The organism is Nitrospira japonica, assembly GCF_900169565.1.
Lineage (GTDB): Bacteria > Nitrospirota > Nitrospiria > Nitrospirales > Nitrospiraceae > Nitrospira_C > Nitrospira_C japonica_A.
In genome coordinates, this window is sequence record NZ_LT828648.1 from 1941688 (window position 1) to 2172373 (window position 230686).

Sequence of the window (230686 nt, forward strand, 5' to 3'; positions counted from 1 at the left end):
GGTTTTGCAGCGGACAAGGAATAGATGTCATGCGTCAGCCCCATCAGATTACAGTAGACCGTGCTCTGTTGCTGCTCGTATTGCAATGCGCGGAGCCCCATGGCCTCCTCAGCGATGTGAAGCTTCAGCAACTCTGCTTCCTGTGTGAACTGCAAATGTTCGGGAAGGGGTTTAAGGGATTTCATTTTGAGTTTTTCCGCTTTGCGTATGGGGCGTTCAGCAAGGATTTGGACAACGATCTGACGTCACTCCGAAGGCGGGAACGGGTGGAAAACTTTACGCTCACGGAACAAGCCCAGGAAGTGCTCTCACTATTGGAAAAGTCCGTTGCAGGTGTGGAAACGAACGAAAAGATCGTTGAAATCCTCAAGGCGGTGGTTGCCACCTATGGCGGTCATGACAGTGGAGCCATTACTAATTCGGTCGAGTCCGTGGAGTTGAGTACTCCGCAGGATCCCGAGTTCAAGATCCCGATTCGGGACATCGTATTCCATACGACGCTGCTTGTGCCGTCTAGGATTGAGGTGAAGAACGAGTTTCAGCTTCCGCCGGCCCTCCTGCCCAAAATCAATCATGCGATGGGATATTAGCCCGACTGGCAGGTGGAAAATCTTGGCAAGGGGCTTCTGCCTGTCTCGTAGAGAGCGCGCCGCGTTCAATGGGTTAGCTTCACTCCTCAAATTCGGTAGAGCTCGCCGTATTTTCGTTCGATGTATTGAAGATAGGGCTCCGGTGTCAGGCTCACGCCTGTAACCCGTTGCGCCAGTCGCTCAGGGGTGAACATGCGTCCCCACCGGTGGATTTTTTGGCCCAGCCACTGCCGCAGGATCAGCAATTGTCCCGCTGCAATTTCGTCTTCCAGGTGGGGAATTTCCATGCGTGCCTGGTCATAAAACTGCACGGCATAGAGATTGCCGAGGGTGTAGGTGGGGAAATAGCCGAATGCGCCCAAGGACCAATGGACGTCTTGGAGCACGCCTTGGGAATCGGTTGGCGGAACGATACCCAGGTATTCCTTCATCTTCTGGTTCCAGAGTTCAGGGAGTTCCTGGGCTTTGACGCGGCCTTCGATCAACTCTTGCTCGATTTCGAAGCGCACCATGATGTGAAGGTTGTACGTCAATTCGTCGGCCTCCACTCGGATGTAAGAGGGCTTAACCCGATTGACGGCAGCGTAGAAATGATCCAGGTCGATGGACCGTAATTGGTGATGAAACGTCTGTTGCAGGACCGGATAGAAGAACCGCCAGAATGCCTTGGAGCGCCCGACGCAGTTTTCCCACATGCGGGACTGGCTTTCATGAATCCCGAGCGAAACGGAGTCTCCCAGCGGGGTTCCATAGTGGGTCGGGTCGAGACCCTGATCGTACAGTCCGTGCCCGCCCTCATGGATGCAGCTGAACAAGCATGAGGTGACGTCATGTTCATGGACTCTGGTAGTGACACGCACATCGGTGGGGTGAAACGATGTGGTGAACGGATGAGCCGACAGATCAAGCCGACCTTTCTCGAAATCGTATCCCATGGCGATGAGGACCAAGCGACCGAATTCGAGCTGTCTCGCCGTATCATAGGCGTGAAACAGGATACTGTCGTCGATTTGCACCGGACTGTTCTGGATTTTTCGAAGAAGGGGAACAAGTCTCGCTTTCAGTTGCGCGAACAACGGTCGCAATCCGGCAATCGTTGTCCCCGGCTCATAGTAATCCAGCAACGCATCGTACGGAGAGCCCGCATAGCCCAAGTATTGAGCCTCTTCACGCTTCAGGTTCAGGACCGTTTCAAGGTTGGGGAGGAAATCGACGAAGGCATTTCCTTCCCGTGCTTCCGCCCAAACTTGTTGAGCGAGAGAACATTCTCTACTGAGCTTGACGACGAAATCCGAAGGGAGTTTTCGGGCCCGGTTGAAGTCTCTCCACACCTCACGGAGAAGAGATTGCGCGGACTCGTCCCATAGTTCGCCGTCTTGATCAAGAGGGTAGCCCGTTGTGAGGTCGACGGCGGCGCCCAGGAGTTTCTCGGTCTCATCCTCGACGAACTCCTTGTGAGCGATCCCCTGGAGCGTCGCGATCTGTTCGGCACGGGCGGTGCCCCCGCCTGCGGGCATGTTGGTTTCCTGATCCCAGGACAGCACGGACGCGGCGCTGTTGATGCGCTGAATCTCTCGCAATCGATCGATGAGGTTCTCCAGGGTTGCCAGTGTCTTCACGTCATGTATCTCCCTCGTGATGCAGCATGATAAGATCCTCCCTGCGAGGCCGCGTATAGTGTACGCTCGATCGTACTATTTTAAAACCGCCAAGGGTTGTCGTCATGAACCAACTTGTTGCCGCTGAGATCGAAACATATTCCGAAGCCCATTCCATCCCCGAGTCGGCGGTCTGCCGGGCCCTCAGAGAAGAGACGCAGCGCACGATGGAGCATCCACAGATGCTGGTGGGGCCCCTTGAAGGTGCATTTCTGAAGATGATGATTCGTCTCGTCGGAGCAACGCGCGTACTGGAAATTGGCATGTTCACCGGCTATAGCGCCCTCTGTCTTGCCGAGGCGCTTCCACCGGATGGCACCGTGCTGACATGCGAAATTGATGAAGGGCCGGCCAAACTCGCGCGCCGGTATTTTTCGAGGTCGCCGGACGGAGGAAAGATCTCCGTGCGGATGGGGCCGGCGATCGACACGATGCGTGATCTTACCGGACCATTCGACCTGATTTTTATCGACGCGGACAAGACAAACTACGTCCGGTACTACCAGCGTGCATTTGAACTGATCGCGCCCGGAGGGGTGATTTTGGTGGACAATGTTCTTTGGAACGGCGATGTGTTGACGCAGCCCGCACCCGATGAGAAAACGGCCGCCATCCAGGAGTTGAATCGAATCGTCGCGGCTGATCCCAGTGTGTCGGGGGTCCTTTTGCCTATTCGTGACGGTGTGTTCGTCATCCGGCCGAAATGAGGATCGGAACTCGCAACTCCCTCCTGACTTGCTCTTACGTCATCCGCCTGGCCAGGTGCTTGCCAATTCGATGTACCTCGGCTAAGAACTCAGCTTGAGGCCGACAATCCCCGCCACGATGAACGCGATGCTGAGCAACCGCATCAGATCGCTGGATTCGTCGAACAGCACCATCCCCATGATGGCCGTGCCTGCAGCCCCTATTCCAGTCCAAACCGCATAGCCGGTTCCAATAGGAATGGTTCTCAGGGCAATGGCAAGACACCATAGGCTGACAATCATGGCCAGCGCCGTCCAGATGCTCGGCCATAGCCTGGTGAAGCCCTCCGTATACTTCATGCCGACGGCCCACGTGATTTCAAAGCACCCGGCAATGATGAGATAGACCCATGCCATGACAGTTTTCCTCCATCAATGCAGGCGGGGCCTACGAGGCGTGAACTCGACGTGGACTCATGCGCCGTTGCCCTGTCCTTCTACGCCGTAACGCGGGAGTGCACCGGCGTGCAAGGAAGATGTTTGGCCGTCCACGACTTCTTGAGACGTGACGGCTTCGCCGGGCCGCGGCGCGTGGCCGGCATCTCCTCCGGCACGCCCTTCGACCCACCGATACAGAACGGGAAGCACGATCAGGGTCAACAAGGTTGAACTGACCAATCCACCGATCACGACGATCGCCAAGGGCCGTTGAACTTCCGAGCCGATTCCCCGCGCGAATGCCAAAGGGGCCAAGCCGAGCAAGGCGACCAGCGCGGTCATCAGCACCGGTCGAAGGCGGAGCACGCTTCCCGTGAAAACGGCGTCATCCAAACTATGGCCCTCGTCACGAAGCTTGTTCATGCAGGACACGAGGACGATGCCGTTCAGGACGGCCACGCCGAACAGATTGATGAATCCGACGGAGGCCGGCACGCTGAGATACTCACCCGTCAGCCAGAGTGCGACCACGCCGCCAATCAGGGCAAACGGCAGATTCAGAATAATCAGGGTTGCTTGGCGCAGCGAATTGAAGGTGGAATACAGCAGCAGAAAAATCAGCCCGATCGTCATCGGAACGATGACGCGCAGTTTGGCCATGGCGCGCTCCATGTTCTCGAACGAACCGCCCCAGGCCACCAGATAACCGGGGGGGAGCGACACACCCGCGGCAATCTTCTGTTGGGCCTCCGAAACCAGGCTGCCGATGTCCCGGCCCAGTGTATTGAAGCCGATCGACACATAGCGTTGCAGGCGTTCGCGGCTGATACGCCCTGGCCCTTCTTCCAGCCTCACGGTGCCGAGGTCGACCAGCGGGATCAATGCACCCGCTCCGTCGGTCAATAGAATATTACTGATCCGTTCCACGCTGTCCCGATACTGCTCCGGAAACCGCACGAACAGATCAAACCATTGTTGGCCTTCGTACACCTTGGTCGCCGCACGCCCGCCGATGGCCGTCGTGATGATCTCCCGTACGTCCGAGACGTTGATGCCGTGCCGGGCGATCTTGCTCCGGTCGATGTCGATCGTGAGGTACGGCTGCCCGAACAATTGTTCCACTTTGATGTCACTGACGCCGCGGACCGTCCCCAATACGCCGGCGATTTCGTCCGCTTTGCTCCGCAGGACCTCCAAATCGTCGCCAAACAGCTTGACGGTCGCTTCCGTCCGCACCCCCGAAATCAATTCATCCACCCGCTGTTGGATGGGTTGGCTGATCAGGAACGTTGCGCCGGGGATCCGTGTCAACCGCTCCCGGAACTTCTGCATCAATTCGGGCATCGTCCGAGCCGTGGTCCATTGATCCAGCGGACGCAATCTGACCACCGGATCGCTCTCATTGGGCTCTTGAGGATCATTGCCCAATTCGGTCCGGCCGATCTTCGAGACCACCTTCTCGACTTCCGGAAACTCCATCAAGGCTTGCTGCATGCGTTTCTCGATCTCGATGGAGGCCGGCAGCGACACGCTTGGCAGACGAATCGTCTGGGGCGCGACGCTGCCCTCATTCATGATCGGGATGAACTCGCTGCCGAGGAACGGGAATAATGCCAGGCCGCAGACCAAGGATCCGACGGCTGCGATCATGACGGTTTTACTGCGTCCCAGCGCCCATCGGAGCGCGGGGGCGTACAGACGTTTGATCTGCCTGACGATCCACGGATCCTCTTCGCTGCCGCTTTTCAACATCAGCGAACACAAGGCCGGTGAGAGCGTCAGAGACAACAAGAGCGAAATCAACAGGGCGATCATGATGGTGTAGGCCAACGGCTTGAACATCTTCCCTTCCATCCCGTGGAGCGAAAGTACGGGAAGGAAGACCAGAATAATGATGAGAATACCGAACACCACCGGCTGGCCGACTTCTTTCACCGCCATCGTCAGCAGTTCCCGTCTGGGTATCGCGGCGGAGGAATGGTCCGAAAGATGGCGATAGACGTTTTCCACCACGACGACGGATCCGTCCACGATCATGCCGATGGCGATAGCCAATCCCCCCAGGGACATGAGGTTAGCCGTCAGGCCGACCTGGCCCATGACGATGAATGTGGCCAAGGGCGCCAAGACGAGCGTGCTGACGACAATGAACGCGCTCCGGATGTTGCCCAGAAAAAGAAACAGAATAATGACGACGAGCACGACGCCTTCCGCGAGGGATTTGTAGACCGTGCTCAACGCGGCCGTGATCAGTTCGATCCGGTCGTAAAAAGGAACGATCCGCAGCCCATCCGGCAGGAGATTGCGCGCGTGGATGTCGTCGATGCGCGCCTTGATGCCTTCGACCACGTCTCGGGCATTTCCGCCCCGGAGCATCAGGACGATGCCGCTCACCACCTCCCGCTCTCCGTTCAACACCGTCGCGCCGTGCCGCACCGCATGATCGACGAGCACTTGCGCGACGTCTCCGATGAAAACCGGCGTGCCGCCTTTCTCTTTCACGACGATCCGCTCGATATCCTCGATGGAGCGAATGAGTCCTACGCCTCGGACGATATATTTTTCCGCGTGTTTTTCCAGGATATTGCCGCCCGCGTTCGCATTGTTGCTGGCGATCGCGTCGAAGACCTCGCGTAGCGTGAGGTTGTATTTCCGCAGCATGGCCGGCTCGACGAGGACCTGGTACTGCTTGACGTACCCGCCCATCGAGTTGACGTCGATGACCTCCGGCGTGCTTTTCAGCAACGGCCGGATGATCCAGTCCTGCATGGTTCGCTGATCGATCAGATTCTGATGGCGCTCCTCTTCACTCTGGATATGCCTATGAGGAGGCTCTTCGATGTAATACTGAAAGACCTCGCCCAGACCCGTACTGTTCGGCACCAGCATGGGTTCAGTGCCGAGCGGCAACATCTCTTCGACTTCGATCAGCCGTTCGAGAACGAGCTGTCTGGCGAGGTTGATGTCCAGACTGTCGTCGAACACGATGGTGATGAGAGACAATCCCACCTTCGTCAACGACCGCATTTCAGTCAGAGACGGGAGACCCGTCAATTGCAGCTCGATGGGATAGGTGACCAACCGTTCGACTTCGGCGGGGGAAAGTCCCGGAGCTTTGGTGACCACCTGCACGAGGACGCTGGTGACGTCCGGAAACGCATCGATGGGGATGGTCCTGAACGCATAGATGCCCGCGATTCCCGTCACGATCGAGAAGATCACGATGAGGAGGCGTTGGCGGAGGGAAATGTCGAGAAGCCGAGCGACCATCAGACCTGCTTCTTGAGGAGCTCGGACTTCAGGACGAACGCGCCTTGCGTGACGACCGGGTCGCCCTCGCTCAGGCCGCTGAGAATGGTGGTCAGCGCGCCGTTGGATTCGCCGATCTGGACGTCCCGCGCTTCGTACTCGTTCTCGCTGCGCCGCACGAAGACGAACGTCCGATCATGGTCCCGCTGCAAGGCGGATTCGGGCAATGCCAATCTGTCCGGTTGCGGTTCCGAATACAGGCGAATCGTCGCAAACATCTCGGGCTTCAACCGCCCTTCGGGATTGGGCAATTCGAGCCGAAGCTGCATGGTGCGGGTGGCGGGATCCAGCACGTCACCGACGTAGGTGATCGTGCCTTTGAAGACCTCATTCGGATACGCGTTGACGCGCACGTCTGCATGTGTGCCACCCGATGCATGCACCACATGCACGAAGGGAATATCCTTCTCCGGAATGTTCGCACGGACCCATACTTCCGAGAGGTCGGCGACCACAAACAACTTCTCGGTCGTTTCGACGACTTCCCCCCGCGTCAGATTCCGCCCGATGATCCGACCCGCGAACGGAGCGACGATCGGAACATGGGAGCGAATGGTTCTCGTCTGGTCGAGACGGCGAAATTCTCCGTCGTTCATGCCCAGCAGTTTGAGGTGGTCGCGGGCTTCGTTGGCTTCCGCCTGCATGCTGAGCAGTTCGGCCTTGCGGCGCTGGGCCTCGGCTTCGCCGATCACTTTCTCCTGTAAGAGGAACTTCGCCCGGGCATAGGCCTGCTCGGCCACGTGGAGCTTGGCTTGTGATTTCAGATAAGCGGATTGAGCCAGCCCCAGTTCGCTGCTGTACAGGATGGCGAGCAGCGCATTGGCTTCGACTTGCTGGCCCAAGTCGGCGTAGACGTCGACGACGCGACCTCGAACGAGTGTGGTGATGTCGGCCACGGCCCGCTGATTGGGCTGCACGATGGCCGGGAAATCGCGATGAGTTCGAAATTCGCTGCGGGAGACCTGTTGGACGATGAGACCGACCCGCGACGAATCCTCCGGGGACAGAACGACGACTCCGGCGGCCGGGGCGACGACCGGTTTCAACCTCACCGCGTCGCTGGGCGTGCTGTCGCAACCGGTGGATGCAGCGGCCAGGCTGGCGAGGACCCAGCCAAGCAGAAGAAAACGGCCATGCCTGGGTTGAATGCACATGTCAGCCCGTTGCCTCGATCTCATCGCTATCATAGCGCTCCGCCGACGGCCCGCTCAAGCCGGGCTAGGGAAACGGAGAGCTCATATCGGACTTGGGCATAGTCCATCTGGATTTGGCGTTGGACACGCTGGGCATCGAAGACTTCCAAGAGACTGGACGCTCCCTGTTGAAAGCTGAACTGAGCGAGCCGGAGCGCTTCCTGCGCTTGCTTCAGCAAGCCTTTGTCGAATACGTCAATCAGCTCAGCCGTCGTTCTGGCGTCCTGATAGTGCTGGTGCACCGCCCGGGCCAGTTCGTTGCGGGCGCGCAACAATTCAGCCTCTTCCCGGCGTTTGGTGCCCAGTGAGGCGGCAATTTCTCCTTGGCGTCGATACCATACGGGGACCGGGATAGACAGGCCGCCCTGGACGGCCTCGCGGCCGATTTCGCGCCAGTAGCTTCCGTTGACGGTCACATTGGGTACTCTCGACTGGCGTTCGAATTCAATCCGCCAGTCCGATTGCTCGACGGATTGCAGCAGGCGCCGAATCGTCGGATGCTCCTGAACCATTTTGGCCATCAGCGCATCGATACGCAATTCTCTGGGCATGTTGAGAAAATCGCCTTGAACGACATACGAGGTCCCGAGCCCGCCGCCCGTGAAGGTGTCCACGATCACCCGATTGACCCTCACGACATTTTCGGCGCGGACGAGGAGCTGCTTGGCCTTCAGGATTTCCACTTCGGCTTTGATCAATTCAAATTGGGGCGCTTCCCCCGATTTGACCCTGGCCTTGACGATCCTGCCGACCCCTTCGACGATTTCAAGGTTCTGCTGGGCCAGCGCGGCGTCCTGTTGAGCGAGCAGGAGATCATAAAATGCCACTTTCACCTGCGCGGCCAGGTTCAACCGGGTCTCGGACATGCCCGCGTTCGCCGTCGCCAGCCCGGCATCGGCGACTCGTTTGCGGGCGGAACGCATGGCCGGCCACTCCACCGGCTGTCCGAGAATGAAGTTGTATTCGAAGATGGATTCACGGTTCAGGGAGTCGCGAATATCGGCGCGTCCGGTGTCACGAATTTCACCGTATCCCGCGTTCCCCATGACGGTCGGATTGGGATAGGCACCCGCCGCCGTCTGCTGGCCGCGTTGGTGCTCGATGTCCCCCTCGGCGGAAGACACGACGGGATTTCTGGCAAGCGCCATCTCGATGATGGTGCCGAGCTGATAGGTCGAAGTTCCTGCCGGTTCCACCGCCTGGGAGCGAGTGGTCACGGCGCCGATCTGAAGCGCCGCGGTGAGGAAGATGAGCGAGGAAAGCCGTTGGTGCGTCATAAATCGTCCTTTTCGATCGGGTGGTCGTCTCGGGGCTATTCGAGTTCGGCCCGACGAGGCAAGCTGTCCGCCACGCGCGTTCGTAATCTGATCCGGAGAAATTCAGGCGCTGCCTGCGCACGTTCCGTTCACTCCTGGAATACACTTAAACACTTGCGTCGAAACAACTCGGAATCAAAGGGTTTGACGATATACTCCTTTGCTCCGGCATTCATGGCCTGTCGCAGATCGGCCACGTGCAGAGAATCGGCCATGACGATGACTGGAATGGTTGGGAATCGGGCGCGTACCTCTCGAAGCACCGCGGACCCATTGAGGCCCGGCAGAAACAGCTCGACGAGGAGCCCGTGAAACGGGTTGGTATGCTGATCGACCGTGAGGCGCGAGAGTCCGGCGTTCCCGTCGGATTCAACGGTGACCTGAAAGCCGAGGGCGCTCAATCGATCGTGCAGGATGCCTCGAACGTCATCGTCGCCGTCGATCACCAGGATGCGTCGCGAAAGCGATGTCGGTGTCACTCGGCAGGCCTGCAAAGATAACGCATCAATGTTCACCACCACTCACCATTCCGGATGCAAGGCGTACACGCGGGGTCTCGACCATGACTTGACGGATGTCGCGCAGCCTCAGGTTCCCATTGCATCGGGTACGATGCCGCATGGCATTCGGGGAACGTGCTGTCCGAGGACGTCAGACGTGCTGTATCACGAAGCGGAGTGACCGATCGCATCGCACCGAACGAGAGTCTAGCAGGTGGTACGCAAGGACCCGGAGAGGAACGTTACGGGCGCATGTGGGAGAAACTACCGGTTTCAGCGGGAAGAACTACGGGAAAGCCCGTGACATTCGACTCATGAGCTGGCGACCAGACCGTGCGCGACGGCGTATTTCACCAAGTCGGCGGTCGTGTGCAAATCCAGCAGTTCCATGATCTTGGCTTTGTGAAATTCGACGGTTCGATGGGACACCTTGAGCTGTGCGGCGATCTCCTTGGCCGAGAATCCTTCCGCTACGAGTTGAAGGATTTCGCGCTGCCTCATGGTGAGGTCGTCCGCTACCGCGATACGGGGCTGGCCGGGAGTCAGGAATGAGCTGATCACGTCTTTGGTGACCAGGGGGGTCACGTAATAATTGCCTCCCATCACGCATTGAATGGCCTGGACCAATTCCTTTCCCGCGGATCGCTTGAGGAGGTAACCGGAGGCGCCGGCCTTGAATGCCTCGCTGATGTACGCGGTATCCGCATGCATGGTGACGAAGATGAGTTTCACCTCCGGAAGCAGCCGCTTCAGTTTCTTGGCCGCGTCGATGCCGTTCAGACGCGGCATCGCAATATCGAGCAGAATCAGATCGGGGCGGATCTGTTCCGCGGCTTCGACGAGGGCGCGTCCGTCCTCGACGGTGCCGGCAAGATCGCAATGATCTTCCAACAGCTTCTTGAACCCCTCGAGAACGAGGGTATGGTCGTCAGCCAGCAGGATTCGAGGTTTCTTCATCGGCGGTAACTCCTGGAAGGGGGACGAGCACGGAAATCCGTGTGCCCTGACCGGTTTGCGAGTGAATCTCCATTCGACCCTGTATGGCGCGGACCCGCTCGCGCATGTTGATCAACCCCAACCCGCGTCGATGACGATGTTGGGCGGGGTCGAACCCTTTCCCATTGTCCTGGATGGATAGCGTAACCGCAGAGCCGTCGCAGGTCAATTCAAGCTCGACGCGCGAAGCCGTGGCGTGTCGGGAGACGTTTGCGAGGCTTTCTTGAGTGATCCGGTACAGGCAGGAGGCGACATCACGAGGGAAGGGTTGTGTCAGTTCCTCCTGGACCACGATGGTCTTGACGCCGGTCCTTGCAGAAAACTCATCCGTCAGCTGTGTGAGGGCGGCCGGAAGACCCAAATCGTCCAAAATCGACGAGTGGAACTGGTACGCGATGCGCCGGACGTCGTCGGAGATGGTCGCCAGACGCTGGGCCAACGACTGAATGGCCTGTCGGGACTGCTCGCCGGACAGTGCCGGCTCCGTTTCCATGTTGCCCAGTTCGATGGCCAGAATGGCCAGCCGTTGATTGATATCGTCATGCAGTTCGCGCGAGATTCGCCGGCGCTCCTCTTCCTGCGCGGTCATCAATTGCGCCGTCAGCGACTGCAGCTGTTGTTCGGTCTGCTGGCGGTCCGTGATATCCCGCAGAATCACCGTAAAGGTCGTCTTTTCGGCGATGGTCAGCTTGGAAATGCTGGCCTCGGCGGGAAATTCCCGTCCGTCTTTCCTCAAGCCAAACACCTCCCGCCGTTCGGCCATCGGACGCGCGGACTCGGGACCAAACGCGAAAGCCTGGACGTTCGACGGATGATGGATCCGGTAGCGGGCGGGCAGCAGCAGTTCGACCGGCCGCCCAAGGACTTCCTCCGGGCTGTACCCGAACAACCGCGATGCTCCTTGATTGAAGAGCGAGATGGATCGGTCCTCCTCGATCAAAATGATCGCATCTTGGGCGATATCCAGAATCCCGGCCAGACGCCCCTCCGAGAGCCGAAAAGCCTGTTCGGTCTGCATGCGTTCGGTCACCTCCGACACCAACGCCTCATTGACACCGGCGAGTTGCCTGGTCCGTTCGACCACCTTCTCCTCGAGTCGCTCATTGGCTTTCTGCAGCGCGGCCTCCGCCTGCCGGCGCTTCAGGGCGAACCACACCACGACCCAGATGATGATGATCGTGAAGGCGCAATTGCCGATGGGAATCCAGAGAGGCAGTTCCGGCGTGCTGGAACTGAGGAATACGGCCAAGACGGTCAGAGCGGTGCTCAGGACGGCGGTAGCCGACATGAGCCATCGGATGCGCGATCCGATCGCGATCACGACGACCAGCGCATAGAGAAAATGGTCGGCGAATCCGAGCGGGGTGAGAATGTCCAGAACGAACAGTCCTGCAATCAGCAACAGGATGGCACCGATTCGCCACCATTCGTTGATCACAGATCGCTCCAAGAAGGCATCATGAATCGTCACCTCGCAGTGGCCAGAGTATGAGCCGTTCCCGCTCGGGTGATCAAGATAGACGCCGACTCACTCGTCTCGATCGCAGGGAAAGTCCTTGACGACCGATGAGAAGGGTTGTATCCCCTTATCCATGTCGAATTCATCCGTCGGACTGGCCTATGGCGCGATCGTATCCGCCGCGGTGCTTTGGGGCGGCTCGATCGTGGCGCAAAAGCTTGCCTTGAGCGGGTTTTCCGCGGTTGAAGCCTCGGTGCTGCGCGATATCGGTGGACTGGTCATTCTGCTGGCTACGTGGTGGTGGCAGGAACGCTCATTGGCCGGCCTGACGACGGCGGATGTCCGCATCCTTTTGGGGCTCGGACTCGGCGTCCTCGGCAATCATCTGTTGATCCTGATGGGGCTCAATTATGTGAGCGGCGCCGTAGCCGGCGTCATCATCGGCTCCGCCCCGGTCGTGACGGCGCTTTTGTCGGCGGTGTTGATTCAAGACGTGCCCTTGCGCCTCGTCTTGGGCGGAAGCCTGGTGTCATGTATGGGGGTCGCGCTGGTCTCCGTGTCGGGTTTTCGGGCGGCGGGCGAACGGCCGCTGCTCGGCAGCGTCCTGGTCTTTCTCGGCGTGATCAGCTGGGCGCTGTATAGCATCGGGAGTCGGGCCATCATGGACAGGGTATCGGCCCTGACTGTGAATTGGACGACGCTCTCGGTTGCGACGGCACTTCAGATTCCGCTCTTGTGGACGGACCGCAAAGTCACCCAGGCTGGCTGGACCTCCGTAGGTGTCCACGATTGGGTGGCGCTCGGCTATCTGATCGTGTTTGCAACCGCGGTCGCGCAGCAGGCGTGGTTGTATGGAGTGAAGGGCATCGGACCGTCCCGCGCGTCCGTGCTGGGGAATCTGACGCCGGTCGCGGCGGTGGCGTTATCCGCGTTGATCCTCGGCGAATCGGTCGGGATGATCGAGGTGGTGGGGATCACCCTGATTCTGACCGGCGTCTGGATGGTCCACCGCCGAATGGAGAGCCATACCGTGGAGAGCTGATTCGCCCTCAGTAGTGGTTTCCAGTATTATGCCAATATTGTAATCGAGCGCAGATCTAAGAGGACATCGTGATCCAGCAGCGAATCGAAGAAGTCACCAAGGCCAACGAACGATTTTACGAAGCCTTCGGCTCGTTGGACATCGCGAAGATGGACGAGGTATGGGCCCATCTGGAGTATGTGACGTGCATCCATCCGGGGTGGACGCTGCGCACTGAATGGCGGGCTGTCCGCGATTCGTGGGTGCTCATTTTCAACAACACATTCTCCATGCAGTTTGATCTCACCGACGTGACCGTGCAGGTGGCCGGTGATATTGCCTGGGTCATCTGCGTCGAGAATATCACCAGTCAGCAGTCGGACGAGCCGCGGCATATGCGTGTACTTGCCACCAACCTGTTCGAGCGCATCGGCGACGAATGGTTGATGACGCATCACCACGGGAGCGCGGTGGTCGAGTAATCGCGCGTGTGTCGGTCAAAGGGCGAACTAGGACTTTTGGCTTGCGGCGGGCGGTTCGACGGCACGGACGGTCTGCCGCCATTCCGCGACGATCGCGTCCCGCTGCTCCATGGTCATGCCGGCATAGGTCAAGAACATCTGAGGCCCTTTGCGCCGGCGCCAGGTGAGATAATGAAGAAAATGTTCCTTGCAGACGTTCTGTGTGCCGGCGGGCGCGTACACCTTCCCTTGGCAGCCTTCGATGATGCAATGAAGTTGGATCACGTCGTTCCTCTTGCGAGCCGGCAGTATGCACGACCGGTGGCCGACTTTTCAACCACCGTGCAGGTGTCATGATGCCGGCGTTCCGATACGGCTCTGTATCCGGCCCCAAGCCTGTGAAGCTTCTGGCGCTGTGTCTCGTGGCCGTTGCGGCTCTGACGTCCTGCACGTCGGCCTCCTCCGAGGTATTCCATTCGGATCGTCCCATTTCCCAGACCACGGCGCCTACGGAGACGCTGCTGCCTGAAGGGTTGGCGGTAGGCGATATGACAAGCCGGTCGGCGGTGCTGTGGCTGCGTACGGATGGCTCGAAAGCCGTGCAGGTCTTATGGGCCCCGCTCGACGATTGGAAGAAGATGGGCGCCATGGCGTCGGTGCGACCGGCGGTGCCCGAAACTCCGGTGCTGGTCACGAGGCCGGAAACCGATTTCACCCTCTCGGTACCGCTGGAACATCTGGCGCCCGCCACGCGCTATCGATACCGTGTTCTCGTCGATTCCGTCGAACAGGCGTCCGGGTCGCTGCGGGGTACTCTGGCGGCAACCGGCGAATTCACCACGTTGCCGGAACCGGAGCAATCCGTGCCGCTCTCCTTTGCATGGAGCGGCGATCTGGGAGGTCAGGATCGGTGCCGGCAAGGGGAGGCAGGCTATCCGATCTTCGACGGGATGGCCGCGCAGCATCCCGATTTCTTCGTCTTTCTCGGCGACACCATCTATGCGGATGGCGTCTGCTCGGCTCCTCCCAACGAACCGGGAGCCGGCTTCGTCGCCACGAATCTTCAGGAATATCGGCTGCGACATCGGTACCAACGCGGGGCCTCGGCGTTACGAAGACTGTTGAGCGGTGTCCCTGTGTATGTGATCTGGGATGATCATGAAGTCAGAGACAATTTTTCCGGCCCGTACGAACCCCGGATGGCCGCGGGCCGTCAGGCGCTCCGGGAATATTGGCCGATCGCGATGCAGGCCGGCGATCCCGATCGCCTGTATCGCAGCGTGCGCTATGGCGCGAACCTCGAACTCTTCATCCTCGATACGCGGCAATATCGCAGCAAGAATGCCGATCCCGACGGGCCGGAGAAGACCATGCTTGGGCCCGCTCAGTTGGCCTGGTTGCTCGATGGGCTGCGGAAGTCTACGGCGACGTGGAAAGCCGTGGTCACGAGCGTTCCTCTTTCGATTCCCAAAGGCGGTGGGGGGGCGGCCCCGGGGTATGACGGGTGGTCTGGCGGACCGGCCGGCGGGTCGGACGGGACCGGTTTTGAACGGGAACGGCAAGTCATCGTCGATCACATCCTTGCTGACCGGATCAAGAACGTCGTATTCCTGGCCGGCGACGTCCACTATGTGCAAGCCAACGGCTATGATCCGGATAATGACGGCCGGATTGATTTTCATGAGTTCGTGTCGGGGCCACTCTCTGCACGATTCGGTCGCATGACGCCGCCGACTCCAAGCCTGCATCCGACCGTCCTGCTCAACGACGGCGGGTACTCCAACTTCGGACTCGTTCGAGTCACCGCCGAGTCGTTCGAGGTCGCGTTTGTCGACGATACCGGTAAGACCCGCTTCTCCCACCGTCTGCAGGCTCACTAACCGGGGACTCTTGCATTCCCGGTCGGCAACCGGGTACGGTAGCCACCTTTGCGGACCGGTGAATGCCCTATCGCGTATTCATGCTATTACAGCTCATTTCGGTGGCCGGGGCGCTGATGGTATTGGCGGCTTACGGGCTCAATCAAAGCGGAGTGTGGCGGGAACTCCATTCCGGCTATCTGACACTGAACATCGTGGGGTCGTTGTTGTTGGGAATCGTCGCCATCGCCGATGGCCGGGCCGGTTTCATCCTCTTGGAGTTTGCCTGGGCCGCTCTGGGGATTCTCGGCGTCATTCGGGCGTTCCGTGCGCGGCAGCACCATCCGTAGAAGAGGTTTGGACAAGAAGGTTTGAACACCATAGGCGCGGGCCGTACGAAGGCTCGCCAAGGAGAACAATCATGGCAGGGCTGATGTCGGCAGACGAAGTTTTCGAGAAAGCACAGGCGGCGGCGGTAGGGGCGACGAACCCCGATGAGAAGGCGTTGCAGATCGATTATCCGGCGCTCAAGGAAAAAATCCACGCCGCATTGGGCGACCGCAAAGTCGCGCTGTGCCACATCAACAGATTTCTGCCGGAAGGATACGAGGACCAAGGACGGTTCAATCTCGTCCTGCTCACGGCCGGCAACGTCGTGTTCGACATCGTCATCGGCGATTCCTATTTCCGTTACGACGTCCTGTCCGTCGGACAGCTCGATAAGGTTCAGGTCATCGACGCGATGTGGGATAATCGCGAAAAGCGCCGCGAAGAGCCGTTCCTCAGTCTGCGCCTCATGCATGCCGAAGAAACGCATCTCCTGCTGGCGCTGGATGAAGACGAGCGCAAGAGCCTGCTGGCATTCGCCAAGGCCGTGTCGGCGGCAAGGAACCCGGAACGCTGAATCGTCGGGACTACCTGTCTGCCACGAGATTGGACCTCACGGCAGCCGTGCGAGGATCGTCTTCATCAGCGATTCGAGCGCCGGGCGCATCGACTCGGCCGGTTTGCCCTGCGGCGCATCGAGCGACAGCACGAGCGTGTGGTTTCCCGACTTCGTGACCAAAACTGCGATGTTGCTTTGGTACTTGTTGGCCGGCTTTGGGTAGAGGAAGTACGCACGCTCGCCGAATCCTGGGGCTGGCGTCTGCGGCTCCTTGTCCATCTTGAAGCTCTTCAGCGTGGACTCCCACGCCTCCCACGATTTGGGGCCCGCATAGACCTTCAGTTCACTTATGCCAATGTTGCACATCCAGCCCCCTTGACCGGCGGGCTCGGCGTCGACAAACGGATCTCGACCGGCGGCATTCTTGACGTCGGCTCTCGTAATCAACGAGCAAGCCTGCAGACCGGCGTTCGGCGCCTTGCGCGTCAGCTCCTGCTCGGCTTGCTGGCGCGGCGTTTGCGCCTTTGCTAGCGCGGGGCACATCCACAGGGGAATCAGCAACATAGCACACGCGAACGATGTAAGCCTGATGTTCATCGCGTCTACTTCGGTCGGATTGCGGGCGGGCAAGATGTGAATGGTCAACGTCATGAAAGATGTACTCACTCGCGCAGTGCGTGGTTTCATCAAGCTGAGGGAGGCAAGTCTAGTGCAAAGTCGCATATGGATCAATTGAGATGGAGCGGATTGCTTTCACGCAGGACTGAAGATAAGAAAGAGTGCAGGTCACGGCGTCTGGAGGGGTGAACGTGTGCGGCATTCGACGATCGATATACGCGTGGGAAAGACTGATCTGGTCATGTCGGACGATGTTCGCTGAGGAAAAGGAGACATGATGAAGCGAGTTGCATGTGCGATCGTACTGCTGGCGGTCGGTCTCGGTCAGCCGGCGTCGGCTCGAGACGTCACAGGCTCACAGGATCACCCAATGCTGACGCGCTATCCCCAATCCGTCATTAAATGGTACGACACCCAGTCGTTCATGCCCTATAAAATCGGCGTCGCAAAGGTCGGCGGATACCGGAAGATCAATGACTGGGTGGAAACCGCAGGCAAGGTGACGCGGATTTACTATGAATTGTCCGGTGAACGCACGCATGCCGACGTGTACTCGAATTATAAGAAGGCGCTGAACGATGCCGGATTCAAATTGATGGCCGACGGGTTTCAGGCGGGCCAGAGCGTTTCTCCGGAGATCGGTTCAAGAAATTGGCTCACGATTTATTATGCCGCAAACACGCTGCCTCCAGGAGCAGGGGTGGAGTTGTTGCACGGGACAGCCACATCCGGCGGCAGTGCGTTTCTCGCAGGGCAGAAGACGCAGGCGGGGACCACAGTCTATGTGGCGATCGCCATCACGCAACAGCGTGCCGACCGGGTGACCTATCTGATCGACGTCATCGAGGCAGGTGAGGCCGAGACAGGTCTGGTCACGATCGATGCGGACGCGATGGGAAAGGACATCGATCAGTACGGCAAGGTGGCGTTGTACGGCCTGTATTTCGACCACGACCAGGCAGTATTGAAACAGGAATCCAAGCCTGCGCTCGCGGAAATCGCAAAATTGTTGAAAGTCCGTCCGAAGCTGAATGTATACGTCGTCGGCCACACCGACTCGACCGGCGCTTTCAGTCACAATCTCAAACTTTCGCAAGACCGCAGCCGCGCGATTGTCGATGCGCTCGTGAAGGAACACGGCATTGCGTCGATCCGGCTGGAACCCCATGGCGTGGCTTCGCTGGTGCCGGTGGCGGCGAACCGCTCCGACGGAGAGCGCGCCAAGAACCGGCGGGTTGAGCTGGTGGAACGGTAGCACGTCATGCGGGTAGTTCCGCCATGGGTCGGGTTGTGCCTCTTGGGCGCGCTAATGGCGGTGTCCTGCAGCGGGAGAAATCCTGAAGAACCCTGTACCTGGCGGGATTCCGGCTTCACCGCGAGGCACGATTGCCGGATGGGCAGTTTTTGTCTTCGCTCCGTGTCCTGCCCGAACGGCAAGCAAGTGGACTATAGCCATTGCGTCAGCGGCCAATGCAGCCCAGATCATCCCTGTCCTGTCGGCTACCTCTGCGTCCGCTACAGCGAGGGCGTGTCCTATTGCATTCCCGAGCCGGTCTGTACCGACGCCTCTTAGTGTGGTGTCCAGGAAATACGTTCGCGAATCCGGCGAAACTTAGTCGGAACTGGCATCCAGTCCTTGGTGCTCAAGCCTCGGAGTAAATCGAGGAGGTGCTTGTTGACCGCACGCAATGGGTCGAAGACCGGAAAAATCACGTTGTCGCATCAGTGGTGACGGTCAGCTGCAACCGCTTATTAGTCTGTGTACGGTGCTAGATCCTTTTCCACTCGAAGGGCAGCAGCTCAGACAGAGTCGCCATGCGACCGCGTGCGACAATGATGCGGGTTCTAGCGTTCGCATCGCTGACTTGGCGCATCAACTCACGACACCGTCCACACGGTGGAACTATCCGTGAGCCGCACACCGAAACGATAGTGTGAATCTCGGACTCTCTGGCCTTTAACATCTCCGCAATGGCTGAATACTCTGCGCATGAACCAAGGCTGCAGACCAGGTCGATGCAGATACCGGTATATACATTGCCCTTCGCAGTCACGAGTGCCGCCGCAACGCGACCAGCAACGCAATCAGGACCGGTACGGAATTCGCCGACTAACTGCGTCGCGGCCTGAATAAGATCGTCGTCAGTCATTGCGAAACTTGAGATCAGATGGCTCAACGACCAAGCTCAGCCGTGGATTGCCTAGCATAGCTCACGCCAATGCGTCGACTGGGGCGTCTTGCTAGGCACCATACGCGACCAATCCACGACACTCGACCTTTCCTGTCCCAGGCACGATTTCCCCTATGGCATAGGCCTCTTGCCCTTGGGCCCTAAGATGGCGAAGGACTTCGGCCTCATGCGCTCGACCGCATACGAGCGCCATTCCGACGCCCAGGTTAAAGGCACGGAGCATTTCATGGTCCGAGACCTGGCTCGCAGCACGTATCGCGCCAAAGATCGGCGCTGGTCGGTACAGCGCAAGGTTAATGCTGGCATCAACGGTGTGCGGAAGAATACGATCAAGATTCTCTCGTATTCCTCCTCCAGTAATGTGCGCGAGTCCAGAGATGAGCTTGAGAGGAAACAAATCCTTGAGGGAGCCGTAGTAGCAGCGGTGAGGCTCAAGAACGGCGTCGAGGAAGGATGTGCCTGCCACATCTTGTTTTGCCAAAGCAGGATCACGATTGAGAAGGTCGCGAATCAGGGTGTAGCCGTTCGTGTGAGGACCGGACGATGACAATGCAATCACAACGTCTCCGGGTGCAATGAGCGAACCGTCAATTATTCGGCTGCGTTCAACAACACCAACAATACTCGATCCTAGAATATACGTGCCTGCTGGAACGATGTCCGGCTGTTCCGTCGTTTCTCCACCTGTGAGTACACAGTTCTGAGCCTCGCATGCAGCGGCGCAAGCAGCCACGATTCGCGTCGCGATCGTCTTCTCCAATTGTCCGCAGACAATAAGATCCTGCACGGCGAGAGGTTCAGCGCCCATCACAATACAATCATTGATCAGGTGATTGATCATGTCCTGGCACACGGACTCGATGCGATCGTGTGCAAACGCGAGAACTTGTTTCGATCCTGGCTCCTCGGTTTTTAGGACAAGCACTGGCTCCGTGAATCGTTTGACGTCGAACAAGAACAACGATGAAAAGGCTCCGACCTTGTTCAAAAGGCGTGGGTCCCGATTGTCGAGCAGCTTCCCGAATCCTGCCTTCGTCTTATTTGCGACGTCGATGTTGACTCTATACTTCATAAGTCTCCAGGCGTCCGCCTGTGGAATCCAACTATTAGGTATGCTGCAGGCTGCTCGTGCAGTATCGAAAAATGTTTTCGGCAAGCGGAGAAGGGCAAGTCTAGTGCAAAGCCGCTTGCCTGGCAATGCTTCCGTCTCGTAGGTGGCGGGTCAGTTTCCTCTTTCGTCCTGCCCGGGAAAGCAGGCATTCAGCACTCTCGAGACTCAACGCCGAGGAGAGGCTTCGCCTGGATTTCTGCTCATGGGAATGACAAACTGCAGTACCTCAGATGGCAAACTGATTCACGACCGTCTCGTACCATTCCTTCCATAATCATGTAGGCAGAGTTGGCTAATGCGGTGATCGGCCTGCTCGGATATGCGACTGATGAATCACGGCGACGGAGCCAACTATTTCTTCTGATAGAACGGCAGGGTATGGACGGTGGCGTCGTGGCGCGTCCCGTCGATATCAATCGATAGGGCGCTGCCGGCGGTGCTGAAGTCCCGTAGCGGGAAGCCCAAGGCGATGACGGCGTTCATCTGCGGTGAACGTGTCGCGCTGCTGATCCAGCCGATCTCCCGGTCGCCACTGAAGAGCTTGGCTCCTTTCGGAGGAACCGTGGAGTCTTTGACGACGAGACCCACAAGGTGGCGGCGGACGTTGCCGTAGGTGTCCATGCGGGTGACGACTTCCTGCCCGGGGTAGCACCCTTTGCTCAGACTGAAGGCCTTGCTTTCGAGATTGGCCTCGGGCGGGACGATGTCCTCGTTTAGGTCCGGTCCGGCTTTCGGGATGCCCGCTTCGATGCGAAGGGCTTCACGAGCCTGGCTACCCATCGGTCGTATCCCATAAGCCTTGCCGGCCTCGATCAACCGTTCCCAGGCCGTGATCAATCCGTCCGCCGGGAGTAGAATCTCATAATCCTCTTCACCCGTTTCCTCCGTGCGCACGATCAGGGCGGCCTGCCCGCCGATCGTCGCGGGAACAAAATTGACGGGCTTGAGATCCGTTACGTCCGCGCCGAAGGCCGCCTTCACCGACATCGCGGCTTTCGGACCGCTGACGAGCAACAGCCCCCAGGTCTCCGCGCCATTGTCCATCTTGGCCTTGGTGCCGTAGAGGAGGAATTTGCGCAATGCGCTGTAGGTCGTCTCACCGATTTCGCCGACGTCTTCCAGCATGACCGCGTCGGCCAGCATATACACCCGGAAATACGTGAGCATTTTCCCTTTGTGCGTCAGGAAGCTCGAATACCGGCCTTGGCCAGGCTGAAGAGGCAGGAGGTCGTTGCTGATGACGCTCTGAAGCCATTTCACCCGATCCTCGCCGGTCACGCGCAATTTACCCCGGTGCGACAGGTCGGCCAGCCCCACGGATTCACGCGCCGCCCGGTGCTCGGCGGCGACGTCGCCGTAATGGGCGGGCATGCTCCAACCGGTCACGTCCTCGAAGGCTGCTCCGAGGCGGATATGGTGATCGTGCAAGCGGGATTGCTTTGGCATGAAATGTTCAATCGTGAATGTTTAATGTTGAATTGAAGTCATTCAGCGTTGAGCGTCGACAGAACTTCCTCGACCAATTCTCTCGTACGTGCCGAGAATTCGTTTCGCGAGACGATCTTCGTGACGCCCAAGGATTTGGCCCGGTTCCACGTATCCACTTCTTCGTGATTCGCAAAGGCCAGAACGGGGACTTTCTTCGTCCGAGCGTCGGCCTTCAACGTCTCCAAGGCTTGAAAGGCGTTCAGAACGTCATCGTTCATGTTGAGAATGACCGCGGCCGGCGACCCGGTGGATGAGATGCCCGCGATGTCCTGTTGCGAGCGGGCTCGTTCAAGCCTGAAGCCTCTGGGGCGCAGGGCATCGCGGACCTTCGTATAAAAGAAGATGTCGGTCACGCCGACGAGGATGGTGTGTCCGGTTGGCTGATCGGGTTGAGTCATCTGGAAACACTCGTCGTCCAAAATTATTGCGAACTCCGGACCGTCTTAATTCAACGAACTGATCAAACGGCCGAGCGACTTTTTGGCCAGGACGTAGTCCGGATTCAGCAAAAGAGCCTGCTTATAGGCTTCGATCGCATCGGTCCACTGACCTTTCTTCTCGTAGACCCTTCCGAGGTTCAGGTGAGGAAACGCGGGGCTTTCATAGCGTCTCGCCTGCATCGCCTTTTGAAACCAGGGAATCGCCTCGTCGAACTGGCCCTTCTCGATGAGATAGGCGCCGATGTCGTTGTACGGGTTGCCGAAGTCAGGATCCCGGGCAATGGCCATGCGACACTCGTCGATGGCGTCGTCGAGGCGGCCCATAAAACTGTAGGTCCAACCCAAGAACGTATGGGCTTCCGCTGTCGGATGAACCGACAAGGATTGGCGATAGAGCGACACGGCTTCCTCCAACTCATTTTTCATCTGCCGCTCGTACGCCTGTTGGAAGAGGCACCAGGCTTCTCGTTTGTCCTCTTCCCGACCGTCGCCTTGTGTTAAGAAGTCTTGGACATCCATGGCCAGTCTACGAGCAGATGGCGTATGGCATATAGCGTAGGCGCGAAATAAGGTAAGCGCAATCCTTCAGTCCGGCTTTGGCCATATGCTCTTTGCTATACGCTCCTACTCCTGCTTCAGCTTTTTCTTGATCAACTCCGCTCCGTATCGACCGGATAGTAGCATAGACCCGAAAGCCGGTCCCATGCGGGGGGTGCCGTGGACGGCCGAGACGGCCAAGCCTATCACGAAACAATTGGGATAGACCTCACCCGTATGATCCATGACGTCTTCTTCCGAACGGGAGACCCACATGGCGCCGTTGCCCGGCACCTCGGTGTAAAGGCTTCGTTTATGCAGCAGGCTGACGACGACTGCGTCATGACCGGTGGCATCGACGACAATCTTGCTTTCCAAGGCGATCGGATCGACGTGGATGAGATCGTGGCCGGCCATTTCGGCGGTCGTATTATTGACGACCACTCCGTCCAGGGATCCGTCACGGCGGAGAATCAGGTCGACCACCCTCGTGAGATTCAGGACTTTTGCCCCTGCCCGATAAGCCGCGGCGATCAGCGCGCCGGTGGCATGCGGCGGATCCACGATGTACATCCCCTCGCAGTCCTTGATTCTCTTGCAGGGGACATCAATCTCGTCGAGGATCTTATGGGCCGGAGCGCAGATCGTGGCCTTGTTCATCAAGTAGCCGCCGTGCCAGAACCCGCCGCCAAGCGCGAGGTTCTGCTCGACAATGACCGTCTTGAATCCCATGTCGGCCAGATCGTGTGCACAGATCAGTCCGGAGGGTCCCGCGCCGACGATGATGACGTCGCTTTCGATGAGTTGATCGAATTCTTTGTAGTACTCGCGGGCGATCTGTCTGGTGATGTCTCGTTCTCTCAATGGAGCGGGTTTTGGCTTTCCCATCCTTGTGTTCCTTCTGCGAATGCTGAACCGGCCTCCAACTTCGTTCTCAGTCGCTCGTTCCCCTCAACGTACCAAACGACAGTACGCCTCGGGGTCCTCGCTCCCTGCGGCCTTGTTGGGAGGCTGGTTTGAGCATCCGTCTTCGGACTGATCCTAACGGTAAATTTCAGAGCCTGCTTTTCGGAATTCCTCAGACTTTTCCTTCATTCCAATTTGGATGGCTTGCTGCTCGGACACCTGTTTGCTGGCGGCATAGTCCCGCACATCCTGAGTGATCTTCATCGAGCAGAAATGCGGCCCGCACATGCTGCAGAAGTGGGAGACCTTGGCCGCGTTGTCCGGAAGCGTCTCGTCGTGGAATTGCACGGCGGTGTCCGGGTCGAGGGACAGGTTGAATTGGTCCTCCCACCGAAACTCGAACCGCGCCTTCGACAGGGCATTGTCCCTGATCTGAGCGCCCGGATGGCCCTTGGCCAGGTCGGCCGCATGAGCGGCGATCTTGTAGGTCACGACGCCGACTTTCACGTCTTCGCGGTCGGGCAGGCCCAAGTGCTCCTTGGGCGTGACATAGCAGAGCATGGCGCATCCGTACCAGCCGATCATGGCTGCGCCGATTCCCGACGTGATGTGGTCGTAGCCGGGGGCGATGTCGGTGGTGAGCGGGCCGAGCGTATAGAACGGCGCTTCGTGACAGGCCTGCAGCTGCTTCTCCATGTTGACTTTGATCAGGTGCATCGGCACGTGACCCGGTCCCTCGATCATCACTTGCACGTCATGCTGCCAGGCGATCTTCGTCAGCTCGCCCAGGGTTTCAAGCTCCGCGAATTGCGCCTCGTCATTGGCATCGGCGATGGAGCCCGGCCGCAGCCCGTCTCCCAGACTGAAGGAGACGTCGTAGGCCTTCATGATCTCGCAGATTTCTTCGAAGTGCGTATAAGCAAAGTTGTCCTGGTGGTGGGCTAGACACCACTTGGCGTGAATCGAGCCGCCGCGCGACACGATTCCGGTCATGCGCTGCGCGGTCAACGGCACGTAGGCCAGGCGGACGCCGGCATGGATCGTAAAATAGTCGACGCCCTGCTCGGCCTGCTCGATAAGCGTATCCCGATAAATGTCCCAGGTCAGGTCTTCGGCCTTCCCGCCCACCTTTTCGAGCGCCTGGTAGATCGGCACGGTGCCGATCGGAACCGGCGAATTGCGGATGATCCACTCCCGCGTCTCGTGGATGTTCTTTCCCGTGGAGAGATCCATGACCGTATCGGCTCCCCAGCGGATCGACCAGATCATCTTTTCCACTTCTTCTTCGATCGAGGACGCGACGGCGGAGTTCCCGATGTTCGAGTTGATCTTGACCAGAAAATTCCGGCCGATGATCATCGGTTCCGTCTCCGGGTGGTTGATGTTGGCCGGAATGATCGCCCGTCCCCTGGCGACTTCGTCCCGTACGAACTCCGGTGTGATGGTTCGGGGAATGTTCGCGCCCCAAGCCTCCCCCGGATGCTGCACCGTTCCGCCCCCGTGGCCGTTCCGCGAGGCCAATTCGCGTGCGACCTCGCGCGATTGGTTTTCCCTGATTGCGATGAATTCCATCTCGGGTGTGACCACGCCCTTGCGGGCGTAGTGGAGTTGCGTCACATTCTTACCCGGCTTGGCGCGCAGCGGTTTGCGGACGTGCCCGAAGCGCAGATCCGCCAGCTTGGGGTCGGCGGCCCGTGCGCGTCCGTACTCCGAGGTGACGTCCGGGAGCTGCTCGGCGTCCTCGCGCGAACGAATCCACTCCTGACGGGACGGGGCCAACCCGGCTCGAATATCGATGGTGATCGACGGATCGGTGTAGGGACCCGATGTATCGTAGACCGTGATGGGTTCGTTGGGTGTCGGCGCCTCACCCTTCATCGACTTGGTCGGTGACAAGGCGATTTCCCGCATCGGAACCCGCACGCCAGGCTGGGTTCCGGAGACGAAGACCTTCCGCGATGCGGGAAAGGGACTGGTCGTGATCGCCTTCTGGCCGTGACCGTTGTCGGAGCCGTTCTTGCTCATGGCGAGATTCCTTTCGTCTGAACCACCATCGATTGGTCGATCCTCGTTCCGTACAAACTAAAAAGCCGCACCCACGGGGTAGGGGCGGCTCAGAGTCAGCGTCTTCTGCTGTTCCGCTTCCCTACGCTGGTATTACCCAGGTCAGGTTGTGAGGGTCGTCCGTCCAAGAACTCCGGCGGACTCTCAGCCTTTTGGCACCCCTAGCTCGTGATCTAAAATCGTAGTCTGCGGCGAGACCGAAGTCAACGTGCTATTAGACCCATTAGGACTAGGTCCATCTATCCTCCGGCAGTCCGATTCGCTTGCCTGCCGGGAGCCGGACCGAGCCGTTTGGTCGGCGGTTTCGTTGATTGTCGGAGAACGCGTGTCGTACAATGAACGTTCCTTTGCAGGCTAGGTGAGGCACGGTCTGGACATGTTAGCTACGGTACCCAAGCCGATCAGCGATTATCAGGGGCTCGCGGGCGACGAGCTGTTCCGCCGGACGGCGCAGGCGAAGCGCGTCCTCGGCGATCGGGTTATGATTCTCGGACACAACTATCAGCGGGACGAGGTGATCGAACACGCCGATTTTCGGGGTGATTCGCTTCTGCTGTCCAAACTCGCGGCGGAGCGGTCCGAGCGGCCCTACGTCGTCTTTTGCGGCGTGCATTTCATGGCCGAGACGGCGGACATTCTCAGCCGGTCGAATCAAACCGTCATTCTTCCGGACATGGCGGCCGGCTGTTCGATGGCGGATATGGCGGCGATCGAGCAGGTGGATCAATGTTGGGAAACGTTGGGGCGCATCCTCCCGGTCGAGGAGACCGTCATGCCGGCCGTCTATGTGAATTCCGCGGCAGTCCTGAAGGCCTTTTGCGGCGAGCACGGCGGCATCACCTGTACGTCGTCCAACGCCAGGGCCGTGATCGAATGGTGCTGGGCCAGACGCGAAAAGATTCTGTTTTTCCCGGACGAGCATCTGGGCCGCAATACCGCCAACAAGATGGGATTGCCGCGCGAGCAGATGATCGTGTGGGATCCCTATCAGCCGAACGGCGGTAACAGCCGCGAAGCCATCAAGCGGGCGAAGCTGATTCTCTGGAAAGGCCATTGCAGCGTCCATCAGATGTTTCAGCCGGTACACGTCGACAATTTCAGGAAGCAGTATCCGGACGGCAAGGTGATCGTTCATCCGGAGTGCCATGAGGACGTGGTCAACAAGGCGGATTTGTCCGGGTCCACGGAATTCATCATCAAGACGGTGTCCGCGGCTCCCACCGGATCGATCTGGGCGGTGGGGACGGAACTCAATCTCGTCAACCGGTTGAAGCGTGACATGACCGACAGGAAGGTATTCTTTCTCTCGTCCACCGTCTGTCAATGCGCAACCATGTTCAGGATCGACGGCGCGCATCTCTGTTGGGCCATGGAGAATCTTGCCGACAGGCACGTCGTCAACCATATCGTGGTTCCCGAAGACGAGAAGCGGTGGGCCAAGGTGGCGCTCGACCGGATGATGGCAATCAGCTAAGTGCCGCCGTGCCGAATCGATGCAAGATGGAGATTGCCTCCGACTTCCTCCTCCTGTAGATTCCCATCCACCGTCAACCGCCGTATCAGGATCAGGCAAAGCAGGCCGAACCGATGGACTACAAAGCAACGCTTAATCTGCCCAAAACCGATTTTCCCATGAAGGCGAACCTGCCGCAGCGGGAACCCGAACTGCTGGCTTGGTGGGAAAAGGAACGCCTGTACGAAGAGATCCAGCAGGCCGGGCAGGGGCGGCCCCGCTACGTCCTCCACGACGGTCCTCCTTATGCCAACGGCCGAATTCATATCGGCCACGCCTTGAACAAGATTCTCAAGGACATCATCGTCAAGTCGAAAACCATGGCGGGCTTTCACGTGCCGTATGTGCCGGGTTGGGATTGCCATGGTTTGCCGATCGAGCATCAGGTGCTGAAGGATCTCGGCGAAAAGAAGAAGACCCTCGATGCCACGACGATCCGCCGGCTCTGCCGGGAATATGCCGAGAAGTTCCGCGACATCCAGCGCGAAGAGTTTCAACGTCTGGGCACGCTCGGCGATTGGCAGCACCCGTATCTGACCATGAATCCGGGCTACGAAGCGACGATCGTGCGGGAGTTCGGCAAGTTCGTGGAGCGTGGGGGCGTCTACAAGGGTCTCAAGCCGGTGCTGTGGTGTACGCAGGATCAGACCGCGCTGGCCGAGGCGGAAGTGGAGTATGACGATCACACCTCACCATCGATCTACGTCAAGTTTCCCATCGTCAATCCTCCCCGGTCATTCCCCGGACGCCACGACGGCGTGTCGGCGGATCGAACGTCCTATGCCGTCGTGATTTGGACGACGACTCCCTGGACTCTTCCGGCCAATCAGGCGGTCTGTCTCCATCCCGACATCGACTATGCGTTCGTGCAGGTGGGAGAAGAGATCTTGGTCATGGCCGACAAGCTGGTGGAGCGCGTGGCCAAGGCCTGCGAGTTGAAAGAGGCCCGCGTGCTGGGGATGAAGAAGGGGCAAGACGGCTTCGAGGGGCTCGAAACTCAGCGCCCCATGAGCACGGGACTGTCGCCGATTCTGCTGGGAGATTTCGTCACGCTCGATCAGGGCACCGGCTGCGTGCACATCGCGCCGGGACACGGCATGGAAGACTACATCCTGGTCCAGGAATACAACGCCAAAGCGTCTCCCGGCGAGCGGCTGGAGATCCTGGCGCCGGTCGATGACGCGGGACGGTTCACCGACGCGGTGGAAGGCTTTTCCGGGCAGCATGTCTTCAAGGCCAACCCTGGCATCGTGGAGCGGCTCAAGGAGACGGGAAAACTATTGGGACACGGGACGCTGAACCACTCCTATCCCCACTGCTGGCGTTGCAAGAGCCCGGTCATCTTCCGTGCTACGGAACAGTGGTTCGTCTCCATGGAGACGAACGAACTCCGCCGGGAGACCCTGGCCGAAATCAATCGCGTGCAATGGGTTCCGCCCTGGGGCAAGGATCGGATCACCGGCATGATCACGAATCGGCCGGATTGGTGTTTGTCGCGCCAACGTGTATGGGGCGTGCCGATTCCTGGATTCACCTGTGCCGGCTGCCGCAGGGTGATGGCCGAGCCGGTTCTGATCGAACACCTCGCCGTCCTGATGGAATCGGGAGGATCGGATATTTGGTTCGAACGACCGGCGTCGGAGTTGCTGCCTCCCGGCACGACGTGCGGACAGTGCGGCGGAACTACATTCGAAAAGGAACATGACATTCTCGACGTCTGGTTCGAATCCGGCGTCAGTTATGCCGCCGTGCTCAAGCCGCACAAGTGGTGGCCGGCTGATTTGTATCTCGAAGGTTCGGATCAGCATCGGGGCTGGTTCCATAGTTCGTTGCTCGCCGGCGTCATCACCGACGGGCGCGCGCCATACAAAGCCGTCCTGACGCACGGGTTCGTCCTCGATGGGCAAGGTAAAAAGATGTCGAAGTCGGCTGGGAATGTTGTTGCACCACAGGAGGTGATCAAGCAGTTTGGAGCTGAAATTTTGAGGTTTTGGGTGGCAGCACAGGATTATCGCGATGATGTTCGGATTTCTAAAGATATTCTAAGTCAGCTCGTCGAGGTATACCGAAAAATTAGGAATACCTGCAGGTTTATGCTGAGCAATCTCTATGACTTTGACCCCTCGAAAGATCGAGTGCCATATGAACGGTTGCCGGAACTCGACCGATGGGCGTTAATCAAGCTTCACAACCTTATTGAGGTTGTGAAAAAGAGTTACGAAGATTTTGATTTTCGCCAAATCATCCATGAACTCGATTATTTCTGTGCCGTGTATATGAGCGCCGTGTATCTCGACATTCTCAAGGATCGTCTCTACACGTTCCGCGCAGATGCTCCCTTGCGCCGCGGGTCACAGACTGTGCTCTTTGAGATCATAGTCGCCATGACGAAATTGATGGCTCCGATTCTAAGCTTTACGACGGAGGAAATTTGGCGCACATTACCTAAGTCTTCAGATGCGGGACAGCAGAACTCAAGTGTGCATCTGGTAGCATTCCCAGAATCAGATCCAAAATGGATCGATCCCGAACTGGAACAGAATTGGAGTGATTTCTTATTGCCTGTGCGAAGTCTGGTGCTTGGTAAACTGGAGGAAAAGCGGAGAAACAGAATCATAGGATCTTCGCTTGAAGCAAAGGTGATCCTCTATGCGCAGCGAGCGAACCCTGCTCAGTATGATTCTCTAAGGTTGTACGAAGACTTCTTGCCAGCCTTCTTTATCGTTTCGCAGGTCGAATTGCTTGGGGTAGATCAGGTACCGACCGATGCTTGCTTTTCGATAGATCTTGCTGCAGGAATTGCTGTTGATGTGGTTCCAGCAGGAGGAAAAAAGTGCGAGCGGTGCTGGAATTATCGAGAGGCAGTCGGAAAAGATGAGGGTCACCCCACCCTCTGCGACCGTTGCGTGGAGGCGGTGCGGTGAGCCCGACCGCGCTCCGTTACGGAGGGCTGACCCTGCTCGGAATCCTGATCGTATTGGTGGATCAGGTAACAAAACAATGGGTCATGCAGTCCATGCGGTTGCATGAGTCCATCGTGGTCGTTCCCAACCTCTTCAGCATTACCTACATCCGGAATCCGGGGGCCGCGTTCGGATTGCTGGCCGGCAGCAGCAACGCCTTTCGCATGGTCTTCTTCGGCGTGACGTCTCTGTTCGCGCTGGGCCTCCTGGGGACGATTCTGGCCCGGCTGCCCGAGAAAGATTGGATCGGGCAGGTGAGCATCGCCGCGATCCTCGGAGGAGCGATCGGAAATTTGATCGATCGGTTACGGTTCGGCGAGGTAATCGATTTTCTGGACGTCTATGTCGACATGTATCATTGGCCGGCGTTCAACGTGGCCGACTCCGCCATCAGCGTGGGGGTCGTGTGCCTGATCGTGCATTTTGCGTTCGAACGAAAAGAGACGCCGCTGCCGGAACCGGATCCTCCCCCGACGTCCCTATCTTCTTAGAGTAGAGCGGCTAGCCGGGAAGGGGAACGATGAACCCTCCCTGTTCGTGAAACTGGCGCTGCTGGTCCGTCGAAAACATCACCAGCGGTTCGCTGTGGCAGAATTGACATTCATTCACGGTCACCGTGACGTCTCCCTCGCCCAGTTCTTCCATGTATCGCTTCGCCAGCTTGAGCGCCGTCGCTTCGTCGGTCGTTATGACGTCGAAATGGAGCGGCCCCTGCTTCCCACGCACTTTCGCGTCGAATATGTGGACGGTGTCCGCCATGAATAAGGTGGGTCGTCACAGACCAAAGATATACAGGACGGCGAGTCCCATGACGATTCTGTAATAGGCGAATGGACGCAGCGTGTGGTGCTTGACGAAGGACAGGAACGCCGCGATCACGATCCAGGCGACGACAAAGGAGACGGCAAGGCCGATCGCCAGCGCGACGTAGTCCTCCTGCTGAAACACTCCGCGTGATTTCCAGATTTGATAGCAGGTTGCGACGATCAACGTCGGGAGCGCCAGAAAAAACGAGTATTCCGTGGCGACCTTACGATCCAAGCCCACCAGCAAGCCGCCGATGATCGTCGAACCCGAGCGTGACATGCCGGGAACGAGCGACGCGCATTGGGCGACGCCGATCATGATCGCCTGGCGCAGGCCGACCTGTTCAAGTTGCTGTACATCTGGTTTCCTCGTGCGGGCTTCAACCGCCAAAATGATCAATCCGCCCACGATGGAGGTGATGGCGACGGTCTGCGGGCTGAAGAGGTGAGCTTTGATCCAACCGTGCGTCGCCAGTCCCACCAGACCGGCGGGGAGAAATGCCGCGCCCAAGCCGATGAGGAACCAGAGATGCGGATGTGCTACCAGGGATCGGCGAAGCGTGAGACTCAACGATTCGGTGCCGCCGCCAATCGAACGCCGAAAATCCGCTTGCTCGCCCATTGCGCGTGAAAGGAGCGTTCTCAGCTTTTCCCGCTCGTATGCCACGACGGCGAGGATGGCCCCCAACTGGATGGAGATCTCGGCATTGGCGGCCAGATCGCCGGTAAACCCCAGTGCATGCCCCACGAGAATGAGATGGCCGGTCGAGGAGACCGGGAGAAATTCGGTCAGTCCTTCGACAATGCCGAGAATCACCGCCAGGGCGGGGCCCCATTCATTCATCTGCGTTCCTTTGGATGAGAGTGTGACGAGAGGTCTCTGCATAATCACAAAGTGACCGTCTCCCGTCAAGCAGACATGAAAAACCGATGATCGGAACTCCGGATGCCGCGGCTGGGCGTCAAACTTGTTGACAAAGAGTGAGGCTTGGCATACACAGTGGAGGGGTGCGAAAAGACGCGATGACACACGTAGCCTAAGACAGCCGTGACGCGAAGGGACGGCGATCAGGATAAGGGGAGGTTCGCATGAGGTCAGTGTGGATGACGGCGATTGTCGCAGCGGGGGCGTTTTCGATCATGGGTTGTGTCGTCAGCGACCGCAAGTACCAGGAGGCGATAGCCGAAGGCGACGCCGCAAAGACCGAATTGGCCACGATGCGCACGCAGAAGAGCGCATTGGAGCAGCAGGTCAAGACATTGAAGGAATTGAACGTCAAATTCGGTAATGAAGCCCAGGCCGCCCACGACGAGTTGGAGCGCATACAGCACAGCCGGGACAAAGAACGGGGAAGCATTGAAGCACGGACCAAGGAACTCGAGGATCGCGTTCGGCAGTTGACCGTACAAAACCGGGCCATGAAATCGGAATATGAAGACGCCAAGCGGCACAATGAAACACTGAAGTCCCTGGTCGCTCGCTATCAGAAGGAACTCAAGGAACGGAGCGTCACCGGATCATTAGCTCCCTCCGCCGCCTCGCCGCCGGCCATGGTTCCGGCTCCGATGCCACCGTCCACCGTCACCCCCCCATCGGCCGGAGCAGGCCTGATGAACGTTAATAAGGCCTCCGCTGGCGATATGGTGCTGGTGCTGGGTATCTCGAAGGAGATGGCTGACCGGATCGTGATGAACCGTCCCTACAAGGTCAAGGGTGAATTGGTTGCGAAAAACGTCGTGCCGAAGGAAACGTTCGATACGATCAGGGAGCGCATCAGCGTCAGCCCATAGTGGCGTATCTGGAAGCCTATGCCGAGGGGACGTGTGATTGAGCGGCGTCACCCTACGGAGGATGCCTCGGCGGGAACGTGACGAAATATGGGCTAGGCAGTGGCACGACAGGCCATCCATGCATATGGATGGCCTGTCGTGCTTTTAGGGTGGAGAGGATGATTCTGGTTCGTGCGTCTTGTTAGAATGAGAGGGCTTGTCATCATGGAGAAACGACCCTCGTCATGCGCCGCCTCGTTCTGATTGTCGCGGTATTGGCCGTCGGATTGGTCATCGGCGGCTACGTCTTTTTCAACGGTGAACGGAAGACGCCGATTCGATACCGCTCTGCGTCGGTGGAGCGGGGCACGGTCGTGTCACTGGTGACCGCAACCGGTACGATCGCGCCGGTGGTGTCGGTTCAGGTCGGCACGCAAGTCTCCGGCATGATCAAGAGCTTGCACGCCGACTTCAATTCCGTGGTCAAGGCCGGGGACATCGTGGCGGTGATCGACCCTGAGCCTTTTCGAGCCCGTCGAGATCAGGCCGCCAGTAATCTTGAAATGGCACGGGCGACATTGGCCCGGGCAAGGACCGAGCAGGCCCAGCGCCATCGCGAACTGGAGCGGACGAAGTCGCTGCTGTCCCAGCAATTCGTGTCGCAGAATGATGTGGATGTAGCCCTCACCAACGCTCAGGGAGCCGAAGCGCAGGTGAGCGTCGCGATTGCTCAGGGGAAGCAGGCGGAAGCCGCGCTCAATGCCGCGGAATTGGATCTGAAATACACCGTCATCCGATCGCCGGTGAACGGCATCGTCGTGGCCAGAAACGTCGAAGTGGGCCAGACGGTCGCCGCGAGTTTCGCCACGCCCAACCTGTTCTTGATCGCCCTCGACCTGACGAAGATGGAAGTCGATACCAACGTGAGCGAGTCCGATATCGGGGGCATTACGGAAGGGAAGGACGCCATGTTTACCGTCGACGCGTATCCGGGAGTTCCGTTTTCCGGCACCATCAGACAGGTGCGCATCGCGCCGATCAACGTGCAGAACGTGGTCACGTATAACGTGGTGGTCGGTGTGGACAATAAGGACTTGCGGCTCAAGCCTGGGATGACCGCGAACGTGTCGATCGTCGTGGCTCAGCGGGAGAACGTGCTCAAGATTCCCAATGCCGCGCTCCGGTTCATGCCTCCGAAATCCGAACTGGTCAACGGCAGTCCGTCCGGCGCCGGCGTCCGAGCCGTGGCGACGGGCGATGTAGGGGGCCTGCCGTCCCGATTCGTCTGGAAGGAACGGGAAAATGGCGAACTGGTCTCGGTTCCGGTTCAGGGCGGCATATCGGACGGCCTCTGGACTGAATTGGTTTCGGGAGACGTTGCCGAAGGCGAGGCCGTGATCGTCGGCATCGAGCAGTTCCGAGGAGAACGACGGAGCAGCGATCTGCCGCCGGGGTTCGGCGCTCCGCCGCGTCGCCAGTCCCGCGAGCGAGGCATGTGACGTTCTCGTCCGTCCGCGCCGGTATCGAGCGATGAATCGTCAGTCTTACCCCAAATCCGGTCATGGTCCCTTGCGGCCGGACGCGTTCCTCCATCGGTCATGGCTTCGCTGATCTCCTGTCGTGACATCTGGAAGGTGTATCGGGTCGGCGATGTTCAGGTCGAAGCGCTTTGTGGCGTGGAACTCACGATCGAGCGGGGCGAATTCGTCGCGGTCATGGGCTCCTCAGGATCCGGCAAGTCCACATTGATGAACATTCTCGGTTGCCTCGACCAACCGACGAGAGGCAGCTACCAACTCGGCGGTGTCGAAGTCGCAAGCATGCGTTCGGATCGGTTGGCCGAAATCCGCAACCGCCAGATCGGATTCGTCTTTCAAAGCTTCAATCTCATCCCCAGGACCAGTTCGCTGGAAAATGCTCAGTTGCCGCTGTTCTATCGAGGACTCCCGCTCAAAGAGCAGCGCCGGCAGGCGGCGGAAGCGCTTCGGCGTGTCGGCTTGATCGGGCGGGAAAGCCATTTCCCCGCTCAACTATCCGGTGGCCAACAGCAACGCGTCGCCATTGCTCGGGCGTTGGTGACGTCGCCGACTCTTCTGCTGGCCGATGAGCCGACGGGTAATCTGGACAGCAGGTCCAGCGAGGAGATCATGGAAATCTTGCAGGGGCTCAACCGCGAGGGTATGACGGTCGTCGTGGTCACGCATGAGCCGGACGTCGCGGTCTACGCATCACGGGAGATCGTCGTGACGGACGGCCGGATCGTGAGCGACCGAACGGTGCGGCCGTCTCAAGAGGCGGGGCACTAGCATGGCGGCGTTCGTGTGGTTGACGATCCTCACGGCGCTTCGGGTCCTTGGGCGCAATCGTATGCGGACAGCCTTGACCATGCTGGGAATCGTGATCGGCGTAGGGGCGGTCATCGCCATGGTCAGCATCGGCGACGGTGCCCGGCGCGCGGTCCAGAGGCAGATCGCCACGATGGGCACGAACGTCATCATCGTCTGGCCCGGCGTCACCACGGTCAGCGGCGTGCGGGGAAGCCAAGGAGGGGCCGTCACCCTGACGGTCGCGGATGCGCTGGATATCAAGAAGAAAATTCCGTTGTTGTCGGACACCGCATGGGCCAAACGGGACGTGATGCAGATCGTCAACGGCAACCGGAATTGGAACGGTTCCATCAATGGCGTGTCTCCGAGCTATCTGACGATCAGAGACTGGTCGTTTACCAGCGGGGGGGCGTTTACGCAGGCGGACCTCGACAGCGCCGCTCGCGTGGCGCTGATCGGACAGACGGTGGCGGAGAATCTCTTTGAACCGGGAGAAGAGCCGGTCGGGGCTGTCATACGCATCAACAACGTGCCGTTTCGGGTGATCGGCGTGCTTGCGGCGAAGGGACAATCCGCCCAGGGTTCCGATCAAGACGACGTCATCTTCATTCCGTTCACGACCGCGGAACGAAAGGTCTTCGGCACCTTGTTCCTGGGCTCCGTCGGTGGGATCTTTGCGTCAACCGAGCGGGCCGACGATCTCCCTGAGGCGGTCGAGCAGATTCGCGACGTCATCCGCATGCGTCACCGGATACAGGGGGAACAGGCCGACGATTTTACGATCCGCACGCAGGTGGATATCGGAAAGGTGCAACAGGGGACGAGTCAAACGTTGACCGTGATGTTATTTGCCATCGCGTCCGTTTCCCTGCTCGTCGGAGGGATCGGTATCATGAACATCCTGCTGGTCTCGGTGACCGAGCGGACCAGGGAAATCGGCGTTCGGATGGCGGTCGGCGCCACGCGGCGTCACATCGTCGTGCAGTTCCTGATCGAAGCCATGACGTTGAGCGTGTTGGGCGGGGCGTTGGGCATTATCTTCGGGGTGATAGGGGCGAAATTGACGACGGTGATCGCAGGATGGCCGACCATCGTGTCCGGATCCGTGATCGCGGCTGCATTCGTGTTTTCGCTCGTCATCGGATTGTTTTTCGGCCTCTATCCCGCCACAAAGGCCGCGCGTTTGAATCCGATCGACGCGCTGCGTTACGAGTAATCTGCAACCGTCGGCACGGGGGGATGAAGCGAGTCGACGCTCGGTGCGGCGGTAAGCGACACCTCGATGCGAGGGTTGAGCTTGTCGACGTGCTTGTACAGATGGGTTTCGACGATACGGTTGTCGTTGACGCCGAGTCCCTCGCAGAGCGCGTCTTGAGCGATTTTCAACCCTCCGTCGACGTCACGCCGCAACGGCGAGGTGAAATAGAACCGGATCGAAAGAACCAGCGGATTCGATTGAAGTCGAGCCAGTACGGTCGCGCGGTGGGAAGACTTGGAGAGCGCGAGCAGGACCAGATTTCCGACCTGGGCTTTGTACGTGCGGCCGGCCGCGGAGAGCAATCGGCGCCCTCGCACCGTGGCATACTGGTGATTCACGCTGGGCGGAACGGGCAGCACGAGCGATACGCCGGCGGTCTCGGGGCAGGTTGCCGCGGGGATTTCTGCGCGGCGCGGGTTCGCGGAGGGTGCGGTGGCGGTCATCGCCAAAATTCTTGAGGCTGTCTGTCTGGAAATGACACGAACCGGAAGTCGAGAATTGATAAGCGGCGTGGAACGGCGGGCAATGGGCATGCGGAGCACTATAGGAGATTCAGAATCTTCGACATGTCCTGTTCGTACCGGTCTTCGGATCGGCTGATGTATCTGCGCCACTCACTGGGGTTCCAGACCTCCATGCGGTGGTACAGGCCGACGAGGATAATCTCCTGGTCTTCATCCAGCGGGACGAGTTTTCTCAGCCGGCCGGGGATCAGGATCCGACCGGTCTTATCGATTTCAGAGGTTCCGGCTTCCGAAACCACGAAGTGCATGAAGAGTCGGCTTTGGTCCTCGTCGAGCGTCGCCTTGCTCCGCTCGAGCACCTTCTCCCATTCCTTGATGGAATAGATCAAGATCGACTGCTCGGGGCCTTTCATAAAGACGACGGCACGCCCTTCGGATTCCACCTGTTCGCGGATGGGCGAGGGTACGATGAACCGACCCTTCTCGTCGACTTTGCAAAGATACTCGCCGGCAAACATTAGTGCCACCTTGAACTTAGTCGTTGAGCGGCGTTCTCATTCGCTCCCGGATCCACTGTTCGAGATCGGACCGCACGAACCGCCACTGGCTGCCCAACTTGAAGGCGGGAATTCGACGGCTGCGGAGATAACGGTAGAGCGTCCGCTGGGTGATCTTGAGATACCGGCAGGTTTCTTCCGCCGTCATCAACTCGCTCTTGGAACTCCGACTCATTCACCGTCCAGGATGGGAGGGAAACCATAGAGCGGACCGCCTCTAGTGTGGCATCAGGGTATGCGAGGCCTGCAGATCTGTCAAGTGAAATGTATGACAACATAGGTCAGAAGCCGCCATCGTCACCCAGGTCTGCGGAGGCGTCTTCGGTGTTGCCCAAGGCTTCCGAGGGATCCTCCCCAAAACCCTCACCCATCTCGTCGCCCATCTTCTTCATGAACTGTTTCATGCTGTCGGGGTCGCTCTCGTCAAGGTCCCCCAGGGTGTCCGGGTCCGCAAGCGATTCGAGGCGGGCTTCTTCGGATTTCGGCGACGCAAAACGGGACATCAAGCGCGAGAGCTCTGCGCTTCCGCAGGAAGCGCAGGAGACCGGTTTGGGATTGGCGATGCTCAACTGAAGCACCGTGGTGCGACGCCGACAGCTGAGACACAGATACTCGTACAATGGCATGTGCTACAGTCCCAGAACCGATGGAGATCGAAATGGTTCTTCCACGAACAGATGATCCGGAACGACCAATGAACCAATCGTGCGCGCGAGCGTCAGGGCAACGACGGATTTCGCACCGGATTCCGACAGTGCTGCCGCACATTCGTGGAGGGTCGCGCCGGTCGTAAAGACGTCGTCGATCAGCAGGATTCGGCGGCCCGTGACGAGACGAGGCCGGCGGACCGCAAAGGCATGCCGCACATTCTTCAACCGCATATTCCGGGGTAACGTCGTTTGAGGGTCGGTGGCGTGCACCCGCGCGAGTTCGCGTATCGATACCGGCAGATGGAGATGTCGTGCCACACGGTCCGCAAGGAGCAACGATTGATTGAATTCCCGGCCGCGCAATCTGCTGGGATGCAACGGGACGGGGAGGACGAGATCGACGTCCAGATTCGGCGGCAGGGCATCGATCATGAGCTGCGCCAACGGTTTGGCCAGTCCGATTTTTCCCCGATACTTGAATGCGCAAACAGCTTCCCGGAGCGGAGGAAGGTACGGATAAAGCGTCCAAGCCCGGCTGAAGGCCGGGCGATGCTCCAGACAGTCTTGGCAGTGGTGATTCGGCGAATTGGAGACCGCGGCAGCCGAGACGAAGGGTTGGCTGCAGAGCGCGCAGCAGGGTCCCTTCAGGGGCAGGATCAGCTCCCAACAGCGCCGACAGAATCCCGGGACCGGATCGCCCTGCAAGCCGACTCCACAGGCAAGGCAATCGACCGGAACGATGAACCGCAGTGCCTGGCGGCAGAGGCCGAGGAAGCCGGTCCGGGTGAATGGAAAGGACGTCAACATGGTGGACGTGGGAGCCGAAGTCGAGTTTCTTCTAGAAAAAAACGTGGCTCCTGTCAAGGTTGTTGCCCCTCAAATGGTTGTGTTATACGGAAAGATGTCTGCAAATCATAATGCTGAGACTTGAACAGGTTTCGAAGATCTATCATCGGGGATCGGCTTCCATCATCGGGGTGGATCGCGTCAGTTTGGAAGTGGCGGCCGGTGAATTCTGCGCGTTCATGGGGCCGAGCGGATGCGGAAAGAGCACGCTGCTGAACTTGGTTGCCGGCTTGGATTCTCCTACGAGCGGAGAAATCGTCTTGAACGGGCGGCCGACCGCACGGTTTTCGTCCGATGATTGGACGCGGATCAGGCGGGAAGAGATCGGAATTGTCTTTCAATCGTTTCACCTGGTTCCAGGACTTTCCGCCGAAGAGAATGTCGCCTTTCCGCTGCTGCTGAGAGGCGAGCGGGGCGGAACGATGCTGCGGCGCGTCGAGGAAGTGCTGGACCTCGTCGGAATGAACCATCGCCGCCGTCATCGCCCCGGTGAATTATCCGGAGGAGAGCAGCAACGCGTCGCCATTGCACGGGCCGTCGTGCACGGTCCCAAATTGGTCGTGGCCGATGAACCGACGGGAAATTTGGACTCCCAGCAGGGCGCGGCCGTCGTCGACCTATTGAGGACGCTGGCCGATCAGGATCGCCGGACCGTCCTTCTTGCGACGCACAGCGGTGAGGCGGCGGGGTCGGCGCACTACGTGTGGACCATGAGGGACGGCCGTCTGATCGAACGGGTTGCATCGAACCTTCTTTCCTTGGGGTTATAGATGGATGTGTCGACGACGATTGCGGGGGTCAAGTTCACCGGTTGCTTCATGAATGCCTCCGGTGCGTTGTGCGTCACGAGGGAGGAATTGCTGGCGCTGGGGCGCTCGCGCGCCGGGGCGATCGTCACCAAGTCCATGACGGTGGAGCCGCGTCAGGGCAATCCGTCGCCTCGATACTACGGATTCTCCGGCGGCTCGATCAATTCAATGGGACTGCCCAATCTGGGCTATCGTGCCTATGCCGAGTTGATTCCTGAATTGAAGCGGTTCGGCAAACCGATCATCGCCAGCGTGGCGGGTCTTGTCGAGGACGACTTCCCGGTCATCGCCGAGGCCGTCAACGCAGCCGGGCCGGATTTAATCGAAGTGAATCTATCCTGCCCGAACATCCCGGGAAAACCGCAGATCGGCTACGACGCCGAGGCGTCCGAGCGGTTGATGAAGCGCGTGCGAAAGATCATTACGGTTCCGATGGGCGTCAAGCTGCCCCCCTATTTCGATCCGGCGCATCACGCGTTGATGGGAAACGTCATCGGACGATGCGGCGTGGATTTTCTGAATTTGATCAATTCAGTAGGGAACGGGCTTGTCGTCGATCCGAAGACGGAAACCGTGGTGATCAAGCCGAAAGGCGGATTCGGAGGCTTGGGGGGAACCATCATCAAGCCGGTGGCGTTGGCCAACGTCCGGGCCTTCTGGAAGCACTTCGACGGACGCATGCCGATCATCGGAACCGGCGGTGTCATGAGCGGCCTTGACGCCTTCGAACATGTGCTGTGCGGCGCCTCGGCCGTGCAAGTCGGCACACTGCTGGTTGAAGAGGGAGTCGACGTGTTCGGTCGGTTGGAGGCGGAGTTCGTCGCGTGTCTTCGGGAGAAGGGTTACCACTCGATTGCGGATTGCCGTGGCAGGCTCAAGGAGCTCTAGGCGGCCACCCGTTCTCGCGCTCAGCCTCATCCACTTGCTTCACCGGTTCAACGTGGGCAGCGGGACGAGGAGTGACGTTACTTGCCGAACGATTTGGACAGGAGGCCGAGTTGGAGTGCGCGGCGGAGGAGTTGGGCGACGTTTCTGACGTTGAGGCGGCGCATCAGATTGAACCGGTGGACTTCGACGGTGCGGACGCTGATCTGCAGGACGGTGGCGATTTCACGATTGGTATGACCGATGGAAACCAACCGAAGAATGTCCCGCTGACGCGGAGTGAGCGGCCCGAGCTCGATTTCCTCCACGACAGGCTCGGCTTTGCGACGCAATGCGCTTTTCATGTGGCTCTCACCATTCGATCTCGTGATATGTTGACGCGAGTCTAACAAAGGCGGGAAACCCTGTAAACGAAACTACTAATTCCTGCAGCCTCGGGCCCGTCCCCTATATTTTGATCCGCAAATAATCGACATTCGTTCTGTTGCCCACCTCAACGACAAGGATCGGTTGGAATGCGAGGCGTGTGGTCAGTGTTCGGAATGCTGATCGGGGCGCATGTCCGCGAGCGGCCGCTCCGAAACGCACTCAGCGTTGTCGGGGTCGCACTCGGCGTACTGGCGTCCGTGTCGATCGGCACGGCCAACGTGCAAGTGCTTCACTCCTTTGATCGTGCGGTGAGATCCGTCTCCGGAACTGCCACCCTCGAAATCATCGGGCACGACCTGGGGGTGGATGAGGCGGTGATCAGATCGGTGCGGAACCTCCCGGGCGTTGAGAACGCCGCTCCGCTTCTGGAGCAGGGCGTCGTGGTGCAAACCGAAGGACATCGGGGCGAGGTTCTGCAGATCTTCGGCATGGACCTCCTGGCCGAACTCGGCTCACCGAACGGGCGATTTCTGGTCACCCGTGAGGATCGTGAGCGGACCCTTGAGGATGTCGTTTCGGCGGATGCGATCTATCTGGGCCGATCGTTGGCCGATTCGTGGAACCTCCGGGTCGGCAGTCTGGTGGATGTCCAAGGCGGCGGACGGAACCTGCGCCTGAGAGTCGCCGGGGTCATCCACGGAACGGAGAATTCCGGATCCCTTTGGGACCGAGCGGCCGCCATGGACATCGCGGCGGCGCAGGTGAACTTTTCCGCGATCGGACGGTTGGATCGAATCGATATCGTCACGGATGCGGGGTGGAACGTGGATGACGTGGCGGCTTCGGTCCGCGACGTCCTGCCGCCGCATCTGACCGTGCAACGTCCGGCGCAACGGTCGAAACAGGTCGAGAATATGGTCCGCTCCTTCCAGCTTAATTTGACGGTGTTGAGCTGGGTCGGACTGCTCGTCGGAACCTTTCTCATCTACAACACGATGGCCTTTGCCGTGACCCAGCGGCGGCGTGAGATCGGCATCTATCGCGCCATAGGTATGGCGGAGCGCCGGATCGCGTTGTTGTTTCTCGTTGAAGGAGGGCTGCTGGGTTTGATCGGGGGCATGCTGGGTGGGGCCGCCGGGGTATGGGTGTCGCGGGCGCTCATGGGGTTGGTCAGCCGCACGATCTCGGACTTGTATGTTCCGCTCATGACCGGAGATCCGATGTCGTGGATTGATACGCAAACCATCATGGCGATGGTGAAGGGCACGGCGTTTGGAACAATAGTGGCGATGGTGGGCGCGTTGGCTCCGAGCCTGGAGGCTTCGCGTACGGTGGCGGTCCGCGCCTTGGCGCCGGGGGATTACGAAGAAACTCAGCAAGTCCGCGGCCCCCGCTTTTTGGCCGTCAGCCTGCTGTTGTTTGTCTGTGCCGGCGTGATGTCCATGCCGGGACCGATCAACGGCCTTCCGTTGTTCGGATATCTTGCAACCCTCTGTCTCCTCGGATCGCTGGTCGCGCTGTCATCCGTTTGTATCCAGACGTTGGGGCGCCGTGAGGTGTCCCGCAACCATGGGTCCCTCGCACTCGAGGGCGGGCTGCGTCGTATGGCCGCCGAACATGCCGCGAGACATCCGGGTCGCAATGCGGTGACGGTCTCGGCTTTGATGGTCGGACTCGCCATCATGATCGGGGTCGTGGTCATGGTTCGAAGCTTCCGCGAGACGGTGGAAACGTGGGTCAATGAAACCGTCATGGCTGACTTGATTGTCGCCCCGTTCGGTTGGCTGCACCGGCAGCAGGCTGGTCACGCGGCCCGTGCGCTCCCCGATTCATTGGCGTTGGTGCTGTCCTCCTTCGATGGTGTGGCTGCCGTGGATGCCTATCGGAATGTGCAAGTCGATGTCGAGGATCGAACCGCCATGCTGGTGTCGCGGGATATGCGGTTGCACGCGGAGCGGAGCCGCTATCTTCTCCTCCGAGGCGACTCGACGGCCGCGTTGAATCGGGCTGCAGACTCCGGAGGGGTGTTGATCTCGGAAGTGCTGGCCAGCCGGCTGGGAGTGCGGGAAGGGGGACGCGTGACGATTCGTAGTCCTCAAGGCCCACAAACCGTGCCGGTCGAAGGAATTTTTTACGACTATGCGACGGATGGCGGCAAGATGGTGATGGATCGCGCCCGATATCAGAGATTATGGAACGATCACTCGGTGACGGTATTCGCCGTCTATCTTGCCGCGGGAGCCGATAGCGAGACCGTCCGGGCCGCGATGGTTCGGGCCTTTGCCGAACGACAGGACGGGGTGTTGCCGCCGATGGTGATCAAGAACAAGGAACTGCGGAAGGAAATCCTCGACATTTTTGACCGGACCTTCATCTTGACCTACGTGCTGGAGCTGATCGCCGTATTGGTGGCGGTGCTCGGCATCGTCAACACGCTGGTGACCGCCGTGCTGGAGCGGCGTCGAGAATTGGCCACCCTTCAGGCGATCGGGGCAAGCCGGAAGCAAGTTGAACGTCTGGTTCTATGGGAGGCGGTCTATCTCGGTTCGATTGGCGCGGTGTTGGGTATGATCGGAGGGCTTGGTCTCGCCTGGATTCTCATTACCGTCGTCAACAAACAGTCCTTCGGATGGACGATTCGCATGACCGTGCCGATGGACGTGCTTCTGCAGGCCGTGACGATAGGCGTGGTGGCGGCATGGATTGCCGGTTACCTTCCGGCCCGATGGGCCGCGAGACAATCGGCGGTGGAGGGATTGAGACAGGAATAGCGAGCGTATGGTAAGCAGCCTGCTACGGCGATGGGTAATACCGCATGGCCTGTCGGTGCTTGGCTCAGCAACTTGCTCCGTCCACGACTGTGTCGGAACGGAGCTTCAGACAAGCTTCGCCAGCGCGAAGGCGCACGCACCGACAGTCATGCGACCCATCGCAAGTCGCAGGGCGCACACCATACTCTTCACCGAGAGAGGTTAGAAGGGTAGCAATGCTCATTCGACACGCACAGTGGACGACGACCGGTTCTGCGTCTGCTACTCACCTGGGTCTGTATCAGCCCGCTACTGGTTGCTGGTAGTCCACTTCGATCTTGAATCCGAGATCTTCGATCATGCCCCAGACTTCCGGCGCAGGAGCGCCAGGAGTCGTGAGGTAGCCGTTCACAAAGACGGAATCGGCCGGATAGAGGGCGAGCGGCTGCAGGCTGCGGAGGTTGTGTTCGCGGCCGCCGGCGATGCGGATTTCGGTGCGCGGATGGAGAAAACGGAAGAGGCACAGGACTTTCAGGCAGCGTTGCGGCGTGAGATTATCGCAATGCTCCAAGGGAGTGCCTGCAACCGGGTGCAAGGTATTGAGTGGAATCGAATCGGGCTTGACCTCGCGCAGGGCCATGGCAAGGTCGACGAGATCCTCGTCCTTCTCGCCCATGCCGACGATCCCGCCGGAGCAAATTTCCAGTCCTGCCGCCCGGGCGTTCCTGATCGTCGCGAGACGGTCTTGGAACGTATGGGTCGTGCAGATCGAGGCATGAAACGCTTCGCTCGTGTTCAAGTTGTGGTTCACGCGATCCACACCCGCCGCCTTGAGGCGCTTCGCCTGCTGTTCGCTCATGAGCCCCAGGGAACAGCAGATCTGGATCGGGGTTTCCTGTTTGATGGCGCGTACGGCGCCGGCGATCTCGTCGATCTCGCGGTCGAGCGGGCTTCGGCCGCTGATGACGATGCAGTATCGCTGGGCTTTGGAAGCTGCGGCCTGTCGCGCGCCTTCGATCATGCGGTTCTGCGGGAGCAGATTGTACCGTTCGATCGGAGCGGTTGAGATGGAGGACTGGGAACAATAATGGCAGTCTTCCTGGCAGGCCCCGCTCTTGGCGTTCTGAAGCATCTGCAGGCGAACCGTGCGCCCAAAGTACCGGGCTCGCACCTGAAAGGCGGCATGAAGCAGTACAAGGAGTTCGTCGTCCGGCGCATTGAGGACGGAGAGGGCTTCCTGTCTCGTCAGGACTTGATCATCAAGCGATTTGGCGGCCAGGGCCGAGTAATCCGTCATACGAAAGACCTTTCAATCACAACAGGGACGCAAATGGGTCAGAATCTCGGAACGGAAGGAAGCTACACGGTTTCAAACGGAGAAGCAATGCCCGGATAGGGGACGACGCGGACCGGAAGGGGAGATTCTTTTCCAGCAGAGGGCACACCGCCTTCGAGCCATGGAAGGGCCACGAGGCTGTTCCAGTTTCCGCAACGCCGGCACCGTCCCGCCCATTCGGCCGTTTCCTGCTGACAGGCGGTACAGACATACGGGACGACGACGCGTTTCTTGAACTGCAGGGCTTTCTTCAATTCCACGACCGCCTGCTCCATATGCTGCTTGCGTAAGAAGAGGTTGGCCATGATCTTGTGATAGTCAACCAGTTGATCCTGAGGCCCCTCGACCGTCGACAGAATGTCGAATGCCTCGTCGACCATTTCGAGGCGGTAGTACAACTTGCCCAGGTAGAACTGCAGCACCGGATCGTTGGGGTTCTGCTGGAGCGCCTCCTGATACGTCCGGATAATTTCACTCGGCTCACCCTGATCGAGAAACAGTTCCTCCAGGCGGTGCAGGATGATGACATTGTGGGTCTTCGCATAGACTTTCTTCAGGATCTCCACGGCTTGTTTGGTCTTGCCTTCCTGGATCAAGATTTCCCCGATGCCGATGTAGGCGGGCAAAAAGGTTCGGTCTTTCTTGATCGCCCCGCGGAAATACCGCCGTGCCTTGTCCGGGTGCCCGCGCTCCAGCAGTTGGCGGCCGACTTCATACATGCATCCGGTCAGTAGCAAATTCTCCGCGCGTCGCTCGGATTCCGGCAGGCTGGCTTTCAACAGGCGATGCTGAATTTCGAGTGCTTCGCTCCACTTCTCGAGACGAATCGACAAATCCCGTTTGCGGATCAGGGCCGTCAGGTTGTCCGGCTCGATGCGCAGGATCTTCTGCAGGGTCTGAAGCGAATCCTCGTATCGCTTGGCGGCCTCCAAATCCTTGGACAACTCGAGAAGAATCTCAATGTTGCGGTCGTCGATGCGGTTGGCATACTGGTGCAGCCGGATCGCCTCGGAGAAATTGTTTTCCGAGCGATAGATGTTTCCCAGCCAGAGCAGCGAGTCCACCCGGTTGGGATCGATCGCCAGGGCCTTCTCGAACAATCCGATGGCTTCGCTGATGCGCTTCGACATGAACGCGTGCGTGCCCTCGCGATGCAGCGCGTCGAGTTTCTCTTTCCGACGCTGTAACCGCGTGCTTCTCCAGGTTCCAATGGCATGGGCGGTTTGCCTCATGCCGACCGCCAAGGCCACCAGCACGGCCCCGACCGCCATGGAAAAGACCACCAGCGTGACCGGACTCAATTCGAACTGAGTGGACGGACCGGTATGAACGGTCAGCGTGCCTGGATTCAACTCACGGAAATAGCTATAGACGAAAATGCCGGCGCTGATGAGAAAGATGCTGGTGAGCAGCCTGAGCATGATCTAGGCTCGTCTGGAATTGGCCACCCGCTTGCTGCGCGCCGGCTTTGCCGCGGCTGGAACGGGCTGTTCTTCCTTTACCGGGATGCGCTTGGCGTCGGCCCAAAGACGCTCCAGCCCATAGTTTTGGCGGGAGTCATGCCGAAAGATGTGAACGACGACGTCCCCATAATCCATCAGCACCCATTGTGATGAGGCCTTGCCTTCGATACTGAGGGGATTGGAGCCGGTCTGGGAGAGTACGCCGTCGACATGATCGGCGATCGCTCTGGTTTGTCGATCGGAATCCGCCGATGCCAAGACCAAATAGTCTGCGACTGAGGTCAGGGTCGCAACGTGCAGGACAACGACATCCGTGGCCTTCTTGTCGTACATGGCCTTCGCAATGGCAATGGCCGTGGCCTTCGATGTTCGTGCGATCGGATTCCTCTTATTCGTATAAGTGATGCTGAAGTATATAGGATTCAACGGTGGGCGGCAACAGATTTGCCACCGGGAGTCCGGTCCGCACCCTTCCACGAATATCCGATGCAGAAATATCACTGGGGGTGAGGCGTAGGCAGATGAGCCGTCGGTTTCCGATGGGGATGTCCACCTGTGAGATCGTGCCTGCGTCCAGGGCCGCGAGCGAGTCACCGGGAAACGTCTGAAACCAGCTCAACCGGGTCAGATGCTGAAACGACGTCCCGGGCCGATTCATCACGACGAAGGAGCAGAGCTCCAACAGCGCGTCCGGTTCCCGCCAGGTAGGAAATTCGAGGAACGCATCGAGTCCGATCAGGAAAAACAGCTCTGTCTGTGAGCCGTATTCTTGACGGAGGAGTCGAACGGTGTCGATCGTATAGGATTTCCCCGGACGGCGAAGCTCGACGTCGGAGATCGCAAGGCCGGCTTCCGAGGCGATGGCCAAACGGACCATTGCGTAGCGATCATCGGCCGATGCCAGGTCCTGCCGGGATTTATGGGGCGGGTCTCCGGTCGGAATGAAGAGGATGCGGTCCAAATCCAGCGCGCGCCGAATTTGCCGCGCCATGGTCAGGTGTCCGCAGTGAACGGGATTGAACGTTCCTCCCAGGAGCCCCAGGCGTAATGATCGGAGAGAAGAGGTGTCTGGCGGGGATAGGCATTCCTGGGAACCCATGGGCGAGTTCCTAAAGCAGGACGAGATTGTCCCGGTGGATAATCTCGTCGTATTCCTGCGGACCGAGACGCTGTTGAACGTCGACGGTCTTCAAGCCTTTCATGCGGGCGATCACATCTGAGGAAAAATTGACCAGGCCCTTGGCGAATTCCTTCCCGTCTTGATTGAGACAGCTGACGGGGTCGCCTGCTTCGAACGTCCCCTTGACGTCGATGATTCCGGAAGCCAGGAGGCTCTTTCCCCGTTCCGCGAGCGCCACGACGGCCCCGGCGTCAAGGAGGAGCTGCCCTTGGGGACGAAGGGTAAAGGCGATCCAGAGTTTGCGGCTCGTCATTCGACGCCCTTTGGGCAGGAACAAACTGCCGCCGTCGCCGCCCGCGAGGACGGTGGGCAGCAGGCCGGCTTGCTGTCCGTTGAGAATGAGCGTGGCTACGCCGTATTCGCCAACTTTTTTTGCCGCACGGACCTTCGTGGCCATGCCACCCGTCCCTTCGAACGTGGTGGACACGCCGGCTCGCTGCTCGATCTCTTCCGTGATCTCGGAAACCAGCGGGATCAGCGTTGCAGAAGGATTTTTCCTCGGATCCTGGGTAAAGAGTCCGTCGATGTCCGACAGGATGACCAGCAGATCCGCGTCCACGAGGTGCGCCACGTCCGCTGCCAGCGAATCGTTGTCGCCGACTCGAATTTCGTCCACCGCGACCGTATCGTTCTCGTTGATGACGGGGACCACTCCGAAACCGATCAGGGCCGCCAGGGTATGGCGGGCGTTCAGGAAACGCCGTCGATCGGCGAGGTCCTGATGCGTCAGGAGAATCTGGGCGACCTTGACGCCGAGCCGCTCGAAAGATTTCTCATAGGCCCACATCAGCCGGCTCTGCCCGACGGCGGCAGCGGCCTGTTTGACCGGCAGGCTTTTCGGGTATTCCTTCAGCCCCAGTTTCTTGATGCCGGAGACGATGGCGCCCGAGGAAACGAGCAGAACCTCTCGCCCGTCAGTGCGCAACATCGAGATCTCGTCGGCCAGCCGGTCGATGCGATCGGGACGGAGCCCCGCGTCTTTTGACGAGACGAGACTGCTGCCGATCTTCACCACGATCCGCTTGGCAGATGTCAGGATTTCGTCGCGCATCCGGCGGTCCGAAGGTGATCGACCTGCTGTCCGACGAAGGAGACGAGTTCCGTCAATCCCTCCCTCGTGGCGGCAGAAATGGGGAGACACGGATACTTTCGGCGTTTGCAGTACATTTGTAAGGTCTTCAATTTGGCCCGATCGCCGGCGGCATCGAGTTTCGTAGGGACGATGGCGAACGGGCGCGCCGACAGGGACGCGTCGTAGGAACTCAGCTCCTTGCGCATGATTTCAAAGCTCGTCACGGGCTCGTCTGCCGACCATTCCGATACGTCGACAAGATGCAGCAGGAATGACGTCCGTTCGATGTGGCGCAAGAATTGGAACCCGAGTCCCTTGCCTTCGTGGGCGCCCGCGATCAGACCGGGAATGTCCGCGACGACGAAACTGCGATCGGATCCCCAGCGGACGACCCCCAGGTTCGGAACCAATGTCGTGAAGGGATAGTCCGCGATCTTGGGACGCGCTGCCGAAATGGCGGCGATGAGCGTGGACTTTCCGGCATTCGGATATCCGACCAGTCCGACGTCTGCCAGCAGTTTTAACTTCAGCCTGAGTTCGCGTTCTTCCCCGTCGGTGCCCGGTTCAAAGCGCGTGGGCACTCGATTGGTCGAGGTGGCGAAATGACTGTTGCCGCGGCCGCCCTTGCCCCCGCGCGCAACGGTGACCGTCTCTCCATCGGCGGCCAGGTCGGCAAGCATGTCGCCGCTAAGCTCGTCGTAGACGACTGTTCCCACGGGAACGGTCACCACCACGTCACGCCCGGTCCGACCGGTGCAATTGGACCCGCTGCCCGGGCGGCCGTCCTCGGCCTCGTAGTGGCGTTGATAGCGGAGATCCAGCAGTGTCGTCAGGCGCTGTGACGTCGTGAAGATGACGTGCCCTCCATTCCCTCCGTCTCCCCCATCCGGTCCGCCGCGGGGCACGAACATTTCGCGCCGGAAGCTGCAGACCCCGTTGCCGCCTCGCCCGGCTTTGACCACGATACTGACTTCGTCGACAAACATGTGAGCGTATCCGTAGGAATCTGTCCGGTCAGCCGTGCGGGAGCAATCATGCGGGGCACGAAGCCCCGTCGATGTTGTCGAACGAGCGAGACGGTAGCGATGAAAAGGAGGGACGCCGGCTATGACGTCGTTGGCGTGGGGTAGACACTGACCTTCTGCCGCGCGCGGCCGCCCTCGAATTTGACGGTGCCCGTGATGCGTGCGAAAAGGGTGTGGTCCTTGCCGAGGCCCACATTGAAGCCGGGGAAAAACTTGGTGCCGCGCTGACGCACAATAATGGCGCCAGCTTTTACCGTCTCGCCACCGTACGCCTTCACGCCCAAATACTGCGGATTACTGTCCCGCCCGTTTCTTGATGATCCGCCGCCTTTATTTGTTGCCATGGAACGTCATCCTTTACGATTAGGCCGTGTGGATACCGGTGATCCGAAGCTTGGTAAAGCCCTGCCGGTGGCCTTTGGTGCGACGGTAGTTCTTGCGCCGTTGCTTCTTGAACACGATCATGGATCGAGTCCGGCCCTGATTGACGATTTCCGCGGTGACCTTGGCTCCTGCGACCAGGGGTTGGCCGATGACCACACCCTTGTCCCCATGAACCAGTCGAACGTGGTCGAGTTCCACGGTGCCGCCCACGTCTCCGGGAAGACTTTCGACTTGGACGAGACTGCCGTGCTCTACTCGGTACTGCTTGCCGCCTGTTTCTACAATAGCGTACATGAACCCTACCCTCCGTGACAAAACACGGCTATGTATCACAGGGCCGAGAAAAGTGTCAAGGTCATGTCCATGGCCACCTCGACCGCTTGCGGGGTTGGGACGGCTCCTTCCCCCTTTCGAGGGCTTTCAATGCCGGTCCGGCGACGGATAAGATCCATCCGTACGGAGGATTCCCATGGCCATCAACTCCCAGGCGAAAAACTCAAGCCGATTGATCCCAACGAAATTTGTCCTCAGAACCTACCGCCGGATTCCGACTTGGTGTGCCTCTTATTATCTGAGCGGATCCGCCATCGGGAAGGGCATCGTCACGAACCTCTCGCGTTGCGGCATGAGGATGCTGGGGGACCATGCGCCCAAAACGGGGACGGACCTCTGTGTCCGACTTCATCTTGATGACGATCAGCCGCCCATCGAGATCGCCCGCGCCACCGTGCGGTGGGTGGGCCAAGGCGAATTCGGGCTGCAAATCGACGATCTGACCGCCGCGGTAGCCGGGCGCATTGCAGAGATGCTGAACCGACAGGCCCGCACCGGCCGCAATGGCTGGTAATCGCATCGGCGGCCATCGCCTGCGGATTCTTGACGCTTCTTCCGACCCGCTGCTATAGTCCGTTTCCATCATGGAACCTCAAGGCAAGATCTGGATGGATGGAGCGTTTGTCGATTGGGCTGACGCCAACGTCCATGTGCTCACGCACTCGCTCCATTACGGTTTGGCGGCATTTGAAGGACTGCGCTGCTATCGAGGCAAGTCCGGTTCCGCTATTTTTCGGCTGCACGAGCACGTCGATCGGCTCTTCGAGTCGGCGCACATCGCCATGATGACGATTCCCTATGACAAGAAGCAGGTAGCCGAGGCTATTGTCGAAACCGTTCGAATCAACAAGTTGGACGCCTGTTACATCCGTCCGCTGGTGTACATCGGATACGGCGCGATGGGGGTCTATCCGGGCGACAATCCGATCAAATTGGCCGTGGCGGCGTGGAAGTGGGGAGCATATCTGGGTGACGACGCGTTGGCTAACGGCATGCGAGCCCGGGTGTCGTCATTCACCCGGCACCACGTCAATGTGTCGATGACGCGCGGCAAGATTTCAGGCTATTACGTCAATTCGATCCTCGCGAAGCGGGAGGCCAAGGCTGACGGCTATGATGAGGCCATCATGCTGGATCCCGAGGGCTATGTGTCCGAAGGCACCGGCGAGAATATTTTCATCGTGCGTAAAGGGCGGATCAAGACCACCCCCTTGACCTCCATCCTGGAGGGGATCACTCGGAATTCCGTCATCGAGTTGGCGAGAGAACAGGGTATCGTCGTGCAGGAGGATCGATTCACCCGCGACGAGATGTATATCGCTGATGAAGTATTCGTGACGGGAACGGCCGCCGAACTGACTCCCGTGCGGGAGATCGACAATCGCCGAATCGGAAACGGGAAACCCGGCCCGATCACGGCCGCTCTGCAAAAAGCCTTCTTTTCCGTCGTGCGCGGCGAGGATGCGGCACACGCATCCTGGTTGACGCGCATTTGACTCTGACTCTTTCCGATTCAGTGATGCCGTGAAGCCGACCGCCGAAGGGACGGGTGTATAGCCCGTCTTCAGGCCGTGACGAACCGGGTTCGATGCGCCGATCAGTGGCCGGATGACGAAGAGGAACTGTCCGAGTGGGAATCTCCGGCAGGTTTATCGGCCGGAGCCGGAGAAGCCGGTGGAGCGTCCTTTTTCTTCAGATCAATCACCGTGGAGGAAAACGTCTGATTCTTGGCCAGAATGGCAAGACTCAGGGACGTGATCATGAAGACGGCCGCCACCACCACCGTGAATTTGCTCAAGAAGTTGGCCGGGCCGCGACTGCCGAATACCGTCTGACTCGAGCCCCCGAAGGCCGCACCGATTTCCGCTCCCTTGCCGGATTGGAGCAAAATGGCTCCGATCATCAGGAAACAGGCAAGGACATGAATGATGATGGTCAACGTGTGCATGAGCCTCCGGAATCTAGCTGTGAGGGTTGCGGTTCGCTGCGGCGATGATCTTAGCAAACGAATCCGGATTGAGACAAGCCCCGCCGACGAGTGCGCCGTCGATGTCAGGGGACTCGAGGAATGAGGCGGCGTTCTGAGCCGTGACGCTACCGCCGTAGAGGATCCTCATCGTCGCCGCCGCGGCGTCCTTCCAACGATTGGCTACGAAGGCTCGGATCGACCGGTGCACGTCGCCGGCTTGGACGGTTGTGGCGGCTCGTCCGGTTCCAATGGCCCATACCGGTTCATAGGCGATCGTGACCGTCTTCAAATTTGCATCCGTAAGCTGATCCAGGCCGGCCGAGAGCTGCTCGTCAATGATCCGCTCCGTTTGTCCCGTCTCGCGCTCCGTCAGGGATTCGCCGACGCAAAGAATCGGTCGAAGGCCGCATGCCAGCGCCGCGCGGACTTTTTTTTGGACGTCCTCATTCCGTTCCCAGAACAGCGTGCGCCGCTCGGAGTGTCCCACGATTACGTAGCGGCATCCCAGGTCGAGCAACATGGAGCCCGAGATTTCGCCGGTGAATGCCCCCTGCTGTTCCCAGTGGAGATTCTGCGCGCCGAGCATGATCCGGGACGTCGCGCCCAGCGACGACCGGACCGATTCCAACGCCGTGAACGGCGGGGCGAGCACGACTTCCACGTCGGTTGAGGGTTCGACCAATTGCTGAAAGTCACGAACAAAGGCACGGCCTTCCGAAGCCGTCTTGTTCATCTTCCAATTGCCGACGATCAGCGGTGTTCGCACGGGGTGTCCTGAGTTTGGACGGTTCGAGCGGAACGGCCGGTTAATCTTTCCGTTCGGGAAGGGCGGTCAGGCCGGGAAGCTGTTTGCCTTCCAGCAATTCGAGCGCGGCGCCGCCACCTGTGGAAATAAAGGAGATATTTTCCGATTCGCCCGCGCGGTGTATGGCCATGGCCGTCTCGCCTCCGCCTACGATTGTCAGCGCATAGGCGTCGGCAACGGCATGAGCGACCGAGAGGGTACCCCTGGCATAGGCATCGATCTCGAATACGCCCATCGGTCCGTTCCAAAGGATGGTCTTGGCGTTTTGAACCGCCTCCCGGAACAGTTTGACCGACGCGGGACCGATGTCGAGGGCATACCACCCCTTGGGGATTTCCTGGACCGGTACGATCTTCGTTTCGGCGCCGGGCTCGCGGCTGGCCGCCACGACGCAATCCACCGGCAGGTAGAACTTGACGCCGCGCGAGAAGGCATGATCTTCGATGCCTTTGGCGAAGTCCAGCATGTCGTTTTCGACCAATGAGTTTCCGATCTCCAGCCCTTTGGCCTTGAGGAACGTGAAGGCCATACCGCCGCCGATGATGACCTTGTCCACGCGCTTCCCGAGATTTTCGATGACGCCGATTTTGCCAGACACTTTGGCGCCGCCGAGAATGGCGACAAACGGACGGACGGGATTGGCCACGGCGCCTTCCAGGTACTCGATTTCCTTTTTCAGGAGGAAGCCGGCCGCAGAAGCGGGAATGAATTTCGTAATGCCGACCGTGGAGGCATGGGCCCGGTGGGCGGCGCCGAACGCGTCGTTGATATACACGTCGCCCAATGCCGCCAGCGCCTTGGAAAAACTTTCGTCGTTCTTTTCTTCGCCCTCATGAAAGCGGAGATTCTCCAAGAGCATGACGTCGCCGGGGCTCATTTTCGCGACGAGTCCCTCGACCGCGGGCCCGACGCAGTCCGGCGCAAAAATAACGTTCTTTCCCAGAAGCCGGCCCAGGCGTTTGGCGATCGGCGCCAGGCTGTATTTGGGGTCGAACCGGCTTTTGGGACGACCCAGATGCGAACACAAAATGACTTTCCCGCCGTCGTCGACGACACGATTAATGGTGGGAAGCGTCGAACGGATACGGGTGTCGTCGGTGATCTGTAGCGAATCGTCGAGCGGAACGTTGAAGTCCGCACGGATGATCACTCGCTTGCCGGCCAGCGTCAGGTCGTCAATCGTTTGCTTGTGCAGGTTCATGGACGGTTCGCCACGGTGATCTGCAACCATACGGGAGAACAGGGACCGAACGGAATCAACCTACGGACATCATCGGCTCTTGGTCTTTGCCACAATCACTTTGATCAAGTCCCTGACCCGGCAGGAATATCCCCATTCGTTGTCATACCAGGCTGTTACTTTCACCAGCCGTTTGTCGATGACGGCGGTCAGCGGGGCGTCGACGGTTGCGGAGTGATCGTCACCCTTCTGATCGATCGAGACGATGGGAGCCTCGGAATACTCGAGAATGCCTTTCAGCGGACCGCTCGCGGCCTTGCGGTAGGCTTCGTTGACCGACGCGACGTCGCAATCCTTTTCGGTTTCCACGGTCAAATCGACCAGCGAGACGTTGGGAGTCGGCACGCGGATGGCGAGTCCGTCCATCTTCCCTTTGAGCTGCGGGATGACCAAATGGAGCGCCTTGGCCGCACCGGTGCTCGTCGGGATCATCGACATGCCGGCGGCTCGCGCGCGGCGGAGGTCCTTGTGCGGCAGATCCAGCAGTTGTTGATCGTTGGTATAGGAGTGGATCGTGGTCATGATGCCGTGCTTGATGCCGAAGTTCTCCAGAAGCACTTTTGCCACGGGAGCCAGGCAGTTGGTCGTGCAGGACGCGTTCGATACGATGAGGTGCGACGCCGGATCGAAGGTATTGTCATTGACACCGAGCACGATCGTCACGTCGGGATCCTTGGCCGGCGCCGAGATGATGACGCGTTTGGCTCCGGCGGACAGATGTTTCCCGGCGCTCTCCCGGTCGGTAAACCGTCCCGTCGATTCGATGACGACGTCGATATTCAAATCCTTCCAGGGAAGCTCCTTGGGATCCTTGACCGCCAGGACTTTCGTCGCTTTTCCGTCGACGAGAATCTGGTCGTCTTTTGCCTCCACGGTCCCCTTCAGCGTCCCGTGCACCGAATCGTATTTCAGAAGGTACGCCAAGGTCTTGGCGTCCGTCAGGTCATTGATCGCCACAAATTCCAACTCAGGGTCTCCGAGCGAGGCCCGCAGGACGTTTCTTCCTATTCTGCCGAATCCATTGATACCGACTCTGATAGCCATAGCGAGGTGGTCCTTCAAGAAAAATAGGCCGGTGAAAAGTACCGGCCTGGTGGGCCCGATAGTATCGATGGCGTCCCGATTTTGTCAAGTTATACCAAAGGGGCAAACCCGCGTCGATACGGTCGTTTCGGAGGAAAAACCGGGGGAATTTACGTGTATATCAGAGCCGGTTCCCGGCATGACTTGCGCCCGTATCCTGGCCGTAGGTAGAGTTCGCCCGTGACGAACATGCCGGGGCGATCCAATTTTTCCGAGCTTACGACTCGAGCGCTCGAATGGAGGGTTCTCCTGGAGGCCCTCGCCGCGCATGCCCGTTCCGCAATGGGGATCGCCCGGTGTCGCGCTCTCGTATTGACGACGGATATCCACGCGGCCCGGAGGCGGCAACAGGAAACGTGGGAGATGGCGAGGCTGCAGGACAGTCTCGATCCCATGCCCGCGCTCTCTTTCCCCGACGTCCGTGAGCCACTGTCCCGCGCAAGCAAAGGCGCGGCGTTGGACACGCATGAACTGCGCGATCATGCGGTGGTTCTCTCACTATGGTCCGAGGTGCTCCGGTATGTGCGGCGACATGGAGTGGAGGCGCCCGCATTGGCCTCCGCCGCCGCGGCGCTGGAGAGCTTTCCAGAATTGACAAGCATCATTGCCGCTTTGGAGGAAGCGATTCATATCGACGGCTCGATGAAGGAGTCCGCGTCACCCGGCCTGCTTCGGCTGACGCATCAGGCCAACGATCTGAAACAGCGGATCCGGCATCGGCTCGACGACCTCCTTCATTCTCGATCCTATGAGGAAATCCTGCAGGAGCCGTATTTCGATCAACGCGAGGGACGCTATGTGTTGCCGGTCAAAGCCGGTCTGCAGGGGCGCGTTTCGGGAATCGTGCATGATGTCTCGTCCAGCGGGGCAACGGTATTTTTCGAGCCGCGCGAGTTGGTGGAATTGAACAATGCCATCAAGCTTGCCGAACTCGAAATCGATCGGGAGGCGAGAAGGATCCTCAGGGAACTGTCCGGTCTGATTGCTGCGCAAGCGGAACGAATCGGAGCCGGCCTCGAGGTGCTGGCCGAATTGGATGAGATCGCCGCACGCGCGTTATTCGGCCGCCGCTTGGGGGCCCAGCCCGTCTCATTGAATTCCAATGGGTTGATTCGACTCAAAGGGGCCAAGCATCCGTTGCTGGTTCTGTCGAGGGATCAGGTGATCGCCAACGACATTGTGTTGGACGACACGGTCAACGTGCTGATCATTTCGGGTCCGAACACGGGCGGGAAAACGGTCACGCTCAAGATTCTCGGTCTATTTGCCTTGATGGTCCAGGCGGGATTGCTGCTCCCTTGCGAGGCGGAGTCCGACATGGCGGTCTTTTCAGCCGTCTACGCGGACATCGGGGATGCGCAGGACTTGGCACGCGATCTATCGAGCTTTTCCGCCCACATGACGCAAATGATCGATTTGTTGCGGGAGGCGGAACGGGACGGTGACTCAGGATCCGGGCGGCGTACCGGGTCGGCGCTGGTGTTGTTCGATGAACCGGTCACTTCGACGGATCCGGCCGAAGGGGCTGCCTTGGCAGAGGCGCTCCTGTGTCGCCTTGCGGCACTGGGGATGAAAGTTGTGGCTACGACGCATTATCGGTCTCTGAAGACTTTGGCACAGACCAGGGCGGGATTTACCAATGCCAGTGTGGGGTTCGACTTGGCCACGCTCTCGCCGACCTATCAGCTGTTCCTCGGCGTTCCTGGCGGATCCTCGGCCCTCGAGATCGCCGGCCGATTGGGTATGGACCAAGCCGTGCTGGACGAGGCCAGGCAAAAGTTGGGACTGGAAGACCGGGCGCTCGAACGGCTGTTGAGCGATCTGCACGGCAAGCAGCGACAATTGGCGGATGATCTCGCTCGAGCCGCCGAGTTACGGGCTCAAGCGGAGGAGGCCGCCCGGTTGGCCAAAGGAGAGCTGGCCCGATTGGAATCCGCCGAGCGGGAGGCGAAGAAGAGCATCAGGAAAAAGCTGCAAGACCAGTTCAGCCGCGCGAGAGCCGAGGTACAGGCGACGGTCGACGAGGCGAAACGAGAGCAGAAGTTTACAACGGCGCAAGCGGCAAAACGACGGCTTGCCGAACTGGAGGAACAGTCGCGGGACGCTCTGGAGCCCGAGCGGGTTCGAGTCCCGGTCGAACGGCTGAAGGTGGGTGATCTGGTCGAGATCGGAGGACTCAACACGATCGGCACGCTGCTCGAAGTTCCGCTCGGCAAAAAGCGCGTGCGCGTGAAGGTCGGAGAGGGGGAGGTGTCCGCTCTGTGTTCCGGGTTGTTCGGGATCGCGCAGGAGGCCGGAGATCCAAAGGACGGATCACCTGCTCGATCGGCTTCGCCGAGGGTCTCGACGCAGCCGCGTGCCTATCATGCGGCTGAACAGAGCGTCGTCGACGTGCGGGGCAAAACGGCGGATGAGGCGCTGGAGGAAGTCGTGGCGGTCTTGGATCGAGCGGCGTTGGCGGGTGCACCTCTCGTCCGTGTGATTCACGGGCACGGGACCGGCCGTCTCAAGGCGGCGGTGAGAGACTATCTCGGCCGATCGCCCTACGTCCAAGACTTCCGATCCGGGGATCCAGCAGAAGGAGGAGACGGCGTCACGGTGGCACGACTGCGAGAATGATCGGGGAGGAGGATGTTTACCGGCTACTATTGGCGACGCGGTCAACAAAGACGATACTTGGCCATGCGATAACGCAGGGTATTTCTTGTCAGCTTGAGAAGGCGGCTGGCTTCGGAAATGTTCCCTCCCGCCTCGTGCAGCGCCTCCATCAGCATTTTCTTTTCCATGTCCTGCAGGGAAAGACCGAACGCGAGCAACGAAGGTCTGGCGTGACCGTCCGGAAGATCTGCCTTGGCGGGGGGCGTCGGGGCGCCGGAGTTCGAAAAAGATGCCGGCAGATGTTCGGGCAGGATCGTCGGACTCTTGCACGTGATCGTCAGTCCTTCCACGACGTTGTGCAGTTCCCGAACGTTGCCGGGCCAATCGTGCCGGCGCAGCCACTCGATGGCTGCGGGACTGAAATCCGGAACGCGGCGACCGCGGTCGCGACGAATCGTGTCCAGGAAGTGTCGCACCAGCGGTTCGATGTCGTCGGGCCGTTCCCGCAAGGGCGGAATCCTCAACTGATACACGTTTAACCGGTAATACAGATCCAGACGAAACTTTCCCGCTTTGATGTGTGCGGGAAGGTCCTCGTTGGTCGCGGCGACGACTCGAATGTCGACCGGAATGTCGCGCGTATCACCTAGCGGGCTGATCACGTGGTCCTCGAGAACCCGCAGGAGCTTGGCTTGAGCCATGGGGCTGACTTCGCCGATTTCATCCAGAAACACCGTCCCTCCCTCGGCGGCTTGAAACCGTCCGAGCTTGGGTTGTTTGGCATCGGTGAAGGCTCCCCGCTGGTATCCGAACAGTTCCGATTCCATAAGGTGCTCGGGGATTCCCGCGCAATTCAATGCGACGAACGGTCCCTTGGCTCGCGGGCTCGCGGCGTGGATGGCATGAGCGAACAGTTCCTTGCCTGTTCCGCTTTCGCCGGTGATCAAAACGGTCGCGTCGGTCGCGGCGACTTCCGCTGCCAGATGCTTGACCAGGCGCATCTGTGAAGACACGCTGATGATCCGATCGAAACCCGACGAGCCAGCCGCGGACGCTTGGTCGGCACCGGCCGCGATCTGCATTCGAAGAAGGGTTGTCCGGACATCGGATGTCGTCAACGGGTTGACCAGATAGTCGGCCGCTCCCGATCGCAAGGCGTCCACCGCGGCCCGTGCCGAATCCTCGACGCCCACGACCACGACCGGAATGGAGGGGGCGAGGCTTCGAAACTGCGGAAGGATAGAGTTCAAAGGCCGGCTCTGTCGGTGCTCGTCGAAGATGACGCAGTCGAAATCAGTCCGTTCCCCGAGTACGCGAAGGCCTTCCTCTGGCGTGGGAGCGAACTGCAGGATCAGAGGCAGGTCCGAAACGGACTTCTCGAGGGTTGTCTTCGTCGAAGGATCGCTCGAAATGACGAGAAGCAAAGGAGGCATGAAGCACCGCTGTTGTGTTCGACAGCCGTTGCGCCGCCTTTCTTCAGCCTACTCCTATTCGGCGGGGGATAAAAGGGGGGAGTTCTTCGTATGGCGGGTCTCGTTGTGTTGCGCGATGGTCACGTTACGCAGCAATCCGTCCCTCTTCGTCCGGCGGATCGGGCTGTCACGAAACCGTTCCGTGAAGGTCTCATCGGTCAGTTCGGCCAATTCCGACAGGCGAGGCGCCAGAGAAAGGGGTGCGGGTGAAAATGCCGTAACCGCTTTCTCTTCCGCTTGCAGATTGTACGGACAGACATCGAGGCAGTCATCGCACCCGAAAATATGGTTCCCCATTTGTTGCCGGATCTCGTGTTCGATCATGTCTGCGGCTCCCCGGAATTCGATGGTGAGGTAAGAAATGCAGCGCCGCGCATCGACGACATACGGCTCGACGATCGCCCCGGTCGGACAGGCCTGGATGCAGAGACGACAGTTGCCACAGAGGTCGGTAGCGGGTTCGTCGGGCGTGAGTTCCAGCGTGGTCAGTACTTCCCCGAGCAGCAGCCAGGAGCCGTATTGTGCCGACACCAGATTGGAGTGTTTGCCGATCCATCCCAAGCCGGCCTGCTGAGCCCAGGCCTTTTCCATGACCGGGCCGGTATCGACGTACGTGCGGGTCGCGGCCGTGGGCGCCAAGGCTTTGATCCGGTTCTCCAGCAGGGTCAGGCGGTCTCCGAGCGTGCGATGATAATCTCGTCCCCATGCGTAGCGGGCGATGCGCCCGAACCCTGGTCCTTCGGTCGCCCGATGTCCCGTGTCGTAATTCAGACCCACGGACACGATGGAGCGGCAGTTGGGCAAGACCACGGTGGGGTCGGCCCGGCGAGATGGATCCCGCGCCAGCCAGGCCATTGTCCCGTGATAGCGGCGAGCCAGCCACTCCTCCAGCCGATCGAGCAGGGTTGTCGAATGGGATTGAGCGACCGAAGAGATTCCGACCGCGTCAAAGCCCAGAGCGATCGCTTCCTGCCGGATCACCGCCGAGAGCGACATGGTTAACGTGGTGTGCAGTCAAATCGAACGATGAATTGGACGGAACAATGTTCGGTGCCGCAGCGTCCGCAGGTGCCGGTGATCTTGGTTTTCCAGTCGGTCTGTTTCTCCTGGAACTGACACGTCATTTTCCCACCCTTGGAAATCGTCGTCCAGGGCTTGGTCGTCCCGGGGATCCGGGCGACGAGGCAGCCGGCCGGTATCGGAACTTGGCAATGTTGGGAAGCTTCTCCCTTGGCCATCCCGAAGCTGCAGGACTGCTCTGTTGTGGCGGTAAAATCCGAGGGACTTTGAGCCGCGGCAGGGGGAGCGGGCCAAGCCCACAGCAGAATCAGTGCGTAACTCAACAACCGGTAAGAGGAGTGCATCCCGGCGAATGGTAGCACAGCCTCCGAGCTTGCGGCTACGGACGACTCTGCGTAGAATCTCGCCCGGGCACCCGTTGAATCCCAACGGTGCGCCGCATGGATCCGCACTCAGGCGCATCTCCGTGCCGCCATTCGCCGTCGGAAACACATTCCAGGGCGGCGGGTGCGAGTGCTGGTCACCGCGTCCGTTCGAGTGAAGGATCGGACGCGTCACCTATGCGGGACGACAGACAACCTTGAGGGAGGAACCATGCTGGCTACGCGGATTCGTCAGAAGGAAGGCATGTTTTACTTCATCGGGTACAACGCGGCCGATCTGCTTGCGAAGGTGCAGTTCACCAGCCGTTATTATTTCGAAGGCGAGGAACTCTCGGAGGCAAGACTTTCCGAACACGACGACGTGGCGCAATTCATTGCCGGGATCGAGCGGAGCGAAAAAGGCTTCCAACGCTTGTTGAATCGACAGAAGATCAAACAGATCGTGAATTTTTATGAAACGGTGGTGGCGCAGCCGATGATTCCGGGAACGGTCCTGCTCTTCACCGATGAAACGCTCCGGTTTCAGCGGGCCGGCGAACATGAATCCATCGGCCATCTGAGCGAGCCGAGGGGGAAGTATCTGATCATTGACGGACAGCATCGGCTTGCCGGGCTTCACTTTTTCCAGCAACGCCATCCGGATCAGATCGACAAGGTGGAGGTTCCCTGTGTGCTCTTCGACGGCAGAACCGCGGAATTCGCCACCGAGATGTTCGTCATCATCAACAGCACGCACACGCGGATCAACCGATCTCACCTCGTGGATCTCTATGAGAAGGTGTCATGGGAAAGTCCCGAAAAAAAATTCTCCGCCAAGGTCGTCAATTTGCTCTACGGGGAATCGGACTCTCCGCTGCAGTACAAGATCAACCGATTGGGCGGGCGGAGCAAACAGGAAAAGTGGATCCTGCAGTCGGAAATTTTCAATGAATTGCTCAAAGTGGTGACGGCCCACAAGCGATGGATCGAATCCCATTTAGGAATGAAGCCCGAGCGCTGTTATGCGTTGGTGCGGGACTATCTCAAGGGCGTCAAAGACGTCATGCAGGACGTGTGGGGACAGAACGAGCGGTACATGTTTACCCGCGACGTCACGCTGAAGGCGCTCATCCGGGTGCTCGACGACATCGTCGTCGACCGGAAGCTGATCAATGACTGGGAGTCAGAGCGGTCGGCCAAGCCGTTCGCCGATCTCGTCAGGCCGTGGGCGGCGCTGGGAAAAGAATTCCGGGCCGAGGGATTTTATGAGCGGTTTCCGGCAAAGGGCCAACTGGAGCGCGTGCGAAAGATTCACCAACGGCTTCTGGATGCGATCATCGGGTAGTCGTCGCCTCGCGCTGGTTTCGACCCTTCTGGCGTCGACGTGCGCGATTGTCGGGGGCGAGATGGCCGTTCCGTCTGCCGCCGCCTCGACGGATTCCGACGAGCTACAAGTCAGAACTGAACCGGGTGGCGGCGTCCGGGCGACGGCGAAAGTCGTCTTCGACGCCAAACCAGGCGTCGTGTTCGCCGTGCTGACGGATTATGCGCACTGGCCGGAGTTGTTCGAGGTGCGCATGACACTCGCCGATCTCAAGGTTCAAGACGGAATTGCCCGGATCGATTTGCGCATCGAGCACGCCCTGCTGCCCGGAGAGCGCCGCCTGGTGACGGATTCACGAGCGGCCACGGATCGCAGTATTGTGACCGACCTCGTGGAGGGGGATTTCAAACGGTATCATCGCGTATGGACTTTGCACGCCGCGGACGGCGGTGTCCGCACGCTCGCCGAATTTGAGCTCCTTGTCGCAATCGACTCAATGGTGCCGGACTGGCTGGTGGCCATCGCCATGCGACGAGAGTTGGAGTCGCACTTTCGAATCGTCAAGAAGAAGGTGTTGGAGCCTGTCGGAGCGGAAAAGTGAATTCCGACGGTTCCGCGGCGTCCACGCCTTGTTTGACGAGTCCGCCGGTATCGAAACTTCGTTCGATTCTTCGGATATCGTCGATCCTGGTTCGTGTGCTGGGATGCGGCGGAGTAAAGAGAGAACAACAGTCCTCATCCGGCTCGATCGAGGTCGTGAACGTGCCGATGTGCTCCGCCTGGCGTGTAATCTCCGTTTTGTCCATTCCGATCAGCGGGCGCAAGATCGGAACTTCCGCCGCCTCCTCGATGACCGTCAGATTTTCCGGCGTTTGAGAAGCGACCTGTCCCAGGCTGTCTCCGGTCACGAGTCCCCAGCACTTCTCCCGTTGAGCCAGTTCGCCGGCGATTCGGACCATGAGACGGCGATAGAGAACCACCCGATAGGGCGCGGGCGCTTGAGCCACGATTTCGCGTTGGATCGTGCCGAATGGGACGACGTACAGTTTCGAGCGGTATTGATAGGCGGTCAGTATCTGGACCAACTCTCGGACCTTTTCTTCTGAAGCACGGCTCACCAGCGGGCGGCCGGAGAAATGGACGAACACGGCGTTGCAGCCACGTTTCATCATGCGGTAGGCCGCGACAGGGGAGTCGATGCCGCCGGAGATGAGGCACGCCACGGTACCGCTGACGCCCACGGGCATGCCTCCGGGACCTTCGATCTTGTCCAAAGAGAAGTAGGCCTCCTTGGTCAACAGATGGATATAGACCGTCAAGTCGGGATTCTTGAGCCGGACCTTCTTGCCGGTGACCTGGTGGACGTGGGCTCCGACCGCTCGTTCCACATCCATGGACGTCAGAACCAAACGCTTGTCGGCGCGTCTCGCCGTCACCCGAAAACTTTCGAACGGATCATTATGATGGAGGAGCGCTTTGCCGATTCTACCGGCCAGGCCATCCAGATTCGGGTTTGCCAGATTCAACTCCACCGCCTCCGCCAGCGAAAAATTGGCGATGCCGAAGACGCGTCGCAGGCGATCGGCCACCTGTAGATGGTTTGCGTCAGTTGGAAGGACGATACGGATCCGGCTGCGAAGACTTTCGACGCGTGTGATGCGAAGGTCGCGAAGCGAGGAGCGGATGTTCTGAATCAACCGCCGTTCGAAGAAGTCGCGATTGCGGCCCTTCAGCGCCAGTTCGTGGTAGTGGATGATGACATGTTTCATGGGAGGCATCGTCCGTGAGCGGTTCGATAGGCTTGCCGCGTGTCCGTCTGCGGCGCGGGCGGCCGCGTCACGTACCCAGTGTTTCCAGGTGGCGTTCGGCGTCGATGGCGGCCATACACCCGGAACCGGCGGCCGTCACGGCCTGCCGGTAAACCGAATCCTGCACGTCACCGGCGGCGAAGATGCCGGGGACGCTTGTGGCCGTGCCTTTCGAGGTGATGAGATACCCTTTCGGATCCATATCCAGTTGCCCGGAGAACAGCGACGTGTTGGGCCGGTGGCCGATGGCGACAAATACACCCGCGCAGGGAATTTCAGCCGAATGACCCGTGACGACGTTCTTGAGTTTGACGCCCGTCACGACCTCTGTGCCGAGGATATCCTCGACGACGGTATTCCAGATGAAGGTGATCTTGTCGTTCTTGATGGCGCGGTCTTGCATGATCTTGGATGCGCGCAGTTTGTCCCGACGGTGGACGACGGAGACCTTGGAGGCAAATTTGGTCAGGAAGAGGGCTTCTTCAAGGGCGCTGTCTCCTCCTCCGACGACCATGAGTTCCTTGCCCCGAAAGAAAAACCCATCGCAGGTGGCACAGGTGGATACGCCGTGGCCGATGAGACGGGATTCGTTCTTGATGCCCAGCTGGATAGGCGCGGCGCCGGTTGCAATGATTACTGTTCTGGCACGGAGCGACCGCTCTCCGTCCATCGTGACGGAGAATGGTCTGGTCGTGAAATCGACTGCCGTCACGTCGCCGGTCTGAAATACGGTGCCGAAGCGTTCGGCCTGCACCCGCATGTCCTTCATCAGCTCCGGCCCCATGATGCCTCGAGGAAATCCCGGGTAGTTTTCCACGTCGGTCGTCGTCGTGAGCTGGCCGCCTGACTGCCATCCTTCGATCAGCACGGGAGTCAGGTTGGCTCGTGCGGCATAGATCGCGGCGGTGAGTCCCGCGGGACCCGATCCGATAATGATGAGATCATGCATGGAGAGTCACTGTAACACAGGCAGACGGAGCGATGACAGAATGCAGGGGCCGGAGCGTTTACGCCAGTCCCAGAAGCTGGCGGTATAGCTTGCGGACTTGGGCCCGAAGGGCCGGTAGAGGCGCTGCCCCGTTGAGCACGGCGTCCGCCCGCGCCACTTTCCGGTCCATGGAAAACTGACTGTCGATCCGCCGGAGCGATTCGCTTCGCGGCAAGCCGTCCCGCGTCTTGAGGCGCGCGATTTGAGTCGAGCGCGGAGCCGTGACCACCACGATCCGGTCGACTCGTCTATCGACGCCCGCCTCGAAGAGCAGCGGGACTTCGTAGACAACGACGGCGTGACGATTGTGCTTGGCCGCTTGTCGGGTCATGCTGGCCTGCAACCGGGCCACGCGGGGATGGACGATGCGCTCGAGCTTCCGGCGTTTCCTTGGATTGCGAAATACGATGTCGCCGAGGCCCTTCCGATCAATGGTATGGTCGGACTTCAAAATCGACCGGCCGAACTCTGCGACGATCTCACGCCAGGCTGATGCTCGCGGCCGTACCACCTCGCGCGCCAGGACATCGGCGCTGATTACGACGGCTCCGCATTGCTCGAACATCCGCGCCACGGTTGATTTTCCGGTTGCGACTCCCCCGGTCAGACCCACGAGAATCATTGGGTGGAGGATAGCATGCGGCTGAAGACCCCAACAACACGCGCTGATTGACTTCTCGATGGGCGCGCCTGTAAGACCTTACCCGATGCGTATCATTGCCTTCATGATCGTATTTCTTGCCGTTGCCGGTGTCAGCTCCGCCGAGCGTTCCCCGGATACCGGTCAAGGGATCAGAACCATCGTCGTCGCACTGGATGGTTCCGGTGATTTCACCTCCATACAAGAGGCCGTCGATAGCGCCAAAAAGGGAGACACCGTCTTCTTGAAACCGGGGGCATACCGCCAGGACGTCACGGTTCACAGCAAGGAGCGGGTAAAATTGGTCGGTGCGGGAAGGGACCAGGTCGTCCTGCTTGGCCGCGAAGATATCGTCGGTGTGCTCCACGTGGGAAAGTGGCCCTACGGAGCCACCGACGTGGAAATCAGCGACATGACGATCAACGAACACGGCGGTCACGCCGTGGGCCTGTTCAATGGGCGGGGCGTCACACTCAAACGTCTGACGGTGAATGGGATGTTGTTCAGCCAGCAGGTTCAGGACGCGCGAATCGAGGATTGTACGATCGGGGGAAGTGAGACCACGGGCGTTCAGTTTGCCGATACCCAGGCTGTGCTGGTCGCGAATTTCATCCATGACAACGATCACGGAGTCAATGTCGCCGGTAAGTCGGACGTTCGCATCGAGCGAAACGTCATTACGCGGAGTCTCTTTGAGGCCGTGGTCGTGAACGATAAGGCGAAGGCCGTGGTCATCAGCAACACGCTCGTGAAGAATGGGGGCGGGGCGGCATTTCTTGGTCAATCTCAGAGTGAGGCGACCGGAAACGTGGTCGGATTGAACCGCATCGGCTTCCTGATCGCGCCGTCGAGCCGGGTGCATGCGTCGTACAATTCGTTGTATAACGCCGAACACGACTATATGCAGGCCGGCAATCCCAATCATCCGGCTCCCGAATTGAAAGCACAGTCCGACATTATGGGTGATCCGTACTTTGTTGATCCTGGACGCGACGATTTTCGCTTAAGAGGCGACACTCCCCTTCTCAGAGTCGGTACCTTTCCCTTCCTCGGCGCGCTTCCTCCGGCCTCCAAATCTTCTCAATAACCACCGGAAACGATTGGGTTATCAAACGGTTGTCGGTCGACTGTCGGAGCTGCCCTGCTCATGTGCTATGCTAAGAGTACATTGAGAGCGCCGAGAATTCTTTCTGGCGCGCGAATTGCTGTAGCAGTAGTGACGTGACGTAAGGAGCATCTCAGGACATCGGAGGACAGGTTGGCAAGTTACCGACAAGAACTTGAGCAACGATCCGGGGACGGAATTCCTTCCCTCGATGACATCGAACCCGGTAAGATCGTTGGAGCCGTCATTCCTATGTCGGAGCGTGCGCAAACGCAAATGCGTGACAGTATCGAGGTGATCGACTATCTGCTGAATCAGGAACGAGTCGTCTGGAGCTAGGCTTTTCTTCCCCTTCCAATCCGTTTACCCGCAGAAGTCCCCTTGACATGCTGGTCTTGGCTTCGTAGGCTGCCGAAGTGTCGGCCATTGTCTGATTATTTATTGCCAGAGGAGCTACCCATGGTATCCAGTGGACAGTCGATAGGTGTTCGGGGTTCACGGAATGCGGCGTTCGTGGTGTTGATGTGTAGTGTGGGTTTCTTGGGAGTTGGTCATGCAGCCGAGGAGTTGCCCAAAGAGTCGGTGTTACCGTTGGCGATGGCCAACAAGGCCGTACAGGCGGCGGTGGAAGCCTGCAAGAAGGACGGTTACAAGGTCAGTGTTTCGGTGGTGGATCGTGCCGGAGAACTTCGAGCCATGGGACGCGCAGACGGCGCCGGCCCACATACTATAGACAGCAGCAGGAAGAAGGCCTACACGGCTGCGAGTGTGCGTCGTCCCACGAGCGAGCTGGCCGACTTGATCGGAAAGGTTCCGACCTTGCAGTCGCTGCGCGATATGAACGAACACGTGCTGATCTTGGGAGGCGGACTGCCGGTCGAGATCGGCGGTGAGGTCGTGGGCGGTATCGGTGTGGGAGGCGCCCCCGGTGCGCATCTCGATGACGCGTGCGCACAGGCGGGCTTGGACGCCATTGGCGCATCCCCGAAAATTCCAGCGTCAAAGTGAGGTGTCGGGCCCGCGCGGCCGTCATCCTGTTGGCTTGGAGCCATCTCGTGGCCTGCAACAGCGATATTCCCGAGGTTGCCGTGGCTGAGGTGCCGTCGCTCGGCTTCATGCTTACGGTGACGCGGACAGCGACACATCCATTCCTCGCTCGGTACAACCTCAGCATGAAAGCCACGGCAGCCGATGGGTGTTCCGCGACCAGCGAGTTGTTTCCGGATACCGGAGGCGTCAGTCGGCGCAATGTGTATGCGGGGGGTACCGGGCGGCTGTATGTGATAGGTCAGTATGACGTTCGGGTGTTCGACAAGGATCGTTGTTCGGTCGAACTGCGAGAGTTTCGTTCGCTGGAAGATCGACTGGATTACCTGGGTACATTCGATCTCGATCGCGAACGCCGGTGGAAGTTTGTGCCGGCGACCGCCCGTCCGGAGCAGCCGTTTGAAAAGTTATAGCCGGGATCGGTCCGAACCCGATCATATCCTCGTGAGGCTAGTCTGAACCAACCGATCGTAGGTTATCACCAGGATGAACACGGGGACTGGGTGGCAGACCTTGCATGCGGGCATGGGCAACATGTACGGCATCAACCCCCGATGACGAGTCGCCCCTGGGTCTTGACGCCGGAGGGTCGAGCACAGCATCTGGGTGAAATTCTATTCTGCAAGAAATGCGAAACAGGCTGAGCTGATATGCCTGAATTTGTTTGGCGTGGGATGATTCGATGCTATTCTTCCTCTGGAGAAGCGGTCGGAACATGAAAACGAGGCGTCCGTCCGCTCCAAGGAGGGAAGATGACCACACTGACCGTGGCGGAGTCGCAGCCAGCCGGTAATCCTTCCAAACAGATTCCGCACGGAATGCAGCAGGGCTATGTTTTGTGGATCGGTGTGTTGCTCTTCCTCTACTCCGCCTTGTTTTTCACTCTTGCGTTTTTCGGTCCGCACCTGCAACCCCTCGTGACATTGTATACGGGCGGCTCTTTGGCGGACCGTCAGGAAGCGGCACTGCAGCTCCTGTCGCTCAGTGAAACGGTATGGGTGGCGGTTCCTGTCCTGTTCCTGGGGGCGGCGATCTTCAGCCTGGTACTGACCAAGCGGGTGGCCGGTCCGCTCCAGGTCCTGGAGCAGAGCATCGTCCGGTGGGCGGAGGGGGATCTGGCGACCCGCCTGAGGTTTCGACAGGTCGATCGACTCGATGCACTCGAGAAGTCGATCAACGAGGGGATACAGGCGATCGAAACCTCCTTGATGACCTTTGCGAGAGAGCAGGCACGGGCAGAAAAAGCCTTGGGCCAGGTTCGCTCGGCACTTGAAACCCATCCCGGTTCGCCGCAGAAGGCCCTGCAAGGACTCGATGAGGCGGGGGACGCCTTTGCCAAGATGCGCGAGGCACTCCGAAAGTTTCGCTTCACCCGCCGGTAGGAACGGTTTGCACTCCATGGATATCGAGAGGCGATCATTCACGGCCAGCGGAGGATTTACGCTGACGGAGTTAATGACGGTGCTGGCCATCGTGTCGCTGTTGATCGCGATAGGTGTGACGTCCTATTCCCGGTTCATCGCCAAAGCCAAGTCGGTGGAGGCGGAAATCGCGCTTTCGGAAATCCATCGTCTCGAACAGATCCACTATGCCTCGACCGGAACGTACACGGCCGATGTCGACGAATTGGGATTCAAGCCGTTTCAGCCTCTCAAGTACTATTCTTTGTCCGTCCAAGTCGCCGGTGAATCGGGGAATGGAGCCTTCCGTGCCTTGGCCGTGCCCTTGTCCGGTTCCGGAGGACAGACCTTTTCGGTCGTTCAGTATGCACCGGACAAGATTTCATCGGGCGGCGGGGCCCCTCCGTCCGGCCAAAGCAGTAATACCGATTGAGAAAACCGTCGCAAATCCAAAGGCGTCTGTCGCGCCTGAACCGGCGAACAAGTAAGTCTACCCGCGTTCGATGACGGCCGCAGTTGAACTAGGCGGCACCGAGAGGTCCAGGCCAGGGCCGAGCCACGGGGCGAGCCGGGCGTCCTCGTAGCGATATCCACCCGTGACGGGGTCGTTTGCCAGAAGCAGCGGCGTATCGAGATCAAGCACCTCGAATCCCTTGATTCCCAGCACGAGACCGAAGGAACAGCCCATCGCGACTCTCGTTTCCAGCATTCCTCCCGCCATCAGCCGCAGTCCGGAAGAAAGAGTGTAGGCCGCGATTTCTTGAGCCTCGACGAGGCCTGTTTTCATGATCTTGATATTAATGAAGTCCGCGGCGTGATTCAATACGACACGATGCGCATCGGCGAGAGACCGGACCGATTCATCCGCCGCAACGGGGATGCCGGTATCGCGTCGAATGGCCGCGAGTCCCTCGAGATCGTTGCGCGGGAGCGGTTGCTCCAGCAAGGTCAGTGCGCCTCCGAATCGTTGCACTCCTTTGACGAAAGCCGAACACTCGTGGCGTGAGAATCCCTGGTTGCCGTCGCCGATGAACGCGATTCCACCCAATATCCGGTGGAGTGCCTCCACGCGCCTGATGTCTTCCTCCACGTCCTTGCCGACCTTCATTTTGAAGAGGCGGAACCCTCTGCCGTACCAATAGCGTCCGAGGTCGATGGTTTTCGCCAAGTCGCAGATCGGTATGGTGATATCGCTTTCTCGCATTCGAACGTCGGCGCCTCCCCAGAGTTTCCACATGGGGATCTCCAGGGATCGACAGTAGGCATCGACCATGGCGGTTTCCAAGCCGCACCGTGCGGCCGGTTGATAAGGCTGATCGTCCTTGAGGATGCCCGCAAGGTGGACGAATCGGTCGACTCGTTTCGTGATGACGTGCTCGGCGAGTCGTCGCAACGCGCTCAGACACGAATCGCGAGTCTCTCCCCCGACTTCGGGAAAGGGGGCTGCTTCTCCATAACCCTGTAGGCCGTTCGACAGGGTGACCCGCACGAAGATATTTTCCGCCGTGAGCCGGACTCCCGTCGCGACGACGAAGGGATCCGTCATCGGCACATCGATCGGCCAGAATTCCACCCTGTGAATTGCGATGCTTTCGGTCGGCATGTGGTATACGTGCGTAGGCGTCATGTTACCGGGATGCACCGAGGAAGTCAGCCGGTTGTGCGGCGACTCGGGAGCCACGGACTTGACTTCCATCCTTCCCTGGTCGAGAACACACGTCGATCGTGAGCAGATGAGCATGGTATGAGGAAGGGACTGACGGCTGTAACGATAGGAATAGCCCTCTTCGGGCTGGCGGCGGCGGCGTGGCTGCTCGTGCCGCCGTCCGTGTCCCACCTGCTCGAACGGTGGCTGCATCACGCCGGATTTGAAGAAGCGACAGTCCGGATCGCATTGCCGGAATGGGGGCTCATCTCGATCCCCGATGTGCGGCTGAAGCAACTGCTTCGGGATGAGGCACTGATCATCGAGTCGAAGGAAACGATAATCAGATACAGCCTTTCCGGCCTGCTGGCGGGACGGTTCGATGAAGTGACGCTGCCGGACGTGCGCATGGAATTGACGGCTGTCCCGTCTTCGGCTTCCCCTGTGCCTGATGGGGATGATCGTCGCGCGCAGGAACAGTTTCTTGCACTGTTCAACGTGGTCACGGTCAGCGATCTGGTCAGGGGCATTCCGATTCTTCCCTGGAGCCATCTGCAGCTCGGACGATTGGAAATCACCCGCCAGCAGGCGACGGGGCCATTCAGGCAGTTAAAGGTAGCCGGGTCGGTCCGTCAACGGGGAGAAGGATTGCTCGCGACCATCACGGCGCAGGGAAACGATACGCAAGCCTATGAGCTTCGCGTGTCCGATCTCACTACGGGCATCATGTCCGTTCAATTTGCGGCAATCGGCGCGTCTTCCGTGCCGATCATCAGTTGGCGATCGGAGACAATAGTCGGCGAAGCCCATGCGCAGCTCCGCGGAATCATCGATGTGAATGTGCAGGCCTTGGCACCGTTTCTTGCGCTGGTATTACCTGCCGGATCCGAATGGCGTGAGACGACGGGACGAATCCAGGCTAATTGGGTCGGAACCGCCTCTACGGCTGCGGCGCTGGCGTCCGTCTGGCACGATTCCGGCACGCAGGTGAACGGGACTATGCAGATGGTCGTGAAGCTTCCAGCCCTTTCAGGGGTGGCCCGAAAACTGACAGCGGGCGTGACCGGGACGTTTTCCGGAAATCCCGGGCAATTGCGCTGGACGATTCAGCCGGGCACGATCGCAACGGCCGACATTGACTCACGAAAGGTGGCCTGGCTTGCCGCATATCGCAAGTTTTTGCCCGCCGGTGCCCAAACATTCCGGATCGAGAGTAAGAGAGGAGTGAGCGGCGAACTTCGGGCCGCCGGCTCGCCTCCAAGCCTTCGGGTGCAAGGTCCATTGACGCTGTCGATGGATTCCGCGCAGGACGCTTCACATGCGGAAATGTCGATCGCCCTCCTCACGTTCCGTGGCAGCCAACTCGAATCGGCGGAAGGCACCTTCGATGTCGCCGGAGATCTTCCTCGATCGCTCAGCGAAGGGTTGTCCGCTCAAAAAATCACGGGGAATGTGGACGGGCGCTTTTCCGTGCGCAATGCCGAAATCCACGGCTCTTTCCTGCCGTCATCCTCCGTGACGGCCGTTAAGTTTCGTCGGGGAGCGGTCAGCCTGGATCGCGGTTCGATGACGCTGACCGATACCCCTATGTTCCGATTTGTCCCCGCGACAGGAGAATGGACCATCTCTCCGGCAACCTTGACGATGCGTCTCCCTGTGCTTCACCGGACCGATGGGGAGGTGACGCTTCAGCACGTCATGCTCAGACTGGAGGAGGCAGGCGGAGCATACTTGACCAAGTGGAAGGGAAGGGGAACGGCGGTCGTGCAAGGGGTCACCATAGCGCGGCAGGGTGCTCGAAGCATTCCGGCCGATCTTACCGTTCGGGTAATGGCAGACGAAGTTGCGGTCAAGGCCGACATCCGGGTCGATACCCCGGACCATGTCGCCACGGCGGATGCAGAGGCCGAGTATATCCTTGCGACACACAAGGGACAGGCGCGAGGCAAGATCGGTCCGATCGTTTTCGATCGGGACAAAGTGAGGCTCCGGAGACTATGGAGTGGTTGGCCTTATCCGGTCGATGTAGAGGGAGGCAAGGCGACGGCGACTGCGGAATTGACATGGGATGGGGGTCCGTCAGATCCCGTCGCCATCAAGTCCGGTACGGCGGTGATCGAGCTGGAGAACCTTCGCGGACACTATCGTGAGTTCGCGTTCGCCGGGCTACGCACGACCCTGGATTTTGTTGCAGTGCCACCCGTTAAAGTGGTGACATCGCAGCCCGCGAAAGTTGAAATCGCCTCGCTCAACCGCGGGGTGGAAGCTACGAACATGTCCTTCACTGTTCACGGTGAATCGAATCTCCAGGAGAAGTCTCTTGTCGTTGAAGTCCGTGATGCGCGGTGGGAGATCTTGGGGGGGACCATGACGAGTCAGGGCGTCCGTGCGGATCTGTCCCGTCCTCCCTATGCGGTCACCGTGCTGGCGCGAGCCGTAGATCTGGCGAAGGTTCTGACCCTGGAACAACAAAAAGGGCTGGAAGGGACCGGCCTGCTGGACGGAACTATTCCAGTGAGCGTGGCGCCCAGCGGTATCACCGTCAAGGACGGTCTGTTCGAATCCCGGCCGCCCGGCGGCATCATCCGGTATCATGCCTCCTCCGAAACCAGCACGGCGCTGACGGACGCCAATGCCAGCATGAAATTGGTTCTCCAGGCACTCAACAACTTCCACTACAATGTGCTACAAGTTGATTCCCAATATGGAGAAGACGGGATCCTGCACCTCAAGGCACGGCTCGAAGGACGAAATCCCGATATGAGACAGTCGCCGCCGATTCACTTCAATTTGACGGTGCAGGAAAGCGTGCCGGCACTATTAAAAAGCCTCAGGCTCGTCCAGGATATCGAGACTTCGGTCGAAAATCGGCTTGTCCGGCCATAGGGTAGGGATATGACGACGAATTCCCGTACACGACATTCAGCCGCTGTTCGCTGGGCCCTCATCGGCATGATGGTCTGCGCATCCGGCTGTACTCCCAGAGTCGAGGTGGCGGCTCCTGAAAAGCCGATTACGATCAATTTGAACGTCAAGATCGATCATGAGATCCGTGTAAAGGTGGACAAAGAGTTGGATCGTGTGTTGTCGAGCGACAGCGGGCTTTTTTGAAGATTGAAGTGCGGGGGATTCGATGCGAAAGATCGGGATAATTGTCGTCGTCGCGTTATGCGGGCTTTGGCCCGTCTCGACGGTATTGGCTACATCGCTGGAAGAAGCCAAGGCCAAGGGATTGGTTGGAGAGAAAGCCAACGGCTATCTGGGAGTCGTCACTCCCTCAGGGCAGGACGTGCAGGTCCTCGTCAATGACGTGAACAAGAAGCGGCGTCAGGCCTATGACGAGATTGCCAAGAGGAACAAGACGCCATTGGATGCGGTGGAGGCGTTGGCGGGAGAAAAGGCGATTCAGAATACCCACCCGGGCAACTATGTGGAAGGTCCCGGCGGATGGGTGAAAAAATAGCTCCGGCTATCGCATCGCTCCAAGCATGTGTGACTTCAAGCGTACCGATCATTGAGCCAGGGCAACGCAGTGTTGGAATAGCCCCGGACCTCCCAGAATCCCTTCTCGTCCTTGTCCAAAAACGTAATCTCTTTGACCCACTTCGCCCCTTTCCAGGCATATCGTTTCGGGACGATGACCCGTACGGGGCCGCCATGCTCACGAGTCAATGGAGCGCCATTCCACTTGGAGGCCAGAAGCACGTCATCATCGTTACAGGCTTCCAAGGGAAGATTGGTGGTGTAGTCGTCGTAAGATTTGAATAGGACGAATTTAGCCAGCGATAACGGCGCGACCACGGACAGGATGTGTTTGAAACTGACTCCTTCCCACTCGTTGTCGTAACGGCTCCAGCTGGTCACGCAATGGAAATCGGAGACATCCCTGAACCGAGGTTGTGCCTGGAACTGTTCCCATGTCCAGATGACAGGGGTGGTCACAAATCCTCCCAGCGACAACGTCCATTCACTGTGAGGGATATCCGGTTTGAAACCGAGATCAAGAACCGGGAAGGTTTCAACCAGGTGCTGCCCGGGAGGAAGCCGGTCGTTGCCCTCATGAAAGACCTCCCGTTCCTCTCCGCCACGGCGGGCTTTCGCCCACTGCTCTTTCTTTTGCGTCAATCGATTCGTGTCGTCCATATTCAAGCCTCCGCCTGCATAGGGTAAGGGAATCGGCCAGGTGCTGACAAGTCTGTCGGAAAGGATGACCGTAGACGCCCGATATCCTAACCATTGATGATGTAAGGAGATTATGTCGGCCTGCTACACTTGAAAGGATTCTTACCCTACGAGGCTTCATGTTCCGGCGCCTTCAACAATCGGTTGGTGCATGTGTATGTGTCATGATGCTCACCGGCGTGCTCGTCGGCTCAATCAGGGCGGGAATGAAGGAGATGACGGAACAGGTCTCCCCTGCGGTGGTGGGAGCCGGGAAAAAATCCATGGAGAAACCGTCAACAAAGCAGGGTGCATTCTCAAGGGACCCATCAAAGCGCCTATCCGTTGGCGATAGGAAAGCCCAGGCAACTCAGCGGCACAAGCACGCCATAGGAAGTTCCTCGTCGCGTCGCAGCAAGACGCTGCCTCGTGCCGAGGTGACCAGGACATCGAAAGCCACACTCATGAGTCAACCGTCCCAGCGGGATTTGGCGGGTTATGGCCTGCTGGAGACTCTCCAGCGATATGACCCTCGTTTGAATCACCGTACCGCAGGAATGCCGATTGCCCAGACGCCGGATATCACGCGCGACCACTTTTTCGAACTAGACCGCAATCGGGATGGTCATGTCGATCCAGTCGAACGAGCATTCGGCCGATTGGACATGGAACGTGATTTCCAGCCTCGTTAGGTCCTAGGCCTAAACCGGACCACACCGTTTATTCGTTCCCAGTCGAGTGACCGCTCTGTGCCGTTCTCAGTCGTGGTCCATCGTGAATCCCCTGCTAATCCGTATCGTATGACAACGATGCGATGGCCGCATCGAAAAGAACGAGAAAAAATGAAGAGGCCGATCCCAGATGGGATCGGCCTCCTTTCCTGGCGTGCGGGTGAGTGGATAAATTCTGCAGGGAGCTATTGAATCGAATTGGCGAAGTTACCTCGTGTGATCTCGGCGCGGACCGTGTCTCCCACCTTCTTTTGCTTGATCTGTTTTGTCCCCTGTCCGACATAGAGTTTGACCTGGTTGCCTTCATAATCTTCAACGGTATAGGCGTTGCCTTCGATGTGCTGCACGGTTCCCCCGATCGTCTTCCAGGCAGGGCCCGGCTTTTCATCATGCCGCCCGGCCTTTGGGGCATCCTGTGTTTGCGGGACTGCTCCCATCGAGGAGGCCGCTGCCGCGGCCGAGGAGTAAGATTGCGACTTCTTGGAATTCTTGGCAGAGACCGTTCCTGCGGCAAGGAAGGTCACGGCCACCGTGGCTGTCAATATCGAAAACAGGATCGTCTTCTTTGTCTTGATCATGGAAGCCTCCTTAAGGCAATGATTATTCAGCACAAAGGTACGGGTTCAGCAAAGCACGTGCCCGGGCTCACACTCAGTCGTCCGCATTGGAAATACAAAGACTTTTGCCGGCGGATCGGTGCCGGCTTCTCGAGTTGAGTGGTGTCTCAGAGAAAAAACGGCATGAAACTGTGCAAATATGACCGGTTTGACCCAGAGGGCATGGGACCCCCGCGTCGGCAGAGCATGTAAACGAGTCACGGCCGGTTCGGCCACGAATCCAAGAGCTATGTGGGAACTTGTATGTAAGCCTTCGGTTGTGATCGGATCTTTCCAATCTTTGAGGAGGAGGTCGAGTTATGCGTGGTGCGACGTGGTTGTTTATGGGCGTGAGTCTGTTGGGATCCGGTCCCGTGGCCGCGCAGCTTCTACCCCCTGTCTCGGACGATGTGAAGATTCAAGTGACCCAGCAGGAGATCGATGAAGATGCGGCGGGGAGGAATCCGGCAAATCATGCCGAAGCCATGGCCCGGCAATTCCATGTGGAGAAGGACGTCGTCGAGCAGTTGCGTCAAGCCAAGGTCGGATGGGGAGAAATCGGTATTCGACTCGCCTTCGCGCAGGAAGTGGCCAAACAGGATGCCAAACAGTTCCCCTCGGTTGAGGCCGCACTTTCAAAAGTGAATGATCGACGGAGCAACAGGGCCAACTGGGGGGCCATGGCGAACGAGTTCGGTATCGATCTCGTACAGGTCGTGGTTGGGGCGCAGCAAGGTCGACAGCAGATGCGGGCGGATGCCAAGAAAGAGGCGACGGCCGGGGTGGTCAAGCCTGGTGGGCAGCAGCCGGATTTGACCGACAAACGGGACGGCACGCCAAAGCGGGGAGCCGCCACCAAGTAGCATGAACTCTATTCGGAAGGCCAGTGTGATGCGCCGTCATCCGGCCCGCCGACAACCGAATCCGGCATATCCTGCCAGTCTTCTCATGAAGCTCTCGCGCGGGCATCGTACCTTGCTGCGCGGTCTCGGGCGGATGGCGGACAAACAGGGTGTGGCGTTGTATCTGGTGGGGGGAGTGGTTCGAGACCTGCTGTTGAATCGCAATAATTTGGATCTCGATCTGGCCGTCGAAGGCGACGGCATCGCCTTCGCCCGCCGTATGTGCCGGCGATATCGTACCGCCGCGACAGTCTTTGACAAATTCGCGACCGCCCGCCTGCGGATGCCGAGCGGATTGAAGTTGGACGTCGCCTCCACCCGCCGTGAATCCTACGTTCACGCAGCCGCGCTGCCGGCGGTTGAGCCGGCATCCTTGCAGGAAGACTTGTACCGCCGAGATTTTACGATCAACGCGATGGCGATCAAGTTGAATGCTCTGACGTTCGGTCGATTGGAGGATCCATTCGAAGGCGTTCGGGATCTCAGCGCCAAGAGAATCCGGATTCTTCACGAGGGAAGTTTCCAGGATGATCCGACCCGTATTTTCCGTGCCATCCGATTTGCGGAACGATTCGGCTTCACCATCGAGTCCAAGACCGGCCGTCTCCTCGCCGAGGCGGCTTCAACGGATTTCGTGGCGCGTCTATCCGGCCCTCGCCTTCGAAACGAAATCTTTCTCCTGCTGGGTGAGCATCGACCGAGCCGATCGATGGAACAGTTGGACCGGCTGAAACTTCTTCGATTCCTTCATCCTACGCTTCGATATGGAAAGGCGGTCAGGCGGGTGATGGATTCTCTCTCCGCGGCACTGGCGTGGTGGGAGGGTCAAACAGGGAAGCGACCCGCGGACATACCGATGCTTCGCCTGATGGCGCTCCTTTCTCAGTCCGGTCCGTCCGTGATCCGGGCGGTTGCGCAGCGTCTGCAACTCTCTTCGGCCCAGGCGGTTGCTTTGTCGTACGCAGAGGATCGAACGGCTCGTCTCTTGGTAGAGCTGTCTCGTGAACGGATTCTGCCCTCTGAGGTATACCGCAGCTTGGCCCCGGTGCCGGACGAGGCGTTCGTGCTAGTGGCTGCCAAGGCCCGGGTATTGAGACGCAGTAAAGCGGCGGACCGGGTAAAACGACGTCTCAATCGCTATCTCCGAAGAGATCGTCATCTCCGAATCACCGTTGATGGGCATGACCTCGCAACGCTCGGCCTCAAACCTGGTCCTCAATTTAAGATCATCCTGGATCGTCTGTTGGAGGCCCGGATCGACGGGAAGGTACGGAGCGCAGCCGAAGAGCGGAAGTTGGCCTCCCGTATGGTGCTGGAGGCCGGCAAGCGCCGTCAGTCGCCGTTATAGCGTCAGCAGCCGTTTGTCGCTTTCCATCTTGCTGAACACGTCGCGAAGCGCAGCATGAAGAGCCCGCTCCATCGCTCCCTTGTCTTTCTCATCCCCGGGCATCTTTCCGAATCCGGAGTACTTCATCAAGGACCGGCCCGTTCGAGGATCGCTGAGTGTGGCATCCATCACAGCGAGATAAATCTGACTGAAGCCGGAACCCACGCTGGGGTCCACATACATGTTGATGCGGAGGGTGAGGTCCAAGTCCGCCGTCCCTTCCTGCACGACACTGCGGAAGGTTTTTCTCGTCGTCAGATACTTGACGGTCGCACGTTCCCAGTCGGTCGGGTCATTCGTGGACAACAACGGGGGGATTGTGCGGCTCACGCGGCTCTGCAGTTGTGGGTCCGCACCCATGCTCGCTCCCGGTTCGACCTCAAAGGTTCCGACTTCGCTGACCTTTACTTTGGCCGAATAGGGGAGAGTGGAACTTGCGGGAACGACAGGTGTGGGATCGAACGGCTGATGATGACACCCTGACGCGAGTGTGAACGTGAGCAGGGAGAGACTCAGTGCCTTCCAAATATGAGAGACAGGAACCTTTAAGCTGGACGTCATCGGCCGCCCCCTCTTTGGTGTCCCCAATGCTCAGTCGAGCGCTGCATAATAGGAGTTTAACTTACACCCCGATGCGGTTCGCTGCAACGGGCACTGCAGCGGTCGGACTCCGAGTCCCGCATACGTCTCTAGATTGGGCGATTAGGATCTATCCACGTGTTTCTGACGCCGCATGGGATGATCTTAGCCCATGCGGCGTGAACGTACTGTTTCGTGGACATCTTGGAGTATGGGTTCCCCGCGACTCGTTCGCCTCGGCGCAATACCTGGCGCCGCATTCGACGTGCGGGAGTGAATGGACCGGAGTTCAGTTCATCGGAATAATGCTCGTCGAGACTTCATTCGGCAGCAGAACGGTGACCATCGTTCCGTCATCGCCGTTCGCCTGAAGCAGTGCGAACAGCGGAACCGGCTGTGGCACGGTATTGGGAGGAATCGTCAAGAGTGCGGGAAAATCGATCAAAGGAGAAATGGTCGCGTGAGTGGCCAGGCGCAGCCGCAATGCCATGAGCACGTCCCGCAACCGTGCCGCCTGCTCCTCCTGGGGCATGGCCTCGTTGGGCGCGATGCCGGTGTTCCACAGCGTGCGTGTCAAATTGACCGAAAAGGAAAATCCCAACTGTTTGGCCGCAGGGGTCACGTCGATGAGCGCGCCCGTTTCCAACGCCTGTGCAAAAGGAATCCCTCCAGGCAAGACGGAAGCTTCGAGTTTGGGGGACGATTCATGGTGTTGGGACGGATCCGGCTCGGAAGATTCAGATCCGGCATCCGGTGCATGGTGCAGGGCGCCGGAATCCGTCGCCGAAACGGGATCATGTATAAGGTCGTCCGTTGTATCGGCCGTCGGGGGCAATGCCTTTACAAGCCCGTCATAAACGGCGCGCGCCTTGGCCGACCATTTGGGATTGAACGGACGACGGGCAAATGCCGCCTCCGCCGCCTTCTTTTCATCGTGTGTCAGGAGTTCGCCGATAGCTGGTGTGTCCATGTCCTAAAGAATTAAGCACGCTGCGCGAGAAGTCAAGTGACAGAAACCGAGCAATTCCGGCGTGGCGATCCGAGTTCTATGAGATTTCAGTCGGTCCCGGTGACGGATCCCTTCGCTACGGGTGCGGCGCTACGTGTTCGATCGAGGGGTCCAGATATATAGTCGGACTGCTGGAAGAGATTTTCCCCATCCTGCTATAGTCGGACACGATGCGTATCGACTACTACAGAGTCCTGGGCGTCAGCCGCGAGGCATCGGATGAGGCCATCAAGAAGGCCTATCGGAAACTCGTGTTCGAGCACCATCCGGACCGGAATCCCAACAGCCGCACCGCCGAGGCCAGGATCCGGGAGATCAATGCCGCCTACGAAATAGTCGGCGACCCTGAAAAACGGCGGAGCTATGACCGGCTGCATTGGGGCGATGAAACCAGGGACGACGTCGTCGACACGGCCGTCATTCTGGACGAGATGGAAAAGAAGCTCTTCGACGAGGGTCGGAAGGAGCTCTTCGCGGTCCTCATGAAAAACGTCCGCCGAATCAAGGATGAGCTCGCCGTCATCCGCGAGCGAACGGTTGCGGATCAGGGATATGATTCATTCAAGGAAACGATTATCCATGCCCGCGCGGCGGAAACTCTGGAAGAGTTCATCACCGACGAAATGGCCGGCCGTGCGGATCGCCTGGTCGAGGTGGCCGCGCAGATGATGGTCTCGCAAGGGGTGGTCGGGAAAAACGACGAGCCGGGCATGCGCGCACTCCGCAAAGGGTTGGGCGCGATGATTCGCAAAGGGCGCATTCACGGCTTTGCCGCCGCGCTGGAATTATTCTATGAACGCCGGTGAGCCGCTTGCGTGGGTCATATGCAGTCGGTCGGGTGTTCGCGTTGCGGAGATCAGGCCTGAGCCAATGGACCGGAAACGAATCGCCCAGCCTTCATCACGCCGACGATCCGGTCCGGTTCGCACAGCACCCCGATCCGTTTGAGCGGGTTGCCGTCCACCAACAGAAGATCAGCCTGCCGTTTCGGTTGAATCGTTCCGAGGGTGTTCTGTAGCCCCACGAGTTCGGCGGCCTCCGCGGTCGCCGAGAGGATCGCGTTCATGGCGGTCATACCCAATGCCACCATGCGTTCCAATTCCTGGGCGTTTTCTCCATGAAAATTGAACGGCGTGCCGGCATCCGTCCCCATGGCGATGCGGACACCGCTCCGGTAGGCCTGCGCGAAGCTCCGCTGGTGCCGCTTGGTCATCCCTCTGGCCTTCTCCAGCACGCTATCCGGAATTCCGCAACCACGGCGGCATGCGGCGGTTGTTGCCAGCGCAGACAGGGTCGGGACGGCGAAGACGCCGTGTTCCCGCATGAGTCCGACCGTTTCGTCGTCGAGCAGCGTGGCATGCTCGATCGAATGGACGCCGGCCCTGATGGCGTTCTTCATGCCGGACGCGCCGTGGGCATGGGCCGCCACTTTCTTTCCGGCTTCCCCCGCCACCGCGACGGCAGCCGCCAGTTCTCGGACGGTCATTTGCGCGACATCAGGCGACGTGCCGGGGGTCAGGACGCCGCCGGATGCAATGACTTTGATGACTCCGGCTCCTGCGGCCAGCTGTTCCCTGGCGACGGTTCGTACTTGGGCTTCTCCCTCGACCTCTCTGCCGATGAAGCGGGCGTGACCTCCGATCATGCAGATCGCGAGTCCGGATCCCACGATTCGAGGGCCCGGGAGAATTCCTGCGTCAATGGCCCGTTGCAAGGCAAAAATCGAGTGGTCCCGGGATCCCACGTCGCGGACGGTCGTGATGCCTGCGTCGATCGTCTGCCGGGCGCGGTGCGCCGCCTTGAGCAACGTGAGCGACGGACTTTCCTGCTCGACTGCCGCCACGACGTCTGCCTCGCTGCCGAGACACAAATGGACGTGACAGTCGATCATCCCCGGCAGCAGCGTCAATCCGCGCCCGTCGACGATGCGGGCCCCACGAGGAACGGACAGGTCCCGCTGGCCGCCAACGGCCGCGATCCGGTCGCCGCGAACGATCACGGTTGCATTCTCCCACACGCGTCCGGTTCCATCGATGACTCGGGCGGAGCGGATAGCCAGGACCCGGGTCATGGTGCGTCGATCGGCAGGGTGATGATGATGCCGCCCATGACGTCGCCCACCTTGAAGTCGCGTCGCGGGCTGTTGGGATGTTGGTTGTGGCACGTGACGCAAGATTGATTGACGGCATAATCCGGGTAGATGGATTGGTAAAACCTGCCGCCCTCCAGTTTGACGAATCCCTGGAACGGTTTCTCGGGGTCTTTCGCCACCGCGTCGAGCCCCCGCCGTTCGAAGTCGGTGTTGGCCCCGTTCCAGGCATAGATCGGTGTCAGGCTGGCGAGCCGGAACGAGAATTTGAGGTCCTTTTGTGCCACCAGCCGGCCGGTCTCGAGCAAAAACTGTGCGGGCAGCGGGACGCCTCGCTCATCCTTCCAGTGCTCGATCGCTTCTGCGATGCCGGCGGCATGCAACTTGTTGACGACATTTTCCGTATAGTTCTTCCGGTTGGCTTCGATCAGCGCGTGAATGTACGAAGAGGCCTTGTCCGGGGGGACCAGATCGGATTTCATGTGGTTTGCCAGCGTCAGAGCGAAAATCCAGTAGGCGGTCACGGCAACGAACGCGAAGGCTCCGCCGCCGAGTACCCACAACAAGGGTTTGTTGTCCGACATGGATAGTGAACCTCCAGGCTAAGGATTCGCGCGGCTGTAGATCCGGGACGCTGCCCCGACCGCCAGGCCGGGTGTCGTCAACCAGCCGCCTTCAATAAACAATTCTTCCAGGGCATTCAACAGCCGCAGGACGTGCGCTTCAGTCGAAGACTCTCCCATCAGTCCGATGCGCCACACCTTGCCCTTGAGCGGCCCGAGCCCTCCGCCGATCTCGATGCCGTAACGGTTCAACAGTCGGGCTCGGACCTCGGCTTCCGGGATGACATCCGGAACGGTGACGCAGTTCAGCATGGGAAGCCGTTGCCCCGGTTGAGCCAGGGGGGGCAAGCCCAGTTCGAGGAGCCCGGTCAGCAACGCATTGCTGTTCAAATGATGCCGGGCAAAGCGGGCGGGAAGTCCCTCTTCCTCGACGAGGCGCAGGGCTTCTCGCAATGCGTACAGCATGGAGATCGGCGCGGTGTGATGGTAAGTTCTGGTTCCTTCGGTCCAGTACTCTGCCACGAGCTTCATGTCGAGATACCAACTTTGGCAACGGGTGCGGCGGCGCGTGACGGCGGCCAGCGCGCGTTCGCTGATGGTGAACGGGGCCAAGCCCGGAGGGCAGCTCAGGCATTTCTGCGTGGCGCTGTAGCAGATGTCGATCCCTGCGGCATCGACGTCCACCGGAATCCCGCCCAAGGACGTCACGGCGTCCACGATCAGCAAGGCGTCGTGCTGCTTGGCCAATTGTGCGATCGCTTCGAGGGGCTGCCAGCATCCCGTCGAGGTCTCTGCCTGTACCATGGCGATGGCCTTGACCGGTCCGGAACGCCGAAGTACCTGTTCCACGGCCTGCGGGTCGATGGCGCTGCCCCACGGGGCTTCGAGACGGATCGCCTTCCCTCCACAACGCTCCGTCACCTCGACGAGTCTCGTGCCGAAGATGCCGTTGACTCCGACCAGGACCGTCTCGCCCGGCTCCACGGCATTGACGATCGCCGCTTCCATGCCGGCAGACCCGGTTCCCGATATGGCGATCGTAAAGCGGTTGCCGGTCTGGAATGTATTGCGCAGCAATGACTGAACGTCGTTCATCATGGCCAGGAACGCCGGATCGAGGTGCCCGATGACAGGGGCGGACATGGCGCGCAGAACACGGGGATGGACCTGGCTCGGTCCCGGACCGAGCAGCAGCCGCCTGGGAGGTATGAACTCACGAGTGACCATCCGATTACCCCTACCTCGATTGGCGAGCGGCAGTATAGCGAAGTTCCGAAGTCTGAGGCCATGGGAAACATGCTGACCCGGACGCGCCTCATAACTATTCCGAGGGGTTTCGAGGTGAAAAATTGCCATGTTATAGTCACATCGCGATGGACGCTCAGTCGAATACCATTATTCCGGATTCTGTTCCGCCCCCGCAGCCCGACACCTCGTCCTGGTGGCGCGCCACGGACGTTCCTCCTCCCGTAGGAGAGTATTCCCATCGATTCTCTCCCGTGATCAGTGTCCTGGCGGCTGTGTTCCTGGTCCTGGCCTTGACGTCCGTGGTGTGGCTCTCACTTTCAATTCCCAAACTCGATCGGATGGATGCACCGGAAGCCGCACTTGCCCGCATGGTGAGTCGGACGATGGACGCGCAGGAGGGGCTCCGCCGGGCACCGGAATGGAAGCAGCTCGTGCTGGCCTGGATCACGGGAGATAGCGAATCCGAGAGGCTGCAGGCCATCACGTGGTATCGCGAACTGGCGCAGGTATCTGAAGATCCGGTCGTGCCGCTCCAACTGGCCGTCTTACAGGCCGAGTCGGCGCAGGTATCCCAAGCGCTCCTCTCGGCGCACGAATGGGATCGTCTGGACGAACCATTTCCACAGGCGGCTCGATTGATCCGCGCCGCTTATGCCGAGGGGACGACCCCCGATCGGGAGTCGCTCGATCGGTTTCAGGCCGAGGCGGCCGAGTTGCTTCCTGCCGGCTGGTTTTATGATCGTCTGGCTGAACGACTGGCCATGAAGGCCGGTAATCAGGAACTCGCCTCCTCGATTCAAGCCTCGAGCACCGCCCGCGCCGACCGCATGTTCAATCTTTCCTGGAAACTGACGTTCGTCGAGCTGCTAGCCATGCTCTTCGGCACGGTTGTCCTGATCCGGGTCTGGCTGACCCGCAAGAGGGACACGGATCCGATTCGGCTCCATTCGATCGGCGTTCCTCCGCCATGGCCCGGGGGAGTCGGAGCCGCGGTCCTCCTGCGCGGCGGAGCTCTCGGAGCCTTGTTCACGGCGATGTTTCTCTTCTATATGCCGCCCGAGAATGCCTCCCTCCGGGCGTTGGCCATTCCGATGTCGAACGTGCCCCTCCTGCTTCTGGCCTACTACCATTTGTTCCGTCCATCCGGACTGAGTTTCGATGAGGGCTTTGGTCTCGACGTACCGTGGAACCGGCTCGGTCGCCTTGCCGCCGCGGTGGTTGCCGTGGTGGCCGCGGGACTCTGGGGCGAATGGGCGATGGATCGTCTGGCGGAGCACTGGCAATGGACGAGCCATTGGACCGAGTGGTTCGACGCGGAGCTGGTGTGGGGTTCGCCGCCCCAGACCTTCGTCAGCTTGATCGAATATGTCGTCTTTGCCCCGATCTTCGAGGAGCTGGCGTTCCGCGGTCTGCTGTTTGCCATTCTGCGCCGGAAGTTCCGCTTTCTTCCCGCCGCGCTCATCAGCGCGGGGATTTTCGGTATCGCGCACGGATACGGGGTGCTGGGTCTCGTCAGCGTCTGCTGGAGCGGCGTGCTCTGGGCCTGGATCTACGAAAGAACCGGAAGCCTATTGCCTGGGATTCTGGCCCATGCCATCAACAATCTGCTCGTGTGCCTGGCGGTCATGGCCCTGCTTCGATAGAACGAACAATCTTCCGATGCGTCTTCGTTTCCACGATCCGCGGGAAGAAAGCGCGTCAGTAGTCTCACGACAATACACCCAACGCTTCATACAGATCGGGATGGCGAAGCGGTGCATGCAATGTCTCGCGAAGCTTCCTGGCGTCGATCCGTTTGCCCGGCTCCCGCGCCGTGGTTTCGGCTGGTGAGGAGACGCCCCAGCGCTCACGAGCCACGAGACAGATTTGTTCCCATGTCCGAGGCGTGCCGTCGCTGACGTTGTATATCTCCCCCCTTGTACCCTTCTCCAGCGCCAGCAGGCAGATATCCGCCAGGTCCTCCACGTGAATCAGATTCACGAACCGCCGCGACGGGCCGACCCTGCCGGATCTAATCCAGTTGAGGGGATTGCGATCCTCTCCATAGATGCCGGCGACACGCAAGATGACGGCCCCCAGTTCATTGCGGAGGTATTCCTCCCCTTGGACGCGCGGTTGACTCAGATCGATCGGCGCGGTTTCATCGAGCCAGGGCGGCGGATAGAGGCGTGTGTCGTCGGTGTCGTAGGCCGACGTGCTGCCGAGCACCACCATACGGCCTGTTCCGGTCTTCAGGACTTCCGCACAGGCGCGGACGAGATCGACCGGGGCGGCCGGGAAGCACCAGACGATGTCGGCTTGGGCCGGGATCGTGGCCCAGGTTTCCGGTCGATGCAGATCGAAATTCAGGCGTTGCGATGGGGGCAGCATCGCCAGGTGCCGGTCCGGATCGCGGCTCGTGGCAAAAAATGGTCTGGACGTCTGGGTCAATCTTGCGATGAGCCTGCGGCCGGTATATCCCGCTCCCAAAACGACGACGGTACCTCGAGTCATGCGAACGAGCCCTTCCTTGAACGTTCCCTGCAAGAGACGGTTTGCTGCTTCTTCGTGCAATCCGGAAAGCCAAGAGTATAATGCGCCCATGCCATCAGTGCATGTCCGGCTGCCACTCCAATAGCATGATCCTGCGACCCGTCAATGCCTTGCGGTCTATCGCACAGCTTTCGACGCTGTGTCTGCTGGTATTGCTGCTCCCGGGTTGCCCTGGCGACGACGGAGGTTCAGGCGGCTCGGGTTCCTCGGGCTCCTTCACTATCACGACGACCACGGCGCCATTCGGCATCATTGGAAACCCCTATTCCGTCACGCTCGCCACGACCGGCGGAACGGCGCCGTTCACCTGGTCGCTTTTCGGCGGAGCGCTTCCGGCCGGATTGACCTTGAGCAATACGGCGACCGGCGCCATCACCGGCACTCCCACTGCCGCCGGCAATTCCACCGCGACATTTACGGTACGGGACAGCAACGGTAACACCGCCACCGGGCCTGTATCGTTTGCCGTGCACCCAAGGACGGATCGAGTATCGGTCGATAATAATGGAAACGCCGGAAACGGCCAGAGCTCGGCTCCTTCCCTGAGCGGGAATGGGAACGCGGTGGCGTTCGTGTCCGCCTCGACGAATTTCATTTCCGGAGTCAATGGAACTCAGGTGTACTTGCATAATCGGCAGAACAATCAGATCGAACTCATCTCGCTCGACAACAGCGGAACCGTCACCCAAGGCAACGGAGCCAGCACCGCTCCCGCCACCAGCACGGACGGCCGGTTCGTGGCCTTTGTCTCCTCATCGACGAACCTTCTGGCGCCGGCCTCTGCCGTCACCGGCCAGCAGATCTACGTCCGGGATCGGCAGACGGGACTCACGAGCCTCGTATCGGTGGATAACAGTGCGACGCCGAATCCAGGCAACGGAGCCAGCAGCGCTCCCGCCATCAGCACAGACGGCCGGTTCGTGGCCTTCGTGTCGCAAGCGACGAATCTCTTGGCTCCGGGAACACCGGCCGTCCCGGCCGGGCAGCAGATCTATGTCCGGGACCGGCAACTCAACCAGACGAGCCTGGTATCGGTGGACAACAACGTGACGCCCAATCCGGGCAATGGTCCGAGCAGTGCTCCGTCGATCAGTGGAGCCGGCCTCGTTGTCGCCTTTGTCTCCCAAGCGACGAATCTCTTGGCTCCGGGAACGCCGAGCGTCCCGGCCGGCCAGCAGATCTATATCCGGGACCGGCAACTCAACCAGACGAGCCTGGTGTCGGTGGACAACAACGTGACGCCGAATCCGGGCAATGGAGCCAGCGGCACCCCGTCGATCAGCGGCGATGGCCTGATCGTCGCATTTGATTCGCTCGCGACCAATCTGCTGCAGCCGGGCACTCCGTCGGTCACAGGCCAACAGGTGTACGTGCGCGATCGGAACTCGAGTCTGACGAGCCTGGTTTCGGCAGACAACAACGCGGCGGCGAATCCGGGCAATGCCCTCAGCCGGACTCCATCCATCAGTTCGGGCGGCCGGTTCGTCGCATTCGTATCGACCGGCACGAACCTGCTCGCGCCGGGCGTTCCCGCGCTGACCGGGCAACAGATTTATGTCCGTGATCGGCAAGTGAATCAGACAAGTCTGGCCTCGCAGGACAATAGCAACTCGAACGATCCGGGCAACGCTCCCAGCGACAATCCTTCGATGAACAGCACCGGCGGATTTGTCGCCTTTTCTTCTCAGGCTTCCGATCTGGCCACGACCCCGCCGGTGGCACTGACCGACATTTACGTCCGCGCCCTTCCCTAGCCGCTAGAGCTCGCTTCTTTGGCATGGTAGCATCAACAGGCCATGCCGCTGTCCCGCTTCCATCCCCTCATCGCCCGCTGGTTTGCCGCGTCGGTCGGCGTGCCGACCGATGTCCAGACAGAAGCATGGCCCGCCATTCAGTCGGGACACCACGCGTTGATCGCTGCGCCGACCGGTTCCGGTAAGACGTTTGCGGCCTTTCTTTCCTGCATCGACCGGCTGTTCACGCAGGCTCTCGCCCGCGAGCTCGAAGACCGGACCGAGGTCCTCTACATATCCCCGTTGAAGGCATTGAGCAACGACGTGCAGAAGAATCTCCAGCGGCCTCTGGCGGAAATCGGCCAGGCCGCGCTGGAAGCAGGGATCCTGCTTCCGGAATTGCGCGTGCTGGTGCGGACCGGCGACACGCCGATGGCCGACCGGCAGCAAATGCTCAAGCAGCCCCCGCACATCCTGGTCACGACGCCCGAATCGCTGTTTATTCTATTGACCGCGGAAAAGAGCCGCCGGTTGTTGCACACCGTTCGAACCGTCATCGTGGATGAAATCCATGCCGTGGCGCCCAACAAGCGGGGCGCGCACCTGGCGTTGTCGTTGGAGCGGCTGGAAGCCTTGACGGCGCGATCTCCGCAGCGCATCGGGTTGTCCGCGACCCAGCGGCCGATCGAAACGGTCGCCCGGTTTCTCGTCGGAGATCGCCCCCTGCCCACCGTGATCGACGTCGGCCACCGGCGCACGATGGACATCGCCGTGGAAGTGCCGAAGGACGAATTGAGCGGCGTGGCGACGAATGCGCTGTGGTCGGACATCTATGACCGGCTGGCGACCCTTGTGCGGGAGCACCGGTCAACGCTCGTCTTCGTCAATACGAGACGACTGGCAGAACGGGTTTCGCATCACCTGGAGGAGCGGCTGCAAGATCTGGGGCCGGACGCCGTTGCGGCGCATCACGGCAGCCTGTCGCGGCAGATTCGCTTGTCGGCGGAAGAGCGGCTGAAGTCTGGCAAGACTCGCGTGGTGGTGGCGACCGCCTCCCTGGAACTGGGCATCGACGTCGGGACCGTCGATCTGGTGTGCCAAATCGGCTCCCCGCGCGCGATCGCGACGGGTCTGCAGCGCATCGGCCGTGCCGGTCACTGGATCAAGGCTGTTCCAAAGGGGCGGCTGTTCGCGACCACACGCGACGATCTTCTCGAGTGTGCTGCGGTCATCAGGGCCGTCAAGGGCGGGGCGCTGGACCGGATCGTGGTGCCGGAGGCCCCGGTCGACATCCTGGCCCAGCAGCTTGTCGCCGCGGCGGCAACCCAAACCTGGACCGAGGACGAGTTGCTGGCGCTGGTCCGCCGGGCCGATCCGTATAGCGCCTTGGAACGCCGGACGTTCGATGCGGTGGTGCGCATGCTGGCCGACGGCATCGCGACCCATCGAGGCAGGGGACAGGCCTATCTCTATCACGACCGGGTCAACCATCGGATCAAGGGAAGGCGCGGGGCGCGTCTTGCCGCCATCACGTCGGGCGGAGCGATACCCGATACGGCCAACTATGCGGTGGTCGCCGAACCGAACGGAACGGTCGTCGGCTCGGTCGACGAGGATTTCGCGGTCGAAAGTCTGGCGGGCGACATCATGTTGCTCGGCAACACGTCCTGGCGGATCAAGGGTGTGGAGATGGGCAAGGTCCGCGTGGAGGACGCGCAGGGCGCGCCGCCGAATATTCCATTCTGGAGGGGGGAAGCACCCTCCAGAACGGCGGAGCTGTCGGCGGAGGTGGCGTCGGTTCGATTTGAGATCGATCGGCTCAATCGTTCGGATGGACCGCACGGAGGTTCCCGGTCTGTTCTGCAATGGCTGAACCGGGAGTGCGGCCTCGATCAACGGGGGGCCCAGCAGGCAGTCGACTACGTCGCGGCCGGGCGGGCGAGTCTCGGCTTGGTTCCGACTCAGGATACGATTATTGCCGAGCGGTTCTTCGACGAGAGCGGCGGCATGCAGTTGGTTCTCCATGCGCCGTTCGGGGGACGTATCAACCGCGCCTGGGGGCTCGCGCTCCGCAAACGGTTCTGCGTCACGTTCGACTTCGAATTGCAGGCGGCGGCCACCGACAACGGTCTCGTGATTTCACTCGGTGAAAAACACAGTTTTCCGTTGGGGTCGGTATTCGGATTCCTCCATTCCAACACGGTCCGGGATGTGCTCATCCAGGCGGTTTTGGCTGCGCCCATGTTCGCCACGCGCTGGAGGTGGAACGTGTCCCGCTCTCTGGCGCTGCTGCGGTTCATGAAGGGCAAAAAGGTGCCGCCCCAGATCCAACGGATGAAGGCCGAGGACCTCCTGGGCGCGGTGTTTCCCGACGCTCTCGCCTGTCAAGACAACATGGTCGGAGAACGAACGAGGCAGATTCCCGATCATCCGATGGTGCAGGAGACGTTGCGGGACTGCCTGAGCGAAGCCATGGATCTCGACGGACTGATTGAAGTGTTGCGCCGGATCGAAGCCGGCCGGATCGTCTGCGTGGCGGTCGAGACGCCGTCGCCCTCGCCGTTCTCTCACGAGATTCTGAATGCGAATCCCTACGCCTTTCTGGACGATGCTCCATTGGAAGAACGGAGAGCCAGGGCCGTGGAATTACGCCGAACCCTTCCGGTCGATCTGGCCTCGGACGTCGGGGCGCTCGACCAATCTGCGATCGAAGAGGTGGCGCGGGAAGCCTGGCCGATCGTGCGGGATGCCGACGAACTGCACGACGCGCTGCTGACGCTGGTATGGATCCCGGGACCGGAAGCTTCGCGCTGGGGTTCGTTTTTTCCGGTCCTGGCGACGGACGGCAGGGCCGTGGAGCTGTCTATGAGCGGCGACTGTCAATTGCACGAAGGGATCAAGACCTGCGGATGGGTTGCAACCGAGCATCGTGAGTCCGTCGAGAACATGTTCACGGCGGGAGACGATGAAAGTCTGGATGCGGTGGTACAGGGATGGATGGAGTCCATCGGTCCTACGACGACCGGTGAACTCGCGAGTCGGTTGCTGCTTCCACACGATCGGGTGGAGGCGGCGATGCTGAGGCTCGAAGCTCAGGGCCAAGTCATCCGCGGACGGTTCAGGTCTCTCCCTTCAAGTGAAGATGTGCAATTCAACGGTCAAGGATCGGGCGCCGTTCCGGGGCCCGAGTGGTGCCATCGACGTCTGCTGGCCCGTATCCATCGGCTCACGGTGGGTAGGCTCCGGAAGGAGGTGCAGCCAGTTACGGCGTCGGAGTTCATGCGGTTCCTGTTGCAATGGCAGCACGTCGCCGGAGGCGCCCGCCGTCATGGGGAAGCCGGGCTGCTGGAGACTGTCAGGCAGCTGGCTGGTTTTGAAGCGGCGGCTTCATCGTGGGAGACGCATCTGTTGCGTGTGCGCATGGCCAAGTATGAGCCGGAGCTGTTGGACCGGCTTTGCCTGAGCGGCGCAGTGAGTTGGGGGAGGCTGTCTCTCCATCCTCGCCTTGCGCCGAAGGTCGGCGCGACAGCGGAGCAAGAGCCTGTCCGACGGATCGTACCGACCAAACTGGCCACGATCGGTGTGTTCCCGCGGGACGATGCCGAATGGCTGTTGGAGGTTCCGGAGGAAGGACCCGCAAGACCGGATGCCTTGACGGGACTGAGCGCCGTGGCTCAAGACCTCCGCAGGCTGCTTGGCGATCGAGGCGCCTGCTTCTTTGCCGATCTCGTCCGCATGAGCCGTCATCTGCCGGCGGAAGTCGAGGAGGGGCTCTGGGAGCTCGCGGCGGCTGGAGTCGTCACGGCCGACGGATTCTACAATTTGCGCGCATTGATGGATCCGCGCCGGCGCCGCGCGGAAGGGCGCGAGCGAAGCCGCAGACCCAGGCATGCGCCCGGGCGTTGGTCGCTCTTGCGTCATGCGCCGATGCCACCTCCGGATCCATCACCGTCTTCCGACCGTCAGAAGGGCAGAAACGAGGCGACCGCGCGGCAGCTCCTTCGCCGGTACGGCATCGTGTTTCGGGATCTCCTGATGCGGGAGTCCCTGGTCACCGCCTGGCGGGATCTTCTCGTGGTGTACCGGCGCATGGAACTGAAGGGTGAAGTTCGTGGCGGGCGGTTTGTCGAAGGCTTTACCGGTGAGCAGTTCGCATTACCGGAGGCCGTGGAGGCACTGCGGGCCGGGAGAACAGCCGGAAGCCAGACGGCTTCGGCCGAGATTCGACTCTCGGCCTGCGATCCCCTCAACCTTGCGGGCGTGATTTTGCCCGGACCACGGGTACCGGCCGTTCCCACGAATTTTCTCATTCTCAGAGAGGGGACGGTCGTCCGGACGATCCTCGGGCGCGAGCGGGTCGTAGAATGGGGCCCTGACCTCAAGGAAGCAGGTCATAGGGCGTAAGGCAGGTGAAGACAGCGTGTCCGGAGGATCGATCCGCGAAGGTCTTCATGCGGGAATGGCGAGGAGGGGGGATCGCGCGGCCCGTAAGACGCGCTCGGTAGTGCTGCCTCTCAGCATGTCGATCACGCTATGGTGTCCTGCCGTCGTCATCACGATCAAGTCCACGTCGAAATCCTGCCCGGCAGCCACGATCCAATCCACGGCATGACCCTTGGCAATCAGCCGTTCCCATCTCCAGCCCGGTTGAGCCGGCTTGTTGATTTTAGGAAAGGTCGTTTCGTCTCCCAGGTAGACCAGCTCGAACAGGACCTTTTCCGCGCCGAGCGCTCCGGCCAATTCGACCGCCGCGTCGATCGCCGGTTGAGGATCGGGATGGCGGGCGACGGGAACGAGAATCCGCTCCAGCTTGACGGCACCGGTCTGGGCCGAGACAAACCCTTCTATTCCAGCCGGAACGAACAAGGTCTTGACGTGAGCGCCGCGCGCGACCGGTTCGGCCACTGCCTCATGGGTCAGACGGGCCAGCCCTTCCCGCTGGTGGGTCGACATCACCAGCAGATCGGCGGGCTGGAGGGTCAGTTGTCGGAGAATGGCCGCAGCCGCATGGTCGGCCAAGGCCCGCACCTTGCTGATATGCATGCCCAGTCTGGTGACATCCTCTTTGGCGCTTCCCTCCGGCAACAGGCCCCATTTCTGCAGCATCGGCCGGACGCGGGGAAAATCGTCGAAGTCCTCGGGGCCGACATGCATGATCGTCAGATTGGCCTGCGCCAGACAGGTCAGTTTCAATGCGTGGGCAAACGCAGCCTGCTCCCTGGCGGCGCGATCCGTCGGATGGAAGATTTGGCGAAAAGAGAGGCCCGATTGGGGTGATTCGTTCGACATCATGCGACTATAGCATGAGGATTTTCGATGCCGGAAAGCTTTCTGAGAAATCAACGCGCCGTCCGAAGGCGGGCCCGGAGGCCGACGGCCTCCGGGCCCCGGTGGTCAGTCGTTCCACAACCACCGATACCAGGCGTCTTTGTCGGGTATGGCGGCGGCGGTGAGGTTCATGGCTTTCCGGATCTCGGCGATGTTCCAGCCGGTCAGCGTCGCGAGCGTCTCGGCCTGCCGTTCGTGTCGTTCGGGCAGTTGCCGCCGGTAGGCGATTGCGGCCTGACAGTCGTCCGTCCCGGTCCAGGGATGCCTGAGAATGTACCGGGCCTGGAAATTCGACCGGTCCGACGTTTCCTGAAAGAGCAGGTCCTCAGGAAAGTGAGCGGCGTCATAGCGGACGTGCAAGCGTGTCAGAAAGACGCTGCGCGCTTGAGGTGCTTTGGATGCCTGCCCGGAGGATTCCTGCCAGAAGACGCCGAGGCTTCGCAGTTCCTCTTCCGAGAGGGGATCGGCGGCACAGGGATCACACCAGGTCATGTCCCAGGCATATTCTACAAAGACGCCTCGCTCGTCCTCGCGTTTGACCTGTTGCGTAAACAGATCGCGATAAAAATCGCCGAACCGATCCCTGACGTACAACGGAAGTTCCTGAGCCGCGGGCAAGCGCACCGTCCGATAGTTCGTCGTTTCCACGCGGCCCTGTTTCGTCAAAAAATAGACGAACAGTTCCTGGGAACTCTCGGCGTTCACCGTTCCGAGGCGGATCGGCAGCATGAACTTCGGGGACGCGAACGCGATCTGCAGCGGCCGCAGATGCGTCAAGCCCAGTTTGGCCTGCTCGCCCAGATTGACTTTGGCGACGAAGAATTTCATATCCTGCTTCAGATAACTGTGCAGGACGGCCGAAGCACCTGTGGGAATGCGATAGCCGTTCTCCGTGAGCCAGGTCTCAAGGCCTGCACTCTCCTTGGCCGATAGAAGCAGGATGTCGTATTCGCCGACCTGATACTGAGCCTCGACCGTCACGCCCAGCGCCCGCTCACGCTCGCGGTTCGGTGCCGCAGCAGGGGCCTGGCTTTTCATGGCGTCCATTCTGCGCTCCAGGAGTTCGTATCGTACGCAGGGGTTCTCGTCGAAGTATTCGACCAGTCTCGGCGCCGAATAGTCGGCCAGGTGTTTCAGGACTGCGGGCTGACCGATGTGGATCTGGTCCTTCTGCAGCACGGCCGGCATGGGGACGACCAGCGCGAACTCCTTGACGTCGCCTTTGAAATCGTTCGCCATCGTGAGGACGGTCTTGTCGGCATGACGGGCAACGACTACTTCTGAGGCCTTGTTGAAGAGCTTGGTGTCGGCCTTGCCGACATAGAAGCCGCAGAAGGCGGAAGCGGTGCCGTTCGATGCGAGTAAGCCGGTGATGAGTGCGAGCGCGAGCATGAGAGGCCGGGCCATACAAATCTCCTTTGGTGAAGGTGAAAGGAATACGGTGTTCGGAGAGGCGAGGGTTCCGGTCGATGGTGTGGACCAGTCATACCGCGAGCCTGGACACAGCCGATCAATGAGAGGCACGAGCGGGGAGCAGGCAAGCAGTCCCCAGAGTATCCCGTGCGGCCGATGGAGGGCATACTGCGTGGCAAAGGCGCAGAGGGCGACCAGCGCCGTGAAGAGTAGCCTTCCGGCACGGGAATCCGGCGTCGTTTTCGGGTCGGTGATCATGAAGAAGGAAAAGATCAACAACGTGCCGCTTTCGATCTGATGCAGCGGAATCGTCAGCGGATCGCCGAGCCAGAGCGCGCGAAGGATCAGAAGTCCGACGTAGAACCCCAGAAACGACAGCGTCACGTCCGCGCGGGCGGCCCGCGTCACCACGAAGCTGCCAAAGCCGACGACCAACAGCCCGAACCAGGCGACCTGGCCCCATTGGCCGGGAGAGATCCAGCCGAGTCCCGTAATCATCATGACGGTCAGACCGAGATTGGTCGGGTTGAACAGGTGTTTGCCGTTCAGCCGGATGAGAAACTTGCTGCCGATGGCGAGGGCAGAAGCCAGCGCGGCGGTCAGAGGGTCGTTCGCGCGGAGAAAGATGCAAAGGCCCACGGCCGATACGATCGCACTCAGCGGATCGTATGACGGCAGCCGATGCCATCGCGTACCGGCATATTGGGCCAGCAAGGCGGCTCCGAACGTGGCGGCGATCTGGCTCACCGGGACGTCGAAACGCAGCCACAGCAGGCCGTACGACAGCAGCGTCCCCAGGCTGATGATCTGATACAGGCGGGGATCGAGCGGTGAAAACCTGGACAGGACGTCGTGAACGCTCATCCGGCACCTCGTCAATAGTGGTCCTATCCACGGTATGGCGCGTGAGGCGTCATCCTTTCACCCGTCCGAGTCGTGCAATCTCATGAGGTTGCCAATGAACCGCTCAATGGGAGCCAGCCGGGGGAGCAGCCGGGAGGCGGGTCGATGCAGCTCGTGAAGGACACGATGATGTCCCTGAAGACGTCAGCATGGCTATCTTGAGGTGCTGTCCGGCGTTGACAACGAATTTGGCCTCGCGCAAGATCGCCTCGCGTGGCCGGGGGACAGTGCCGGCAGGATCTGCCCGCGCGCCGGTCACATCACCTCACGACAGGAGTGATTGACATGGAAGCGCCCAGACCGCCGCTACCCCCGTTCGATGAACACACTGCCGCCCAGAAGGTCCGTGCGGCGGAGGACGCTTGGAACACGCGCGATCCCCACCGCGTGTCCCTGGCCTATACTCCGGACAGCGTGTGGCGCAATCGCGCGGAGTTTTTCAGCGGGCGCGAGGCGATCGTGGAGTTTCTGACCAGAAAGTGGAATAAGGAGCTGGACTATCGGCTCATCAAGGAGCTCTGGGCGTTCCGCGACAACCGGATCGCGGTTCGATTCGCCTATGAATGGCATGATGATACCGGCCAGTGGTACCGGTCCTACGGAAACGAAAATTGGGAATTCGACGAGCAGGGGTTCATGCGCCGGCGGATCGCGAGCATCAACGATCTGCCCATCGGCGAGAAGGACCGAAAATACCACTGGACTCCGGGGCGGCGTCCGGACGGGCATCCAAGTCTGTCCGATCTCGGCCTGTGACTCCGGTCGTCCCGGTGCGCCGTCGTTCGGCGTAACGCTGATCGGGCACGTGTGATGGCGCGTTCATTCATCTATCGAGGAGGGCGAGCAGCATGAGCGAAGAGAAGAAACTGACGACGAATGCGGGGTGCCCCGTGGCTCACAATCAACACGTCATGACCGCGGGGCCCAGAGGGCCTCAGCTGTTGCAGGACGTGTGGTTTCTGGAGAAACTGGCGCATTTCGACCGTGAAGTGATTCCCGAACGGCGCATGCATGCCAAGGGATCCGGCGCCTACGGCACGTTCACCGTCACCCACGACATCACCAAGTACACGCGGGCGAGCCTCTTCGGAAAGGTCGGCAAGAAAACCGAGTTGTTCGCCCGCTTCACGACCGTCGCCGGTGAACGCGGGGCCGCGGACGCGGAACGGGACATCCGCGGCTTCGCCGTCAAGTTCTACACCGACGAGGGCAACTGGGACTTGGTCGGCAACAACACCCCGGTGTTTTTCCTGCGGGACCCGCTCAAGTTTCCGGACCTGAACCATGCGGTCAAGCGTGACCCCCGCACCAACATGCGGAGCGCGAAGAACAATTGGGACTTCTGGACCTCCCTGCCCGAGGCGCTGCATCAGGTCACCATCGTCATGAGTGAGCGCGGGATTCCCGCGAGTTACCGGCACATGCACGGCTTCGGCTCGCACACCTTCAGCCTCATCAGCGCGGATCGCAGGCGATACTGGGTGAAATTCCATTTCAAGTGCCAGCAGGGAATCAAGAATCTCACCGATGCCGAGGCCGAAGCGATCGTCGGCAAGGACCGGGAAAGTCACCAGCGCGATCTCTATGAAAGCATCGAAAAGGGCGACTTTCCGAAATGGACCCTCAAGGTGCAGGTCATGCCGGAGGCCGACGCCTCGAAGGTCCCGTACCATCCGTTCGATCTGACCAAAGTCTGGCCGCACAAGGACTATCCGTTGATCGACGTGGGCGTCATGGAATTGAACCGGAACCCCGAGAACTTTTTTGCCGAGGTGGAGCAGTCGGCTTTCAATCCGGCCAGCATCGTGCCTGGCATCGGATTCTCCCCGGACAAGATGCTGCAGGGACGGTTGTTCTCCTACGGGGACGCGCAGCGCTACCGGCTTGGGGTGAACCATCATCTCATTCCGGTCAATGCGCCGCGCTGCCCCGCGCACAGCTATCATCGAGATGGGGCCATGCGCGTCGACGGCAACTTCGGCGGCACGCCGGGATATGAGCCGAACAGCGAGGGCCAGTGGCGCGAGCAGCCGGACTATGCGGAGCCGCCGCTCAGCCTCGAAGGCGCGGCAGACCATTGGAATCATCGGGACGACGCGGACTATTACTCGCAGCCGGGCGCGCTGTTCCGCTTGATGACGCAGGAGCAGCGGCAGACGCTTTTCGGCAATACCGCCCGCTCCGTCGGCGGCGCGCCGCGTGAGATTCAGATCCGGCATATCAAGAATTGTCTGAAGGCCGATCGCGCCTATGGAAAAGGCGTGGCCGACGCGTTGGGCATCTCATTGGCCGACGTGTCGGGCTAGACGTCGTAGGGCCGGCCAGGGGATTTCCTAGGCCTCTAGCCGGCCTGCCAGACCTATACTGCGCTCGTCTGCACCTCCCCCTTCGGGCTGAATTGTTGCCGGAGGACGATCCCATGAGCCAGACCAGCGCGACCGAAGACCGCTTCATTTCCCAATTGATCCACGATAAACCCCTGCTTCATCTCGTCAGTCAACGGGATGCGGAGGAATATGGATTTCTCGGCCTCAGGGCCGGTCCAGTGAATTGGGCCGTTGATGCCGACGTGCTCCGCTATCTGTCAAAGATCGTAAAGCCGCATCATCGAAGTCTCGAAACAGGGTGCGGGCATACGACCGTCGCATTTGCCGCGCTCGGAGCCCGCCATATCTGCGTGAATCCAAAACCGGACGAGTGCCGTCGTATTCAGGAATATCTGACATCCATTGGGGCTCCGACGGACCGGCTCAATTTCGTCGTGGATTCGTCGGATACCGGGTTGGCGTCCTTGGATCCTGACTTGAAAGTGGACGTGGGATTCATCGACGGCTGCCACGGCTTTCCCTTCCCGGCGTTGGACTGGCATTACATCGATCAACATCTCGAGATTGGGGGGATCCTGGGGGTGGACGATACGAATATTTCGTCGGTCAAGGTGCTGACTCGCTTCCTCGAAACCAACGGCACCTATGCTTCGGAAGACGTGGTCGGCAAGACCAACACTGATGCGTCATTATCAACCTCAGAGAATTATCGAGATCGGCTCAGGGTTTTCCTCGGCCGTGATGTTGGATACCAATGAGATTTGGGGCGGGAACCGGCTGGCGTTGACTTTGTGGATCCTTATCCTGAACGCCTTTTATCCTTGATGAACGAAGACGACAAGAGCCGGCACGAAATCATCATGAACTCGATTCAGAATGTGTCGCTCGAGCGGTTTGATGCACTCCAGGCTCACGATATGCTCTTTATCGATTCTTCCCACGTCGCAAAGGTCGGCAGTGACGTCGCCCATCTTCTTACAAACGTCCTGCCGAGGCTCCATAAAGGAGTTCTCGTGCATTTTCACGACATATTCTGGCCCTTTGAGTATCCCGAACAATGGATCCGAGAAGGGCGAGCATGGAACGAATGCTACGTGCTCCGAGCCTTTCTCCAATTTAATAGAATGTTCAGAATACGGTTCTTCAATTCATATTTGGCGATTCACCACAGGGCGCGCCTCGAACAAATACTTCCGCTTGCCATGAAAAATACGGGCGGGAGCCTCTGGATCGAAAAAACCTCATAGCGGAATCAGCAAAGAAACTCTGGTTAGCGTCCGCGAAGAACGCTGACCGACACGCGGGCACTCTCGGCCGAGTTCTGATTGACAACGTAGGTGGCGTGCTCCCGTGAGTCGCTCGTTCCTTCTGAAGTGATGGATTCCTGCGTTTGATTCGGAGCTGCTGCTTCCAACAGAGATGCCTCTTGTGCTCTGAGCGGTCCCAAGGGCGCTCGTGATACCAGAGCCGTCAGTCCAGCGGTTCGTGCCTCCGCCGACAACGGAATGAAGTGTCGGTGTCCCTCCATAATTGTGAAGGACATCTGACCAGTCAGCGTTTCGGGAAACAGCAGTTCGGGGTCGGAGGAAGGCTCGATCCTCCAAATCTGCACATAGGCATCTTGGTTGGTCTCCACGGTAAGGCTCACAAGTCCCGAGCTGTGTGAGGCCGTCGCGGCATCCACTTCGCGCTGCGACCCGTTTGTCTCCTGTAGAACGAAGCTGTAGCGCAGCCCCAGCGGCTTTGGAAGCGCAGACGCTCCGGCTGTCTTGTCCCTTGTGGTGAGGGGATCGATATTCCGTTCCGGGCGGGCCGCTTGCGGCGTGAACGCTCCGGAGGTTCGCGCGTCTCGTTCTTGGTTTGAGGTGGTCGACAACTGGTCGGAACGACGTGACCTGCCGGCATAAAACAGCGCGCGGGCGCTTGCCGACGGCACCGAGCTCATGGCGCCTGGCGCCGTAGCAGGCACGGCCGGAACCTGAGCAGGCGCAGGCGGTTCAACATCCCGTTTCTCGCGGGAAGATGGAACGGCGTTCTTTTTCTGTCGCTCGGCCTGGTGCTGTTCTCCCGACGGCATGGCCGGTGCCTGGGAATGCCGTCGCGGCGGAGAGGGCGTTGCCGGTGCATCGGATGATTCGGCTTGCTTCGGTGGAGCGGCCGGTGTCGGTTGAATCATCGGGGAGGGCGGTGTGGCCATGGAAGGCGCGTCTTCCGTCACGGGCTGACGGCTCGCCGTCATGACGCTGTCCTGAGAGATTCTGATTCCGAGCACGAGGGCCAATACCGCAGCGCTCAGACCGCCGGCGATGCCGAGGGTTGCCGGTCTGACGGCCCAGTCGAACCAGGACAGGGTCGCGCCGGAAGCTGACGGCTTCGGCTGCCGGAGCGACTGGAGCACTCTGCGACGAACTTCCGGATCGGCCAGTAATTCTTTCAGCGCTTGTTCGTCCGCCAAAACATTGAAGAGCTGCTGGTCTGCGAGGGCCGCGGTAAAGAGTCGCGTCCGCTCCTCCTCCGTAAGGGTATCCGTCGCGAAGGCGCCCAGCAGCTTTTCCAGATCGGCATTCATGACGCAATACACTCAACATTCAAAACGAAGAACTCCACCTTCATCATTCATTCCCAATTTCCACCCATCAGTTGCAGCAGCTGCTTTCTGCACCGCAGATCCCAGGTATAGATGGTATTGATCGAGCGCTGACCCATCAGACGTTGGATATCCGGAAAAGATGCGCCCTCCAGTTTCAACCTGAACAGCTCGCGGCAGCGTTCGCCGAGCCGGTCGATGGCCCCCAGCAGCCGATCGACCCTTCGCCTGCGGTCCAAGAGGACGGCCGGATCATCGCCGGGATCCGCCAAGGGAAGATCGTCGATGGATGTTTGATTATACTCGCCGCGACGAAGCGCCTTGCGATGGAAATCCAACATCTTGAAGCGCAGGATCTGGAAGGCCAGGGGAACGAGCTCAGTCAGCTCGGTCACCCGGGCATACTTGTCGTGCAACACGACCAGAACGTCCTGGGCCAGATCTTCGGCGAGATCCTTCGAGGCACGCAATGTCGCGAAGGCCAGAATCCTTTCGCGGAGCGCCTCGAGCGCCTGATCACGATCCATGGTCGAGCGAGCGGTTCACGTCATGCACGTGGGAACCGGCAAGTGCCGGCGGACGACGACATGTCATCATTCCACCGTCCATCAGGCGGATGGCGTGGTCGGCTGCGATTCGGCCAAAAGATCGCCGAACGATCGTGACGAGACGCTCAGTGCACGGCAGACCGTGTATTGCCGGTCGAACCGATTTTTCGTTCTCACGATGTCCAGAAGCCTCCCGAGTGAAACCCGTCCCCAGGCCGGCAGATGGAAGACCGACAACGGATAGTCGGTGCCGAACAACAGATGGCTGTGAAGTTCCGGGTGCCGGCGCAGATGCAGGAGCATGCGGAACCGGTTCGGCAGCGTGAGTGCCGATGTATCGGCATAGAATTGGGGATATCGTTTCGCGAAATCCTGAAGCACCGGCAAGAACTTTTCATACAGCATGAGGCCGTAGCTGCAGGCGTGGGCGGCGATGACCGTGGCGCCCTGATCCAACGCCAGTCTGAGGCGATCCGGATCTCCGAGCGATTGGTCCTTCCCGATCAGGCTGAATTCGTAACCCACGTGGCTGAGCAACGGAAGTTTCCGTTCCGCCAGCGCGCGATAGAACGGGATGTGGGCGGGGTCTGCCGGATCGAATTGCTGGGCGTTCGGCAGAACCTTGACGAGCACGGCGCCCGCGTCGGCGCAGCGATGGATTTCATCCACTGCGTCGCGCCGCTGCGGATTGATCGAGACGCCGGCCAGGAATTCCCGCGGATGGCGGCGGGCGGTGGACAGGACATAGTCGTTGCCGATCAGAAAATCGGTTCGCGGCAGATCCAGTCGCCCGCTCCCGTCGTAGACGCCGTCCATGCCAAGCAGGACCGCCCGGGCGACGTGACGCGAGGCGGTGAGCTCCGACAAAAGATCGTCCAGATACTTCCGGTTCGCCTCGCGCGGATCGTCCTTGGGAAGGGAGTGTTTCCACAGCAGAAACCGGAACAGCGGGCTCTTGAGCATGCCGGTGGAAATGTAGCAGCCGTTGTCGCCCTCCGGCAGCGCCGCCAAATGCACATGGCAATCGATAAGGGATTTGCCGGAAGGTTCCATGTCACCCTCCTCCGAGCCGCTCCATGGCCATGCGTTTGAGGCTGCGCAGGTCCATTTTCCCGGTTCCCAACACCGGCAGCGCGTCGACTTTGAGGCAGTTGCCGCGGGCCGGAATGAAGAGATTGGGCAACCCCTCGGCGGCCAGTTTGGCCAGAATCGACGGGATGTTTTCCTCGTCCACCGTATGCAGCACGACCAGTTGCTCGCCTTTTCGGCTGTCCGGGATGCCCGTGACGGCGAAACTCTGCGTATCCAGTCCTGCAGCCTGATGGAGCGCTTCCTCGACCTTGCCGTGAGGCACCATCTCGCCGCCGATTTTCGAGAAGCGGGACAGGCGGTCGGTGATGGTCAGGAATCCGTCGTCATCGAGCAGCGCGAGGTCGCCGGTAATGTACCAGCCGTCCCGCATGGATTGGGCGGTGAGATCATCCCGGCCCAGGTAGCCTTTCATCACGTTGGGTCCCTTCACGAGCAGCATGCCGGCCGTGCCGTCCGGCGACGGCGCGAAGGTGTCAGGATCGACGATCCGCACGGAGACGCCGGGCAGCGGTTGCCCCACAGTCCCGCGGCGGGATCCGGGTTGATAGTATCCGGCCGCCCGGTAGTCCGGGCAATTGACGGCGATGACGGGCGAGCATTCCGTGACGCCGTACCCTTCGATCGGGCCGATGCCGAACTTGTCCTCCACCGCCTGAGTCAGCCGCGCCGGCAGCTTCTCCGCTCCGGTCAGGATGACGCGCAGGGAGCTGAACTGCTCCGGCGTGCACCGTTTCATATAGAGCTGCAGGAAGGTCGGGGTGGTCACCAGGAACGTGATCCGATATCGGCGGATCAATTCGCCGATCGCGGCGGCATCCAGCGGGGAAGGGTGAAAGACCAGGCCGGCGTTATTGAACATGACGAGCCAGAAGACCAGATAGCCGAACGAATGGAAGAAGGGCAGGATGCCGAGCACCCGCTCCTGTTCGAACAGATGAAGCACTTGGCTGGCGGCCTGGGCATTGGCGTCCACCGAGAAATGGGACAGCATGACGCCCTTCGGTTCACCCGTGCTGCCGCTGCTGAAAATGATCGTGGTCAGATCGTCCATCGACAACGGCGCTCCGGCACCACAAGCCCGTTCGATCAGGCGGGCCGGCGCCAGGGCCAGGATCGTGGCGACCGCTTTCTGCGCAGTCCTGATGCTCCCGCGCAGGTCCTCCAGCCAGATGACGTCCGGGCCGTCCGGCAGGGCGAGCTTCGCTTTCTCGACGAAGAGCTTGCTGCTGACGATGGTGCGGATGCCGGCCATCCGTACGGCTGCCTCCAGCCCGGTCTTGCCGACCGTATAGTTCAGATTGACGGTGGTCTTGCCGCACAGCGGCGCCGCGACGTTCACCAGTGCCGCCGCCACGGTCGGCGGCAGCAGCACGCCGACCCGCTCCTGCCCCTGCCATTCACGGCTGAGGCGTCTGGCCAGCACGATCGAACCGATCAGCGCCTGGAAGTAGGACACGTGCGGTCGTTGTTGGTCGGCCATCGCGAAGCGGAATGGATGGCGCCGCGCGGCCTTGATGAACTGCCGGTGGAGCGGGAGGCGGTCGCGCTTGCGCAGGTACCAGGCCTCTTCACCCAGGGCGCGAATGGCCTGGCGGATGCCGCGGATGTCGGTCTCCGGCGGCATCGGCCTGCCGAAAGAGACGGTGACGGGGTAAGGCAGTTGCTCCGGCCGCTTCCACAGAACCCGGCCATTGTTGAAACTGAAAATACTTCCCCAGACTCGGTCCAGATGCACCGGAATGATGGGAGCCGTGCGACCCTTCATGATGCGCTCGAATCCGCGGCGGAACGGCAGCAGCGTGCCCGTTCGCGTGATCTGTCCTTCTGGAAACACGCAGACCAACTCCCCCCGCTCGATCGCCGTGCCGGCCTCGCGCAGCGCGCGCAGGACCACCCGCAATCCACCCTCCGACGAGATGGGGATCACGCCGAGGCGTTTCATGAAGGGCTTGAGGAGCGCCTGGTCCGCGTACCGCTGGTCCACCAGGAAACGGACGGGGCGATCGAGACTGGCGATCAGCAGAAAGCCGTCGACGAACGAGACGTGGTTGGGAACCAGCAATGCGCCGCCCGAGACCGGGATCTGCTCATGCCCGCGGATCCGGAGCCGATAGAGGGTATTGGTCGCGATCACGAGGATGACGCGCAGCAGCGCCTCGGGTAACAGGTACAGCGCCCATCCGGTTCCGACGACGGTCAGCGCCGCCGTGGCCAGGAAGATCCCGGTTGTGGATACGCCGCCGGCGGCGAGCGCGCCGGCGCCGAGGGATCCCAGAAGGATGCCGGTGAATACACAAGTGTTTTCGAACGCGATGACCGATCCACGACGGTCCGCCGGAGCCCGCCACTGAATCAGGGCGTTCAGCGGCACGAAGATCAGCGCGCTGGACGTCCCCAACACCACCATCATGGCCAGTGTGACTCCGAGACCCGGTGCGAACAGGCCGACGGCGCTGAGCATGACCGCCACGCCGAGCGCGCCCAGCGGGATCAGTCCGTACTCCACGCGGCCCTGCGAGAGACGGCCCGCCAACCGCGCTCCGATGCCGATGCCGATCGACAGCATCATGAGGGGCAATCCGGACTGCCAATCGGAGACCCCCAGTACCGCTTTGGCATAGACGAGAATGTCCTGGGCGAACAGGCTGGCGATGGTCCAGAAGAACACGGCCCCCGTGACCGCCAGGCGCAGCATGCGGTCCTTGGAAAGCGCCGACCAGGCGCCGCCCAGCGTATCGGCGAGACCTCCGTGTGCGCGTGCCGGAGGGACACGGGGAATTGCCCAGGCCGCGGTGAAGCCGACGATCGACAGCCCGAACAAAGCCAGAGGTGCGAGCCATAGCGCATCCCCCGTGAGGGACATCAAGATGCCGGGGGCTGCGGTGCCGGTGAGGATCGCGAGGAACGTCCACATCTCCAGTCGCCCGTTCCCGGCCGCCAGCCGCTCGTGCGGCACCAACTCGGCGAGGATGCCGTACTTGGCCGGACTGAATAGTGCGCTGTGCACCCCCATACCTCCGAGCACAACCAGCGGCAGTATGCCACCGGCCGGATTGAGCCAGAGGGCCAGCGTGGCGGTCGCCATCAAGAGCATTTCCACACTCTTCATGACGATGATGACGGTACGCTTGCTGACCCGGTCTGCAAGAAGTCCGGCGACGAGGGAGACCAGGGCAAGGGGGAGCGTAAAGACGACGAATGCGAGCGTCGTTTGCGCCTGGGAAGCCGCTTCGAGTTCCGGGCCGGGCTCAAGAACCGCCGACAGTTGGCGAATGCTCAGCAGCGCGACCATCAACTTCCAGGCGTTGTCGTTGAATGCCCCGCAGAACTGGGCGATCAGGAGTCCGCGGAGGGAGTGGCGAGAGGGATCGGTCATGAGGTTTGAAGTTTCGGTCTGCCTACTATGGAGGAAGACGCGGCAAAGATCAAAGCCGGCGATCGGGTTCTTCCTGATGCACCGGCAATCCTTCCATCTCCATGATCTTCAGCGCGTTGGTCGTCGGGCAGGGCCCGGGGCGAAGTATGTAGTCGAACGACAGGGCGCCGCCTGTCACCGTCTCCTGAAAATGGGCGTTGATCAGAGACGCAATGTCCTTCTCCAGATCCGTCAATTCCAGATCGTGCGTGCTCACAAGCCCGAAGCCGTTTCCGGTCGAGAGGGCCGTGATATAGGCCCGGCTGCCGATCAGCCGTTCCCGGTTGTTCGTGCCCTTGAAGATTTCGTCGATGAGAAACAGGACCGGCGGCGCGGTGTCGTCCCGGATTGCGTCGAGGATGGTCTTGAGGCGTTTGACCTCGGCATAGAAAAAGGAGAGGCCTGCATCGAGGGAATCGTCCACCCGGATGCAGCAGGCGAGCCGGACCGGCGACCAGTCGAGACGCTCGGCGCAGACCGGAGCGCCTGCCTGTGCCAGACACAGGTTGATGCCGATGGTTCTCAGGAACGTGCTCTTGCCCGACATATTGGAGCCGGTAATCAGATGGATGGAGCCGAGGCCGGCCAACTCGAGATCGTTGGCGACGCGGTGTCCGGCCGGGATGAGCGGGTGAGCCAGGGAGGAGGCACGGACGGCCGTGTCGGCGGTTCGCGACGGCCAGACATAAGTCGGATGCAGGAAGGCGAAGGTCGCCAATGCCGATGCGGCTTCGACCTCCGCCAGCCGATCGAGCCAGACGGGAAGCTGCCGCGCGATGTCCTCCTGTATGCCGCGCAATTGCCTGGTGAACCACAAATCCCACGGGCAGAATGCGTTCACGGCCAGGTGAATCAACGGATGCGCTTTGACGCTGACGCCGTGAAGGGCTCTGGCGGCCCGCTTCACCGATGCCGATGGGCCGCGCCGGCCGTGCATGAGCGGCGCGCAGGCGTCGCCGAGTGCCGACCGGCGTCCGCGCGCGTGGCGTTCCAAATAGCCGAGCACCACTCCCAGACGCTCCATTTCGCCGTGCAGGCCGACGGCGTGTTCCAACAGTTCCTCTCCCTGATCCGTCATCAGATAGATCACGGCGTAGGCGCCGAACGTAAACATCCAATAACCAGGCAGCCAACCCAGCAATGCCCCGACACCCAAGAACAGGGTCATGACGGCGAGCGTCGCCTGGATGGCCAGGATCAGCGAGAGCCTGGGAAATCCGACCGGGTGGGCGAGCACGGCGGCGAGGCGGCGGCCGTTGATCTCCTGCTCGCCTGTCAGGCGCGAGGCGAGCAGGAGACGGTCTCGAAAGAGCGATCTCGGGGTCAATTCTTGAACGAGGCGCCGGCGAGCCTCCCATTGCGCCTCGGACGGCGGCTGCGTCAACAGCCATGAGGTCAGACGATCGCGTCCGTGGTCCGAAACGGTGGTGTCGATCAGATGCAGCAGGGAATGCGGGCCGGTCAAATCGAGATCATTGGCATAGGCATGTGACTCCGGACGGCTTCCCGGAGGCAATGGCACGGCGGACCAGTCCAGCCTGATCCGTGCCAAGTGGACCGACTTGAGCGTATGCCACAGGCGCAGTCTGTGAATCCGCTGCTCAAGCCTGCTATGATTGGAGGCCACCAGCACGAACAATGCGACGAACCCGCCCAAGGCCAGGTTGCCGGTCTGATACCAGGCGGTCTTATAGAGCGTGACCGTGCAGACCAGGCCGGTGAGGAAGATCGCCAGGCGCCACTTCGTGTAGGCTGAGCTGGCTCTTGCGCCCCGCGCAATCAGGCGATCAATCTGGCCCAGAAGCCGCTGCAGTTGGGCTGCGCGCGAGAATGCCGTCATAGGTGATGGGACCTTACTGGAAGCCCGACATGCCGTCAACGCCTTCCGACTGGATAGACGTACGAATCCTCTCCTGTCCCGCCGCCAGTGAATTTTTGGGACTGCTCGACGATCCGGACGTCGGCGGCGTGTGGGAAGACGGCGAGTCGCTGCATCTTTACTGGCCGACTCTTCGATGGTCTTCCGAGCGGTTGGATCGGGTGAGGCTCACGCTGCGCCGGCTGCGCGGAGAAGAGCAACTGCTTCCGGAGATTCGGATCGATTCGCTGCCCCATCAGGATTGGAACCGCCAATGGGCCGAATCGGTCAAGCCGCTTAGGATCGGCCGGCGTATCGTCATTCGGCCGAGTTGGGAAGCGGCGGAGGTCCAGGCCGATCACGTTGAAATCGTGCTCGATCCCAAACAAGCCTTCGGGACCGGTCATCATGCCACGACCAGGATGTTGCTGGAATGGCTCGAAACGCTGGCTCTGGATGGAGCGACCGTGCTCGACGTGGGGACCGGCAGCGGAATTCTGGCCATGGTCGCGCTACGGCTCGGCGCCGTGCGGGCGGTTGGGTTCGACGACGATCCTGTCGCCGTCGAATGCGCACAGGACTATGCGCGCGATAACCGGTTCGGTGAGGAGCTCACGCTGGGTTGCGGAACTCTGGCGCGGGGAGAACGGTTCGACCTCGTCCTTGCAAATCTGGACGCCGCCACCTTGACGAGCTTGACTGACGAATTGGCGGTGGCAACCGGACGCAGGTTGCTCGTCTCGGGCCTGTTGGTCGATCAACGCGGGGAGATTGCCGAGGGGTTTGCGCGCGCCGGATTGTACCAGGGCGGGGTGCGCGAGCTTGATGGTTGGACGGCCGTGGAATTTCTTCGTGCCGACGCCTGCGACGGACCGGAATCATGAACGGATCGAGCAGCCCGTCTTATCCACATGTGCATCAGATCAACGTCTCCGACGGAGGGATTCCCAAACATCCCCTGCTTGAAGCTTTCGTGGGGAAGGACGGCCTGGCGGGTGATGCGCAGCGTAATCGAAAGCTTCACGGCGGACCCGAGCGGGCGGTCTGTTTGTATTCGCTCGATCTGATCGAACGACTCCAGGATGAAGGCCATCCTATCGATCCCGGTTCTTCGGGTGAAAATCTGACGTTGGCCGGACTTGAATGGTCCGGCTTGGGACCGGGAGCCAAGCTCAGGATCGGACCGGAGGTCGAGTTGGAGATTGCCAGCTATTGTGCCCCGTGCGAACTGAACGCCCAATGGTTCCGTGACCGGGACATCAGCCGGATTCACCAGAACAACAATCCGGGATGGAGCCGTCTTTATGCCCGTGTGCTGCAAAGCGGTGTCGTCAGGCCTGGCGATGCCGTTGAGATTCTGAAGCGCTGATGGCCGATGGCGTATGGCAAGAGCAGGAAGCGGCTCCCGGGACTGCATGCTTCGCGCACGTGCTATTTGCGACCAGCCATACACTCGTGGAGTGTGAATGATGGATCGTATTCTGGAACCAGAGCTGATGGAAGACGACGAGCAAGTCGTCGCCTACGCCAATGCCGACTTTGCCGAGGAGAATCAGGGATTCGTCGATCGGTTTAAGGAGTACTTCCCAGACTTCACGGCGGGTCATATCCTCGACCTCGGATGCGGTCCCGGTGATATTCCGATCAGGCTGGCGAAGGCCTTTCCCGGGTGCCGCGTGACCGGAATCGATGCGTCGGCGCCCATGATCCGGTTTGCAGAGCGTGCCGTTCAATCAGAAGGATTGCAGGATCGGATTGCCTTCCAATGCGAACGGTTCGAACGTCTGGCCGGGGCCAATATCGTCGAGGCGGCGGTGTCCAACAGCCTGCTGCATCATCTGCCCAACCCGCTTCAATTCTGGAACAAGCTGCGGCAACTCGTGAAGCCCGGCTCCCCTGTGCTCGTCATGGATCTCCTGAGGCCGGATTCCCCGGAAGAAGCCCGAGTGATCGTCGATCGTTACGCGTCCGGCGAACCGGACGTCTTGCGCCGCGACTTCTATAATTCACTGCTCGCCGCCTTCACCGAGGATGAAATCACGTCCCAGCTGGCCCGCATGAACTTGACCCGCCTCCTGATCGACGTCGTGGATGATCGTCATTGGGTGGTCGGGGGCATCATCCATTGATCAGGAGGAGGAAAACGATATCTGTCCCACCCATCCAGCCCCGTCGCGCTGAAGCGCATCCCGTCCCGAACGGCGTTCCCGGTCGTCTTTCAGCGAATTCCCGTGCGGCCTTGCCTGGTGAAAGGCTCGTCTCGGTTTATGAGATTGCCGACGCCCAGCTCGACCGGCTTCGCAAGTCCAAAGATGCCGTCGCTGTACCGGTGCCCGATACTCCAATGGTGGCGGTGACGGAAGGTGAGTTTGTCATGGGTGCCGACGGGACGCAGGCGCTGGAAGACGAGCGGCCGGCCCATCGGCCCTGGCTTGCGGCCTTCTCCATCGATGTGCATGAGGTTACGACGGCTCACTATGCCGAGTTTCTGAAGGCCTCCGGACGCCCAGCGCCCTGGCAGTGGGAAACGGTCGAGCTCTCCCGTCACGGTGATCGTCCCGTGATCGGCGTGGACTGGGCCGATGCGGACGCCTACTGCCGGTGGAGGGGGAAACGGCTGCCGACTGAAGCAGAATGGGAAAAGGCCGCGCGAGGGACCGACGGTCGTCTCTATCCGTGGGGCAATCAAGGCCCTGTTCCGGATCTGGCCAATTTCGCGCTCGGAGCTCGATTCAGTTACAGCCAAGTCCTCATGCCGGTCCATTCATACGAGCGCGGGAAGAGTCCGTTCGGCGCCTTGCAGATGGCGGGCAATGTCTACGAATGGGTGCAGGATTGGTACGGGGCGAACTACTACGAGCTGTCATCCGATCGTAATCCGACCGGTCCGGATCAGGGGCAATTCAAAGTACTGCGAGGCGGCTCCTGGTCTGATCTCCCCAAGTATTTGCTCACCTACGGACGGTTCAAACTTCCGCCGGAGACAAGGAACAGCTATACCGGCTTCCGCTGCGCCAAATAACAAGACGCTGAAATAGACGGTCTTCTCACCCACCCTTCCATTCCGCCCTTATCTCAAAGGGGACAGACACCGCGCGGACGCGGGAAAGGGTGTCAGTCCCCTCTCGCTGCAGACGCTACGGGTACCCACGGAAGGGTCTTGCTCAGTAGATACTCTTGTGGACTTCGGCGGACAGCCCGCTTGTATTCCCCGCGTTGTCGTAGGCGGATAGGGCAAAGTAGTACGTCTGTCCCTGCGGTAGGTTATTGAGCGTGTACGTGGTGACTCGGCCGATCGTGAAGGGCGAACCCGGATAGCTGTAGGTCCCGGACCTGGTCCCGACGTAGACTTTGTAGCCTGCCAGGTCGTTCTCCGTGCCGATATTCCAAGACAGAATCGCATTGCCCGTTTTCTGGACAGGGGCCGGTGCGTTGGACGGCTGGTTCGACGAAGGGGTGCTGGTCTGGGGATTTGGCGTCGAGCCACCGGACGAAGAGCTTGGCGGGGGATTGGAAGATGTGCTCGGGGCCGTCTGGGGCGTCGACTTGGGGGCTGTCGGAGCAGTGCTCGACGGGGTGACGACCGGAGGCAGGGGAGCGTGAACCAGATTCACCAGACCACGGATGTTGAAGAGGTTCAGCGCGGCGCGCGAGCCGCCGTATCCGTTGCTCGATCCGGTCCCGCTCGCCGCGATCGGTTGGACCGGATGCGCAACCGCCATAGGTTGCTGAGCCGCTTGGATCGGACCCGCTGCGGCAATAGGAACAGTTCGGGACGTGCTGGAGAGGTTGATAGCGCTGGCCGGCCTCTGACCGGGTCCAACCGAGACGACCGGAACGGGTTGGACAGCCGGGATTGAATTGGTTTGAGACTGGCTTTGCCGGGCAGAGCCCGGGGTCGTGGTTTGGGTTTCGGCGATCACCTGGATCCGTTCGACAGCGGGATACTTGGCTAGCTTGCGAGGCAAAGACGCAGATGGTGCACTGGCAGCGCCGGGATCAGCCTGATTTTCCAGGGATGAAACGGACGCCATGGCACGCATCTTCTCGGCGACTGGCCTGAGAATCAAGCTGTGACGTGTTCCTACCGCGGGGTCAGCTCCAAACGCCGGTGCCGCGGCCGAAAGGATGGCCAGACAAGCCACCAGATCGCGCAAGGTCGGCGTCTTGATTGAGAATAGATTTCGGGCTCGGCAGGTGATCATGTGCGGAGATGTCCCGAGTTCGTTTCACGCGGTCATCGCAATGAGCGTGCCGAATCTCTGTCTGACGGAGCCGAAACAGCTGTGTCATCGCTCTGACACGGAAGTCTGCAATTTGACGCGAAAATTCCCATTCGGTCGCAAATGATGGCTTTATGACAGCCGCGACGCGGATGGGTCCCCGTGGAGGAAAGCGCCTGCGAGAAGTACCAATACGAACGGATTGGTCGTCAATCCAGAAGGAGCGCAACAAGGAGGAGGAGGGTCAAGAGAGAAAGTACGGAGAGATAGAACGTCCCGCTGCGATCGCCCAGCCACGCGGTTTTCCAGCTATCCGGGTACAGGGTCTGATTCTCGACGATCAAGCCTTCTTCGTAGAAGCCCAGGGCCTGTTCAATCTGGATCAGCACCTGTTTGGCCAACCGATGCCGGTATTGTTGCTGCAAGACCAGCGCGCAAAATAGACCGCACCAGGTCAGGCCCACGACTCCCAACAAGACGGTCTCAGCCGAGGACATCCGGTGCTTTTGGGGACTGAGGAGGAGAGCGAACAGCATCGCGATGAGCCCGAACGAGCCCAGCGCCGTCAGGCGCATCATCTGCTCACGGCGTTTATAGACCTCGTCTTTGTACAGGGGATAGATGACCGTCAAAACCTGCTGAACGCCTTCCGACAGCATGGAACGTCCTAAACTCGCGGTGGGGCAAGATGCAGAATCAGCCAATCGGCGATGGCGGTCGTCATGGTGCGAAAATCCTCGCCCCTGCTGAACTGATGGTCCGCACCGGGCAGAAGGTCAAGCCGCTTGGGTCCCTGTAACGCGTCCATCAATTGCCGGCTTTGATGGAGCGGCACCAACTCGTCGCAATCGCCTTGCACGATCAGGGTCGGGGCGGTGATACGGGTTGCCGGCTCATAGGCCACGCGCACGAGGCTGTCCTCATACAGGCGATAGTTGAGCCGCATGCGGTTCGGACCTCCATGAATGTCCGGAACCCTGTCCGTATCCTTCCAGCGGGCCAATTCTTCCACGCCAAATTCTAAGCGAAGCTCTTCGGCAAAATCCACTACCGGGCACTTGAGCCCCAAGCAGGAGATCGCCGGCCGTTCGGCGACCGCCAGGATTGCGACTAATCCGCCGAAGCTCGACCCCACCAGGCCGATGGGACCATGGCCGCGGGCGGCCACGAAATCCACCGCGGCTTTGGCTTGGCCGAGCGCCAGCGAGACGGTGATGTCCTCGAAACGGCCGTCGCTCTCGCCGTGACCGAAGAAATCGAATCGAAAGGTCGCGAAGCCCTGCTCATTGAACAGGCGGGTCAAGGTTTTATTGGTGGTGCTGTGTTTGTTGGAGAGAAACCCGTGGCAAAGCACTACTGTGCCACGAGCTTGCACCGGCGAGCTGAGGACCGCGGATACGTGATGTCCCAGGTCGTCCTGAATCGTTATCGTTTCTTCCATCTCATTGTATCCGTTTCAAGGTACTAGCGACGGGCCACAGGCGCCGTCTCGGGTCACGCCGTGTCCTTGCCGGCCCGGGTGCTGAAGACCCAGGCAAGTTTGACCGAGAAGAGCGTGAGCGACGTCAGGAACAGGCCAAATGTGACCCACACCGCAGTCTGGACAACGACGGAACCGAGCGGTGCCGTCCACGTGAGTGAAGCCACCAGGCCAAGCCCCGCTGTTCCCATGCTCAAGCCGACGACTTGCGCGACGCGCCATCGATTCATGATGCGGATGAGCATGTCGAGGTAGGGGCCGCGTTTCTTGTTGCTGGCGACCCGATGCGCGGCAAGCGTCACCGGGACCAAATGGGAGAGTGCGCCGAAAATCGTCTGCAGGACGAACCCGGTCAGCGCCGTATGTGTATAGGCTACGAGATGGAGCGTGCCGAACGGCAGGAAGGGATGCTCTCCCAGGTAATTGGCTGCGACCAGCAATCCCATGAACACGGCCAAGACCAGGAAGAACGTCGCGGTCAACAGATGGTCCGATGCGGCATCACCCGGACGGCTGGAAGCTCGCCAGGTGGCAAACAGGTTGAAGGCATAGAGACATACTGCGAGGGCGAGCGCGGTGCCGCCGATGAACTCGATGGAGAGGGAAGAAAGGGCAAACCCGCTGATCAGCACCGCGATGCCTGCCGGCAGCAGGAAAAACACGAGCCTGGAAAGGCGCGGGTTGTGAAGCGGCTGTTGCAGGATCGTCGGAAGCAGGTTGTGCATCGTACCGACGATCGTTACCGTGACGAATCCCATGAGGTTTAAATGCAGGTGGACCAGCCTGGCCGAGCCGGTCCAGGCCGGCTGAATGACCTGCGCCGCCATGCCGATGCCCAGCGCGAGCCCGCCCGCCAGTGCCGCCAAGGCCAACGCGTAGTACCAGACATTCAGCGGCGGCCGGTTGACGCTTCGGCGTGCCTGTTGCCAGGTGTCTCGGCCCACCCAGAAGAAGGCCGCGAGTACAACACAGCCTGCCGCGGCCACCACCTGATAATTGCGGAACCCAAATCCTAAAACCAGCGCCAGGGCGCCGCCGTTCATGGCGGCGAAGAGCACGGGATGAGAGTCCCGCCGGTCCCGGCCGGTCATCAACAGCGTGGACACAAAAGTCAGCATGGCCCCCATGATCATCTGCGCGACGCCGCCGACCAAGGCGCCGTGCACATGCACCAGTCTCAGTCCGGGCGGCAGCGGAGTGCCGCGGACCAATCCGATCAGCGAGGCCATCCCCAGCAACGAGGCGAGCAGCAGCCAGCCAAATCCGGTCATGATGAACGTCAGGGGGCGGCAGGCTGGGAAGGCCATCGATCGCTAGTAGGTTGTTGAAGAACTATTGTGTGACGCCAGCAATGCCGAGACAATCAGGCTCTCTGATTGAGGCAGAATGGCACGCAGGATGTCCAAAAAGCTGGCGGACTTTTTCAACATCCTGTCAGTTATCCAGAAAATAGAAATGATTGGTCGGGCCATGGCCATGGCCGATCGCCAAGCCGTGCCGGATGGCTTCGGTCAGATAATTTTTTGCGGTTTGGATTGCGTCATTGAGCGCTTTGCCCCGGGCCAGTTGCGCGGTGATGGCCGAAGCAAAGGTGCAGCCGGTTCCGTGGGTGTGGGGAGTTTCGATGAACGGGCTCCGAAACACGTGGAAAAAACGACCGTCGTAGAGCAGATCGGTGCCCCGCTCCGTGATCAGGTGACCGCCTTTGATCAAGACGTGCCGGCAGCCGAATCCGTGAATCACTTTTGCAGCCCGGCGCGCGTCTGCCAACGATTTGATTTCGATGCCGGACAGTTGTTGCGCCTCGTGGATGTTCGGCGTGACGAGCAAGGCGAGCGGGAACAACTGCGTCTTCAAGGCTTCGATCGCGTCCGGCTTCAGAAGGGGGTGTCCGGTTTTCGAAATCATCACCGGGTCGACCACCAGATTGGCAACCTTCTGGGGATTCAGAAGCCGGGCCACGACGTCGATGACGGCGGCGGAAGACAGCATTCCGATCTTGACGCCCGCCACGTCGAAGTCGTCGAACACAGCGTCGATCTGCGCGGCGATGATGGACGTGGGAAGTTCAAACACGTCCGTCACCTCCTGGGTGTTTTGAGCCGTAATGGCCGTGATGACGGACATGGCAAAGACGCCGTTGGCCGACATCGCCTTGATGTCCGCCTGGATGCCGGCTCCTCCGCCGGAGTCGGATCCGGCGATCGTCAGGACTTGTTTGAGCGTCGTGTTCATAGGAAGTCCAAATGAGAGAATCGGATGTCTTTATAGCTCAGGGCACCGGGCCTGTCTAGCAAGGAGCATGTCGTTCAGCGAACCAGCAGACGGCCGAGGACTCGTCCCACGGCGTAGCCGACCGGCAGCAGTCCGGTGAGTCCGATGGGGAGAAAGATATACGCGAGGGCGCCTTGTGCGTCGGGAAACCATAGAGTGGAAAACTGGACCCAGGCGCTCAGGCCGATTGCCGCAAGAGCGGCCGTCGTCACGCCCAACATGCGCCGTCCGGCCAGCGGGAACGAGTGACTCGAGGTCCGGCCCAGATGGAGCAGCAGGAAAAGGGCCAGGAGGACGAATGGAACGGCATTCAACAGCCCGACAAGGAATAGATTATAGCCCGGCGCAAACAGGTGGATCCGCCACTGATGCAGTGCTTGTCCGATCGACTGGCGATGTTTAAGCAGATCGACCAGGATGACGGCGAACCAGGGGATAGTCAGGCCCAGGCCAATGCAAGCCCAGTAGAGGATTACGGTCGTCCGGCGGAACCTGGAATGCGAGACGGTTTCGCTCACGGGGTTGCTCCGGTGGCGGGCGTCGCTGACTCGATTGATCGCAGGGCGACCGCCACGGCTTCGCGAACGATCGGGTCCGGGTCGTCAAGGAGTCGCCGAAGGGCGGGTAGCACGTGCGCGGCGCCGGGGCCGATGGCCTCGAGCGTTTCGACCGCCAGGTAACGATGCAGGGGGAGACGGTCGTCGAGGAGCGGGACGATGGCTGGAACCGCTTCCGCCGCCGGGGGCCCCAGCCTGGCGAGACGCTGCAATGCCTCCTCCCGATCGTTCCTGCGCTGCAATCGCGCCATGAGCATCTGGACGTCGGTGCGATGGACGCCGCCGCCGCGGTCCAATGCGATTCGCGCCAGCGAGGCCACGGCTTTGTCGGGATCCTTCTGTAAACCGGCCAGCGGGACGAGCGCGGTCGTCGGGATTGGAACGGCGAAGGCGAACAGAGAGACGGCTCGATGCCGCACGCCGGGCGCCCGATCAAACAGAGCCGTGGTCAGCGCGGTTGATACGTCGGCCTGCGGAACGCCGATCGCGCCGAGCGCTTCGATCGCTCGTTCCCGAGTGAGGTCGTCTTCGTCCGCCAGCATTTTGACCAGCGCCGGCACAACCGGCTTTGCGAGAAGTCCCAGCCCACCGAGCAAGGCGCAGGTGTGGCGTCTGACCTCCGCGTCCGAATCGCCCAACCCCGGAAGGGAATCGTGCATGACTTGGCGAGCGGCCTGAAGGTCTATGGAGCGGAGCGCGGATGCCGCCGCAAACCGCATGCTCCAGTTAGGATGGTGTAAGGCATGATCGACGAGCAGAGATGCGGCGGGATACGCATCCGCCTTCAATTCCGAGAGTCCTTGTGCCGCCAGCATCTCGGTCTGCAGGTCCTGGCTCTGCAAGTCCCGGATAAGGCCCGGCACGGCCCGTGAGCCGGTGTGCAGCCAGAACGTCAGTGCCAACAGGCTTGCACCGACCAGCAAGGCAACGACATGCCCCGCGATCTGTCGCGGAGTGAGAATGGTAGGAGAAACGGCCTGATCCTTGTTCACACAGCCTTCCGCACGTTCTTTACTCTCCCTTCAGCTTGTGGCCGGTGCCTACGCCATTACAATCTGCTAGGGACGGGAGGGTTTCGAAGCGTTATCAGAACGCTGTTGGGGGGTTGCCGCGCGCATCAGTAATCCTTTCTTCTCTCCTCACACTTTCTTGGCCGGTGCGATTTCCCAAACTTTCATGGAATTCAGCGGCTGACCGGCGACTTGCATGGAGGCTCGGGTCACCGCACTTGCCGAACGGATGTGGTCCGCTCGGCGGACGGCGAGCACTGTTCGAAGTTGCGTTCATGTGAAGCATCGAACGCAACAAGTTGCACAGCCGAGCAGACGTTGGGCTTAGTGCGGTCGAGCCGCAATGTCGGAGCCGACAGTCGCTGGATTCCCTGCCCGCTACACCGGCCACTGCTCCTCAGTCCAGGCCATTTCCCAGAACATCCATTCGTAGCGCGAGCTGATCACGAAGGACTCTTCCATTCTGCGCCGCTCTTCCTGTCCGGCCGTTTTCGCCCAGCGATCGACCTGGCGTCTCATCCACCGCTGCACGTCGGCAAATTCCGGAGAGGCATAGAGCATGAGCCAATTCCGATAGGGATGGGTGTTCGGAGGCGGGCCTTTCCGCAAAAGATGCCGGCCCACGACGTAATAGATCCAGGCGCAAGGCAGCGCCACCACGGCAATTTCGGCCGCCGTGCCGGAGGCGGCGACCGCGAGCATGTGACGCGTATAGGCGTAATTCGTCGGAGCCATCGGAACGGAGGCCATGGCGCGGGCGGTTATTTTCCACCCGGTTCCATAGTTCTCGTGCAGGCTGCGTTCGACGGTGATGGTATCCTCCGCCAGCTTGGCGAATCGCAATGCCGAGTCCGAGTCCGGCGCGCGCAAGGCGCCGGCGGCGAATACGCGGGACAGGTCGCCGAGGAAACGCGCATCCTGCAGGATGTAGTAGCGGAATTTACGCTGGTGCAAGGTGCCGTTACCCAGCGCCACCACGAATGGGTGTGAGAGTTGCGCGGTCCAGATCGGCTCGGCGAGCCTGCGGAGATGATCGCTGAACGACATGAAGGACTCCTTTCCCAATTCGACGGAACGTCGCCGACGCGGTCATTCCGCGGCTCGTCAGGCAATTCGGACTATGTGACCGGCACCCAGGGCCTCGGCAAACGATTGATGCCGTCGAGCGCGGCGACCTTGTAGCATTCGGCCAGCGTCGGATAGTTAAAGACGGTATCGACGAAGTAGTTGATCTGCCCCCGGTAGGCCATGACGGCTTGTCCGATATGAATCAACTCGGTCGCTCCTTCTCCGATCGCATGGACGCCGAGAAGTTGGCGGGTCTGCCGGTGAAACAGCAGCTTGAGCAAGCCGGTTTCGTCGCCGATGATTTGGCCCCTCGCGATTTCACGATAGCGGGCGATGCCGATGCCGTACGGAATGTCCGCCTTTGCGAGATCTTCTTCGTTGCGTCCCACCATGGAGATTTCCGGGATGGAGTAGATCCCATAGGGAAGCAGCTCGGTATCGGTCCCGTCGGGAGCTCCGAAGGCGTGGCAGGACGCGTGACGGCCCTGTTGCATCGACGTGGAGGCCAGGGCGGGAAACCCGATCACGTCCCCGACCGCATAGATATGGGGAATCGCCGTTTGAAAGTGTTCGTTGACGCTCACGCGTCCGCGCGCGTCCGGCGTAATGCCCACCGCGCCGAGATTGAGATCCTGGGTCGCTCCGACGCGGCCGATCGCATACATGAGCGTGGCCGCCGCGATCGGGCCGGCATGCCGGAGCTGGACGTGAATCAGGCCGTCCTGCTGTTTATGGATCGAGACGACTTCCTCATTGTGGTAGAGCGTGACGCCGATCTCCTTCATCTGTTGTTGCAACGCATCAATGATCTCCGCATCCACGAATTCCAGGAGCCGAGGACGTTTGTCGATCAGGATGACGGGTACGCCCAGGGCCGCCAGCATCGAGGCGTACTCCGTCCCGATGACTCCTCCCCCGACGATGACGATGGACTGGGGTATGTGCTTGAGCGTCAACAACTCATCGGTGTCGATGATCGATTCGTGGTCGAAGGGGACGTCGTCCGGTTTGGCCGGTTCCGATCCCACGGCGATGACGATGAAGTCGGCCTCAAACTCGACCGATCCTCCGCCGGCTTGCGTGACGCGGAGCCGGTGGGAATCGACAAAACTGGCGGTTCCATAGATCATGTCCACGCGGTTCCGCGTCATCTGGTTCTCGACGATCCCGATTTCGTTCTTGATGACGTGATTGGTGCGAAACGCAAGGTCTTCGATGGTAATGGCCGTCTTCAAGCGGTAGTCGGCCCCATAGATGCTCCGTTGGCGAAAGCCGGACAGATAGAGGACCGCCTCGCGGAGAGACTTGCTTGGAATGGTTCCGGTGTTGATGCAGACGCCGCCGACGACGACCTTGCGCTCCACGATCCCGACTTTTTTGCCGAGTTTGGCGGCCTGTACGGCCGCTTTCTGTCCCGCCGGACCAGTGCCGATCACCAGGAGGTCGTAGCGACTCATCGGGTGCCTTGGTTCGCGTTGAGGTGTCAGGCCGGTGTCGTGGGTGCGATTCCCCGTGGTCAATTTGCCGTGATTAGCGACCGCGCCACGTTAAAGGCTTCTTCCATGTCCGGCAGTTGGCCCAGTTCGGGGGGCACCTGGATGTAGCGGACCTTGTTGTGCGGATCCACCACCATGACGGCCCGTGCCAGGATGTGGGGATCCTTCAACAGCAGCCCATAGGTCTTGCCGAAATCGGCGCTTCGGTAATCGGACAGAAACGTGACGTTGGCGATCTTGGCGTCGGTCGCAAAGCGCTTCTGGGCGAACGGTGTATCGATGCTGACGGTAATCAGTTCGACCATCCGGTCCAGCCCCTTGTTCTGCCCGCTGAGAATGTGCGTCTGCTGTTCGCAGACCTTGGTGTCCAATGAAGGCACGACGCTGATGATGCGGACCCTGCCCTTGCCCTTGGTTTCCGCGATATTGATGAGCGAGAGATCGGCTTGGGCCACCTTGACGTCGCGCAACTGGTCGCCGGTCTTGATGCCGGTCCCTGTCAGGACCATGGGACTGCCCTTGTACAGAACGGTATGTCCCTCCCCGGTCTGCGCCGTTCCATCCGCGACGGGAAGATTCTTGTACGTGAAGACGGAACCGGATCCCGAACCCATGCAGCCTGACAAGACGAGGGTGCCGGCCGCCAGGAGCAGCAGTGGTCGTCGCATGCGGGGGACGGTCATGACGATGCCCGGTTCGGTCATGGCTCTGCGGTCCGAGACGTGAGGAATTCCATTATAGCCTGATTCGCCTGTTCCGGCTGTTCCCATTGCGGAATATGCCCGGCATGGGGAATCGTGACCAGTTTCGATCCGTGGATGGTCCGGTGCAAATCTTCGCCGACGGCAAGGGGGAAGACTCGGTCCTCCTGACCCCAGAGGATCAAGGTCGGATGAGTCAAGGTTCCGAGGCGCGGAGCGAAATCGGTTTCCCACACCGGCAGACTGTCCCGAAGGGCCATCAACGGCGGGATGAGACCCGGCCGCCGGCGGTTCCGATCCGACCGTTCGAGCACGGCCGGTGTCAGCAGGGCCGGATCGTGAACGACCTCCTTCAGCACCGATTCGAGCATCAATCCGCCGAAGAGCCAGTTGCCGAAGGACACCATCCAGGCCGGCGCGCGGGATTCCAGCGCCCGCTTGATCGTCGGACTCGTCAATTTGCTCGCCACGTGGCTCGGAAGACCGTCGATGAGGATCAGTTTGTCGACGCGCTCCGGATGGGTCAAGGCCATGCCGATGGCCAGTCCGGCCCCCATCGAATTGCCGACGAGCGTGGCGCGGGACAGGTGCAGCGCGTCCATGAACCCCGTAAAGTAGTCGAGCAATTGCCCGGTCGTGTAGGCAATGTCGGGTTTATCGGAGAGTCCGGAGCCAATCAGGTCGGGGGTAATGAGGCGGACATGCCGGCCCAGGACCGGCTGTTGATGTTCCCACTGCCACATGGATCCTCCGAAGCCGTGGAGGAGGATCATGGCGTCGCCCTGCCCGACGTCGAGATAGGCGATCTTGTGTCCGTGGACCGAGGCCGTGCGGATGGGAATGCGTTCGAACGCCTCGAACTGGGTGGGGATGGGAGCGGGCGATGAGCAGGCGGTCATCGGCAGCCAGAACAGCAGGGTAGTGAGAATCCGGAAGAGGCCGACAGGGGCCGGATTGGCGGTACCAAACGGCGAAATGGCCTACTCCAGTTGGATGATGGTTTCGTCGGTCTTCACATGCTCCCCTTCCTCGACCAGAATGGCGGTCACCGTGCCGTCCATCGGCGCGGGAACCTGGCTCTCCATCTTCATGGCTTCGATGATGAGCAGGGGATCGCCGGTCGAGACGCGGTCGTCTTTGGCGACCAGGACTTTGACGACGCGACCCGGCATCGGAGGGGCGACGTCGCCTGGTTTGACCGGTTTGGGCCGTTTGGGCTTCGCTCCGCTCGACGTCTCCGCGGCTTCGGGCGTACCGGCGAGCACTTCCTGGATCGCTTCGAGGGAGACCTCCTCGAGCTTGTCGTTGACCCGGATGTAATAGGGCTTGCGTCCGTCGACCTTGCGTCCGGAGCCGGACACCTTCACGTGATAGGTTTCGCCGTGCACGGTCACATTGAATTCCACCGGAGCCAGATGAAGTTCGCCGCCGGCGGCGGGACCCATTGCGAGGTTGGCTTCGAGCGGCTCGGGCACCAGATCGCCCTTTTCACGGGCTTCGAAGAAGTCGCGGGCGATCGCGGGAAAGAGGACGAACGACAGATGATCCTCGACCGTCGTGGCGGAGTCGGGCAGTTCTTTTCGGGTCGCTTCCAGTTCCGGTTCCAGCCGGTCGGCCGGCCTGGTCTTGACCGGTTCTTCGTCGCCGATCGCACGGGCCATGACGTCGCGCGCCACCTGTCCAGGCGCCCGGCCATATAGACCGAGAAAATAGTTCTTCGTTTCGTTCGTGATGACCTTGTAACGCTCGCCGGTCAGGACGTTCAGGGTTGCCTGGGTGCCGACGATCTGGCTGGTCGGCGTGACGAGGGGCGGATAGCCCATGTCTTTTCTGACCCGGGGAACCTCGTCGAGCACTTCCTTCATGCGGTCGAGCGCGTTCTGCTCGGACAGCTGCGCGGCGAGATTGGACAGCATGCCTCCCGGAATCTGAGAGGTGAGAATCTCGGCGTCGACGCCCGTGACGTCGCTCTCGAACTGCCGGTACTTCCGTCGCACGGTGCGGAAGTGGTCCGCGATCGGTTGAAGGGCCGTGAGATCGAGTTTCGTGTCGTACAGGGTCCGCTGGAGAGAGGCGACGATCGATTCGGTCGGAGGATGGGACGCTCCCCCGGCCAAAGGCGAAATGGCAGTGTCGAGGATATCGAGACCGGCCAGGACGGCCATGAGCGCGGACATCGTGCCCATGCCGGAGGTATAGTGGGAGTGCAGATGGATCGGCACGCTGACCGCCTGCTTCAGGTTCTTGACGAGCATGTAGGCGTCCATCGGGGCCAGGAGTCCGGCCATGTCCTTGATGCAGATCGTGTCGGAGCCCAGGTCCTCCAGCCGCTTGCCCATCTCGACGAATCCTTCAAGCCGGTGAACGGGACTCACGGTATAAGAAATGGCCGCTTCAACGTGCTTGCCGCAGGCCTTCACCTCCTGGATCGCCCGTTCCAGATTGCGAATGTCGTTGAGCGCATCAAAGATCCGGAAGACGTCGATGCCGTTCGCGGCCGAGCGCTCGATGAACCGGTCCAGCACGTCGTCCGCATAGTGCCGGTACCCGACGATGTTCTGCCCGCGGAGGAGCATCTGCAGCTTGGTGTTCGGCATTGCGGCGCGCAGCGCCCGCAGCCGCTCCCAAGGATCCTCCTTCAGGTAGCGCAGGCACGTGTCAAAGGTCGCGCCGCCCCAGACTTCCAACGACCAAAATCCGACCGCATCCAGCTTTTGGGCGATCGGCAGCATGTCCTCCGTCCGCATCCGCGTGGCCAGGAGGCATTGATGCCCGTCCCGCAATCCCACTTCGGTCACGAGCACCTGCTTGCCCGCCGCCGGCTGAATCGGCCAATCCTGTTTCAGAACGGCGCGTTTCTTCGATGTCTTGGCCGCAGGAGCTTGCGGACGTTTCTTGTGCGTCGGTTTCTTTCCGGATGACCGTTTCGTAGCCATGGCTTCTCGCTTAGATCATGAACAATCGGAAGGCGCTGAGGGGTTACAGCCCTTCATAGGCCGCAATGGCGGCGGCGAGCGCCAGAACGAGATCTTCCGGCTGCTCGATTTCGTCGTAGGTGTACAAGTCCGGATGCGTGTCGAGATAGGAGGTATCGAACCGACCGGCGAGAAAATCCTGATCCTGCATGATCGCTTTCATGAAGGGAATGGTCGTCTTGACGCCACGCAACACATATTCCTCGAGCGATCGCCGCATACGGCTCACGGTCTCTTCCCAGGTCCGGCCCCGCACGGTGAGTTTGGCGAGCAGGGCGTCGTAATAGGGCGGAACGGTGTAGTCTTTATAGACGGCGCCGTCGATCCGGACCCCGATTCCTCCCGGCGACAGGTAATCCGTCACGATTCCGGTGCAGGGCATGAAATTATTCTTCGGATCCTCGGCGTTGATGCGGCATTGAATGGCATGCCCCTGGAGAATGACGTCCTTCTGTTGAATGTCGAGCGGCTTGCCCGCGGCGATGGCGATCTGATTGCGGACGATGTCGATCGCGGTGATCTGCTCCGTGACCGTATGCTCGACCTGAAGGCGGGGATTCATTTCGATGAAGTAGAAGCGGCCGTCCTGGTCGAGCAGAAACTCCACCGTTCCGGCATTGTCGTAGTTGACCGCTCGGGCGATCGCGGTGGCGGCTTTCCCCATCTCGGTCCGCAGCTTGGGAGTCAGGACGAGGGACGGCGCGATCTCGATCAATTTCTGATGACGGCGCTGAATGGAGCAGTCGCGCTCGCCCAGATGGATGATGTTGCCGTGGCGGTCGGCCAGGATTTGAAACTCGATATGATGGGGCCGCTCGATGTATTTTTCGATGAACACACTGCCGTCGCCGAATGAAGCCAGGGCTTCTCGCGCAGCGACTTCCATATTTTCGCGGAGTTCGGCGTCGGATCGCACGACGCGGAGGCCCCGGCCGCCACCGCCGGCGTTGGCTTTGATGATGACCGGATACCCGGTCTGTTTGGCGAAGGCGAGTCCTTCTTTGACGTCCGTAATTCCACCCTCTGTTCCCGGGACGATGGGCACGCCGATCTTGTGGGCCAGTTCACGGGCCTTGACCTTGCTGCCCATGGTCGTAATGGCCAGGGGGGACGGACCGATGAACGTAATGCCTGATGCGTCGCACAGCTCGGCGAACTGCGCGTTTTCAGAGAGAAATCCGTATCCTGGATGGATAGCGTCGGCCCCGATGCGTTGGGCCAACTCGACGATCTGGCGACTGTCGAGAAAACCTTTGACCGGACCGGGACCCACGAGATAGGCCTCATTGGCTTTCTTGACGTAGATTCCGGTGGAGTCGGCCTCCGAATAGATGGCGGCGGTGGCGATATTCAACTCGCGGCATGCGCGAATGATGCGCATGGCGATTTCACCTCGATTGGCCACCAAAATCTTCCGAAACATCTTCATCCAGCTTCCCGGAATTCCGTGCCCGCAGAATTCCTTGACGGTCGGCGTAAAGAGAGCGCGTACGCTAGCATAGGTGGAAGAGGTCTGTCGAGGGAGTCGAGGGGAGCGGACGACGGAAAGAGCCCGGAAAGTCGTGGCGATTTTCCGGGCTCTGCGGTCTATTTGGACTTGATCAGGAGGGGTTTCGACTGGGCGCTGCCGCCGCCTGCGACGATGATCAGGAACGACATTCCGGCCTTGGCATCGGGAACCGTCGCCTCGATCGTCGTGTCGTTGACGAATTTATACTCGACCGGCGCCTTGGGTGACGCGCTGAAGGTCACCGTGTGGAAGCACTCTTTCGTGCCGAAATTTTCGCCGGAGATGACGACCTTGTCGCCGGGCATGGCCTCGTCCGGTTCAACTTTGGCGATGCGAGGCCGCTTGTTGCGATCGCAGACCGGATCCTTGTCGAGCTTTTCCGCGTCGGATCCCTTGATCGATTCCATGTCGTAGAGCGTAAAACCCGCTCCTTCCACGATGGCGCCTTTTCCGTCCTCTTCCGCCCGAGGCGTCGAGACGGGTGCCAGCAATATGAATCCGCCCAGCGTCATCATCATGAGCCCCGATGAACGCCACGTCTGCATAAGACCTCCTTCGGTATAAAAAGCCGGGATTTAATTCCGTGTCACGGGAACGTAGGCTTCGGTCACGATTTGCTGTCCCGGAGGTGAGAGGGCAAATTGGATGAAGGCTTCGACCAGCGGGTTGGGTTCCTTCCGCGAGAGCAACAACACCGGCCTGCGTAACGGGTAGCGGCCATCCTTGACGGTGGGGACCTCGGGTTCCACCTTGTCGATCGGGAGGAGGCGGACCGCCACGCCTCCCGAGACCACCGATAAGCCTTGGCTCAGGGAGATATAGGACACGGCCGACAAGGGGGGCAGGGTGCCGACGACCGTCTTGACGACTTTGTCGTCCCTGGCGATCACCTTGGCCGTATCCGGAATCTTGCCCGTGATGCCGAGCTCCGATTCAAAAGCGTCGCGGACGTTTTGGTTTCGCGGCCGGTCGATCAACAGGATTTTGGTTTCCGGACCGCCCAATTCGGACCATTCCTTGACCTTCCCGGAAAAAATGTCGGCAACCTGCTGTTTGGTAACTTCTTTCGTGAAATTGGACAAATGCACCAAAATACCGATGCCGTCCCAGGCGATCTGCGTCGAGGCAAGCCCGCCGTCTTCGGAGCCCGTGACGGCCAGATGGGCCTCTCCCGTCTTTACCATCTCGACCGCTTTGGAGTGATCGTCCCAGACGACGTCCACGTACGCACGCGGGTTCGCTCTTTCGAACGCCCGCACCAACAATTCGATAATGGGCTGTTCAGGTCCGTTGCCTGCGATGATCAGATTGCCGGACACTTCGGCCGTGGCGCTGCCGGTGACGGTCAACCACAAGCCGAGTCCAAGAACCGCAAAAGCGCCCCGCAGGTATGCCGGTCGCGGACCGAACAGCCGGTGGAGAAGCCTGCGTATCGCCTCGCCGAACATGGTCAACTTTCTTGAGAAGGTTTGGAAGGCGCAGGGGGTGTCTCGAGGCTGGAAAACAGATCGGACGGCGGCATCGCCCTGGTACCCATCACCGGGGGGAGCTTCGAAAATTTGTCCATGCGTTCGTTCAGCATGTTGTAGGCTTTCATTTCGGCGAATCCCGTCTTATGGGTGCCGACCACTTTGGACGCGAAGGACGACAGCAGTTTCGTGGCATCCTGGGCCTGGCAGAAGGGGCAGACGGTGTCTTCGGTCCTGGCATGGACCGATTGGGTCGCCTCGAAGACCTTTTCGCACTGGCCGCAACGGTACTCATAAATGGGCATGTGATCGCTCCTGCTGGAGATTCCACCCGCGCCGACTCTTGACCGGCTGTCGAACGATGCCGTATTGTACCACACCTGCCTGGTTCGGAGACTAGGGGTTCATAAGGAGTGTTGAGGAGGACGTGCGATGGCGGTGTTGATTCGGCGATACAAGGGCCACAATGGCATGATGCAGGAAGAACGGATTGATGACGATGATCGCATCGAACGCTATTTTCGCCTGTTCGAAAAAGACGACGTCAAGAAACTCGAAACCGGTGTGAAAGTGTTCATTGAAAAGGACGAGTGGCAGCTCCTTCCCTGACACACGGCCCATTCCCTTCTAATCCCACGTGATTTATTGGATTCACATCGCACGCTCGATCGATCGGGTGACGTTGCACAATGATCGCTGCTCGGAGGTACCGTCGACGCAATCGTCCACGGACTATTGGGCCGGCGGCTGGTTCGACTACCCCGACAAAGAGCGCGCCCTGGCGGCGATGGAACAGGCGGGCACCACGGACCAACGCCGGTGCCCGCTGTGCAGACCGTAGGATGATAAATGGTGAATGGTCAATGATGAACGTTGAATTTCCGGCTATATTCAGCACTCATAATTCATCATTTGGCATTTCAACATGCCTCGTCTCGCGCTCCTGCTCACGACCCTGATCTGGGGTGCGACGTTTCCGGCGACGAAGGCGGCGCTGGAACAGATTCCCCCGCTGTCCTTCCTCTTCCTGAGATTTTTCCTCGGTACGGTGCTGGTCGCCGGATGGTTTGCGGCGGCAGGCCATGGGTTGCGGTATGACCGGGGAATGCTGCGCGCGGCGGCCATCGCCACCGGGTTTCTGTTTCTTGGCTACCTTCTCCAGACCGTCGGATTGCGGTATACGAGCGCCTCCAATAGCGCGTTCCTTACAGCCCTCTATGTGGTGATCGTGCCGCTGATCCTGCGGCGATTCGATCGACGGATCATTTTGGCCACGTCCGTGGCCACGGTCGGATTGTGGCTGCTGGTCAAACCCAGCACGACGATGAGCGTGGGAGATCTCATGACCCTCGCCTGCGCGGCGGCCTTCGCGGCGCACATCGTCTGTCTTGAACGATTTTCCCGGCTGTTTGATGCGCCGTCGCTCCTGTTGTGGCAAATGACGGCCATGACATTGCTGTTCATTCCCGCAATGTGGTGGGAAGACGCGCCCGTCGAGGCCTTCGCCCCGACCGCCGTGCTGCTGATTGGATTGGGGGTGACCGGCGGACTGGCGACCGGCGCCTTTGCCGTTCAGATGTGGGCACAGCAGTTGGTTCCCGCGCAGCAGGTCGCGCTCGTGTTTGCCTCGGAGCCGGCCTATGCCGCCTGGCTCTCCTGGTACTTTCTCGGTGAAACACTGGATGCCCAAGGATGGCTCGGCAGTGGCCTGATCCTGCTGGCGGTCGTCGTAGGTGCGCTGGCATCCGGCGCCAGCGCGGATGCGGAGCGCGGCGGCGCGGCCGCGACTGCGTAAGGGGGGACGATGGCACAGAAATTCGGCAACGGCCGGTGGGTGCGGGAGGGGTTTCTGGACAACCGGGTCGAAGGGACCGTGATCGGGCGAATCGTATTGGCCGCGGTGGGTCCGGTGGACCTGTTTCTGAAGGGAAATTTCAAGGCTGATATCGCCGGGGAGATCATCGAATTCCGCAACCGGCGCTTCGAAGAAGACGATACGGCGGCGCAGGTCATCGGCGACATGGAGAATCCGCAGATCGGCACGGTTAACCTGATTTCATTCGATCCGCATCCCAATCTCGTCCCGCATCCGTACGTGGAATGGTTCTCCGGCCGGTCGAATCATTTCCGCTTCGAACTCGAGCCCGACGATGCATGGGTGGTAGCCGAGGAGCGACGGGCAACGATCGACGGGCAGAGCCGCGCGATCCGCGAGGCGTTGGCCGATCGGGTTGTCGTCGATCGGCCGCGTTCAGGCGAAGAGTCCGAATGGATCTAGCGAGGAGACGACCGGGTCAGACGGCGAGGGCTTCCTGTTTGCTCTTTTGCTCGCGCACGTAGATCGGGACGTCCTTGATGTCCCAGACCAGCCCGAGCCATTCCATCACCTTCAACCCGTAATAGGTGATGTCGATTTCCCACCAGTAGAATCCTTGTCTCGTCGAAGCGGGATAATAGTGATGGTTGTTGTGCCATCCCTCGCCCAGGGTGATCAGCGCCAGAATGAAGTTGTTGCGGCTGTCGTCTCCGGTGTCATAGCGCTGTGAACCGTAGACGTGGGACAGGGAGTTGATCGTGCAGGTTCCATGAATCAAGGCCACCGTCGAAATGAAGAATCCCCAGATCAGCATTTGAGGTCCGTTCGTTCCCAGTTCCGGGGCGTAGATTTCCAACAGCTTGCCCAGGCCGAACATTCCGAACCCCGCGATGGTCGGCACGAGAATGTCGAATCGATCGAGGAAGCGCAGTTCCGGGTATTTTGCAAAGTCCGCGATCCCCTTCAGCCGCGGAGGGAAATGCGTCTGCGATGTAAACCAGCCCATATGCGACCAGAGAAAACCTCCATGACGCGGAGAATGAACGTCGTCTTTCGTATCGGAGGCGATGTGATGATGGCGATGGTGACCCGCCCACCACAACGGCCCGCGCTGGGCGCATGACCCGCCCAAGACTGCGAAGGCGAACTGACAAGCCCGGGTGGTTTTGAACGATCGGTGGGAAAAGTACCGGTGATACCAACCGGTGATCGCGAACATTCGAACGACGTAAAACGCAACGGCGACTGTCACGGCGACCCAGCTGACGCCTACCCAGATGACGCCCAGACACATTGCATGGACGGCAATGAGAGGGATGCAACGGAACCAATCCATCTTCGGGGTCCCGTCCGTCTTCATGTACTCGAGTCCGGCCCATGAGTCGAACCATCGGACGAACGTCAGCCAGAGATGCTGGACCTTGGTCGGGCGCAAGGTGCGAACGTCGGACATTCTGGTACCTCCAGCTAAATCCGACAGAGAATCTGCCGGACACAGACGACATCCCGTATGGCTCAGTGGAACCGCGGCAGCTATTTGGTGAATCAAGGCAGGCCGCAGAAGCCGGATCACGAAGAGGCTCACGTTTCGCGTTCTTCGGACCCTATCGATGACGGGAGCTCATTATACATGCAATGCAGGACAAATGGTACCGGGCGATTCCGACCGCATGGCCAACCCTGCAAGTCATTATACTTAAAAGGATTTTCCTGTCCACTAATTCGCCGAACTGCTTTAGTATGCTGCGCATTTTGGTTGATGCGATGAAGCCTGGCGACCATCGCTGATCGGCGTTTACCATTTGACACATTCCGCAGGGCCCTCCTAGAATGCCGCCCCAGCTATGAACGATCGATTTCTCAAAGCCTGCCGGCGCGAGCCGGTCGATTGCACCCCCGTCTGGTTCATGCGGCAAGCGGGCCGGTACATGACCGAGTATCGGTCGCTTCGCGCGAAGCACTCCATGCTCGAACTGTGCAAGACTCCCGAACTTGCGGCGCAGGTGACACTGCAACCGATTGAGCGGTTTCCCCTCGACGCCGCGATTATCTTTGCCGACATCCTACTGCCGCTCGAAGCGATGGGTTTGCATCTGGAGTTTGCCGAGGGAGAAGGGCCCGTGATCCACAATCCGGTCCGGGAGCGGGCGGATGTCGAGCGGTTGCGACTTATCGAGGGGGGGGAGTTGGAATATGTGTGCGACGCGATCCGTCAGGCGCGCCAAGCTCTCCACGGGAGGGTGCCGTTGATCGGATTTGCGGGAGCCCCGTTTACCTTGGCGAGCTATGCCATCGAGGGAGGGGGATCGCGAAACTATGTCCTGACGAAGTCGATCATGTATCGGGAACCGGATGTCTGGCACAAGCTGATGGACAAGCTGGCCCGTGTGGTGACGGGCTATCTCCGTCGTCAGATCAAGGCGGGCGCCCAGGCCGTCCAGCTGTTCGACAGCTGGGTGGGTTGTCTCTCGGCCGGGGATTATACGGAGTACGTGCTCCCTCATGTGCAGCTGATTTTCGAGGGGTTGAAACGTGAAGGCGTTCCCATGATCCATTTCGGGACCGGCACAACCGCTATTTTGAAGCACATGCGAGCAGCGGGCGGCGACGTCATCGGCGTGGATTGGCGCGTACCGCTGGACGAGGCCTGGTCCCTGATCGGCCATGACCGCGCCGTGCAGGGGAACCTGGACCCTGTCGCATTGTACGGTCCGCTGGGCGAGATCGAGCGGCGGGTGGAGGATATCCTGCGCCGTGCAGCCGGACGTCTCGGCCATATTTTCAATTTGGGTCACGGCATCCTGCCGACGACGCCCGTCGAACACGTCGAAGCCGCCATCAGCATGGTCCACAAGCTGAGCATGAAGTAGAGGTCCTCGGCCTTTCGCGATAAATGGACGACCGGCGAGGTACAGCTGCCGGGCGGTCCGCTGCCACCAGAGAACGTGACGAAGAGGGGATTGTGAACGACGCCCAACGTCCTATCGCCGTGTTGCTGATGGCGATGGGTGGACCGGACAAACTGGAAAACGTAGAGCCGTTCTTGCTCGACGTGCGCAGAGGGCGTCCCACGCCGCCAGAATTGGTCGAAGAGATCCGCGAGCGGTATCGAGCCACCGGCGGCAAGTCTCCCGCTGTCGACATCACACAATCGGTGGCGGCCCGGCTCGAACGGCGGTTGAACGAATCGCGCGCTCGCTATCGTGTGTTCGTCGGCTTGCGGCACTGGCACCCCTTCATTCGTGACACCTACGCGGAATTGCTGCGCGAAGAGCCGGAGCACGTCATCGGTCTCTGCATGGCGCCGCAACAATCGTCGCTGAGCACCGGGGCCTACCGCAAGAAGGTGGAAGAAGCCCGGCTTGCTCTGGGAGGCACCTGTCCCGTGAGTTACGTGGGCAGCTGGCATCAGCATCCCCGCCTTATCAACGCCATTGCCGACCATATCCAACAGGCGTTGGCGCGGTTTCCTCTCGAAACGAGGCCGTCGATTCCCGTGCTGTTCACGGCCCACAGCCTACCGGAGCGGATCGTGGCAATGAACGATCCGTATCCGGATGAAGTCCGGGGCACCGTGGAGGCCGTCACCGCACAGCTAGGCGGCCAGCCGACGGGCTTCGCCTATCAAAGCCAGGGCCGGTCGGGAGAGAAATGGCTGGGGCCGACGGTCGAATCGAGGATCCACGAGCTGGGCGCGGCCGGCCACCGGCACGTGCTGGTGGCCCCGATTGGATTCCTGTGCGACCATGTCGAGACGCTGTACGACATCGACATCGAATTGAGGCAGTTGGCCGCAGGGCTCGGCATGCGTCTCGAACGCATGCCGATGCTCAACGATTCGCTTGCGCTGGTGGAGACGCTGATGGACGTGCTGGCCGCCCATGAATCCTCGCTGACGCTCACGTCGTGACCGCGCTCAAGACCGTCGCCATCGTCGGAGGAGGGATCTCAGGGCTGGCGACGGCATTTTCGATACTGGAGCGTTCACAGCAGGCGGGCATACCGGTCGTCTGCACGGTTCTCGAACGCAGCTCCTCATGGGGCGGAAAGATCGTAACCCACCGGGTCGGCGAATTGGTTACGGAAGCCGGCCCCGACTCGTTTCTGTCCCAAAAGCCTGCCGGTCTGCAACTCATCGACAAGCTGGGTCTCACCGATCAGATCATCGACACCAACAAGACCACCACGAAAGCCTGCGTGTATTCCCAGGGCCGCCTCCGGGAATTGCCCGAAGGCCTGGTGGTCATCACGCCGGGCCAAGTCGGTCCCTTTCTCCGCAGCGGTCTGTTGAGCCCTGCCGGATTGCTTCGCATGGGCATGGATATGATCTTGCCGGCCGGACGTTCGAAAGAAGACGAATCTCTCGCCTCCTTTTTCAGGCGACGGTTCGGCCGTCAAGCGTTCGAGCGCATGATGGAGCCGCTGATGGCCGGCATCTATGCCGGCGACGCCGAACAGCTGAGCATCAAGGCCACGTTCCCGCGGTTTCCCGATCTCGAGCGGACCCACGGCAGCGTCATTCGCGGGATGCTGGCCACGAGGGCCGAGGCGACCGTCTCACGGGCAAATGGACGTACACGGACGATGTTCGTCAGTCTCAAGAACGGGCTGGAAGATCTCGTTGCCGCGCTTCGCCGGTCGTTGACGGACCGGGGTGTAATGCTGCGAAGCGGTACATCCGTGGAATCGCTTCGGGTTCGATCCCATGAGTTGGGCCGGTGGACCTATGACGTGATGTTGAGCGGGGGCAGTGCGCTGTCGGTCGACGGGTTGGTTCTGGCGACCCCGGCCTTCGTGTCGGCGGATCTGCTTCGGCCGTTGACGCCGCTTGCGGGCGGCCTGTTGGAACAGATTCCCTATGCCTCGACGGTGACGGTCGCGATGGCGTATCCTGCGTCGGCGGTGGGGCCGGGGGTGCAGGGGTTCGGTTTCGTCGTTCCGCGCGTCGAGCAACGAGACTTGATCGCGGCGACGTGGACGTCGTTGAAGTGGCCTCATCGCGCCCCGTCCGACCAGGTGCTGGTCCGCTGTTATCTCGGAGGTGTCGGGCGTGAATCCGTGCTGGAGCTGGACGATGCCTCGCTGGTGACCCGGGTCCGTGCCGAGCTGCAGCGCATCTGCGGACTCGCCGCCGAGCCGACGTACGTCGAAGTCAACCGCTGGACAAAGGCGATGCCGCAGTACGTGCTGGGACATCTGGAACGACTCGATGAAATCGAGAGGGCCCTCAGCCGGTTTGGCGGGCTGGTGCTGACCGGCTCGGCATACCGGGGCGTGGGCATTCCCGACTGTATCCGCGCCGGAGCGATTGCGGCCGACCGCGTCGTCCGACATTTGGCAGGAGAACGAGTGAGGGAGATGTGAAAAGCATGGCGACAGACAACAAATTGACCGTCCTCGAGGTGACGGGCCCCTTTCGCGAGCCCCGAGAGCCGGTGTTCTCCTACGACTATGCGGTCCAGCGGGTATCCTGGAGCATGCCGCACGCGGTACGCGTCAAGGTCGCCATTGCCGAAGAACTCGACGTCATCAAAGGCCGGTTGCTGGGCCAGGTGACCGGATCGCCGGGGCAGCACCTGCTGATCGCCCGAGCGCTGTCGCGTCGGATTGCCGACGAAAAGCTCAAGATCGCGGAAGCCGAGGGCACTCTGTCGGATCGGCGGGACGTCGTCATCGAACCGTTCACCGGGCAGCAGGCGCATCTCTTCGCCCAGCTGGACGAGTGGTTCGAGCGTGAACGCCAAGTCTTGCTGGCCGAAGTCAAGGCGCGTGCCGGCGTCTGACCTCAGAAGATTTTTCGATAGTGCCTGGAATGGACGCCTGATTCGTCGGCGAATCCCACCGAACCGGTGTCCGGCGCGCCCGTGTTGTGGAGATCGATGCGGTAGTGGCCCTTGATTTCCTCCATGGCCACTTCGAACGGGACCGCGTCCGGATAGAGCCCGCCAGGCGCATGGGCGCCGCGCGTGAGGGTCCTGATCACCTCCGACTTGGCGTACTTGGGATCGGAGGTTACGTAAATGTCCGCGATGGCATGATCCCCCAGCTTGTGCCCCGGCGTCGTGGCCGGGATCAGATCGGACAATGAGCCTGCCAGCCGTTCCTTCTTGAGTCGCTTCAACAAACCCACGACCTGGCTCTCGGTAGCCTGGGCTGGAACGACCAGGCTGACGGCATTCATGTCCGGCACTGTCGCTTCGACTTTAAAGATGACCGGGGCGGCTTCCGGATCCTCGATCATCGGCATGGCCGGTCCTTCGGTGCCGGTCGCTTGTTTATTTTTTGAACTCGGCACGATCAACGCGACGAACAGCCACAAGCCGAGCAGGACCGCGAATACCACGATCAAGGGATGGACTCCGGCGCGCTTGCCTTCTTCGTACGGGTCCGGTTGGTCGCTCATGCAGGATCGTCCTGGGCGTGAGCCGAGCCGCCTCGCTTGGCGGCCTCCCACAAATTGTTCATCTCATCGAATGACAATTCTCCCACGCTTCGTCCGGTTCGGGACGCTTCTCGCTCGATGAATCGGAAGCGCTCGACGAAGCGGTTGACGGAGAGGCGAAGCGCGTCTTCGGGATTGACCTTCATGAACCGGGACAGATTCACCAGCGAAAACAGCACGTCGCCGAGTTCCGCGACGATGTCCCGCTGTCGGGTGGAAGACGCTTCGTCCGTCTCGGGCAGGCGGAAGGCCTCTTGCAACTCACGGATTTCCTCTTCGACCTTGGCGAGCACCTGCTCGAATCCTCCCTGGTCATGGCTCCAGTCGAATCCGACCCGGGAGGCTCGGGCCTGAATCTGATAGGCCCTGAGCAGCGCCGGTAGCGCGGCGGGTATGCCGTCCAGCACGGAGTCGGGCCGTCCCGCTGCCCGGCGTTCCGCCTTCTTGATGTCCTCCCACCGGGTGAGGACTTGGTCCGAATTGAGGGGCGTCGTCTCATTCGTTCCGGGAGCGAATACGTGCGGATGCCGGCGAATCAATTTGTCAGCCAGTCGATCCAACACGTCGTCGAGCGTGAAGGCGCCGTTCTCCGAGGCGATTTGACCATGAAAGAGGACTTGCAGCAGCACATCGCCCAATTCCTCGGACAGCTTCGCGCGATCCTGATGATCGATCGCGTCCAGCACTTCATAGGATTCTTCGAGCAGATACGGTTTGAGGGATTCGTGGGTCTGCTTGCGATCCCACGGACAACCGTTCGGTGCCCGCAATGCGGCCATCAGCTGCGCCAATTTGTCGAACCGTGTTGACATGCTCGGTCTCGCGGTCAGGTCGATGCGCGCGTCATTATACCCGGTTCCACCGGCGCTTCAATGCGCCGCGCGCCTTGCACGCTCTGAGAACCCTATGATAGGGTAACCCTCCGCGAGCGGTGCGTGTGAGACGAATTGGAGAGTGGCCTTCGGGACGTGTCTATGGCGACCGACAAGGAAGAGGGGTTCGTCGTTCGAGATCGACGAGGGGGCGGATCGACGGAACAGCCCGCTGCCACGCCGCCGCCTCTCTGGGCGGAATCTGCCGGCAAAGTTTCGCCGGATGATCCGGGGCAGGCTCACGACATCCCCGTCACCTTCGCGTCGTTCGTCATTTCCCTGGGAAGCTCTTCGTTGATGCTGATGGGGGAGAAGTTGGATCCCCAGCAGCCGGCCATGCCCGTCAACCTGCCTCAAGCCAAGGAAATCATCGATCTTCTGTCGATTCTGGAAGAGAAGACTGTCGGAAACCTCACGACCGAAGAGCAAGCGGTCTTGCGGGACATGCTCTATGCCCTGCGTATGAAGTACGTCAGCCTGAGTGCCGGAACATAACCTCCGTTCATCATCCTCTCCCTGCCGGCGGCGTTTTGAGACGAGCGAATAAATCCGCTATAGTAGGAGTTCTTGACTCTTCGTCCCAGGGCTCGATCACCCCGGGCGGCCGGCCATGAATGACTTTCAGAAGCAAACCGGACCTCCGACGTGGCCTTCCACCGAACCTTCCGAGGCTGCGGAGCAGGGTATGCGGGCGGATGTTCCCCTCCGGCCGATGGGGATGGCGCCCGCCGTGCTCGAGCCCGAGCGCCGGACACGCCATTTTTTCCGCCCGGTCCGCGTCGTCTTCCTGCTCTTGGTGTCTTGTCTCGCACTGACTTTCTACTACACCCAAGTCGTCGTTCCGGGAGGAGAGGACAGCGATTCGTTCATTCCGACGACCAGCTACGCGCTCGTTCTCCTGCTGATCAACCTGGATCTGATCGGGGTGGTCGTTCTGCTCCTGCTCCTATCCCGCAACCTGATCAAAGCCTACTTCGAGCGGCGGCACCGGCTCATCGGTTCAGGATTCCGCACCAAACTCGTGGCGGCTTTCATCGGGTTTTCATTGATTCCCACGGTGCTGCTCGCCCTCGTCGCGAGCGGGCTGGTCAACAAGGCGGTGGACGTGTGGTTCAGTGACCAGATTGACCGGGTCATGCGCGACTCGTACGAAGTGGCCCGCATGCAGCACGCCGGCCATATTACGCTGGCCGTCAACAGCGCCAGGGCGATCAGCCATGAAATTTTCCGCGAAGATCTCCTGTTACCGGCACAGAGGGACATCCTGATTTCGGCCATGGCGAGAAAACGGGTGGAATTCGGCGTGGCGGGCATCGAGGTCTATTCGGCGAAGATGGAAACACTTACAAGATCGCTGGATCCCGATGTGCCGGCCGGGGTGCTGGACCTGCCGGTGGGCCAGTTGGTGCTGCAGGCGATCAACGGCAAGCAGGAGAACAATACGGTCCAGGAAGCGCCGACGGGACGGTTGGTCAGGGCCGCGGCTCCCATTGCCGCCAGCGGCCGCGGCGGCGAAGTCGGCGGGGTTGTCCTCGTCGACGCCTACGTTCCGGAGTCGCTGCTGGCCAAAATGGACGGGATCGGGCGTCAGTATGAGGAATACAAGCAGATCAAGGCGATGAAGAATCCGATCAAGGCCGGAGCCTATTTGTTCGTGGCGGTCATCACGGTCCTGATTCTCTTTGGCGCGACCTGGTTCGGATTTTACGTGGCTCGGAGCATTACCGTGCCGATTCAGCGGCTGGCCGAGGCCACGGAAGCCATCGCTCAGGGGGACTTGTCGGTGCGAATCGACGCCAAGGCCACGGACGAGATCGGCACGCTCATCGAGTCCTTCAACCGCATGACCACGGACCTTCAGAGCGGCAAATCCGCGATCGAGGCCGCAAACGTGTCGCTGCGGCAGAACAATCTCGAGCTGGACCGGCGCCGTGCCTATATCGAAACCGTCGTGGCGACCATTGCGGCGGGTCTCCTGTCGATCGGGAAAAACGGGATCATCACGAATTTCAATCCGTCGGGCGAAAGGATCCTGGGGATCTCGGCCGACCGCTTTCACGGCCGATCCGCGAACGACGTCTTCAAGGAATTCGGACTCACGCTGTTTCAAACGCTCTACGACCGCATGCTGGTGGATCAGCGGGATGACCTGACGATGGATGGGACCGCGGAGGTCGAGGGGAAGTTCCTGACGATCGCCTTGCACGGTTCCAGGATGAAGGACGAAATGAACCAGGACTTGGGCATTGTCCTGGTGTTCGAGGATTTGACGGAACTGCTGAAGGCGCAAAAAGTCGCGGCCTGGCAGGAGGTCGCGCGCCGGGTGGCTCATGAAATCAAGAACCCGCTCACCCCCATCCAGCTGTCCGCCCAGCGCATGCGCAAGAAGTTTTTCGAGAAGGCCTCGGACTTCGAGCGCGTATTCGACGAATCGACGAACGTCATCGTCAACGAGGTCACCAGCCTGAAGCACATGGTCGATGAATTCTCGAAGTTCGCCAGATTGCCGGCGCCGCAACTGGTGCAGCAGTCGCTGCACGACGTCATCAACGAGGTAGTCGCCCTGTATCGGGGCGCCCACAAAGACATCGAACTGGTCGTTTCGCTGGACGAGGACCTGCCTCCGTTGAAGTTCGACTGGGAGCAGATCAAGCGGGTGCTGGTGAACCTGCTGGACAATTCCATTCAGGCGATGAGTCAAAAGGGCCGGCTGTGGCTCACCACCCAATATGACACGAAACGTCGTCGCGCCGTGGTGAGCATTGCCGACGAGGGGAGCGGTATTGCGTTGGAAGACCAGGAAAAACTGTTTGTGCCCTATTTCACGCGAAAGAAAACCGGGACCGGGCTGGGATTGGCCATCGTCCGCCGTATTATCACGGACCACGAAGGGCACATCCAAGCGGGGAACAACCATCCCAAAGGGGCGATCTTTACGTTCGAATTGCCGGTCTGAGCAGTGCTCGCCGGTTGGGCGATTGGCATGACGGTCGGGCGCGAATCATAAAGTGAGGAACTCATGTCGGCTTCGATTTTGGTGGTGGACGACGAAGAGGCCATTCTGTCTTCGCTCAGCAGCATCCTGCTGGATGAAGGCTATGAGGTGGCGGTGGTGAAAAGCGGCACGGACGCGTTGAAGATCTTCACAACGGATCCTCCCGATCTCATGCTGCTGGATATCTGGATGCCGCAAATGGACGGACTGGAAACCCTCAAGCGCGTCCGCGAGCTGGTACCCACGGCGCAAGTGATGATGATGTCGGGGCACGGGTCGATCGAGACGGCCGTCAAAGCCATCAAGCTCGGAGCCTACGACTATATCGAGAAGCCGCTGTCGCTCGAGAACGTCACGCTTCGCGTCAAGCATGCGCTCGATCAGCACCGGCTGGAGCAGGAAAACCGGTCGTTACGCACGAAAGTACAGCGGCGATTCGAACTGGTGGGACAGTCCCCGGCGATGAAGCAACTTCGTCAACTGATCGAAACGGCCGGGCCTACCAACAGCCGGGTCTTGATCGGCGGTGAGAACGGAACGGGCAAGGAGTTGGTGGCGCGGGGAATTCACGAACACAGCGCGCGCGCTGATCGACCATTCGTCGCCGTCAATTGCGCCGCCATTCCGGAAACGCTGATCGAGAGCGAGCTGTTCGGCCACGAAAAGGGCGCATTCAGCGGCGCCACGTCGATGAAGCGGGGCCAGTTCGAACAGGCGGACGGCGGGACGCTGTTCCTGGACGAGATCGGCGACATGAGCCTGAGCACACAGGCCAAGGTGCTGCGCGCATTGCAGGAGCAGCAGTTCAACCGGGTCGGTGGCACGAAGCTGATGAAGGTCGACGTCCGAGTCCTTGCCGCGTCGAACAAGGATCTCCAGAAGGAAATCGAAAAAAGCGCCTTTCGTGAAGACCTGTTTTATCGGCTGAACGTCGTGCCGATTATCGTCCCGCCCCTGCGCGAGCGCCGGGAGGATATCGCGCTGCTGATCCGGCATTTTCTCAAGCTGCATGGAGAGGAACAGGGGCTGCGAATGAAAGAAATCACCCCGGATGCGATGGCGGTGTTCGAGCAGTACGAATGGCCGGGAAACATCCGGGAACTGGGGAACCTGGTCGAACGGCTGATGATCATCGTGCCGGGATCGACGATCGATGCGGCGCAGGCCACGATGGCTTTGCAGGTGCGCCCGTCCGGCTCCTCCGTGCAAACCATGTCTGCGGGAGGCGGCTCGGGTTCGGTGAGCGCGCTGCTGGGACAACCGTTCGATTCGCTCCGTGACGCCCGCAACGCGTTTGAAAAGGAATACATCGGGCGCAAACTGCGCGAGCATCACTGGAACATTTCCCGCACGGCCGAAGACTTGAAGATCGAGCGGAGTCACCTGCATCGCAAGATCAAGCTGCTGGATGTGGAAATGCGGCCGGAAAGCTGAGCGGCCCGAGGAACAGGGAGTCATCGTTGACCTAGGATCGAGTGCCTCGCTAAGATGCCCCTTCTAATGTAGATCTGTTGAAGTTAAGGACTATCCTTGTCTCACTTAGCCTAACCCTAAACATGTCCTGTTTTTTTTAAGTATGACGACCTATCGCGATGCCGGAGTCGATATCGATGCAGGCGACGAATTCGTCGACCGCATCAAGCCGTTGGTCCGCTCCACGTTTCGTCCGGAAGTGCTGACGGATCTCGGGGGGTTCGGCGGGTTATTCCGCTTTCAAGCGAGTCGATATACGGATCCCGTGTTGGTATCGGGAACCGATGGAGTGGGGACCAAGCTCAAGATTGCGTTTCTCATGGATAAGCATGATACGGTCGGCATCGATCTGGTCGCGATGTGCGTCAACGACGTGGCGGTCAGCGGAGCGGAGCCGCTGTTCTTTCTGGACTATTTTGCTTCGGGAAAACTGTCGCTGGCCAAGGCTCAGAAGGTCTTGGAAGGTATTGCGGAAGGGTGCCGACAGGCCGGATGCGCGCTGATCGGCGGTGAAACCGCGGAGATGCCGTCGTTCTATCCGGACGGGGAATACGATCTTGCCGGATTCGCCGTCGGCGTCGTCGACCGACCCAAGCTCATCGATGGAAAGTCCATCCTGCCCGGCGATGCCGTGATCGGTTTGGCATCCACCGGTCTCCACAGTAACGGATATTCCCTGGTCCGGCGGATCCTCTTTGACAAGGCGAAGCTGAACGTCGACAGCCGGGTGGCCGGACTGGATCGTCCGCTCGGAGAGGTATTACTGACGCCGACCAGGATCTATGCCAAACAGATTCTGGCCCTTGCGTCGGAGCAGCCGGTGAAGGGAATCGTCCACGTCACGGGAGGCGGGATCACGGAAAATCTTCCACGGGTGTTGCCGGACGGAATAGGGGCGAGGATTCATCGGAAGAGCTGGCCTGTTCCGCCTGTCTTTGACGTGGTCGCGCGCCTCGGGCAGGTTGATCGAGAGGAAATGTACCGGGTCTTCAACATGGGAATCGGCCTCATTCTCGTGGCACCGGCTTCCTCCGCCGCCGGTCTGGTCAAGCGGGCCGCGATGCTGGGGGATCGGGGATGGGTGATCGGAGAGATCGTCGCGGGAAATTCCGGAGAGCCGCAGGTCGAATATGCCGACTAAGAGAGCCGCTCCGCTTCGCGTCGCCGTATTGGCATCGGGCCGCGGGTCCAATCTTCAGGCGGTCATCGACGCGATCGAAGCCGGACGGGTCGAAGCCACGATCGTGGCCGTCATCAGCAATAAGAAGGACGCTCTCGCTCTGGAACGGGCCAGAAAACACGGGCTTCCTGATGTATTCGTCGATCCCAAGCCCTTTGCCGGTCGTCCGGACAGCCGGGTGGCGTACGATCACGCGCTCTTGGACGTGCTTCGCCGGCACGACGTTGAACTCGTGTTGTTAGCGGGTTATATGAAGATCATCACGGCCGTGCTGATCGACGCCTATGCCAACCGGATGATGAATATTCATCCATCCCTCTTGCCGTCCTTCCCCGGACTGGACGTACAAAAGAAGGCCATCGACTGGGGATGTAAACTTGCCGGCTGCACCGTCCATTTCGTCACGGAAGGCGTCGACGAGGGACCGATCATTCTGCAGGCGGCGGTTCCGGTGCTGGACGGCGACACTCCGGATACGCTGGCCGCGCGCATTCTCGAACAAGAACATCGGATCTACCCCCGCGCCGTCGAACTCTTCGCCGAAGGCCGCCTGCGGGTAGAAGGCCGCCGAGTCTTCATCGACGGAGGCAAGCCGGTGGGAGACGCGATCCTCTGCCCGTTTTGACCCTCTTGGGAGAAGCGGACAGGTTGATCCGGACTTGTCCCGTATCGTTCAGCCGGCGAAACTCATACAGGTAAGAGCGAGCCAGAAGCATCCCGGTCGTCCATCGCACCATGGAATTCAAGAGATGGCTCCGGCTGTCTAGGCACATCACTTGGGATGATCCAATCTTGACACCCATTCTACTGGTCTGTAACTTCCTCATCCCATGAAAAAGGCGAGCCTATGGGTACTGGTCGGGCTGATTGTCCTCTTGAGCTTGATCTTTGGGGGCGAGTACGTGCGGCCTACCATGAACGCGCCGCTTCCGAAGTGGAATCCTGAGTATGGATATCGCTTTGCCAATCTCCCGCCGTCCGTGGAACACAGCACGGATAGCCTCTTTATGGTGGCATCGTTCTCCGGAGGCGGCGCACGGGCCTCGGCGCTGTCCTATGGCGTGCTGCGTGAGCTTGCCAAGACTCCCATCGTCTGGGAGGGGTATCGGAAAAATCTCGCCGACGAACTCAATATCATCAACGCTCTCTCAGGCGGCAGCTTCACGGCTGCGTATTATGCGCTGTACCATGACCGAATTTTCCGTGACTTTGAATCCCGATTTCTGCGAAAAAATTGGGAGCATGAACTTCGCGCGCGGATTTTGCAGTCTCCGAGAAATTGGTTGCGGCTCTTGTCCCCCTATTTCGGCCGGGCGCACATCTTTGCCGAACTCCTGGACGAAGGACTATTCGGCGGCGCCACGTTCAATGATCTCGTCTCGAGCAGCCAGCGGCCCATCATCTTTATTCATGCCTCCGACATGGCCACGGTCTCGCGGTTCGAATTCAACCAGCGGCAGTTTGATCTGATCTGTTCGGATCTCAGCAAAATGCCGTTGTCAGTGGCCACCGCGGCCTCGAGCGCTCTGCCGCTCGTCCTCAGCCCGATTTCGTTGAAGAACTATGCAGGCGAGTGCGGGCTCGATCCGCCGGCATACCTGAGCGAGACCAAACGGACTTCGTGGGGCCGAAGGCGTGCTAATGAGCTGCGGTCATATATTAATGCGGACAAACGCCCATACATCCATCTGCTGGACGGCGGGTTGGCTGACAACATGGGCATGCGCAGCGTGCTGGAACTCTCTGCCCTAGTGGACGATCTCGAAGCCACGTTCCAGATTCTCGGGGTGAAGAAAGTTCGGAAACTCGTGTTTCTCATGGTGAGCGCAGAAACCGATCCGGATCTGAGCCATTACGAACTGGATGAACTCCCAAGTCTCACGCGCGTTTTGAATGCCTTGGTCGACATCCCGATCAACCGGTATTCCGACGATACCTTGGAACTGATGCGTCAGGCCGTCGTGCAGTGGCAGGTACAACTCCACCAGCGTGCACGGACGGAAAAAAGCGTCTTTGCACCCGATGCGGAAATCTATTTCATCGATGCCAGTTTGTCGGAGTTGGACGATCCGGTGGAGCGGGGACGTCTCATGAGCATTCCCACGAATCTGGCGCTGACCGACAGTCAAGTTGACGACCTGCTGCTGGCAGGATCCAAGCTCATCAGGAGCGACAAGGATTTTCAGAGACTCGTGCGGGATCTTAAGATCGAAGCCGCAAAGGCTCCGATCATTTCCAGACGGTAGGGCCACTAAGGCGGGTGCAAACGGTCCGTGGTCGCGGCTCGCGAAGCGGGGAGGGTCGGTGCGATCCGATCAGGCGACTTTCTCGTTGAGCTCGATCACCGTGAAAGATCGGGTGTCCGGGTTTTGCTGGGCGCTCCAGCGACTATTGACGGTGATACGGGAGCCGTCGCGGCGTTTATGAATCAGCTGCCCGCGCCAGGCGTTCTTTTCCTGCATTTCGCGTTCAATGTTCTGAAGGGGTTCGGGAAACTTCGTCTCGAACAAGTGATGCGTGTTTGTGCCCAAAACTTCCTGGGGCGTCCACCCGTAAATGCGTTCGGCTTCGCGGCTCCAATAGCGGATCGTTCCATCCGCGTCACGCACGATCATGGCTTCGTGCGCGGCGGGCGATGCCGCATGGACCACCCGATCTTCACCACCCCGGCGGCTTGGGTGCGCCGTGCCCGTCTTTGCCTGCGAGGCGAAGTAATCCTGATACCAGCGGACCGTGCGTTCGAGGCCTTGCATGAATCCATAAGACGGCTTCCAATCCAGCAGGCGTTTCGCTTTTTCCGATGACAACTCCATGTGCGGAATTTCGGTGGTGCTGTCTTCTCCCAAGCGCGGTTCGTCCGGGGAGTCGAGCATTCTGCAGATGTGCTGAACGATGTCTCGAACTTCTATCCGCTCGCCGTAGGAAAAGTTGAACGCCTCTCCATAGAGCTCAGGATTTTCCGATAGCCGTTCCGCCAATAGAAGCTGCACGTCGACCGCGTCCCCGATGTAGAGAAAATCCCGCGTGAACCGGCCGTTTGAACGCAGCGTGGGGATCTGGCCCTGCATGATGCTGCGGACCACGCCGGGAATCAACCGTGTGAAGTTGAAGTCGTACCCGCCAAAATAATTGCCGCAACGCGTGACGGCTACGGGGCACTTGAAGATTTTGCCGTACGATTGGGCCGCATGATCCTGCGAGGCTTTCGCCGACTCGTAAGGATGCAGCGGCTGGAGCGCCATATCTTCCCGATATGGGATCTCCTGGCGTCCGTAGACCTTATCGGTCGAACTGATCACGGAAATGCATTGCGGGCGGTGTTGCCGGAGAAATTCCAAGATCTGCCAGGTACTGAGCGCGGATGACTTGAAGCACTCCAGCGGCTCCTTTAAGACCCGATGAACGTCCGCGCCGTAGGCGGCATGGAAAAAGACGTCGACCTGATGGCGGTCGAAGATACGCTCGATCACGTGCTGATCGGCAACGCTGCCCCATTCAACCCATGTCTGGTTGTCGAGCGACTCCATGAAGAATTGGGAATTGGCTTTGTGGGAACGAACCAAGCTCACGACGTGCGCGCCGCGCGAAACCAGCCGGCGCACCAGCCATCCGCCTAAAAATCCCGTCGCTCCCGCAACCAAAGCCGTTTTGTCGGTCCAGAAATTTGTCATGTTCGTTACCCTAGACGATTGCATTCGTGAAAACAACTCTGGATTCTACCAGCGGTGTTCAAGGGTGAACGTGGGCGTTCTCTTACGCCTTCACCACCTAGGGGGTACTCGACTACGACAATTGTGCCATAGGTTGAGCGTGGTCTCGCCTAACGCGCAACGATTCATTCGATGTGGGTTCGGCCGGCACGACGAACCGCTGCGATCAGGATCTGCGAGGCCAACAGGTGACTTGGCTCCTCACAGGTAGCCCGTCCTTCTCGAAAATACTGCGACAGCCACGCTCATCTTGACCCTTCGGTTCCCATCTCTGTACCCTGCGCGTCATGAAACGAGCGGGTATTGCCATCGTCGGCATCTTGGCGCTGATCGTCTTACTGGTCCGGACCGTGGACTGGGAATTTGCCCGGCCCACGATGAATGCTCCGCTTCCGAAGTGGCATCCGGAATACGGGTACCGCTTTGCCAATCTTCCCCCCACGGTGGATCGAAATTCGGACAGTCTCTTCATTATCGCGTCTTTCTCCGGTGGGGGCGCCCGGGCGTCGGCCCTCTCGTACGGCGTACTGAAGGAATTGGCGAAGACCCCCATCGTGTGGGAAGGCTATCGGAAGCGGCTGATCGATGAAGTGACAATGATCAATGCCCTGTCGGGCGGCAGTTTCACCGCAGCGTATTACGCGCTCTATCACGATCGCATCTTTCGGGACTTCGAATCCCGGTTTCTGCGGAAGGATTGGGAAAGCGAACTGCGCGCGCGAATCCTGCGCTCTCCGAGCAACTGGATCCGGTTGTGGTCGCCCTACTTCGGCCGCGCCCACATCTTTGCCGAACTGCTGGACGAGGCGCTGTTCGACGGCGCCACCTTCAACGATCTGGCCTCGAGCGATCAACGGCCGATTGTCATCCTGCACGCCTCCGACATGGCGACGGTTTCGCGGTTTGAATTCAATCAACGGCAGTTCGACTTGATCTGCTCCGATCTCAGCCAACTGCACTTGTCCGTCGCCACCGCTTCGTCGAGCGCGCTGCCGATGGTCCTCAGCCCTATTTCGTTGAAGAACTATGCCGGGCAGTGCGGATTCGATCCTCCGCGATACCTGCTCGAGGACAACCGAAACCCGAACGGTCGTACGCGACGGAACGAACTACGCTCGTATCTCGACTCCGAGGCACGGCCATACATCCATCTGTTGGACGGGGGGTTGGCGGACAACATCGGGATGCGTGGCGTGCTGGAGTTGTCGGCACTCGTCGATGACATCGAATCGTCCTTGGAATTGCTGGGAGCGAAAAAGATCAAGAAGCTCGTCTATCTGATGGTGAGTGCGGAAACGATGCCGGACTTGAATCACTACAAGCTCGATGAAATCCCGAGCCTCACGCGGGCTTTGAATGCCTTGATCGACATCCCGATCAACCGGTATTCCGATGACACCTTCAAGTTGATGCGGCAGGCGGTGTCGGAATGGCGAATCCAGCTTCGGAACCGAGTCCGGACCGAGGGCGGCGTGTTCACACCGGACGTCGAGATCTACTTCATCAATGCGAGTTTGTCGGAGTTGGAAGACCCGGATGAACAGGCCCGCTTGATGCGTATTCCGACCAATCTGGCTCTCTCCGGCAGTGAAGTCGACCATTTGATCTCCGCGGCTTCCAAGCTTCTCCGGAACGACAAGGAGTATCAGCGCCTGCTTCGTGATTTGGAGACGGAAGCGGGCAAGGGCATCATCCACTAAGACTCTCGGACCTGCGATTACGCGGTGAACTGTCGGATCAGCCAATAGAGTGCTCCTGATAAGGCGATGGAGATGGGGAGCGTCAACACCCAGGCTGTAAGAATATTCCGGACCGTGGTCCAGCGCAGGCCGGAGTGATTGGCGGCCATGGTTCCGGCGACACCGGACGACAGCACTTGCGTGGTGCTGACGGGCAATCCAAAAACGTCGGCGGCACCGATCGTGCCCATTGCCACTAACTCGGCCGCTCCTCCCTGCGCGTAGGTCAGATGAGCCTTCCCAATGCGTTCGCCCACCGTGACGACGATGCGCTTCCATGCGACCAGCGTGCCCAGCCCAAGGGCAATGGCCACGACGATTTTGACCCAGATAGGGATGAATTTCGTCGCTCGATCGAGCGCATGGCGGTACTGCTTCAGGACCTGCACCTCTTCGGCCGAAAAAGCAGGAGTCTTCGACTTGTCCATTTTACGCAGCGCTTCATTCATGAGGTACATATCGTTGCGGATGTTGCCTTTCATCTCGTCAGGCACGTTTCCGTAGGTGCCGTACTCCGCCACCTGACTCGCGATGGAATTCATCAGGCCTTGCAGCGAGGGAAGCGTGGTCGCGTCCAGTTGTCCCGTCTGCACATAGCGGGTCACACGTGACCGCACGTCCTGTTCGACGGTCGGCTGGGCTGAAGCCGTGTGGTCGACCATGATTTGAGAGGCCTGCTGCGAGATGCCTACGAAACTTTGCACATGAGCGGCCGGGACCGCCCGGTCAAGGGCATAAGCCATGGGTACGGTGCCGATCAGAATCAGCATGATCAGCCCCATTCCCTTCTGGCCGTCATTGGATCCGTGGGCAAAACTGACGCCGGTGCAGGTCAATACGAGCAAGCTGCGTATCCACAGCGGCGGCGGTTGTTGGCCTTGGGGTGCGCGAAACAATGCGGGATTGTTCGCAAGACGCTTCATGACCAGAAGAAGCAGGGCGGCGCAGATGAAGCCGATGAGAGGAGACAAGAGCAGCGAATAACCGATCTTCGTGGCTTGCCCCCATTCTATGCCGCTCGTGGGGCTGCCGGGGTGCATGAGCTGGTTAGCCAAACCAACGCCGATGATTGAACCGATCAATGTATGCGAACTGGAGGCGGGCAATCCCAGGTACCACGTCCCCAGGTTCCAGAGAATCGCGGCGATGAGCAATGCAAATACCATGGCGAATCCGGCGCCCGTTCCCACTTGGAGAATGAGTTCGACGGGAAGCAGGGCGATGATGCCAAACGCGACCGCGCCGCTTGAAAAGAGGACGCCGAGAAAATTCCAAAATCCGGACCAGAGCACGGCGGCCTGCGGAGGGAGCGAGTGGGTGTAAATGACGGTCGCCACCGCATTGGCGGTATCATGGAACCCGTTCACAAATTCGAATCCCAGTGCAATGAGGAGGGCGATGCCCAAGAGTACGTACGGAAGTTCCACGCCGATCCGGATCGACGATAGGTCCAAAAATAATTCATAGCCGGCGTAGGTGAGTCCTGCAGCCAACGTAGTCGCGATGAACACCAGAATCGGACGACTTGAAGCGGAAGACTCGGCGGGGAAGGTGGTAGTCGCGGTGTGCATGTGGCCTCCTAATTGTGAACGTCAGGACAGTCACATAGTGCATCCGCGGAGTTACCGTTGTGTTACAAGGGAGAGGCGAGAACATTAATAAGTTGGAGAGAACAATCGCGTCAAAAAGTGTGCCGGACAATTTCTGCGGTTGACGTTTTCCGAATCGCTTGAAAGAATTGGGCACAAGGGCCGGATTTCACGACGGGGGCGCACTCATGGCTCGGGGATACTCACAGTCAATTCCATGAAGTTCATGCAGAGTTAACCGTGGTGTGATAGCACCGTAACTGTTTGGAATTGTGATGGCACTAGGATAGCGTCCGGCGGACCTAGCCCGGATCGTGGCACGTCTCGCTGTTCAAAGAGGCCATCGAATGATCATTCACCTTGTCGCAAGCACACCATGACCAATACGCCAAACGCACACTCGCCTCATGCTCCGGAAGAAACCATTGCGGATCTCGATCGTGCGAGCCTCTTCTTGAATCGTGAGCTAAGTTGGCTTCAATTCAATCTCCGCGTTCTTGAAGAAGCTGAGAATACAAGCAGTCCGTTATTGGAGCGTGTAAAGTTCTTTACAATCTTTGCATCGAATTTGGATGAATTCTTCATGACCAGGGTCTCTGCCTTGCACCGTCAAATCGCAGCCGGCGTGACGGATCTTCCGCCAGATGGGATGACGCCCTCGGAACAAATGATGGCAATTTGTCGTGAGGTCACAAGTCAGCTCCGACGACATCAGGCCTGCTGGCATCAGGATCTGTGCCCGAAGTTATCCAGTGCTGGGATACACGTACTGCCCAGCAAGAGCCTCTCCGAGGCGGAGCGTCTGGGCCTCAGGGACTCCTTCCGTACGGAAATATTCCCCGTTCTGACACCCCTGGCCATCGACCCCACCCACCCGTTTCCACACGTGTCAAATCTCAGTTTCAATCTGGCGGTGATCGTCAGGGACCCCGAACGAGGGGAGTGTTTTGCGCGTGTGAAGTTGCCGAGCGGCGTCAAGCGCCTCATCCCAGTTCCTGAGCCGTCGCCAGAATCCCGCGACCCGGCGGTGCCTGGAATTGTTCTGAGGAATTTGCGTTTTGTTTGGCTCGAGGACGTCGTCGCAGACAACTTGGATCTGCTCTTCCCAGGATTGGAAATCGTGGCTTCCTATGCATTCAGGGTCACCCGGGATGCGGATTTAACGATCAAGGAGAGCGAAGCCGCCGATCTTCTCACGACGGTTGAACAACAACTTGACCTGCGGGAATTCGGTTCCGTCATTAAACTGGAACTCGACGAAGAAATGCCGAGTGCTATTGCGGACGTGCTCATCGCCAATCTTCAGTTGCCGCCGCATTTGGTGTATTCCGGAATGCGCCCGATCGGTGTGGCTGGAATTGCGGAGCTCATGGCGCTCGACCGTCCGGATCTCAAGGATGCATTCCATGTCCCTGCCGTCCCCCAGCTGTTCGCCCAATCGGGCGGCATGTTGGCGACGATCCGCCAACAGGACGTCCTGTTGTTCCATCCCTACGACAGCTTTGTTCCGGTGGTGGACTTCATCCGCGAGGCTGCGAATGACCCGGCCGTTCTTGCCATCAAACAGACGTTGTATCGGGTCGGCGCGAAATCCCCCGTCGTGGATGCACTGATGGAAGCCCGGATGAACGGCAAGCAAGTCGCCGTCCTGGTCGAGCTGAAAGCGAGATTCGACGAAGAAAGCAACATCGAGTGGGCTCGAAGACTCGAAGACGAGGGTGTCCATGTCGTGTATGGCGTGCGCGGTTTGAAAACCCACGCCAAAATGTGTCTCGTGATACGCCGGGAAGCGGAAGGGATACGGCGATACGTTCATCTGGCCACCGGCAATTACAATATCGTGTCCAGTCGCATTTACACGGACGTGAGTTATTTGACCTCGGATCCCGTGATCTGCAATGACGTCTCCGACCTGTTCAATGCCCTGACGGGATACTCTCGCAAACAATCGTATGAGAAATTGCTCGTCGCCCCCAAGCTCTTACGACAGGAAGTGATTGAGCGAATCAACCGGGAAATCGCCCACCAACGCGCCGGCCGTGAGGGCTACCTTGCCTTCAAGATGAATGCCTTGGTCGACAAGGCCTGCATACAAGCGCTGTACCGAGCCTCGCAAGCCGGAGTGAGGATCGACTTGCAGGTCCGGGGCATCTGCTGTTTGCGACCCGGGGTCAAAGGATTGAGCGACACGATTCGAGTGATATCCGTCGTCGGGAGGTTTTTGGAGCACGCGCGAGTCTATTATTTCAAGAACGGCGGGCAAGAAGAAGTGTTCGTGGGAAGTGCGGATCTCATGCCCCGCAATCTTGACCAGAGGGTGGAGGTTCTGTTTCCGGTTGCAAACCCGCTTTGGCGGGACGTCCTCGTCAATGAAATTATTGGCGTCGGCATTCGAGACAACGTTCAAGCCAGGCAGTTGTCTCCGGATGGGACGTACAAACGCCTCCATCCGTCCGACGGAGAACCCGCGATCCATTCTCAGGAATGGTTTGTGACCCATTGGAAGTCCCGGCGGCTGCCGGATGGTGTAATCATGCCGGCCATTTCATCCTGAATGATGACGCGTGCCATGTCTGATCCGGGCGTTCTTCCCGCTGAGAAGCTTGTCAGGCACTTCCGGCAAATTCTTCTGTGGCCGTTGCAGCTCATGCCAATCCGTGAGGACGCGTCGATTCAGAAACACTGGGAGCGGCTCCAAGTGCCGGACCGCGACAACCCGTGGCGGGAGTTGCAGGACGAGTTCACGGGCGATCCAAAGCAATTTCAGGAGCGGCACTATAGTGAGTTCGTGACATTTCTCCCGTTTGTGCAGCGATTTCTGTATGGAGAAGGCAAAGGATCCGGCACGGACATTCTCCAAGAATCATCTCTTCGCGTGTTCAGACGGAATGATATTGCCGGAGTGCGGATAGCCTGCCCTGCCCCCGGCAGCAAAGCGATAGTGCTGACCGTCGCTCATGTGGATCTATATTTCTTCTACGACATCGACGTGGCCATTTTGGTCGTTGAAGTGTGTGGAGACGACCTCGCGCTTCCATTGGTCCAAAATGTCCTGTTCCGTTTTGGCCGCTGCTATCCCACGTACTGGGACACGGATGGACATGGAGGGCACTGTCCCCAAAGCGTTGAATGGTTGTCTATCGAAGGAAAAGTCTTGGCAAGATCCGACTACGAGAATCGAGACAAATATCTGTCGTTTGTCTGTCAGTACCGTTCACCGTGCATGGCCTCTCATTGGGAATACGTGCTTGAACCCTTGGTACTCCACCATTCGGGCAAGAAGGGGCTGATCCGCTATCGGCAGATCGAATACCATCTCATGCCGCTCATGGCGTATCTCGTCATGGACGATGCAAAGTCACTGACGCGCCAGGAATTCATACAGTTGGGACTCGCGGCCGCCCCGGCCTCGTCGGAATCACCCCTCTATTTCGATCGCCACCTTGGGGATTTCGAATCGCGCTTCTGTTATGACCGGTTTTGGAACGGACAGGAGCAGGAATGCGCCGGGACTCGTTTCATGTGTACAGGACGCGTGTTTACGATGGTTGGAGATCGAAATCCCAGCGCAATCGGTCGCAAGACAGATCTGGAGCAATTCAGACATGAATATTTCCTTCTCTTCCTGATTTCCCATTTTCATAGGGCGGCGTTGCTGATGCTGCAGGATCGGCTGGTCGACGTCACGAATCGTCTGGATGTTTCCAGTGTACAGTCGCTCCGGTCGTTCCGGCGGACTATTCGCCAAATGTTGGGCGTCTTTCTTCGTTTCACTCAGCGCTATTGGTTCCATGAGGTCTCCGATCACAGCCAAGCGAAAGACCTCTTTCGCATGATCAGCCAACACCTCAACACGCCGCGGCTCTATGACGAAGTGCGGACCGCCATTGAAGATACGAATCAGTACCTGGACAGCGATGCCTTGCGCAGACAGGGAGAGACGATGGTGCGGCTGACCGTTGTGGCGACGGTCGGTCTGATCGGCGTATCGACGACGGGGTTCTTGGGCATGAATTTGTTTGCATTGGCTGAATCTTCAGCCATGACACGGGTATTCGTGTTTCTCGTCGTCCTTGTTACTGTGTTCGTCGTCACGTTCTATACGGTACTGAAATCCAGCCGTCTCGCCGACTTTCTGGAATCCCTGGCTGACGAGCGCCAGTCATCACGAGGAAAGCTAGCGGCCTTTACCAATGTGTGGAAGGGGAAACGAGAGAAGGCGAATCCCTTCGCTCGTTGAGGTCGCCGCCTCTGCATGCGCGGCCATAGCCGTCGAGACGAGAGGGGATTCTTTCTCATCCTCGCATGGTCATTGGCGCTGTAGCCGTCCTCCCTTGCCTTTCCATGTTCCCGTCGTCGCACATCCCAAGCTGACACCTCCACATAAGTCAGCGTGGGACAACGCATTGGCTCTCAGGACAACCCGGCCTCTCACTCTCTCCTTCATATGCGTCTCGCGTGGGTCCATGCCGGCATCTCCATCCGATGCCTGCGAATGATGACGTTCTATGGAGCACTTCTGGGATACCTGTGCAGTCAAACTCATCTTCTATCGGCCGCATGTGCAGAGGAAACGGAACATGAACCCGCCAACAGCCGGACGCCTGCACAAGAGGGCATCAGAAAGTACCGGGAGTTGGAATCCGTTGTCGACGGACCAATTCTTCTTAGCGCTGTCGACATCGATCCTGCCGGGCAGTTTCACGGCCAGTACTTTGTGTTTGGCAAGGTTGGCCATCAAGCGTTTGGCGAGACACTCACGACTTATCCCGCCGATTCCTCTGTCTATCTTCGTGCGACGCCTTCACCACTTCAAGGTATTCAACTACGACAATTGTGCCATGTAATGGGTGAGTCTCGCATGACGCTGCGCGAGACATTCGGTCATGGTTTTAGCCGCTACGACGAACCGGTAGGATCAAAACCAACGCGGCGAGGAGTACGCTCGTGACCATGAACTCCATGGTCGCGATGCGGAGCGAGACATCCGCCTCTTTGCGAACTTCACCGGCGATCTCTGCCACCACTTCGAGCAGACGATCGAGTTCCAGTGTGACGCCGATAAGCTTTCTTCCCGCATCTTTTGCGGCATGTTCCTCGGCGGCCTTCCTGAGGCGGCTGGCTTCATTCGCCGACTTGGCTTCCCAGCGATTCTTTAATAGTTCGATGGTGTAATGCGAGGAATCAATGTAGGCGGTCAGTCGCTGTTGTACGTTCTTCAGTTCCTCAAGCTCACGCGCATCCATGTTCTTGCCGGGCGAGGCGTCATTTGTTGCGTCGACGAATCGTTGTATGGCCTTGTCGATTCTGGAGTGAACGTTCGGCAACGACGCCGCAATCCGTACGAAGTCGGCTTTGGTTTCGGCTTCGATCGCCCGTAGAACCGTCGTACGATATCGAATCAACTCTCCATTGACGTGTCCTAAATCCGCGGCGGCCATCGTATACTCCGCATATATGGTGCGTAGATCCTGGTCCACGTGGGACAAGGTCTGAGAACCAATCCATCCACACCCTATGATCACGATGCTGAAAAGGCAGGAGGTCCAGCCGATTCTCAACGTTACCTCCAGTGCATGCACAAAGGGCAGGAAACTCGTTCGAGCCTCCTGCCCCTCATGTACTCATGTCGACGAAGACATCGGCGCCGGGGCGAGACGACAGATCTCTCTCCCCAGGCCCACGCTTCTGGTAAGCCTCTTACAGCCAGTTCACCCGTTCCGCGGGTCTGATGTAGATCGGCTCTTCGACCTGAATGCGCGCCACTTCCTTCCCCGACTTGTTGAAGCCCAGCACGGTATCGTTGTACATCTCGAACCGCTTCCCGTGAATCTGGGTCTCAAACACCTTCGGGCCCGGAATGACGTCATACCGGAAGACGATCTGCTGACTGGCGCGCCACAGCTGCAGCACCGCCAACAACTCCCGGCTCGGCACCAGATACTTCTCAATGGCATTGTCCACGCCCGGACCGAACATCTGCCGGGCATAGCCCCGCGGGCTGTGCCGCGGCGGAATGTAATAGCCATTGGGCTCCGTGCCCCACTGCGGATACAGAGGCAACGCCACCTGCTCCACCCGAATGGTGTAGTACAGGGGGTGCCACCGGTCCTCCGCCCACAGGCCGTCCTCGCCGATGCGCACCAGGCTCTGCATGCGGATCTTCCCCACGCACGCCGCCATACAGCGCGTTTCCATCGGCTCGCCGCCCGTCAGCGGATCCTTCCCCTCGATCCGCGGATAGCACGCAATGCACTTCTCCGACACCCGGGTCGTCCCCCGGTACATCGGCTTCTTGAACGGGCACTGCTCCACGCACTTCTTGTACCCGCGGCAGCGGTTCTGGTCGATCAACACAATGCCGTCTTCCGGCCGTTTATAGATCGCCTTGCGCGGGCAGGCGGCCAAACAGCCCGGATACGTGCAGTGGTTGCAGATCCGTTGCAGGTAGAAGAAGAACGTCTCATGCTCCGGCAGCGAGCTGCCGGACAGCCGCCACGGTTCATCGCGCGAGAACCCCGACCGATCGATCCCCTCCACCAAGGAGCGCATCGACGTGGCCGTGTCCTCGTAGATGTTCACGAAGCGCCATTCCTGGTCCGTCGGAATGTACCCGATCGCCGCCTGGCCCACCTTGGCCCCCGCGTCGAAAATGGTCATCCCTTCGAACACCCCGTAGGGCGCATGGTGCTTGCGGCCCACCCGCACGTTCCACACCTGCCCCCCCGGGTTCACTTGCTCGATCAACTGCGTGATCTTCACGTCGTAGAACTGGGGATACCCGCCGTACGGCTTCGTCTCCACGTTGTTCCACCACATGTATTCCTGGCCCTTCGAAAACAGCCAGGTCGACTTGTCCGCCATCGAACACGTCTGACACGCCAAACACCGGTTGATATTGAACACAAAGGCAAACTGCCACTTCGGATGCCGCTCCTCATACGGATACAGCATCTTCCGTCCCAGTTGCCAGTTATAGACTTCTGGCATTGTGAATCCTCCTTCTCATGATCAGTTGGTTACGTGGTCTCATAGGGCATCGCAGCTCAAGCTGCAAGTCCAGTTGCCTTACACCTTGATCTTGATGTGCTCACCTTTGAGCCACTTGATCATGAACTCGTTCTCCTGTCCCGGGGTAAAGCCGGTGCGCACCGGTTCCCACGGGCCGCGCGCTCCGATGCCGCCGTCTTCCGCCTTGGTGATGCGGATCAAGCATTCCTTCGGCACCGTGTTGACCGCGTGGTGGTCGATTTCGAACCCCCACTTCCATTTCAACCCGTTGGCGTGTTTGCCCGGGAGCGAGTCGGTCTGGTGCATCGGCATCAGCCACGACCGGGTAAAGGACTGTTGGGCCCCGTACCGGAAGTTGGACTGATAGCCGGTGTCCACCGCGATGGCTCGGCCGTCCGGCCGGGTCTCGTGGCCCTTCACCGACTTCGCCGTCGACACGTACGGGGCGTGCTTCGCCATCGTCACGTGGTACGGATAGGCGGGGTTGTACTTCGCCCGGATCATCAGACGGGCGACTTTATAGTAGGGGTCACTCGGCTTCCAGCCACGATAGGGCCGGTCCACCGGGTTGCCGTCCACATAGACGTAGTCGCCGTCGTTGATGCCGCGGTCTTTGGCCGCCTGCGGGTTGATGTGCAACTGGTGCTCGCCGACGCCCGGCGTCCGTTTGTCCATGCGGTACGGATCGCCGAAGTTCGACTCGTAAATCTGCACCCAGTCGTTCACCGACCACTGGCTGTGCACCCGGTGCCGGGTCTTGGGCGTCACGCAGTAGAACTGGTAGCCCTTCTCCCACAACGGGTTGCTGTGCCGCTTGATCTCCGACCACGGCAGCTTGATGTTGCGCACCGTCTTGTCGTCATGGTGCTGCGCCGTGATCGGAATGCCGTAGTCGTCAGGCCGGCAATAGGGATTGCTGGTCATGATGGCGTTTGGCAGATACGGAGTCGCCTCCGTTCCCTCTCTGTGGGAAATGAAGTTTTCCCCGTACTCGATCGCCTCCGGTTCGGTTCGATAAGTTTCGAACCGCCCGGTACGCGTCCACATCGGCTTCGATTCGTTCGTCTCTTCCCAGAATGGCACGCGGGGATAGGTCCGCACCATCACCATCCAGCCCTTTTCCGACTTCAGCATGGTGTCCGCACTGTAGCCGTAGAAGGTCGCCGACGCATCGAGCAACCGCTGCACATAGACGTCCACGCGATTCATATAGACCATCGCGAAGTAGTCCCGCATGCGTTTGTCACCGGTTATCTCCGATAACTTGGCCGCGACCCCGGCAAAGGTATCCAGGTCGTTGCGGGTGTCGTACAGCGGCCGGATGCCGCCCTTCCAGACCTGTACCCACGGATTCGACACCGTGACGGTCATCTCCGGATAGGTGAATTCCATCCAGGAGTTGCAGGCAAACGCGATGTCGTTGTGGTTGACGTCCGAGGTCATCTCGATGTCCTGCGTGATCAGGGTCTCGATGCTCGGATCCACATTGCGCACCATGTCATAGTGGTGCTTGGCGTTGTTGAGCACGTTTACGTTGGTCACCCAGCGGAACTTGCTCGGCGTTGGCATGTGCGTCTTACCCGTGAACACCTTGCGTCCGTACTTCGGCGTATTGACGATCAGGGCGGTGTCGCCGTGGTTCCAGTAGCCGACCTCCTCGCCGTAGTAGTAGGACTTCGTCTTGATCTCCTTCCCGTGTGCGTTCGGATCGAGCGTGATGTTGAACGGATCCTCGCCCGTATGCACCGCCAGGCCGGCGCCCGACCAGGGTGTGGCAACCCAAGTTCCGGCTTTATAGTTACCGGCCCAGGTATGCTGTCCCGTGCCGAACTTGCCGACGTTGCCGGTGATGATCAGCACCATCGCGGCGCCTCGCGAGTTGACGGTCATGTGGAAGTAATGATTGGTGCCTTCGCCGTTGTGGATCGCGGCGGGCTTGACCGTGCCCGAGTCCCGCGCCCAGCGGACCAGGAGGTCCTTCGGAGTCCGGCAGATTTGATGGACCGTATCCAGGTCATAATCCTGGAAATGGACCAGGTACAACTGCCAAACCGGCATGACGTCAATTTCACGGCCGTTCAACAGCTTGATCCGATAGGTGCCGGTCAACGCTGCATCAATGCCGCTGTTCGAATAGTGCCATCCTACTTGCTCGCGATGGAGCGGTACCGCCTGCTTCTTGTTGAGATCCCAGACCATCATGCCGCCCAAGCGCTCGACTTGTTCCGGTTTCAAGGTTTGAACCCGACCCGAGTAGCTCTTGGAGAAGTCCGGGAACTTGTAGTCGCGGACGACGTCCCGCGGATCCACGAACTGAAGCGTGTCCGTGCGCACAAGGACCGGGGCATCGGTATACCCCTTGAGGAAGTCAATATCGTGCATGTTCTCATCGGTAATGATCTTCATCGCGCCTAAGAAGATGGCTCCGTCCGATTGGGGACGAAGGGGCATCCAATAGTCGGCCCGGTAGGCCGTCGGATTGTATTCCGGCGTGATGACCACGATGCGACCGCCACGCTCGATGGACTCGAGCTTCCAGTGGGCTTCCGGCATCTTGTTCTCGACGAAGTTCTTGCCCCAACTCGTATTAAGTTTGGAGAAGCGCATGTCGGACAGGTCGATGTCGGACGCTTGCGCGCCGCACCACCAGGGTTGCGAGGGATTCTGGTCGCCGTGCCAGGTGTAGTTGGACCAATAGCGGCCCCCCTGAGCCTGGTCAGACGTCACCTTGCGAATCCAGGTATCCAGCAAAGCGTTGATGCCTCCGTTCATTCGTGTGTTGCCCATCTTGCCGATGATACCGAGCACGGGCATGCCGGCGCGGTGCTTGAAGCAACGCGTTCCTGCACCCTTCATCATCTCGATCATTTCCGGCGCATAGCCCTGCTCGCGCAGACGCCGCGCGCCCGCTTCGCCGCTATATCTCGTGGCGATGACAATCATCGATTTGGCGGCATAGGTAAAGGCTGTATCCCAAGACACCCGCATCATATCGTCGAGGAAGCGGCTGTCGAACTTGTACTTCCGCTTCGTCTCCGGCGTGAGCTCCGGGGAGCCGTCGTCCATCCACTGCTTCCAGCCCTTCCGCATCAACGGTCCCTTCAACCGATACGGCCCGTAGACGCGGCGATGGAACGTGAATCCCTTCAAGCACATGCGCGGATTGTGCGCGAACGTCCCGCGGTTGCCGTAGAGATCTTCGTAGGTTTGATGGTCATAGTTCTGCTCCACCCGCATGACGACGCCGTTGCGGACGAACGCCCGAATGCGGCATGCATGGGTATCGTTCGGAGAGCAGACCCAGGTAAATGACGAATCGTACCGGTACTGATCGTGATACACCCGCTCCCAGGAGCGGTCCGGATAATCGCCCAGCGGGTTCCCGACTTCGATGACCGGCTGTAAGGCCGTCAACGCCAGGACCTTGTCCGCTACCGCCACCGCGGCCACGGTGCCCGCCGAGACTTTCAAGAATTGCCGACGTGACAGAAACATCGTGATTACCTCCTGCTAAAAGACAACGGACGGACGTTCTCTTGCTCTACTCGGATACCATCTCACCTCCCTTCACTGGCAGATTGAGAGCACGTCGTGGGCACAACACGAATGCTCTCGCCGTGAGCGATAGAGCAAAGAGATTGCCAAGGTGGTCGGAGGAGAGCGGGGGAAGCGTAAGTAACTGATCTGTCGAATGAATTATGGATTAGCTCCCGAGAAGCGGCGCAGGAGGCGTGCTTCTCGAACGTCATAAACGCATAGTGTCATATGCGGATTCAAACAATGAGCAAATCATCTTGTGACAACAATGACTTGCCTTGCATATTCTGATACGCGATCGGCGGTTTGATCGCACGAGGCGACTCACATGAACACTCCGGCGCCTCGCTTGACCATGGAGTTGGTTACCGAAAGACCGCAAGGGTGAGAGATCGGAAGGCAGAATCGTGGAGGGGAGGGGTTACGACCTGACCGAAACGAGACTTAGGTTTCTCCGGCCGCGTCGCTGCCGAGAAAACGCTTCATCAAGAGGGAGAAGTGCTGCCGTGGGATGCCGCTGCTCTCCGCCGCTTTGGTGATGACGCCTCCGTGCTGGACGAGCTTCGCTTCGAGGTACGCCTTCGTGAATTGATCGATTGCACGTTCCTTGGCTTCGATATAGGGAAGCGAGGTGAGACCGATGTCGGGGATTCCGGCTGAATCCGCCTCCCGGCCTGGCAGCAGTCCGCGGATATCGGAGGCGCGGACGGTCTCGTTCGTCGCCAGCAGCACCGCGCGTTCGACCACGTTGCGGAGCTCACGGCCGTTTCCTGGCCAGTCATAGGCCACCAAGGCCTCCATCGCGCGCTCGTCAAAGTGGCAGCCGGGTTTACCCATTTCACGGCTCAGCTTTGTCAGCAGATGACGAGCTATGACGGGGATATCCTCACGGCGCTCCCGCAGAGGCAGAACCGCGATCGAGATGACGGCCAGCCGGTAGTACAGATCTTTGCGGAACGATCCGTCCCGTACCCGGCGCTCCAAATCGCGATTGGTGGCCGCGATGAACCGTATATTCACCGTCCTGACACGGGTTCCTCCGACCGGTCTCACTTCGTTGTCTTCTAGGACGCGGAGTAGCTTGGATTGCAGCGGCAGGGGCAACTCCCCGATCTCATCGAAAAAGACCGTCCCGCCGTTGGCCAACTCGATCAAACCTGGTTTGTCGGAAATGGCGCCGGTGAAGGCACCGCGAACGTGGCCAAAAAGTTCGCTTTCCATCATACCTTCAGGCAGCGTCGTACAGTCGATGATCTGAAACGGATGGTCCGGTTGGAGACTTTGCTGATGAATCGCGCGGGCGATGAGGCCTTTTCCGGTTCCTGTTTCGCCGGTGATCAAGACCGTCGAACGAGACTGTGTGGCTTCCCTGATGCGGGAGATTATCTGCTCGAACGCCCGGCTGCCTCCGACGAGGCTGTTGGATTCGTACACCTGCCGATCGTGATGCTCATAGATTGCATGTCGCCTCAAGATCTCGGAAATCCGGATCGCCCGGTGAAGACGCATCTCGAGATCGGCCGCATTCACCGGCTTGACGATATAGTCGAATGCCCCGCGGCGCATCGCGTCGACGGCTTGTGAAACGGTATTCATCCTCGTCACCACCAAGACGGGCAAATTGGGATCAAGGGCCTGGATGCGACCGACCAGGTCCAGGCCGCTCAGACCCGGCAGCATCATGTCGGTGAGCACCAGATCCACAGATCGCTCGGCAAGCAGTTGAAGGGCGCCTTCGGCGTTGGCTCGCACTTCCATTTCAAAATCTCCGCCCAACGGTTTCAGGTCCGCATCCTCGAGCGCATGCAGCATCAACTCGATGTCCGTTGGGCTGTCTTCGACGATCAAAATCGTAAAGGGCGCTTTAGACCGCTTCCCCGGCGTCTTGGCATCCAGCACTCCGCCGTGACTCATGCATCACCTCGGGTCATAGTAGGTTGCTCGGGACGGCTTCGACATCCAGCGGACGGGTCGGCGACGCCGTTGATGCCGCCACGATCCCATCCTCTCTCAATCGCGGGAGGGTAAACGTCACCGTGCAGCCTCCTTGTTGGGCTCCGTCAATGGTGACGGCGCCGCCATAGAGCTCAACGATGCGCTGTACGATGGTCAAACCGATCCCGCTGCCCTTGGCATCCGAGGCCATCAAGCGGACGAATGGTTGAAATACGCGGGTTCTCTGGATCGGCGGAATGCCGATCCCCTGATCTTGCACCGAAAATGCCGCGAGGTTCCCCTCGATCCGCGACGAAACGGTCACGATCGGGGGGGTATTAGGTTTCTGGTACTTCAGCGCGTTGGAAATGAGGTTGTCGAACACTTGGCGAAGGTACGCCGCATGGCAAGCCACAAGCGGGAATTCGCTGTCCACATGAATAGTGGCTCGAAGCTGTTCGATGTTTCCCGATCGGCCTTTAAGTACCTCGTCGATCACGAGTCTGGGATCGACCGCGGTGACGGCCCCCAGCCCAGTGCCCACTCGCGCCACTTCGATAATAGCCTCGACTCGCTCGACGATCTCCCGGCCGTTTTCTTGGATCAAGGCGAGTAGGCGGGCCGTGCGTTCGTCGAGTTGGCCGGAGAACTTTTGCGACAGGATCGTGGCTAGCTCCTCCATCCTGGATCCCGGCCCCTTGAGGTCATGCGCCAGGGTTTCCGCCAGATGCTCGAGGTGTCGCAAGCGGGCCGTCAACCCCCGCTGTTTCTCCTGGGCTGCCTCGTAAAGACGCGCGTTTGAAATGGCCAGAGCGGCCTCTTGCGCCAGCCCTTTGGCCAACCGCTGATTCCACGAAGCGGCTGACCGTCGCTCCTCGGACAGAAAAGCCAATACGCCGAAGGGGAGACCTTGGGCAAGGAGCGGAATCGCGAACATGCTTTCCCCGATAAGATTTCGTCGAACGACTTGAGGGCGCCCGTCGGATCGAAGCCGCTCTCCAATGGCGACGTCGCGCGTGGCATAGGCCTGAACGCAAACGGGTAATTCCTCCCACAGCATGATCGACGTTTTCAACCGATCATCCCATATCCCTGATGCAGCTTCGACGATCCAGCAACCCATACGCTCGTTTCGAAGCAAGATGAGGCACACGTCTGCCTGTACCAGTTCTCCTGCACGGTCGAGAATCCGGTGCAGCACGCCGTCGAGGCCGTCCGGTCCTATCGTATTAATCTCATGACCGATCGTGCTGAGGACTTCGAGTTCACCGATGTGCGTTTCGATTCGGCGGGCCATCTCGAGGTAGGCCACGGCCAATTGCCCCAGTTCATCCTGTGATCGTCCTTGTGCCGGGGTCAATAAGGCTGTGATTTCTTGAACGCACGCGCCTTCTCCCAATCTTGCCGTCGCCGATTGCAGCTTGGTGATCGGGACGGTGAGTGATCGGGCAAGCACTCGGGAACTGATTAACCCGAGTATTACGACGCCAGCCAGTGCAATCCAGAGCCCGACGAAGGTGCGTTCAGACAGGATCACCGCTTGATCGTGGATCAGACTCTGCTGGTGCTCCAGATGGTCCTCGATCACACGGAGCTTCTCCTTCAATCGATCGGACAGTCGCAGACCCTCGCCTGACTGCACATACGCCAGAGCTTTGGACGCGTCTCCTTTCTGAATGGCGGTAATCAGTTCGTGTTTGCTTTTCAGAAAGTCCTTCAATTCCCGTTCGATCGGTTCCAGTGTGGCAGGATGATGTGACAATTTCTCCAGCGCTGTGGCGGCTCTCGCGAACGCGTGATCCATCTTTGCTTCGGCTTCGGTGAGCGGATCGAGAAAGACGGGACGCTGAGTCAGAACAAAACCTCGGAAACCGTCCTCGATGTCCACGGTCAGCCGGCGCAGCACGTGCACGTCCTCGTGGGCAATGACAAGTTCCTGCCGCTGCTGTTGAAGGGAGAGGAGGCGTTGGACGGTATAGAGGTGGGTGGCGAGACCGCCGACCAGCGGCAAGCAGAGAAGAAGCAGGACCGCCCACACCTTGTGTTGGATGCGGAGTTGATCCCACCACTGAATCACTGAGTTCATCATGGAAAACGTTTCGCTCTCGCGTCGCGTTCCGGAGAGAACCTCAACTGCTGAGCATCCCAACAGAGAGCTCTAATGTCAAGCCCCGCTCAAGTGCAGTAGGGCAGCCAACAGTTCGGTGCAAGCCTGTGACTGCGTGATCCAAGATGGTTCTCGGCCTGTACTGCTGGTAATTCGAAGGAAGAAAGGGGAGCAGATGGGGATTCTAAGGCATGATTGCCGGATGCGCCTGAGCTTCATGACCCTCTGATAAAGAGGCCTTGCGTAATGCGTGATGCCACAGCCGTGCTGCCTCGTCCAAGCCTTTGGTCGAGAAATGGCATCGATCGAAACGAAAGGCTTCACCAAGATCGTCGGTATTGGGGCCGGCGAAAATTCCGTTCTGTGGGTCAACCAACTCCTTTTGAGCCTGCTGTATCGTGGTGTCCACTGTCATATTGCCGCCACACACTGTGGCGATCGATACCATGATGGGAGCAGTAATTCCATTTTCACGAATTGCGCGTACCATGTCACGAAACTGCTGCATATAGACTGTCTTCGACGTGACGTGGGCATCTGCTTCGCCTTGATGCCAGAAAATATGAGTGATCGGCAGGCCGGCCTTTTGAGTATCATTGAGTGTCGCCTGAAGGTGGGAGGACAAATCTCCACCCGGTGCCCATTGCGAGACAGCCGAGCTTCCCACTGCGATGGCAACGAAAATGACGGCATCGTAGTCTCCGTCGGTTACCAAGAGATCGCCCAGACGAGTCCAGACACTGCCGCGATCTCCCGTGGCCCCCAAAAGAGGATCCTCGGCGTGATAGAGCTTCCCCTGATAAAAATTGTAGACGCGTTGTGTCGATACCCACCGAGATTCTCCGTGATTCGCGGCATTGGACTGACCGAGCACGAGTGCTACCATCGTATGGCGATCACTTATAGGAGAGAGGGGAACTTCTTCGCGACTCGATGGGCCAGAGGGAACTTCCTCGGCCATGAGGGGCAGATGCGTCAGGACAAGCAGAAGGGTAAAAAATAAGACTCTCATGCTATCGAAAAGAATAGCGAAATTTGCTATCTATTTCCATTCTCTATGCAACAGGTCCGCTCGTTGCTCCGGACCACGCAAGAGATGACACCTTGCGAAAGATATAGCACGACACTAGAAGCCTTGGAAGGTTATGTTCTTTATTTCAGGCGACTTCCTGTTCGTTGTTTACCCAGTCATTCTCATTGTATTTCTGGTCTTACAGAAGTCCTCCCTCCGTTCTCTTGCTCTCGGCTGGCTTGCACTTTCGTCTGTTCTGCTCTATGCGTGGTGGGACCCCGCCAGCGCTCCTCTCCTCCTCGTCTCGTTGGTGGGGAACTATTGGCTGGGTAACCGGATCATCCGTGTGCCCGAGGCCGCTCGGTCGCGCAAGTCGATACTCCTCATACTGGGGATCAGCCTCAATCTCTCGGCGCTCGCCTACTACAAATATCTTACATTCTTCGCGAACATTGTCCGCCCTCTACTGGGTCTGTCTCAGGACAATACGCCGTCTCCGGCTCCACTGGGGATTTCATTCCTCACGTTTTTGCAGATCGCCTATCTCGTCGACGTATCGCGTCATACGGAAGTTCGGACGTCGTTTCTTCACTACAGCGTATTCGTCACCTTCTTCCCGAAAATACTGGCAGGCCCCATTACTCGCCTGGAGCAATTCTTCCCTCAGTTGCAGGCGCTGGCACAGCCCGTACATTCCATAACGCCTCAGGTGGCTGAAGGCGTGACGGTGTTCGCCATCGGACTCTTCAAGAAGTTGGTCCTGGCTGATCCTCTTGGCCACGTTGCCGATCCCATCTTTGGGAGACTCTCCGATGGGACGAACATTGGCGGCATGGAAGCCTGGGTCGGGGTACTCGCCTACACCTTCCAACTGTATTTTGATTTCTCCGGCTATACCGATATGGCAATTGGCCTCGCACGGGCTTTCGGTATTGCCCTTCCCCAGAACTTTAACGCTCCGTACCAGGCCACCAGCATCATCGATTTTTGGAGACGATGGCACATCACATTCTCCACATTCCTTCGTGACTTTCTCTACATCCCGCTGGGTGGCAATCGTAAAGGTCTGCTGCGCCAGCACGCGAATCTGCTCATCACCATGGTGCTGGGCGGGCTCTGGCATGGAGCGAATTGGACCTTTGTCATTTGGGGAGCATTGCACGGCACCTATCTCAGTGTGAACCATCTCTGGAAAAGGACGTCTATCGTCTGTCCTTCGTGGATAAGCAGGGGACTCACATTTGTGTGCGTCGTCTTCGCGTGGGGATGGTTTCGGGTCGACAGCGTTGAGGGGGGGCAGCGTCTTTGCCGATCCCTCGCCGGTTTTAACGGCGTGATGTCCGAGAGAACCAACCAGTCTCTGGTCGGCAAAGTTTTTGAAACTCCGGCGCCGGCTTATGATTACTTTTCGTCTGTATTCCACGACATGGGATTTGTTGTGTCCCTGGGACGTTGGAGCATCTACCCGGTTGATGTCCTGTTATCTGAAGTGATGCTGACGATGTATCTTTTTGCAACCGCAGCCGTCATCAGCTTCTGGGGTCCGACGACGGATTCATGGGTAAGATCGCAGGGACAACCTGGGTCTCCCTGGTTCACGCCTTGTCGAGCGTTCGTCGTGGGGATGCTGCTCTACGCGGCCTTCGTGGCGTCAATCCAGGTGCATCCCGGCGCGTTCATTTACCGACAGTTTTAAACATGGGTCACCATTTAAGATACCTCATGTTGGTGGCTTTGACCGGGCTCCTGGCGGTCTTTCTTCACCTCTCACTGTTCGTCTATCAACTGGGTGCGCCAGTTAAGGCTGAGTATTGGCTGCGTGAGCTCAAAATCGTCAAACGGGTGATTGCAGCCAATATCAAGGGACCCAAACTGGTGGTCCTCGGTGGATCGAATGCGTTGGTTGGTATTGATTCGACCATGCTTGAGGAAACGGTAGGTATTCCAACAGTCAATCTGGCACTCCACGGCGCGCTCAACATTCACTATCTGCTCCTCGATGCGCGTGAGGTGCTGCGGCCATACGACTACCTCCTCCTCGCCCTCGAATACGAAGCCTATACCCGTGACCCAAACACGTTGTGGTTCACCAATCAAGTCATGACCTGGGATACGACGTACTTCTGGGATTTGCCGCTCAAAGACAAGGGAACCTTCATTCACGCAGTCCCCTTGAACCGTTTGATGGCAGGCGCAGTGGCACAGCTGCAACGAGGGCGTACGGCGAACGTGTTGCATCGAACCGTCGCGAACGATGACGATGTACTGCGTCGATATGCGCAAGCCTTCACCGATACATCGACCGGGTCCCGGGAGGTGTACTCAGTGGAGAATGTTGATGCTCATGGAGATCTCCGTCGTCTTCCACAAAGCCGATCGTATAGGGAAGATTCGGACTATGGACTCTCGACCCCCTTTGTCGCACCTGCGCATGTGTGGGATGAACTCCGAGAGTTTTCAGAATACTGTCAGGCACGGCACATTACGCTTTTCTTTGCATGGCCTCCGTCCATAAAGAGCCCTATGCTCGACGCTCCGGCAGTCATCAATCATGTGCAACAACATCAAGCATACATGCGCCAGCACCGTATGCAGATGCTCGGCCTCCCGTGGGAATTTTCCTATGAGCGGACGTTCTTCAGCGATACGGGGTATCATCTGACGCCTGCAGGGCGATCGAAACACACGGAAGCCCTCTTGCGATATTTGCGTCCCCTGATGCTCGCTCCTTCCTAGTCCTGCAATGGGCGTCCCGCGAGCCTCCTCCAACTCACTGGAAGTCACTCAGTCTCATTCCAGTTCCAGGTCGTGTTTACGCGGCGTTGATCGCTCGGACTTCTACCGCGCGCTCATCGACTTGGATGACGGGCAGTTCCCCCGGGTTCTTCACCGGCAGGTTGCGGAGGTGGTCCATGATTGCCTGCCATTCCTTAATCTCACGGATCGTGTCCTTCGCCATCCCCGTGGCAATACTGCCCTTGTCCGTCATGCCCGGCGGGGGCAGCAGATATGGTGTGTTGCTGTCGCCCAGAGGATGGGGATAAGCTGGTGGAGTGGTCCTGACAAAGACACCAGAGGGTGGCCCTATGGCCACCCTCCTGAGGCAGAGAGTTGTACAGCAGCGGATGCTTAAAGTTGTCCGGCCAAACGTGTCAGCGGGGGAGATCGAAGGAAATAATCCTATGACTTCCTTGTATAGGTGATTTCCATCATCTTCACTTCCTGACCGCCTTTATCGTCGGTGCCGTACATCTCGAACACATGGGTGTTGTCATCGACGATCTTCATGACGGAACGCAATTTCATATGACCGCGGATCGGACACGTGGTCTCGCCTTGCTGGTTGATGGTTTTCGCATCCCCAGCCATACCTTCCATTACATGCAAGCTGGTGGACATGTTATCCATCCAGGTGGACGTGTATTTCTTGGAGGTATTGTCGTACCCCGTGACACCCACGCCTTCGAATTTCTTTCCCATCATGTCGCCCATACACTTCTGCTTTAAGAACCGTCCGTCCATCACCATCTTGTGCTCGCAACTTCCCATGGTTTCCATTGGGGGTGTGTTCGGCTCCATCCACGACTTCGTCTTCGTCTCCCACTTGCCTTCCATCTTCGCCAGTTGCTTGTGCTGTTCACCGGGCGCGCCCGCTTTCTCCATCTTTTCCATCATTGCCTTCATGTCCTGTTTCTGCTCCTCGGCCACTGCCAATGAAGCCGACAGCATTAATCCTGCACCCACGAGCATCAACTGTTTCAATTGCATGATTGTCTCCTTTGGTAAGAGTCTGGTGAACTGTAGTCGCCTAAGTCTAGGTTCTGTTCGCGGCAAGGGCAACTACTACCTCCCTCTATAGCCCCAGCACAATGTCGGTGATGTTACGCTTGGGTTAAATTCACGGAGCGCGAGCCCGTTTTTTCAAAATGAATATCCGAGTCGGGAGGGCGAGAGATTCCCGTACCCGGTTCCCCATATCGCAGTGTGCTCTCAGGCTTTTGTGATGGTTGTTTCTTGATATGCATCTTACATTCCTCCCGAGTTTGAAATGAAGGTGGCACTCTTACAGAAAGTGGAGAGCCAGCGCACATTTCAAGAAGGAAACAGGAGGCGAGGACTAAAGCTGCCTAATCGGAATCAAACAGCGGGAGCGTGATCTGAAGGAAGACGGGAGGAATCTGAACAGAATAGTGCGGGAGCGAGCTTGGGGGCTAGCACGCACTGCTCTTCTCAGTAATCTGATCCAGTCAGTCTTTGGATAACCCCGGAATTTTACCGTCAATGATCAATTCCCCGAGAGCCAAGCCTTGGAGAGTAGCTTCTTCAGAAGTCTGGTAGGCATCCTGAGACGAAAAAGAGCGGGTTGTCTTGGCGTCATGCGGCGCCCAGGAGATGAAGATGCGCGCTTTCCACTGCTCCGTCCCAGCATGTTGAGACGGGCATGATTCAATTCGAAAGTCCTTGTAATAAACTGAGGTGCTGTCCACGGCATTCCTGTTTCTTCTCCCCCCTCTTAAACAAACCCAATTCCTGGCTTGGAACTACTAGTAAAAACCCCAGATCCTCCTCCGGCGCCCAACTGGTACTCTCCATTTAGCTCGTACATGCAAAAGGAGAGGCATATGGCCCCCACCTCACGGCGTCCCTTCTTGTTCATGGAATGCAGCGAGATACGGGAAATTCTCGGTGAGGCAGCCGAAGACGAAAGACGACTAGTCGAGTTGCTTGAGTCCGTACCTTTGGATTCGATTTACTTCCATACCCATAGCTATTTTCTTCGGCATAGCTACGTTGAACGCGTCTATCCCAACGATTTTGCACAGTGGGTAGCCATGGAAGTGCGGGACCATGTGTTGGCGGAACGCCTCGCAGTCGTGGATCCATTCGAATTCAGGGGGCTCGAAGCATTTCGAGGGGAGCTCATTTCGATAATCGACGATCATCTGTCCAAGATGCCTATCGTGCCACGCGTCATCTTTGGGCAACCGTTCTATTTCAACACGTCTCGCATCCTGCAAGTGCCAACGAGCAGGGAGGTTCGGACGCTGCAGGAGTTTCGGACGGCGCTGAGCGACGTGGAAGTGAGCGCGATCTATTTTCATGTCTTCGAAGCCCGCCATCGATTAAAGGAGGAAGAGAGCGATTTTTCTACATGGGTCGAACAAGGTCTTGGCTTTCCGGAACTTGCGGAACGACTGCGCGCCATTAATCCATATCTCGGAAGCCTCGAACGGCTGCGGTCCGCATTGCTGACGGCATGCGACGACTTCCTGAAATCTCAAGACAGTTCGGAAGAGAGGAGGGAATTGCTTTGATATCAGAGACATTGTGGTTTAAAGACGCCGTTTTTTATGAGCTTCATGTCAAAGCGTTTTGTGATGGCAACGATGATGGCATCGGAGATTTTCGAGGTCTCATAAACAAACTGGATTACCTCGAGTGGCTGGGGGTCGACTGTCTTTGGTTGCTACCATTCTTTCCCTCTCCCTTGCGCGATGACGGCTACGACGTTGCGGATTATCGACAAATCGCGCCGGACTACGGTTCGATGGAAGATTTGCGAATGTTCTTGGACGAGGCCCATCGACGAGGCATGCGCGTCATTTCCGACCTTGTGCTGAATCACACCTCTGACCAGCATCCCTGGTTCCAGGAAGCCAGAAGTTCGCCGCAGTCATCCAAGCGTGACTACTATGTGTGGAGTCAGAGCAATAGGCGGTATGACAAGGCAAGGATAATTTTTATCGATACAGAAAAGTCGAACTGGACTTGGGATCCAATGGCCAATGCGTATTACTGGCATCGGTTTTTCAGCCATCAGCCCGATCTCAACTATGACAACCCGGATTTGCAAAGGGCGATGTTAGACACGATGTCTTTCTGGCTGGAGCAGGGCCTCGATGGATTTCGCTGCGATGCCGTGCCCTATCTGTTTGAGCGGGAAGGCACCATTTGTGAAAACCTTCCTGAAACACATGCGTATTTGAAAGAAGTACGGAAACGAATCGATGAGAACTATCGAGGGCGAATTCTGCTCGCGGAAGCCAATCAATGGCCTGCTGATGTGCGACCGTACTTTGGTGATGGCGATGAGTGTCACATGGCCTTCCATTTTCCACTCATGCCGAGACTGTTCATGGGAGTGCGGAGCGAAGATTGGCACCCCATTGTGGACATGTTCACGCATACACCTCCAATCCCTGAAAACTGTCAATGGTGCCTGTTTCTACGGAACCATGACGAATTGACTTTGGAAATGTGCGCTGGCGAAGAACGAGACTATATGTATTATGCTTATGCACGAGATCCGCAGATGCGGCGCAACATTGGAATTGCTCGCCGCTTGGCTCCGTTATTGGATAACGATCGACGGAAAATCGAGCTGCTCAATAGTCTCGTCTTTACCCTTCCAGGAAGTCCAATTGTTTACTATGGCGATGAAATCGGGATGGGAGACAATGTGCATCTCGGGGATCGCAATGGTGTACGGACACCAATGCAGTGGACAGCGGATCGCAATGGCGGATTTTCAAAGACGGACCCGTCGAAGCTATACCTGCCGGCCATAACCGACTCGGTGTACGGATTTCAGGCCATCAACGTGGATTCGCAGCAGCAATCGCCTCATTCGCTATTGCATTGGATGAAACGCATGATTGCAGGGCGCAAAAAGTATCCCGCGTTTGGGCGTGGCACCATTGTCTTTCTGCGTCCCCAGACAGACAAAGTGTTCGCGTATTTGCGTGAGTACCGCGGAGAAACCCTCTTGTTGGTGCACAACCTAGCTGGATCGGCTCAAGCCGTGGAGTTGGACCTGGCTCGATTCGAGGGCGCAATTCCGATTGAGGTATTCGGCGACTCACGATTTCCGACAATCGGCAAGCATCCCTATGCGTTGAGCCTCGCGCCCTATGGGTTCTACTGGTTCAAGCTTCAGCGCACCATGGGCGACGATTTCTCGTATGGATTCGAAGAAAGCGTCATCTAATCCGTTCCGCTCGCTGTGGGGGCACCCGTGATGGCTCCAGGTTTGGATGAATATCGAAATATTGCACCAAAAGGCACGGTCGACTTTCTCTATCGATTGAGCGAGCAAGTGGCCGGCCGGAGTTTTGTGCACGTGAGTGCAGGGCGATACGGAGGCGGTATGGCGGAGGTTCTGCGCCGACTGGTGCCTATGATGAACACCCTGGGGATCGACGCTCGCTGGGAAGTTCTCGCGGGTGACCAGGAATTTGCGCAAGCGACGAAGCGCCTGATGAATGCGCTTCAGGGGCAGGACGAGCAGCTTACTGAGCAAATGCAAAGCGTCTATCTCAAGATCAACCAGCGCACCGCCCAAACCCTCAATTTGGACGCAGACCTCGTGATGGTCCATGACCCACCGCCCGCTGCATTGATCGAACACCGAAAGGGAGGAACCTGGTTTTGGCGATGTTATTTGGATATCGCCAAACCTCGCCAAGAGAGCTGGAGTTTTCTGCGGCGATTCATTGTCGGGTACGATGCAGCGGTATTTTCGCTTCCCGGATTCGCGCATCGACTTCCGATTCCGCAGTTTCTTATTTCTCCTTCCATCGATCCATTGAGCACAAAAAACCGTGAATTGACACGTGTCGAAACCAACCAGATCCTCCTTCGGCTCGGAATTCCGCGTGATAAGCCGATCTTGCTGCAACTGGCGCGTTTCGAGTGGTCCAAAGATCCGATAGGTGTGGTCAAGGCGTATCGCTTGGTCAAGAAACATCACGATTGCCGGTTAGTCCTGGCGGGCTCAGGCGTGACGCACGATTCGGAAGGCGAAGCGGTATTGGCACAGGTGCTGGAGGCAGCCGGCAGCGATCCGGACATCCATGTCTTGCAGTTGCCTCCCGAAGCAGACCTGGAAATCAATGCGCTGCAACGAGCGGCCACGATTGTCTTTCAGAAGTCAATCAGGGAAGGCTTCAACGTCGCTGTTGCTGAAGCCATGTGGAAAGGAAGACCGGTGATCGGAAGCATAGCGGGTGGAATAGCCGCTCAAATCGTGGATGGAGTGACAGGACATACCGTGCATTCCGTTGAAGGGATGGCGTTCAGAACGCGACTTCTCCTCAATAACCCAAGCCTCATGCAACGCATGGGTGGCGCCGGGCGAGAGCATGTGAGGAGGAACTTTTTGGTGACCCGTCATTTGAGCGATTTCTTGACCCTCATGAAACTCTTCGAAAAGCGCTAATACGGAACGGGAGATCGTGATGACGGAAATCTGGTGGGAGCAAGTCCGTGAGCAATGTCCTCACCTGCAGAAGGTGGATCTGCTGGTCGGACTTCTTACGTTTAACCAGGCGGCCAATGTGGAAGCGGTCACCAGAGTGGTGCTTACGGGCTTGCAGAAGTCATTTCCAAATAGCTCACTCCTACTTGTGAATGTCGATGTCGGATCGCAGGATGGAACTCCGGAGATTATTAAACGAACCGTCGGAAGTCTTGTGCCTCTCGCCATGCTCCAACAGCCTGCAGACGACGGGCGCATGAATCCCTTTGCCGTCAATCGAATGTCTTACTCCGGCATGCCAGGTCGTGAGGCGGCGTTCCGCTGTTTGTTCGCGATGACGGAACGACTGCAGGCGACGGCGTGCGTGGTTATCGATGCGAATGTCCGATCAGTGGCCCCGGAATGGATCCCCTTGCTCGGCCAGGTGGTCTTAGAAAAAAGTGCAGACTACGTAGCGCCGATGTTCCGGCGCCCACGATATGAGGGGAGCCTCACCAATAGTCTTATTGCTCCGTTGACTCGGGCGCTCTATGGACAACGTGTTGCCTGCCAGACCGGTGGAGGTTATGGCTTTTCGCGAAGAATGGCGAGCCTCTATCTGCAAGAACGCGTCTGGGAAGGCGATGGAGCTCGTTTTGCGATAGACAGTTGGTTGACGACCGTCGCCGTGGCTGAAGGCTGTCAGATATGGCAAGCGTTTCTGGGGGCCAAGATCGAGGATGTGAAAGCAACCGGAGCGGATGTCGCGGGAGTGCTCGCGCAAGCAGTAGGGGCCACGTTCCACTGTATGGAACGCTACGAAGACCGTTGGGAAAGCCTCTCTGGTTCGACTGTCGTGCCGGAGGTGGGCCAGCCAATGCAAGGCGGCACTGAGTCGCATACCATTAAGGTCGAGCGGATGGTGAACGGGTTTCGACAGGGCTTGAGAGATCTGCTTCCAATCTGGGAAATCATTCTCGCACCCGACACTTTAGCCGGGATCCTTCCGCTGGGGTTGAGTCAGGAAGATGATTTCGAGTTTCCGCTGCCGCTTTGGGTTCAGACCGTGTACGACTTCGCCATCGCGTATCACGAGAAACTTATCCATCGGGAGCATCTGCTCAGGTCGTTGACACCACTGTATCTTGGGCGCACCGCATCACTGGTACTGGAAACCAAGGACGCCGGCCATGCCGAGGTGGAACGAACGATCGAACAGGGATGCCAGATCTTTGAGAGCATGAAAGCCTATCTGGTCGAGCGATGGAGGTTCCAATGAACGAAATGTGGCAGGAAGCAATGATCGAGGCATATCGGGAGATGATGAGACGGACCGCCCTGTTTTTTCCCAAATTGATGGCGCTGGTGACATTTCTGATGCTTGGTGTGGCCATAGGGTGGCTCGTAAAGCTTCTGTTGATGCGCATACTGAAGGCTGTTCGATTCGATGCGATGTGTGAGCGAATGGGGTTGACACCCACCTTGGGAAAGGCCGGTATGAAACAACCGGTTTCTCGCTTACTCGGGCGGGCCTCGTTTTGGGTCGTATTCCTGTTTTTTGCGTTTATGGGCGTTGATGCCCTAGACCTTCCGGCCACCGCCAATCTTATGAGCGCGATACTAGGATTCTTGCCTCACATCGTTGCCGCGATCCTGGTCGCACTCGTGGGAATTCTCCTGGGGAATTTCAGTAGCGAAGCGGTATTGATCGCGGCAGTCAATGCGCAAATTCAAGGGGCTCGTCTGATCGCGAACCTGGTCCGATGGGGAGTGGTGATCTTTACCACCGCAATGGTCCTGACACAACTTGGCATCGCAAAAGAGATTGTCATAGCTGCCTTCTCCATCATATTTGGCGGCATCGTCTTGGCGATGGCCCTCGCGCTAGGGTTGGGAGGACGACACATAGCCAAGGAGGCATTGGAGCGGCGGCTGCGGCGGGAGAAGACGGGCGACGAGTTCACACACATTTAAGGTCGCTTGGAAAGCACGGAACGAACCAGAAGCAGGGGGTGGCATGGCACATGGTCAGGGCAGACAACGGGTGGTTATCGAAGGCGTGCGGCCCGAAATTGACGGAGGAAGATTTCCGATCAAGCGGACCATAGGGGAGGACGTCATTGTTGAAGGGGATGCGTTCGCCGACGGCCATGACGTCATCACCATTCTGCTCCGCTATCGTCAGGAAGCGATTCAGAAATGGACCGAAGTGCCGATGGCATTTCTCGGAAACGACCGGTGGCGCTCCTCGTTTCAAGCAGTCGAATTGGGGCGATGGCGATACACCATCACGGCTTGGGTTGATCGCTTTGCGACTTGGCGCCGAGATTTAGTCAAGAAGATCGAGTCAGGGCAAGACATACAGCTGGAGTTGCTGATTGGTGCGACGCTCATCGAAGAAGCAGCGGAACGAGGGAACGCAAGAGATCGCCAATTGCTTATCAAGACAGGCAAAGATCTTCGCTCGAAGGCCATTCCCGATCAGGAGCGCATTCAGATGGCAGTAAGTGCGGACATCGAGACTATGATGGCCAAGTATCCTGATCGGGAACATGCCTCTACGTACGAGCGGGAATTGACTGTCGTCGTCGACCGTGAGAAAGCCCGTTTTAGTGCCTGGTATGAGATGTTCCCCCGTTCATGGAGTCTCACAGCCGGACGGCACGGCACCTTCAAAGACTGTGAAGCAAGCTTGCCATATATTGCGTCGATGGGATTTGACGTGCTCTATATTCCCCCTATTCATCCCATCGGAGAAACCCACCGAAAAGGTAAGAACAACGCGTTGAGCAGCAGTCCAGAGGACCCCGGCAGTCCATGGGCGATAGGCGCACAGGAAGGCGGGCACAAGGCAATTCATCCGGAATTGGGAACCGTACAGGACTTCCGGAGTCTCATCGAGCAGGCTCAACGGTGGGGCATTGAGGTTGCCATAGACATCGCCTTTCAATGCTCGCCTGACCATCCCTATGTCACAGAACATCGTGACTGGTTCCGGATCAGGCCGGACGGCACGGTGCAATATGCGGAAAACCCTCCCAAAATATATCAGGATATCTTCCCTCTGAACTTTGAGACCGATCAATGGCGAGAACTCTGGGAAGAATTGAAGAGCGTTATCGTCTATTGGATCGGAGAAGGGGTTCGGATCTTTCGAGTCGATAATCCGCATACGAAGCCGTTTGCCTTTTGGGAATGGCTCATCAGAGACGTGAAGCAAACCCATCCGGAAGTCATCTTTCTTGCTGAGGCCTTCACGAGGCCAAAGGTCATGGCGCGGCTGGCCAAACTTGGATTTAGCCAGTCGTACAACTACTTTCCATGGCGAAACACCAAATCCGAACTGGTGCAATATTTCACGGAGCTGACACGAAGCGAGTTGCGGGAATGTCTTCGGCCCAACCTTTGGCCCAACACGCCGGATATTCTGACCGAGCATCTGCAGCACGGGGGACGGCCAACCTTCATGGCTCGGCTGGTCCTGGCAGCGACGCTGGGGGCAAATTACGGGATCTATGGTCCCGCGTTTGAGCTCGGGGAGCATGTTCCGCGTGAACCGGGAAGCGAAGAATATATGAACTCCGAAAAATATGAGATCAAGCAGTGGAACCTGGAGAATCAGGGCAGCCTTCGTGAGTTTATCGGGATCGTGAACAGCATTAGACGAGAGAACCCGGCGTTGCAAAATGATTGGAGCCTACGTTTCCACCAGACGTCAAATGATCAATTGATCTGCTACAGCAAACGAACCAAGGATAATGCGAATGTCATTCTTATCGTCGTCAATCTCAGTCCTCATCACGTGCACTCGGGATTGCTGGAGCTGGACCTAGAGAGTTTGGCAGTCGATCCTAAAGCGCCGTTCCAGGTACAAGACCTTCTGGCACACACCTATTTTCTTTGGGAGGGACCGCGGAACTATGTGGAGATAGATCCTCAGTCGGTTCCAGCCCATATTTTTCGCATCCGAAGACGAACACATACGGAACGGGATTTTGACTATTACCTCTAAAGTGACCAGAGAAGCAGGAATGGTGTCATGCTGAGGGTCAAGGAAGATTGGCAGGGTCTGTTTGAAGGAGAGGGGGGCATAGCCGAGCTCAGTCAGGCTCTGCCAACAATACTACAGACACGTCGATGGTTTGGAGGAAAAGCCCTTCGCATTGCGAAGGTCGAGATCGCCGATTCCATCGTCATTCTGTCCCACCCGGCGGTCAGAATGCTGATTCTCCGTGTCATTTACGAATCTGCCGATATGGAAAGCTATACCCTTCCCCTAGGGGCGGCATTTGGGGAAGAAGCCGATCGTATCAGACGGGATTCTCCTCATGCCGTCCTCGCGCCGATTATGGTTCGAAAATGCGAACATGATGTTCCCGGCATATTGTACGATGCGCTCTGGAACCCGGATGTCGCGCTCTCGCTTCTTGACGCGATCGGTCAGAGCTCCCGCTTTCCCGGAACCGCCGGGTCAATCGCTGCTACCTCCACAAATACCTTCACTGAGCTCGTCCCATCGCGGATGGAACTGGAACCAGTCCTGATGAAGACAGAGCAGAGCAATACATCGATCGCATACAGCGGGCGTGTCATCTTGAAGCTCTATCGCCGAATAGCAGAGGGAGTGAACCCGGATCTCGAAATTGGCCGCGCTTTGACGTACAGACAGTTTCCCTATGTACCATGCATCGCCGGATACCTTGAATATCACGACAGGTTTCGCCGGAGCGCGCCGCTGGCAGTATTGCAGAAATTCGTCGCGAACGAAGGGGATGCTTGGAAAAGAGGTCTTGAAGAGTTTGAGCGATTTATTGACCGTCTCGAAACAGCACATCTGTGGAAGAGCCAGCCTCCTGCTTTTCCATCTCACCCGTTCGATCTGGCGCAAGCTCCCTATTCACCCCCACCTGGTCATCTTATCGGACCATTTTTAGAGTCTGTCAGACGACTGGGGAACCGAACCGCGCAACTGCATGTGGCGCTCAGCCAGATAGTGGATGATCCGGATTTTGCGCCGGAACCGCTGACACGTGACTCCCGACGAAGGCGATATCAAACTATGGTGGAGAATCTGACCGACACGCTGTCGCTGGTCAAAGAGCGTATGCAGTTACTGCCGGAGAATGGACAAGCCCTGGCTGAAATCTTGATCGCGCTGCAATCCGATCTCGATCAGATGTTCAGCGCGTTTGAGAATATTGAAACAGCGATTTCCCTGATTCGTTGCCAAGGAGATTATCATCTGGGACAAGTCCTCTGTGTAAAAGACGATTTTATGATTATTGATTTCGAGGGAGAACCGGCTCAGTCATTGGCCGAACGTCGAATGAAACAGCCTGCTTTCGTGGATGTTGCCGGAATGACTCGATCATTCCAGTACGTGCCCTTCGTCGTCTTGAAGGGTAAAGGCGCGCAATGGAGTCCGTGGGCGGCATTTTGGTCAGGATGGACCAGTGCTGCATTTCTGCAAGGCTATCTGGAGCTTGCAAGTGGCAGTTCATTCTGCCCCCGGAATAGCGAAAGCGCCCGAGTCCTGTTTGATGCGTATCTGATAAAAAAGGCGCTGTACGAATTGCGCTATGAACTCAATAACAGACCGGATTGGGTCGAAATTCCCCTTCATGGTCTCGTAAACATTATCCGTCCGGCTGACCAGCGGCAACAGCCATCATAGGTCCCGACCTCTCGAACGCGTGTAGGTGCTACGCAACAACCAAGGTATTGCCATGACAAAGATGCCAGGTAACCCGAAGACTGACAATCATGTGACGTTGCTCAGCATGGATGATGTGTACCTCTTCAATGAAGGGACGCACTTTCATCTCTACGATAAATTGGGGGCACATCTTATCCAGCATGGCGGAACTGCTGGAGTGCATTTCGCGCTATGGGCGCCAAACGCTCAAGAAGTGTCAGTCATAGGTACATTCAATGACTGGAAAAAAGGCAGGCACGTCCTGACTCCTGTGCGAGAATCTGGCGTGTGGGAAGGGTTTGTTCCGGATATTGGCAAGGGCATGCTCTATAAATTTCACATTGTGTCACGGACCGGCGGGTACGAGGTGGACAAAACAGACCCCTTCGCGATTTTCAACGAAACTCCTCCTAAGACGGCATCGATCGTATGGGATTTGGACTATGAGTGGCGCGACAGTCAGTGGATGGCCAACCGCCGGAAACACAATGCATTGAATGCTCCAATTTCCATCTATGAGATGCATCTGGGGTCGTGGAAACGAGTGCCGGAGGATGGAAACCGCTCTCTGACGTACCGCGAGTTGGCGACGACATTGCCGGAATACGTGAAGAGCATGGGCTTCACGCATGTGCAATTTCTGCCGATCATGGATCATCCTTTCTTTGGCTCGTGGGGATATCAAGTCACTGGTTACTTTGCGCCGACCGGGAATTACGGGACTCCACAGGAGTTCATGTATTTAATCGATGAACTCCATCGATATGGTATCGGAGTCATCCTCGATTGGGTGCCGTCTCATTTTCCCACGGACGGTCATGGGTTGAGTTTTTTCGACGGTACTCACCTTTACGAGCATGAGGACCCCCGCCAGGGATTCCATCCTGACTGGAACACCTGCATCTTCAATTACGGGCGCAACGAAGTGCGAAGTTTTCTTATCAGCAGTGCGCTGTTCTGGCTGGAAAAGTATCATGTCGACGGACTGCGTGTGGATGCGGTCGCGTCGATGCTCTATTTGGACTATTCACGAAAAGAGGGCCAGTGGATCGCGAATCGATATGGAGGCCGTGAAAATCTGGACGCCATCGAGTTTTTGCGCAGACTGAATGAGGAGATCTATCGGGCCTATCCCGACGTTCAGACTGTCGCTGAGGAATCAACCGCCTGGCCCATGGTGTCCAGGCCAACCTATGTCGGGGGATTGGGGTTTGGCCTCAAATGGGACATGGGTTGGATGCATGACACACTGGAGTACTTCAAGCAGGATACGCTTTTCAGAAAATACCATCACAACAAGCTTACCTTTCGCACGATGTATGCATTCTTCGAAAACTTTGTGTTGCCGCTGTCTCATGACGAAGTGGTCTACGGAAAAGCATCTCTGCTCGGAAGAATGCCCGGGAATGAATGGCAGCAATTCGCCAATCTCAGACTTCTCTTTGGATACATGTTTGGCCAGCCTGCGAAAAAGCTCTTGTTCATGGGTGGCGAATTTGGCCAACGCAGAGAATGGGGCCATGATACAGCGCTTGACTGGGAATTAACTCAATACGATCAGCATCGCAATATTCAACGCTGGGTTGCCGATTTGAACCATCTCTATCAGCGCGAGTCCGCACTTCATGCGCGTGATCTGAATTCGGGCGGGTTTGAATGGATCGATTGCAACGACGCCGAGTCCAGTGTGATCAGCTTCATTCGAAAAGATGGATCTTCTGACGACCTGATCCTCATTGTGTGCAACTTCACCCCAATCCCACGGAGGAATTATCGCCTTGGAGTTCCTTGCGGAGGCTCTTGGAGGGAACTCCTGAACAGCGATGCCACACAGTATGGAGGGAGCGGTTGGGGTAACTTTGGGGGCGTGACGGCGGTTCCCATTCCTTTGCATGGCCGGACTCATTCCGTCACATTGGCATTACCCCCATTATCCAGCCTATTTTTTAAACACGATTCCCGCTGACATTGCTCGAGATGAGGGTGGTTTGCCTTGCTCTTCTGTGAGCCAATTACGGAAGGGGCAACGAGAATGTCGGTTTACTGCAACGGGGACATGCGACCGGCTATTGATGGGGATAAAGGTTGTCGACGAATTTGGTGGAGGGCACCCGCTGCCTGACTTATTTCGGCCCACAATCCTGGTAAAACTGCTACAACACCGCAGGGAATCTACAGGGTAATTAAACTGTCATCCTTCAGACGTCAATGTCACGGACATGCTGGTATCCCGTAAGGGATTGCACAACTTTAATGGCATCCTCCATGTTGTGTTTGTCTCTTACGTCGAAGCATCTAACCTTTCGCTTCGCGAACTGAGCCTTATTGACTCTACTGACATGGTCACTGTCGTCAATAAGGGGTCCAGCTATAGAAAACACCTTTTTGTCGTCATCGACAATGGCAAGGTAGATTGGCGCCTGTTTCATAGAGTGTCGAGCATTTCTGAAGCGAGCGGTTAATATTCCCTCCCAAGGCTTCTTTAATAAGTAGATTTAGGAAGCTTTCCGTAGGCACACTATAAATTAAACTCTTTAAAACTAGTAGGGGAGTCATATGGATTCCTTTCCGCCAACTGTTCCGAATGACGATGCAGTCCACCTCATAGGAATGAAGGGTTACTGTAGGCGCCCATCAATCAGATAGGTGTGGAATGCAACTGAGGTAAGGCATTCTGGCGGAATTTATTTCGTCCCACAGGTCTTGTGAAATTGCTACAGCTAGAATCTTCCAAGCGTATGGCCTGAGGAATGCGCCGAATTTTCATGGACGGTTAGTCAGGGGTAAAGCTTGTTAATCACCAGACAGAGACACCAATAGAGACTTCAGCGAGCAAAGACGTATTGCTGTTCTTCTCGCATCTCAAGAGGGGATATCCATGATGTGATGTGGAACAACGCTTGCGAATTCAGGGATTCCATTCTGCATGTCCCACACATGAAGATGGTGTTCATAGTCTATATCCCACCTAATGGCTTTATCAGTGCCTCTCCGAACAGTACAACTTGCGCCGCCGCTGTCCCTTCGCAAGGCATGGGATTTCTGCAAATTGCGTCTGAGTAGGACATCTAAAATAGTACTCATTAATTTCTGGGTTTTACCTGTACTCGAAAGCACGCCAGAGTCTCGCACTGAAGTAAGAAATTCGTTTCCTATCCTAAACGGTGGCGTATCCTCCATGGTGGCCTTTAAACCTGCGCTAATCGATTCCTTCACCCAAGCGATTCTAATCGATCGTGCGACGCTTTCCTGATCAAAGGCGGTTGATATCAGTTCACATTCATCAAGTGCGCAAACCAAGGAGAGGTGGTCATCGCAGATGATGATGCTTTCCTTCAGAGAAAGTGGGGTATTTACATGGGTTGTTGCTGAAGTAAATTCGATCAAATCTATGTCTGCATGAACAGCGGCCTCGGAGACATTGTTTGGCCGAGTTGCCACCGCGAGGACATGATTCGAGCGGTTACGATCCAAATGTCTTAGATGTATTGAGAGAATAACTAATAATCTTGTTAGTTCATCGTGGAAAGGGTCGTTCGTCCCTGCTGAGTGAATCGGAGGTGTGCATTGAAACTTAGTCCATGACGCATCTTGTATTCCCGTCTCGGCTTCCAATGCCATTGATTTGGTTAAAATAAATGTCACCACACTTGCTATATCGTTTATGGAATATTCCCGAATTCCAAAACTCTGGAATGATTTACTTAGATCCTCACGATTCGGATAGGAATTTGATGCAGCAAGAACCTCGTGTGAGCGTAATGAAATGCAGAGAGCTACCCAGTTAGCATTTAGAATGCTGCTCCACTCCAAGAGCTTACGTAGATACTCTTCGAAGGAATTGCGACCCAAGAGAGGATCAGGCACGGCGAGCACGCCTGGATGCAACGTCACTCTAGGCATTCTTGCGGTCAATCCCGAGTCGCTTAGCCATTGCCGCGCGTAATATTTGCTCAGCTTCTCGAGGTGATTCGTCGAAGAAGCCGTGTGGCCAGTCATCAATGGCGCCGTACCTGTTGATACGAAGCTCACGATACTTCGACCGTCCCTCCTCGTTCTCAACAAAATAGACACGCATGAGGTTAGAGAGTTTGTCATCAGTGTCCACGGCGGCGCGGTATCTGAGCCTATTAATTAAATACTCGCTATGTGTTTCAACAATGCACTGTTTCTGAAGTAACGCCATAGATAGCATGAAGTCCGCTAATAATGACTGGACCTTTGGATTGAGGTGAATTTCAGGTTGTTCAAAGACTAGAACCGATCCGCTGTCTGCCAAGAGTGACATGACAAGAATGGGGAGGACTTGACTAACACCTACACCCACATGAGAAAGGTTGTGAAGATCTTGGGCTCCTCCTGTCGCTACCTGAAGTTCATGGCCGAATATCCCTCGATCCCGGGTTCGAAACTGAGTTACGACGGTCAGATAGCTTAACCAGTCCTGGATAGCGTCTTTGAGAGCAGCAATCTTTGGTTCCATTGCTGTCCCGGGTTTTTTGAAGCAAGAGGATGGGATGTAGCGAATAGGCGAGTTCTTGTAAAGATCAAGTACTGCCGCCGTGTGTTGTCCTTTCAATCCTACATCACTTGGGTCGGTAACACCTTCCATGGGATACACTGCTTTGGGCTCATCTCTAAGAGGTCCCAAATACTTGAATGCCTCTGAAAAGAGCATTCTGATCTGATGGTGTATTCCTGAAAGTTCCTCGCCAAGTGGGAAGGAAGTGAGAGTTCTATTCGCGGATGAATTGCCTTTCGAAAGCTGTATCAATTCCTCTTCGTGTGGTTCGACCAAGGCTCTAAATCGTCTCTGTCCAAAGTAGGAAATAGATTTGAGGAGATTGCTAGGTGTGAGTTCCTGATGAAGCTCCTGTAGTGAAGCCTCTAATCGCCTTGATCGGACTTCGGTCAAATCAGGAACTTTGAGCTGTGCTCCGCTATTTAGAATGTCTCTCAACTTCTCGAGAAATGGGATTGAGAGATATGGAGCATCATCTTCGTCGAAGGTCGCTGGTTCTTCTGATGAAAAGTTATTGACGATTTGCTTCGCATACTCTTCGACGCTGTCGTAAGCCATGGATAGGGATGTTGGTAAAAAATGTGAAAGATGTGCTCCAACAGCCTTGCTCCTTATTGGAAGTCTGAACCCAAATCGGCGAGATTTAAAGGACTTGGGCTCAACAACCTCGTATGCCAAAGCTATGAGTTCATTAGGAGGTACAGACTTAGAGTTCAGACCGAGTTCCTTTATGCGGTCTTCAATTGGCTTGTTAAGTCTTCTAAGTACAACGCTATTTGCTTCAGGAGCATCGGCTATTCGAGCGGACATCCTGCAGTATGTCAAGAGTGGTTGCAGTTGAAGTATCTCCTTTGACTCATCCTTTGCTTCAGCGGAGAAAGCAAAGTCACAGTCAACGGTTGCGCCTGACAGTTCTGGCCGGCGAAGAATTCGTCTACCCTTGACGATCTCTCCCCTCCCCGTTACCCGTTGCTCAGTAAACTCTAAGGTGAACCCGATGGATATATCTTTCTTCCCACTATTGCTTGATGCAAGATCCTCAAAGGTCCCCAACCTAGTAATGTGACCATTCAGCACGATCGGTTTGGAGAATACTTGATTGTCGATTGTCTGTGTGACGAGAAGCATTGACTGAATAAATGTACTCTTGCCAGAGCTATTTGCCCCGGCGAATACCGTCAAAGGAAGAAAGCTAAGTTCTGTTGGGTCATACACTGATTTGAAATTGTGCAGACGCCATTTTTGGATCATCAAAAGCCTCGGGAGTTAAATGCTTTTGCCGTCAAGGATCGTGATAACACGTGGCTACGCTACCATACCAAAAGAGAGTGGGTAGGTCCACGGATTGGATTGCCTGGAAAGGCATGCCGATCGAAATGCTTCGCACATGGGACGTTTAAAAGGCTCGTGCGAGGGTTGCGAATTAATTGAAGCAGCTAAGATTTGGTGAGAAATTGAATTGTGTCTTAACGGAACCAGGTCGGATTGGTTCAGTCTTTGCCCATGTCTTGTCTTACGATATATCCACGGTGGAGTCGGGCTTGGATCGATCCATAAGCCTTTTTTGGCATCACGTGCCTCTTGTTCCAGTCTTTGTAACTCCGAGTTTGCCGGGGAATATTTGCGATACCACCAGCACCACCCTTCCTTAACTAGTTTGTGATTGATATTCGTCCCATCGGTCAACATTACGTCGGCAAGAGTGCGTCCGTATCTGTCGACACCATACCTATCTAGAGTCACATCTTTACCGTAGATGAGTGTCGCGGCAGCCTGCTTTGCTTTCTTACCGTAGGCTTGTCCTCTCTCGGGACAATCAATCCCGATCAGGCGAATGCGCACGATACGGCGATCTTGTAGGACTTCGATTGTGTCACCGTCAATAATGCTCACCACTTTTGCCGAATTGTTTGCAGTAACAGAAGAGATAGCAAGTGTAGGCAGCAGGAAGGGGCAGGCGAGGAATAGGGATTTTAGGAAATTTAAAAACATTCAATAGTCCTGTAACTACTTGATAGTGCTAATGAATGATTGTGTTGTCGGAAAATGCACGTATTTGTCACCTCAAGAGGGTTATTGAAAAAGCTGAATCTCACAAGATAGGCTGCGCCGACAATCGGCAAAGTTACTTACCTAGTAGGTCTTTTGTATGGGGATACGCCAGTGGCTTGTTGACCATCTCAATAAACCAAGAACCAACGTTGTTGCATCAATTCTAGAATTCCCAGCGATCGACATTGATGGAATGACTAAGAGACTGAATCTGAAAAGACTTGCAAAGGAAAAGGGAGAGCAGGGTATTCCCAGGCCGGATAATGAGACTTTCGATGCGACAGAACATTCCATTATCAGTGAGATTGAGACAGAGGGAAAAATACAATTTAACAAGTACCTTGAGCACCAAAAAACTTACGCTGAGAGGGCTGGAGATGCGAGTGCAAGTGGTCTCCTCATCAAGATTAGCTCTGCAGCCGGGGACGCCATAACAAATTTCGAGCGTAAGACCCATGTCGGTACTGGGGATCTTTACGCGAGTAAGCGCGATGTTATGCAATCGGACGCTGAGCTCACGACGTTCAAAAATCTTCATGCACTGACTCGCCCTCCTCACGATTTGGGATCACGTACCTACAAGATCGGGATTCTCATACTTATCCTGGCAATCGAGTCAGTTCTCAATGGCTTCTTTCTAGCGAAAGGGCATGAGTTCGGTCTAATTGGTGGAGTTTCTCAGGCTCTAATCATTGCAGGGATCAATGTATTCGGAGGAGCAGCCGTTGGAAGATTAGTCTTACCATGGCTCAATCATCGCAACTTGAATGCGCGAGCCGTGGCTACAGTCGCAACACTTGGCTACCTGTTTATTGATGTTGGGTTTAATCTAGCGGTTGCCCACTATAGAAATGCCGTTGCCACGGATCCCTTTGAGGCCTCCGCAGTAGCCTACCGTTCTCTCCTCGCAGACCCATTAGGGCTGAATGACTTGCAGTCCTGGCTCTTGTTCTTGGTCGGATTCTTATTTTCAAACGTGGCACTCTACGATGGTTTTCGTATGGATGATCCGTACCCCGGATATGGCCGACGTATGAGGCAAAACCTTCAAGCTTTGGACGATTACAACGATCTCAAGGAGCAGTTGCTTGGTGAGTTAGATGAGATAAAGACGTCGGCCGAAGAAGAAATTGACGAAACCGTTCGAGATATTGGAACGAAGCAAGGAGAATTTGACTATATCGTCCGAAAAAGTCAGGCGTTACGGACGAATATGCTTCAACATTTCATGCATCTTGGACTGGCCGGGAATACATTGCTGAGATTTTATCGCGAAGAGAACATGCGACATCGTCCTGCACATTCGCCTTCACCTGCTCGATTTAATCAACAATGGAAATACGAGCCACCCCCTCTAGCCGGCGAAGATGTGTCACCAGCAGATCCGGAGGTTTCCAGAAGTGTGAGTGTGCAGGCTTTGGAGGAGGCTAAGAAGCAGAGGGAAGCGTTACACAACAACTATCGTAAAGCGTGTGACGAGTATAAGCGCATTGATGACCTGGTGGAGCCTTCGACAGTGCTATGAGGCGCCACTCGAAACGTAGCACCCGGCAGGATAAGAACCGGTTGTTGGGATGGGTCTATGGTGGGATAGGAGTTGTCATCATCTGCGGAATCATCACCGCCGCCGTGCTCCTAAATCTTCACAGGAAGGAAACGGACCCCGTCACAGGCTGTCCGAAGGACGGTTACGAAAGCATTACATCTGTTCTTGTTGACCTTACAGACCCAATCAACCCCGTTCAGGAGGCTGCGCTTCAAAATGCGCTTCTCAAAGTGCGTGATGAAGTTCCAAAGTATGGCCGACTTGAAATCTATCCCTTGAAACCCACCATAACTACAGCAATAGAGCCGCTGTTCTTCGGGTGCAGCCCTGGCAGTGGACGTGACGAAGATAACGGGTTTTATGGGAACCCTGAGCTAGCAAATCGCCGTTGGAAGCGGATGTTCGCGGACAAAGTTGATGCGGTAATTAACGAACTGCAGAAACTCCCACCGCAGCAGAATTCGCCACTTCTTGAGGGCCTGCAATCTGTGGCTGTCACCTCATTGGGATCGCCTCTCGCCGCAAATGCCTCCACAAAACGGATTCTTCTTCTTTCTGACATGATTCATCACACTCCAGAATTATCGATGTACAAAGGGGCTCCTGACTTTGTGCAGTTTAAGAGCACGCAGTACTACCCAAGAATTAAGCCGACCTTGCGTGGTGCTCAAGTCGATGTCTTCCTTATTGTTCGCGACACGCAAAAGCATGTGCAGCAGCCTCCTTTGTATAAGTTTTGGGTCGAATTTATGAACGCGAGCGGAGGGTTTCTTCAAAACTGGGAACCGCTCCAATAGGTATTGACAATAATGGATACACCGGCTGGCAAACGTAGATATCTCAATCCCCTTGGGGATGCGCAAGACCAGTACCTGTTTTTTGGCCTTTTCATTGTGGGGGCTGTCGGGATATGGATTTTGAAATGGAGCGGCTACAGTCAGCTAATTGTAACACTCTTTCCCGTCTCCCTGATGCTCATCTACTGCATAATTGCACTAGCTACCAAGCAGTACAGAATTAGGGAAGATCGAGCAGGTGACAATGTTTATTATCTCGGCTTTCTCTTTACATTAGTCTCGCTGGCGTTTGCCCTCCACGACTATCGACTTGATGGGTCTGGTGTCGAGTACATCCTTAAAGACTTTGGAATCGCAATCTTCACGACTATTTTCGGCCTTGCTGGGCGGGTGTTCTTCAGTCAGATGCGCGAGGATCCAGTGGAGTATGAGCGAGAAGCGCGCTATGCCTTGTCGGAAGCAAGCAGTGCGATGCGCACACAGCTCGGTGATATTTCAACGGATGTTTCGAGCTTTAAGCGCAAACTCGTTCAGATAGTGGAAGAAGGTGTGGTGGATATTACAAATAGCGCGAATGCAGCCATGACAGAAACCGTCGAGAAGCACTCAGCTGCGAGCATCGAAATAGTCAAGTCTGTCAGGGAAACATTTCAAACATTTGTAGACCATTCGACTGAACTCAACGACGCTGCCGCTAAAAATGTCAAAGCCCTACAATCGCTATTCAAACGCATAGAAAAAATCGAAGCTCCTTCCGATATGGTGGTTGCGAAATTCGATTCCGTCTTAGCAAAGTTTGAAGAGGTCGCGGCTGAAGCATTGAAAAGCAGTCGGACTGAAGCTGGCCAGGTGTCACGGCTACGCGATTCTATAGATGCGGTGGTCGGGGCAGCGGAAACCATCAAAAAATCATCAGAGCTATACGAGACGGCTATGTCTCAAAGAATTGATAAGCTTAAGACGGCCATAGAGGTGCTGGTGGAAACCGTCGCATCAATTCAGGTTTCTTCGCTCGGACTAACAAAGGGCCTCGAAGAACACCAGACCGTTATGTCTCAGAGTCGCTCGCTCATCGAAGATGATCTAAGAGTTGTGCGCAAACATCGGGATTCAATCACCCAGATCGAAGGTGAAAGTAGACAGTCGCTCCAGCAGCTGGAAGCATCGCTAGTATCTCTCTGCAAGACCCTTGTGGAGCAGCTAGGTGGAAAATAGAACCCGGAGAGTATTCACTCAGGATAGTGCTCATCGTCGTGGTCTAGTCCTGGGCCTAACAATGGCCGAAATTATGGTGCTCACTTTGTTCATTCTGTTGCTCATCGTTGCGGTAGCCCTGGAGCGACACAGAAAGGAACTCGAACGAAACGCAGACACCATTAACAAGCAGCGTCAGGAGATCAAGAATCTTCTAGTCTTCCAAAAGGTGGTTACTGACAACCCGAATGGTGTTGTCGTCAAAGATATCGTGCAACAACTCTCGCGCCAGAAGGAAGACATCGCTCGCCTTGAGGCCGAGGCGCAACAACGTTCACCAACGGAATCCAGCGTCAGAGCGTTTGAGACACTTGTCTCGGCTCTGACCAAAGAATCAAATGGTAAGGCAACGGATCAACAGATCAGGGACAAAATCAAAGAGACATCAGCAGTGATGAAAGAAAGTGAAACTCTGAAAGGACAGATCGCTCAACTCAGAAGTCAAATTAAAGCATCTGGACGAGGAAACGAATTTCCGAGTTGCTGGGTTACTACTCCAGAAGGAAAGATCGAAAGTATATTTGAGTTGCTTATGAGCGAGACCGGCATACGGATTATTGAACGACCGCTCCCTCACCGAGCTGAAGACAAGGCGAAACTTCCCTTGTCGGCGATTCGGTACAATACCGAGTATCCACGTTATGAATTTGAAGCCTTGATGCGACCGCTTTATGAGTGGAGCGTAGCCCATGAATGCCGTTTTTACGTAATCACGGCATCATCCGAACTTAGTGCCCCCATTTCTCTTGTGAACGCCATAAATGGATACTTTTATCCCGATGGAAAGATTCACCTGCGCACAGGTGCCTGATGGAGACTCTCGAATTTGCCATCCTTGAGCTGCGCGTCCGCGCTCTGTATCACATTGCACGTTTAAAGGGATTAAAGACTACTGCTGGTTCCATACGATTGCTTGCATCTGAGTTGTCTGATTCCGAGATCATGTCGATAATACAGAGAAAGAATGCGAAATGGTGGAATCTCTATTACTGGGGATGATGAGTTTCAAATAGTAGAGTCGCACTTGTGGCAGGATTATGATTGTGATTCCTCTAGACTCCTTCTGTAAAGTGTCATAGGATATTACTACTACATAACATCTCGCTCGCACTGGACGCACAGAAGACAGAACATCTCTTCTCTCCCCCGGATGCCACCGAGAGTGCAAGGGCACCTCGATGGCAAAAATTCAAGGACATCGCAAGACATCCGTTAGCCGCCTGAAAGACTTAGAGTCTGACAGGCATGCTTTCTTCTTATCCCAAAAACTTGCCAGTCATCCGTCTGCTATTCGTGAGGTCGATGCGCCCTTAGTGCGTCGAAGCAGCCCCCATCTGGCATTGGTCAAACTTCTCGCCGAAATTGCAGTCGCGTCCTACCTAGAGAAGTCAAATCCTTCAAGTGCAGCCAACAACCAACTAGAGGTCAAAAATGGAGATTGATTGGCCTGAGGGTCCACCTACTGAAGTAGATCTTCCGGCGGGCACTTACGTCGCGTCTTACAAGGGTTATGCTCATCGGAACATGTTCCGACAGTCAAAGATCCAACTGAATTTCAAGATTGTTGCGCCCTCTGAGTCAGCTGGTATCGAGGTATCGCTTTTCGCCACCTTTCCCTTACAAGGCAAACCTCCCCATCGGTCAAAGTATTTTGAACTTTGGAGTAAGGCCAATGGTAGGCCTCCGATACGTGGGCAACGCATGTCAGCAGGCATCTTCGAGGGTTATTGGAATGTCCGTATCGAGTGGAGCAAACCCAGGAATGGAGGGCCAGGAATGCCGATCATTGTTGAACTTATTAGTCGAGAGGCTGGAGGACCACGTCGATGATTTCAAGCTTCGTGCTTCCTGACTCTGATGATATGCCATTTTCTCATGGCAATCAGCAACTTATCCCACCGAAACCTAGGGCGGGTAGGGTTAGGAAAGTTTTAGGGAGGGAAAGAAAGAGGAATAGAAATGGAATGCGAGGGAATAAGCGAAGGTTCAATCGATGTTACCAGCGTTCGCGGATCAACCAAAAACCCGCGACGGCCCTACGTGGGGCAATAACTCACGTCCAGGTGACCCCCTACGATCTTCGCGATCGTCGGGGGTCTCTTCGGTCCAACGAATCGGGCAGCATCTGGCTTTTGCCTCAAAATATTTGTGCGCAACCAGTTCAAGAATCATTGATTCTTGTTGATGCGGAATCTCGGGGTCCCGTGTTTCTCGTAGACATTCGTCACCCTTTCAATCTGAATTCGACGGAGGAAAGATGGCAGGACAAGCCGGACGAAGTGGCCCAATAGGAAATCTGAATGCAGCCAGACACCCGTGGCGCAGCTTCTGGCGTCGTCGCGCACTACGCCCAAGCGAGAAGTGGATACTGCCGACCCTTGAGCGATACAGCGGTGGTCTTGCCTCAGACAAACCAAACCTGAGCGAAGCTGAAGCACGAATAATCGAAATAGCTCAGACAGCTCGAGGCGCGACGATGTTAATTTTGGCCGAGTGTGCGCGGTCAGGATTCATAGTTAAAGAAGACGGCTCCTGGAATCTCGCGCCAGGAGCACGAGAATTGGGTCGGTTTCTGGCTATCGAACGGCAGGCCCTTCAGACTCTTGGGTTAGACCGTCGAGCTAAACCGACAGGTCGGTCCCTCGCCGAACTCCTGACCGCCCCAACCAAGGAGTCAGCATGATTGGCGCACCGAGCAGAATTGCAGCCTGTGCTGGACAGGTGTCGCCGATGCAATTCTTCTCACTACTTTCTTGGCTGGATGGTAGGCCACTTCTCGATGTGATGGAGACGTACCGTCAGCAAATCCTAACTGAGGCACTGTTCTCCGTTCGACCAGATGGACGGCCGCAGTTCAAACGAATCCTTACTGGCCGTGCGAAGAAGAATGGCAAGACGGCAGATGCTGTGATGGCGGCTCTGTACAAGTTGTTGGTTTGGGTGCCAGCCGGAAATGCTGGAAATCAGTGCTTTTTCGTAGCTTCGGATCTTGGACAAGCCAATGATGACCTGGATTTGGCTAAGAAAATAATTCGCTGTAATCCAATTCTCGAATCCGAATTGAATGTGATGAGAAACATTGTCGAGCGTCGGGACGGCAAAGGATTCCTGCAAATTCTTCCAGCCGGTGATGCGCCAGGGCTGCATGGCAAAACCTATCTTTTCCTAGTAGTTGATGAACTCCACACCCAGAGCGACTATCGACTGCTAGAAGCGTTGGAACTGGATCGTACTCGACCCGATGCCGTGCAATGGTTCGCAAGCTATGCGGCGATTTCGACACAATCGGGAATACCCATCAATGACATGCTTCGCCAATACCACAAAGGGACCGATCCTCGACTATTTGTCAGTTGGTTCTCTGGATCTATCGAAGAGGCAAACCCGTCCCTAAATGGCCCCTTGGGTCCCACCTTGCCTGACATTGAAGACGCCCAAAGGTCCCTGCCCTCATGGATCTTCCGCCGCCTGTATTTGAATCTTCCAGGACAGCCTGACGGTGCGGCCTTTGATGCGGGAGGAATTGATGCGGCGGTAATCCCAGGACGTATTGTGTTGCCACCTCAACTGGGTATCAAGTACATGGCCTTTGCTGATTTGAGCGGTGGCGGAGCCGACGACGCAACACTGGCCATTGCTCATGCGCAGGACGGACGGGCCATTCTTGACTTGCTCATCGACCAAGGACCACGAACCAATGGCACTTTCTCGCCGGAGAATGCCGTCACACTGTTCTCATCGGTGCTCAAACAATACGGCTGTACCGTGGTGATCGGGGACCGATACGCAGCCCAGTGGCCCATTCAAGCGTTTGCGAAGTGCGGAATTCAGTACCGCCCTGCGCAACAGACCCGTAGCCAGCTCTATGCCAATTTGGAACCCTTGCTGAATAGTGGACGGATCGAACTCCTCGACCAGTCCAAGTTGATCGGACAACTGATCGGACTCGTGCGCAAGGGGGAGAAGATCGACCATTCTATTGGTCAACACGACGACTGGGCGAACGCGGCAACCGGCGTACTGGTTTCCGCCGCGACGTTACCGAAGACAGTTTCGAAAGAATCCATCGAGGGCTGGATAGAATCATGCTCAAGATTGTCTAAGTCCCGATGGCGACCAGGCGATTGATGCCCTGTAAGAAAGGAGAGCTGACCATGGCCACATCGACTGCTACAACGGCTGAGGAAATCGAGCGACAACTCAAGGCATTGACCGAGCAACGACCAAAACTTGAGGCGCAGTTAGGTGCCGCTCGGCAAGCACTGACGTCGGAAGAGGATCGGCACCAAACGCTGCTTGCGGCTGCTTTGATTGACGGAACTACAGAAACAAACACCACCGTAAACGACGCGGAGGATGCGGTCTCAGTGGCGCATAGAAAGGTTCGCACGCTTGTCCGCTCCTTGGAGACACTGGATCGTGAGCTCGTACGACTCGAAAGAGAGTTCGTCAGGGCAAAGCAGGTTCTGGCGCGGGCAGCGTTGCATCAAGAGGCTCGGCGACACCAAGAGCTAGGTCGCGAGCTTGACCGACGGCTGGCTGAGGTGGGTGAGATTCTCTCTCAGTGGATGGACTCGGCGATCCGTTGTTACCAGTGTCAGGCCGATGCAGGACGCTCTCCGGGACGAACCCCCAAATCTCGCTTTCGTGAGGCCTGGCTGTCCTTTGGAAGCAAGTATGGACGGCCTGTGCTCGACGGCCCACTGATTCCAGGGGGATTCGAATGTCAGAGTTACTCAGCGCCAAGACCCGACCCTCAGACGGTAGTCTCCGCGCCGAATGTGAGTGACGTAACGCATGGGAGGGGGCAATGAACATCTTACAGGACCTACGAGTGGATGAGGTGAGCCTTGTGAGCGAGGGGGCAAACAAGGGGGCACGAATCATTATCGTGAAGCGCAACGAAGAATCCGACAGTCCTATGGCACCCGCGGACATCTTCACAAGAGACGAGTTGTTCGCATCCTTATGCGCAGTATTGAAGACGGAATACCCAAAACTGAATTTGCCCCAAGCCGTCGCGACCATGGCTAAGGAGTATCCCGATGAACTTCAGGCTTGGCGCGAGTGCCATAGAACGGCTCCTTTCGACAGAAGTGAGGTCCGCCTTAGGAATGTCGGGACATCGAGTCATAGTGCAATTGAAGAGTTCGAGCAGCGCGCTCAAAGTCTTGTGGCTCAGGGCGAAGTAGAAAATCTAGTAGATGCAGTTTGTCTAATCGCGCATAACGATCCGGACTTTTACGAAGTTTATGTTCAGGAAGTGCGGGGCGGTCAGACCCCATACCCCTAACACCTATCTACGCTCTTGACGGATAAGGAGAAACTTGTGACGGTCATGGCGCATTGGCTGCCCGGGAGTATGAACAATTTCCGGAAAGGATCGCCCCATGAATTTACACACGCGAGTGAGCGGCAACAGGAATATCAAAGTTCGAGGACTGAGCCTTCGCCATCTTACCGAGCGCGATACAGAACGAGTTGAAGAGGCTATGAACTGTAATGATACAGAGACCATGTTGGCCGTCGTCGACGATCTTATTAGCAAAGCAGTTCGGCGCGCGACGACACGATTCAAGAAACCAATATAGGATTGGTTCTTTATTGCAATTCAATTGAATCATCGGTTGTTGTTTTTGGAAGAAAGGGAACTAAATGGGTAACTGCCGAACCGCTCGCTGGCTGACATCTAAGGTCAAAATACTGTCTTGCCTGCTTCTGATCTATGGGACATTAATGCTAGGTGGCTGCATAAACATTACCACTCGGATACAACCTGAGAACAAAGACATACCAGCGAAAAAGGAAGGCAGTGACTGTGTTCCGATTATTCTCGGATTTGGAGCGGGGACTGCCGACATTGATGCCGCAATGATTAAAGAGTACGAAGAAAACGCGAAGGGGATGGATGGGGATGTCGTGCGGACAGTGCGGACTCCCTACATTACGAGGGTTAGGCGCATAGAGATTCAAGAGATCATGTTTCTGTCGTTCGGGGCACGTTGTGTAAATGTGATTGGCGATTGAGGTGAAACTATGACACGAGTTGCCTTGTACGCGCGCTATTCATCGGAAGGTCAGCGTGAGGCATCCATCGAGGACCAGTTTCGCAACTGCGAACAGTATTCGCAGCGGGAAAACCAATGGACTGTGATCTATCGCTATTTCGACAAGGCCATTTCAGGGGCTACGCACCATCGTGAGAGCTATCAACAGATGCTGAAGGACGCCCAGGCAGCTTGTTTTGATGTCCTCCTCGTTGACGACTTATCTCGGCTGTCCCGTGACCAGGTTGAGACGGAAATGGTTCGACGACGCCTGGTTTACTGGGGCATACGACTGATTGGCGTTAGCGATGGCATCGATACGGCAAAAAGAGGCCATAAGGTAATCGCCAACTTCAAAGGGATGATGAACGAGGTATTTCTCGACGATCTTCGAGACAAGACTCGCCGAGGAATGGTCGGACAGGTACTCAAAGGGTACCATGGTGGAGGGCGCATATTTGGCTATCGGCTTGTCCCACAATTACACCCTACCCAGCGAGACCCCTATGGTCAACCGATCCGCGTAGGCACACGGCTTGAGATTGACGAGGCCCAGGCCCGCTGGGTGAAATGGATTTTCGAACAGTACGCAGACGGTATGTCCCCAGTGAAAATAGTTGAGGAACTAAACCGTCGGAACGTACCCCCTCCTGGCATTGCATACCGTCGCAGATCAACCAGGTCTCCCTCATGGTGTGCTAGTGCCCTTTACGGCAATGTGAAGTACGGCCTTGGGATGCTAAACAATCGTTTGTATAAAGGAGAAATGGTCTGGGGCAGGTCCCGTTGGGAAAAGGATCCAGACACTAAGAAAAAGCGCCGATTTCTCTGTGACGAAAGAGATTGGATCAAGCACAAAGACGAAAATTTGAGAATTGTAGACGACCAGCTATGGGAATGCGTAAAGCAACGGCAGGAATCCGTACATGATGCGAGTCTAGCTATTCGCGAAAAACTCCATGCAAATGCACGCACAGGCCGTGGACCCAAATACCTGTTCTCCGGTCTCCTGACTTGTGGCCAATGCGGCTATAGGTTTGTAATAATTGATCCGAGCCGGTATGGGTGCTCCGGATGGAAGTATCGTGGTCTTTCAGTCTGCACCAATACCATCATGGCCTCGCGCAAACTTATCGAAAAGATCCTGTTGGAATCGATCAAGCACGATCTCTTTACCCCAGAGCGAATTGCCGTATTTACGCGAGAGGCCAGTATGCTCTTGGCAAAGCGACAGCACGAGCAGAATTTAGTGCAGAATCGTCAACCGGTGCGTCTTTCCCAGGTAGAGCAGGAAATCGAAAATCTACTAGCAGCTATAAAGGCAGGAATAGTTACACCGAGGACGAAGCATGAACTAGAAAAAGCTGAGGCCGAAAGGGAAGTGCTGATAAGGGCCAGCGAACTAGGGCGTCAGAGATCGGAGGAAATAGCATCCTTCCTGCCTAACGCGGTCGATCGATTCAAGACCCTTTTGGATGACCTTGCGGGTGCTTTGCAGGTGCATGTCGACAGGGCTCGGGGAATCCTTCGAGTGCTGCTTGGCGAAAAGATACTCCTGCATCCGACGTCAAACGGGGTAGAGCGGTTTTTGACTGCTGAAATCAGCGGGAATTACGCGGGGTTAGTGCGTTTGGCAACTGGAAAAAATAAGTTTGGTGGAGGGCAGGGGAGTTGAACCCCCGACCCCTACGTTGCGAACGTAGTGCTCTCCCAACTGAGCTAGCCCCCCACACGAGATGACGGACAGGAGATGCGAGCATGGAACCCGCAAGGTTGGCTACGCATTATTGCGCAGGCGCTGATTGCGGTAAGGAGAACGGGGAGGAGTCAGGCTCGCATCTCCTTGCCCGCGCATTATACACAAGCCGACCGCCGGCTGCTACGGGGGAATGATAGAGACTTGCCGGCGCAGGGCGGGCCGGAGTGAGTCATCCGGCGGCCATCACCGGCGGTGCCCGTGTTTTCTGTATACCACCTGGACTCGGTCAAGAAAGTCATCGAGCCTGTCGGTCTGTTGTGTGATGGCGGGACGGTCTTCGCGAATCGCCGCTTGTTCGAGCACCTCTCCGATCTCGCTGATCGTGTTAAACCCATATCCGCCGCCATCGCCCTTCATGCGATGACCCAGCAGGCGTACGGTTTTGAAATCGCTTTCGTCAAGGGCGGTGCGAAGCGTGCCCACATCGCGGCGTCTGTTCCTCATGAAGACCGGGACGATCTCTTCCAAATCGGGATCAATCGTCACGGTAATGAAGTCGGGGTCGGACTGTTGAGCAGGCTGTGTCATGATCGAAGCCCCTGGCAGGCCTGAAGAACCTCAAGAAGTGTCTGCTTCCGGACCGGTTTGGTCATGTGGGCGTTGCAACCAGACTGAAGAATCCGCTCGCCCTCCTCTTTGAGAGCCAGGGCCGTCAATGCGACGATTTGAGTGGGGGGCAGATCATGGTCCGCTTCCCAGGCACGAATCGTCCTGGTGGCTTCGTATCCGTCCATCACGGGCATTTGCATATCCATGAGGATCAAGTCATAGCGCCCGCTCTTGAACTTGTCGACGCCGGCTGCGCCGTCGTCCGCGATGTCCATGCGGTACGGTGTGTGCTTGAGATACGAGCGAATCAGGAATTGGTTGTCGGGGGAATCTTCCACCAGCAGGATGTGCAGGGGGCGCGTTGAATTGGGCAACGCCGCGACCTGCGGAGGAGCCGAACGGGCCGCCGTCGGATTCTTTTTTCGATCGAGGGCGATGCTGATGGTCTGCAACAAATCGGAGCGCCGGATGGGTTTGACCATATATCCACCCAGGCCCATGTCATAGGTCCGTGCAATGTCATCGGCCCATTGATGAGAGGCGAGCATGACGATGGTCAATCCTTCCGCAAGGTGTGCTTGCCGGATCTGCTCGACGACGGCGAATCCGTCCATGTCCGGCATGCGGCAGTCGAGGAGCATCAGTTGATAGGGTTGAGATGCATCTGAGGCGCCTCGCAGTTCATCCACTGCGTCCTTTCCGTTGGACGCATCCGTTACCACGGCATTCCAAGATGCCAGTGTTTCCTTGAGAATGGTGCGGTTGGCCGGATGGTCGTCAACGACCAATGTCCTGACGTTGCACAGGTCGATGGGGATCAGCGGGCTTGCGGGACCGGTCCGGCGTTGGATCCCGAGATGTACGGAACAATGAAAGGTGCTTCCTCGTCCGACCGTGCTTTCAACCCAGATATGTCCGTGCATGAGCTTGGCCAGTTGCCTGGAGATGGTCAGGCCCAGACCGGTTCCCCCGTATTTTCGGCTGGTCGAAGCGTGGGCCTGTGTAAAACTCTCAAAAATGGTTTCGAACATATCTTCGGGAACGCCGATGCCGGTATCGGTCACGGAGAACCGAATCGCCCCGGGGGAATCCTTGTCGCGGTCATTCGTCACTTCGACGACGATGGATCCGCTGTCCGTGAATTTGATGGCGTTGCTGATGAGGTTGATCAGGATCTGGTGAAGGCGATTGGGGTCTCCGATCAACGCACAGGGGACATCCGGAGAAAGATGGCAGGCCAGTTCGAGCCCTTTTTCGTTTGCCCGCATCGCCAGAATCTCAATCGCCTTTTCGACGAGATCGTTGAGATCGAACTCGATGGCTTCGAGTTCGATGTGGCCGGCTTCGACCTTTGACAGGTCGAGAATGTCATTGATGAGCATCAGGAGGTTGCTGCCGGCCCGCCGGAAGGTCCGAAGATATTTCCGCTGTTCCGGGGTGAGGTCTGTTTCCCAAAGCAGGTCGGCCATGCCGATGATGGTATTCATGGGCGTCCGAATTTCGTGGCTGACGCTGGCCAGGAACTCGCTCTTGGCTTTGCTGGCGACTTCTGCCGCTTCCTTTGCAAGACGCAGGTCGGTTTCCGTCTGCCGCCGCTCGGCCGCTTCGAGCGCCAGGGTGACCATCGTCGCCAGGGAGCTGGTGAATTGCTCCTCATAGACCGTCCATTGGCGAGATCCTCCGACGTGCTCCGTGCAAAGGACGCCCACGACTCGGCCTTTCTGCCTGATGGGGGCGTCCAACATGGCGCCGATATCCAGCGGGACCAGATAGTCGGTCAGGAACTCCCTGGTTCGAGGATCCCGATGCGCGTCGTGCGCCGCAATGGCCCACTCTTCGGTAATCAACGCTCGAAAATATGCGGGATGGTCCGAAGCATGGAGGACGGATCCGGCGCTGTGAGACCGGTCGGTCGCTCGAAACAGGTCCATCAGGGTAATCGACGTGCGATGCTCGTCGAACAGCCAGATGCTCGTCCGTTCGGCATGAAGAAGCTGCGCGCAGGCTTCGGTGATCACACGAAACGCTTGCTCGAGTTCCCCGCTGTTGAGGCCTTCACTCTGCGAGAGTTTTCGCAACGTGTTCTGGTAGCGGCTCAAGAGGGTCGTCGGATCGTCGGAAGATGCACGTGGGGGGCGTTTCTTTGGAGATGCCGACTTTGCTTGGATCTTAGGCTGCCGGGCGGGCGGTGGAAGAGAAGGGCGCGATATGCGTCGAGGGGTGTTGCGTTCTTGCCGAGTCGAGGGGCGTTGATGGCGTGCCATGTCCGTCCCGAATCATTCCTGAAAATGGTCCGGTGATGCCGAGTCTACTCTTCGTGCGAATGGGGAACGAGGGACAGTATTCCCGCCTGTTTAGCGCGGTTTCGGCCTTCCTGTTTGGCCTGATAGAGCGCTTGATCGGCGGCCTTAATGAGGTCGGTCTGGGAGGCGCTTCGATTCGGAATGGTGCTGGCGTATCCCACACTGATGGTCATGACGTCTCCCTCGGAATGGGTGATGCCGAGAGATTCGATCCGCCGGCGGAGTGTTTCCGCCACTTGGGCCGCGCCTTCCGTCGTCGTACCGGGAAGAACGACCACAAACTCGTCCCCTCCGTAGCGTGCGACCAGGTCGCCGGGCCGGTTGACCGCCCCCGAAATCGCGTTGGCGACCTGCCGCAGGCATTCATCGCCGACCGTATGTCCTTGGGTGTCGTTGTACGACTTGAAGCGGTCGATATCGAGCATGATCAGCGACAACGGCGTGGATTCACGAACGGCGCGCCGCCATTCTTGATCCAGAAAGTCATCGAACTGCCGCCGGTTGGTGATGCCGGTCAAACCGTCGAGACAAGACAGCCGAAGCAGCATCTGATTGGCTTCCTGGAGCTGGCGCATGACCTCCAAGAGTTCCTGCTCGTGGGCCCGGCGTCGTTCAATCTCATGGACGAGACGGAGCACGGAGCGCACTCGGGTCAACAATTCGATCTTGTTGATGGGCTTGGCGATGTAATCCAGCGCGCCGGCGGCAAAGGCCAATTGGAGGTCGACGGGGTCGGTTTTGACCGTCACCATAATGATCGGCGTGTCGCGGTACCGCTCGACGGCCTTGATCTGGCGGCAGGCTTCGATGCCGTTCATCTCCGGCATGACGATGTCCATGAGGATCAGATCGATGCGACCGGCGCTCTGTTTGCCGCCTTCCATCCCGAGCAGACGGAACGCCGTGGTGGCGGATTCTGCCGAGAGGATATGATCGTATCCGGCGGCGGACAAGATCGACTGCAACAGCGCGCGATCGTCGGGAGAGTCGTCAATGATCAGGATGCTCATGGGGCAACGCCTCAGGGATTGGAAATGATTGAAAAATCCTAGCAGCTAATCCGGATAAACACCAGGATAAAGCCGTTTGATACAGGGAAGGCAGAGTCCATGGCTGAACTCAGCCTCGGAATGTTGGCTGAGATACTCCTCCAATTGCTGCCAGAACCCTCCGTCATTGCGGATCTTTTTGCAGGATGCGCAAATGGGAATCAGCCCTCGGAGCACCTTGACCTCGCGGAGGGCGCGCTGCAGTTCCTCATTGCTTCGTTGCAACTCCAACTCGTGGGCCTTCCGCCGGTCGGTTTCCTGCTTGAGCGCCAATGCCGACGAAACGCGCGCCAGCAGTTCCACGCTCTGTACCGGTTTGTTGATGTAGTCGTTGGCCCCCGCCGCAAAGGCGGCCTTGAGGTTTGAGAGATCATTGTCCGCCGTTACCATGATGACGGGAACGTCACGCAGGTCGGCACAGGTCTTGATTTGCCTGCAGGCTTCGACCCCGTCCTGTTCCGGCATCAGCACATCCATGAGTACGAGATCGACTCTCGGGTCCGTTCCTCGGGCGGCGGGATCCAGGAGTTTCCATGCCGACTTCGCGGAGTCGGCGCACAAAATGTCGGTATGACCTGCTTTGTCGAGAATGGAGGAAAGGAGCGCGCGCTGGTCCGAAGAATCGTCGACGATGAGGATGCTCATGATGGCCCCATGTGAGCTGCAGTGTGGCGACGCAAGGCGTCGATGGAGAGAAACGCCAGGAAAAGTATAGCAGGCAGAAGTAGGGAGGAAAGAAAAACGTGAAGTCGTGAAATTCGAGCTACTGCAGCTTGGCCCGCACGAGGTCGCTGACCTGTTTGCCGTCGACAGGTTGGCCGCCGAGGCGGCTCATGACGGCCTTCATGACCGCACCCATGTCCTTCAATGAGGCCGCCCCGGTGTCTCGGATGACGTTCGAAACGACCTCGGCCAGCTCCTCCTGGGTGAGGGCTTTGGGGAGGTACGATTCAATAATGGAAATTTCCTGCCGCTCCTTCGCGGCGAGTTCACTTCGGTTGCCCTTCTCGTATTGCTCGACCGATTCCTTGCGCTGCTTGATCATGGTGGTCATGATCCGGCTCATCTCGGCGTCGTCGAGGTCCTTTTTAACTTCCACTTCCTTATTGAGGACTGCCGCTTTGATCATGCGGATGACATCCATGCGGAGCTGATCGCGGGCTTTCATGGCCTGCTTCAAATCTTCTGAAAGGCGGTCGCGTAGTGACATGATGAATCAGGGGGCATGGGGCAAATGTGCCGCCAGGATAGCGCGAGACCCCAGGCCAGTCAATCCGGGATCGGAGAAGCCGGACGTAAATCGTGCTACATGCGGATCAGGAGGTGGCGTTGAGATTGTGGGACAGGATATGATACCCGATGTCTGTCAGCGGCGATGGGACTGTCGCCGGATCCGGCGGAACGGTCGGAGGGAAACGGACAAAGCCTCATGGAGGAGCACAGCTATGGCGAGCGAGACATCTGAACACGAGCGTGTTCGTAGAATCGGCGTTGCGTTGGTGGTTTCGGCGGTGATGCTGGCAACAGCCGGCTGTTCCAGCGAGCAGCCGAAACCGATGCCGCAGCCGACGCCGGATCAAGTCCGAAGCCACGGCGATCGGACGTTCGACAAGCTCAAGCAGGAAGAACAGGAACGGGGCGCGCAGCCGTCGGCTCCGCGGTAGCCCTACCTGCCGAGTCGCAGGAGCGGACTTGCGATCCATTGCTGTATGTGGCGCACCGGTGTCAGCAGCGGAAGCTCCAGGAGCAGCCGCGAGAGCGGGGCCTGTTCGACTGCGCGGGGTTCGTGAAATTGTCTCATCAGTCCGACGGAAATCAGCAACCTCAGCACGCCTGATACGAAAAATACGACCGGCAGACTCGATCCCCATGACCATCCCGCCCATTCAAACCGTGAAGGCAGGGCCGCGATGAGCCAGCTTCCCATCAGCGCGCCGCAGCACCATCCGACGGCATTGAGGGTACTATACACGGCGACGGCCGTGGCACGATCCTCCTCCGGTACCGCGTCGAACACGTAGTTTTGAAGTCCCAGCGCCAATCCGGCCCAGATCATGCCGGAAAAGAAATTCACTCCCATGATGAAGATCGCGTTCGTCGTCACCATGTAGAACATGGGCAGTATGGGCACGATGAACCCGGTGATCGAAAGGAGCGCCTTGTTCCCGAATCGATCCGCGAATCGGCCCCACCCCTGCAAGGTCAACAGTTGTCCGAGCACGCCGGCGGCAAGCCATGCTCCGTAGGTCAGATAAGAAAAATGAAGGTCGCGGAGCATGTAGAGTACGAAATAGGGGCCGGCAATCAGCACGGCCAGATGCATCAAGCTGGAAAACAGCAGGAAGCGGCGAAAACTTCGGCTCGAGTTCCGCAAAAACACTCGAAACCCTTCATGGCCTGAACGAGGCTCCCGATGCGGAAGGTCCGGGACCGGCCGGAGCGCGGCTGCCGAAAACAGTCGCGCCGTTCCTGCGGCAAGAAAGATGAGCACGAAGCCGATCCATGCCGTATGGCGAGGCCAGAGACTGAGCAGCCCGCCCGCGGCGCACAGCGCGCCGAAACTGACGGCGGCGACGATCGACGCACGACGGGCAAAATAGGCCCCCCGTTCGTGCTGATCGAGGTGGTCCGCAATGAAGCTCGTCCACGTGGGAGCCGTGAAATGGTTGCAGGCAAAATATATGGCGGCGCCCATGATGAGCAGCCAGGGACCCCAGGCCGGAAACGCCAGGGGAAGCAGGAGAATCGGTATCCAGGAGAGAGCCTGCCCGACGGTCCCGAGCCGGACCAGTGATTTGCGATCCGGGAAACAGCGCAGCAGCTTTACCGAGGCCAACTGGGCGGTGGTGCCGATCAGCTGCGGAAGCGCCGACAGGATTCCAAGCTGAAACGGCCCGGCGTGCAGGAGCAAGGCAAACGCGGATAGGAAGTGTTCCCCACTGCCCTGCGTGACGGCCTGAGAGGCTCCGTCGAGCAAGCCATACCGCCGGCAGCGCAAGCGATCATGTTCTGAAGTCCGAGGGGCTGACGCTGAGCCTGGAGGCGAGGCAAGGTCTTGGGGACCGCGCAAAGAAATGTCTCATTTATTAGGGTTTCGCATACCTTACCATAAGGGCCGAGCGCGCGCCATTTGGGGTAGCCGGTGAGTCGATCGTCCGCGGACGGGTTGACCCGGAGACTTCCGCCCGATACGATAAATACGATGGGTGAGAGCCTAAGGTGACGCCTCGACGTGGTGAAACCGTGAATCGATCGCAGCTCCAATGGAGGCTGGCGGTTTCCTCTTTATTATGTGCAGTGACCCTGCTCGATCCAGATCTTTCCCTCGCCGCCAGGGATCTGGTGGCTCCAAAAGAACAATCGGACACCGAGATCGATCCCACGCTCCTGCCCTCGTTCGACGATCAGAAAAAAGGCATCCCTCAGGCGATCTTCGTATGGATCAAGATGGCCAAGGGTTACGACGTGGAATGGGACAGTTTCGGACGCAAGGGGTGGTATACGCAGGACCCCCGCTTGAAGCCGATTGATCCCGGGACTGTCTTTACACCGGATACGCCGGCTATCTACATCGTATTCGAAGTGGCGCCCTTGGAAGATCCCGCTCAATTCAGCGCGCAGTGGTTCCTGGAAGGGCCTGATCGAACGATTTCCGCCTCTCCGATCGGAAAGGACACCTTGGAAGTGCCGGGGCACGAGCGGTATGGGTTTCTGGAATTGAAGCGCCCAGGCGACAAATGGGCCACGGGCACATATCTGGCCAAACTCTTCATTACTCCACTGGGGCAGCAGCCGTTTCACGCCGTGAACCAAGTCGGCACGATGCGGTTTACGGTCGCTGAGGCCTCATCGTCGGGCCAGACAGGTTCGACGAAGTAGCGAGAATCCCCGATCGACGACCAACCGGTCACTATTCATTATCATCCACGAACGAGCAGGAGCGACCATCAGATGGGAACCCGCGTCAAGATTACCGATCCGGAGAAACTTGCCTTGCTATATGAGCGCTTTCGCGATGTCTGTCTGGTCGAGAAAGAGGTATGGAAAGAGATCTTCATGCCGCGGGAGGTGTCGCAAGGGCCGGTGCGGACGAATATTCAGGACCGCTATGACGTGGAAATCGACGATCCAGCCGTCGAGGACACGCTCGACGCCAATATCTCACTGGGAGGGGCGGCCTTGGGGGCAGCCATTCAGGAATATCGGCAGCACATCGGATTCTACCGCTGCAGTTAGGGCCGGGCGACTGGAATAACCCGGGCCGACTTGGTTACTTCTGTGCCAGCACCCGTTCGACTTCCTTCACCACTTCAGGCGCCAGTGGTTTGGTCCGATGATGGAAGCGATCGACGACATTACCCGATCGATCGATCAGGTATTTCTGGAAGTTCCATTCGACTTCGCCAGGGAAAGGGCTCTGCTCCGTGAGATATTGATACAGCGGATGTTTGTCCGATCCTTTCACGCTGATCTTGCTGAAGAGCGGGAACGTCACGCTGTATTTCGTGAGACAGAATCCTTTGATTTCGGCATTGCTACCGGGTTCCTGTTGTCCGAAGTTATTGGCCGGGAACGCCAGAACCTCGAACCCCTGTTCGTGATATTGCTCGTACAGGGTCTCGAGGTCCGTATATTGCGGCGTATTGCCGCACATGCTTGCGGTGTTCACGACCAAGAGCACCTTGCCGTGGTACTCCTTCAAATTGACCGGTTTGCCGTCGATGTCGTCCATGGTGAAGTCGTAGAGGCTGGCGGTCTTGGACGCCACGAGCGGCTCCTCGGCCGCGGGCACGTCGGGGAGGCCGAACACGAATCCGGAACTCATGACGAGGGTCGAGATCGCGATGAGACGGGTCAGCATAGGGCCTCCTCCGTGACGGTTAAAGTTGTTGCAGCGCGGCGATCCGGGCTTCGATGGGCGGATGCGTTGCCAGGAGCGCCATCACGCCGGACGACGTCCCGGAGATTTTCATGGTGGCCAGCGCGTCCTGGTTCGTATATTCGAACTGCGTCCGGTTGACCCACCGGTCGATCCCCTGCAGCGCCCCGATCATGGACTGCTTCCCGTACACTTTGGCTGAAAACGCGTCCGCTTCGTATTCCCGCCGCCGGGAATGCCAGCTCACGACGATCATGGCCAGGAACGACAGAACGATTTGCAGGAAGAAGTACACCACCATCGCGAGGATCGGATTGCCCGTCGAGCCTCCCTCTTCCCGGTCTCCGCTGGGTTGGCCGACCATCGACGCCAACATGTTGCTGATGTAATAGACGAAGGTGTTCATCAGGCCGGCCAGGATGGTCGTCGTGAACATGTCGCCGTTGAAGACGTGACCCATTTCGTGTGCCAGAACGGCCTTCACTTCATCTTCTTTGAGGTTCTGAAGCAGTCCGGTAGAAACGGCCACCATGGAATTGTTTTTGCTCGGTCCGGTCGCAAAGGCATTGGGATCCGGCGCGTCGTAGACCCAGACTTCCGGCATGGTGACGTGCAGACGATCCGCGATCTCCTTTACCGAGCCATAGATGACCTGCTCGGCATGGGAGCGGGGCTCGGTGATCTGCTGGCAGTGAAGCATCGCCCGGGCCATCTGCTTGGAAAAGAGCAAGCTGATGAAGGCGCCCCCGAAACCGATCACGAGCGACCAGACCAGCAGTTGCTGACTGAACACTCCCCGTACGTCGATGCCGAAGGCCGGGAGCACCACATTGATCAGGATGCTGGCGGTGACCGACAGCGTCAGATAAATCAGTACGTTCGCAATCAGGAACAGCGTGATACCTTTCAACCACTTCATCGAGCATCCTCCTTACGTGCGCGGCGTCTTGCGTGTTCCTGCCGCCACGGTCTTGGCGGCAGCGCGCTCACAATTATACAAACCTTCCGGCGCCGGTTTCTACAATAACTCCGGAACGGACAAGGTCAAGTTGACCTGTTCTCGGCCTTCCTGTTAGAACCGTCTCATGGTGCCGTCGCCCATGCGATACGTGATCTTGGCGGCGTTCAGCGCCGCGATGTCCGCCTGGGCTCCCGTCCTCGCCGCCGATTCACCGCCCCTCGCCGCCCCTGTGATCGTCCCTGTCGGAGCCGACGGGGTGCAGCGCGTCACGATTACGCTCGACAGCTATTCATATGCGCCGGCTCATCTGATCGTCGAAGCAGGCAAACCGGTCGAATTCACCCTGAACAGCGTGACGACCCTCACTCCGCACAATTTCATCATCAAGGAGCCCGCCGCAGGCCTTGTTGTCGAACAGGATGTCAGCGCCGGAAAAACCGCGGTGGTCAGATTCACGCCGTCCAAACCCGGGATCTTCCCCATCTATTGCGACAAGCGGCTCTGGCCGCTGCCGAGTCATCGGGACAAGGGGATGGAAGGCACGCTGGAAGTGAAGTAGGAGTGGCTACGGATACCACGGCTTCCAAGCATGAACTGCTCCGCGATCTGCTCAAGCGTGTCTCGCGACTCTTTTATACGACCCTGGCCGTCGTGCCGGCCAACGTGCGGGACCAAGTCAGCCTGGCCTACTTGTTTGCCCGCGCCGCCGATACCATCGCCGATACCGACCTGATCGACCGTCCTCGTCGGCTTGATTATCTCGGCCAGCTCAAAGCCCAGTTCATCAGCGACCACGTCGCCTGGATTCAAGTCAAAGACATTCGGGAGGCGATCGGCCCGCTGCAGCAGCATGAAGCCGAACGGGTGTTGTTGGAACGGTTGGAGGATTGCTTCCGTCTGTTCCAGTCGTTTGCGCCGGACGACCGGCGACGCGTACAGCGGCTCATGACGACGCTTACACAAGGCATGGAAATGGATCTGACCGCATTTCCCGGGACCAGCGCCGCCGACCTCACCTCGTTCAAGACCCTCGACGATCTCGACCGCTACACCTACTACGTCGCCGGATGCGTCGGAGAGTTCTGGACCGATCTGATGTGCGCGCATCGCCCCGCACTCCGTTCCTGGGATGTGCGGGCAATGTCGGAAGTGGGCGTGCGCTTCGGGAAAGGGCTGCAGCTGACCAATGTGGTCAAAGATATCGCCCACGATTTGCAGCGAGGCCGGTGTTACGTGCCGGAGGCGCTACTCTCCAAGGCCGGACTCACGCCGAGACATCTTCTGGATGGCAATAATCTCCCGCGCGTTCGCCCGGTGCTGACCCACCTGGTTCGGACGGCCGTGGAGCATCTCGACCAGGGCTGGTTGTACACCATGGCTATCCCGCGTCAGGAGATCCGGCTCCGTCTCTCCTGCATGTGGCCCATCCTGTCGGCGGGCGAATCCCTGAAACGGGTCCTCAACGCTCCCGATCTGCTGAATCCAGCCGTTCATGTCAAAATCCCGCGGAGCAAGGTGTATCAGATTCTCGCCCTGACGACCGCCACCGGGGCGTGCGGATACGTCGGCACGGCCTATTGGGGACGGTTGAGAAAGCAGCTGGCCTGAGCGGACGCGTCGAAGGGCCGCACGATCGCAACGCCGCGACGTGAGTTTTGGCTGCGGGGCTGGGGGGAAGTTACTTTTTCTGCGGCTCCAGGAGCTTGTCGCCCTTTCTGAACACGGCATAGATGGCCTGTGACGGGCAGGCATCCAGGCAGAGGCGGCAGCTTTCCAAGCAGCGTGACGGATCGAATTTATAGGGGGGCGTCGACAACCATGCGCTGGTCGGACAGATGGGAACGCAGATCGCCTGGTGAAGGCAGCGGTCGGGATGCCGGACGAGGTGATCGCGAATGACCATCATAGGCTTGACTCCTTCGAAGAGGCCCTGGGAAAAAATTTCGAACATGTTCTTTTTGGGGAGGCTGCTCACTTCCATTCCTCCACGAGGCGTTTCAACTGATCCTTCAATTCCGGAATCTGCTCGAGGTTGTTCCGGATCGCGCCGACGATTTTTTCAAGCCTGGCGGCCTTGAGCGCGTCCTGATCCTTCTTCACCAGCCGGTCATATTCCGCGTAGGCGTCCGGATGACTCCGTTCCAGATAGGGTCTGGCGCGCTGGAGCGTCTCGCCGAGCTCGTAGGGTTGGGCCGACATGGGCGGCGCAACGGTGAACGTCCCATCGTTGAACACGATCGCTGCCGCACCCTGCTTGCCCGTCAACGGGATGACCGCTTCGACGGATTTGCGCTCCAGCGCCGCCCACTCAACCAGCAGGCCCGGAAATCGTTTCATGAAGGCCACCTTCTCCAAATTGGCCTTCCATTTCTCTTCGACGGCCATCGGGTCCTCGCGCGGTGCTAGAGAGGCAACGGAGGGAGCTTGGACGGCGCCGGGTGATCGGGCATGATCAGGCGGGTGACGATCTCGCCCCGCATCACGTGGCGTTCCATGATTTCGGTCACGTCGGCTTCCGACCTCACCGTGTACCACACGCCTTCTGGATACACGACGACGCTCGGGCCTTGCGCGCAATGGTCGAGACAGCCCGCCTTGTTGGCGCGCACCACGTTTTTCAGATTGAGCCGTTTGGTCTCCTGCTTGAATTTGGCATGCAAGGCCTCCGACCCGAGCAGCGAACAGCTCCCGCGCGGATCGTCGGCGCTCCGTTGATTCGTGCAGACGAAAATATGTCGGGCGAAGGAGGGCAAGGCGATCTCTGGTATTCAGGCACGCATGGTGGTCGTTTGAAATCGGTCGATCAGGCTCTTCACGTCCGCGGCATTCAACAGGGTCGATTGGCCGGATGAGCCCCCGAGGATGGCGACGATCTCCCTGAGACGAAGCGTGGCGCGCTGAAACGCCTCCTGATTGGAAAGTTCCGAGTGCTGCCCCGCCGCCAGCTTGTCGTGCTCGGCCCGGATATCGCGAAAGTCTCGCTGGAGATTCTTTTGCATCGAACACCCTTCGCAGAACCACATCGGGCTCTGATCACTCGAGGGCGACAAGCGGTCGTATGTGCGGCCGAAAAAGTCTTTTCCAAGCGACAGCTTCATCAACGGAATGCCGCTGGCTCGGCAAGCGCTGCAGGAATCTGCGGCAGTCATGAACGGCGTCCTCCGGGTTGATTCTTGCCGGCATGAGCGTCTCGGGAAACCCGTGCGGCCGGCGGCTCGAGAAGAAAGAAGTCTTTCACGAAAGGTCTTCATCCGCGCGCGTGAAACGATACTGCAAGAAGAAGCGCGCGGTACGAGCAAACAAGACCAGAAAAAACCACCTCGCTGAAGGTGTGTATCCCGTCGCCGGAATCGTGAGGCTCCGGGTCAAGCAAGCTCTGTTTGGTCGGGGCGAAAGGATTTGAACCTTCGACCCCTGCGTCCCGAACGCAGTGCGCTACCGGGCTGCGCTACGCCCCGACCCCGTCAGACATACGGTGCAACAAAGCGAGGGCCGATTGTCTTATATCAGGGGGGTGAAACGCAAGCCGTGCGCGTCGGCTACGGCCGGGCAGGTCACGTCGCCATTATAGAGGTTCACGCCCTTGCGGAATCCTGCGTCGGATCGCATGACCGGCTCGACGCCGTCCGCCGCCACCCTGAGCACGTAGGGGAGCGTGACGTTCGTGAGTGCGCCGGTGGATGTGCGGGGGACGATCCCCGGCATGTTCGCGACGCAATAATGTAGTACCCCGTCCACGAAATACACGGGATCCGAGTGGGTCGTGGGTTTCGTCGTCTCGATGCATCCCCCTTGATCCACGGCCACGTCGACGATCACTGCGCCCTTCCTCATGCGCCCGACTAACCGCCGTGAAACCAATTTCGGCGCGCGGGCGCCCGCCACGAGCACCGCGCCGATCAGCAGATCGGCCGTCGGAACCGATTCTTCGATGGCGGCCTGGGTAGCGGCGCGCGTGACGATGCGCCCTTGATACTGTTCGTCCAGGATGCGGAGACGTTCAAGATCGAGATTGATGACGGTGACGCGGGCCCCCATGCCGGTCGCAATTCTGACCGCTGCGCTGCCGACCACTCCGGCTCCGAGCACGACCACGTGCGCCGGTTCCACCCCCGGCATTCCGGACAGCAACAGGCCCCGGCCTCCCTGAGTCTTTTCCAGATAGCGCGCGCCGATCTGTACGGACATGCGTCCGGCGATGTCGCTCATGGGCCTGAGCATGGGGAGCGTGCCGTCTTTGGCTTCGACCGTCTCATAGGCGATCGCCGTGACGCGGCTCTCCATCAGTTTTTTGGTCAACTCGGCGGAGGAGGCGAGATGGAGGTAAGTGAACAGAATGTGACCGGCGTGCAGCAGACGGCATTCAGACAGGAGCGGTTCCTTGACTTTGATGATGAGGGCGGCTCGTTCGAAGACCTCCGCTGCCGACTGTATGATGGAAGCGCCGGCCTGCCGATATTCTTCATCCGTAAACCCACTGCCTTCGCCGGCGGAAATTTCGACCAAGACCTGGTGGCCCGCCTGGTGTAGGGCTCGCGCGCCGTCCGGCGTCAAGCCGACGCGGTATTCATGATCCTTGATTTCCCTTGGAACGCCGACGATCATAACCTCCTCCGTCGTACAGGCAGAAAGGGCAGGAATCCGTCCGATGCGCCGACACGCCGTCGCGTTTCTTCTGCATTGTACTCAGAGGTCGCCGAAATTAATACAGCGTGCGGGACACGCCGCGCAGAATGCGATACTCATGTGATCATTCGGCGGCCGATTTGGTGCCGGATGTCGGAAAGCGAATATTCTGTTTGTTTCGAGGGCGGCGCGCCGCCGTCCGTTCGCGCGGAAGCGCAAAAGACGTGACGCGTTTCGGCAGGTGTGAGAATATTCTTCCGTCGGGACGAAGTCAGCGATCCCGGCGCTCGTTCCGGTGACATCCTTCATGACCGATTCAACCGATCCGGCAACGGTCCGAGCGACGATCTCCGTGGCGGGGAGGGTACAAGGAGTGGGATATCGTGCGTTCGCCCTGCGAGTCGCCGCCGCCCGCGGGCTCCGCGGAACGGTGCGGAATCTTGACGACGGACGCGTGGAACTCGACGTGGAGGGACCGAAGGAGCGGATCGAATCTCTTCTGAACGATCTTCGCACGGGACCGCCCGCGGCGCGGGTGACCGATGTGCGCATTGAATGGGGGCGCGCGACGGGACGATTCTCAGATTTCCGGATCAGTTACGAGGGCGGGGCATAAGGACGGACATGGCCAGGGAACAGGACAATTTCGAGAACGAAAGCGAAGCGCGCCGGCATCATGTCGAGCGCGACGAAGAGTTCGCCGACCGCGAAGAGGGAGGGGACGGCGAGGAAGAAAAGAGGGGCCGCCGGTCCGAGGGGCTGGACACGCTGAAAAGCTATCTCCGGGAGATCCGTCGCTCCAGCCTGCTCACGTTTAAGCAGGAGCAGCAACTGGGCAAGCGCGTCATGGCCGGCGACGAACAAGCACGCCAGCAGATGATCGAATCCAATCTTCGTCTCGTGATCAGCATCGGCAAGCGATACATGCACCGCGGCTTTCCCTTCTCCGACATCGTGGAGGAGGGCAACATCGGCCTCATCAAAGCGGTGGAGAAATTCAACTACAAGCGCGGCTTCCGATTCAGCACCTACGCCTCCTGGTGGATCCGTCAGTACATCGAGCGCGCCATCATCAACCAAGGCAAGCTGGTGCGCCTGCCGGTTCATGTGGTCGAGCGACTCAATCGCTACCTCAACCGCAGCGAGGCCCTCGTCCAGACGCTGGGCCGCGAACCGACCGCGGCCGAGGTGGCGGTCCGCCTGAAGACGACGGAGGAGGAGGTGCTGGACCTCAAGCAGGTCATCCGCACGACCTGCTCGTTGGACAGTCCCATCAACGATCAGGCGGACACCTTCCTGCGCGACGTCATCGAAGATCCCAGCTGTCCCTCACCGGCGGATACCGCAGAAGGCGTCCTGCGTCGTGCGGAGATGATGGCGTGGGTGAAGGAGTTGCCTGAAAAAGAGCAAACTGTTATTGTGTCGCGGTTCGGATTGGATGGCAGCGAGGCCAAAACGCTCGAAGAGATCGGCACGGAGATGGGTCTCACCCGCGAGCGGGTCCGGCAGATCGAAATGGCCGCGCTGAGCCGCCTTCGCCATACCATCGAACGCAAGACGTTGACACAATCGGATCTGCTCTGAGTCAATGACCGTCGATCAGTACCGCTCGCTCATCCGCGAAGTTCCCGATTTTCCCCGTGCCGGCATTCTCTTTTACGACATCACGACGCTGCTCAAAGATCCTGCCGCATTCGCTGCGATTGCGGACGAATTGACCGCGTACTATCAAGGCCAAGGCATCTCCAAGGTCGTCGGCATTGAATCGCGCGGGTTCATCTACGGTGGCACCCTGGCGCAGCGACTCAAGGCGGGATTCGTCCCGGTTCGCAAACCCGGCAAGCTCCCGGCGGCGATCTATGAAGTGAATTACGAATTGGAATACGGATCCAATTCGTTGGCGATCCATCGTGACGCCATCGTCAAGGGAGAGCGGGTGCTCATCGTGGACGATCTGTTGGCCACCGGGGGCACCGCGGCCGCCACGGTGATGCTCATCAAGCAGCTGGGCGGTGAGATCGCCGGATTGGATTTTCTGGTCGAGCTTCAGAGCCTCAACGGACGAGACAAACTGGCCGGCTATCCCGTGCACAGCACCATCCTCTATCCATAGGGCACGCGTCCCTTTTCGTCCACTACCCCTTGTCAACGTCCCGGTACCCGTGCTATGAATGCCGAACTTTTTCCCGGCCAATCGACGTGCATCAAGAGAGGACGGCGTCATGGCAACCAAAACCCCCGCGAAAAAGAAACCAGCTATGAAAAGTAAACCGACAGTGAAACCGGTCGCCAAATCGACGAACGTCAATCCGCCTGAGGCCGTCATCGAGAAGCTTGAAGTCCCGGAAAAGCCGTCATCCGTCGCCGTGTCTCCGCTTGCGGCCAAGCCGAAGGAGTCCCCCAAGGAACGGGAGGCGCGTGAGCGGCGCCGGGATGCGCTGCAGAAGATGCTCATGCGGAAACGGCAGGAGATCATCAAGGAGATCGAAGGAAGCCTGGGACAATCGCTGACGGAAGACCAGCAGCGGCGCTTGGAATCCGCCCGCGACGTCGGCGATCAGGCGCTGATGGATCTGGACCGTGAGTTGGGCATTTCGCTCATGGAAATGCGCAATCGGCGCCGTCAGGCCATGGACGAAGCGTTGGTGCGCCTCTCCGAGGGAACCTATGGCATCTGCGCCGAGTGCGGCGTCGAGATCAGCGAGCGCCGGTTGGAGGCCGTGCCGTTCGCCAAGCTCTGCGTCGAATGCCAATCGAGAGAAGAACTGCTCGAAAAAATCGAAAAAGAAGAAGAACGCGACTGACGGTGTTCCCGTCAGCCCCGCCTCCTTGGACGTTCCGCTGACGCTCGACCCAATTCAGTATTTTCCGCATATTCCGCGCCCACACCCGGGTGATCCGGCGACGGGCGCACCTGCCTGTCTTCGAGACCGCAACGATCGTCAGGAGGCGCCATGTCAGGAGTGAACGGTTCTCGCGCCGTCGTTCTGGCCAGCGGGGGGCTCGATTCCGCCGTGACGGCGGCCATTGCGCGTCGGGACGGACATGAACTCTATTTTCTCACGTTCGACTACGGCCAGCGTCACGCCGTGGAAGTTCGTCAGGCGCGGCGGCTGGCGGAAGCGATGGCGGTGACGCACCATCTCGTCTGTTCGGTCGATCTCCGTGCGATCGGCGGATCGGCCTTGACGGGCGATCAGGGGGTGCCAAAAGATTTCGACAGGCCGGGACGGGCCTCTGAGATTCCCGTGACCTATGTCCCTGGCCGGAATCTCATTTTCCTGTCGCTGGCTTCAGCCTATGCCGAGACGATCGGCGCCGAGTCCGTCTACTTCGGCGCCAATGTGCTCGACTATTCGGGGTATCCGGATTGCCGCCCTCAGTTCATCCGGGCTTTTGAAAAAGCCGTGAAAGAAGGCACCAAGGCCGGTGTCGAGGGACGGGCTCTGCGAGTCCAGGCGCCGTTGCTTGCGCTGTCCAAGGCGGACATCATTCGGGAAGGCGTGGCGCTCGGTGTGCCGCTCGCGCTGACGCATAGTTGCTATGATCCGGTCGGCGACCTGGCCTGCGGGCAATGCGACAGTTGCCGCATCCGGCGCGACGGATTTCGGACGGCCGGGGTTGTAGATCCCACACGATATGCGATAACGTAGCCGAATGTCTCCGGAAGAATTCTTCATGTATCTGACGATCGGATTGATCGTTATTGCTCCCATCGGAGCCAGACTCTACCGGCGCATGACCTTGCGCCGCACGCAGGCCATGCTTCGCGAACAGTTCGGCCACGCCAATGCACCCGAACGCGGACCCGGTACCGGCCGATGAGGCTGAATCGCACAGCCGGCTTCCGGTGGTCGTGGGGATTGGCCGGCGTTCTCCTCGTTGCGATGGCCGCCTGTGACCCGCCTCAGCCGACTCCCGCCGCCGGCGGCGCGGCGACCCCTGCGGAGTTGCAAGCGGGCGAGGCCAAGTTCAATGCCAATTGCTCCGTCTGCCACGGACAACAGGGAACCGGCACCGCGCAAGGTCCTCCACTGGTTCACAAGATCTACGAGCCCAATCATCATGGCGACGCGGCGTTTCAGCGGGCTGCGGCCGGCGGGGTACGGGCTCACCACTGGGAGTTCGGCAACATGCCGAAGATCGATGCCCTCACCTCCGCGGATGTCGATCAGATCATTCAATACGTGCGTTGGCTTCAGAAACAAGCCGGCATTTTCTAACCCGCTCGGCCTACACTCCTGCTACCTCGTGTCATCTGCTTATCGACGGCGTCTGCGCCCCTCGTTTGACTTTGTTTCCGCCTGCTACGTAAGGTGTATTCTCTGATTTGAGAGCCTGATCGAGCGCGGCGGTGCGGGGCCTGCAACATCGAATCGGCCCGTCATCAACAACAGGAGGCTTGTTATGAGAGGACCAGTCACGCGTGTTCTAGGTGCTGTGGCTGTCTGTGGCGCAATGGCAGTGTTGGCCGGTTGTGCGGCGGTTGAAGCGGGGCATGAAGGTGTCTTCGTCGAGCAGCCCTGGTTCTTCGGCCACGGCGGGGTCGATCCGGTTCCCTCGAAGACGGGCCGCGTATGGATTGCTCCGACGACGAAAGTCATCGATGTCGATGTGCGGCCTATTCAATACTCCGAGCACTTCGACATTATTTCGGCCGAAAACGCGCCGGTATCCTTCGATGCGTTCATGATCGCCAATGTCGTCGAAGGCCGTTCGCCGGAGCTCATTTCCCGTTACGGGCCGACGTGGTATCTGAACAACGTCAAGGAGGCGTTCCGCACGTTCGTCCGTGAGGAAGTTCAGAAGTATCCGCTCTTCCAGTTGACGACCGATCCGACGACGCGGACCAAGCTGCAGGAAGCGATCGCCCGGGAAGTCCAGATCAAACTCATTGAAAAACAAAACATTCCCATCCGCCTCAACCGGGTCGTCGTCGGCAGTATCCTGCCCCCGAAGGGCGTGGTGGAACAAACGACTCAGACGATTGTGCAGGAGCAGCGAAAAATTACGATGGTGGAATTTCAGAAAGCCGAGGAAGCTCGCGAGAAGGCCGAGAAACAGCGCGGCATCGCGGATCGCGCCTACCGTGAATCCCTGGGCCTGACTGCCCCGGAGTTCGTGGACCTTCGGCGGATCGAAGTCCAGAAGGAAATCGTGCAACATGCACCGTCGTCTCTCACGGTGATCATGGGATTGGAACGCTTCGGCATCAACATGCCGCCGCTCGCGGCAGAAAAATAGCTGATACTAGGGAAATCCCTGGTTGTTTTGTCAGATTCCGGTCACACGCCGAAAAATTCTTCGGTTTCCACTATATTACGCCTGAGCCGATAGGGTACTATGGCCTCATATCTACAAAGATTAGAGCAGGATCATGAAAAGAGGCCGCCATGCATAGCATTGTTCGTCCTGGATCGGGAACCGGCTCCGACGCCGGCGTCATCGGATCGTCAACCTCCCAAGGCGATGTCGAGCCACCGCCCGTATCAACGGGACGCCGGCTGCGGGTATTGCTGGTAGACGATAACGAAAGAGACCGCTACCTGCTCAAGGTCCTCTTGGAAGAACAGGAGGAGATCGAAGTCGTGGGGGAGGCATCCAACGCGGAAGAAGCTCAGATTCTTGCGGAGCGAGAGCAGCCGGACATCATTCTCATGGATATCCGGCTCCCCCGGGCGACCGGCATCGAGGCGACACGCCAGATCAACAAACGCCTGCCCGAGGTCACGATCATCGGAGTCTCCAGTTTGTATACGCCCCATGACTACAACGCCATGATCACGGCCGGCGCCGTGGCCTTCGTTCGGAAAGAAGACGCGGTGGAAGCGCTGTATAAAACCATCCACCATTCCACGCGACGGTATCGCCGTGATCGACCGATCAATACGGGACGCACTACCCAGCGAGTCAGTTAGATCCCTGGGCTCTGTCGAGCCTGTTCCTACAGATCTCCTCGTTTCAGGTTTCGGGTCTCACCGTTTTATGCGGGACCGTCGCTGCTCTCATCCCTCACATCAGCAATGCCAAGACCGCAGCTGATGCTCATTTTCAGGGTCTGACAGCTTCGATACCGGGGGAACTCCGAGGCAACGGCAGCCGGCCGATCACGTAAGGGTACCTCAAAGGAAACAGGCCACCGGTCTGGACCGCACTATGACTATGTCCAATATCACAATTGCTCGAGCAGTGGTCCTGTGGCTGATCGTTCTATTCGGCTCCCCCGTCGTCTACGGTGTCGAACCGCCGGCGGCCAATCCGCCATCTGCACCCGATGGAACTCCGGCTGTTTCATTCAGCCCCGCCGACTTGGATGCGTTGCGGGCCAAACGTGGCAAGGCTGAGCAGGATCTCAAGGCGCTGTCCGCTTCCGTTCCCGGCAAGAATGCGGCCGGGATCGAAGTGGAAATGCACCAGGAACGGTTGGCCTTCTTGCGGCAGATCATTCGTGGCTACGACGAACAGATCGACGAAGCCGACCGGTTGCGGGAATCGGCGAAACGGCGCGAGGAAGTGAAGCAGGAAGATGCCGAATGGGAAGGATTCAAGGACCCCCCGCCCTATTCCATCCTCTTTGTCGACCAGCTCTGGAGTTCCACCGCTGCCCTTCGTTTGGCTGTCGAAGGGCTCCAGTCGCAACTGAGCTTGATCGCGTTGCGGGCGGACCGTGCCAGGGGAGCTTTGCAAGCGGCAGACGAACAACTGCGGAAAAACTCCGAGCGGTCGGAATCGGCCGCCGATTCCACCCAGCTTTCCCATGTGCGAATCCAACGGGAATTAGATGAGTTGCGCAAACGCGCCGGTGCCGTACGAGTGGCGGCGGTGGAAGCCTCGAAGCAGCGGGTCGAGCAGGAACTGGCGGAAACCAAGACGCGATTGGCCTTCGTCGAACGGCAACTGGCCGCGGCGGAACAGCAGGTGCGGTTCGAAGATAAAGACCTCGACCAGGTCCGCAAACGCAATCAGCAGGAACGGCAACAGCTCGAAGATGAACTCGAACGCACCGCGGCGGAACGGTCTGTGCAGGCTCAGGCGCTGCAGGCCGACGTGCGACGAGAGGAAGACGCATCGGCCCTTGTGTCCTCCGGAGCGTCGAAGCCCCAGAGCCTCCGCCGGGCCGAACTGGCCAGGCAGACGATCGAGCTCCAGCGGGCGCGGCTCGACAATGTCATTGCCCGAGGCGACCTGCTCACACAGCTGCTCGACGTCGTGGAGGGGGAGCGGCAGCTATGGGAAAGCCGCTTCGCCATGGCACACGATCCGGAGCCCGGCTTGGCGCGGCGGGCCTATGCCAGGTTCGCCCCATTGTTCGCCAATTTCAGCGCATCGCGTGACCATCTGCGGCAACAGCTGCTGGTGGCGTCGGGGCAGGTCAGCGAACTGGACAACAGGCTGGCCCACGCGTCGAAGGCGCAGGAGCGCCGCCACGCGCAGGAACTGCTGAAAATCCATCGTCAGCGGGAGGCGGACTACAATCGATCCCTCCAGCGGATGGACGATACGGCCAGACTCTTTGAACGCTGGCGGTCGCAGGTCAAGGATCAGCGCAACGAGTTGCCCTTGTCGGCCAAGATCGACGATTGGGGGCGCCATGCGTGGAGCGCCTTGCGATCCGCCTGGAGCGTCGAGATCTTCACCGCCGAGGATACGATCGAGGTCGAGGGAAAGAAGATTACCGGCTACCGGAGCGTGACCCTGGGGAAGATCGTCAGTGCCCTCGTCATGCTCCTGGTTGGCTACTGGCTGTGTCTCTATGTGGCGCGGGTGATCGGACGAATGGCCGTCACGAGATTCGGCCTGTCGGCCGGCGTCGCCAATTTGATTCGCCAGTGGAGCCAGGCCTTTCTCATCACCATGGTGATCATCATCAGTCTCGTCTCGGTCAAGATCCCGCTGACCATCTTCGCGTTTCTGGGCGGCGCGTTCGCCATTGGCGTGGGCTTCGGCGCGCAGAACCTCCTCAAGAACGTCATCAGCGGCATCCTCGTGTTGATCGAACGGCCGCTCCGGGTGGGCGACCTCATCGAAGTCGATCAGGTGCGGGGCCGGGTCACCACCATCGGTTTGCGCTCTTCCACGGTGCGGGACGCCAAGGGGATGGATACGCTCATCCCGAACAGCAGCTTTCTGGAGCGGCATCTGACGAACTGGACCTATTCCAGCCGCCAAAGCCGGTTCTCGCTTCGTCTGGGCGTGCCCTACGGCTCCTCCACGCCGGAAGTGATTGCGCTATTGGCGTCGGTGGCGGCCGAACACAAACGGATCTTGAAGGAGCCGGCTCCGCAAGTGCTGTTGGAGGAGTTCGGCGCGCAGGCCAGGATCTTTTCACTGAACTATTGGTTGGAGATCAGACCCGACATCGACCCGAACGAAGTCGCCAGTGAACTGCGGTTCGCGATCGAGGACAAGTTTCTGCAGCTGGGGTGGAAGGTGTTGCCGGCAGCGTAAGGCCGAGGGCTGATGAGCGGAAGAAAGTTGGCCTGGTCACCCGCGCTGCCAGATGCGGAGCGCGAGATCCGCCTCGTTCTCCTGAATCAATTCCCGGAGCCGCCGCTGCTGGTCCGGCTCGATCCGGACGAACTCCACGCCGAATTCCGCGCCTCTCGTCCACCGCACCGTTGCCGTCAAGATCTCCAGCGGATGCTGGCGGCGGGGCACCTCGATACTCACGCCCAACTCGCCCCCCGACACGGGCACATCGCTCAACGCACGGCAGCCGGAGATCGAAAGGTTGAGAATGATGCCGTTGGTGTGGACGTCCTTCGCGGAAAAGGATCCTGCATATTCGACCGGATATCGAACGTGGCGGCGTTGTTCGTGCGGAACTGTATCCATCGTCTCGATGCGTCAACCGGTCAGGATCTGCCGGAGAAGAGAGTCCAATCGTGACCGCACTCCGGCAAGCGACCGATGATTCGTATACACGCGCAATTGGCAGAAACAAAGAGTCGTATGGCTCTGAGCCGTCCGGCCCTAGAGATATCTCTAAGGGTGACTGTATCCATCAGTTGTTTCATCTGGGCAGTACCAGATGAAATCAGCGGTTTTCGGCAAGCCGCTTAGCCACGGCATAATGTCGCAAGGGATTTCCTGCGACCAATTCTCTGAACGAATCTAGACAAAACGCCTTCGGCCGACAGGTTGTCATGTCATTTCGGACTTGGATCTCCGGGCTGCTCCATCTAGAATAACCTCCCCTGCGAGGCCCTCATGCCCTTCATGATTCGATCCATCGGGCGTGTGCCAGTTTGTTGCCCGCTCGACTATCAAGTGGAGATTTGAGGGCCTTGTTCTAGCGTAGAATGTCGCGCCAATGGGTTGGCAGTTCCTCAGGTGATCTGCCCCTGCGTCTAGTGGGATCAGGAGAAGAAGGGAACCGCGCTTATCCTACGAAGGGTAGATCATGGGAATGAGCGGACTGCGCTCTAGATCTCTGCGTCTCAGAACGAGCGTCCTCGACCAGCCTCCATCTCCGTTTCTCAAGAAGTGCCTAGGAAGTATCGTATTAGCAAAGCCAAGTCTTTGGCTTGATGTTCCCTGTGGAGCCGGACGAAACGCTCTCCTGTTACGGGAATTGGGCTGCAAGATAGTCTGTATTGATAATGCTGATTCAGCTCTGCAAGCGATTACAGAAGCAGAAAGTTTACTCGGCAGACGCAGTGGACAGCCGTCTCAGGGAGAATTGATTCCACTTCGCCATGATCTGAAGCGCGATCCATGGCCATTTCCGCCAAAGACCTTTGCTGGAATTATCAACGCGCATTTTGTCTGTCCATTTTTATTTGAGCGTTTTCTCGTCTCGTTAAAGCCAGGAGGCTATTTACTTTGTGAAACCTATGGTGGTCATGGCATGAACTATGTTGGTCTGCCCCAAAAGGGTTCATGGAAAGCACTGCTGCAGGATCGAATGGATTGGATCACTTACCGGGAGCATTCGGTGGGGCCGCCTGATCAGCAGGCGGTGACGGTCAAGTTTCTTGGAAAAAAAAGAACCTCGGCACTATGAGCAGGGTTCGCTGTTAAACGGATCAAGGAGGAAGTCCTATCGCTCAACATGAATCTGCCCTTACATGCGTAAAGTTAGCAGAAAGCTAGCTTAGCGGGGATAATTCACAGGGGGTTTGCTGGCCGGCAGAACTGAATCAGGAGGAAAGGCCGTAATGTATGCACTGTGTTTATACAGTTTTGATGAACTGAATAACCCGCCACATTCCCGTCGTTTTGCACACTTAACACATTCCTCCAGATATTCGTTCTTCCAATCACTAATGGATTTGCGGTAATTCTCAGTAACATCCGGATTTACCGTACAGAGTTGATGATTGTAGACCGAGGTTGGAACCCCATAGGAATTGAGCAAAGTCACCGCTTCACTGAGGACATCCTTGTACTCAAAAGGATCGATCCAGAGGAGATCCAAATTCGGGCGGGTAAAACCAGTAATTTCCAGTCCCATTAACGCCACGTGGTCAATGAATAGGAGGTTGCGTGCAATAAAGCGGCAGGTTTGAACGAGTCGATCCACAGTCTGTCGATGAATGACAATTCGAATTTCCACGCGCTGCTGGAGAGATTTGAGATTGAGTATGCCTTGAATGGTTTCATCAAATGCCCCACGACTCTGTACGACGTAGTCATGCCTGACGGCATCATCCGAGTAGATGGGAATGCCGACCATTAGCTCAGGATGCTGAACCTCAGCATAGGCCTTGGCAAAATCCATATCTTTAAACGCTCGCCCATTTGATAGCACGTCGATGGCCGTCTTTGGCAGAGAAGTTTTGGTATGCCGAAGTAGGTCAATGAAGCCTTGGCCATAGAGTGTCGGTTCTCCTCCTGAAAAGCCCAAGCATTCGGTCTCTGGTGGGATCATTGCAACCAGGTCTCTTGCTTCTTTCAGTAACCACGAGTCATCAATTTGCTTCGGGGGCTGTGAACACATGAGGCAATAATGGTCACACTGCTCGGTCAGCAGAATCGTATTGTTCGGAGAGGCTCTACGGTACAAGCAGCGGATTGCTCCTGAGGCGGGATCGAGGCGGAGAATATCGCCGTCATTGAGGTACGCGTATTCCTCACCGATCTGAAAGACATCACTTTGCTGCGCCTGTGTAACGGGGTAAGGCTGATCCGTCAGGATCGCTTTGAAGCCTTCAGGATTCATCCCCTGTCGCATCAGCAATGCTCTTGTTTGTCTCGCCTCAGGGGAAACGCGGTCATCAGTGGTCACCGTGATTAAGTACGGAGGATTGGCGGCGGTTTGTATGATTGGCAGTCGCCCGTGGAGTTTGAGCATTACCGATTTGCCCACTTGGTAAACAGTTGATTCACGAACGAGTCCTTCTCCATCTTCAAAATGAGATACCGAAAGATTTCCATGTTCCGCTTGCAGAACTCGGATTCTGGCTTTCTTCCCACATAATCTCCGTGTACGGCGTAGTGGTAAACCGGATCGGCTCCGCAGTAGGGCTCAAACGCACAATCGTGGCACATGGGATTGCTATAGGCGAAGGAGTCTTCTAGGGAATCGAGTAGCTTGGAAGAGGTGAAAATATCTTTGTACGTATCGGTCAACACGTGACCAAGTTTAAATTCTTCCTTGCCCATTTCCGCGAGCATCCGGCTCTCGTCAGATGCATACACATGCCCGTCGTAGTTGTACACCACCGCACCAATGCCAATCCCAGCCGGGCTCATCAGATCCACATAGCCGGGATCGTCACTAGTGAGCATCTTCTTGAGAATGGTTGAGGCGTAGTACTCGGAGAAGTCATGCCCGCGCCGATTCAACTCAATGATGTGTTCGAGCCCTTCCTTGAAAAATGTCAGCCAGCGATCGGTGTTGTACGCCTGATAGGAACGCGTCTTAATGGCAAAGCCATATGGGGAGAGCGGGCGAAGAAAAATCCCCTTGAAACCTTGAGCGACGTACTCATCGATGATCGCGATAGCATGCGAAAGGCTTGCCTCAGTGGTCGTCATCAAGGCAGACACCTGATCATGGCCGAGAGATTCCCTGGCAAGGGTAATGCCCCGAATCGTCCGTTCGTAGCTATCCCCTCCAGGACGTGGTCGATTCTGGTTGTGAAGATCTCGCGGCCCGTCAAGCGATGTCGAAATCAGGATGGAGTGATCACGACAGAACGTGAGCATTTCCTCGGTAATCAAAGCGAGGTTGGTCGCAATCACAAACGCCAACTCTTTCTTGAGTACTCGATTGCGTTCTTTGGCTTCCAATACGAGCGTTTGAATAAGGGGAAAATTGAGGAGAGGTTCGCCTCCTTGAAATTCGATCTTAATATGCGTGGATGGTGAACGAAGGGCTAGTGCAAGCGCGGCACGTCCCGCGTCAGGCCCCATGTCGTAACGTAAGGTATCCTGCGAACGTCGGGAAACTTGGCAGTACGGACAGGAGTGTTCACATCTCAGGGTAACCACAAACAGATGAAGGCCTGTAAATTCTGCCAGTCGATGATTGCGAGTACGAAGCTTGATGCTCAAGAGTTGAGGCGCAATGGCGGTGCTCGCATCCATGAGGAAATGCCTGGCTCGCAACTCGCAATATGCTGGGTCAGTTTGCTGAAGACGATGGGCGAGCAGATTTAGCAGGGTCGATCGTTCTGTCGTCCAATACTCCCCCGCGAGATTTGTGAGGACGTATTGCTCGTTCTGTAGATGGCTGAATCGAAAAGGGAGGAGACGATAGCTCGATGTGGACGGCTGATAGTGTTCAATGCCCTGGAAATGACTCATTGTCGATTAACCCGGTCTTCGAAAATGCATGCGCTAAGATTAGATTTCTCACGCCCTCTGTTTCGGCCTTCAATCGTTCTCGAAGATCCTGATCCAGCACTTCATTCTTGAATTCATTGATAAGTCGTTGCGCATTCTCCTCAGTTACCGTAGCTTTAAATGTGAGCGAGCACCGGATCTCATCAGCTTCCGTAGTAATATCGGTCGTGAATCTATCCAGATATCGGTAGGCGGCTTGTTTCACGGCAGTTACCGAGTACACATTCTTATCGAATGTCAGAGTCCTTGTGGGTTGATCGTGTCCCATAGAGACTATTGGCCAACTTGATGCGACCGGTGAGACGGATGGGATAAATGGTCACAATGGATTGGCATAGGAACAGTATCGAATGGTCTCCCAGGCACGAACGGCGTTCGCTGCGAAGCCTACGCGACGTTAATAACCCGAGCGATGCGATTGGTGGGATCTGTGCGATTGATGGGACACGTGGGATCCGTGACCCGCATACAGCGCTCCAGCACTCGATTGACGAAGGAGCAAGGCATGCGCTTCAGATCCGAGGACGTATTTCATCTCCTGGACCACTGGATCAAGCGCGGCAGATTTGTCGGATAGTGCCGCTGAGGTAGACGTGTCAGAGGATTTCGGTGCTTCTGTCGCTGGGATCGCCGCATGAATCTTGGCCGGTAGGATCGCCGCAATAGCAACTCCAATGGGAACGAGAAATCCTCTTGTTGCCATCTTTTCTCCTCCTCATTCGTGCCGAAGTCGGGAGATTATAGTCATTTGTATGACGCAATTCTACTTCCTCCTTAGAGGGGGTATGCAGAAAATGCATGTATTTCCCCTTACTTGACCTCTTGAGCGTCCTCCGTAGCACTCCTATAATCCCTCCGCACCACTGTGAGGCGTTGTCTTTTCAAAGAGGCTTCTCGCCATTTACCCATTTCGCAAGCCTTTTGGGGTCTGTACTACCATAAACGGCTGTGAGTTCTTAATGCCCTTCACGATTCGCCCTTTTCTTCGCACCCCACTCTGTTGCCCGGTCACTTATCAGGTCGAAGATTTTGAAGGCTTCGGTATGGTCTGGAATGTCACCCCGATGGGGTGGCGATTCTCTGGAAACTTGCCGCTACGAGTTGGCGAGGTGTGCTCGCTGACGGTACTGCTCCCTACGCATCGGGAAATCTATGTTGCGGCCGCCATTGTCCGGTGGGTGCGGGGCGAGGAGTTCGGGGTGGAGACGCTGGTGATGGATGAGGAATCGCGTGATGATCTAGGCTTGTTAATGAATCCCTCAAATAGGTGATGAACTGAGATATTGAACTATGACTCCATGGCGCAGATGGATCAGCATCGGATACTTTGCATCGGCATTTATGGCTGTAATCTATGTACCGTGGGTTCAGCACGACACCTCTTACCAGTTTTACGAGTATGCCTTCATTTTTAATCCTCCTCAGTTCAGGGCAGAAATCGCGTATGGCATTGTAATCCTGGAAATCCTTGCCATTAGTCTTGTGGCTTCGGCTCTATTTATCTTCGAAGATATTCTTGAGCCACGTGTTTCGCAGTGGATTGCCGAAGCTCAAAAACCCCCGCCCCCGCTGCGACCCCTTGATCCTCTCTGGGAGAAGAATTGGGAAAACGTTGGTCGCAGACTTGGGACCTTCTACCGTACGCTGCGACAGAAATCGCGGACTAAGCGGTCTTGATGCTGGTGCTCTTTTGGCTCTATCAGTTAATCCACGCACTCTTGTTTTTCTTCTCTGTGGTTCCCTCCTGTTTGCAAACACCGTTCTTGCCGACTTCATAGGCCTCGTCGTCTCCATCCTCGATGGCGACACCATCGAAGTCATGCAGGGGCAGCAAGCTCTGCGTATTCGACTTAATGAAATCGATTGCCCCGAGAAGAGGCAGGCATATGGAACCAAGGCGAAGCAGGCGGCCTCGGGGCTCGTGTTCGGGAAAGAGGTCACCGTACACACTCATGGCATGGACAAGTACGGCCGCACGATTGCTGACGTGCTGTTGCCAGACGGAACGAACGTGAATCATGCGCTCGTCAAAGGGGGCTGGTGCTGGTGGTATCGAAAATATGCGCCCACGGACGTGACCCTGGAGCAGTTGGAACAGTCTGCACGCGCCGCAAATTTAGGACTTTGGGCCGATCCGCAACCGATACCACCGTGGGAGTATCGGAAGGCTGTGCGCGGAAAGGCGCCGGCCTGGTTGGATCCGGAGCTGGAGGAAGGTATGGTTCGGTGAAGGCATGGGCTTTAGCTTACATAACCTAGAGATGGGCATCTCAATGTATAAATCTTACCTGCTCCTCGTGTTAACGCTGATGCTGTGGTCTATTCCATCCGAATCACTGGCCTTGCGGTCCGCCATGACGGGAGTAAATTTCGACGATGTTGAACTGACGCTACTTGTCCCCCCTGCCTATTACGAACAACTATATGACAGGGCTATTGAAGCGTTCGCGAAGGCGGGCTTGAGACCAAAGCGAGAAATCGATCGAACGATTCTACAAGAAGGGAAAGGGTATATTCTTTTCATCGAGCTTTGGGCAAAATCAATCGAAACCTGTCCTGGGCATTACCGCTACGAGCAGACCGCTGAGCTTCAAGAATGGGTCTACTTCGATAGAATCGGTGAACGCCTACTCATGAGTTCGCCTATGGGTTCGGATAATTCACTAGTAGTGACAGCCAAACCAGACTTAACTCGACTGCAACGGGACCTAGACGATCTATTGGCTGTCATTATCCAGCATTATCGCGTGGTGAACATGGAACGGTAAGACGTTAGTCTCAAACAGGGCCAAACGGCGACGGCAAATTCGTACCGGCAATCGATGACTCTCAAGCTTCTTCTGCTGAGCTGGAAACTAAGTTTCGTCCTGATAGCATTCCAGGGTTGTATTGTCATTTCCTACGGGACGTATAGCTCGCCAGCGATATCAGACTCGATTACGATAGACAGAAAGGAAAGCCTTCACTGGTATGGACGCCGCAAAGGCGATGTGCTTGCTCTACCCAACTTGCGGCTGGAGGTTCTTCCCATCAATGAACGGGTTACGATAAGCATTTGGGGGTTGATCGTGCCGTTCCTTCCGCTGCCGGGCGGCAGCAATGAGTCTGCGCTCTATTCGCCCTTTCAGTTCTTGATGACCCTGCGAATTCTCGATGGCGACGATAAGCTTACGCTGCTCCCCGGGGAAATTGTGCTCCAGTTCCACGACGGCAAGTCGATTCGACCAAGCGCCTTCTGGGGACCGCAATCCGGACCAGCAAATTGCCGGGCATATGAAAATACAAAAGTGCGGCAAGCCGCGACGCCAATAACACCCACCCATGAATCCCTAGCTATTACGACGGGCACGTGCGTCACCTTGCTTTTCGATCGTTCTCCCCCGCCTCCTGATGAAGAATTCAGCCTTCTGGTAAAGGGGATACGACAAGGGGGCAAGCCAATAGGTGTCCCAGCTATCAATTTTCAAAGGGAATCCATGTGGGTGATGGAAAGAGCTCACGACAATTGAGAACACACCAAGACCATGTTGAGGTGAATCTCTCCATAGTGGCGATCTCATAGGAATCCATCACGCTTCAGATTCTTCAAAATTTGATCGAAGGGACGTGTCGGTTCTTTGGCGCGCGTATCAAAGGCTTCTAAATCGACCTGCATCTTCGCGGAGTGTCTCAACCACGGCGGCATTGATCAGCCCTCAAACCGAGCGATCGGTGCGTCGAAATCAAGACGGGGAAGCGACGGATCATCGAGTATCTCTTGAGCCTCCTTCTAAGGTCGCTCAAAGAAAGCATGCGGGAACGCTAGGCTCAGACGGACGATCCGTCGAGGCTCCGTGAGGGTTGGGATGGAAGGGAATAGCTATGGGAACTCACGTGGTTGATCGGCTCGATGTCAGGACTGATTCGCTATTTCACGAGCCAGACGCGGTAGGTTTTGGCGGCGAGCGGTTTGGCGACTTTCAGCACGCCGGTTGCACCGGGGTTCATGACGTCGTCTCCGGATACGCTGCGTCTGGCTGGATAGCGCTCGGTGCGGATGAGGAACTTTTGATCATCGTAGAAGTCCACCATGATGTCGGCCGTTTCGCGTAGTCCGCCTTGGTAGTTCGTGTTCAGCCAATCGAGCCGCCGCAGCGCTTGGTATTCGATGGAGATGGTGCCGTTGGCTTCATCTCGGACGGCGAGGATCTTGAGCGAGCGGTTTTGATCGAGATTGTCTGCACCGGAAGGTTCGCCCGCCAGTTGCGTTCGGATCGCCTTCACGCTTTCGTCCACGACGAGCGTGCCGCGGACACGACAGGTTACGGTCTTGCCCTGCTGGAATTGTTCGAGGATTTGCTGGTCCTTGACGTACTTGGTCACGAGGTTGTTGGCCACCTCGCGCAGCAATACGGAGTCGACGACGTTGGCGGTTTGATCGCGATACGGGGCCGATTCGGTCACGGCCAGTCTCCAGGCTTCGCGGCAGGCCAGTGTCAGCGCATCCGACGGCGTCTCCGGATCGTGAAACGTGTAGCGATATTCGCCCGTCACCTCGGTCTTCTCCGGTGCGGCTTCCGCGGCAAAGTTGGTCAAGGGAGTCAAAAGGAGGAGGACGAGGACGCCAAGGGTCGGTTTGTGTGAGTTCACCATGTGACCCTCCTCTCCCGTCTGGACGAACGCGTGTTCATCGGCCCGGTCAAATCACGGGCACATCCTACCATGCGGATTGAGCAACATAAAGGCAGCGCGACGGCCTTTGGCCGCACCTGTCGCGGACGGAGGCGCCGCCGATCGAAACCTGGGTCCGAGCCGCTATAACGCCGCTTTCAAAGCTTGAACTGTGAGGGGACTGCAACCCTCGGCCCGATTGTTGGCGAGCACATAGATAGGTATGCCCTCATGAACCGCCTGTTTGATGATCAGGACCGTGTCCTGTCTCATGCGCGGCTGTTCTTGTACGACCCGGTTGTAGGGTTTGTACCGCGCGACGGCCTTTTCATATGCGAGGCCGAGCGGAGTCAGCAGCCGCAGGACGGCGAACGAGGCGGAAAAGCGACGGTCCAAGACTTGGTGCTGGGAGGCCAGCGGCGGCATGGAGGTCCAGTGGTTGTAGACGTGAGCGACGTTACGCGCCCGGAGGATGTCGGCGTAGCGACGGCCGAGCAGGGCCGGGTTGCGGATTTCGACCGCATACCGCTGGCCGGAAGGAAGTCGTTCCAAGAATTGATCGAGCTGGTTGAGAAAGGCGGGTGCTTCGATGCCCCATCGTTGAAACTCGAAGATGAACGGACCGAGTTTGCCGCCCAAACCCGTTATCGACGGAGTCAGCACGGACTCATGAAACAGGGAGACGTCTAAGAAATGCGGATTGGATTTTCCCGCTCTCGCTCCATAGCGCGGCAGGTTGGCGTAGGCGGGAACGGTGATGTCCTCCCAGACTTTCTGGCAAAAGTGAAAGCCGTCCGGCACCTGCCCGGCGTAGTGCGCGAGTTGGTTCGCATCGGCCGGGTGATAAAAAGAATGATCGATGCCCACGGTGCGGAACAGCGGCGACTCTCCGTCGTGGAACGTGTGCGCCGCATATTCGGCGAGCGTGTCTTGGCTAAAGCGGCCTTTCGGATACGCCCGATGGTAGACCAATCCCTGCCAGCCTTCGTAGGCCCAGGAACTGGTACCGAATCGCACGAGGTCGGAGAGGGAATTCATACGGCTGCATTCTACTGAAATCGTGTTCAAGAACAATAGGATAGCTTGACTTGAGTGGCGTCTTCACTCAGACTCTCCCCTTATGTCGGATTCCCACGAATCTTCTCTCCTCGCGACTCTGGCCGAACGGGTTGGCATCGCCTCGGAATATTACGACATCGGCGGGACGTTGCACGTCGCATCCGATGAGACGAAGCGGGCGATTCTCTCCGCGATGGGATTCACTGTCCGTTCGACTGAAGATCTCGCTGCAGCGTTGGAAGATTGGGATGAAGCGCCCTGGCGCCGTCCGTGCGAGCCGGTGCTGGTGGTGCGAGATGGGGCCGGCGAACCGGTGGTGCGCTGCTGTCTCATACTTGAAGACGGTAAAGAACGATCGGCGGTCGTGCGATGGACGATCGCGGACGAAAGCGGGCAACCGCTGCGGTCCGGTGAAGCGGGCCCTGGCCTATCGGCGGCCGAAGCGAGATGTGTGGACGGGCAACGGCGGGTCAAACTGGATTGCCGCCTGCCGGGTGACCTGCCGATCGGCTATTACCAGGTGACGGTTCAGGCATCGGGACTGGCCGGCGGTTCGTCCGGGACGATGCGTTTGATCGTGGCCCCGCAGCAGTGCTATTTGCCGCCTGCGCTTGCGGATCACCGGCGTATTTGGGGCGTGGCGCTGCAACTCTATTCATTGTCGTCGAATCGAAATTGGGGCTGCGGAGACTTTACGGATCTGGGCGCGGTGGTCGAATGGGCCGGTACCTCGCTGGGCGCGGGCTTGATCGGTCTCAATCCACTGCACGCACTGCGGAACAGCGCCCCGCACCATACGAGCCCGTATGCACCCGTCACGCGCCTCTTTCTCAATGAGCTCTATATTGATCTCGAACGGTTGCCGGAATTCTGGGCCTCCCAAGAGGCGCAGCGTCGGTTCCAAGCGCCGGAGTTCCAGGCCAAGCTCAAGGCTCTGCGCGAGAGCCGCCGGGTAGACTATGGCGCCATTGCCGACGCTAAGCGGAACTTGTTGGATTTAGCCTATCGGCAATTCTTGACGGAGCACTATGCCGGGCAGGAGCCTGACTTACAGCCGAAGACCGCCCGCGCCAAGGTGCTCGAGCGGTTTATTCGGGCCGAAGGCGAGCCGCTCGAACTGTATGCCACGTTCCAGACGCTGGAAGAGGAACGCCGACTGATTCAACCGACCGCCTCGTCGTGGCGCGATTGGCCCGCACAGTTTCAATCCCCCGGGCCGGCCGTGCGCGAATATGGGAAGCGGCATCGAAAGCGCCTGAGATTCTTTCAGTATATTCAGTGGGTTGCGTCTGAACAATTGGGCGAAAACCGGCGACGGTCGGAACAGGCAGGCATGACAATCGGATTGTACAACGATCTGGCTTTGGGCGCGGAGCGGTTCGGCGCCGAGTCCTGGATGTTTCAGTCGACGCTTGCGCTTGAGGCGGATTGCGGCGCGCCCCCGGACTCCTTGGGACCGGAGGGTCAGAATTGGGGATTGCCGCCGGTCAATCCGCTGGCGTTGCGTTCCAGCGGGTATGAACTGATCATCCGCCTGCTGCGCAACAACCTCCGGTTCGGCGGCGCGATTAGGCTGGATCATGTGATGGCGCTGTGCCGGCTCTTCTGGATCCCGCGCGGAAAACCGGCGGCGGAGGGGACGTATGTGCACTATCCGTTCGAAGACCTGCTGGCCATTGTCGCACTGGAGAGCGTGCGGGCGAAGACGTTGGTCATTGGCGAGGATCTCGGCAC

215 protein-coding genes, 2 tRNA genes, 1 pseudogene and 1 riboswitch (1 of these 219 cut by a window edge) are annotated in these 230686 nt (G+C 58.4%); of the genes and pseudogenes, 104 read left to right on the forward strand and 114 right to left on the reverse strand.

Annotated elements, in window-relative coordinates; genetic code table 11:
• Positions 1 to 29 precede the first annotated feature (29 nt).
• Positions 30 to 590: a hypothetical protein gene (locus NSJP_RS09320; RefSeq protein WP_080886634.1), complete on the forward strand. Its 561-nt coding sequence runs from the start codon at positions 30 to 32 to the stop codon at positions 588 to 590.
• 86 nt (positions 591 to 676) lie between these two features.
• Here the strand turns inward: NSJP_RS09320 and NSJP_RS09325 are convergent, their stop codons facing one another.
• Positions 677 to 2209, reverse strand: coding sequence for a carboxypeptidase M32 (locus tag NSJP_RS09325; protein WP_080886635.1), 1533 nt, complete (start codon positions 2207 to 2209; stop codon positions 677 to 679).
• Between the two features lie 104 nt (positions 2210 to 2313).
• On the opposite strand from NSJP_RS09325, the gene NSJP_RS09330 reads away from it, so the two are divergent.
• Entirely contained in the window at positions 2314 to 2955 is a 642-nt protein-coding gene (locus tag NSJP_RS09330) for an O-methyltransferase (protein ID WP_080886636.1), read from the forward strand.
• Positions 2956 to 3036: 81 nt separating this feature from the next.
• Here NSJP_RS09330 and sugE read toward each other — a convergent pair whose 3' ends face one another.
• The 7 genes from sugE to NSJP_RS09365 form a co-directional block, all read right to left on the reverse strand.
• Entirely contained in the window at positions 3037 to 3351 is a 315-nt protein-coding gene (gene sugE, locus NSJP_RS09335; protein WP_080886637.1) for a quaternary ammonium compound efflux SMR transporter SugE, read from the reverse strand.
• A gap of 57 nt (positions 3352 to 3408) precedes the next feature.
• Complete coding sequence (locus NSJP_RS09340) at positions 3409 to 6642, reverse strand: efflux RND transporter permease subunit (protein ID WP_080886638.1); 3234 nt, start codon at positions 6640 to 6642, stop codon at positions 3409 to 3411.
• Positions 6642 to 7835, reverse strand: coding sequence for an efflux RND transporter periplasmic adaptor subunit (locus NSJP_RS09345; protein WP_172834257.1), 1194 nt, complete (start codon positions 7833 to 7835; stop codon positions 6642 to 6644). Before NSJP_RS09345 ends, NSJP_RS09340 begins: the two co-directional genes overlap by 1 nt.
• A gap of 29 nt (positions 7836 to 7864) precedes the next feature.
• On the reverse strand, positions 7865 to 9151 hold the full coding sequence (locus NSJP_RS09350; protein ID WP_080886640.1) for a TolC family protein: 1287 nt from the start codon (positions 9149 to 9151) through the stop codon (positions 7865 to 7867).
• Between the two features lie 128 nt (positions 9152 to 9279).
• Positions 9280 to 9669, reverse strand: a complete 390-nt coding sequence (locus NSJP_RS09355; RefSeq protein ID WP_172834258.1) for a response regulator — start codon at positions 9667 to 9669, stop codon at positions 9280 to 9282.
• 333 nt (positions 9670 to 10002) lie between these two features.
• Positions 10003 to 10647, reverse strand: a complete 645-nt coding sequence (locus NSJP_RS09360) for a response regulator (protein ID WP_080886642.1) — start codon at positions 10645 to 10647, stop codon at positions 10003 to 10005.
• Complete coding sequence (locus tag NSJP_RS09365) at positions 10619 to 12124, reverse strand: PAS domain-containing sensor histidine kinase (protein WP_155970029.1); 1506 nt, start codon at positions 12122 to 12124, stop codon at positions 10619 to 10621. Before NSJP_RS09365 ends, NSJP_RS09360 begins: the two co-directional genes overlap by 29 nt.
• Positions 12125 to 12278: 154 nt before the next feature.
• Here NSJP_RS09365 and NSJP_RS09370 point away from each other — a divergent pair, with 154 nt between their 5' ends.
• Entirely contained in the window at positions 12279 to 13187 is a 909-nt protein-coding gene (locus NSJP_RS09370) for a DMT family transporter (RefSeq protein ID WP_080886644.1), read from the forward strand.
• 68 nt (positions 13188 to 13255) lie between these two features.
• Positions 13256 to 13648 (forward strand): nuclear transport factor 2 family protein, encoded by a 393-nt coding sequence (locus NSJP_RS09375; protein WP_080886645.1) that lies wholly within the window; start codon positions 13256 to 13258, stop codon positions 13646 to 13648.
• 27 nt (positions 13649 to 13675) lie between these two features.
• On the opposite strand, the gene NSJP_RS09380 is transcribed toward NSJP_RS09375, so the two are convergent.
• Positions 13676 to 13912, reverse strand: a complete 237-nt coding sequence (locus NSJP_RS09380) for a hypothetical protein (protein ID WP_080886646.1) — start codon at positions 13910 to 13912, stop codon at positions 13676 to 13678.
• 68 nt (positions 13913 to 13980) lie between these two features.
• On the opposite strand from NSJP_RS09380, the gene NSJP_RS09385 reads away from it, so the two are divergent.
• From NSJP_RS09385 to NSJP_RS09395, 3 genes are all read left to right on the forward strand, one after another.
• Positions 13981 to 15507, forward strand: coding sequence for an alkaline phosphatase D family protein (locus NSJP_RS09385; protein ID WP_080886647.1), 1527 nt, complete (start codon positions 13981 to 13983; stop codon positions 15505 to 15507).
• A gap of 62 nt (positions 15508 to 15569) precedes the next feature.
• Positions 15570 to 15836: a CBU_0592 family membrane protein gene (locus tag NSJP_RS09390; RefSeq protein ID WP_080886648.1), complete on the forward strand. Its 267-nt coding sequence runs from the start codon at positions 15570 to 15572 to the stop codon at positions 15834 to 15836.
• 71 nt (positions 15837 to 15907) lie between these two features.
• Entirely contained in the window at positions 15908 to 16390 is a 483-nt protein-coding gene (locus NSJP_RS09395; protein ID WP_080886649.1) for a hypothetical protein, read from the forward strand.
• Between the two features lie 36 nt (positions 16391 to 16426).
• On the opposite strand, the gene NSJP_RS09400 is transcribed toward NSJP_RS09395, so the two are convergent.
• Positions 16427 to 17023 carry a hypothetical protein gene (locus NSJP_RS09400; RefSeq protein ID WP_080886650.1) on the reverse strand — a complete coding sequence of 199 codons (597 nt, stop codon included), beginning with the start codon at positions 17021 to 17023 and terminating at the stop codon, positions 16427 to 16429.
• Positions 17024 to 17264: 241 nt separating this feature from the next.
• Between NSJP_RS09400 and NSJP_RS09405 the strand changes: the two genes are divergently transcribed.
• Entirely contained in the window at positions 17265 to 18245 is a 981-nt protein-coding gene (locus NSJP_RS09405) for an OmpA family protein (protein WP_080886651.1), read from the forward strand.
• A gap of 514 nt (positions 18246 to 18759) precedes the next feature.
• On the opposite strand, the gene NSJP_RS19945 is transcribed toward NSJP_RS09405, so the two are convergent.
• The 7 genes from NSJP_RS19945 to thiC form a co-directional block, all read right to left on the reverse strand.
• Complete coding sequence (locus NSJP_RS19945) at positions 18760 to 19140, reverse strand: cytidine deaminase family protein (protein ID WP_080886652.1); 381 nt, start codon at positions 19138 to 19140, stop codon at positions 18760 to 18762.
• 91 nt (positions 19141 to 19231) lie between these two features.
• Complete coding sequence (purM, locus tag NSJP_RS09415) at positions 19232 to 20254, reverse strand: phosphoribosylformylglycinamidine cyclo-ligase (protein ID WP_080886653.1); 1023 nt, start codon at positions 20252 to 20254, stop codon at positions 19232 to 19234.
• Between the two features lie 390 nt (positions 20255 to 20644).
• Entirely contained in the window at positions 20645 to 21739 is a 1095-nt protein-coding gene (ygfZ, locus tag NSJP_RS09420) for a CAF17-like 4Fe-4S cluster assembly/insertion protein YgfZ (RefSeq protein WP_080886654.1), read from the reverse strand.
• 38 nt (positions 21740 to 21777) lie between these two features.
• Positions 21778 to 22179, reverse strand: a complete 402-nt coding sequence (locus NSJP_RS09425) for a response regulator (RefSeq protein ID WP_080886655.1) — start codon at positions 22177 to 22179, stop codon at positions 21778 to 21780.
• A gap of 45 nt (positions 22180 to 22224) precedes the next feature.
• Positions 22225 to 22740, reverse strand: coding sequence for a tetratricopeptide repeat protein (locus NSJP_RS09430; protein ID WP_080886656.1), 516 nt, complete (start codon positions 22738 to 22740; stop codon positions 22225 to 22227).
• 105 nt (positions 22741 to 22845) lie between these two features.
• On the reverse strand, positions 22846 to 23646 hold the full coding sequence (locus tag NSJP_RS09435) for a sulfide-dependent adenosine diphosphate thiazole synthase (protein WP_080886657.1): 801 nt from the start codon (positions 23644 to 23646) through the stop codon (positions 22846 to 22848).
• A 153-nt stretch (positions 23647 to 23799) separates the two neighbouring features.
• Positions 23800 to 25689, reverse strand: coding sequence for a phosphomethylpyrimidine synthase ThiC (gene thiC, locus NSJP_RS09440; RefSeq protein ID WP_080886658.1), 1890 nt, complete (start codon positions 25687 to 25689; stop codon positions 23800 to 23802).
• 101 nt (positions 25690 to 25790) lie between these two features.
• Positions 25791 to 25901, reverse strand: a riboswitch (TPP riboswitch).
• Positions 25902 to 26104: 203 nt separating this feature from the next.
• Between thiC and nadA the strand changes: the two genes are divergently transcribed.
• The 3 genes from nadA to lspA all read left to right on the forward strand — a co-directional run bounded on the left by nadA (position 26105) and on the right by lspA (position 30695).
• Entirely contained in the window at positions 26105 to 27202 is a 1098-nt protein-coding gene (gene nadA / locus NSJP_RS09445) for a quinolinate synthase NadA (protein ID WP_080886659.1), read from the forward strand.
• A gap of 113 nt (positions 27203 to 27315) precedes the next feature.
• Positions 27316 to 30165: an isoleucine--tRNA ligase gene (gene ileS, locus NSJP_RS09450; protein WP_080886660.1), complete on the forward strand. Its 2850-nt coding sequence runs from the start codon at positions 27316 to 27318 to the stop codon at positions 30163 to 30165.
• On the forward strand, positions 30162 to 30695 hold the full coding sequence (gene lspA / locus NSJP_RS09455; RefSeq protein ID WP_080886661.1) for a signal peptidase II: 534 nt from the start codon (positions 30162 to 30164) through the stop codon (positions 30693 to 30695). The genes ileS and lspA overlap by 4 nt, the downstream gene beginning before the upstream one ends.
• A gap of 10 nt (positions 30696 to 30705) precedes the next feature.
• Here the strand turns inward: lspA and NSJP_RS09460 are convergent, their stop codons facing one another.
• The gene (locus tag NSJP_RS09460; RefSeq protein ID WP_080886662.1) at positions 30706 to 30963 is read right to left on the reverse strand and encodes a DUF2024 family protein; all 258 of its coding nucleotides are present in this window, start codon (positions 30961 to 30963) and stop codon (positions 30706 to 30708) included.
• Between the two features lie 15 nt (positions 30964 to 30978).
• The gene (locus tag NSJP_RS09465; protein ID WP_080886663.1) at positions 30979 to 31854 is read right to left on the reverse strand and encodes an undecaprenyl-diphosphate phosphatase; all 876 of its coding nucleotides are present in this window, start codon (positions 31852 to 31854) and stop codon (positions 30979 to 30981) included.
• Between the two features lie 245 nt (positions 31855 to 32099).
• Here NSJP_RS09465 and NSJP_RS09470 point away from each other — a divergent pair, with 245 nt between their 5' ends.
• The 4 genes from NSJP_RS09470 (at position 32100) to NSJP_RS09485 (ending at position 36323) form a co-directional block, all read left to right on the forward strand.
• Positions 32100 to 32801 carry a ComEA family DNA-binding protein gene (locus NSJP_RS09470; RefSeq protein ID WP_155970031.1) on the forward strand — a complete coding sequence of 234 codons (702 nt, stop codon included), beginning with the start codon at positions 32100 to 32102 and terminating at the stop codon, positions 32799 to 32801.
• A gap of 224 nt (positions 32802 to 33025) precedes the next feature.
• Positions 33026 to 34279: an efflux RND transporter periplasmic adaptor subunit gene (locus NSJP_RS09475; RefSeq protein WP_080886665.1), complete on the forward strand. Its 1254-nt coding sequence runs from the start codon at positions 33026 to 33028 to the stop codon at positions 34277 to 34279.
• 99 nt (positions 34280 to 34378) lie between these two features.
• Positions 34379 to 35086, forward strand: coding sequence for an ABC transporter ATP-binding protein (locus tag NSJP_RS09480; protein WP_080886666.1), 708 nt, complete (start codon positions 34379 to 34381; stop codon positions 35084 to 35086).
• A 1-nt stretch (position 35087) separates the two neighbouring features.
• Positions 35088 to 36323 carry an ABC transporter permease gene (locus NSJP_RS09485; protein ID WP_080886667.1) on the forward strand — a complete coding sequence of 412 codons (1236 nt, stop codon included), beginning with the start codon at positions 35088 to 35090 and terminating at the stop codon, positions 36321 to 36323.
• Here NSJP_RS09485 and NSJP_RS09490 read toward each other — a convergent pair.
• From NSJP_RS09490 to NSJP_RS09510, 5 genes are all read right to left on the reverse strand, one after another.
• Positions 36314 to 36808 (reverse strand): RusA family crossover junction endodeoxyribonuclease, encoded by a 495-nt coding sequence (locus NSJP_RS09490; protein WP_172834259.1) that lies wholly within the window; start codon positions 36806 to 36808, stop codon positions 36314 to 36316. The genes NSJP_RS09485 and NSJP_RS09490 overlap by 10 nt on opposite strands.
• 98 nt (positions 36809 to 36906) lie before the next feature.
• Positions 36907 to 37347: a division/cell wall cluster transcriptional repressor MraZ gene (locus tag NSJP_RS09495; RefSeq protein ID WP_080886669.1), complete on the reverse strand. Its 441-nt coding sequence runs from the start codon at positions 37345 to 37347 to the stop codon at positions 36907 to 36909.
• Positions 37348 to 37363: 16 nt separating this feature from the next.
• A complete protein-coding gene (locus NSJP_RS09500; protein ID WP_080886670.1) occupies positions 37364 to 37561 on the reverse strand; it encodes a helix-turn-helix domain-containing protein in 198 nt (65 codons plus the stop codon).
• A gap of 106 nt (positions 37562 to 37667) precedes the next feature.
• Complete coding sequence (locus tag NSJP_RS09505; protein WP_080886671.1) at positions 37668 to 38012, reverse strand: FmdB family zinc ribbon protein; 345 nt, start codon at positions 38010 to 38012, stop codon at positions 37668 to 37670.
• 3 nt (positions 38013 to 38015) lie between these two features.
• Entirely contained in the window at positions 38016 to 38843 is an 828-nt protein-coding gene (locus NSJP_RS09510) for a ComF family protein (RefSeq protein WP_080886672.1), read from the reverse strand.
• Positions 38844 to 38953: 110 nt separating this feature from the next.
• On the opposite strand from NSJP_RS09510, the gene NSJP_RS09515 reads away from it, so the two are divergent.
• Both NSJP_RS09515 and NSJP_RS09520 read left to right on the forward strand, forming a co-directional pair.
• The gene (locus NSJP_RS09515) at positions 38954 to 39652 is read left to right on the forward strand and encodes an ABC transporter ATP-binding protein (protein WP_080886673.1); all 699 of its coding nucleotides are present in this window, start codon (positions 38954 to 38956) and stop codon (positions 39650 to 39652) included.
• Positions 39653 to 40579, forward strand: a complete 927-nt coding sequence (locus tag NSJP_RS09520; protein WP_080886674.1) for a dihydroorotate oxidase — start codon at positions 39653 to 39655, stop codon at positions 40577 to 40579.
• Positions 40580 to 40656: 77 nt separating this feature from the next.
• Here NSJP_RS09520 and NSJP_RS09525 read toward each other — a convergent pair whose 3' ends face one another.
• A complete protein-coding gene (locus NSJP_RS09525) occupies positions 40657 to 40920 on the reverse strand; it encodes a LuxR C-terminal-related transcriptional regulator (protein WP_080886675.1) in 264 nt (87 codons plus the stop codon).
• Positions 40921 to 41091: 171 nt separating this feature from the next.
• Between NSJP_RS09525 and NSJP_RS09530 the strand changes: the two genes are divergently transcribed.
• The gene (locus tag NSJP_RS09530; RefSeq protein WP_080886676.1) at positions 41092 to 43716 is read left to right on the forward strand and encodes an ABC transporter permease; all 2625 of its coding nucleotides are present in this window, start codon (positions 41092 to 41094) and stop codon (positions 43714 to 43716) included.
• Between the two features lie 280 nt (positions 43717 to 43996).
• Here the strand turns inward: NSJP_RS09530 and bioB are convergent, their stop codons facing one another.
• From bioB to rplU, 8 genes are all read right to left on the reverse strand, one after another.
• Entirely contained in the window at positions 43997 to 44992 is a 996-nt protein-coding gene (gene bioB, locus NSJP_RS09535) for a biotin synthase BioB (protein ID WP_080886677.1), read from the reverse strand.
• Positions 44993 to 45054: 62 nt separating this feature from the next.
• On the reverse strand, positions 45055 to 46452 hold the full coding sequence (locus tag NSJP_RS09540) for a tetratricopeptide repeat protein (RefSeq protein ID WP_080886678.1): 1398 nt from the start codon (positions 46450 to 46452) through the stop codon (positions 45055 to 45057).
• A gap of 3 nt (positions 46453 to 46455) precedes the next feature.
• Positions 46456 to 46920, reverse strand: a complete 465-nt coding sequence (gene rsfS, locus NSJP_RS09545) for a ribosome silencing factor (RefSeq protein WP_407938647.1) — start codon at positions 46918 to 46920, stop codon at positions 46456 to 46458.
• A complete protein-coding gene (gene nadD / locus NSJP_RS09550; RefSeq protein WP_080886680.1) occupies positions 46883 to 47593 on the reverse strand; it encodes a nicotinate-nucleotide adenylyltransferase in 711 nt (236 codons plus the stop codon). Before nadD ends, rsfS begins: the two co-directional genes overlap by 38 nt.
• 10 nt (positions 47594 to 47603) lie before the next feature.
• Positions 47604 to 48725: a glutamate 5-kinase gene (gene proB / locus NSJP_RS09555; RefSeq protein ID WP_080886681.1), complete on the reverse strand. Its 1122-nt coding sequence runs from the start codon at positions 48723 to 48725 to the stop codon at positions 47604 to 47606.
• Entirely contained in the window at positions 48707 to 49732 is a 1026-nt protein-coding gene (obgE, locus tag NSJP_RS09560; RefSeq protein WP_080886682.1) for a GTPase ObgE, read from the reverse strand. Before obgE ends, proB begins: the two co-directional genes overlap by 19 nt.
• Before the next feature lie 119 nt (positions 49733 to 49851).
• Positions 49852 to 50115: a 50S ribosomal protein L27 gene (gene rpmA / locus NSJP_RS09565; RefSeq protein WP_080886683.1), complete on the reverse strand. Its 264-nt coding sequence runs from the start codon at positions 50113 to 50115 to the stop codon at positions 49852 to 49854.
• Positions 50116 to 50134: 19 nt separating this feature from the next.
• On the reverse strand, positions 50135 to 50449 hold the full coding sequence (rplU, locus tag NSJP_RS09570; protein WP_080886684.1) for a 50S ribosomal protein L21: 315 nt from the start codon (positions 50447 to 50449) through the stop codon (positions 50135 to 50137).
• Positions 50450 to 50624: 175 nt separating this feature from the next.
• Between rplU and NSJP_RS09575 the strand changes: the two genes are divergently transcribed.
• Positions 50625 to 51002 (forward strand): PilZ domain-containing protein, encoded by a 378-nt coding sequence (locus NSJP_RS09575; RefSeq protein ID WP_080886685.1) that lies wholly within the window; start codon positions 50625 to 50627, stop codon positions 51000 to 51002.
• A gap of 70 nt (positions 51003 to 51072) precedes the next feature.
• Positions 51073 to 51984 (forward strand): branched-chain amino acid transaminase, encoded by a 912-nt coding sequence (locus NSJP_RS09580; RefSeq protein WP_080886686.1) that lies wholly within the window; start codon positions 51073 to 51075, stop codon positions 51982 to 51984.
• Between the two features lie 101 nt (positions 51985 to 52085).
• On the opposite strand, the gene secG is transcribed toward NSJP_RS09580, so the two are convergent.
• The 4 genes from secG to gap form a co-directional block, all read right to left on the reverse strand.
• Positions 52086 to 52436: a preprotein translocase subunit SecG gene (secG, locus tag NSJP_RS09585; protein ID WP_080886687.1), complete on the reverse strand. Its 351-nt coding sequence runs from the start codon at positions 52434 to 52436 to the stop codon at positions 52086 to 52088.
• A 13-nt stretch (positions 52437 to 52449) separates the two neighbouring features.
• Positions 52450 to 53223 carry a triose-phosphate isomerase gene (gene tpiA, locus NSJP_RS09590; protein ID WP_080886688.1) on the reverse strand — a complete coding sequence of 258 codons (774 nt, stop codon included), beginning with the start codon at positions 53221 to 53223 and terminating at the stop codon, positions 52450 to 52452.
• Positions 53224 to 53263: 40 nt separating this feature from the next.
• Positions 53264 to 54463 carry a phosphoglycerate kinase gene (locus NSJP_RS09595; RefSeq protein WP_080886689.1) on the reverse strand — a complete coding sequence of 400 codons (1200 nt, stop codon included), beginning with the start codon at positions 54461 to 54463 and terminating at the stop codon, positions 53264 to 53266.
• 69 nt (positions 54464 to 54532) lie between these two features.
• A complete protein-coding gene (gap, locus tag NSJP_RS09600) occupies positions 54533 to 55546 on the reverse strand; it encodes a type I glyceraldehyde-3-phosphate dehydrogenase (RefSeq protein WP_080886690.1) in 1014 nt (337 codons plus the stop codon).
• 228 nt (positions 55547 to 55774) lie between these two features.
• Here gap and NSJP_RS09605 point away from each other — a divergent pair, with 228 nt between their 5' ends.
• Positions 55775 to 58204, forward strand: a complete 2430-nt coding sequence (locus NSJP_RS09605; protein WP_080886691.1) for an endonuclease MutS2 — start codon at positions 55775 to 55777, stop codon at positions 58202 to 58204.
• A gap of 41 nt (positions 58205 to 58245) precedes the next feature.
• Here NSJP_RS09605 and NSJP_RS09610 read toward each other — a convergent pair whose 3' ends face one another.
• Genes NSJP_RS09610 through NSJP_RS19250 form a run of 3 tightly spaced genes read right to left on the reverse strand, consistent with a single transcriptional unit; the run spans position 58246 to position 61037 of the window.
• On the reverse strand, positions 58246 to 59616 hold the full coding sequence (locus NSJP_RS09610) for a sigma-54-dependent transcriptional regulator (protein ID WP_080886692.1): 1371 nt from the start codon (positions 59614 to 59616) through the stop codon (positions 58246 to 58248).
• A gap of 54 nt (positions 59617 to 59670) precedes the next feature.
• Entirely contained in the window at positions 59671 to 60651 is a 981-nt protein-coding gene (gene queG, locus NSJP_RS09615) for a tRNA epoxyqueuosine(34) reductase QueG (protein ID WP_080886693.1), read from the reverse strand.
• Positions 60652 to 60653: 2 nt separating this feature from the next.
• Positions 60654 to 61037, reverse strand: coding sequence for a hypothetical protein (locus tag NSJP_RS19250; RefSeq protein ID WP_155970041.1), 384 nt, complete (start codon positions 61035 to 61037; stop codon positions 60654 to 60656).
• 232 nt (positions 61038 to 61269) lie between these two features.
• On the opposite strand from NSJP_RS19250, the gene NSJP_RS09625 reads away from it, so the two are divergent.
• Both NSJP_RS09625 and NSJP_RS09630 read left to right on the forward strand, forming a co-directional pair.
• Positions 61270 to 62382: a DGQHR domain-containing protein gene (locus NSJP_RS09625; RefSeq protein ID WP_080886695.1), complete on the forward strand. Its 1113-nt coding sequence runs from the start codon at positions 61270 to 61272 to the stop codon at positions 62380 to 62382.
• Between the two features lie 61 nt (positions 62383 to 62443).
• Positions 62444 to 62962: an SRPBCC family protein gene (locus NSJP_RS09630; RefSeq protein ID WP_172834260.1), complete on the forward strand. Its 519-nt coding sequence runs from the start codon at positions 62444 to 62446 to the stop codon at positions 62960 to 62962.
• On the opposite strand, the gene thiI is transcribed toward NSJP_RS09630, so the two are convergent.
• From thiI to coaE, 3 genes are all read right to left on the reverse strand, one after another.
• Positions 62922 to 64130 (reverse strand): tRNA uracil 4-sulfurtransferase ThiI, encoded by a 1209-nt coding sequence (thiI, locus tag NSJP_RS09635; protein WP_172834261.1) that lies wholly within the window; start codon positions 64128 to 64130, stop codon positions 62922 to 62924. The two genes, NSJP_RS09630 and thiI, sit on opposite strands and share 41 nt — an antisense overlap.
• 67 nt (positions 64131 to 64197) lie before the next feature.
• Positions 64198 to 65118, reverse strand: coding sequence for a thioredoxin-disulfide reductase (gene trxB, locus NSJP_RS09640; protein WP_080886698.1), 921 nt, complete (start codon positions 65116 to 65118; stop codon positions 64198 to 64200).
• Positions 65119 to 65176: 58 nt separating this feature from the next.
• Complete coding sequence (gene coaE / locus NSJP_RS09645; RefSeq protein ID WP_080886699.1) at positions 65177 to 65779, reverse strand: dephospho-CoA kinase; 603 nt, start codon at positions 65777 to 65779, stop codon at positions 65177 to 65179.
• A gap of 85 nt (positions 65780 to 65864) precedes the next feature.
• Between coaE and NSJP_RS09650 the strand changes: the two genes are divergently transcribed.
• From NSJP_RS09650 to NSJP_RS09680, 7 genes are all read left to right on the forward strand, one after another.
• Positions 65865 to 66884: a right-handed parallel beta-helix repeat-containing protein gene (locus NSJP_RS09650; protein ID WP_172834262.1), complete on the forward strand. Its 1020-nt coding sequence runs from the start codon at positions 65865 to 65867 to the stop codon at positions 66882 to 66884.
• Between the two features lie 171 nt (positions 66885 to 67055).
• Positions 67056 to 67241 carry a hypothetical protein gene (locus NSJP_RS19510; RefSeq protein WP_080886701.1) on the forward strand — a complete coding sequence of 62 codons (186 nt, stop codon included), beginning with the start codon at positions 67056 to 67058 and terminating at the stop codon, positions 67239 to 67241.
• Between the two features lie 120 nt (positions 67242 to 67361).
• A complete protein-coding gene (locus NSJP_RS09660; protein WP_080886702.1) occupies positions 67362 to 67910 on the forward strand; it encodes a GlcG/HbpS family heme-binding protein in 549 nt (182 codons plus the stop codon).
• Positions 67911 to 67957: 47 nt separating this feature from the next.
• The gene (locus tag NSJP_RS09665) at positions 67958 to 68362 is read left to right on the forward strand and encodes a hypothetical protein (RefSeq protein WP_155970043.1); all 405 of its coding nucleotides are present in this window, start codon (positions 67958 to 67960) and stop codon (positions 68360 to 68362) included.
• Between the two features lie 42 nt (positions 68363 to 68404).
• Complete coding sequence (locus tag NSJP_RS20110; RefSeq protein WP_080886704.1) at positions 68405 to 68593, forward strand: DUF3565 domain-containing protein; 189 nt, start codon at positions 68405 to 68407, stop codon at positions 68591 to 68593.
• Positions 68594 to 68701: 108 nt separating this feature from the next.
• Entirely contained in the window at positions 68702 to 69331 is a 630-nt protein-coding gene (locus NSJP_RS09675; protein ID WP_080886705.1) for a methyl-accepting chemotaxis protein, read from the forward strand.
• A gap of 16 nt (positions 69332 to 69347) precedes the next feature.
• Positions 69348 to 69782, forward strand: coding sequence for a type IV pilin protein (locus NSJP_RS09680; RefSeq protein ID WP_172834263.1), 435 nt, complete (start codon positions 69348 to 69350; stop codon positions 69780 to 69782).
• Positions 69783 to 69839: 57 nt separating this feature from the next.
• Here the strand turns inward: NSJP_RS09680 and NSJP_RS09685 are convergent, their stop codons facing one another.
• Positions 69840 to 71045, reverse strand: a complete 1206-nt coding sequence (locus NSJP_RS09685) for a dipeptide epimerase (RefSeq protein ID WP_231989529.1) — start codon at positions 71043 to 71045, stop codon at positions 69840 to 69842.
• A 48-nt stretch (positions 71046 to 71093) separates the two neighbouring features.
• Here NSJP_RS09685 and NSJP_RS09690 point away from each other — a divergent pair, with 48 nt between their 5' ends.
• From NSJP_RS09690 to NSJP_RS09700, 3 genes are all read left to right on the forward strand, one after another.
• On the forward strand, positions 71094 to 73880 hold the full coding sequence (locus NSJP_RS09690) for a YdbH domain-containing protein (RefSeq protein WP_080886707.1): 2787 nt from the start codon (positions 71094 to 71096) through the stop codon (positions 73878 to 73880).
• A 66-nt stretch (positions 73881 to 73946) separates the two neighbouring features.
• The gene (locus tag NSJP_RS09695) at positions 73947 to 74105 is read left to right on the forward strand and encodes a YnbE family lipoprotein (RefSeq protein ID WP_407938655.1); all 159 of its coding nucleotides are present in this window, start codon (positions 73947 to 73949) and stop codon (positions 74103 to 74105) included.
• Between the two features lie 22 nt (positions 74106 to 74127).
• Positions 74128 to 74457 carry a YdbL family protein gene (locus tag NSJP_RS09700; RefSeq protein ID WP_080886709.1) on the forward strand — a complete coding sequence of 110 codons (330 nt, stop codon included), beginning with the start codon at positions 74128 to 74130 and terminating at the stop codon, positions 74455 to 74457.
• 35 nt (positions 74458 to 74492) lie between these two features.
• Here NSJP_RS09700 and NSJP_RS09705 read toward each other — a convergent pair whose 3' ends face one another.
• Positions 74493 to 75137, reverse strand: a complete 645-nt coding sequence (locus NSJP_RS09705; protein WP_080886710.1) for a sulfite oxidase-like oxidoreductase — start codon at positions 75135 to 75137, stop codon at positions 74493 to 74495.
• A gap of 203 nt (positions 75138 to 75340) precedes the next feature.
• Here NSJP_RS09705 and NSJP_RS09710 point away from each other — a divergent pair, with 203 nt between their 5' ends.
• The gene (locus NSJP_RS09710; protein ID WP_155970045.1) at positions 75341 to 75847 is read left to right on the forward strand and encodes a hypothetical protein; all 507 of its coding nucleotides are present in this window, start codon (positions 75341 to 75343) and stop codon (positions 75845 to 75847) included.
• A gap of 224 nt (positions 75848 to 76071) precedes the next feature.
• On the opposite strand, the gene NSJP_RS09715 is transcribed toward NSJP_RS09710, so the two are convergent.
• Positions 76072 to 76464 (reverse strand): hypothetical protein, encoded by a 393-nt coding sequence (locus NSJP_RS09715; protein WP_080886712.1) that lies wholly within the window; start codon positions 76462 to 76464, stop codon positions 76072 to 76074.
• Positions 76465 to 76802: 338 nt separating this feature from the next.
• Here NSJP_RS09715 and NSJP_RS09720 point away from each other — a divergent pair, with 338 nt between their 5' ends.
• Positions 76803 to 77345, forward strand: a complete 543-nt coding sequence (locus NSJP_RS09720) for a hypothetical protein (protein ID WP_080886713.1) — start codon at positions 76803 to 76805, stop codon at positions 77343 to 77345.
• Position 77346: 1 nt separating this feature from the next.
• Positions 77347 to 78732 carry a CCA tRNA nucleotidyltransferase gene (locus NSJP_RS09725; protein WP_080886714.1) on the forward strand — a complete coding sequence of 462 codons (1386 nt, stop codon included), beginning with the start codon at positions 77347 to 77349 and terminating at the stop codon, positions 78730 to 78732.
• Here the strand turns inward: NSJP_RS09725 and NSJP_RS09730 are convergent.
• Both NSJP_RS09730 and NSJP_RS09735 read right to left on the reverse strand, forming a co-directional pair.
• Positions 78727 to 79332 (reverse strand): hypothetical protein, encoded by a 606-nt coding sequence (locus tag NSJP_RS09730; RefSeq protein ID WP_080886715.1) that lies wholly within the window; start codon positions 79330 to 79332, stop codon positions 78727 to 78729. The two genes, NSJP_RS09725 and NSJP_RS09730, sit on opposite strands and share 6 nt — an antisense overlap.
• A gap of 307 nt (positions 79333 to 79639) precedes the next feature.
• A complete protein-coding gene (locus tag NSJP_RS09735; RefSeq protein ID WP_080886716.1) occupies positions 79640 to 80320 on the reverse strand; it encodes a DUF6573 family protein in 681 nt (226 codons plus the stop codon).
• A 209-nt stretch (positions 80321 to 80529) separates the two neighbouring features.
• Here NSJP_RS09735 and NSJP_RS20115 point away from each other — a divergent pair.
• Positions 80530 to 80736, forward strand: a pseudogene (locus NSJP_RS20115) (DnaJ domain-containing protein); the annotation flags it as partial.
• 479 nt (positions 80737 to 81215) lie between these two features.
• Here NSJP_RS20115 and NSJP_RS09745 read toward each other — a convergent pair.
• Genes NSJP_RS09745 through NSJP_RS09755 form a run of 3 tightly spaced genes read right to left on the reverse strand, consistent with a single transcriptional unit; the run spans position 81216 to position 84238 of the window.
• Complete coding sequence (locus tag NSJP_RS09745) at positions 81216 to 82430, reverse strand: metal-dependent hydrolase family protein (RefSeq protein ID WP_080886718.1); 1215 nt, start codon at positions 82428 to 82430, stop codon at positions 81216 to 81218.
• Positions 82427 to 83032 carry a Tll0287-like domain-containing protein gene (locus tag NSJP_RS09750; protein ID WP_080886719.1) on the reverse strand — a complete coding sequence of 202 codons (606 nt, stop codon included), beginning with the start codon at positions 83030 to 83032 and terminating at the stop codon, positions 82427 to 82429. Before NSJP_RS09750 ends, NSJP_RS09745 begins: the two co-directional genes overlap by 4 nt.
• Positions 83033 to 83050: 18 nt before the next feature.
• Complete coding sequence (locus tag NSJP_RS09755) at positions 83051 to 84238, reverse strand: pyridoxal-phosphate-dependent aminotransferase family protein (RefSeq protein WP_080886720.1); 1188 nt, start codon at positions 84236 to 84238, stop codon at positions 83051 to 83053.
• Positions 84239 to 84384: 146 nt separating this feature from the next.
• On the opposite strand from NSJP_RS09755, the gene NSJP_RS09760 reads away from it, so the two are divergent.
• The gene (locus NSJP_RS09760; protein ID WP_080886721.1) at positions 84385 to 85902 is read left to right on the forward strand and encodes a CPBP family intramembrane glutamic endopeptidase; all 1518 of its coding nucleotides are present in this window, start codon (positions 84385 to 84387) and stop codon (positions 85900 to 85902) included.
• Between the two features lie 64 nt (positions 85903 to 85966).
• Here the strand turns inward: NSJP_RS09760 and NSJP_RS09765 are convergent, their stop codons facing one another.
• On the reverse strand, positions 85967 to 86752 hold the full coding sequence (locus NSJP_RS09765) for a Rossmann-fold NAD(P)-binding domain-containing protein (RefSeq protein WP_155970047.1): 786 nt from the start codon (positions 86750 to 86752) through the stop codon (positions 85967 to 85969).
• A 125-nt stretch (positions 86753 to 86877) separates the two neighbouring features.
• On the opposite strand from NSJP_RS09765, the gene NSJP_RS09780 reads away from it, so the two are divergent.
• Together NSJP_RS09780 and NSJP_RS09785 are read left to right on the forward strand one after the other, a co-directional pair.
• Positions 86878 to 88545, forward strand: coding sequence for a putative Ig domain-containing protein (locus NSJP_RS09780; protein ID WP_172834264.1), 1668 nt, complete (start codon positions 86878 to 86880; stop codon positions 88543 to 88545).
• Between the two features lie 42 nt (positions 88546 to 88587).
• Positions 88588 to 92928 carry a DEAD/DEAH box helicase gene (locus NSJP_RS09785; RefSeq protein WP_080886726.1) on the forward strand — a complete coding sequence of 1447 codons (4341 nt, stop codon included), beginning with the start codon at positions 88588 to 88590 and terminating at the stop codon, positions 92926 to 92928.
• 45 nt (positions 92929 to 92973) lie between these two features.
• Here the strand turns inward: NSJP_RS09785 and NSJP_RS09790 are convergent, their stop codons facing one another.
• On the reverse strand, positions 92974 to 93816 hold the full coding sequence (locus NSJP_RS09790) for a universal stress protein (protein WP_080886727.1): 843 nt from the start codon (positions 93814 to 93816) through the stop codon (positions 92974 to 92976).
• Positions 93817 to 93918: 102 nt separating this feature from the next.
• The gene (locus NSJP_RS09795; RefSeq protein ID WP_080886728.1) at positions 93919 to 96129 is read right to left on the reverse strand and encodes a DUF2330 domain-containing protein; all 2211 of its coding nucleotides are present in this window, start codon (positions 96127 to 96129) and stop codon (positions 93919 to 93921) included.
• A 324-nt stretch (positions 96130 to 96453) separates the two neighbouring features.
• On the opposite strand from NSJP_RS09795, the gene NSJP_RS09800 reads away from it, so the two are divergent.
• The 4 genes from NSJP_RS09800 (at position 96454) to NSJP_RS20120 (ending at position 99742) form a co-directional block, all read left to right on the forward strand.
• Positions 96454 to 96924, forward strand: coding sequence for a nuclear transport factor 2 family protein (locus tag NSJP_RS09800; RefSeq protein ID WP_080886729.1), 471 nt, complete (start codon positions 96454 to 96456; stop codon positions 96922 to 96924).
• Positions 96925 to 97016: 92 nt separating this feature from the next.
• Positions 97017 to 98474 carry a catalase gene (locus NSJP_RS09805; protein WP_080886730.1) on the forward strand — a complete coding sequence of 486 codons (1458 nt, stop codon included), beginning with the start codon at positions 97017 to 97019 and terminating at the stop codon, positions 98472 to 98474.
• Positions 98475 to 98587: 113 nt separating this feature from the next.
• Complete coding sequence (locus tag NSJP_RS09810; RefSeq protein ID WP_080886731.1) at positions 98588 to 99253, forward strand: class I SAM-dependent methyltransferase; 666 nt, start codon at positions 98588 to 98590, stop codon at positions 99251 to 99253.
• A 33-nt stretch (positions 99254 to 99286) separates the two neighbouring features.
• Positions 99287 to 99742 (forward strand): class I SAM-dependent methyltransferase, encoded by a 456-nt coding sequence (locus NSJP_RS20120; RefSeq protein ID WP_080886732.1) that lies wholly within the window; start codon positions 99287 to 99289, stop codon positions 99740 to 99742.
• A gap of 23 nt (positions 99743 to 99765) precedes the next feature.
• Here NSJP_RS20120 and NSJP_RS09820 read toward each other — a convergent pair whose 3' ends face one another.
• From NSJP_RS09820 to NSJP_RS09840, 5 genes are all read right to left on the reverse strand, one after another.
• Complete coding sequence (locus tag NSJP_RS09820) at positions 99766 to 101064, reverse strand: hypothetical protein (protein WP_080886733.1); 1299 nt, start codon at positions 101062 to 101064, stop codon at positions 99766 to 99768.
• A 47-nt stretch (positions 101065 to 101111) separates the two neighbouring features.
• Positions 101112 to 101609, reverse strand: coding sequence for an RNA polymerase sigma factor (locus tag NSJP_RS09825; RefSeq protein WP_080886734.1), 498 nt, complete (start codon positions 101607 to 101609; stop codon positions 101112 to 101114).
• Between the two features lie 81 nt (positions 101610 to 101690).
• Complete coding sequence (locus NSJP_RS09830; protein ID WP_080886735.1) at positions 101691 to 102683, reverse strand: amidohydrolase family protein; 993 nt, start codon at positions 102681 to 102683, stop codon at positions 101691 to 101693.
• 1 nt (position 102684) lies between these two features.
• Entirely contained in the window at positions 102685 to 106098 is a 3414-nt protein-coding gene (locus NSJP_RS09835) for an acyl-[ACP]--phospholipid O-acyltransferase (RefSeq protein ID WP_080886736.1), read from the reverse strand.
• Between the two features lie 49 nt (positions 106099 to 106147).
• The gene (locus NSJP_RS09840; RefSeq protein WP_080886737.1) at positions 106148 to 107977 is read right to left on the reverse strand and encodes a MutS family DNA mismatch repair protein; all 1830 of its coding nucleotides are present in this window, start codon (positions 107975 to 107977) and stop codon (positions 106148 to 106150) included.
• A gap of 29 nt (positions 107978 to 108006) precedes the next feature.
• On the opposite strand from NSJP_RS09840, the gene NSJP_RS09845 reads away from it, so the two are divergent.
• The 4 genes from NSJP_RS09845 to NSJP_RS09860 all read left to right on the forward strand — a co-directional run bounded on the left by NSJP_RS09845 (position 108007) and on the right by NSJP_RS09860 (position 111017).
• Positions 108007 to 108879 (forward strand): 50S ribosomal protein L11 methyltransferase, encoded by an 873-nt coding sequence (locus NSJP_RS09845; protein ID WP_172834266.1) that lies wholly within the window; start codon positions 108007 to 108009, stop codon positions 108877 to 108879.
• Entirely contained in the window at positions 108876 to 109364 is a 489-nt protein-coding gene (locus tag NSJP_RS09850) for an MOSC domain-containing protein (protein ID WP_080886739.1), read from the forward strand. Before NSJP_RS09845 ends, NSJP_RS09850 begins: the two co-directional genes overlap by 4 nt.
• Positions 109365 to 109461: 97 nt before the next feature.
• Entirely contained in the window at positions 109462 to 110124 is a 663-nt protein-coding gene (locus NSJP_RS09855) for a class I SAM-dependent methyltransferase (RefSeq protein ID WP_197685395.1), read from the forward strand.
• A 110-nt stretch (positions 110125 to 110234) separates the two neighbouring features.
• Positions 110235 to 111017 (forward strand): formylglycine-generating enzyme family protein, encoded by a 783-nt coding sequence (locus tag NSJP_RS09860; RefSeq protein ID WP_155970053.1) that lies wholly within the window; start codon positions 110235 to 110237, stop codon positions 111015 to 111017.
• Positions 111018 to 111159: 142 nt separating this feature from the next.
• On the opposite strand, the gene NSJP_RS09865 is transcribed toward NSJP_RS09860, so the two are convergent.
• The 16 genes from NSJP_RS09865 to NSJP_RS09940 form a co-directional block, all read right to left on the reverse strand.
• Positions 111160 to 112029 (reverse strand): fibronectin type III domain-containing protein, encoded by an 870-nt coding sequence (locus NSJP_RS09865; protein WP_172834267.1) that lies wholly within the window; start codon positions 112027 to 112029, stop codon positions 111160 to 111162.
• Positions 112030 to 112427: 398 nt separating this feature from the next.
• The gene (locus NSJP_RS09870) at positions 112428 to 112877 is read right to left on the reverse strand and encodes a hypothetical protein (RefSeq protein WP_080886742.1); all 450 of its coding nucleotides are present in this window, start codon (positions 112875 to 112877) and stop codon (positions 112428 to 112430) included.
• 8 nt (positions 112878 to 112885) lie between these two features.
• Complete coding sequence (locus tag NSJP_RS09875) at positions 112886 to 113659, reverse strand: alpha/beta hydrolase (protein WP_080886743.1); 774 nt, start codon at positions 113657 to 113659, stop codon at positions 112886 to 112888.
• A gap of 53 nt (positions 113660 to 113712) precedes the next feature.
• On the reverse strand, positions 113713 to 114969 hold the full coding sequence (locus tag NSJP_RS09880; protein WP_080886744.1) for a cbb3-type cytochrome c oxidase subunit I: 1257 nt from the start codon (positions 114967 to 114969) through the stop codon (positions 113713 to 113715).
• A 163-nt stretch (positions 114970 to 115132) separates the two neighbouring features.
• A complete protein-coding gene (gene thiD, locus NSJP_RS09885) occupies positions 115133 to 115933 on the reverse strand; it encodes a bifunctional hydroxymethylpyrimidine kinase/phosphomethylpyrimidine kinase (protein ID WP_080886745.1) in 801 nt (266 codons plus the stop codon).
• 74 nt (positions 115934 to 116007) lie between these two features.
• The gene (locus NSJP_RS09890; protein ID WP_080886746.1) at positions 116008 to 116490 is read right to left on the reverse strand and encodes a hypothetical protein; all 483 of its coding nucleotides are present in this window, start codon (positions 116488 to 116490) and stop codon (positions 116008 to 116010) included.
• Positions 116487 to 117521 carry a HEAT repeat domain-containing protein gene (locus NSJP_RS09895; protein ID WP_080886747.1) on the reverse strand — a complete coding sequence of 345 codons (1035 nt, stop codon included), beginning with the start codon at positions 117519 to 117521 and terminating at the stop codon, positions 116487 to 116489. Before NSJP_RS09895 ends, NSJP_RS09890 begins: the two co-directional genes overlap by 4 nt.
• A gap of 396 nt (positions 117522 to 117917) precedes the next feature.
• Positions 117918 to 118586, reverse strand: a complete 669-nt coding sequence (gene tenA, locus NSJP_RS09900) for a thiaminase II (RefSeq protein ID WP_080886748.1) — start codon at positions 118584 to 118586, stop codon at positions 117918 to 117920.
• Positions 118587 to 118657: 71 nt separating this feature from the next.
• Positions 118658 to 120064: a Si-specific NAD(P)(+) transhydrogenase gene (sthA, locus tag NSJP_RS09905; RefSeq protein WP_080886749.1), complete on the reverse strand. Its 1407-nt coding sequence runs from the start codon at positions 120062 to 120064 to the stop codon at positions 118658 to 118660.
• 59 nt (positions 120065 to 120123) lie between these two features.
• A complete protein-coding gene (tpx, locus tag NSJP_RS09910; RefSeq protein WP_155970057.1) occupies positions 120124 to 120807 on the reverse strand; it encodes a thiol peroxidase in 684 nt (227 codons plus the stop codon).
• On the reverse strand, positions 120804 to 121703 hold the full coding sequence (locus NSJP_RS09915) for an alpha/beta fold hydrolase (protein WP_080886750.1): 900 nt from the start codon (positions 121701 to 121703) through the stop codon (positions 120804 to 120806). Before NSJP_RS09915 ends, tpx begins: the two co-directional genes overlap by 4 nt.
• 81 nt (positions 121704 to 121784) lie before the next feature.
• Complete coding sequence (gene oadA / locus NSJP_RS09920) at positions 121785 to 123740, reverse strand: sodium-extruding oxaloacetate decarboxylase subunit alpha (protein ID WP_080886751.1); 1956 nt, start codon at positions 123738 to 123740, stop codon at positions 121785 to 121787.
• A 43-nt stretch (positions 123741 to 123783) separates the two neighbouring features.
• Positions 123784 to 125202 (reverse strand): acetyl-CoA carboxylase biotin carboxylase subunit, encoded by a 1419-nt coding sequence (gene accC, locus NSJP_RS09925; protein ID WP_080888556.1) that lies wholly within the window; start codon positions 125200 to 125202, stop codon positions 123784 to 123786.
• Positions 125203 to 125366: 164 nt separating this feature from the next.
• Positions 125367 to 125834, reverse strand: a complete 468-nt coding sequence (locus NSJP_RS09930) for an IPT/TIG domain-containing protein (RefSeq protein ID WP_080886752.1) — start codon at positions 125832 to 125834, stop codon at positions 125367 to 125369.
• Positions 125835 to 125864: 30 nt separating this feature from the next.
• Positions 125865 to 126737: a substrate-binding domain-containing protein gene (locus NSJP_RS09935; protein WP_080886753.1), complete on the reverse strand. Its 873-nt coding sequence runs from the start codon at positions 126735 to 126737 to the stop codon at positions 125865 to 125867.
• A gap of 2 nt (positions 126738 to 126739) precedes the next feature.
• The gene (locus NSJP_RS09940) at positions 126740 to 127063 is read right to left on the reverse strand and encodes an FmdB family zinc ribbon protein (RefSeq protein ID WP_080886754.1); all 324 of its coding nucleotides are present in this window, start codon (positions 127061 to 127063) and stop codon (positions 126740 to 126742) included.
• 127 nt (positions 127064 to 127190) lie between these two features.
• On the opposite strand from NSJP_RS09940, the gene NSJP_RS19515 reads away from it, so the two are divergent.
• The 4 genes from NSJP_RS19515 (at position 127191) to NSJP_RS09955 (ending at position 129036) form a co-directional block, all read left to right on the forward strand.
• Positions 127191 to 127367, forward strand: coding sequence for a hypothetical protein (locus NSJP_RS19515; protein WP_172834268.1), 177 nt, complete (start codon positions 127191 to 127193; stop codon positions 127365 to 127367).
• A gap of 28 nt (positions 127368 to 127395) precedes the next feature.
• Positions 127396 to 127599 carry a hypothetical protein gene (locus NSJP_RS09945; RefSeq protein WP_080886755.1) on the forward strand — a complete coding sequence of 68 codons (204 nt, stop codon included), beginning with the start codon at positions 127396 to 127398 and terminating at the stop codon, positions 127597 to 127599.
• An 84-nt stretch (positions 127600 to 127683) separates the two neighbouring features.
• Positions 127684 to 128553 (forward strand): DMT family transporter, encoded by an 870-nt coding sequence (locus NSJP_RS09950; protein WP_080886756.1) that lies wholly within the window; start codon positions 127684 to 127686, stop codon positions 128551 to 128553.
• 9 nt (positions 128554 to 128562) lie between these two features.
• Positions 128563 to 129036, forward strand: coding sequence for a hypothetical protein (locus NSJP_RS09955; protein ID WP_080886757.1), 474 nt, complete (start codon positions 128563 to 128565; stop codon positions 129034 to 129036).
• A gap of 16 nt (positions 129037 to 129052) precedes the next feature.
• On the opposite strand, the gene NSJP_RS09960 is transcribed toward NSJP_RS09955, so the two are convergent.
• Entirely contained in the window at positions 129053 to 130027 is a 975-nt protein-coding gene (locus NSJP_RS09960) for an acyl-CoA desaturase (protein ID WP_172834269.1), read from the reverse strand.
• 391 nt (positions 130028 to 130418) lie between these two features.
• Between NSJP_RS09960 and hemE the strand changes: the two genes are divergently transcribed.
• From hemE to NSJP_RS09980, 4 genes are all read left to right on the forward strand, one after another.
• Positions 130419 to 131444 carry a uroporphyrinogen decarboxylase gene (gene hemE / locus NSJP_RS09965; RefSeq protein ID WP_080886758.1) on the forward strand — a complete coding sequence of 342 codons (1026 nt, stop codon included), beginning with the start codon at positions 130419 to 130421 and terminating at the stop codon, positions 131442 to 131444.
• Positions 131445 to 131536: 92 nt separating this feature from the next.
• Complete coding sequence (hemH, locus tag NSJP_RS09970) at positions 131537 to 132484, forward strand: ferrochelatase (RefSeq protein WP_231989361.1); 948 nt, start codon at positions 131537 to 131539, stop codon at positions 132482 to 132484.
• Entirely contained in the window at positions 132481 to 133938 is a 1458-nt protein-coding gene (hemG, locus tag NSJP_RS09975) for a protoporphyrinogen oxidase (protein WP_172834270.1), read from the forward strand. Before hemH ends, hemG begins: the two co-directional genes overlap by 4 nt.
• Before the next feature lie 5 nt (positions 133939 to 133943).
• Positions 133944 to 134357 carry a hypothetical protein gene (locus tag NSJP_RS09980; protein ID WP_080886761.1) on the forward strand — a complete coding sequence of 138 codons (414 nt, stop codon included), beginning with the start codon at positions 133944 to 133946 and terminating at the stop codon, positions 134355 to 134357.
• A gap of 2 nt (positions 134358 to 134359) precedes the next feature.
• On the opposite strand, the gene NSJP_RS09985 is transcribed toward NSJP_RS09980, so the two are convergent.
• Entirely contained in the window at positions 134360 to 134977 is a 618-nt protein-coding gene (locus NSJP_RS09985) for a hypothetical protein (RefSeq protein WP_080886762.1), read from the reverse strand.
• Positions 134974 to 135828: a nucleoside triphosphate pyrophosphohydrolase gene (mazG, locus tag NSJP_RS09990; protein ID WP_080886763.1), complete on the reverse strand. Its 855-nt coding sequence runs from the start codon at positions 135826 to 135828 to the stop codon at positions 134974 to 134976. Before mazG ends, NSJP_RS09985 begins: the two co-directional genes overlap by 4 nt.
• A 162-nt stretch (positions 135829 to 135990) precedes the next feature.
• Between mazG and NSJP_RS09995 the strand changes: the two genes are divergently transcribed.
• The 6 genes from NSJP_RS09995 to NSJP_RS10020 all read left to right on the forward strand — a co-directional run bounded on the left by NSJP_RS09995 (position 135991) and on the right by NSJP_RS10020 (position 143782).
• Complete coding sequence (locus tag NSJP_RS09995) at positions 135991 to 136383, forward strand: DUF1844 domain-containing protein (RefSeq protein WP_080886764.1); 393 nt, start codon at positions 135991 to 135993, stop codon at positions 136381 to 136383.
• A 115-nt stretch (positions 136384 to 136498) separates the two neighbouring features.
• A complete protein-coding gene (locus NSJP_RS10000; protein WP_080886765.1) occupies positions 136499 to 138844 on the forward strand; it encodes a sensor histidine kinase in 2346 nt (781 codons plus the stop codon).
• Between the two features lie 63 nt (positions 138845 to 138907).
• The gene (locus tag NSJP_RS10005) at positions 138908 to 140317 is read left to right on the forward strand and encodes a sigma-54-dependent transcriptional regulator (protein ID WP_080886766.1); all 1410 of its coding nucleotides are present in this window, start codon (positions 138908 to 138910) and stop codon (positions 140315 to 140317) included.
• Between the two features lie 142 nt (positions 140318 to 140459).
• Positions 140460 to 141497: a phosphoribosylformylglycinamidine cyclo-ligase gene (purM, locus tag NSJP_RS10010; RefSeq protein WP_080886767.1), complete on the forward strand. Its 1038-nt coding sequence runs from the start codon at positions 140460 to 140462 to the stop codon at positions 141495 to 141497.
• On the forward strand, positions 141487 to 142161 hold the full coding sequence (purN, locus tag NSJP_RS10015) for a phosphoribosylglycinamide formyltransferase (protein WP_080886768.1): 675 nt from the start codon (positions 141487 to 141489) through the stop codon (positions 142159 to 142161). The genes purM (NSJP_RS10010) and purN overlap by 11 nt, the downstream gene beginning before the upstream one ends.
• 205 nt (positions 142162 to 142366) lie before the next feature.
• Positions 142367 to 143782, forward strand: a complete 1416-nt coding sequence (locus NSJP_RS10020) for a patatin-like phospholipase family protein (protein ID WP_080886769.1) — start codon at positions 142367 to 142369, stop codon at positions 143780 to 143782.
• A 69-nt stretch (positions 143783 to 143851) separates the two neighbouring features.
• Here the strand turns inward: NSJP_RS10020 and NSJP_RS10025 are convergent, their stop codons facing one another.
• Positions 143852 to 145207, reverse strand: coding sequence for a GDP-mannose 4,6-dehydratase (locus NSJP_RS10025; protein ID WP_172834271.1), 1356 nt, complete (start codon positions 145205 to 145207; stop codon positions 143852 to 143854).
• A gap of 326 nt (positions 145208 to 145533) precedes the next feature.
• Here NSJP_RS10025 and NSJP_RS10030 point away from each other — a divergent pair, with 326 nt between their 5' ends.
• Entirely contained in the window at positions 145534 to 146946 is a 1413-nt protein-coding gene (locus NSJP_RS10030; protein ID WP_080886771.1) for a patatin-like phospholipase family protein, read from the forward strand.
• A gap of 17 nt (positions 146947 to 146963) precedes the next feature.
• Here NSJP_RS10030 and NSJP_RS10035 read toward each other — a convergent pair whose 3' ends face one another.
• Positions 146964 to 148556, reverse strand: coding sequence for an inorganic phosphate transporter (locus tag NSJP_RS10035; RefSeq protein ID WP_080886772.1), 1593 nt, complete (start codon positions 148554 to 148556; stop codon positions 146964 to 146966).
• Between the two features lie 394 nt (positions 148557 to 148950).
• Between NSJP_RS10035 and ppk1 the strand changes: the two genes are divergently transcribed.
• Positions 148951 to 151128, forward strand: coding sequence for a polyphosphate kinase 1 (ppk1, locus tag NSJP_RS10040; RefSeq protein WP_080886773.1), 2178 nt, complete (start codon positions 148951 to 148953; stop codon positions 151126 to 151128).
• 15 nt (positions 151129 to 151143) lie between these two features.
• The gene (locus tag NSJP_RS10045) at positions 151144 to 152814 is read left to right on the forward strand and encodes a magnesium transporter CorA family protein (protein WP_155970059.1); all 1671 of its coding nucleotides are present in this window, start codon (positions 151144 to 151146) and stop codon (positions 152812 to 152814) included.
• 652 nt (positions 152815 to 153466) lie between these two features.
• Here NSJP_RS10045 and NSJP_RS10055 read toward each other — a convergent pair.
• The 6 genes from NSJP_RS10055 to NSJP_RS10080 all read right to left on the reverse strand — a co-directional run bounded on the left by NSJP_RS10055 (position 153467) and on the right by NSJP_RS10080 (position 164125).
• Positions 153467 to 154156: an MCP four helix bundle domain-containing protein gene (locus tag NSJP_RS10055; RefSeq protein WP_269457663.1), complete on the reverse strand. Its 690-nt coding sequence runs from the start codon at positions 154154 to 154156 to the stop codon at positions 153467 to 153469.
• A 118-nt stretch (positions 154157 to 154274) separates the two neighbouring features.
• Entirely contained in the window at positions 154275 to 155564 is a 1290-nt protein-coding gene (locus NSJP_RS10060) for a 4Fe-4S dicluster domain-containing protein (RefSeq protein WP_080885590.1), read from the reverse strand.
• 78 nt (positions 155565 to 155642) lie between these two features.
• Positions 155643 to 159080 carry a molybdopterin-dependent oxidoreductase gene (locus NSJP_RS10065; protein ID WP_172834274.1) on the reverse strand — a complete coding sequence of 1146 codons (3438 nt, stop codon included), beginning with the start codon at positions 159078 to 159080 and terminating at the stop codon, positions 155643 to 155645.
• Positions 159081 to 159566: 486 nt separating this feature from the next.
• Complete coding sequence (locus tag NSJP_RS10070) at positions 159567 to 161036, reverse strand: sigma-54-dependent transcriptional regulator (RefSeq protein WP_080886777.1); 1470 nt, start codon at positions 161034 to 161036, stop codon at positions 159567 to 159569.
• 13 nt (positions 161037 to 161049) lie between these two features.
• Positions 161050 to 163146: an ATP-binding protein gene (locus NSJP_RS10075; protein ID WP_080886778.1), complete on the reverse strand. Its 2097-nt coding sequence runs from the start codon at positions 163144 to 163146 to the stop codon at positions 161050 to 161052.
• 202 nt (positions 163147 to 163348) lie between these two features.
• Positions 163349 to 164125 (reverse strand): sialate O-acetylesterase, encoded by a 777-nt coding sequence (locus NSJP_RS10080; RefSeq protein WP_172834275.1) that lies wholly within the window; start codon positions 164123 to 164125, stop codon positions 163349 to 163351.
• Between the two features lie 184 nt (positions 164126 to 164309).
• On the opposite strand from NSJP_RS10080, the gene NSJP_RS10085 reads away from it, so the two are divergent.
• Together NSJP_RS10085 and NSJP_RS10090 are read left to right on the forward strand one after the other, a co-directional pair.
• Complete coding sequence (locus NSJP_RS10085) at positions 164310 to 165872, forward strand: MBOAT family O-acyltransferase (RefSeq protein ID WP_080886780.1); 1563 nt, start codon at positions 164310 to 164312, stop codon at positions 165870 to 165872.
• Between the two features lie 26 nt (positions 165873 to 165898).
• Complete coding sequence (locus NSJP_RS10090) at positions 165899 to 166912, forward strand: hypothetical protein (protein WP_080886781.1); 1014 nt, start codon at positions 165899 to 165901, stop codon at positions 166910 to 166912.
• Positions 166913 to 166988: 76 nt separating this feature from the next.
• On the opposite strand, the gene NSJP_RS19255 is transcribed toward NSJP_RS10090, so the two are convergent.
• The 3 genes from NSJP_RS19255 to NSJP_RS20125 all read right to left on the reverse strand — a co-directional run bounded on the left by NSJP_RS19255 (position 166989) and on the right by NSJP_RS20125 (position 168663).
• Entirely contained in the window at positions 166989 to 167270 is a 282-nt protein-coding gene (locus NSJP_RS19255) for a hypothetical protein (RefSeq protein ID WP_155970061.1), read from the reverse strand.
• Positions 167271 to 167356: 86 nt separating this feature from the next.
• Entirely contained in the window at positions 167357 to 167944 is a 588-nt protein-coding gene (locus NSJP_RS10095; protein ID WP_080886782.1) for a DUF1579 domain-containing protein, read from the reverse strand.
• Between the two features lie 479 nt (positions 167945 to 168423).
• On the reverse strand, positions 168424 to 168663 hold the full coding sequence (locus tag NSJP_RS20125; RefSeq protein ID WP_080886783.1) for a CV_2116 domain-containing protein: 240 nt from the start codon (positions 168661 to 168663) through the stop codon (positions 168424 to 168426).
• A 135-nt stretch (positions 168664 to 168798) separates the two neighbouring features.
• Here NSJP_RS20125 and NSJP_RS10105 point away from each other — a divergent pair, with 135 nt between their 5' ends.
• The 8 genes from NSJP_RS10105 to glgB are packed head-to-tail and all read left to right on the forward strand — an operon-like array spanning position 168799 to position 180073.
• Positions 168799 to 169491: a DUF5752 family protein gene (locus NSJP_RS10105; RefSeq protein WP_080886784.1), complete on the forward strand. Its 693-nt coding sequence runs from the start codon at positions 168799 to 168801 to the stop codon at positions 169489 to 169491.
• A complete protein-coding gene (treS, locus tag NSJP_RS10110; RefSeq protein WP_080886785.1) occupies positions 169434 to 171164 on the forward strand; it encodes a maltose alpha-D-glucosyltransferase in 1731 nt (576 codons plus the stop codon). The genes NSJP_RS10105 and treS overlap by 58 nt, the downstream gene beginning before the upstream one ends.
• Positions 171165 to 171194: 30 nt before the next feature.
• Positions 171195 to 172394, forward strand: a complete 1200-nt coding sequence (locus tag NSJP_RS10115; RefSeq protein ID WP_080886786.1) for a glycosyltransferase — start codon at positions 171195 to 171197, stop codon at positions 172392 to 172394.
• Between the two features lie 19 nt (positions 172395 to 172413).
• A complete protein-coding gene (locus NSJP_RS10120) occupies positions 172414 to 173691 on the forward strand; it encodes a glycosyltransferase family protein (RefSeq protein ID WP_080886787.1) in 1278 nt (425 codons plus the stop codon).
• Positions 173688 to 174386, forward strand: a complete 699-nt coding sequence (locus NSJP_RS10125) for a mechanosensitive ion channel family protein (RefSeq protein WP_080886788.1) — start codon at positions 173688 to 173690, stop codon at positions 174384 to 174386. Before NSJP_RS10120 ends, NSJP_RS10125 begins: the two co-directional genes overlap by 4 nt.
• Before the next feature lie 43 nt (positions 174387 to 174429).
• A complete protein-coding gene (locus NSJP_RS10130; RefSeq protein WP_080886789.1) occupies positions 174430 to 176424 on the forward strand; it encodes an alpha-1,4-glucan--maltose-1-phosphate maltosyltransferase in 1995 nt (664 codons plus the stop codon).
• A gap of 27 nt (positions 176425 to 176451) precedes the next feature.
• Positions 176452 to 178086: a putative maltokinase gene (locus NSJP_RS10135; RefSeq protein WP_080886790.1), complete on the forward strand. Its 1635-nt coding sequence runs from the start codon at positions 176452 to 176454 to the stop codon at positions 178084 to 178086.
• Between the two features lie 52 nt (positions 178087 to 178138).
• On the forward strand, positions 178139 to 180073 hold the full coding sequence (gene glgB / locus NSJP_RS10140; protein WP_080886791.1) for a 1,4-alpha-glucan branching protein GlgB: 1935 nt from the start codon (positions 178139 to 178141) through the stop codon (positions 180071 to 180073).
• 896 nt (positions 180074 to 180969) lie between these two features.
• On the opposite strand, the gene NSJP_RS19260 is transcribed toward glgB, so the two are convergent.
• From NSJP_RS19260 to NSJP_RS10155, 3 genes are read right to left on the reverse strand one after another with little or no spacing between them, the layout of a single operon-like run.
• Positions 180970 to 182001, reverse strand: coding sequence for a hypothetical protein (locus NSJP_RS19260; protein WP_155970063.1), 1032 nt, complete (start codon positions 181999 to 182001; stop codon positions 180970 to 180972).
• Between the two features lies 1 nt (position 182002).
• A complete protein-coding gene (locus NSJP_RS10150) occupies positions 182003 to 183880 on the reverse strand; it encodes an AAA family ATPase (RefSeq protein ID WP_080886793.1) in 1878 nt (625 codons plus the stop codon).
• Between the two features lie 54 nt (positions 183881 to 183934).
• Positions 183935 to 184621 carry a thermonuclease family protein gene (locus tag NSJP_RS10155; RefSeq protein WP_080886794.1) on the reverse strand — a complete coding sequence of 229 codons (687 nt, stop codon included), beginning with the start codon at positions 184619 to 184621 and terminating at the stop codon, positions 183935 to 183937.
• A gap of 157 nt (positions 184622 to 184778) precedes the next feature.
• On the opposite strand from NSJP_RS10155, the gene NSJP_RS10160 reads away from it, so the two are divergent.
• The 8 genes from NSJP_RS10160 (at position 184779) to NSJP_RS10220 (ending at position 196000) form a co-directional block, all read left to right on the forward strand.
• Positions 184779 to 186206, forward strand: a complete 1428-nt coding sequence (locus NSJP_RS10160) for a hypothetical protein (protein ID WP_155970065.1) — start codon at positions 184779 to 184781, stop codon at positions 186204 to 186206.
• A gap of 44 nt (positions 186207 to 186250) precedes the next feature.
• On the forward strand, positions 186251 to 187024 hold the full coding sequence (locus tag NSJP_RS10165) for a hypothetical protein (protein ID WP_155970067.1): 774 nt from the start codon (positions 186251 to 186253) through the stop codon (positions 187022 to 187024).
• Positions 187025 to 187036: 12 nt separating this feature from the next.
• Complete coding sequence (locus tag NSJP_RS10170) at positions 187037 to 188239, forward strand: hypothetical protein (protein ID WP_080886797.1); 1203 nt, start codon at positions 187037 to 187039, stop codon at positions 188237 to 188239.
• A gap of 61 nt (positions 188240 to 188300) precedes the next feature.
• Entirely contained in the window at positions 188301 to 189089 is a 789-nt protein-coding gene (locus NSJP_RS10175) for a hypothetical protein (RefSeq protein WP_155970069.1), read from the forward strand.
• Between the two features lie 367 nt (positions 189090 to 189456).
• Positions 189457 to 189720 carry a hypothetical protein gene (locus tag NSJP_RS19265; protein WP_155970071.1) on the forward strand — a complete coding sequence of 88 codons (264 nt, stop codon included), beginning with the start codon at positions 189457 to 189459 and terminating at the stop codon, positions 189718 to 189720.
• A 1237-nt stretch (positions 189721 to 190957) separates the two neighbouring features.
• On the forward strand, positions 190958 to 192406 hold the full coding sequence (locus tag NSJP_RS19270; protein WP_155970073.1) for a terminase large subunit domain-containing protein: 1449 nt from the start codon (positions 190958 to 190960) through the stop codon (positions 192404 to 192406).
• A gap of 682 nt (positions 192407 to 193088) precedes the next feature.
• Positions 193089 to 193571, forward strand: coding sequence for a hypothetical protein (locus NSJP_RS10205; protein ID WP_080886804.1), 483 nt, complete (start codon positions 193089 to 193091; stop codon positions 193569 to 193571).
• A 743-nt stretch (positions 193572 to 194314) separates the two neighbouring features.
• Complete coding sequence (locus NSJP_RS10220; protein ID WP_080886807.1) at positions 194315 to 196000, forward strand: recombinase family protein; 1686 nt, start codon at positions 194315 to 194317, stop codon at positions 195998 to 196000.
• Here the strand turns inward: NSJP_RS10220 and NSJP_RS10225 are convergent.
• The 6 genes from NSJP_RS10225 to NSJP_RS10250 all read right to left on the reverse strand — a co-directional run bounded on the left by NSJP_RS10225 (position 195979) and on the right by NSJP_RS10250 (position 201195).
• Positions 195979 to 196054 (reverse strand) — tRNA-Ala (locus tag NSJP_RS10225). The two genes, NSJP_RS10220 and NSJP_RS10225, sit on opposite strands and share 22 nt — an antisense overlap.
• A gap of 213 nt (positions 196055 to 196267) precedes the next feature.
• Positions 196268 to 196612, reverse strand: a complete 345-nt coding sequence (locus NSJP_RS10230; RefSeq protein WP_080886808.1) for an Hpt domain-containing protein — start codon at positions 196610 to 196612, stop codon at positions 196268 to 196270.
• On the reverse strand, positions 196609 to 198732 hold the full coding sequence (locus NSJP_RS10235) for a response regulator (RefSeq protein ID WP_172834276.1): 2124 nt from the start codon (positions 198730 to 198732) through the stop codon (positions 196609 to 196611). The genes NSJP_RS10230 and NSJP_RS10235 overlap by 4 nt, the downstream gene beginning before the upstream one ends.
• Before the next feature lie 209 nt (positions 198733 to 198941).
• Entirely contained in the window at positions 198942 to 199946 is a 1005-nt protein-coding gene (locus tag NSJP_RS10240) for a diguanylate cyclase domain-containing protein (protein ID WP_080886809.1), read from the reverse strand.
• A gap of 45 nt (positions 199947 to 199991) precedes the next feature.
• A complete protein-coding gene (locus NSJP_RS10245) occupies positions 199992 to 200630 on the reverse strand; it encodes a response regulator (protein ID WP_080886810.1) in 639 nt (212 codons plus the stop codon).
• A 118-nt stretch (positions 200631 to 200748) separates the two neighbouring features.
• A complete protein-coding gene (locus NSJP_RS10250) occupies positions 200749 to 201195 on the reverse strand; it encodes a GatB/YqeY domain-containing protein (RefSeq protein WP_080886811.1) in 447 nt (148 codons plus the stop codon).
• Positions 201196 to 201430: 235 nt separating this feature from the next.
• Between NSJP_RS10250 and NSJP_RS10255 the strand changes: the two genes are divergently transcribed.
• On the forward strand, positions 201431 to 201649 hold the full coding sequence (locus NSJP_RS10255; RefSeq protein ID WP_080886812.1) for a hypothetical protein: 219 nt from the start codon (positions 201431 to 201433) through the stop codon (positions 201647 to 201649).
• Positions 201650 to 201651: 2 nt separating this feature from the next.
• Here NSJP_RS10255 and NSJP_RS10260 read toward each other — a convergent pair whose 3' ends face one another.
• The gene (locus tag NSJP_RS10260) at positions 201652 to 202962 is read right to left on the reverse strand and encodes an MFS transporter (protein WP_080886813.1); all 1311 of its coding nucleotides are present in this window, start codon (positions 202960 to 202962) and stop codon (positions 201652 to 201654) included.
• A gap of 266 nt (positions 202963 to 203228) precedes the next feature.
• Between NSJP_RS10260 and NSJP_RS10265 the strand changes: the two genes are divergently transcribed.
• Together NSJP_RS10265 and NSJP_RS10270 are read left to right on the forward strand one after the other, a co-directional pair.
• The gene (locus tag NSJP_RS10265; protein WP_155970077.1) at positions 203229 to 203864 is read left to right on the forward strand and encodes a hypothetical protein; all 636 of its coding nucleotides are present in this window, start codon (positions 203229 to 203231) and stop codon (positions 203862 to 203864) included.
• Positions 203865 to 203936: 72 nt separating this feature from the next.
• Complete coding sequence (locus NSJP_RS10270) at positions 203937 to 204221, forward strand: hypothetical protein (RefSeq protein WP_080886815.1); 285 nt, start codon at positions 203937 to 203939, stop codon at positions 204219 to 204221.
• 34 nt (positions 204222 to 204255) lie between these two features.
• On the opposite strand, the gene NSJP_RS10275 is transcribed toward NSJP_RS10270, so the two are convergent.
• Positions 204256 to 204846 carry a glutathione peroxidase gene (locus tag NSJP_RS10275; RefSeq protein WP_080886816.1) on the reverse strand — a complete coding sequence of 197 codons (591 nt, stop codon included), beginning with the start codon at positions 204844 to 204846 and terminating at the stop codon, positions 204256 to 204258.
• Positions 204847 to 204865: 19 nt separating this feature from the next.
• On the reverse strand, positions 204866 to 205783 hold the full coding sequence (gene htpX, locus NSJP_RS10280) for a protease HtpX (RefSeq protein WP_080886817.1): 918 nt from the start codon (positions 205781 to 205783) through the stop codon (positions 204866 to 204868).
• Between the two features lie 181 nt (positions 205784 to 205964).
• Here htpX and NSJP_RS10285 point away from each other — a divergent pair, with 181 nt between their 5' ends.
• Positions 205965 to 206384, forward strand: coding sequence for a cupredoxin domain-containing protein (locus tag NSJP_RS10285; RefSeq protein WP_080888560.1), 420 nt, complete (start codon positions 205965 to 205967; stop codon positions 206382 to 206384).
• A 2-nt stretch (positions 206385 to 206386) separates the two neighbouring features.
• Positions 206387 to 207433, forward strand: a complete 1047-nt coding sequence (locus NSJP_RS10290; protein WP_080886818.1) for a phytoene/squalene synthase family protein — start codon at positions 206387 to 206389, stop codon at positions 207431 to 207433.
• Between the two features lie 70 nt (positions 207434 to 207503).
• Here the strand turns inward: NSJP_RS10290 and NSJP_RS10295 are convergent, their stop codons facing one another.
• The 6 genes from NSJP_RS10295 to ald all read right to left on the reverse strand — a co-directional run bounded on the left by NSJP_RS10295 (position 207504) and on the right by ald (position 210430).
• Positions 207504 to 207731, reverse strand: coding sequence for a hypothetical protein (locus NSJP_RS10295; protein ID WP_172834277.1), 228 nt, complete (start codon positions 207729 to 207731; stop codon positions 207504 to 207506).
• A 65-nt stretch (positions 207732 to 207796) separates the two neighbouring features.
• On the reverse strand, positions 207797 to 208210 hold the full coding sequence (locus NSJP_RS10300; RefSeq protein ID WP_080886820.1) for a hypothetical protein: 414 nt from the start codon (positions 208208 to 208210) through the stop codon (positions 207797 to 207799).
• 17 nt (positions 208211 to 208227) lie between these two features.
• Complete coding sequence (locus NSJP_RS10305) at positions 208228 to 208578, reverse strand: (2Fe-2S) ferredoxin domain-containing protein (protein WP_080886821.1); 351 nt, start codon at positions 208576 to 208578, stop codon at positions 208228 to 208230.
• Between the two features lie 15 nt (positions 208579 to 208593).
• Positions 208594 to 208974 (reverse strand): hypothetical protein, encoded by a 381-nt coding sequence (locus tag NSJP_RS10310; RefSeq protein ID WP_080886822.1) that lies wholly within the window; start codon positions 208972 to 208974, stop codon positions 208594 to 208596.
• A gap of 232 nt (positions 208975 to 209206) precedes the next feature.
• Positions 209207 to 209283 (reverse strand) — tRNA-Pro (locus tag NSJP_RS10320).
• A gap of 43 nt (positions 209284 to 209326) precedes the next feature.
• On the reverse strand, positions 209327 to 210430 hold the full coding sequence (gene ald / locus NSJP_RS10325; protein WP_080886824.1) for an alanine dehydrogenase: 1104 nt from the start codon (positions 210428 to 210430) through the stop codon (positions 209327 to 209329).
• Positions 210431 to 210758: 328 nt separating this feature from the next.
• Here ald and NSJP_RS10330 point away from each other — a divergent pair, with 328 nt between their 5' ends.
• The 10 genes from NSJP_RS10330 to NSJP_RS10370 all read left to right on the forward strand — a co-directional run bounded on the left by NSJP_RS10330 (position 210759) and on the right by NSJP_RS10370 (position 218899).
• A complete protein-coding gene (locus NSJP_RS10330) occupies positions 210759 to 211067 on the forward strand; it encodes an acylphosphatase (protein ID WP_080886825.1) in 309 nt (102 codons plus the stop codon).
• Between the two features lie 8 nt (positions 211068 to 211075).
• Positions 211076 to 212035 carry a sigma-70 family RNA polymerase sigma factor gene (locus tag NSJP_RS10335; RefSeq protein ID WP_231989363.1) on the forward strand — a complete coding sequence of 320 codons (960 nt, stop codon included), beginning with the start codon at positions 211076 to 211078 and terminating at the stop codon, positions 212033 to 212035.
• Between the two features lie 4 nt (positions 212036 to 212039).
• Positions 212040 to 212564, forward strand: coding sequence for an adenine phosphoribosyltransferase (locus NSJP_RS10340; RefSeq protein WP_080886827.1), 525 nt, complete (start codon positions 212040 to 212042; stop codon positions 212562 to 212564).
• A 109-nt stretch (positions 212565 to 212673) separates the two neighbouring features.
• Positions 212674 to 213255: a TraR/DksA family transcriptional regulator gene (locus tag NSJP_RS10345; protein ID WP_172834278.1), complete on the forward strand. Its 582-nt coding sequence runs from the start codon at positions 212674 to 212676 to the stop codon at positions 213253 to 213255.
• Positions 213256 to 213405: 150 nt separating this feature from the next.
• Entirely contained in the window at positions 213406 to 214104 is a 699-nt protein-coding gene (gene queC, locus NSJP_RS10350; protein WP_080886829.1) for a 7-cyano-7-deazaguanine synthase QueC, read from the forward strand.
• A gap of 25 nt (positions 214105 to 214129) precedes the next feature.
• Positions 214130 to 214276: a hypothetical protein gene (locus tag NSJP_RS19275; protein WP_155970083.1), complete on the forward strand. Its 147-nt coding sequence runs from the start codon at positions 214130 to 214132 to the stop codon at positions 214274 to 214276.
• On the forward strand, positions 214273 to 214674 hold the full coding sequence (locus tag NSJP_RS10355; RefSeq protein WP_080886830.1) for a c-type cytochrome: 402 nt from the start codon (positions 214273 to 214275) through the stop codon (positions 214672 to 214674). Before NSJP_RS19275 ends, NSJP_RS10355 begins: the two co-directional genes overlap by 4 nt.
• Positions 214675 to 214858: 184 nt before the next feature.
• Positions 214859 to 215695 (forward strand): SPFH domain-containing protein, encoded by an 837-nt coding sequence (locus NSJP_RS10360; protein WP_080886831.1) that lies wholly within the window; start codon positions 214859 to 214861, stop codon positions 215693 to 215695.
• Positions 215696 to 215844: 149 nt separating this feature from the next.
• Positions 215845 to 216369 carry a response regulator gene (locus tag NSJP_RS10365; protein WP_080886832.1) on the forward strand — a complete coding sequence of 175 codons (525 nt, stop codon included), beginning with the start codon at positions 215845 to 215847 and terminating at the stop codon, positions 216367 to 216369.
• 238 nt (positions 216370 to 216607) lie between these two features.
• Positions 216608 to 218899: a mechanosensitive ion channel domain-containing protein gene (locus tag NSJP_RS10370; RefSeq protein ID WP_080886833.1), complete on the forward strand. Its 2292-nt coding sequence runs from the start codon at positions 216608 to 216610 to the stop codon at positions 218897 to 218899.
• 36 nt (positions 218900 to 218935) lie between these two features.
• On the opposite strand, the gene NSJP_RS10375 is transcribed toward NSJP_RS10370, so the two are convergent.
• Positions 218936 to 219286, reverse strand: a complete 351-nt coding sequence (locus NSJP_RS10375; RefSeq protein ID WP_080886834.1) for a PilZ domain-containing protein — start codon at positions 219284 to 219286, stop codon at positions 218936 to 218938.
• A gap of 568 nt (positions 219287 to 219854) precedes the next feature.
• Here NSJP_RS10375 and NSJP_RS19280 point away from each other — a divergent pair.
• Positions 219855 to 220457 carry a class I SAM-dependent methyltransferase gene (locus tag NSJP_RS19280; RefSeq protein WP_155970085.1) on the forward strand — a complete coding sequence of 201 codons (603 nt, stop codon included), beginning with the start codon at positions 219855 to 219857 and terminating at the stop codon, positions 220455 to 220457.
• Between the two features lie 90 nt (positions 220458 to 220547).
• Here the strand turns inward: NSJP_RS19280 and hxsC are convergent, their stop codons facing one another.
• From hxsC to hxsA2, 4 genes are all read right to left on the reverse strand, one after another.
• Complete coding sequence (gene hxsC, locus NSJP_RS10380) at positions 220548 to 221747, reverse strand: His-Xaa-Ser system radical SAM maturase HxsC (RefSeq protein WP_080888561.1); 1200 nt, start codon at positions 221745 to 221747, stop codon at positions 220548 to 220550.
• On the reverse strand, positions 221747 to 223204 hold the full coding sequence (hxsB, locus tag NSJP_RS10385; protein WP_080886835.1) for a His-Xaa-Ser system radical SAM maturase HxsB: 1458 nt from the start codon (positions 223202 to 223204) through the stop codon (positions 221747 to 221749). The genes hxsC and hxsB overlap by 1 nt, the downstream gene beginning before the upstream one ends.
• Complete coding sequence (gene hxsD, locus NSJP_RS20130) at positions 223182 to 223511, reverse strand: His-Xaa-Ser system protein HxsD (RefSeq protein WP_080886836.1); 330 nt, start codon at positions 223509 to 223511, stop codon at positions 223182 to 223184. The genes hxsB and hxsD overlap by 23 nt, the downstream gene beginning before the upstream one ends.
• Before the next feature lie 129 nt (positions 223512 to 223640).
• Positions 223641 to 223946: a His-Xaa-Ser repeat protein HxsA2 gene (gene hxsA2 / locus NSJP_RS20135; protein ID WP_407938620.1), complete on the reverse strand. Its 306-nt coding sequence runs from the start codon at positions 223944 to 223946 to the stop codon at positions 223641 to 223643.
• Positions 223947 to 224202: 256 nt separating this feature from the next.
• Between hxsA2 and NSJP_RS10395 the strand changes: the two genes are divergently transcribed.
• The 4 genes from NSJP_RS10395 to NSJP_RS10415 all read left to right on the forward strand — a co-directional run bounded on the left by NSJP_RS10395 (position 224203) and on the right by NSJP_RS10415 (position 226752).
• Positions 224203 to 224514, forward strand: coding sequence for a PilZ domain-containing protein (locus NSJP_RS10395; RefSeq protein ID WP_155970087.1), 312 nt, complete (start codon positions 224203 to 224205; stop codon positions 224512 to 224514).
• Positions 224515 to 224867: 353 nt separating this feature from the next.
• A complete protein-coding gene (locus NSJP_RS10405; protein WP_172834280.1) occupies positions 224868 to 225473 on the forward strand; it encodes a thermonuclease family protein in 606 nt (201 codons plus the stop codon).
• A gap of 31 nt (positions 225474 to 225504) precedes the next feature.
• A complete protein-coding gene (locus NSJP_RS10410; RefSeq protein ID WP_155970091.1) occupies positions 225505 to 226011 on the forward strand; it encodes a hypothetical protein in 507 nt (168 codons plus the stop codon).
• A gap of 54 nt (positions 226012 to 226065) precedes the next feature.
• The gene (locus NSJP_RS10415; RefSeq protein ID WP_080886841.1) at positions 226066 to 226752 is read left to right on the forward strand and encodes a hypothetical protein; all 687 of its coding nucleotides are present in this window, start codon (positions 226066 to 226068) and stop codon (positions 226750 to 226752) included.
• Positions 226753 to 227149: 397 nt separating this feature from the next.
• Here NSJP_RS10415 and NSJP_RS10420 read toward each other — a convergent pair whose 3' ends face one another.
• Both NSJP_RS10420 and NSJP_RS10425 read right to left on the reverse strand, forming a co-directional pair.
• Positions 227150 to 227875, reverse strand: coding sequence for a hypothetical protein (locus tag NSJP_RS10420; protein ID WP_080886842.1), 726 nt, complete (start codon positions 227873 to 227875; stop codon positions 227150 to 227152).
• A 162-nt stretch (positions 227876 to 228037) separates the two neighbouring features.
• On the reverse strand, positions 228038 to 228931 hold the full coding sequence (locus NSJP_RS10425; RefSeq protein WP_080886843.1) for a DUF72 domain-containing protein: 894 nt from the start codon (positions 228929 to 228931) through the stop codon (positions 228038 to 228040).
• Positions 228932 to 229013: 82 nt separating this feature from the next.
• Between NSJP_RS10425 and malQ the strand changes: the two genes are divergently transcribed.
• A protein-coding gene (gene malQ, locus NSJP_RS10430) for a 4-alpha-glucanotransferase (protein WP_080886844.1) crosses the window boundary here: on the forward strand, positions 229014 to 230686 show its 5' portion. Its footprint extends 577 nt past the window's final position; only the first 1673 of its 2250 coding nucleotides appear in the window; it begins with the start codon at positions 229014 to 229016; its stop codon lies beyond the right edge, outside the window.

Excerpts from the sequence above, each read along its gene's own strand:
- NSJP_RS10310 (WP_080886822.1), bottom strand. The coding sequence starts at position 208,974 with ATGACTGCCGCAGATTCCTGCAGCGCTTGCCGAGCCAGCGGCATTCCG.
- NSJP_RS09840 (WP_080886737.1), bottom strand. The coding sequence starts at position 107,977 with ATGACGGCATTCTCGCGCGCAGCCCAACTGCAGCGGCTTCTGGGCCAG.
- thiI (WP_172834261.1), bottom strand. The coding sequence starts at position 64,130 with ATGAAACATGTCATCATCCACTACCACGAACTGGCGCTGAAGGGCCGC.
- NSJP_RS10340 (WP_080886827.1), top strand. The coding sequence starts at position 212,040 with ATGACCGTCGATCAGTACCGCTCGCTCATCCGCGAAGTTCCCGATTTT.
- NSJP_RS09610 (WP_080886692.1), bottom strand. The coding sequence starts at position 59,616 with ATGCCTCCTTTGCTTCTCGTCATTTCGAGCGATCCTTCGACGAAGACA.
- NSJP_RS10125 (WP_080886788.1), top strand. The coding sequence starts at position 173,688 with ATGAACGAAATGTGGCAGGAAGCAATGATCGAGGCATATCGGGAGATG.
- NSJP_RS09820 (WP_080886733.1), bottom strand. The coding sequence starts at position 101,064 with ATGAATGCCGATCTGGAAAAGCTGCTGGGCGCCTTCGCGACGGATACC.
- NSJP_RS09695 (WP_407938655.1), top strand. The coding sequence starts at position 73,947 with ATGATGGTCTGCGCATCCGGCTGTACTCCCAGAGTCGAGGTGGCGGCT.
- NSJP_RS10415 (WP_080886841.1), top strand. The coding sequence starts at position 226,066 with ATGACTCTCAAGCTTCTTCTGCTGAGCTGGAAACTAAGTTTCGTCCTG.
- NSJP_RS09605 (WP_080886691.1), top strand. The coding sequence starts at position 55,775 with ATGCCGGGGCGATCCAATTTTTCCGAGCTTACGACTCGAGCGCTCGAA.
- NSJP_RS09980 (WP_080886761.1), top strand. The coding sequence starts at position 133,944 with ATGGCGACAGACAACAAATTGACCGTCCTCGAGGTGACGGGCCCCTTT.
- NSJP_RS10160 (WP_155970065.1), top strand. The coding sequence starts at position 184,779 with ATGGGGATACGCCAGTGGCTTGTTGACCATCTCAATAAACCAAGAACC.
- NSJP_RS09705 (WP_080886710.1), bottom strand. The coding sequence starts at position 75,137 with ATGGACGACACGAATCGATTGACGCAAAAGAAAGAGCAGTGGGCGAAA.
- NSJP_RS10120 (WP_080886787.1), top strand. The coding sequence starts at position 172,414 with ATGACGGAAATCTGGTGGGAGCAAGTCCGTGAGCAATGTCCTCACCTG.
- NSJP_RS09930 (WP_080886752.1), bottom strand. The coding sequence starts at position 125,834 with ATGCAGACGTGGCGTTCATCGGGGCTCATGATGATGACGCTGGGCGGA.
- htpX (WP_080886817.1), bottom strand. The coding sequence starts at position 205,783 with ATGAAGTGGTTGAAAGGTATCACGCTGTTCCTGATTGCGAACGTACTG.
- coaE (WP_080886699.1), bottom strand. The coding sequence starts at position 65,779 with ATGATTCTCGTGGGTCTGACCGGGGGAGTCGCAACCGGAAAATCAACC.
- hxsD (WP_080886836.1), bottom strand. The coding sequence starts at position 223,511 with ATGGGACACGATCAACCCACAAGGACTCTGACATTCGATAAGAATGTG.
- ppk1 (WP_080886773.1), top strand. The coding sequence starts at position 148,951 with ATGACCAATACGCCAAACGCACACTCGCCTCATGCTCCGGAAGAAACC.
- NSJP_RS09435 (WP_080886657.1), bottom strand. The coding sequence starts at position 23,646 with ATGGGAAAGCCAAAACCCGCTCCATTGAGAGAACGAGACATCACCAGA.
- nadD (WP_080886680.1), bottom strand. The coding sequence starts at position 47,593 with ATGGGTTCCCAGGAATGCCTATCCCCGCCAGACACCTCTTCTCTCCGA.
- NSJP_RS09675 (WP_080886705.1), top strand. The coding sequence starts at position 68,702 with ATGACCACACTGACCGTGGCGGAGTCGCAGCCAGCCGGTAATCCTTCC.
- purM (WP_080886767.1), top strand. The coding sequence starts at position 140,460 with ATGACGACCTATCGCGATGCCGGAGTCGATATCGATGCAGGCGACGAA.
- NSJP_RS09800 (WP_080886729.1), top strand. The coding sequence starts at position 96,454 with ATGGAAGCGCCCAGACCGCCGCTACCCCCGTTCGATGAACACACTGCC.
- NSJP_RS09405 (WP_080886651.1), top strand. The coding sequence starts at position 17,265 with ATGATGAAGCGAGTTGCATGTGCGATCGTACTGCTGGCGGTCGGTCTC.
- NSJP_RS10285 (WP_080888560.1), top strand. The coding sequence starts at position 205,965 with ATGCGATACGTGATCTTGGCGGCGTTCAGCGCCGCGATGTCCGCCTGG.
- NSJP_RS09345 (WP_172834257.1), bottom strand. The coding sequence starts at position 7,835 with ATGTGCATTCAACCCAGGCATGGCCGTTTTCTTCTGCTTGGCTGGGTC.
- NSJP_RS10060 (WP_080885590.1), bottom strand. The coding sequence starts at position 155,564 with ATGCCAGAAGTCTATAACTGGCAACTGGGACGGAAGATGCTGTATCCG.
- NSJP_RS09720 (WP_080886713.1), top strand. The coding sequence starts at position 76,803 with ATGCGTGGTGCGACGTGGTTGTTTATGGGCGTGAGTCTGTTGGGATCC.
- NSJP_RS10395 (WP_155970087.1), top strand. The coding sequence starts at position 224,203 with ATGCCCTTCACGATTCGCCCTTTTCTTCGCACCCCACTCTGTTGCCCG.
- NSJP_RS09880 (WP_080886744.1), bottom strand. The coding sequence starts at position 114,969 with ATGACCGGATTTGGCTGGCTGCTGCTCGCCTCGTTGCTGGGGATGGCC.
- NSJP_RS10005 (WP_080886766.1), top strand. The coding sequence starts at position 138,908 with ATGTCGGCTTCGATTTTGGTGGTGGACGACGAAGAGGCCATTCTGTCT.
- NSJP_RS10205 (WP_080886804.1), top strand. The coding sequence starts at position 193,089 with ATGAACATCTTACAGGACCTACGAGTGGATGAGGTGAGCCTTGTGAGC.
- NSJP_RS09465 (WP_080886663.1), bottom strand. The coding sequence starts at position 31,854 with ATGAATGAATGGGGCCCCGCCCTGGCGGTGATTCTCGGCATTGTCGAA.
- NSJP_RS09830 (WP_080886735.1), bottom strand. The coding sequence starts at position 102,683 with ATGGAACCTTCCGGCAAATCCCTTATCGATTGCCATGTGCATTTGGCG.
- NSJP_RS10065 (WP_172834274.1), bottom strand. The coding sequence starts at position 159,080 with ATGTTTCTGTCACGTCGGCAATTCTTGAAAGTCTCGGCGGGCACCGTG.
- NSJP_RS10025 (WP_172834271.1), bottom strand. The coding sequence starts at position 145,207 with ATGACAAATTTCTGGACCGACAAAACGGCTTTGGTTGCGGGAGCGACG.
- NSJP_RS09530 (WP_080886676.1), top strand. The coding sequence starts at position 41,092 with ATGCGAGGCGTGTGGTCAGTGTTCGGAATGCTGATCGGGGCGCATGTC.
- thiC (WP_080886658.1), bottom strand. The coding sequence starts at position 25,689 with ATGAGCAAGAACGGCTCCGACAACGGTCACGGCCAGAAGGCGATCACG.
- NSJP_RS09360 (WP_080886642.1), bottom strand. The coding sequence starts at position 10,647 with ATGAAGAAACCTCGAATCCTGCTGGCTGACGACCATACCCTCGTTCTC.
- NSJP_RS09500 (WP_080886670.1), bottom strand. The coding sequence starts at position 37,561 with ATGAGTCGGAGTTCCAAGAGCGAGTTGATGACGGCGGAAGAAACCTGC.
- NSJP_RS09370 (WP_080886644.1), top strand. The coding sequence starts at position 12,279 with ATGTCGAATTCATCCGTCGGACTGGCCTATGGCGCGATCGTATCCGCC.
- NSJP_RS09865 (WP_172834267.1), bottom strand. The coding sequence starts at position 112,029 with ATGGCGTCCGTTTCATCCCTGGAAAATCAGGCTGATCCCGGCGCTGCC.
- NSJP_RS10030 (WP_080886771.1), top strand. The coding sequence starts at position 145,534 with ATGAAACGAGCGGGTATTGCCATCGTCGGCATCTTGGCGCTGATCGTC.
- NSJP_RS10115 (WP_080886786.1), top strand. The coding sequence starts at position 171,195 with ATGGCTCCAGGTTTGGATGAATATCGAAATATTGCACCAAAAGGCACG.
- queG (WP_080886693.1), bottom strand. The coding sequence starts at position 60,651 with ATGTCGCTCTCGGCGGTGATCCGGCAGGAAGCGATCGCTCTGGGCTTT.
- NSJP_RS09795 (WP_080886728.1), bottom strand. The coding sequence starts at position 96,129 with ATGAGCGTTCACGACGTCCTGTCCAGGTTTTCACCGCTCGATCCCCGC.
- NSJP_RS10170 (WP_080886797.1), top strand. The coding sequence starts at position 187,037 with ATGGATACACCGGCTGGCAAACGTAGATATCTCAATCCCCTTGGGGAT.
- NSJP_RS09785 (WP_080886726.1), top strand. The coding sequence starts at position 88,588 with ATGCCGCTGTCCCGCTTCCATCCCCTCATCGCCCGCTGGTTTGCCGCG.
- treS (WP_080886785.1), top strand. The coding sequence starts at position 169,434 with ATGCGACGACTTCCTGAAATCTCAAGACAGTTCGGAAGAGAGGAGGGA.
- NSJP_RS09330 (WP_080886636.1), top strand. The coding sequence starts at position 2,314 with ATGAACCAACTTGTTGCCGCTGAGATCGAAACATATTCCGAAGCCCAT.
- NSJP_RS09750 (WP_080886719.1), bottom strand. The coding sequence starts at position 83,032 with ATGTCGGACAACAAACCCTTGTTGTGGGTACTCGGCGGCGGAGCCTTC.
- sugE (WP_080886637.1), bottom strand. The coding sequence starts at position 3,351 with ATGGCATGGGTCTATCTCATCATTGCCGGGTGCTTTGAAATCACGTGG.
- NSJP_RS09725 (WP_080886714.1), top strand. The coding sequence starts at position 77,347 with ATGAACTCTATTCGGAAGGCCAGTGTGATGCGCCGTCATCCGGCCCGC.
- hemE (WP_080886758.1), top strand. The coding sequence starts at position 130,419 with ATGAACGATCGATTTCTCAAAGCCTGCCGGCGCGAGCCGGTCGATTGC.
- NSJP_RS19515 (WP_172834268.1), top strand. The coding sequence starts at position 127,191 with ATGGCGGTGTTGATTCGGCGATACAAGGGCCACAATGGCATGATGCAG.
- ald (WP_080886824.1), bottom strand. The coding sequence starts at position 210,430 with ATGATCGTCGGCGTTCCAAGGGAAATCAAGGATCATGAATACCGCGTC.
- NSJP_RS09650 (WP_172834262.1), top strand. The coding sequence starts at position 65,865 with ATGCGTATCATTGCCTTCATGATCGTATTTCTTGCCGTTGCCGGTGTC.
- NSJP_RS09730 (WP_080886715.1), bottom strand. The coding sequence starts at position 79,332 with ATGACGTCCAGCTTAAAGGTTCCTGTCTCTCATATTTGGAAGGCACTG.
- NSJP_RS09525 (WP_080886675.1), bottom strand. The coding sequence starts at position 40,920 with ATGAAAAGCGCATTGCGTCGCAAAGCCGAGCCTGTCGTGGAGGAAATC.
- NSJP_RS09430 (WP_080886656.1), bottom strand. The coding sequence starts at position 22,740 with ATGGATGTCCAAGACTTCTTAACACAAGGCGACGGTCGGGAAGAGGAC.
- obgE (WP_080886682.1), bottom strand. The coding sequence starts at position 49,732 with ATGTTTGTCGACGAAGTCAGTATCGTGGTCAAAGCCGGGCGAGGCGGC.
- NSJP_RS10245 (WP_080886810.1), bottom strand. The coding sequence starts at position 200,630 with ATGAGCATCCTCATCGTCGACGATTCTTCGGACCAGCGCGCGCTCCTT.
- NSJP_RS10220 (WP_080886807.1), top strand. The coding sequence starts at position 194,315 with ATGACACGAGTTGCCTTGTACGCGCGCTATTCATCGGAAGGTCAGCGT.
- NSJP_RS10020 (WP_080886769.1), top strand. The coding sequence starts at position 142,367 with ATGAAAAAGGCGAGCCTATGGGTACTGGTCGGGCTGATTGTCCTCTTG.
- NSJP_RS10420 (WP_080886842.1), bottom strand. The coding sequence starts at position 227,875 with ATGGTGAACTCACACAAACCGACCCTTGGCGTCCTCGTCCTCCTCCTT.
- thiD (WP_080886745.1), bottom strand. The coding sequence starts at position 115,933 with ATGAACACGACGCTCAAACAAGTCCTGACGATCGCCGGATCCGACTCC.
- NSJP_RS10295 (WP_172834277.1), bottom strand. The coding sequence starts at position 207,731 with ATGATGGTCATTCGCGATCACCTCGTCCGGCATCCCGACCGCTGCCTT.
- NSJP_RS09745 (WP_080886718.1), bottom strand. The coding sequence starts at position 82,430 with ATGACCCGGGTCCTGGCTATCCGCTCCGCCCGAGTCATCGATGGAACC.
- hxsA2 (WP_407938620.1), bottom strand. The coding sequence starts at position 223,946 with ATGGCAACAAGAGGATTTCTCGTTCCCATTGGAGTTGCTATTGCGGCG.
- NSJP_RS10150 (WP_080886793.1), bottom strand. The coding sequence starts at position 183,880 with ATGATCCAAAAATGGCGTCTGCACAATTTCAAATCAGTGTATGACCCA.
- NSJP_RS09385 (WP_080886647.1), top strand. The coding sequence starts at position 13,981 with ATGATGCCGGCGTTCCGATACGGCTCTGTATCCGGCCCCAAGCCTGTG.
- NSJP_RS09630 (WP_172834260.1), top strand. The coding sequence starts at position 62,444 with ATGGCCGTTCCGTCTGCCGCCGCCTCGACGGATTCCGACGAGCTACAA.
- NSJP_RS10240 (WP_080886809.1), bottom strand. The coding sequence starts at position 199,946 with ATGAGCATCCTGATCATTGACGACTCTCCCGACGATCGCGCGCTGTTG.
- NSJP_RS09510 (WP_080886672.1), bottom strand. The coding sequence starts at position 38,843 with ATGTTGACGTCCTTTCCATTCACCCGGACCGGCTTCCTCGGCCTCTGC.
- NSJP_RS10370 (WP_080886833.1), top strand. The coding sequence starts at position 216,608 with ATGACTATGTCCAATATCACAATTGCTCGAGCAGTGGTCCTGTGGCTG.
- accC (WP_080888556.1), bottom strand. The coding sequence starts at position 125,202 with ATGTTTCGGAAGATTTTGGTGGCCAATCGAGGTGAAATCGCCATGCGC.
- NSJP_RS09700 (WP_080886709.1), top strand. The coding sequence starts at position 74,128 with ATGCGAAAGATCGGGATAATTGTCGTCGTCGCGTTATGCGGGCTTTGG.
- NSJP_RS09680 (WP_172834263.1), top strand. The coding sequence starts at position 69,348 with ATGGATATCGAGAGGCGATCATTCACGGCCAGCGGAGGATTTACGCTG.
- NSJP_RS10080 (WP_172834275.1), bottom strand. The coding sequence starts at position 164,125 with ATGGCCGAGGAAGTTCCCTCTGGCCCATCGAGTCGCGAAGAAGTTCCC.
- NSJP_RS09845 (WP_172834266.1), top strand. The coding sequence starts at position 108,007 with ATGCCGTCAACGCCTTCCGACTGGATAGACGTACGAATCCTCTCCTGT.
- NSJP_RS09425 (WP_080886655.1), bottom strand. The coding sequence starts at position 22,179 with ATGACTCAACCCGATCAGCCAACCGGACACACCATCCTCGTCGGCGTG.
- NSJP_RS09790 (WP_080886727.1), bottom strand. The coding sequence starts at position 93,816 with ATGATGTCGAACGAATCACCCCAATCGGGCCTCTCTTTTCGCCAAATC.
- rpmA (WP_080886683.1), bottom strand. The coding sequence starts at position 50,115 with ATGGCAACAAATAAAGGCGGCGGATCATCAAGAAACGGGCGGGACAGT.
- NSJP_RS10345 (WP_172834278.1), top strand. The coding sequence starts at position 212,674 with ATGGCAACCAAAACCCCCGCGAAAAAGAAACCAGCTATGAAAAGTAAA.
- oadA (WP_080886751.1), bottom strand. The coding sequence starts at position 123,740 with ATGGCTACGAAACGGTCATCCGGAAAGAAACCGACGCACAAGAAACGT.
- NSJP_RS10255 (WP_080886812.1), top strand. The coding sequence starts at position 201,431 with ATGGCGAGCGAGACATCTGAACACGAGCGTGTTCGTAGAATCGGCGTT.
- NSJP_RS09875 (WP_080886743.1), bottom strand. The coding sequence starts at position 113,659 with ATGGAAGAAACGATAACGATTCAGGACGACCTGGGACATCACGTATCC.
- NSJP_RS09505 (WP_080886671.1), bottom strand. The coding sequence starts at position 38,012 with ATGCCATTGTACGAGTATCTGTGTCTCAGCTGTCGGCGTCGCACCACG.
- NSJP_RS19280 (WP_155970085.1), top strand. The coding sequence starts at position 219,855 with ATGGGAATGAGCGGACTGCGCTCTAGATCTCTGCGTCTCAGAACGAGC.
- NSJP_RS09710 (WP_155970045.1), top strand. The coding sequence starts at position 75,341 with ATGATGCTCACCGGCGTGCTCGTCGGCTCAATCAGGGCGGGAATGAAG.
- NSJP_RS09340 (WP_080886638.1), bottom strand. The coding sequence starts at position 6,642 with ATGGTCGCTCGGCTTCTCGACATTTCCCTCCGCCAACGCCTCCTCATC.
- NSJP_RS10410 (WP_155970091.1), top strand. The coding sequence starts at position 225,505 with ATGGGCATCTCAATGTATAAATCTTACCTGCTCCTCGTGTTAACGCTG.
- NSJP_RS10360 (WP_080886831.1), top strand. The coding sequence starts at position 214,859 with ATGAGAGGACCAGTCACGCGTGTTCTAGGTGCTGTGGCTGTCTGTGGC.
- NSJP_RS10270 (WP_080886815.1), top strand. The coding sequence starts at position 203,937 with ATGGGAACCCGCGTCAAGATTACCGATCCGGAGAAACTTGCCTTGCTA.
- queC (WP_080886829.1), top strand. The coding sequence starts at position 213,406 with ATGTCAGGAGTGAACGGTTCTCGCGCCGTCGTTCTGGCCAGCGGGGGG.
- NSJP_RS09540 (WP_080886678.1), bottom strand. The coding sequence starts at position 46,452 with ATGCTCAGGCTGCTCACCAGCATCTTTCTCATCAGCGCCGGCATTTTC.
- NSJP_RS09870 (WP_080886742.1), bottom strand. The coding sequence starts at position 112,877 with ATGCTGTCGGAAGGCGTTCAGCAGGTTTTGACGGTCATCTATCCCCTG.
- NSJP_RS09825 (WP_080886734.1), bottom strand. The coding sequence starts at position 101,609 with ATGGATCGTGATCAGGCGCTCGAGGCGCTCCGCGAAAGGATTCTGGCC.
- NSJP_RS09760 (WP_080886721.1), top strand. The coding sequence starts at position 84,385 with ATGGACGCTCAGTCGAATACCATTATTCCGGATTCTGTTCCGCCCCCG.
- NSJP_RS09320 (WP_080886634.1), top strand. The coding sequence starts at position 30 with ATGCGTCAGCCCCATCAGATTACAGTAGACCGTGCTCTGTTGCTGCTC.
- NSJP_RS19270 (WP_155970073.1), top strand. The coding sequence starts at position 190,958 with ATGATTGGCGCACCGAGCAGAATTGCAGCCTGTGCTGGACAGGTGTCG.
- NSJP_RS10335 (WP_231989363.1), top strand. The coding sequence starts at position 211,076 with ATGGCCAGGGAACAGGACAATTTCGAGAACGAAAGCGAAGCGCGCCGG.
- NSJP_RS09485 (WP_080886667.1), top strand. The coding sequence starts at position 35,088 with ATGGCGGCGTTCGTGTGGTTGACGATCCTCACGGCGCTTCGGGTCCTT.
- NSJP_RS10070 (WP_080886777.1), bottom strand. The coding sequence starts at position 161,036 with ATGAGTCACGGCGGAGTGCTGGATGCCAAGACGCCGGGGAAGCGGTCT.
- NSJP_RS09520 (WP_080886674.1), top strand. The coding sequence starts at position 39,653 with ATGGATGTGTCGACGACGATTGCGGGGGTCAAGTTCACCGGTTGCTTC.
- NSJP_RS09985 (WP_080886762.1), bottom strand. The coding sequence starts at position 134,977 with ATGAGCGACCAACCGGACCCGTACGAAGAAGGCAAGCGCGCCGGAGTC.
- NSJP_RS09950 (WP_080886756.1), top strand. The coding sequence starts at position 127,684 with ATGCCTCGTCTCGCGCTCCTGCTCACGACCCTGATCTGGGGTGCGACG.
- NSJP_RS09660 (WP_080886702.1), top strand. The coding sequence starts at position 67,362 with ATGGTATCCAGTGGACAGTCGATAGGTGTTCGGGGTTCACGGAATGCG.
- NSJP_RS09715 (WP_080886712.1), bottom strand. The coding sequence starts at position 76,464 with ATGATCAAGACAAAGAAGACGATCCTGTTTTCGATATTGACAGCCACG.
- NSJP_RS09755 (WP_080886720.1), bottom strand. The coding sequence starts at position 84,238 with ATGGTCACTCGTGAGTTCATACCTCCCAGGCGGCTGCTGCTCGGTCCG.
- NSJP_RS09480 (WP_080886666.1), top strand. The coding sequence starts at position 34,379 with ATGGCTTCGCTGATCTCCTGTCGTGACATCTGGAAGGTGTATCGGGTC.
- ileS (WP_080886660.1), top strand. The coding sequence starts at position 27,316 with ATGGACTACAAAGCAACGCTTAATCTGCCCAAAACCGATTTTCCCATG.
- NSJP_RS09460 (WP_080886662.1), bottom strand. The coding sequence starts at position 30,963 with ATGGCGGACACCGTCCACATATTCGACGCGAAAGTGCGTGGGAAGCAG.
- NSJP_RS09735 (WP_080886716.1), bottom strand. The coding sequence starts at position 80,320 with ATGGACACACCAGCTATCGGCGAACTCCTGACACACGATGAAAAGAAG.
- NSJP_RS10000 (WP_080886765.1), top strand. The coding sequence starts at position 136,499 with ATGAATGACTTTCAGAAGCAAACCGGACCTCCGACGTGGCCTTCCACC.
- NSJP_RS19265 (WP_155970071.1), top strand. The coding sequence starts at position 189,457 with ATGGCAAAAATTCAAGGACATCGCAAGACATCCGTTAGCCGCCTGAAA.
- NSJP_RS10155 (WP_080886794.1), bottom strand. The coding sequence starts at position 184,621 with ATGTTTTTAAATTTCCTAAAATCCCTATTCCTCGCCTGCCCCTTCCTG.
- rplU (WP_080886684.1), bottom strand. The coding sequence starts at position 50,449 with ATGTACGCTATTGTAGAAACAGGCGGCAAGCAGTACCGAGTAGAGCAC.
- NSJP_RS10135 (WP_080886790.1), top strand. The coding sequence starts at position 176,452 with ATGCTGAGGGTCAAGGAAGATTGGCAGGGTCTGTTTGAAGGAGAGGGG.
- NSJP_RS10130 (WP_080886789.1), top strand. The coding sequence starts at position 174,430 with ATGGCACATGGTCAGGGCAGACAACGGGTGGTTATCGAAGGCGTGCGG.
- NSJP_RS19275 (WP_155970083.1), top strand. The coding sequence starts at position 214,130 with ATGTATCTGACGATCGGATTGATCGTTATTGCTCCCATCGGAGCCAGA.
- NSJP_RS10105 (WP_080886784.1), top strand. The coding sequence starts at position 168,799 with ATGGCCCCCACCTCACGGCGTCCCTTCTTGTTCATGGAATGCAGCGAG.
- NSJP_RS09350 (WP_080886640.1), bottom strand. The coding sequence starts at position 9,151 with ATGACGCACCAACGGCTTTCCTCGCTCATCTTCCTCACCGCGGCGCTT.
- tenA (WP_080886748.1), bottom strand. The coding sequence starts at position 118,586 with ATGTCGTTCAGCGATCATCTCCGCAGGCTCGCCGAGCCGATCTGGACC.
- gap (WP_080886690.1), bottom strand. The coding sequence starts at position 55,546 with ATGGCTATCAGAGTCGGTATCAATGGATTCGGCAGAATAGGAAGAAAC.
- NSJP_RS10250 (WP_080886811.1), bottom strand. The coding sequence starts at position 201,195 with ATGTCACTACGCGACCGCCTTTCAGAAGATTTGAAGCAGGCCATGAAA.
- NSJP_RS09805 (WP_080886730.1), top strand. The coding sequence starts at position 97,017 with ATGAGCGAAGAGAAGAAACTGACGACGAATGCGGGGTGCCCCGTGGCT.
- NSJP_RS10075 (WP_080886778.1), bottom strand. The coding sequence starts at position 163,146 with ATGATGAACTCAGTGATTCAGTGGTGGGATCAACTCCGCATCCAACAC.
- mazG (WP_080886763.1), bottom strand. The coding sequence starts at position 135,828 with ATGTCAACACGGTTCGACAAATTGGCGCAGCTGATGGCCGCATTGCGG.
- NSJP_RS19945 (WP_080886652.1), bottom strand. The coding sequence starts at position 19,140 with ATGACTGACGACGATCTTATTCAGGCCGCGACGCAGTTAGTCGGCGAA.
- NSJP_RS09390 (WP_080886648.1), top strand. The coding sequence starts at position 15,570 with ATGCCCTATCGCGTATTCATGCTATTACAGCTCATTTCGGTGGCCGGG.
- trxB (WP_080886698.1), bottom strand. The coding sequence starts at position 65,118 with ATGCATGATCTCATCATTATCGGATCGGGTCCCGCGGGACTCACCGCC.
- NSJP_RS09955 (WP_080886757.1), top strand. The coding sequence starts at position 128,563 with ATGGCACAGAAATTCGGCAACGGCCGGTGGGTGCGGGAGGGGTTTCTG.
- NSJP_RS09690 (WP_080886707.1), top strand. The coding sequence starts at position 71,094 with ATGAGGAAGGGACTGACGGCTGTAACGATAGGAATAGCCCTCTTCGGG.
- NSJP_RS09940 (WP_080886754.1), bottom strand. The coding sequence starts at position 127,063 with ATGCCCATTTATGAGTACCGTTGCGGCCAGTGCGAAAAGGTCTTCGAG.
- NSJP_RS10035 (WP_080886772.1), bottom strand. The coding sequence starts at position 148,556 with ATGCACACCGCGACTACCACCTTCCCCGCCGAGTCTTCCGCTTCAAGT.
- NSJP_RS09580 (WP_080886686.1), top strand. The coding sequence starts at position 51,073 with ATGGAACCTCAAGGCAAGATCTGGATGGATGGAGCGTTTGTCGATTGG.
- NSJP_RS09475 (WP_080886665.1), top strand. The coding sequence starts at position 33,026 with ATGCGCCGCCTCGTTCTGATTGTCGCGGTATTGGCCGTCGGATTGGTC.
- sthA (WP_080886749.1), bottom strand. The coding sequence starts at position 120,064 with ATGAGTCGCTACGACCTCCTGGTGATCGGCACTGGTCCGGCGGGACAG.
- secG (WP_080886687.1), bottom strand. The coding sequence starts at position 52,436 with ATGCACACGTTGACCATCATCATTCATGTCCTTGCCTGTTTCCTGATG.
- NSJP_RS10275 (WP_080886816.1), bottom strand. The coding sequence starts at position 204,846 with ATGCTGACCCGTCTCATCGCGATCTCGACCCTCGTCATGAGTTCCGGA.
- NSJP_RS09595 (WP_080886689.1), bottom strand. The coding sequence starts at position 54,463 with ATGAACCTGCACAAGCAAACGATTGACGACCTGACGCTGGCCGGCAAG.
- NSJP_RS10045 (WP_155970059.1), top strand. The coding sequence starts at position 151,144 with ATGTCTGATCCGGGCGTTCTTCCCGCTGAGAAGCTTGTCAGGCACTTC.
- ygfZ (WP_080886654.1), bottom strand. The coding sequence starts at position 21,739 with ATGCCAAAGCAATCCCGCTTGCACGATCACCATATCCGCCTCGGAGCA.
- NSJP_RS10330 (WP_080886825.1), top strand. The coding sequence starts at position 210,759 with ATGACCGATTCAACCGATCCGGCAACGGTCCGAGCGACGATCTCCGTG.
- NSJP_RS09400 (WP_080886650.1), bottom strand. The coding sequence starts at position 17,023 with ATGACGTTGACCATTCACATCTTGCCCGCCCGCAATCCGACCGAAGTA.
- NSJP_RS10425 (WP_080886843.1), bottom strand. The coding sequence starts at position 228,931 with ATGAATTCCCTCTCCGACCTCGTGCGATTCGGTACCAGTTCCTGGGCC.
- NSJP_RS09850 (WP_080886739.1), top strand. The coding sequence starts at position 108,876 with ATGAACGGATCGAGCAGCCCGTCTTATCCACATGTGCATCAGATCAAC.
- tpx (WP_155970057.1), bottom strand. The coding sequence starts at position 120,807 with ATGACCGAACCGGGCATCGTCATGACCGTCCCCCGCATGCGACGACCA.
- NSJP_RS10175 (WP_155970069.1), top strand. The coding sequence starts at position 188,301 with ATGGCCGAAATTATGGTGCTCACTTTGTTCATTCTGTTGCTCATCGTT.
- NSJP_RS09855 (WP_197685395.1), top strand. The coding sequence starts at position 109,462 with ATGATGGATCGTATTCTGGAACCAGAGCTGATGGAAGACGACGAGCAA.
- NSJP_RS09810 (WP_080886731.1), top strand. The coding sequence starts at position 98,588 with ATGAGCCAGACCAGCGCGACCGAAGACCGCTTCATTTCCCAATTGATC.
- NSJP_RS10095 (WP_080886782.1), bottom strand. The coding sequence starts at position 167,944 with ATGCAATTGAAACAGTTGATGCTCGTGGGTGCAGGATTAATGCTGTCG.
- NSJP_RS09835 (WP_080886736.1), bottom strand. The coding sequence starts at position 106,098 with ATGACCGATCCCTCTCGCCACTCCCTCCGCGGACTCCTGATCGCCCAG.
- NSJP_RS10355 (WP_080886830.1), top strand. The coding sequence starts at position 214,273 with ATGAGGCTGAATCGCACAGCCGGCTTCCGGTGGTCGTGGGGATTGGCC.
- NSJP_RS09495 (WP_080886669.1), bottom strand. The coding sequence starts at position 37,347 with ATGTTTGCCGGCGAGTATCTTTGCAAAGTCGACGAGAAGGGTCGGTTC.
- NSJP_RS09515 (WP_080886673.1), top strand. The coding sequence starts at position 38,954 with ATGCTGAGACTTGAACAGGTTTCGAAGATCTATCATCGGGGATCGGCT.
- hxsC (WP_080888561.1), bottom strand. The coding sequence starts at position 221,747 with ATGCTCAAACTCCACGGGCGACTGCCAATCATACAAACCGCCGCCAAT.
- proB (WP_080886681.1), bottom strand. The coding sequence starts at position 48,725 with ATGCGCGACGAAATCCTGACATCTGCCAAGCGGATCGTGGTGAAGATC.
- NSJP_RS09490 (WP_172834259.1), bottom strand. The coding sequence starts at position 36,808 with ATGACCGCCACCGCACCCTCCGCGAACCCGCGCCGCGCAGAAATCCCC.
- NSJP_RS10375 (WP_080886834.1), bottom strand. The coding sequence starts at position 219,286 with ATGGATACAGTTCCGCACGAACAACGCCGCCACGTTCGATATCCGGTC.
- NSJP_RS09765 (WP_155970047.1), bottom strand. The coding sequence starts at position 86,752 with ATGACTCGAGGTACCGTCGTCGTTTTGGGAGCGGGATATACCGGCCGC.
- NSJP_RS10085 (WP_080886780.1), top strand. The coding sequence starts at position 164,310 with ATGTTCTTTATTTCAGGCGACTTCCTGTTCGTTGTTTACCCAGTCATT.
- NSJP_RS09995 (WP_080886764.1), top strand. The coding sequence starts at position 135,991 with ATGGCGACCGACAAGGAAGAGGGGTTCGTCGTTCGAGATCGACGAGGG.
- NSJP_RS09915 (WP_080886750.1), bottom strand. The coding sequence starts at position 121,703 with ATGACCGCCTGCTCATCGCCCGCTCCCATCCCCACCCAGTTCGAGGCG.
- NSJP_RS10300 (WP_080886820.1), bottom strand. The coding sequence starts at position 208,210 with ATGGCCGTCGAAGAGAAATGGAAGGCCAATTTGGAGAAGGTGGCCTTC.
- NSJP_RS10365 (WP_080886832.1), top strand. The coding sequence starts at position 215,845 with ATGCATAGCATTGTTCGTCCTGGATCGGGAACCGGCTCCGACGCCGGC.
- NSJP_RS09935 (WP_080886753.1), bottom strand. The coding sequence starts at position 126,737 with ATGTTCGGCGAGGCGATACGCAGGCTTCTCCACCGGCTGTTCGGTCCG.
- bioB (WP_080886677.1), bottom strand. The coding sequence starts at position 44,992 with ATGACGGATTACTCGGCCCTGGCCGCCAAATCGCTTGATGATCAAGTC.
- NSJP_RS09395 (WP_080886649.1), top strand. The coding sequence starts at position 15,908 with ATGGCAGGGCTGATGTCGGCAGACGAAGTTTTCGAGAAAGCACAGGCG.
- NSJP_RS10090 (WP_080886781.1), top strand. The coding sequence starts at position 165,899 with ATGTTGGTGGCTTTGACCGGGCTCCTGGCGGTCTTTCTTCACCTCTCA.
- NSJP_RS10230 (WP_080886808.1), bottom strand. The coding sequence starts at position 196,612 with ATGACACAGCCTGCTCAACAGTCCGACCCCGACTTCATTACCGTGACG.
- NSJP_RS09625 (WP_080886695.1), top strand. The coding sequence starts at position 61,270 with ATGCTGGCTACGCGGATTCGTCAGAAGGAAGGCATGTTTTACTTCATC.
- NSJP_RS09575 (WP_080886685.1), top strand. The coding sequence starts at position 50,625 with ATGGCCATCAACTCCCAGGCGAAAAACTCAAGCCGATTGATCCCAACG.
- hxsB (WP_080886835.1), bottom strand. The coding sequence starts at position 223,204 with ATGAGTCATTTCCAGGGCATTGAACACTATCAGCCGTCCACATCGAGC.
- nadA (WP_080886659.1), top strand. The coding sequence starts at position 26,105 with ATGTTAGCTACGGTACCCAAGCCGATCAGCGATTATCAGGGGCTCGCG.
- glgB (WP_080886791.1), top strand. The coding sequence starts at position 178,139 with ATGACAAAGATGCCAGGTAACCCGAAGACTGACAATCATGTGACGTTG.
- NSJP_RS09960 (WP_172834269.1), bottom strand. The coding sequence starts at position 130,027 with ATGTCCGACGTTCGCACCTTGCGCCCGACCAAGGTCCAGCATCTCTGG.
- purN (WP_080886768.1), top strand. The coding sequence starts at position 141,487 with ATGCCGACTAAGAGAGCCGCTCCGCTTCGCGTCGCCGTATTGGCATCG.
- NSJP_RS09470 (WP_155970031.1), top strand. The coding sequence starts at position 32,100 with ATGAGGTCAGTGTGGATGACGGCGATTGTCGCAGCGGGGGCGTTTTCG.
- NSJP_RS09780 (WP_172834264.1), top strand. The coding sequence starts at position 86,878 with ATGATCCTGCGACCCGTCAATGCCTTGCGGTCTATCGCACAGCTTTCG.
- NSJP_RS09685 (WP_231989529.1), bottom strand. The coding sequence starts at position 71,045 with ATGGAAGTCAAGTCCGTGGCTCCCGAGTCGCCGCACAACCGGCTGACT.
- purM (WP_080886653.1), bottom strand. The coding sequence starts at position 20,254 with ATGAAGTATAGAGTCAACATCGACGTCGCAAATAAGACGAAGGCAGGA.